The organism is Vibrio sp. DNB22_10_4 (genome assembly GCF_052879755.1).
The window spans coordinates 1,384,116-1,614,801 of the sequence record NZ_JBNNXW010000001.1 but is presented as its reverse complement, the minus strand read 5'-3'; the positions used below and the strand labels follow the sequence as shown (position 1 = coordinate 1,614,801).

The 230,686-nt window shown below is 44.5% G+C and carries 189 protein-coding genes and 2 pseudogenes (2 of these 191 only partly in view); 104 read left to right on the top strand and 87 right to left on the bottom strand.

The features are described 5' to 3' along the window. The 3 genes in view from ACVA6Q_RS06925 to ACVA6Q_RS06915 are tightly spaced (at most 41 nt apart) and all read right to left on the bottom strand, a layout consistent with a single transcriptional unit that may run on beyond the window. On the bottom strand, positions 1–165 hold the 5' portion of the coding sequence (locus ACVA6Q_RS06925) for an HAD family hydrolase (RefSeq protein ID WP_418642494.1). 450 nt of this gene lie to the left of the window's left edge; the window shows 165 of its 615 coding nt (coding positions 1–165); its start codon is at positions 163–165; the stop codon falls past the left edge of the window. A gap of 41 nt (positions 166–206) precedes the next feature. Continuing rightward, on the bottom strand, positions 207–3,017 hold the full coding sequence (locus ACVA6Q_RS06920) for an ATP-binding protein (protein WP_446646997.1): 2,811 nt from the start codon (positions 3,015–3,017) through the stop codon (positions 207–209). Continuing rightward, positions 3,014–3,829, bottom strand: a complete 816-nt coding sequence (locus tag ACVA6Q_RS06915; protein WP_418643012.1) for a cytochrome-c peroxidase — start codon at positions 3,827–3,829, stop codon at positions 3,014–3,016. Before ACVA6Q_RS06915 ends, ACVA6Q_RS06920 begins: the two co-directional genes overlap by 4 nt. Positions 3,830–4,335: 506 nt before the next feature. Here ACVA6Q_RS06915 and ACVA6Q_RS06910 point away from each other — a divergent pair. Then, on the top strand, positions 4,336–5,427 hold the full coding sequence (locus ACVA6Q_RS06910) for an efflux RND transporter periplasmic adaptor subunit (protein ID WP_446646996.1): 1,092 nt from the start codon (positions 4,336–4,338) through the stop codon (positions 5,425–5,427). A 31-nt stretch (positions 5,428–5,458) separates the two neighbouring features. After that, positions 5,459–8,503 carry an efflux RND transporter permease subunit gene (locus ACVA6Q_RS06905; protein ID WP_353498956.1) on the top strand — a complete coding sequence of 1,015 codons (3,045 nt, stop codon included), beginning with the start codon at positions 5,459–5,461 and terminating at the stop codon, positions 8,501–8,503. 109 nt (positions 8,504–8,612) lie between these two features. Here ACVA6Q_RS06905 and ACVA6Q_RS06900 read toward each other — a convergent pair whose 3' ends face one another. Then, positions 8,613–9,356, bottom strand: coding sequence for a dienelactone hydrolase family protein (locus ACVA6Q_RS06900; protein WP_418642492.1), 744 nt, complete (start codon positions 9,354–9,356; stop codon positions 8,613–8,615). A 187-nt stretch (positions 9,357–9,543) separates the two neighbouring features. Between ACVA6Q_RS06900 and ACVA6Q_RS06895 the strand changes: the two genes are divergently transcribed. After that, complete coding sequence (locus ACVA6Q_RS06895; RefSeq protein ID WP_446646995.1) at positions 9,544–10,680, top strand: BamA/TamA family outer membrane protein; 1,137 nt, start codon at positions 9,544–9,546, stop codon at positions 10,678–10,680. Positions 10,681–10,749: 69 nt separating this feature from the next. Here the strand turns inward: ACVA6Q_RS06895 and dcuC are convergent, their stop codons facing one another. Then, positions 10,750–12,117: an anaerobic C4-dicarboxylate transporter DcuC gene (gene dcuC / locus ACVA6Q_RS06890; protein WP_353498959.1), complete on the bottom strand. Its 1,368-nt coding sequence runs from the start codon at positions 12,115–12,117 to the stop codon at positions 10,750–10,752. Positions 12,118–12,528: 411 nt separating this feature from the next. Here dcuC and ACVA6Q_RS06885 point away from each other — a divergent pair, with 411 nt between their 5' ends. From ACVA6Q_RS06885 to ACVA6Q_RS06875, 3 genes are all read left to right on the top strand, one after another. Next, a complete protein-coding gene (locus ACVA6Q_RS06885) occupies positions 12,529–13,425 on the top strand; it encodes a LysR family transcriptional regulator (RefSeq protein ID WP_446646994.1) in 897 nt (298 codons plus the stop codon). A 106-nt stretch (positions 13,426–13,531) separates the two neighbouring features. Next, entirely contained in the window at positions 13,532–14,935 is a 1,404-nt protein-coding gene (locus tag ACVA6Q_RS06880; RefSeq protein WP_446646993.1) for a sensor domain-containing diguanylate cyclase, read from the top strand. Continuing rightward, positions 14,928–15,824, top strand: a complete 897-nt coding sequence (locus ACVA6Q_RS06875) for a LysR family transcriptional regulator (RefSeq protein WP_446646992.1) — start codon at positions 14,928–14,930, stop codon at positions 15,822–15,824. Before ACVA6Q_RS06880 ends, ACVA6Q_RS06875 begins: the two co-directional genes overlap by 8 nt. Before the next feature lie 37 nt (positions 15,825–15,861). Here the strand turns inward: ACVA6Q_RS06875 and ACVA6Q_RS06870 are convergent, their stop codons facing one another. Further along, positions 15,862–16,563, bottom strand: a complete 702-nt coding sequence (locus tag ACVA6Q_RS06870; RefSeq protein WP_418642486.1) for a response regulator — start codon at positions 16,561–16,563, stop codon at positions 15,862–15,864. A gap of 434 nt (positions 16,564–16,997) precedes the next feature. On the opposite strand from ACVA6Q_RS06870, the gene ACVA6Q_RS06865 reads away from it, so the two are divergent. Then, on the top strand, positions 16,998–17,132 hold the full coding sequence (locus ACVA6Q_RS06865) for a hypothetical protein (protein WP_353498964.1): 135 nt from the start codon (positions 16,998–17,000) through the stop codon (positions 17,130–17,132). 99 nt (positions 17,133–17,231) lie between these two features. On the opposite strand, the gene ACVA6Q_RS06860 is transcribed toward ACVA6Q_RS06865, so the two are convergent. Then, the gene (locus ACVA6Q_RS06860) at positions 17,232–17,849 is read right to left on the bottom strand and encodes a glutaredoxin family protein (RefSeq protein ID WP_353498965.1); all 618 of its coding nucleotides are present in this window, start codon (positions 17,847–17,849) and stop codon (positions 17,232–17,234) included. A 74-nt stretch (positions 17,850–17,923) separates the two neighbouring features. Then, the gene (locus ACVA6Q_RS06855; protein WP_418642484.1) at positions 17,924–18,808 is read right to left on the bottom strand and encodes a DMT family transporter; all 885 of its coding nucleotides are present in this window, start codon (positions 18,806–18,808) and stop codon (positions 17,924–17,926) included. A gap of 269 nt (positions 18,809–19,077) precedes the next feature. On the opposite strand from ACVA6Q_RS06855, the gene yfcC reads away from it, so the two are divergent. Both yfcC and ACVA6Q_RS06845 read left to right on the top strand, forming a co-directional pair. Continuing rightward, positions 19,078–20,553 carry a putative basic amino acid antiporter YfcC gene (gene yfcC / locus ACVA6Q_RS06850; protein ID WP_446647196.1) on the top strand — a complete coding sequence of 492 codons (1,476 nt, stop codon included), beginning with the start codon at positions 19,078–19,080 and terminating at the stop codon, positions 20,551–20,553. Positions 20,554–20,619: 66 nt separating this feature from the next. Continuing rightward, positions 20,620–21,618: a succinylglutamate desuccinylase/aspartoacylase family protein gene (locus ACVA6Q_RS06845; RefSeq protein ID WP_446646991.1), complete on the top strand. Its 999-nt coding sequence runs from the start codon at positions 20,620–20,622 to the stop codon at positions 21,616–21,618. A 433-nt stretch (positions 21,619–22,051) separates the two neighbouring features. On the opposite strand, the gene ACVA6Q_RS06840 is transcribed toward ACVA6Q_RS06845, so the two are convergent. From ACVA6Q_RS06840 to ACVA6Q_RS06830, 3 genes are all read right to left on the bottom strand, one after another. Continuing rightward, positions 22,052–23,053 carry a porin gene (locus tag ACVA6Q_RS06840; RefSeq protein WP_446646990.1) on the bottom strand — a complete coding sequence of 334 codons (1,002 nt, stop codon included), beginning with the start codon at positions 23,051–23,053 and terminating at the stop codon, positions 22,052–22,054. A 301-nt stretch (positions 23,054–23,354) separates the two neighbouring features. Then, positions 23,355–24,380, bottom strand: coding sequence for a porin (locus tag ACVA6Q_RS06835; protein WP_418642481.1), 1,026 nt, complete (start codon positions 24,378–24,380; stop codon positions 23,355–23,357). A gap of 205 nt (positions 24,381–24,585) precedes the next feature. Then, a complete protein-coding gene (locus ACVA6Q_RS06830; RefSeq protein ID WP_418642480.1) occupies positions 24,586–25,581 on the bottom strand; it encodes a porin in 996 nt (331 codons plus the stop codon). Positions 25,582–26,238: 657 nt separating this feature from the next. Here ACVA6Q_RS06830 and ACVA6Q_RS06825 point away from each other — a divergent pair. Further along, entirely contained in the window at positions 26,239–27,282 is a 1,044-nt protein-coding gene (locus ACVA6Q_RS06825; RefSeq protein ID WP_446646989.1) for a porin, read from the top strand. A 447-nt stretch (positions 27,283–27,729) separates the two neighbouring features. Next, positions 27,730–28,797 (top strand): porin, encoded by a 1,068-nt coding sequence (locus tag ACVA6Q_RS06820; protein WP_446646988.1) that lies wholly within the window; start codon positions 27,730–27,732, stop codon positions 28,795–28,797. A 60-nt stretch (positions 28,798–28,857) separates the two neighbouring features. On the opposite strand, the gene ACVA6Q_RS06815 is transcribed toward ACVA6Q_RS06820, so the two are convergent. The 6 genes from ACVA6Q_RS06815 to ACVA6Q_RS06790 are packed head-to-tail and all read right to left on the bottom strand — an operon-like array spanning position 28,858 to position 35,782. Then, the gene (locus tag ACVA6Q_RS06815) at positions 28,858–30,468 is read right to left on the bottom strand and encodes a BatD family protein (protein WP_446646987.1); all 1,611 of its coding nucleotides are present in this window, start codon (positions 30,466–30,468) and stop codon (positions 28,858–28,860) included. Between the two features lie 5 nt (positions 30,469–30,473). Further along, entirely contained in the window at positions 30,474–32,312 is a 1,839-nt protein-coding gene (locus tag ACVA6Q_RS06810; RefSeq protein ID WP_446646986.1) for a VWA domain-containing protein, read from the bottom strand. Beyond that, complete coding sequence (locus tag ACVA6Q_RS06805) at positions 32,305–33,273, bottom strand: vWA domain-containing protein (protein WP_446646985.1); 969 nt, start codon at positions 33,271–33,273, stop codon at positions 32,305–32,307. Before ACVA6Q_RS06805 ends, ACVA6Q_RS06810 begins: the two co-directional genes overlap by 8 nt. Next, positions 33,270–33,776: a DUF4381 domain-containing protein gene (locus ACVA6Q_RS06800; protein WP_446646984.1), complete on the bottom strand. Its 507-nt coding sequence runs from the start codon at positions 33,774–33,776 to the stop codon at positions 33,270–33,272. Before ACVA6Q_RS06800 ends, ACVA6Q_RS06805 begins: the two co-directional genes overlap by 4 nt. Positions 33,777–33,786: 10 nt before the next feature. After that, entirely contained in the window at positions 33,787–34,791 is a 1,005-nt protein-coding gene (locus ACVA6Q_RS06795; protein ID WP_446646983.1) for a DUF58 domain-containing protein, read from the bottom strand. Positions 34,792–34,825: 34 nt separating this feature from the next. Further along, entirely contained in the window at positions 34,826–35,782 is a 957-nt protein-coding gene (locus ACVA6Q_RS06790) for an AAA family ATPase (protein WP_446646982.1), read from the bottom strand. Positions 35,783–36,028: 246 nt separating this feature from the next. Here ACVA6Q_RS06790 and ACVA6Q_RS06785 point away from each other — a divergent pair, with 246 nt between their 5' ends. Both ACVA6Q_RS06785 and ACVA6Q_RS06780 read left to right on the top strand, forming a co-directional pair. Then, positions 36,029–36,229, top strand: coding sequence for a restriction endonuclease subunit S (locus ACVA6Q_RS06785; protein WP_112463026.1), 201 nt, complete (start codon positions 36,029–36,031; stop codon positions 36,227–36,229). Between the two features lie 374 nt (positions 36,230–36,603). Then, complete coding sequence (locus ACVA6Q_RS06780) at positions 36,604–37,281, top strand: LuxR C-terminal-related transcriptional regulator (protein ID WP_446646981.1); 678 nt, start codon at positions 36,604–36,606, stop codon at positions 37,279–37,281. 109 nt (positions 37,282–37,390) lie between these two features. On the opposite strand, the gene ACVA6Q_RS06775 is transcribed toward ACVA6Q_RS06780, so the two are convergent. Beyond that, positions 37,391–38,731, bottom strand: a complete 1,341-nt coding sequence (locus ACVA6Q_RS06775; RefSeq protein WP_446646980.1) for a hypothetical protein — start codon at positions 38,729–38,731, stop codon at positions 37,391–37,393. A gap of 65 nt (positions 38,732–38,796) precedes the next feature. Next, the gene (locus tag ACVA6Q_RS06770; RefSeq protein ID WP_446646979.1) at positions 38,797–39,504 is read right to left on the bottom strand and encodes a hypothetical protein; all 708 of its coding nucleotides are present in this window, start codon (positions 39,502–39,504) and stop codon (positions 38,797–38,799) included. 495 nt (positions 39,505–39,999) lie between these two features. On the opposite strand from ACVA6Q_RS06770, the gene ACVA6Q_RS06765 reads away from it, so the two are divergent. After that, positions 40,000–40,680: a LuxR C-terminal-related transcriptional regulator gene (locus ACVA6Q_RS06765; protein ID WP_446646978.1), complete on the top strand. Its 681-nt coding sequence runs from the start codon at positions 40,000–40,002 to the stop codon at positions 40,678–40,680. Between the two features lie 161 nt (positions 40,681–40,841). Here the strand turns inward: ACVA6Q_RS06765 and ACVA6Q_RS06760 are convergent, their stop codons facing one another. From ACVA6Q_RS06760 to ACVA6Q_RS06750, 3 genes are read right to left on the bottom strand one after another with little or no spacing between them, the layout of a single operon-like run. Continuing rightward, positions 40,842–41,678, bottom strand: coding sequence for a CsgG/HfaB family protein (locus tag ACVA6Q_RS06760; RefSeq protein WP_353498983.1), 837 nt, complete (start codon positions 41,676–41,678; stop codon positions 40,842–40,844). A gap of 17 nt (positions 41,679–41,695) precedes the next feature. Continuing rightward, entirely contained in the window at positions 41,696–42,106 is a 411-nt protein-coding gene (locus ACVA6Q_RS06755) for a curli assembly protein CsgF (RefSeq protein ID WP_353498984.1), read from the bottom strand. A gap of 10 nt (positions 42,107–42,116) precedes the next feature. Then, positions 42,117–42,611, bottom strand: coding sequence for a curli production assembly/transport protein CsgE (locus ACVA6Q_RS06750; RefSeq protein WP_353498985.1), 495 nt, complete (start codon positions 42,609–42,611; stop codon positions 42,117–42,119). A gap of 348 nt (positions 42,612–42,959) precedes the next feature. Here ACVA6Q_RS06750 and ACVA6Q_RS06745 point away from each other — a divergent pair, with 348 nt between their 5' ends. The 3 genes from ACVA6Q_RS06745 (at position 42,960) to ACVA6Q_RS06735 (ending at position 44,892) form a co-directional block, all read left to right on the top strand. After that, positions 42,960–43,622, top strand: coding sequence for a curlin subunit CsgB (locus tag ACVA6Q_RS06745; RefSeq protein ID WP_446646977.1), 663 nt, complete (start codon positions 42,960–42,962; stop codon positions 43,620–43,622). A 90-nt stretch (positions 43,623–43,712) separates the two neighbouring features. Next, positions 43,713–44,516, top strand: coding sequence for a hypothetical protein (locus ACVA6Q_RS06740; protein WP_446646976.1), 804 nt, complete (start codon positions 43,713–43,715; stop codon positions 44,514–44,516). Next, positions 44,500–44,892, top strand: a complete 393-nt coding sequence (locus ACVA6Q_RS06735) for a hypothetical protein (RefSeq protein ID WP_446646975.1) — start codon at positions 44,500–44,502, stop codon at positions 44,890–44,892. The genes ACVA6Q_RS06740 and ACVA6Q_RS06735 overlap by 17 nt, the downstream gene beginning before the upstream one ends. Before the next feature lie 15 nt (positions 44,893–44,907). Here ACVA6Q_RS06735 and malK read toward each other — a convergent pair whose 3' ends face one another. Further along, complete coding sequence (gene malK / locus ACVA6Q_RS06730; protein WP_353498989.1) at positions 44,908–46,017, bottom strand: maltose/maltodextrin ABC transporter ATP-binding protein MalK; 1,110 nt, start codon at positions 46,015–46,017, stop codon at positions 44,908–44,910. Positions 46,018–46,786: 769 nt separating this feature from the next. On the opposite strand from malK, the gene malE (ACVA6Q_RS06725) reads away from it, so the two are divergent. From malE (ACVA6Q_RS06725) to malG, 3 genes are all read left to right on the top strand, one after another. Then, positions 46,787–47,968: a maltose/maltodextrin ABC transporter substrate-binding protein MalE gene (malE, locus tag ACVA6Q_RS06725; protein WP_446646974.1), complete on the top strand. Its 1,182-nt coding sequence runs from the start codon at positions 46,787–46,789 to the stop codon at positions 47,966–47,968. Positions 47,969–48,049: 81 nt separating this feature from the next. Then, complete coding sequence (gene malF, locus ACVA6Q_RS06720; RefSeq protein ID WP_446646973.1) at positions 48,050–49,621, top strand: maltose ABC transporter permease MalF; 1,572 nt, start codon at positions 48,050–48,052, stop codon at positions 49,619–49,621. A gap of 11 nt (positions 49,622–49,632) precedes the next feature. Beyond that, positions 49,633–50,523, top strand: a complete 891-nt coding sequence (malG, locus tag ACVA6Q_RS06715) for a maltose ABC transporter permease MalG (RefSeq protein WP_042469972.1) — start codon at positions 49,633–49,635, stop codon at positions 50,521–50,523. Between the two features lie 243 nt (positions 50,524–50,766). Here the strand turns inward: malG and ACVA6Q_RS06710 are convergent, their stop codons facing one another. After that, on the bottom strand, positions 50,767–51,075 hold the full coding sequence (locus tag ACVA6Q_RS06710) for a hypothetical protein (RefSeq protein ID WP_446646972.1): 309 nt from the start codon (positions 51,073–51,075) through the stop codon (positions 50,767–50,769). 318 nt (positions 51,076–51,393) lie between these two features. On the opposite strand from ACVA6Q_RS06710, the gene ACVA6Q_RS06705 reads away from it, so the two are divergent. Beyond that, entirely contained in the window at positions 51,394–52,317 is a 924-nt protein-coding gene (locus ACVA6Q_RS06705; RefSeq protein ID WP_446646971.1) for a cation transporter, read from the top strand. On the opposite strand, the gene ACVA6Q_RS06700 is transcribed toward ACVA6Q_RS06705, so the two are convergent. Together ACVA6Q_RS06700 and ACVA6Q_RS06695 are read right to left on the bottom strand one after the other, a co-directional pair. Then, positions 52,298–52,546: a hypothetical protein gene (locus tag ACVA6Q_RS06700; protein ID WP_353498994.1), complete on the bottom strand. Its 249-nt coding sequence runs from the start codon at positions 52,544–52,546 to the stop codon at positions 52,298–52,300. The two genes, ACVA6Q_RS06705 and ACVA6Q_RS06700, sit on opposite strands and share 20 nt — an antisense overlap. An 81-nt stretch (positions 52,547–52,627) precedes the next feature. Continuing rightward, positions 52,628–53,524, bottom strand: coding sequence for a LysR family transcriptional regulator (locus tag ACVA6Q_RS06695; protein WP_446646970.1), 897 nt, complete (start codon positions 53,522–53,524; stop codon positions 52,628–52,630). Positions 53,525–53,652: 128 nt separating this feature from the next. Between ACVA6Q_RS06695 and ACVA6Q_RS06690 the strand changes: the two genes are divergently transcribed. The 3 genes from ACVA6Q_RS06690 (at position 53,653) to ACVA6Q_RS06680 (ending at position 56,446) form a co-directional block, all read left to right on the top strand. Continuing rightward, entirely contained in the window at positions 53,653–55,287 is a 1,635-nt protein-coding gene (locus tag ACVA6Q_RS06690) for a glycoside hydrolase family 13 protein (protein WP_446646969.1), read from the top strand. A gap of 127 nt (positions 55,288–55,414) precedes the next feature. After that, positions 55,415–55,741: a rhodanese-like domain-containing protein gene (locus ACVA6Q_RS06685; RefSeq protein ID WP_446646968.1), complete on the top strand. Its 327-nt coding sequence runs from the start codon at positions 55,415–55,417 to the stop codon at positions 55,739–55,741. Between the two features lie 48 nt (positions 55,742–55,789). Continuing rightward, the gene (locus ACVA6Q_RS06680) at positions 55,790–56,446 is read left to right on the top strand and encodes a DsbA family oxidoreductase (RefSeq protein ID WP_446646967.1); all 657 of its coding nucleotides are present in this window, start codon (positions 55,790–55,792) and stop codon (positions 56,444–56,446) included. Between the two features lie 83 nt (positions 56,447–56,529). On the opposite strand, the gene ACVA6Q_RS06675 is transcribed toward ACVA6Q_RS06680, so the two are convergent. The 6 genes from ACVA6Q_RS06675 to ACVA6Q_RS06650 form a co-directional block, all read right to left on the bottom strand. Next, positions 56,530–56,688: a hypothetical protein gene (locus ACVA6Q_RS06675; protein ID WP_353499000.1), complete on the bottom strand. Its 159-nt coding sequence runs from the start codon at positions 56,686–56,688 to the stop codon at positions 56,530–56,532. A gap of 125 nt (positions 56,689–56,813) precedes the next feature. Next, positions 56,814–57,023, bottom strand: a complete 210-nt coding sequence (locus ACVA6Q_RS06670; RefSeq protein ID WP_446646966.1) for a hypothetical protein — start codon at positions 57,021–57,023, stop codon at positions 56,814–56,816. Next, positions 57,023–58,198: a maltose/maltodextrin ABC transporter substrate-binding protein MalE gene (gene malE / locus ACVA6Q_RS06665; RefSeq protein ID WP_446646965.1), complete on the bottom strand. Its 1,176-nt coding sequence runs from the start codon at positions 58,196–58,198 to the stop codon at positions 57,023–57,025. Before malE (ACVA6Q_RS06665) ends, ACVA6Q_RS06670 begins: the two co-directional genes overlap by 1 nt. Before the next feature lie 190 nt (positions 58,199–58,388). After that, complete coding sequence (locus ACVA6Q_RS06660; RefSeq protein WP_446646964.1) at positions 58,389–60,200, bottom strand: alpha-amylase family protein; 1,812 nt, start codon at positions 60,198–60,200, stop codon at positions 58,389–58,391. A 208-nt stretch (positions 60,201–60,408) separates the two neighbouring features. Further along, a complete protein-coding gene (locus ACVA6Q_RS06655; RefSeq protein WP_338166025.1) occupies positions 60,409–60,894 on the bottom strand; it encodes an acyl-CoA thioesterase in 486 nt (161 codons plus the stop codon). A gap of 98 nt (positions 60,895–60,992) precedes the next feature. Next, positions 60,993–61,907 (bottom strand): DMT family transporter, encoded by a 915-nt coding sequence (locus tag ACVA6Q_RS06650; protein WP_446647195.1) that lies wholly within the window; start codon positions 61,905–61,907, stop codon positions 60,993–60,995. Positions 61,908–62,006: 99 nt separating this feature from the next. Here ACVA6Q_RS06650 and ACVA6Q_RS06645 point away from each other — a divergent pair, with 99 nt between their 5' ends. The 5 genes from ACVA6Q_RS06645 (at position 62,007) to ACVA6Q_RS06625 (ending at position 66,309) form a co-directional block, all read left to right on the top strand. Beyond that, on the top strand, positions 62,007–62,795 hold the full coding sequence (locus ACVA6Q_RS06645; protein WP_446646963.1) for an AraC family transcriptional regulator: 789 nt from the start codon (positions 62,007–62,009) through the stop codon (positions 62,793–62,795). A gap of 208 nt (positions 62,796–63,003) precedes the next feature. Then, positions 63,004–63,801: a hypothetical protein gene (locus tag ACVA6Q_RS06640; protein ID WP_446646962.1), complete on the top strand. Its 798-nt coding sequence runs from the start codon at positions 63,004–63,006 to the stop codon at positions 63,799–63,801. Next, positions 63,794–64,525: a hypothetical protein gene (locus ACVA6Q_RS06635; RefSeq protein WP_446646961.1), complete on the top strand. Its 732-nt coding sequence runs from the start codon at positions 63,794–63,796 to the stop codon at positions 64,523–64,525. The genes ACVA6Q_RS06640 and ACVA6Q_RS06635 overlap by 8 nt, the downstream gene beginning before the upstream one ends. Before the next feature lie 219 nt (positions 64,526–64,744). Then, positions 64,745–65,527: a hypothetical protein gene (locus ACVA6Q_RS06630; protein ID WP_446646960.1), complete on the top strand. Its 783-nt coding sequence runs from the start codon at positions 64,745–64,747 to the stop codon at positions 65,525–65,527. After that, positions 65,524–66,309 (top strand): hypothetical protein, encoded by a 786-nt coding sequence (locus ACVA6Q_RS06625; RefSeq protein WP_446646959.1) that lies wholly within the window; start codon positions 65,524–65,526, stop codon positions 66,307–66,309. The genes ACVA6Q_RS06630 and ACVA6Q_RS06625 overlap by 4 nt, the downstream gene beginning before the upstream one ends. Here the strand turns inward: ACVA6Q_RS06625 and ACVA6Q_RS06620 are convergent. The 4 genes from ACVA6Q_RS06620 to ACVA6Q_RS06605 all read right to left on the bottom strand — a co-directional run bounded on the left by ACVA6Q_RS06620 (position 66,296) and on the right by ACVA6Q_RS06605 (position 69,685). Then, on the bottom strand, positions 66,296–67,252 hold the full coding sequence (locus ACVA6Q_RS06620) for a LacI family DNA-binding transcriptional regulator (RefSeq protein WP_446646958.1): 957 nt from the start codon (positions 67,250–67,252) through the stop codon (positions 66,296–66,298). The genes ACVA6Q_RS06625 and ACVA6Q_RS06620 overlap by 14 nt on opposite strands. A gap of 257 nt (positions 67,253–67,509) precedes the next feature. Next, entirely contained in the window at positions 67,510–67,818 is a 309-nt protein-coding gene (gene chbA / locus ACVA6Q_RS06615; protein ID WP_031496580.1) for a PTS N,N'-diacetylchitobiose transporter subunit IIA, read from the bottom strand. Positions 67,819–67,969: 151 nt separating this feature from the next. After that, entirely contained in the window at positions 67,970–69,298 is a 1,329-nt protein-coding gene (locus ACVA6Q_RS06610; protein WP_446646957.1) for a PTS sugar transporter subunit IIC, read from the bottom strand. Positions 69,299–69,379: 81 nt separating this feature from the next. Continuing rightward, positions 69,380–69,685, bottom strand: a complete 306-nt coding sequence (locus tag ACVA6Q_RS06605) for a PTS sugar transporter subunit IIB (protein ID WP_353499010.1) — start codon at positions 69,683–69,685, stop codon at positions 69,380–69,382. Between the two features lie 365 nt (positions 69,686–70,050). Between ACVA6Q_RS06605 and ACVA6Q_RS06600 the strand changes: the two genes are divergently transcribed. After that, positions 70,051–71,373, top strand: coding sequence for a PTS sugar transporter subunit IIC (locus tag ACVA6Q_RS06600; protein ID WP_446646956.1), 1,323 nt, complete (start codon positions 70,051–70,053; stop codon positions 71,371–71,373). Between the two features lie 29 nt (positions 71,374–71,402). Here ACVA6Q_RS06600 and ACVA6Q_RS06595 read toward each other — a convergent pair whose 3' ends face one another. The 3 genes from ACVA6Q_RS06595 to ACVA6Q_RS06585 all read right to left on the bottom strand — a co-directional run bounded on the left by ACVA6Q_RS06595 (position 71,403) and on the right by ACVA6Q_RS06585 (position 74,501). Beyond that, positions 71,403–72,290: a DMT family transporter gene (locus tag ACVA6Q_RS06595; RefSeq protein WP_353499012.1), complete on the bottom strand. Its 888-nt coding sequence runs from the start codon at positions 72,288–72,290 to the stop codon at positions 71,403–71,405. A 29-nt stretch (positions 72,291–72,319) separates the two neighbouring features. Beyond that, positions 72,320–72,937 carry a 3'-5' exonuclease gene (locus ACVA6Q_RS06590; RefSeq protein WP_446646955.1) on the bottom strand — a complete coding sequence of 206 codons (618 nt, stop codon included), beginning with the start codon at positions 72,935–72,937 and terminating at the stop codon, positions 72,320–72,322. Between the two features lie 139 nt (positions 72,938–73,076). Next, positions 73,077–74,501, bottom strand: a complete 1,425-nt coding sequence (locus ACVA6Q_RS06585) for a glycoside hydrolase family 1 protein (protein ID WP_446646954.1) — start codon at positions 74,499–74,501, stop codon at positions 73,077–73,079. A 234-nt stretch (positions 74,502–74,735) separates the two neighbouring features. Here ACVA6Q_RS06585 and ACVA6Q_RS06580 point away from each other — a divergent pair, with 234 nt between their 5' ends. The 8 genes and pseudogenes from ACVA6Q_RS06580 to ACVA6Q_RS06545 all read left to right on the top strand — a co-directional run bounded on the left by ACVA6Q_RS06580 (position 74,736) and on the right by ACVA6Q_RS06545 (position 82,177). Then, the gene (locus tag ACVA6Q_RS06580) at positions 74,736–75,452 is read left to right on the top strand and encodes a GntR family transcriptional regulator (protein ID WP_446646953.1); all 717 of its coding nucleotides are present in this window, start codon (positions 74,736–74,738) and stop codon (positions 75,450–75,452) included. Between the two features lie 103 nt (positions 75,453–75,555). Then, positions 75,556–77,094 (top strand): glutamate synthase-related protein, encoded by a 1,539-nt coding sequence (locus ACVA6Q_RS06575; RefSeq protein WP_446646952.1) that lies wholly within the window; start codon positions 75,556–75,558, stop codon positions 77,092–77,094. Between the two features lie 157 nt (positions 77,095–77,251). Further along, the gene (locus ACVA6Q_RS06570) at positions 77,252–78,427 is read left to right on the top strand and encodes a MerR family transcriptional regulator (RefSeq protein WP_446646951.1); all 1,176 of its coding nucleotides are present in this window, start codon (positions 77,252–77,254) and stop codon (positions 78,425–78,427) included. A gap of 407 nt (positions 78,428–78,834) precedes the next feature. Continuing rightward, positions 78,835–78,969: pseudogene (locus ACVA6Q_RS06565) on the top strand (integrase); the annotation flags it as partial. Positions 78,970–79,099: 130 nt separating this feature from the next. Then, positions 79,100–79,498, top strand: a complete 399-nt coding sequence (locus ACVA6Q_RS06560) for a Spy/CpxP family protein refolding chaperone (protein WP_446646950.1) — start codon at positions 79,100–79,102, stop codon at positions 79,496–79,498. A 149-nt stretch (positions 79,499–79,647) separates the two neighbouring features. Further along, positions 79,648–80,073 carry a hypothetical protein gene (locus ACVA6Q_RS06555; RefSeq protein ID WP_446646949.1) on the top strand — a complete coding sequence of 142 codons (426 nt, stop codon included), beginning with the start codon at positions 79,648–79,650 and terminating at the stop codon, positions 80,071–80,073. A 53-nt stretch (positions 80,074–80,126) separates the two neighbouring features. Continuing rightward, complete coding sequence (locus ACVA6Q_RS06550; protein ID WP_446646948.1) at positions 80,127–81,491, top strand: ATP-binding protein; 1,365 nt, start codon at positions 80,127–80,129, stop codon at positions 81,489–81,491. 20 nt (positions 81,492–81,511) lie between these two features. After that, positions 81,512–82,177, top strand: a complete 666-nt coding sequence (locus ACVA6Q_RS06545; protein ID WP_446646947.1) for a response regulator — start codon at positions 81,512–81,514, stop codon at positions 82,175–82,177. 263 nt (positions 82,178–82,440) lie between these two features. Here ACVA6Q_RS06545 and ACVA6Q_RS06540 read toward each other — a convergent pair. The 5 genes and pseudogenes from ACVA6Q_RS06540 to ACVA6Q_RS06520 form a co-directional block, all read right to left on the bottom strand. After that, positions 82,441–82,746 (bottom strand): annotated as a pseudogene (locus tag ACVA6Q_RS06540) (transposase); the annotation flags it as partial. Between the two features lie 68 nt (positions 82,747–82,814). Further along, on the bottom strand, positions 82,815–83,729 hold the full coding sequence (locus ACVA6Q_RS06535; RefSeq protein WP_446647194.1) for a N(4)-(beta-N-acetylglucosaminyl)-L-asparaginase: 915 nt from the start codon (positions 83,727–83,729) through the stop codon (positions 82,815–82,817). A gap of 254 nt (positions 83,730–83,983) precedes the next feature. Next, positions 83,984–85,795 carry a sodium:solute symporter family protein gene (locus ACVA6Q_RS06530; RefSeq protein WP_446646946.1) on the bottom strand — a complete coding sequence of 604 codons (1,812 nt, stop codon included), beginning with the start codon at positions 85,793–85,795 and terminating at the stop codon, positions 83,984–83,986. Positions 85,796–85,804: 9 nt separating this feature from the next. Further along, the gene (locus ACVA6Q_RS06525; protein ID WP_446646945.1) at positions 85,805–87,826 is read right to left on the bottom strand and encodes an alpha-L-fucosidase; all 2,022 of its coding nucleotides are present in this window, start codon (positions 87,824–87,826) and stop codon (positions 85,805–85,807) included. A 31-nt stretch (positions 87,827–87,857) separates the two neighbouring features. Next, a complete protein-coding gene (locus ACVA6Q_RS06520; protein WP_446646944.1) occupies positions 87,858–88,631 on the bottom strand; it encodes a DeoR/GlpR family DNA-binding transcription regulator in 774 nt (257 codons plus the stop codon). Positions 88,632–89,048: 417 nt separating this feature from the next. On the opposite strand from ACVA6Q_RS06520, the gene fucI reads away from it, so the two are divergent. From fucI to ACVA6Q_RS06500, 4 genes are all read left to right on the top strand, one after another. Then, positions 89,049–90,815 (top strand): L-fucose isomerase, encoded by a 1,767-nt coding sequence (fucI, locus tag ACVA6Q_RS06515; RefSeq protein ID WP_446646943.1) that lies wholly within the window; start codon positions 89,049–89,051, stop codon positions 90,813–90,815. A 15-nt stretch (positions 90,816–90,830) separates the two neighbouring features. Next, positions 90,831–92,291, top strand: a complete 1,461-nt coding sequence (gene fucK / locus ACVA6Q_RS06510; protein ID WP_446646942.1) for an L-fuculokinase — start codon at positions 90,831–90,833, stop codon at positions 92,289–92,291. Between the two features lie 40 nt (positions 92,292–92,331). After that, the gene (locus ACVA6Q_RS06505; protein WP_446646941.1) at positions 92,332–92,973 is read left to right on the top strand and encodes an L-fuculose-phosphate aldolase; all 642 of its coding nucleotides are present in this window, start codon (positions 92,332–92,334) and stop codon (positions 92,971–92,973) included. Between the two features lie 62 nt (positions 92,974–93,035). Next, positions 93,036–93,773 (top strand): copper homeostasis protein CutC, encoded by a 738-nt coding sequence (locus ACVA6Q_RS06500; RefSeq protein WP_446646940.1) that lies wholly within the window; start codon positions 93,036–93,038, stop codon positions 93,771–93,773. 508 nt (positions 93,774–94,281) lie between these two features. Here ACVA6Q_RS06500 and ACVA6Q_RS06495 read toward each other — a convergent pair. The 6 genes from ACVA6Q_RS06495 to accD all read right to left on the bottom strand — a co-directional run bounded on the left by ACVA6Q_RS06495 (position 94,282) and on the right by accD (position 98,475). Then, a complete protein-coding gene (locus ACVA6Q_RS06495) occupies positions 94,282–94,827 on the bottom strand; it encodes an ATP-binding protein (protein WP_446646939.1) in 546 nt (181 codons plus the stop codon). Positions 94,828–94,836: 9 nt separating this feature from the next. Next, positions 94,837–96,066, bottom strand: coding sequence for an ATP-binding protein (locus ACVA6Q_RS06490; RefSeq protein WP_446646938.1), 1,230 nt, complete (start codon positions 96,064–96,066; stop codon positions 94,837–94,839). Continuing rightward, positions 96,059–96,628 carry a hypothetical protein gene (locus tag ACVA6Q_RS06485; protein ID WP_446646937.1) on the bottom strand — a complete coding sequence of 190 codons (570 nt, stop codon included), beginning with the start codon at positions 96,626–96,628 and terminating at the stop codon, positions 96,059–96,061. Before ACVA6Q_RS06485 ends, ACVA6Q_RS06490 begins: the two co-directional genes overlap by 8 nt. Before the next feature lie 32 nt (positions 96,629–96,660). Beyond that, complete coding sequence (locus ACVA6Q_RS06480) at positions 96,661–96,852, bottom strand: hypothetical protein (protein WP_446646936.1); 192 nt, start codon at positions 96,850–96,852, stop codon at positions 96,661–96,663. 13 nt (positions 96,853–96,865) lie between these two features. Next, positions 96,866–97,267, bottom strand: coding sequence for a hypothetical protein (locus ACVA6Q_RS06475; protein WP_446646935.1), 402 nt, complete (start codon positions 97,265–97,267; stop codon positions 96,866–96,868). A 341-nt stretch (positions 97,268–97,608) separates the two neighbouring features. Continuing rightward, positions 97,609–98,475, bottom strand: coding sequence for an acetyl-CoA carboxylase, carboxyltransferase subunit beta (accD, locus tag ACVA6Q_RS06470; protein ID WP_446646934.1), 867 nt, complete (start codon positions 98,473–98,475; stop codon positions 97,609–97,611). A 108-nt stretch (positions 98,476–98,583) separates the two neighbouring features. On the opposite strand from accD, the gene ACVA6Q_RS06465 reads away from it, so the two are divergent. The 4 genes from ACVA6Q_RS06465 to ACVA6Q_RS06450 all read left to right on the top strand — a co-directional run bounded on the left by ACVA6Q_RS06465 (position 98,584) and on the right by ACVA6Q_RS06450 (position 102,063). After that, entirely contained in the window at positions 98,584–99,489 is a 906-nt protein-coding gene (locus tag ACVA6Q_RS06465) for a LysR family transcriptional regulator (protein ID WP_446646933.1), read from the top strand. 650 nt (positions 99,490–100,139) lie between these two features. Then, positions 100,140–100,526, top strand: coding sequence for a lactoylglutathione lyase (gene gloA, locus ACVA6Q_RS06460; protein ID WP_042470576.1), 387 nt, complete (start codon positions 100,140–100,142; stop codon positions 100,524–100,526). A 26-nt stretch (positions 100,527–100,552) separates the two neighbouring features. Continuing rightward, positions 100,553–101,650 carry an alkene reductase gene (locus tag ACVA6Q_RS06455; protein ID WP_446646932.1) on the top strand — a complete coding sequence of 366 codons (1,098 nt, stop codon included), beginning with the start codon at positions 100,553–100,555 and terminating at the stop codon, positions 101,648–101,650. A 137-nt stretch (positions 101,651–101,787) separates the two neighbouring features. Beyond that, the gene (locus tag ACVA6Q_RS06450; protein WP_353499020.1) at positions 101,788–102,063 is read left to right on the top strand and encodes a nitrogenase-stabilizing/protective protein NifW; all 276 of its coding nucleotides are present in this window, start codon (positions 101,788–101,790) and stop codon (positions 102,061–102,063) included. An 86-nt stretch (positions 102,064–102,149) separates the two neighbouring features. Here the strand turns inward: ACVA6Q_RS06450 and ACVA6Q_RS06445 are convergent, their stop codons facing one another. After that, complete coding sequence (locus tag ACVA6Q_RS06445) at positions 102,150–103,583, bottom strand: PTS transporter subunit EIIC (RefSeq protein ID WP_446646931.1); 1,434 nt, start codon at positions 103,581–103,583, stop codon at positions 102,150–102,152. 262 nt (positions 103,584–103,845) lie between these two features. On the opposite strand from ACVA6Q_RS06445, the gene ACVA6Q_RS06440 reads away from it, so the two are divergent. Further along, positions 103,846–105,045, top strand: a complete 1,200-nt coding sequence (locus ACVA6Q_RS06440) for an enolase C-terminal domain-like protein (RefSeq protein ID WP_446646930.1) — start codon at positions 103,846–103,848, stop codon at positions 105,043–105,045. 39 nt (positions 105,046–105,084) lie between these two features. Here ACVA6Q_RS06440 and ACVA6Q_RS06435 read toward each other — a convergent pair whose 3' ends face one another. Together ACVA6Q_RS06435 and ACVA6Q_RS06430 are read right to left on the bottom strand one after the other, a co-directional pair. Beyond that, entirely contained in the window at positions 105,085–105,798 is a 714-nt protein-coding gene (locus ACVA6Q_RS06435) for a GntR family transcriptional regulator (RefSeq protein WP_446646929.1), read from the bottom strand. A gap of 142 nt (positions 105,799–105,940) precedes the next feature. After that, complete coding sequence (locus ACVA6Q_RS06430; RefSeq protein WP_353499024.1) at positions 105,941–106,471, bottom strand: glycosidase; 531 nt, start codon at positions 106,469–106,471, stop codon at positions 105,941–105,943. Between the two features lie 398 nt (positions 106,472–106,869). Here ACVA6Q_RS06430 and ACVA6Q_RS06425 point away from each other — a divergent pair, with 398 nt between their 5' ends. Then, positions 106,870–107,361: a tetratricopeptide repeat protein gene (locus tag ACVA6Q_RS06425; RefSeq protein ID WP_446646928.1), complete on the top strand. Its 492-nt coding sequence runs from the start codon at positions 106,870–106,872 to the stop codon at positions 107,359–107,361. Positions 107,362–107,626: 265 nt separating this feature from the next. Then, complete coding sequence (locus ACVA6Q_RS06420) at positions 107,627–107,893, top strand: hypothetical protein (RefSeq protein WP_446646927.1); 267 nt, start codon at positions 107,627–107,629, stop codon at positions 107,891–107,893. Between the two features lie 49 nt (positions 107,894–107,942). Here ACVA6Q_RS06420 and ACVA6Q_RS06415 read toward each other — a convergent pair whose 3' ends face one another. Both ACVA6Q_RS06415 and ACVA6Q_RS06410 read right to left on the bottom strand, forming a co-directional pair. Further along, positions 107,943–109,109: a winged helix-turn-helix domain-containing protein gene (locus tag ACVA6Q_RS06415; RefSeq protein WP_446646926.1), complete on the bottom strand. Its 1,167-nt coding sequence runs from the start codon at positions 109,107–109,109 to the stop codon at positions 107,943–107,945. Between the two features lie 11 nt (positions 109,110–109,120). Next, a complete protein-coding gene (locus ACVA6Q_RS06410) occupies positions 109,121–110,461 on the bottom strand; it encodes an MFS transporter (protein ID WP_446646925.1) in 1,341 nt (446 codons plus the stop codon). A 410-nt stretch (positions 110,462–110,871) separates the two neighbouring features. Here ACVA6Q_RS06410 and ACVA6Q_RS06405 point away from each other — a divergent pair, with 410 nt between their 5' ends. Continuing rightward, positions 110,872–112,620, top strand: a complete 1,749-nt coding sequence (locus ACVA6Q_RS06405; RefSeq protein ID WP_446646924.1) for an ABC-F family ATP-binding cassette domain-containing protein — start codon at positions 110,872–110,874, stop codon at positions 112,618–112,620. A gap of 199 nt (positions 112,621–112,819) precedes the next feature. Continuing rightward, entirely contained in the window at positions 112,820–113,713 is an 894-nt protein-coding gene (locus ACVA6Q_RS06400) for a homocysteine S-methyltransferase family protein (RefSeq protein WP_446646923.1), read from the top strand. A 32-nt stretch (positions 113,714–113,745) separates the two neighbouring features. On the opposite strand, the gene ACVA6Q_RS06395 is transcribed toward ACVA6Q_RS06400, so the two are convergent. The 4 genes from ACVA6Q_RS06395 to ACVA6Q_RS06380 form a co-directional block, all read right to left on the bottom strand. Continuing rightward, on the bottom strand, positions 113,746–116,589 hold the full coding sequence (locus tag ACVA6Q_RS06395; RefSeq protein ID WP_446646922.1) for a response regulator: 2,844 nt from the start codon (positions 116,587–116,589) through the stop codon (positions 113,746–113,748). Between the two features lie 32 nt (positions 116,590–116,621). Then, positions 116,622–117,902, bottom strand: a complete 1,281-nt coding sequence (locus ACVA6Q_RS06390) for an acyl-homoserine-lactone synthase (RefSeq protein WP_446646921.1) — start codon at positions 117,900–117,902, stop codon at positions 116,622–116,624. Between the two features lie 233 nt (positions 117,903–118,135). After that, positions 118,136–119,818: a glycoside hydrolase family 13 protein gene (locus tag ACVA6Q_RS06385; RefSeq protein ID WP_446646920.1), complete on the bottom strand. Its 1,683-nt coding sequence runs from the start codon at positions 119,816–119,818 to the stop codon at positions 118,136–118,138. A 32-nt stretch (positions 119,819–119,850) separates the two neighbouring features. Next, entirely contained in the window at positions 119,851–120,870 is a 1,020-nt protein-coding gene (locus ACVA6Q_RS06380; protein WP_418642454.1) for a LacI family DNA-binding transcriptional regulator, read from the bottom strand. A gap of 353 nt (positions 120,871–121,223) precedes the next feature. Here ACVA6Q_RS06380 and ACVA6Q_RS06375 point away from each other — a divergent pair, with 353 nt between their 5' ends. From ACVA6Q_RS06375 to ACVA6Q_RS06355, 5 genes are all read left to right on the top strand, one after another. Then, positions 121,224–122,576 carry an ABC transporter substrate-binding protein gene (locus ACVA6Q_RS06375; protein WP_418642453.1) on the top strand — a complete coding sequence of 451 codons (1,353 nt, stop codon included), beginning with the start codon at positions 121,224–121,226 and terminating at the stop codon, positions 122,574–122,576. A 99-nt stretch (positions 122,577–122,675) separates the two neighbouring features. Beyond that, entirely contained in the window at positions 122,676–123,686 is a 1,011-nt protein-coding gene (locus tag ACVA6Q_RS06370; RefSeq protein ID WP_446646919.1) for a carbohydrate ABC transporter permease, read from the top strand. Then, positions 123,686–124,885 carry a carbohydrate ABC transporter permease gene (locus tag ACVA6Q_RS06365; protein WP_446646918.1) on the top strand — a complete coding sequence of 400 codons (1,200 nt, stop codon included), beginning with the start codon at positions 123,686–123,688 and terminating at the stop codon, positions 124,883–124,885. The genes ACVA6Q_RS06370 and ACVA6Q_RS06365 overlap by 1 nt, the downstream gene beginning before the upstream one ends. A gap of 49 nt (positions 124,886–124,934) precedes the next feature. Beyond that, a complete protein-coding gene (locus ACVA6Q_RS06360) occupies positions 124,935–126,026 on the top strand; it encodes an ABC transporter ATP-binding protein (RefSeq protein ID WP_353499039.1) in 1,092 nt (363 codons plus the stop codon). 139 nt (positions 126,027–126,165) lie between these two features. Continuing rightward, the gene (locus ACVA6Q_RS06355) at positions 126,166–127,416 is read left to right on the top strand and encodes a DEAD/DEAH box helicase (RefSeq protein ID WP_446646917.1); all 1,251 of its coding nucleotides are present in this window, start codon (positions 126,166–126,168) and stop codon (positions 127,414–127,416) included. A gap of 119 nt (positions 127,417–127,535) precedes the next feature. On the opposite strand, the gene ACVA6Q_RS06350 is transcribed toward ACVA6Q_RS06355, so the two are convergent. Both ACVA6Q_RS06350 and ACVA6Q_RS06345 read right to left on the bottom strand, forming a co-directional pair. Next, positions 127,536–127,949, bottom strand: a complete 414-nt coding sequence (locus ACVA6Q_RS06350; RefSeq protein WP_353499041.1) for a VF530 family protein — start codon at positions 127,947–127,949, stop codon at positions 127,536–127,538. Between the two features lie 97 nt (positions 127,950–128,046). Continuing rightward, on the bottom strand, positions 128,047–128,562 hold the full coding sequence (locus ACVA6Q_RS06345; RefSeq protein ID WP_446646916.1) for an RNA methyltransferase: 516 nt from the start codon (positions 128,560–128,562) through the stop codon (positions 128,047–128,049). Positions 128,563–128,842: 280 nt separating this feature from the next. On the opposite strand from ACVA6Q_RS06345, the gene ACVA6Q_RS06340 reads away from it, so the two are divergent. From ACVA6Q_RS06340 to ACVA6Q_RS06310, 7 genes are all read left to right on the top strand, one after another. Next, positions 128,843–129,226 (top strand): hypothetical protein, encoded by a 384-nt coding sequence (locus ACVA6Q_RS06340; RefSeq protein WP_446646915.1) that lies wholly within the window; start codon positions 128,843–128,845, stop codon positions 129,224–129,226. A gap of 128 nt (positions 129,227–129,354) precedes the next feature. Beyond that, positions 129,355–129,849 (top strand): YcxB family protein, encoded by a 495-nt coding sequence (locus tag ACVA6Q_RS06335; protein ID WP_446646914.1) that lies wholly within the window; start codon positions 129,355–129,357, stop codon positions 129,847–129,849. Positions 129,850–130,209: 360 nt separating this feature from the next. Continuing rightward, positions 130,210–131,718: a DUF3360 domain-containing protein gene (locus tag ACVA6Q_RS06330; RefSeq protein ID WP_418642452.1), complete on the top strand. Its 1,509-nt coding sequence runs from the start codon at positions 130,210–130,212 to the stop codon at positions 131,716–131,718. Positions 131,719–131,921: 203 nt separating this feature from the next. Continuing rightward, on the top strand, positions 131,922–132,758 hold the full coding sequence (locus tag ACVA6Q_RS06325) for an AraC family transcriptional regulator (RefSeq protein ID WP_446646913.1): 837 nt from the start codon (positions 131,922–131,924) through the stop codon (positions 132,756–132,758). Positions 132,759–132,777: 19 nt separating this feature from the next. Next, on the top strand, positions 132,778–133,440 hold the full coding sequence (locus ACVA6Q_RS06320) for a LysE family translocator (protein WP_446646912.1): 663 nt from the start codon (positions 132,778–132,780) through the stop codon (positions 133,438–133,440). 279 nt (positions 133,441–133,719) lie between these two features. Beyond that, the gene (locus tag ACVA6Q_RS06315) at positions 133,720–134,199 is read left to right on the top strand and encodes a DUF1456 family protein (RefSeq protein ID WP_446646911.1); all 480 of its coding nucleotides are present in this window, start codon (positions 133,720–133,722) and stop codon (positions 134,197–134,199) included. Between the two features lie 444 nt (positions 134,200–134,643). Beyond that, entirely contained in the window at positions 134,644–140,040 is a 5,397-nt protein-coding gene (locus tag ACVA6Q_RS06310; protein WP_446646910.1) for a sacsin N-terminal ATP-binding-like domain-containing protein, read from the top strand. Positions 140,041–140,182: 142 nt separating this feature from the next. Here ACVA6Q_RS06310 and ACVA6Q_RS06305 read toward each other — a convergent pair whose 3' ends face one another. After that, complete coding sequence (locus tag ACVA6Q_RS06305; RefSeq protein WP_025554759.1) at positions 140,183–141,052, bottom strand: WYL domain-containing protein; 870 nt, start codon at positions 141,050–141,052, stop codon at positions 140,183–140,185. Between the two features lie 142 nt (positions 141,053–141,194). Between ACVA6Q_RS06305 and ACVA6Q_RS06300 the strand changes: the two genes are divergently transcribed. The 4 genes from ACVA6Q_RS06300 to ACVA6Q_RS06285 are packed head-to-tail and all read left to right on the top strand — an operon-like array spanning position 141,195 to position 147,995. After that, positions 141,195–142,601 (top strand): Wadjet anti-phage system protein JetA family protein, encoded by a 1,407-nt coding sequence (locus ACVA6Q_RS06300; RefSeq protein ID WP_446646909.1) that lies wholly within the window; start codon positions 141,195–141,197, stop codon positions 142,599–142,601. After that, the gene (locus ACVA6Q_RS06295; protein ID WP_446646908.1) at positions 142,591–143,241 is read left to right on the top strand and encodes a DUF4194 domain-containing protein; all 651 of its coding nucleotides are present in this window, start codon (positions 142,591–142,593) and stop codon (positions 143,239–143,241) included. The genes ACVA6Q_RS06300 and ACVA6Q_RS06295 overlap by 11 nt, the downstream gene beginning before the upstream one ends. Further along, positions 143,234–146,752: an SbcC/MukB-like Walker B domain-containing protein gene (locus ACVA6Q_RS06290; RefSeq protein ID WP_446646907.1), complete on the top strand. Its 3,519-nt coding sequence runs from the start codon at positions 143,234–143,236 to the stop codon at positions 146,750–146,752. Before ACVA6Q_RS06295 ends, ACVA6Q_RS06290 begins: the two co-directional genes overlap by 8 nt. Beyond that, a complete protein-coding gene (locus ACVA6Q_RS06285) occupies positions 146,745–147,995 on the top strand; it encodes a Wadjet anti-phage system protein JetD domain-containing protein (RefSeq protein ID WP_446556015.1) in 1,251 nt (416 codons plus the stop codon). The genes ACVA6Q_RS06290 and ACVA6Q_RS06285 overlap by 8 nt, the downstream gene beginning before the upstream one ends. A 79-nt stretch (positions 147,996–148,074) precedes the next feature. Here the strand turns inward: ACVA6Q_RS06285 and ACVA6Q_RS06280 are convergent, their stop codons facing one another. The 6 genes from ACVA6Q_RS06280 to ACVA6Q_RS06255 all read right to left on the bottom strand — a co-directional run bounded on the left by ACVA6Q_RS06280 (position 148,075) and on the right by ACVA6Q_RS06255 (position 155,249). Next, on the bottom strand, positions 148,075–148,332 hold the full coding sequence (locus ACVA6Q_RS06280) for a helix-turn-helix transcriptional regulator (RefSeq protein ID WP_025554768.1): 258 nt from the start codon (positions 148,330–148,332) through the stop codon (positions 148,075–148,077). A gap of 85 nt (positions 148,333–148,417) precedes the next feature. Then, entirely contained in the window at positions 148,418–149,863 is a 1,446-nt protein-coding gene (locus tag ACVA6Q_RS06275) for a TnsD family Tn7-like transposition protein (RefSeq protein WP_446646906.1), read from the bottom strand. Positions 149,864–149,874: 11 nt separating this feature from the next. After that, positions 149,875–150,762, bottom strand: coding sequence for a TniQ family protein (locus ACVA6Q_RS06270; protein ID WP_446556017.1), 888 nt, complete (start codon positions 150,760–150,762; stop codon positions 149,875–149,877). Next, positions 150,759–152,159, bottom strand: coding sequence for an ATP-binding protein (locus tag ACVA6Q_RS06265; RefSeq protein WP_446646905.1), 1,401 nt, complete (start codon positions 152,157–152,159; stop codon positions 150,759–150,761). The genes ACVA6Q_RS06270 and ACVA6Q_RS06265 overlap by 4 nt, the downstream gene beginning before the upstream one ends. Next, positions 152,159–154,420 (bottom strand): transposase, encoded by a 2,262-nt coding sequence (locus ACVA6Q_RS06260; RefSeq protein ID WP_446646904.1) that lies wholly within the window; start codon positions 154,418–154,420, stop codon positions 152,159–152,161. Before ACVA6Q_RS06260 ends, ACVA6Q_RS06265 begins: the two co-directional genes overlap by 1 nt. Next, positions 154,413–155,249 (bottom strand): TnsA endonuclease N-terminal domain-containing protein, encoded by an 837-nt coding sequence (locus ACVA6Q_RS06255; RefSeq protein ID WP_446646903.1) that lies wholly within the window; start codon positions 155,247–155,249, stop codon positions 154,413–154,415. The genes ACVA6Q_RS06260 and ACVA6Q_RS06255 overlap by 8 nt, the downstream gene beginning before the upstream one ends. Positions 155,250–155,490: 241 nt before the next feature. Between ACVA6Q_RS06255 and ACVA6Q_RS06250 the strand changes: the two genes are divergently transcribed. From ACVA6Q_RS06250 to ACVA6Q_RS06225, 6 genes are all read left to right on the top strand, one after another. Then, positions 155,491–156,216 carry a hypothetical protein gene (locus ACVA6Q_RS06250; RefSeq protein ID WP_446646902.1) on the top strand — a complete coding sequence of 242 codons (726 nt, stop codon included), beginning with the start codon at positions 155,491–155,493 and terminating at the stop codon, positions 156,214–156,216. A 566-nt stretch (positions 156,217–156,782) separates the two neighbouring features. Next, positions 156,783–157,343, top strand: coding sequence for a hypothetical protein (locus ACVA6Q_RS06245; RefSeq protein WP_446646901.1), 561 nt, complete (start codon positions 156,783–156,785; stop codon positions 157,341–157,343). Positions 157,344–157,699: 356 nt separating this feature from the next. Then, positions 157,700–158,791: an SIR2 family protein gene (locus ACVA6Q_RS06240; protein WP_446646900.1), complete on the top strand. Its 1,092-nt coding sequence runs from the start codon at positions 157,700–157,702 to the stop codon at positions 158,789–158,791. A 4-nt stretch (positions 158,792–158,795) separates the two neighbouring features. Further along, a complete protein-coding gene (locus tag ACVA6Q_RS06235; protein WP_446646899.1) occupies positions 158,796–160,529 on the top strand; it encodes an ATP-binding protein in 1,734 nt (577 codons plus the stop codon). Between the two features lie 358 nt (positions 160,530–160,887). Then, positions 160,888–163,863, top strand: a complete 2,976-nt coding sequence (locus ACVA6Q_RS06230) for a hypothetical protein (protein ID WP_446646898.1) — start codon at positions 160,888–160,890, stop codon at positions 163,861–163,863. A gap of 451 nt (positions 163,864–164,314) precedes the next feature. Continuing rightward, positions 164,315–166,537 carry an AAA family ATPase gene (locus tag ACVA6Q_RS06225; protein ID WP_446646897.1) on the top strand — a complete coding sequence of 741 codons (2,223 nt, stop codon included), beginning with the start codon at positions 164,315–164,317 and terminating at the stop codon, positions 166,535–166,537. 672 nt (positions 166,538–167,209) lie between these two features. Here ACVA6Q_RS06225 and gcvP read toward each other — a convergent pair. The 3 genes from gcvP to ACVA6Q_RS06210 form a co-directional block, all read right to left on the bottom strand. Continuing rightward, positions 167,210–170,074, bottom strand: coding sequence for an aminomethyl-transferring glycine dehydrogenase (gene gcvP / locus ACVA6Q_RS06220; RefSeq protein WP_446646896.1), 2,865 nt, complete (start codon positions 170,072–170,074; stop codon positions 167,210–167,212). A gap of 240 nt (positions 170,075–170,314) precedes the next feature. Beyond that, a complete protein-coding gene (gcvH, locus tag ACVA6Q_RS06215) occupies positions 170,315–170,695 on the bottom strand; it encodes a glycine cleavage system protein GcvH (RefSeq protein ID WP_042497316.1) in 381 nt (126 codons plus the stop codon). A 35-nt stretch (positions 170,696–170,730) separates the two neighbouring features. Continuing rightward, positions 170,731–172,038: a serine hydroxymethyltransferase gene (locus ACVA6Q_RS06210; protein ID WP_112462898.1), complete on the bottom strand. Its 1,308-nt coding sequence runs from the start codon at positions 172,036–172,038 to the stop codon at positions 170,731–170,733. A 387-nt stretch (positions 172,039–172,425) separates the two neighbouring features. On the opposite strand from ACVA6Q_RS06210, the gene ACVA6Q_RS06205 reads away from it, so the two are divergent. The 4 genes from ACVA6Q_RS06205 to ACVA6Q_RS06190 all read left to right on the top strand — a co-directional run bounded on the left by ACVA6Q_RS06205 (position 172,426) and on the right by ACVA6Q_RS06190 (position 177,079). Beyond that, positions 172,426–173,049, top strand: coding sequence for a helix-turn-helix domain-containing protein (locus ACVA6Q_RS06205; protein ID WP_353500185.1), 624 nt, complete (start codon positions 172,426–172,428; stop codon positions 173,047–173,049). A 332-nt stretch (positions 173,050–173,381) separates the two neighbouring features. After that, on the top strand, positions 173,382–174,515 hold the full coding sequence (gene gcvT, locus ACVA6Q_RS06200; RefSeq protein ID WP_446646895.1) for a glycine cleavage system aminomethyltransferase GcvT: 1,134 nt from the start codon (positions 173,382–173,384) through the stop codon (positions 174,513–174,515). Between the two features lie 216 nt (positions 174,516–174,731). Continuing rightward, positions 174,732–175,796: a S1 family peptidase gene (locus ACVA6Q_RS06195; RefSeq protein ID WP_446646894.1), complete on the top strand. Its 1,065-nt coding sequence runs from the start codon at positions 174,732–174,734 to the stop codon at positions 175,794–175,796. Positions 175,797–175,975: 179 nt separating this feature from the next. Beyond that, on the top strand, positions 175,976–177,079 hold the full coding sequence (locus ACVA6Q_RS06190; RefSeq protein WP_446646893.1) for a S1 family peptidase: 1,104 nt from the start codon (positions 175,976–175,978) through the stop codon (positions 177,077–177,079). Between the two features lie 79 nt (positions 177,080–177,158). On the opposite strand, the gene fruA is transcribed toward ACVA6Q_RS06190, so the two are convergent. Genes fruA through fruB form a run of 3 tightly spaced genes read right to left on the bottom strand, consistent with a single transcriptional unit; the run spans position 177,159 to position 181,040 of the window. Further along, positions 177,159–178,892 (bottom strand): PTS fructose transporter subunit IIBC, encoded by a 1,734-nt coding sequence (gene fruA, locus ACVA6Q_RS06185; protein ID WP_446646892.1) that lies wholly within the window; start codon positions 178,890–178,892, stop codon positions 177,159–177,161. A 56-nt stretch (positions 178,893–178,948) separates the two neighbouring features. Beyond that, positions 178,949–179,896, bottom strand: coding sequence for a 1-phosphofructokinase (gene pfkB / locus ACVA6Q_RS06180; RefSeq protein ID WP_446646891.1), 948 nt, complete (start codon positions 179,894–179,896; stop codon positions 178,949–178,951). Between the two features lie 10 nt (positions 179,897–179,906). Continuing rightward, positions 179,907–181,040: a fused PTS fructose transporter subunit IIA/HPr protein gene (gene fruB, locus ACVA6Q_RS06175; protein ID WP_446646890.1), complete on the bottom strand. Its 1,134-nt coding sequence runs from the start codon at positions 181,038–181,040 to the stop codon at positions 179,907–179,909. 365 nt (positions 181,041–181,405) lie between these two features. On the opposite strand from fruB, the gene cra reads away from it, so the two are divergent. After that, on the top strand, positions 181,406–182,386 hold the full coding sequence (gene cra / locus ACVA6Q_RS06170) for a catabolite repressor/activator (RefSeq protein ID WP_418642441.1): 981 nt from the start codon (positions 181,406–181,408) through the stop codon (positions 182,384–182,386). Between the two features lie 65 nt (positions 182,387–182,451). Here the strand turns inward: cra and ACVA6Q_RS06165 are convergent, their stop codons facing one another. Further along, on the bottom strand, positions 182,452–182,631 hold the full coding sequence (locus ACVA6Q_RS06165) for a hypothetical protein (RefSeq protein ID WP_446646889.1): 180 nt from the start codon (positions 182,629–182,631) through the stop codon (positions 182,452–182,454). A 120-nt stretch (positions 182,632–182,751) separates the two neighbouring features. Beyond that, positions 182,752–184,143, bottom strand: a complete 1,392-nt coding sequence (locus ACVA6Q_RS06160) for a glycoside hydrolase family 1 protein (protein WP_446646888.1) — start codon at positions 184,141–184,143, stop codon at positions 182,752–182,754. A 220-nt stretch (positions 184,144–184,363) separates the two neighbouring features. Here ACVA6Q_RS06160 and ACVA6Q_RS06155 point away from each other — a divergent pair, with 220 nt between their 5' ends. After that, complete coding sequence (locus ACVA6Q_RS06155) at positions 184,364–186,139, top strand: SgrR family transcriptional regulator (RefSeq protein WP_446646887.1); 1,776 nt, start codon at positions 184,364–184,366, stop codon at positions 186,137–186,139. Positions 186,140–186,231: 92 nt separating this feature from the next. On the opposite strand, the gene ACVA6Q_RS06150 is transcribed toward ACVA6Q_RS06155, so the two are convergent. From ACVA6Q_RS06150 to ACVA6Q_RS06140, 3 genes are all read right to left on the bottom strand, one after another. Beyond that, positions 186,232–186,498, bottom strand: coding sequence for a DUF5062 family protein (locus ACVA6Q_RS06150; RefSeq protein WP_353499059.1), 267 nt, complete (start codon positions 186,496–186,498; stop codon positions 186,232–186,234). Positions 186,499–186,672: 174 nt separating this feature from the next. Further along, complete coding sequence (locus tag ACVA6Q_RS06145) at positions 186,673–186,981, bottom strand: DUF3861 domain-containing protein (protein ID WP_353499060.1); 309 nt, start codon at positions 186,979–186,981, stop codon at positions 186,673–186,675. Positions 186,982–187,009: 28 nt separating this feature from the next. Continuing rightward, entirely contained in the window at positions 187,010–187,516 is a 507-nt protein-coding gene (locus tag ACVA6Q_RS06140; protein WP_446646886.1) for a DUF2798 domain-containing protein, read from the bottom strand. A 100-nt stretch (positions 187,517–187,616) separates the two neighbouring features. Between ACVA6Q_RS06140 and ACVA6Q_RS06135 the strand changes: the two genes are divergently transcribed. The 8 genes from ACVA6Q_RS06135 to ACVA6Q_RS06100 all read left to right on the top strand — a co-directional run bounded on the left by ACVA6Q_RS06135 (position 187,617) and on the right by ACVA6Q_RS06100 (position 194,598). Then, positions 187,617–188,048 carry a MarR family winged helix-turn-helix transcriptional regulator gene (locus ACVA6Q_RS06135; protein ID WP_446646885.1) on the top strand — a complete coding sequence of 144 codons (432 nt, stop codon included), beginning with the start codon at positions 187,617–187,619 and terminating at the stop codon, positions 188,046–188,048. A 162-nt stretch (positions 188,049–188,210) separates the two neighbouring features. Continuing rightward, positions 188,211–188,480, top strand: coding sequence for a hypothetical protein (locus ACVA6Q_RS06130; protein ID WP_446646884.1), 270 nt, complete (start codon positions 188,211–188,213; stop codon positions 188,478–188,480). 412 nt (positions 188,481–188,892) lie between these two features. After that, positions 188,893–189,978, top strand: a complete 1,086-nt coding sequence (locus ACVA6Q_RS06125) for an ABC transporter ATP-binding protein (RefSeq protein ID WP_446646883.1) — start codon at positions 188,893–188,895, stop codon at positions 189,976–189,978. 31 nt (positions 189,979–190,009) lie between these two features. Continuing rightward, the gene (locus ACVA6Q_RS06120; protein WP_446646882.1) at positions 190,010–191,056 is read left to right on the top strand and encodes an ABC transporter substrate-binding protein; all 1,047 of its coding nucleotides are present in this window, start codon (positions 190,010–190,012) and stop codon (positions 191,054–191,056) included. An 87-nt stretch (positions 191,057–191,143) separates the two neighbouring features. After that, positions 191,144–192,388 (top strand): ABC transporter permease, encoded by a 1,245-nt coding sequence (locus ACVA6Q_RS06115; protein WP_446646881.1) that lies wholly within the window; start codon positions 191,144–191,146, stop codon positions 192,386–192,388. 4 nt (positions 192,389–192,392) lie between these two features. Next, positions 192,393–193,244 carry an ABC transporter permease gene (locus ACVA6Q_RS06110; protein ID WP_446646880.1) on the top strand — a complete coding sequence of 284 codons (852 nt, stop codon included), beginning with the start codon at positions 192,393–192,395 and terminating at the stop codon, positions 193,242–193,244. Between the two features lie 155 nt (positions 193,245–193,399). Further along, positions 193,400–193,999, top strand: coding sequence for a methyltransferase domain-containing protein (locus tag ACVA6Q_RS06105; protein ID WP_446646879.1), 600 nt, complete (start codon positions 193,400–193,402; stop codon positions 193,997–193,999). A 44-nt stretch (positions 194,000–194,043) separates the two neighbouring features. Further along, on the top strand, positions 194,044–194,598 hold the full coding sequence (locus ACVA6Q_RS06100) for a GNAT family N-acetyltransferase (RefSeq protein ID WP_446646878.1): 555 nt from the start codon (positions 194,044–194,046) through the stop codon (positions 194,596–194,598). Here ACVA6Q_RS06100 and ACVA6Q_RS06095 read toward each other — a convergent pair. After that, complete coding sequence (locus tag ACVA6Q_RS06095; RefSeq protein ID WP_446646877.1) at positions 194,591–196,369, bottom strand: ABC transporter ATP-binding protein/permease; 1,779 nt, start codon at positions 196,367–196,369, stop codon at positions 194,591–194,593. The genes ACVA6Q_RS06100 and ACVA6Q_RS06095 overlap by 8 nt on opposite strands. Positions 196,370–196,495: 126 nt before the next feature. Continuing rightward, the gene (locus ACVA6Q_RS06090) at positions 196,496–197,392 is read right to left on the bottom strand and encodes a LysR family transcriptional regulator (protein WP_418642438.1); all 897 of its coding nucleotides are present in this window, start codon (positions 197,390–197,392) and stop codon (positions 196,496–196,498) included. A 136-nt stretch (positions 197,393–197,528) separates the two neighbouring features. On the opposite strand from ACVA6Q_RS06090, the gene ACVA6Q_RS06085 reads away from it, so the two are divergent. Further along, positions 197,529–197,954 (top strand): PACE efflux transporter, encoded by a 426-nt coding sequence (locus tag ACVA6Q_RS06085; protein ID WP_353499069.1) that lies wholly within the window; start codon positions 197,529–197,531, stop codon positions 197,952–197,954. An 86-nt stretch (positions 197,955–198,040) separates the two neighbouring features. Here ACVA6Q_RS06085 and ACVA6Q_RS06080 read toward each other — a convergent pair whose 3' ends face one another. Beyond that, a complete protein-coding gene (locus ACVA6Q_RS06080; RefSeq protein ID WP_446646876.1) occupies positions 198,041–200,815 on the bottom strand; it encodes a glycoside hydrolase family 3 protein in 2,775 nt (924 codons plus the stop codon). Between the two features lie 58 nt (positions 200,816–200,873). Continuing rightward, positions 200,874–201,629, bottom strand: coding sequence for a hypothetical protein (locus ACVA6Q_RS06075; RefSeq protein WP_446646875.1), 756 nt, complete (start codon positions 201,627–201,629; stop codon positions 200,874–200,876). A 528-nt stretch (positions 201,630–202,157) separates the two neighbouring features. Between ACVA6Q_RS06075 and ACVA6Q_RS06070 the strand changes: the two genes are divergently transcribed. The 6 genes from ACVA6Q_RS06070 to ACVA6Q_RS06045 all read left to right on the top strand — a co-directional run bounded on the left by ACVA6Q_RS06070 (position 202,158) and on the right by ACVA6Q_RS06045 (position 211,278). Next, positions 202,158–203,801 carry an ABC transporter substrate-binding protein gene (locus ACVA6Q_RS06070; RefSeq protein ID WP_446646874.1) on the top strand — a complete coding sequence of 548 codons (1,644 nt, stop codon included), beginning with the start codon at positions 202,158–202,160 and terminating at the stop codon, positions 203,799–203,801. A 50-nt stretch (positions 203,802–203,851) separates the two neighbouring features. Continuing rightward, positions 203,852–204,826, top strand: coding sequence for an ABC transporter permease (locus ACVA6Q_RS06065; RefSeq protein WP_353499073.1), 975 nt, complete (start codon positions 203,852–203,854; stop codon positions 204,824–204,826). A gap of 8 nt (positions 204,827–204,834) precedes the next feature. Further along, positions 204,835–205,827, top strand: a complete 993-nt coding sequence (locus ACVA6Q_RS06060) for an ABC transporter permease (RefSeq protein ID WP_042497363.1) — start codon at positions 204,835–204,837, stop codon at positions 205,825–205,827. Then, complete coding sequence (locus ACVA6Q_RS06055; RefSeq protein ID WP_418642435.1) at positions 205,824–206,777, top strand: ABC transporter ATP-binding protein; 954 nt, start codon at positions 205,824–205,826, stop codon at positions 206,775–206,777. Before ACVA6Q_RS06060 ends, ACVA6Q_RS06055 begins: the two co-directional genes overlap by 4 nt. 7 nt (positions 206,778–206,784) lie before the next feature. Next, complete coding sequence (locus ACVA6Q_RS06050) at positions 206,785–207,759, top strand: ABC transporter ATP-binding protein (RefSeq protein WP_418642434.1); 975 nt, start codon at positions 206,785–206,787, stop codon at positions 207,757–207,759. 63 nt (positions 207,760–207,822) lie between these two features. After that, entirely contained in the window at positions 207,823–211,278 is a 3,456-nt protein-coding gene (locus ACVA6Q_RS06045) for a hypothetical protein (protein WP_446646873.1), read from the top strand. Positions 211,279–211,381: 103 nt separating this feature from the next. On the opposite strand, the gene ACVA6Q_RS06040 is transcribed toward ACVA6Q_RS06045, so the two are convergent. Continuing rightward, on the bottom strand, positions 211,382–212,389 hold the full coding sequence (locus ACVA6Q_RS06040; protein ID WP_446646872.1) for a LacI family DNA-binding transcriptional regulator: 1,008 nt from the start codon (positions 212,387–212,389) through the stop codon (positions 211,382–211,384). A gap of 786 nt (positions 212,390–213,175) precedes the next feature. Here ACVA6Q_RS06040 and ACVA6Q_RS06035 point away from each other — a divergent pair. Both ACVA6Q_RS06035 and ACVA6Q_RS06030 read left to right on the top strand, forming a co-directional pair. Further along, positions 213,176–214,471 carry a carbohydrate porin gene (locus tag ACVA6Q_RS06035; protein ID WP_446646871.1) on the top strand — a complete coding sequence of 432 codons (1,296 nt, stop codon included), beginning with the start codon at positions 213,176–213,178 and terminating at the stop codon, positions 214,469–214,471. 276 nt (positions 214,472–214,747) lie between these two features. Then, positions 214,748–215,635 carry a MalM family protein gene (locus ACVA6Q_RS06030; RefSeq protein WP_446646870.1) on the top strand — a complete coding sequence of 296 codons (888 nt, stop codon included), beginning with the start codon at positions 214,748–214,750 and terminating at the stop codon, positions 215,633–215,635. A gap of 42 nt (positions 215,636–215,677) precedes the next feature. On the opposite strand, the gene ACVA6Q_RS06025 is transcribed toward ACVA6Q_RS06030, so the two are convergent. Continuing rightward, on the bottom strand, positions 215,678–215,869 hold the full coding sequence (locus tag ACVA6Q_RS06025) for a hypothetical protein (RefSeq protein ID WP_353499078.1): 192 nt from the start codon (positions 215,867–215,869) through the stop codon (positions 215,678–215,680). A gap of 369 nt (positions 215,870–216,238) precedes the next feature. Here ACVA6Q_RS06025 and ACVA6Q_RS06020 point away from each other — a divergent pair, with 369 nt between their 5' ends. From ACVA6Q_RS06020 to ACVA6Q_RS05985, 8 genes are all read left to right on the top strand, one after another. Further along, on the top strand, positions 216,239–217,183 hold the full coding sequence (locus ACVA6Q_RS06020) for a sensor domain-containing diguanylate cyclase (RefSeq protein WP_446646869.1): 945 nt from the start codon (positions 216,239–216,241) through the stop codon (positions 217,181–217,183). A gap of 213 nt (positions 217,184–217,396) precedes the next feature. Then, positions 217,397–219,187 (top strand): extracellular solute-binding protein, encoded by a 1,791-nt coding sequence (locus tag ACVA6Q_RS06015; protein ID WP_446647193.1) that lies wholly within the window; start codon positions 217,397–217,399, stop codon positions 219,185–219,187. Between the two features lie 9 nt (positions 219,188–219,196). Then, positions 219,197–220,285, top strand: a complete 1,089-nt coding sequence (locus ACVA6Q_RS06010) for a microcin C ABC transporter permease YejB (RefSeq protein WP_418642429.1) — start codon at positions 219,197–219,199, stop codon at positions 220,283–220,285. Further along, positions 220,286–221,308 carry an ABC transporter permease gene (locus ACVA6Q_RS06005; RefSeq protein WP_353499082.1) on the top strand — a complete coding sequence of 341 codons (1,023 nt, stop codon included), beginning with the start codon at positions 220,286–220,288 and terminating at the stop codon, positions 221,306–221,308. A gap of 9 nt (positions 221,309–221,317) precedes the next feature. Then, positions 221,318–222,922: an ABC transporter ATP-binding protein gene (locus ACVA6Q_RS06000; protein ID WP_418642428.1), complete on the top strand. Its 1,605-nt coding sequence runs from the start codon at positions 221,318–221,320 to the stop codon at positions 222,920–222,922. A 336-nt stretch (positions 222,923–223,258) separates the two neighbouring features. Further along, on the top strand, positions 223,259–224,857 hold the full coding sequence (locus ACVA6Q_RS05995; RefSeq protein WP_446647192.1) for a glycoside hydrolase family 16 protein: 1,599 nt from the start codon (positions 223,259–223,261) through the stop codon (positions 224,855–224,857). Positions 224,858–225,422: 565 nt separating this feature from the next. Beyond that, the gene (locus tag ACVA6Q_RS05990; RefSeq protein WP_446646868.1) at positions 225,423–227,819 is read left to right on the top strand and encodes a hypothetical protein; all 2,397 of its coding nucleotides are present in this window, start codon (positions 225,423–225,425) and stop codon (positions 227,817–227,819) included. Between the two features lie 190 nt (positions 227,820–228,009). Then, positions 228,010–229,029 carry a glycoside hydrolase family 16 protein gene (locus tag ACVA6Q_RS05985; RefSeq protein WP_446646867.1) on the top strand — a complete coding sequence of 340 codons (1,020 nt, stop codon included), beginning with the start codon at positions 228,010–228,012 and terminating at the stop codon, positions 229,027–229,029. An 83-nt stretch (positions 229,030–229,112) separates the two neighbouring features. Here ACVA6Q_RS05985 and ACVA6Q_RS05980 read toward each other — a convergent pair whose 3' ends face one another. Both ACVA6Q_RS05980 and ACVA6Q_RS05975 read right to left on the bottom strand, forming a co-directional pair. Beyond that, the gene (locus ACVA6Q_RS05980) at positions 229,113–229,796 is read right to left on the bottom strand and encodes a hypothetical protein (RefSeq protein WP_353499086.1); all 684 of its coding nucleotides are present in this window, start codon (positions 229,794–229,796) and stop codon (positions 229,113–229,115) included. 71 nt (positions 229,797–229,867) lie between these two features. Next, positions 229,868–230,686: the 3' portion of a hypothetical protein gene (locus tag ACVA6Q_RS05975; RefSeq protein ID WP_446646866.1), read on the bottom strand. It continues 201 nt past the right edge of the window; 819 of the gene's 1,020 nt are visible here — the last part of the coding sequence; its start codon lies off the right edge, out of view; its stop codon occupies positions 229,868–229,870.

Here is a 230,686-nt window from a genome sequence, read left to right as displayed (position 1 = left end):
TATGGTCTCAATACGTTGCTGACGTTCGTTATCACAAAAGGTTTCATCGACATGGGTCAATAAATCCTTATCAGCAGGGCAAGCAAGTTCTAGTTTTAGCTGCTGAAAGTTGATGTTTGATGTCACCAGTGTGTTGTCTAAATCAAATACTACCGCTTTAATCATTGAAATGAGTTAGTCCTTGCTACGTCATACTACTGATACGTTTACCTAGAGAGTTTAGACGACTTTAACACTGACTGATTTCGCGTATCGCGATATTTATCCAGAATTCGAACTGCTTCATGGATATTGACCTCAAGTAGATTTACTAGTGACTGCATCTCCTCTAGCGCAGGCCAAATTTCGCTATCGAGTGTGGTTTGAAGTGATCGCATTTTTTCTGTTACGCGAGATAGACCAACTGCACTGCATTCGGTATCTAATAGTTTCATAGTACTTGAAAGCGTTGCTTTGTCTTTGCTTGAGTAGCTAGTGATTAGTGTGGTGAGCGCATCTTCACTGGTTTGTTTAAACTGTTTTGTTCTATCTTCAGACAGCAGTGACTTTCCGTTGTTAGGACTCACTTTAAGCTCTGCTTCGGTCGTGTTTGATATCGACATCTGAGACAAGTCGTGTCGGATCAACTCGACGACCTTGTTATTGGATTCGTGTTTGGGTGGCATTACCAGCAGATGGCGATACTGTTGTAATGCGTCAATAAAGCTTTCTTTTTGAAGTGGTTTGGTCAGGATATGATTAGCGCCAGCGGCGATGAAATTGTCATGAGCTTCTTTAAAGACATCGGCGGTACAACCGAATATGACCGTTTTTGAATGCAGTTCTTCGCGTATTATTCGCGTCGCTTCGATACCATCCATAACAGGCATGTGGTTATCCATAATGATTAAATCGTAGTGACCTTGTTTTACTTTTTCTACTGCCTCTTGACCGTTCACCGCAACTTCTACTTTGTGTCCCTGCTTAGTACAGAAGGTTTTTGCAACGAGCGCATTTACCTTGTTGTCTTCTACAAGCAAGATATTGAGTGACTGAGCGAGGGCTTGATCATCAAGCGAAACATGCGCTTTCTGTTGTTTTTTGACAGCTTCTGCCGGACTAAGCTGCATGGTAACAACAAACTCGCTTCCAACGCCGGGTTCGCTTATTACGCTTGCGTCACCATTCATGATGTTGGCCAGTTTTTTAACGATGGCCAGTCCAAGCCCTGTGCCGCCAAATTTACGCGTTGTCGAAGCTTCGGCTTGAGTAAAGGGATCGAAGATAGTGCTTAGCCTTTCTGAAGGAATGCCGACGCCAGTATCTTTTACAGAGATAGTTAGGGTTTCGTCCTTACCGTTTTCTGTTTTGGTGCTGCTAAGCGTGAGGGTAACTTTGCCATCACGGGTAAATTTCACAGCATTGCCGAGTAGATTGAAAATAACTTGGCGAATGCGGGATTTATCCCCCCGATAGGATTTACCGCTTTCGAGCTGGTTGTCGAGAACAAACTCGACGCCTTTTTCTGTACAGATAGAAGAGTAGGTCGTGACGATGGGCGAACAGAGATCGCTGATAGCAAAATCAATGGCCTCAAGTTCAAGTTTGCCTTCTTCAATTTTTGAGATATCGAGAATATCGTTAAGCAACGAAAGTAAGTGATTGCCAGACTCAAGCAAAATGTTGAGCTGCTCTTTATGCTGAGTTTCGGTGACTGAAGACTCGAGAATCTGTGCCATTCCAAGAATGCCGTTGAGCGGCGTGCGTAGCTCATGGCTCATGGTGGCAAGGAAAGTGGACTTTGCTTTGTTAGAAGCATCTGCATTATCAACCGCAAGTCTTAAATCTCGCTCTAGGTTTTTTCGAACACTGCTGTCGCGCTCTACGGCAATGAACTGCTCGACTTCTTGTTGATAGTTCCTGATGGGCGTTATCGCGATGTCTATCCAATATGGTGCTCCATCTTTGTGATAGTTAATCAGCTCAGACTGAACAGGCTCACCTTTTCTCACATGTGCTGCAATGTTCGCAACTTCCTGTTGTGACGTTTCTTTCCCTTGTAAAAAACTACCTGGCTTAAGTCCGATGACTTCTTTCACTTGGTAGCCTGAGAGTCGCTCGAATGCCGTATTTGCCCAAGTAACAAAGCCGTGTTTATCTGTGATGATAATGGCATCGCTTGCATGCTCGACCACTAAGGCTAAATGAGAACGTTCTTTTTCTTTAGTGAAAAGCTCACGATTGAGTTTGGCTTCGCGATATTGCTGTATCCATTGACGCCAGTAGATATATCCACCAAGAAACACAAACAGCATGACGCCGGAAAAAACGACGTGTCCTTGAAGGTTGGATGTTCTCGTCATCCAATAGGTGTTGACGTCATTAAGTAAGGTGTGAATTTCACTGCCAAGAAGTGCTTGCTTCTCTTGGTCTATTTCATTTTTAACTCGGCTGTTAAGCCGAATGTAGCTGTCGATTGCGAGGATAGTGTTGTTGGTTTGAGCATCACTAGTCAGCGCTTGACGTGCTATTTGATTGTCGAAGTATTGATAGAGTTTGAGTTTGTCGGTATCGGAAGTTGATGCTGATAGCAGTCCTCGCTGAAGCTCCTCTAGGGTACTAGTGGAGTATTCAAAGGATACTTTAGCGCTGAGCAAGCGTTCCAATCTTTGGGTGAAGCCGAGTACTTGGTTTTTGATATGACGTCCAAACTGTACGCCTTGCTCGGGTATCGGGCTGATAAGAGAGAGGTAGCTTTGTTGGTTCTGCAGCAGGTTGTCATAGAGGTTCCCAGCTTCGAGTTCTATGGTGACTAACTCATTAGAGAAATTGTCATAGGACTGTTCACTGTTGTAGTCAAAGGTGTAGATGTCCTCAAGGGACTGAGTGATTTGATGAGATAGAGCAAGGTAAGCTTGCTGATAGGTATCACTAACTCGGCTGTAAGAGACACTGATTACTAGCCATAGTGCTGATAGCACAATAGCCATTTGATAGAGTGTTTCGACACGCTTCTTGGTGAGTATCCGCCGAGTCATGGTATTAGCTCCTCGAGTACGGGAGGTGGTGGTGCAGAGAGGGCATTGAGAAACGCTTTTAGCTCTAAGATAGTGGCAGGCTCAAGCTCTCGGCCTAGCTGAACGTAGGCCATAGTAACAATGGCAGCTTCCAAGGTCTCTGCACGTCCATCGTGAAAGTAGGGGGCGGTATTCGCCACGTTTCGTAGACTGGGAACGCGGAAAACGCCCATATCAGACTCCAATCCTGTGACGTTGTAACGACCAAGGTCTGACTCTTTCTTATCGGTAGCGTTCAAGTTACCAAACTTCTGAAATAGGTTGCCCCCAATATTTGTCCCCTGATGACAAGCTATGCAGCCTAGTATTTTAAATTGCTGCCAGCCATTTTTGGCCGCTTGGGAGATAGCCGTTTCATTGCCTTTCAAAAACAAATCAAAGGGTGAGTCTGGTGTATCTAACGCCGTCATGAAGCTTATCAAGGACTCTTTGATGGTGGTTTCATTAATGGTGCCGTTAAATTGAGCATTGAATTGCTGTTTATAGGTTGGAACAGAGGCGACATAGCGTGTGATTTTTTGCCAGTTGGTGTTCATTTCTAACGGATTGTGAACCGGACCATCCATTTGTGTTTCCAGGCTAGAAGCTCTCCCATCCCAAAAAAAACGCGAATTGTGGGAAACGTTGAAGACTGTAGGAGAGTTCCTAGCGCCAAGGCCTTGTACCCCTAATGATACTTGCCTATTTTCCGCACCATTGTCGAAGATATGGTGGCAAGACTCACAGCTAACGCGATTATTAGAGGATAAGTTAGGGTCTAAAAAGATCTGCATCCCAAGTTTCGCGATGTTCAGTTCTCGGCTACTCAGTGTTGGTTCTGGTATCGGCTGAATGAGTTGAGAACTTCTATTTTTGAGACTGATAGTAGTTTCTGAACGGGCGTTATTTACTGGCTTTTTTGGCGCCGAAAAGCTAAAAAATAGGTATGTTGTCAATGTGATAAGAGCACCTAGAGCAACTAACCACCTTATAACTACTATGTTCATAATATGTATCATTCATATTGATTCTACGTATTATTATGGGATACTTATTTGCCGTTTCAATTTAAGATAAAAAAACGAAAAAAATAATGAACTTGTCGCTAATTGACGGTCTTAACAAGAGTTTTTTTATTCCATAAGTTCTAGCTGGCATAGAACATTCATTTGTGCGTTATAGTTTTGTGTAAGGTTTGTTGCTTTTTGCTACGCTTAATGTAACTTGTGAAATAGCGTTCATTTGATCTCGTTAACCAAATAGTGTGTTGGTTTTTATAAATTTTTATTGGGTGGTTGTTATGAAAACTCATTTACGTGCTCTTACTCTGGCAGCAGCAATTGGTGTTGCGTTGACAGGATGTAGTCCAGAGCCAGAACAGACAGTGGAAGCACCGGTAGTAAGGCCTGTGAAGACGGTTGTTATTGGGCTAGAAAACCAAAGCATGATTCGCGAATTCCCTGCAAGAGTTCTTGCATCGGATCGTGCAGACATGGCGTTCCGCGTTTCTGGCAAAGTAAACAGTATTCCTGTTAAAGAAGGCGACAACGTTAAGAAAGGAACGGTACTAGCAACGCTCGATGATACGAGCTTTAAACTGGCGGTTAGTGATACTCGCGCAACGTTGCAACGTACTCAAGCTGATTTCAAACGTGCTCAAGAACTGATTAAAGATAATTTTATCTCTCAGAAAGATTTCGAGCAGCTACGTGCAAATTTAACACGAGCTAAAGCGGCTTATGATAAAGCGAATACAGAGCTAGGCTACACCAAACTTCTTGCCCCTTTTGATGGCTTTGTCGCACAGCGTGATATTCAAAACTTTGAGAACGTTGAAGCTAAACAGGTTGTGTTTACTTTCCAAAACCTCAACACGCTTGAACTTAAGTTCAACGTACCTGAGAAACTGGTTCGTCAGATCCGTGATGAACAAGCAGAAGAACCGGTAGAAATTCCTGTTTTCGCTTACTTCGATACCGCGCGTGAAAAGCCGTATCCAGTAACGGTGACAGAAGTATCTTCTAAAGCAGATTCGGATACTCAAACGTTCGAAGTGACGGTGTCGATGGAAGCACCAACCGATCAAAACATCCTTCCTGGGATGACGGGTTATGTGACGGCAGACTTCTCTAAGCTCCAAGAAACGTCTGGTTCTATTCAAGTTCCTGCGACGGCTGTTGTGAGCGACAACGCACACAATGCGACAGTTTGGGTTGTTACAGGTGACAATACGGTAGAGCCTAAATCTGTTGAAGTTTCAAATATGTCAGGCGATCGCATTATCATTCTTTCAGGTCTTGAAATGGGTGAGCGCATTGTGACTGTTGGTGTTCCATTCCTGATTGAAGGTATGGAAGTGAGCCTGATGCCAGAGATCGATCAAGCGCAATAACCCACTGTGACTCAGCAAGAAGAGAAGTTATATGAATTTAGGTGAGTATTCAGTAAAGAATAAAGTCAACAGCTGGCTGCTAGTGCTGCTGATGACGATAGGCGGTGTATTAGCTTACTTTGAAATGGGTAAACTCGAAGATCCAGCATTCACAATCAAAGAAGCGAAAATCATTACAGCCTACCCAGGTGCGTCACCACAAGAGGTGTACGACGAAGTCACATATCACATTGAAGATGCGGTTCGCCTCTTAGGGCAAGTAAAACGCATCAAACGCTCAGTTACACGTGAAGGTCTGTCCGACATCACGATTGAGTTTAAAGATGAGTACAGTTCTGCCGAAATGCCGGGTATTTACGATGAACTACGTCGTAAAATTGCGGATAACAAGCATAAGCTGCCTCCAGGTGCAGGTGAACCACAAATTGTCGACGACTTTGCCGATGTTTATGGTGGTTTCCTAGCACTTAATGGTGAAGGTTACACATACCGTGAACTTAAAGATGTTGCTGACAATCTGAAGAAGCAACTGGTCTTAGTGCCTGGTGTGCGTAAGGTGTCGATTGATGGCGACCAAAAAGAAGTGGTCTACGTGCAAATGTCTCGCTCGAAAATGGCGGAGCTTGGCATCGACATGGCAACGATTGAGAATTTGCTTCAGTCGCAAAACTTGGTGTCTGACTCTGGCCGGTTCCGAGTTGGTCCTGAGTACATTCGTATTGAACCGACTGGCTCCTTTAAGCACGTAAGTGAAATCGAAGACCTACTTATCTCTAGTACTGATAAGAAGCTTATCCGTCTGGGTGATGTTGCAAGGGTTACTCGTGAATACAGCGACGAGCCAAGCAAGCTCATTTACTTCAATGGTAAACCGTCGCTAACGGTTGGTATTTCGATGCTAAGTGGGCGTAATGTGGTTGAAGTAGGCGGCCTTATTGAAGATAAGCTAGCCAGCCTTGAGAACCAGATCCCACTAGGTATGAACCTAGATATCATCTACAACCAACCAAACGAAGTTGATCAGTCGGTTGCAGGCTTTGTTACCAACACAGTCGAAGCGTTGATCATTGTAGTTGTTGTTTTACTTGCGTTTATGGGACTGCGCGTAGGTCTTATCATCGGTGCGGTTCTAATGATTACTGTTGCTGGTACGCTAGCACTCATGCACCTTTATGGTATCGAGCTACAACGTATTTCTCTTGGTGCCCTGATCATCGCCCTTGGTATGTTGGTGGATAACGCCATCGTTGTCGCCGAAGGGATGATGATACGGATCAAGCGCGGTATGCCTGCTATGAAAGCAGCGGGTGAAGTTGTTGGCGCTAACGGCTTGGCACTTCTTGGTGGTACCGCCGTAGGTATCCTTGCGTTTGCCGCGATTGGTATGTCGCAAAGTAACACGGGTGAATTCACGCGCTCCCTTTTCTACGTTATCTTGATTTCACTCTCTTTGAGCTGGGTGACAGCAGTGTCAACAACACCGCTGTTGTGTGCGATGCTTCTTAAGAAAGAAGACAAGAAAGAAGAGGAAGAAGAGAAAGACCCTTATGCGGGGGCTGGCTTTGTTATTTATAAAGGTATTCTTCAGTTCGCACTTAAACAGCGTGTATTGACTATTGGTGTCATTCTAGCGATGTTTGTGTCGGCTGTTTGGGGCTTTGGCTTTGTTAAGAACGCCTTCTTCCCGAACGCGAACACACCAATGTTCTTTGTGGATATTTGGGAAGTAGAAGGCACGGATATTCGTCAAACTCGTGATGATACACTGAAGGTAGCTGAGTTTATTCGTGGCCAAGAGGGCGTAGAGTGGACGGCAAGCTTTATCGGTGGCGGTGCTTCTCGTTTCTCTTTGGTATACACACCGCAAGATTCGACCAAGGCGTATGGCCAGATTATTATTCGTACTGAAAATCGAGACGTGATTGCACCACTGCAAGCTAAGATCGATCAGTTCATGACGGAGAATATCGAAAGCATTGAACCTAAGATCAAAGGCTTACGTATCGGTCCAGGACGTGACTCCAAGATTGAAGCGCGCTTTGCAGGTCCAGATCCAGAAGTCTTGCGCGATCTGTCATCTCAAGCTGAAGCGATCATGCATGCCGATCCGGGTACCAAAGAAGTTCGTAACGACTGGCGCCAACCAGTTAAGCTGATCAAACCTATCTTCAACGAGCAAGTTGCGCGTCAATTAGGCGTGACGAGAACGGAGCTTACAGCGTCACTTCGAGCAGCAAGTGAAGGTACCCAAGTAGGTATTTACCGTGACGGTGTGCGCCTATTGCCAATTTACTTCCGTGCTGATGCTAGCGAGCGCCAAGATGTGTCTCAGTTGATGGATGCACAAGTGTATAGCCCTGTGCTGCAGCGCACAGTGCCGATTGCGCAGGTTGTTGTTGGTTTTGAAACCGTTTGGGAAGATGCGATGATTCGTGGACGAGACCGTCTAACGACTATTATTGCCTCTGCGAACCCAACGGGTGAACTTGCAGCACCACTATTCGAGCGTTTGAAGCCACAAATCGAAGCTATCGAACTTCCACCTGGCTACACGATGGACTGGGGTGGTGAGTACGAAGATTCAGCGGAAGCGCAAGGTGCACTGTTTAGCGCGATTCCGGTCTCGTTTATCATGATGATCATCGTGGTGGTACTTCTATTTGGTAAAGTGCGTCAGCCGCTAATCATCTGGATCACCGTACCTTTGGCTATCATTGGTATTACCGCAGGTCTACTGCTACTTGATGGTGCGTTTGACTTTATGGCACTTCTAGGCGCATTAAGTTTGATAGGTCTACTCATCAAGAATGCTATCGTTCTCCTCGAAGAGATCGACATGCAAGCGGAAGAGAAACCGATTTACGATGCGATCATTGACTCCTCGATCTCTCGTATGCGACCAGTAATGCTGGCAGCATGTACGACAATCTTGGGCATGATCCCGCTGCTTGGTGATGTGTTCTTCGTGAACATGTCTATCACGGTTATGTTTGGTCTTGGTTTTGCAACCGTATTGACCCTGGTGTTTATCCCAGTGATGTACGCAATTTTGTTCAAGGCAAAGAATCCAAGCTAATCGAATACCGTAAGCTGTAAAACGAAAGCTAAAAACCCAGGTCTTAATACCTGGGTTTTTTATTGCCTAGTTAAACTGCTACATTTATACCGTGCATCTAGCGGTTTGCTTAGCTTCCAGTGGTCTCTTTCAAGAAAGTAGAGAAGGCAGTCCATGATTTCTTATCCGCATCTTCTCGATAACGGTCAGAGCCAAACACAGTGAATGCGTGAGGTGCTCCGCTGTAGGTTATCATTTCGTGGTTTATGCCATTTTCTTCAAGCTCAACCGCAAGCCCAGCGAACTCAGACATAGGAATGGCTGAATCAGCAGTGCCATGGAGCACCATAATTGGTGCTTTTGTTTGGGCGTAGCTTTGGCCTTCTGGTGTTTTTAGTCCTCCATGAAAGGTCACAAAGCCGCGAACAGGCATGCCGGCTCTCGCTGACTCTAACGTAGCTGCACCGCCAAAGCAGTAGCCCATCACCACAGTGTTATCAAGATTGCCGCCGAGCTTGCCAGCTTCTGCTAGCCCAGCATTCATCAATGCTTGTAACTTGGCGCGATCTTTATACAGTTCACCGGTATGCTGACGTTTATCTTCGACCTTTGTCGGCCTTACATCTTGCCCAAAGAGGTCGACAGCAAAGACGTTGTAGCCCATTTCATTGAGCATTTCCGCGCGCTTTTCTTCGTATTCGGTTAAGCCATCCCAATCATGTACTAGGAGTACTAACGGCGCGGTGTTGTTTACTTTTGCCCAGTAGCCTTCATACGACTGGCCATTTAGTTCATAAATGACGTGCTCACCAGCGATCGCTGTTGGAGCTAGGATAGCCGCGCACAGTGTTAGTCCTTTAAGTGTCGTTTTCATTGTTGTCCCTTCTGTCTGACTTTGTCACCAAAAGCTTAGTACGGGAAAAATAAACATGAGGATGTATGTATATGAATTTTTTGTCAGAGTTTTATCGATTATTTGCTAACCTCCCCAAGACATGGCTTAGATCTTAGGGATAACTTTTATGTATACTAGAGGTTCTATCGATACAGGGATGTTGTAAATGGTTCACCGTGAGTTCAGTTTTAAAGCTACTCCTAGTAAGTCTCTTGTGTTGGCATTAACGTTGGCGCTGAGTACTTTTCCCGCCTGGTCAGCCGAGTATAAAGACCACGTTGATGACAAGAAGTCTAAAGTGGATAGCACCAGTAAAAGTAATGAAGAAAAGCAGGGTTTCATTGCGTTGCCGATTCCAATGTCAAATCCCACCCTAGGAACAGGTGTTCAACTGGTAGGGCTGTATATGCATGCCAAAGAGCCAGACTCTAAGGCGCACAACGATACGTCGGGTATCGTCGGCATGTACACGTCGACAGAGAGCTGGTTGATTGGTGCGTTCCATGATGGCGCGTTAAAAGATGATTCAGTGCGCTATACCGGTGGCATCTTTCATGGCGATCTAAAGCTTAAGTATTACGGAGACGGAAACGATCCTATTTTTGCGGATGATCCGCTTAAGTATGACATGACAATGAGTGGTGTCATGCTCAGAGCCTTGTTCCAAGTTGCTGGGTCGCATTGGTACGTTGGCCCTCAGTACAACTACATGCAAACGGATATTTCGTTTCGTGATTTCAATGAGTTTTGGCCTGGAACAGAGCGGGTAAAGTCGGCTGGGCTTGGCGCAGTTGTTCACTACGACACGCGTGATGACAACTACTATCCGACAGAAGGTTGGTACACTCAGTTTAGCTATATGGATTATGGCCAAAACTGGGGAGGTGATGGTGATTACAACATTGGTAAGCTGTCGACGAGTAACTACTGGAGCGTCAGAAATGACTTAGTGATTGCCTCAAAATTGACCGCAATGACCAGCGGAGGAGATGTGCCTTTCTATGAAAAACCGACGCTACAAATGCGTGGCTTTAACCATGGTCGCTATCGAAATGACAACATTGTTCAGGCGCAGTTTGAGGGGCGTTGGACATTTATGCCACGTTTTGGCGCGGTTGGCTTTGTGGGTCTTGGTAAAACGGCGGAAGCGGAACAAGATATCTTACGTCAAAGTACAGTTGTCACTAAAGGTATAGGCCTTAGGTGGCAGCCAGTAGAGCAGAAGAAGATGAACATTCGACTCGATATAGCGCGCGGGCCAGAAGAAAGTACGTTGCACTTATCGGTTGGTGAGGCGTTTTAAACAAAGGGAGCTTAGTTAGCTCCCTTTGTTGTTTTGATGAAGCTGTGTTTTGACGACGCTATGTTTTGATTAAGCGCTCATTGGTACAAGAACCAGTGTACCAATGATGACAGTGACAAGGCCTGCGATGACTGGAACAGACGTACGTTTAACAACTTCAAACGGAGAAATCTGCGCCATACCCGATGTTGCAACAATAACGCCAGATACTGGTGAAATGGTGCGACCTAAGTTCGATGCTTGCAGCATTGGAATGATAAGGAATGCTGGGTTTAGTCCCATCTTAGCGGCCAAAGATGGCGCAAGCTCAACAAAGGCATAGAACGGTGCGTTACCAGAGCCTGTTGCGATTGCGGCTGCGACCGTTAATCCGGTTAGGATAAGCATTAGAGCGATACCGCCGGCACCCGCTTTGTCGGCCAAGTGAAGCAAATTATCAATTGCGCCAATTGACATCAAACCTTGTGCGAACACGCCTGCGGCAACCAATAGCATTACCACACCTTTAAACGCGTCGGCCATGCCTTGATAGCAAGACTCTAGGTCTTCTAAGGTCTTTTTACCGTTGAAACGCTTAACCATAAAGTCAATCACAGCACCTAGGAAGATCGACCCAACAACAATGGTATAGATATCCAATGACAGCCCCGGAATTGTACGGCCATTGAAGAGGAAAACACCAATGATTGGTAAGAACGGTAGAATGCAGTAGAACGCCGGAGCGTCTACCTTGATTTCTGAAACGTCAACACGCTCCATTGGCGTATTTTCTTTTTTGTCTAAGTACTTATTCCAGAAAAATGCCGCTGCTGCCATAACAATTATCGCGCAGATAGAAACGGGTAACACCGTTTGCACCGCGAACACATCCAGTGCCAAACCAGACTTTTCAGCTGCTATCACAACGTCTCCAGACGTTGGAGAAAGAATAATTGCTGCAGGTGATGCACAGACAGCTACTGCTGCTGGGCGAGAAATACCCATTGCCGTCATCATTGGGAACAAAGTAGCCATCAATAGCACACCAAGCCCAGTAGCCGAGCTAACGGCCAGTGACATCAGACAGGCTACGATGTACGCCGCAACCAACAAAACATATGGAGAGGTAATGAAAGACAGTGGCCTAGAGAACTGTTTTACCACCACGTTGTTAGCGCCGATATGCGTCATGTAAGAGGCAAAACCACACAGCAGCATGATCTGCATACCTAGGCCGCCGCCACGATACTGAAGCATGTATTTCACATACTCTAGCGAATCCGTCACCATGTTGCCTGTTGATGTCAGTTTCGCTGGCAACACAGTGTGACCTAATACACCGGTCAAAAGCAGTAATAAAATACCGGCGGTAAGCAACACACCTGCTGGCTTGTAGCCTTTAACGATAAAGTAGCCAACGGTGATGGTCACCACTAAGCCGATCATCAGTTCTAACATAAATCTCCCCTGATACTGTTAAAATACATGTCTATTTATTTCTAAATGTGTCAATGACTCTACCTTTTAATAGCCTGTGGCACGACACTAATACGCCATATTGCTGATCTAGAACAAACATTATCTATCGGTGATAACAGGGTGTTTAATATTGGTTAATTGGCAGGTGGGTAGATGTAAATATTGTATTTTCGGCAAGCTATGATTGTTTTAACTGAATCACTTTTGGCTATTTATTGTGCGAAGTGTAAATATTGCGCTGAAAACTTACATTTGGTACTGAATGCGTCAAAAGCACTCTTGAAAAGGTTGAGCACACAACAAACATGTCAACGTTGAGGTGCAATGCAAGTGTTGCAATTCGTGGGATTGTAGACAAAATAAACCTACCACTCACAAATGTGCGAAGCCATGTATCACTCTTCCATTAATCTTCTCGATGTTCGAGCGTTCGTCCTTGTTGCGAACTTGGGGAACTTCACTAAGGCTGCAGAAGCATTGGGCGTATCACGTTCTCATGTCTCTAGACAAATACAGTCACTGGAAAAGCAGATGGGTGTAAGCTTGATCATTCGCACTACACGTTCAATGAAACTGACCACGGCCGGAAGGGCGTTTCTAGCCTCGTGTGACCAAGCATTAAATAGTATCGATAAAGCCGTACATACTGCGGTTGATGATATTGAGACGATTCGCGGAAACATCAAAATTAATTGTGTAGGCGGTTATATTGGCGAGGAGATGGTTTCGGAGTTCATTGCTGCCTTTTTACAGGCTCATCCTGATGTGACCGTTGAACTCGACTTTTCGAGTCACCGTGTTGATCTCTTAGAGGAAGAGTTTGATTTAGCGATTCGAATGGGAGAATTAGCTGATGCCAGCTATGTCGCGCGCAAGCTCACCACGATTGAAATGCAAACACTGGCTAGTCCAAGCTACTTGGCAAACTCTGCGCCTGTCACGCACCCTAAACATCTAAAATCTCACCGCTGCATCACGGGTTCCGTAACTAAGTGGCGTTTTGAGCATATAGAAACTAAAGAGTCCGTTGAAGTGCCTATTGAAGGTGTATTGAGTTGCAAAAATGGCAGAGTGCTTATAAATGCTGCGAAAAAAGGGCTTGGCCTTATCCGGGTGCCGCGGATTTACTGTGAGAGCGAAATTGAGCAGGGGCAACTGGTTTCTGTCTTTACCGACTGGCAAGTTAGCGATGTTCCTTTGTCGATCATTTACCACAAAGACAAGTATCAACCTAATCGGATCAGAGCATGTATTAGCCACCTAATTAGTGCGTTTGGTAATCGCTAATATATTAGGAATAACCGTTATTACCTAAAAGCTGACTTGTTGATTATCAAACAATATTGTCTGATAATTGCTCGCTTTCATTTTCCCAAGGTTCACGATTAATTGCATGCACTCTCACGCAAAAAAATACACATTTATCTTAGCTAGAGCGCTGATACTGTCGGTATTGCTATATGGGGTAGCCATTTATCATAGCACCGACAACTTGGTGGAAAATGAGCAAGCACAGTTTCGCCTTCTCACAAAAACAGTACAAGATTATAAATCTACCTTGTACATCATGGGGGTGATGTTTGAGGCGCAAGTCGAGGCAAATCGCGGTAAATTCGTGGATGACAGGCCGTTTGATCGTGGCAAGATCTATTTCTATGATGACAATAAAACACTGACTCACAATGAAAAAGTGATCAGTGCGACGGCGAAGAAAATGTTCGGTAGTATGCCAGAAATGGTCAGTGTGCAATCCTATTCACTCTACTATCGTTCCTACGAAGGACAAAAGCTGCTGTCTGCTAAGTCGTTCGATATTCCTGCTAATGTTGTTAAGTCAGCATTTTCGGAAAAATCTTGTCTTGTGACATCTAACTGCGCGTATTTTGTATCGCCAGAAGATTTATCAAACCGACTCGTTGTGTCTGATGTGCACCAGGACAAGGTGACCGGACAACCTACCATCACACTGTCGAGTCCTGTTTATGATGGGAGGACGATGATTGGTGATGTTAACGTTGATATCTATCTGAACTATTTTGGCTTTCTCTCCAACAAAACCTTTATCTCCGCTAAAGATGGCAATAAGCGTCAGGTTATTATCGAAAATCTACGTTACCCGCTGAAAAAGCACGCGTTTGATAAACATTTTGTTGTTGATGATTACTTTGAGTTTGTTTATCGCATCCCTTACAGCAAGCTCGTCATTGATACCAGTTGGTTATTTTTCCTGTCTGTCGCGCTCTTATTTTATATCTTTGTGAAGCTTGAAGAACTCCAGGTTAAGCGCGAGCGACTCAAGTTGGCAGAAATCGCCATCAGTCGCGATGAGTTAACAGGGATCTACAATCGTACTATTCTCAAAGATAGTGCACTGAAATACATCAAAGAAAAGCAAGGGTTGTCGGTTATCGTTATTGATGGGGATGGGCTAAAGAGCATTAATGATACCTATGGGCATCATGTTGGGGATGAGGCCATCATTCACATTGCAACACGCATGAGGGATAACTTTAGAGACAGTGATTATCTGATACGAAGTGGCGGTGATGAATTCTTGGTGCTGTTACCTGGTTGCAGCGAGCAAACTGCGAATCAGTTGGCAGATCGGCTAGCGAGTGATATTGAATCTACGGCTTTTGCTAAGCATGCACTTACTATGACTATCAGCTTTGGCGTAAGCCGAATTCAGCGAGGAGAGAATTTACAGGCCGCGATTCAGCGCGCTGACAATTTGCTGTATAGAGATAAGCGCAGTAAAGCGCGAACGGTTGAACAGACGGGTACGCAACATGCATAAAGAGCACGATTACAATTTACTCAAGGTATTGGTGCTTATCTATGAGCATCGCAATCTAACTACGGCGGCGGCAAAGCTAGGTAAAACAGAGAGTGCGGTAAGTAAGCATTTGGCGAAGCTTCGAGAACAGCTTGGTGACCCTTTGTTCATTCGCCGTAGCTCAGGCTTAGAGCCCACACATTATCTAGAGCGAATAATACCTGGCATACAGCGCGGTTTGCGTTCGGTAGAGAATGCTCTCAAGCAAGGTGAGGTGTTTGATGCAACTCAATATGAACATCCGATTGTTATTGCCTTAGACAACACTTCCATTGAGCGTTTTGCCCTTCCTATACTCTCTGCTCTTAGAGCGGAGTTTGGTAATTCGTTAATTGAGTTGATCACATGGCGACGTGATACTTATCAGCGTATTCTTGATGAAAAAGTGCAACTGGGTATTCAGATGTTTAACGAAGATTGTTCCAAGTCTTTGTATCAAAGCGCTTTGTTCAATGTCGAGATGGGAGCCTTAGTAGGCGAGCAAAGTGATCTCCACCAATGGCAAGATGTGTTTGACAACCCATGTATCTTTTTTGAGGTTCGGGGCTGGAATGAAACAAACCATCGTCTGATCAGACAAATGGCGCAGTACGATCTTTCTTTCGATTATAAAACCAAGCTTGATAATTTTTCATTGGCGATGTCGCTAGTTCGTCAGGAAAACACTTCGGTGGTGTTGGCAAAGCATCTTGCTTCGAGAGAAGGTGTTCGATATATCCCGTTTCCAGAGCACATGCAGACTTATGCACCGGTTGTCTCTTGTATTAAACAGAGTGATAGGCAAAACCCGTTACATCAAAAGCTACATAGTGTAATTAAGCAGGCGGTATTGAGCTCTTTAGGGGAGTAACCTGGCGTCCTTGCCAAGAAGTAAGCAGTTTGGAAAATTATGAGACTGCTTCTGCAACTGGAGGGGGAGTCATCGCTGGCGCAGTGTCATGATTCGCCGCTGTACCACTGATAGCGACACCAACAGTAGGCTGAGTTTGTACTACATCTTGTGTATGCAGTAGCTCAACAATGGAATTAGCCTCATATTTGTCCAGTATTCTTGATTTGTAAGTGCTGATCGTTTTTGCACTCAACGACAGGAATTCTGATATTTGTTTGTTAGTGTAGCCTTTCTTCAAGTAGTTAAAGACCACAGTTTCTCGCTGCGACAACACAATGTTACGGCTGCGCTGTTTGTAATCCGTCTTGAACAAGTTATATCCACGCATCACGCCCGCAATGGCATCGCGAATCAACGCAGTATCTTCCGTTTTGCTAATGTAACCATTGGCGCCTAGTTTATACGCGGTTTCTGAATATACAGGGTAGCCATAACTTGAAACGAAAATCGCTTTGCCTTTATAGCCTGCAGCATAGGCACGGCGCATTAACTCGAAACCATCGGCTTCCGCTAGGTTAACATCGAGAATGATCAGTTCGATATTGCCAGTTTTAACCAGGTTCAGAGCAGTTTGAATGCTGTCTGTTTGGTGCACCAAGTTCATGTCATCAATACTGGTTACGATCTTGGCAATCGACTCCCTAACGATAGGGTAGTTATCAATGATGAGACAATCTTTGCTGTTTGGATAGAGCATTAACTTAACCTTGCAAAACAAGTGAATAACAAAAAATGAGCATTGAGAAGGGCGCATCCACGTTGCTTGTAGGTGTCGCCAGCATAGGCTGCGACAGATTTAATTCACGGCTCAAATTAACTTGTTCAAAAGTATATGAAACAATTGAATGAAAGTCTGGAAAGACAGAAATTCCAAAATGGAATAGTGTCAGAATTCTCAAAGGCTAATTAGAGATCAGAACCTTGCTTGGTGGCAATTCCGATTTTTTGTCGTGTTAAGAACAAAGTTTGTTTGACAGGATTAATGTTCCATAAGAGGGCTCGAATATTGGGTTTTCGCTATTTTTTGGAAATTTAGTACGAAAAAGTGTGACTTACCTCTTGTTTTATTCTCTTTTAGGTATAAAATTACAATTAGTTGAAAGTTAATTACATATCTATCGGAGAACGATCATGAGCTACGAACTAGGTTCAGCGTATGTTGGTCAATTGGCAGCAAAGAAAATGATGGATGACATGCTTTATGGAAAAGCACAGCCGAAGAAAAAGTCTTTCGTTAAACGAATGATGAAAAAACTGGCTAAATAATGGATTGAAAAAAAGAAGGCTCGCAGATTGCGAGCCTTCTTTTTTATCTGAATCTATGAGTCGATATCTTGAAAACGCCTGAATAGCAATTCTTCTAGCTTAAGAGGCATTCTTCTCACTAAAATCAACGACGTTATCAGGCGCTTTTGCTGGGGTGCGACTTTCCAGCCACGTCTTTAAGTTGTCTGCTCCGCCGATATACTCACCCTCGAGCCAGATTTGCGGCACAGTTACTGGCGTTTTGAGGCCAATATGTGCTTTTACTTCCGGTATCATTCGATATAGTGCAGCGCTGTCCTTGACCACATCATGATAGGTATAAGGAATACCCGCGTCGTCGAGTAGCTTTTTGGCTTTAACGCAGTAAGGACAAGTGGCCTTTCCGTAAACGATATTGCCTTGTAATGTGTCGCGTTTCGTCCACTCTTGAATCACCGACTGAACCAATACGCCGCGATTCAATGCCTCCCCTTGGCTAACGACTTTGCCTTCGACCATTAAAATCGGAGCATGCCAAGAACCTGCTTTTAACGGCTCCCACCAATGTGATAGCCAGTCTTTTACTTCTAGTTCAATTGGAATACCGTCAAGTTCATTGGCAAAGGTGTCGGTCAGTATGTCTTTGGTTAAGGTGCACTCACCGCACGGAATGTTAACTTTGAATGGTCCCCAGCTTCCAGCCCAGCGGTATAAAGTCAGTTTAATAGGTTGTGCCATGTTCTTTGCCTCTTAATTCTTCCATTTAATAGAGTAGAACCTTGAATACGGGTTTTCATTTCAATCAGCGCAAATTATTTTTTGTCGCGTTTGGATGTTTCCCAGTGGGTAATAAAGGCAACCGATGCGATGATGATGGCCGCGCCAAGCCATAACCTTCCTGGTGGTGCCCAGCCAAATACTATCCAACCCGCGAGAACGTTCATTGGCAGCTTCGCATGGTCAAAGGGCTGGACAAATGATGCGTCTGCGACCGAATACGCTTTAACGATTGCCCATTGTGCTAGGGCTGTTAAAGCACCAGCACCAACAAGTAAAGCCCACACCCAGCCTGTTGTTGGTAACGACCATTCTGGAAGCGCCAGAAATAGGTTAAATGGTGTGATGAGCAGCAGTAAGTACACGACCATAGTTGATGGAGAATCATCCGAAGATAAGTGTTTGACCATCAATGAATAACACGCCCAGAAGAATGCCGCACCAATGGGCAACAGTGTCGCCCAGCTAAAGTCGTCAGCCCAAGGTTCTAGAATGATCATCGCACCGATAAAACCAAACAGCGTCGCCAGCCAACGTGCTGGTCCCACTTTTTCTTTGAGTAGTAGTCCTGAGCCCAAGGTGGCAAAGAGAGGCGATGTCATAAGTAGTGCGATGCCTTGCCAAATAGGTACCGGATAGGCAAGCGCCCACATCCAGAGCTGGATCCCCACGACAGAGAGAAAAACTCGAAACAGATGTTTGGAGAAGTGCTGAGTTTTTAATGAGTGCCTAAATCCAAGTGATGTCAGATAAGGCAGAATCACGAAGAATGCGATCGCATATTGAATAAGCGCCACCATGGTTGATGGCATACTATGGCGAATACTGACCACTTGGGCAATGTTGTTAACTAAGGCAAAAGCTGCACCGGCAGCTAGCATCCAAAGTGCGCCACGAATAGGGTGGTGATGTGAGCTCATAAATAGTTTTGGTAGTTTTTTCCGCATGTTACTACGAATGTTAATCACGACCAAGCGAGAGAGAGTATCAAGGAAGGGGTGGGGGTAGGCAAATCCAGTGCGATAGATCAATTTAATCTCCGAATGTTCAAATGATGTCCAGTCAGATATTGATTTTTTATGCTGAATAAAGGATATTTATGCCAAATTTTATGCTTAACCCTCACATAATTATGAATACTCATACTGAAGCGTCATCAAACGTGTCACAAGGGACGAAAACCTGGCAAATGCCAGATACCCTTATTCTTATCTTTATCGTCGGCATCCTAGCTACATTGCTAACTTACTTTGTCCCAGCTGGTCATTTTGACAGTCAGGAAGTGACTTACCTTGTTGACGGTGCAGAAAAAACGCGCACCGTTATCGACCCACATTCTTTTGAATACGCAACCGATGAAAATGGTGACTTGGTATACAAGTCAGTCGGACTGTTTGCTTCTGGTGGCGGTATCGGCCTAATGAACTTTGCCTTTGAAGGTTTAGTTTCTGGCTCGAAATGGGGCTCTGCGATCGGCGTTATCATGTTCATGCTGGTCATCGGCGGTGCGTTTGGTATTGTGATGCGCACAGGCACAATCGATAACGGTATTTTACGACTGATCGATAAAACCAAAGGCAGCGAAGCGCTGTTCATTCCCGTATTGTTTGGCCTATTTTCTCTGGGCGGTGCAGTCTTTGGTATGGGTGAAGAGGCGGTGGCATTTGCTATTATTATTGCCCCATTGATGGTTCGTTTAGGTTATGACGGTATTACGACGGTCATGGTGACTTACGTAGCGACGCAAATTGGTTTTGCAACGTCATGGATGAACCCGTTTTCTGTTGCGGTTGCACAGGGGATTGCGGGTATTCCAGTGCTGTCTGGGATGACCATGCGTATGATTATGTGGGCAGTGTTTACCGTGATTGGTATTGTGTTCACTATGGTTTATGCCTCTCGCATTAAAGCGAATCCAGAGCTCTCATACAGCCGCCGTACTGATGTTTACTTTAGAAAGCAAGCTGATACGGTTAAAGAATCTCGTTGGAACTTAGGCGATACGCTGGTACTTCTTACAGTAGTTGCAACGACAGTATGGGTAGTATGGGGCGTGGTGATGCACGCTTGGTACATCCCTGAGATCGCTTCTCAGTTCTTTACTATGGGTTTTGTAGCCGGTCTTATTGGTGTGTTATTCCGCTTGAACGGCATGACCCTAAATGACATGGCTGATGCTTTCAAAGAGGGCGCAAGCATTATGCTTGCACCAGCGTTACTTGTTGGTTGTGCTAAGGGCGTACTGCTAATTTTAGGTGGCGGTACTACTGATGAGTCTAGCGTTCTAAACTCTATTCTTAACAGTGCTGGTGGCATGATTAGCGGTCTACCTGATGTTGCCGCTGCTTGGTTAATGTACGCATTCCAGTCGGTATTTAATTTCTTCGTGACCTCAGGTTCTGGCCAAGCTGCACTAACAATGCCGCTGCTGGCACCTTTAGCAGATATTGCCGGTGTGACACGTCAAGTTGCGGTACTGGCATTCCAGCTTGGTGATGGCTTTACTAACGTTATCGTACCAACATCAGCATCCTTGATGGCAACGCTTGGTGTGTGTCGTATTGATTGGGGTGACTGGGCAAAATTCTGTTGGCGCTTTATACTGCTGCTATTCGTTTTAGCAAGTTTTGTGGTTATCGGTGCGCACCTCGCTGGGTTCGCGTAATACCTAGATACTTGAAGGTTTAAAAAAGCGGGCTTTGTCCCGCTTTGTTTTTTATTGGGCGAAATGATGGAACAACAAACTCAGCAACACATCAAACCAACTTATCCAACCATCACATCACTTGATGTCGATACGTTTCCTTCCGGTGAGCACCGGTTTTGGTTTCAAGTTTCCACCAACGCAATGGGCGTGGGTATTCAGCTGCCCGTTATCGTCATAAAGGGCGAAAAACCGGGCGCTAAGTTTATGATCACCGCTGGTGTGCATGGTGATGAGCTCAATGGTATTTTGACGGCTCATAAACTTGCTAGAAAACTGGAAGGCAATGTGGATGCGGGCGTCGTTACGATCGTGCCTTCTGTGAATATTCCTGGCATTTTAAGTCACAGCCGTGATTTCAGCTCGTCTGATCCGGACGCGTCACCCGCCAACCTCAATCGCTTCTTTCCTGGCAAAGTCGATGGTGATGCGGCAAATCAATATCTCTATCGTCTTTGGAATCAACTGCTTAAGCCCAATGCTGAGTTTGCCATTGATTTGCATACTCAAACCCGAGGCGCTACGTATCCTCTTTATGTGTTTGCTGACTTTAGGCTGGATCCTGCGCTGGAGATGGCTCGCTTGATAAAACCAGACGTAATTCTTAACGATCCGGGCGACGCAGGTGTACTTGAAACGGTATGGAACAGCTCAGGTGTGCCGAGCATTACTATTGAAGTAGGGATGGGTAAGATCACTCAGCCTGAGCTCATTGAGCGCACGGTTGACGGCGTTCGACAAATATTGACCCGCCATGGTTTGATGAAAGGAAGTGCGCCTGAAGTGCTGCCTTGCACAGTAGAAGGACAGAGCATTACTACAGTGCGAGCACGCCAAGGTGGGTTTGTTATCCCTCAGGTTGAGCTATTACAGCAAGTGGAAGCTGACCAGCTTATAGCCACGCAGTACGACGCTTTTGGGCAGGTACTCGACCAATATTATGCACCTCATGCTGGTACGGTTCTTAGTTACAATGTAGATAGCCTACGTGATCCGGGCGCTTTGGTTGTTCGTTTGATCCAGTAGTCATAAGCGCGATAGCCAAAATCAGGACAAAAAAAACCTCCCCTAGTTTCGCTCAGGGGAGGCAAATAGTGACCACTTATGTTGTCCCTTCTGCCTAGAGTGTGTTTATCAAGTCACTTTCTCCCTCTAAAAAAGCAACCCGACTAACACCGAGACCGATAAGTGCAAATGCTGCCAGCATTTGTCTCTACTACTAAAGCAGTAGTCGTGCCAAGTGTGTTTAAGTTTTTAACGTATTGATTTTGTGTGACTTTAACTATTATGGAATTGATAGGTCATCTTGAGGAAGGGCATAGGCTGGTGCATTTGCACTAAAATAGGGAAGGCTGAGCGAGATGCTCAGCCTTAAAGTACGAAGCTATATAGCTAGGTTTCTAGGTGTCCAGGATGCTAGCTAAATTGTTGGCAGTGGTTTAGTTGCTACGAGACGTGATTAGAAGTCGTAACGTAGACCTAGACGCATGGAATCTTCTGCATCATAAGCCAATGCGTTGTCACCTTTCTTAAGATTGTTCAGTTTGAACGCTAGGTAAGAACGTAGGTTGCTGTTGAACTTGTATTGACCCGTAAGTTCGTAGAAATCGGTTTTCTTCTTTTCAGCAGATGCCGCTTGTTCTTGTTCGGTATTCTGGTAGGCACCCATTACTGAGAAACCACCACCGATTTTGTAGTTCGCAGAGACTTCTGTACCTTTGAATTCAGTGCCGTTAGCAGTGTCTAGATCACCTTGAGTGTAGGTACCGCCCAGCTCTAGGCCAGCGATTGCGTAAGTTAAACCAGCGATAGTTTGTTTTTGATCGCCGTTAGAATTTTTACCCGCGCCGTTTTGTGAGTAACCAAGGCCTAGCCCTAGACCGAAAGGAAGGTCGTAGCGAGCAGCAATACCATAGCCGTTAGAGTTACTTTCTTGACCTGCAATGGCACTTGCTTCAATCGTTAGCGCATCTGCGAAGTTGCCAGAGTACTTCACAGTATTGTTAATTTGTTCGTTACCTGATGTGATGAACTCTTTTTGAGCACCTGTGTAGATTTGGCCGTTGTCCGACATTTGAGAAATGATAACACCAGCAGTATCTTGACGACCAAGCGAAACCGCACCAAAGTCAGTTTCTAGGCCAGCAAACATGTAACGCTGCTTAAAGGTTTCTTCCTTGCCAGATGCTTTCTTCGCGCTGTGTTCAACTTCCCACTTGCCAAAACCTGCTAGACTGTCATTGATTTTTGTTTTGCCCTTGATGCTAAGACGTGCACGGCTTTGGTTATCCATAGAGCCATCCATTTTTTCGCCGCTAGACTTGCCACCAAAATCGCCACGAAATTCCATACGACCGCCAACTTCTAGAGAAGTGCCATCGCTGTTGTAAACCTCTGCTGCGCCAACCATGCCAGACATCAATGCTGAAACAACTGCACTTGCCAATACTGCTTTTTTCATTTTCTAAGTACCTTGGTTATCAAAAGTGAGGTTAAACCCTCAAAGTTGAGGCTAAGGTAAGTGGCGTTTATTAAACTTATATTTCAGTTTGATTAAGAGAAAAATACAGATTGTGTATTGTTTTCAATGTGTTATACGTTGCGATCTGTTGTTGTAATAAGATATTGAAGTAGGTTGTAACTGGCCTTGGTGTTTTGGGGTTGAGGTGATTATATGCGTCTTTTGTATGGCTTTGGGTCAAACGAAAAATGCCCGAGAAAATCTTCTCGGGCATCGGTACAAGGATGGTACAGGTATGATTTTAGAAGTTGTAGCGTAGGCCTAGACGTAGTGAGTTGTCTGCATCTTCAGCCAGAGTTGAGCTGTCCGCTTTCAAGTTGTTGATTTTGTATGTAGCGTAAGTGCGAATACTCTTATTGAAATCATAACGCGCAGTCAGCTCTACAAAGTCATTGGTGTTAGTCTTATCACCATTGTCTGCTTTTTCTTCTGACTTAGCATAGGCTGCGATGACACGGAAACCGTTGCCAAACTTATAGTGACCAGCAAGCTCAGTACCTGTGAACTCTTTAGCGTCAGTGCCTGTCGCTTTGTCGTTGATATCACCCTGAGTGTATGAACCCGCAATGTAGAACGAGCCAATCTCATAGCTCAGACCACCAATTAGCTGGCTTGAACTGCCGTTATCTTGACCAAGTGTTTCACCAAGATCACCAGCAGAGTAACCAAGGCCGATGCCTAGACCAATTGGCAGTTGGTAGATACCAGAAAGACCGTAAGAGTTGTTACTTTTCGCGTCACTTGCCACGAAATCAGCTTCAACTACTAATGCATCCATGAAGTCGCCAGTGTACTTGATGGTGTTGTTAACTTGCTCATCACCCGCAGAGATGAAGTCTTTGTTTGTGTTGGTGTGCGTGCCGATATCCGTCATTTTAGAGACTTGAACGTTGGCGGTATCTTGCTTACCGAATGAGAACGCACCAAACTGAGTACCAAGACCTGCATACATGTAACGTTGCTTGAACTCTTTGTTGCCGTCGTTGCCAGCAGAGTTGCCAACAGATTGCTCAGCTTCGTAGAATCCAAAACCTGTAAGGTTGTCAGAGATTTGAGTTTCACCGCCAACATTTAGACGAAAGCGAGATTTGTTGTCCATTGTACCGTCGAGCTCTTTGCCAGAAGCTTGACCTTGGAAATCACCACGGAACTCTGCACGACCACCCACTTTTAAAGTAGTGCCGTCTTTGCTATACACTTCAGCCGCCAGAGTTGAACCCGATACCATTGCTGCAACTACTGCACTCGCTAGAACTGCCTTTTTCATTTTCTCATTACCTTTTTGTATGGATGACAAGACTTCATGTCTTTGTTTGGTTGCAGATAAGGTATGGTTTTCTTGTGACAGATAAATGTGAGTAATATTACGTTTTGATTTAAATGGGGTTTTCTAGTGAACGGAGTGATGGTTGATTTAAGGCAAAAGAAAAGGGCGAGTAAACTCGCCCTTGTGTATTGGTTAACCCTATGGGTTAGAAGTCGTAACGTAGCGCTAGACGTAGTGAGTTATCAGCGTTTTCAAGGTTGTTGACCTTGTATGTCGCGTAGGTACGTAGTGAGCTATTGAAGTAGTAAATACCCGTTAGTTCATAGTAGTCGCTGATGTCGTATTTTGATGCACCTGCAGGGTCGATCTCACCTTTTTGGTAACCTACCAGTGCTTGGAAGTTGTTCTCAAACAAATAGTGAGCTACGAATTCGTAGCCAGTGAAGTCGTTGTCCCCAGCAGCAACAGCTTGCTTAGAACCTTCACCTTGTGTGTAGGTACCTGCAACATACAAACCTTCCCATTTGTAATTAAGGCCACCGATAAATTGCGTTGAGTCTTGAGCATTTGGATTCTCATTCGCTGCGTAGCCAAGACCAATGCCAATACCCATAGGTAGCGTGTAGATACCAGAAAGTGCATAACCATCTTGGTCGGCATCGCTCGCTGCCAGCAAGCTTGCTTTCACTGAGAGTGCATCCATAAAGTAGCCAGAGTAGTTCAAAGCGTTGTTTATCTGCTCATCACCTGCTGCAATATAGGTCTTCTGGATACCACTGTGAGTAGACACGTTATCTGACATTTGCGAGATTTGCACTGTCGCAGCATCTTGTTTACCAAAGGTAACGGTATTGTCGCCAGCGACTAAACCCGCATACATATAACGTTGTTTAAAGTCGGTGTTACCGGTATTGCGGTTATCACCACCGTTACCCACGGTTTGCTCAGCCTCGTAGAAGCCAATACCATTTAGGTCATTAGTGATTTTTGTTTCACCGCCAACATTGACACGGAAACGAGATGCGTTGTCCATGGTTCCCTTCAACTCTGCTCCACTAGCTTTGCCTTGGAAGTCACCACGGAATTCCGCACGGCCACCAATGCTTAGAGATGTACCGTCTGAGTTGTAAACCTCTGCCGCAAGTGCTGAACCAGAGACGAGTGCTGTTGTAATCGCCGTAGCGATGGCTGCCATTTTCATAATTCTATCCTTTAATTATTTTAACCACTGCAATGTTTCCACTGCGAGATCGCTCCGATACCACTCTAAGAGCGATCTATTTGAAGGATAGGACGCCTTTTGAATGTTTCCTCACTGATTGGTGTAAAGTTCCATCTTATCTGTAATTTTGTGATCTATTGCTCATATATCACCCATTTCATTAGTAGTTTTGTAACTCATTTCTCCAAGTGTGCGTTCTTTACGTACCGTGCCAGCAAGGTAGGCTCTGATATGTCTGACTTAAACCGTTGTTTTACTGTTTCAATAGTTAATTAGATTTGTTTGAAATTTAAACAAATTAGGGTGCGTAACATCACAAAATACACCCTAAAATATCTAAAATGGCTAAAAATCACTGAATTAATCACTTCTTTTATAACGCTTTATGATTTTTGTTATTTTCATAAATTGCTGTATTTGTTGAATTTATTTAAATAGAAAACAGTGTTTTTAATGTTTTACGTCTTTTTATGAAGTCTTTGGGAACTTTGAGGTTAGAGTGGCTCTCGTCATGTTAATCCAGCGTTACATCGAGATGGGTTGCATGCATAGGTGTTATGTCTGTGTGCGTAACCACTTAATGAACGTGATGTCATCCAGAGTGATGATACAAAAACTTGAAATATGGAAATCCCAATGAACAAAAAATTTATCGCACTAGCAGTGGCAGCTGCTGCATTCGGTACTACTGCACAAGCAGTTGAGCTTTACAACAACGATGGTTCTACTTTCTCTATCGGCGGTCACGCAACTGTTGGCGTTGCTGGTGGTGACGAGTCTCACTTCGCAGTAGACGAAAAATCTCCACGTATCAACATGGAAGCAACTCAAGACCTAGGCAACGGCTTCACTGCTGACGTTAAAGGTGAGTGGGCGCTTAACATGCTTAACGGCGGCGACAACTCTTTCACTACTCGTCTAGGTTACATCGGTGTTTCTCACGCTGATTACGGTCGTCTAGCAGCTGGTACACAGTGGTCTCCATACTACTCTGCAGCTGGTATTGCTGATGCTCCTATCGCGTTTGCGAACGACTTCCTATACGACAACCACGGTGCTCTAGGTACTGGTCGTGCAGATGGCTTAGTTGCTTACACTAAAGGTTTTGATTTTGCTGATGCTGGTGCACTAAACCTTGGTCTAGGTTGGCAAGGTTCTGCAGACATCGAGAATGCTGCTGGTGACAAAGTTGGTATGACTGACGATCGTGGTCAAATCGCTCTAGGTTATGACATTGCTGGTTTCAACGTAAACTACGCTTACACTGGTGGTGACATCACAGTTTCTGGTGACACTGAGAAAGCTCAGTCTCACGCAGTTTCTGCTAAGTACGGTCAATACGGTAACGGTCTATTCGTTGCTGGTGTTGTAGCGATGAACGACTACATGAACGGTGGTTCTGTTGCTGGTAACGATATGCCTCTAGAAGAGACTCGTGCATACGAAGCTATCGTAGCTTACGGTCTATCTAACAGCCTAAACCTAAGCGTTAACTATGAAGCAGTAAGCGATGAGAAGAAGAGCGACACAGTTTACGCTACTTCTGCTATCCAAGCTGAGTACGACATTCACCCACGCGTACGTGCTTTCGTAGCTTACCAGTTCGACCTACAAGGTACTGGCGACTACAAAACAGACAAAGACAACCAATACGCAGCTGGCGTACGTTTCTTCCTATAATAGAAACAATTAGTCTTTTGATTGCAGAAACCCGCTCTAGTGAGCGGGTTTTTTTATGCCTTTTGTTCTAAGTGATAAATTGCTTGAATGTTTGTTTTTGCTTGTATTTGTAGAAAAAATGCACAAAAGGTAAAAATATCTTACAAAAACTGAGTGTTACTCATCTAATCTCAAAGCAGCTGTTCGTATGTATCTGAAATTCAAGAGTTAAGTGTTTTGGCGTGCTGGCTTTTTAACTCTTCATTTCATTTCACGTCACATCACGGAACTTCCCGTTTAAAGTAATCCCATATCGCAAATTCATGTTTTTCATGCACTTGTAATGAGCATTCTGTTAATACAGCCGCTCAGAGTAGTGCGATTAACACCCAATTACTTAAGTTTTGCTTCTCGCTCTTATGGATAGAAAGAAGCGCTTAAGTTTGAAACTGTCATATGGAAGTCATTATGAACAAAACACTACTAGCAGTAGCGGTTACAGCTGCAGCAATCGGTACTCAAGCTAACGCTCTAGAAGTTTACAACAACGAAGGCACTGTAATGAACATCGGCGGTCACGTGACTGTTGGTCTTACTGGTGCACACAAAGGTCAAGACGCTCGTGTTGAAGAGAAGTCTCCTCGTCTAAACGTTGAAGTAATCCAAGACCTAGGTAACGGCTTCAAGGCTGATTTCAAAGCTGAATGGCAAATGAACATGCTTGAAGGTGCTGAGAACACGTTCAAGACTCGTCTAGGCTACATCGGTCTTGGTCACGAGACTTACGGTCGTCTAGCTGCTGGTACACAGTGGTCTCCGTACTACATGGCAGCTGGTGTTGTTGATACGCCAATCGGTTGGTCAAATGAGTTCCTATACGACAACCACGGTTTCTTCGGTACAGCACGTGCTGAGAAGATGGTTGCTTACTCAAACACTATCGACTTTGACGCTGCTGGTGCACTAACTGTAGGCGCAGGTTGGCAGGGTGCTAACCAAACTACAGAAACGACTCAAACTGCTGTTGGCGGCAAAGTTGAAACGAAAACTGACGTGGTTCTGCACTCTCAAAACCGTGCTCAAATCGCAGCTGGTTACGCTATCAACGGTTTCAACGCAAACTACGCGTTTAACTCTGGTAACCTAACAGAGCGCGGTGTTGCACGTACTGCAGAATCTCACTTAGTTTCTGGTAAATACGGTAACTTCGGTGCTGGTCTATACGTAGCAGCTACTTACGCATCAAACGAGTACATGAACTCGTACGACAACCGTCTACTAAAAGACACTAAAGCGTTCGACTCTGTTCTAGCTTACGGTCTAGATTTCGGTCTTAACCTAATCGTTAAGCACGAAGAGATGAAAGATGACGAGCTAGGTCTACGCGTTAAGTCTGGTACTTCTGTACAAGCTGAATACACTATCTCACCACGTCTACGTGCATACACTGGTTACAACTACGATAACCAAGGTGAAGGTAAATACAAGAAAGCGAAAGATCACCAGTTCATCATTGGTACTCGTTTCTACCTATAATCACTTAGTTTGATAAGACAAAAGGCGCTCACATTGAGCGCCTTTTTAGTGTCTTAGCTTTTAGAGTTTGGCTAAAGCCTCATCAGAATGCGTTTCTATTTGCATCGACTCTATCAGTTCAAGTAAGTGGCGTTTATCCCATTCACTCGATTGGTGCCCCAAAGCACTTGCACTCATTACTTCAAGCTCTTGTTTGATAGCAGATATAGAAGCCGTCGATAGACGTTCTTCTTTGCACCACTTTTCAAACTGCGTGTGAGCCGCTATCGCATCACCAGCGTGTACCGCTTGAATTAATTTGTTCTTCGATGTTTGCCTTTTGTCGCTAGATTTTTCTGATGGCAATGTTGAGCGACGTTTCTCTCTAATCCAAAGCCCCATAGATGCCATCCAAAGCGCGGCAAATAGCGCAGTTAGCCACGGCCAAAACCCTGAATCTTGAACAACAATCTCAGTAGGCGGGGGAGTAGATGATGTCGGCATTGCAGCTGTGTTGTCTTCATTAGCAGCAATTTCGACCTCTAAGCCATCGAGCGTGGTCGTGGCGGCTTGTTTTGATTTTGTATCCCACCATTGGATATCCACGCCCGGCAAAGTGGCGACTTGAGGAGACTTAGCGATTAACACTTGTTTTAGGGTCATAGTAACTGAGCCATCAGCATTCTCAGTGAAACTCGGCTTTTCCGGATAGACTCTAAACGCTTTTGGATTGCGGATGTTGAGTTCTGGCATTTGCTCGGCAGACACCCCTTGGGCAGTCACCGATAAAGTTCGCGTCAAAGCATCGCCTGTCTCTACGCTCACTGAGTCAGAATTGATAGATTCTCCGTTATCTAGCATCCATGTTTGTGAAGCCTTGAGTGAGGGGGTGGGTAACCAAATGCCATTGTAGTTTTCAGGCACTGGCAGTACAGAGACGTTCACCTCTGGTGCTTTGCTATCAAGGTTCAAGATCTTCGTGCTGCCACCACGTTGGCTGCCGTACAAAACACCACCTCGTAGCGTTGGAGCGACGATAGTGTAGTCGCCACTTTGTGTTGCGGTAACACGGTAGCTCTGATCAACGATTAATACTTCAACACCATCCGTGACGGCTTGATACTGTTTGGGCTCTCCCATAGCTGTAATATCGAGACCAGAAACGATAGGGTCGCTAAGAGAAGGGTTTTGTAGCATTCTCGGGTCGACTTTGACGATGATGCGCGCATCCAGAGTCGTGCTCTCTTTAGGATACAGTTCCGTTTTGCCGATTTGAGTTCTCACTTCAATCAGCTCGTCTGCGGTCGGTGTTTGATCATCCATGGTTACAGTAAGAGTAATGGGTGCAGTGGTCACGCCATCAATATCGAAACTTGGGATGGTGAGTGTACCGAGGCGCTGCGGTGCGATAGCAATTGTCCAAACACTGCTATCACGGCGCGTTCCGTTGAGAATATTCACTGATGAACTAAAGCTGGGTCTTCCCGTGAAAAAGTCATCACTCAGTGTATCGAAGTTAACTTTGCTGCCATCAAGCTTTTCATCGGCGACAATTTTAAGCTGGATGACCTCATCCTTACTGACATTGGTTTTCGTCACGCTGGCGGTGACATTGAGTGCCATAGCGGTAAAGCTGCTGGTGATAGACAGCAGTGCGATGGCGATATTTATACATAGACGTTTCAATTTCATTCTTACTACCAGTTGTTGTCCGTTGCAGACGGAGCCGGTTTGTCTTTGGCTTGAAGTAACATTTGCGCTTTAAGAAGCAAACTAGGGTCACGCACGCTTTCTACTTGCTCCAGTTGACGTAAGTCCGCGTTGGCTTCTTGTTGTTGGCTAATTGAGGTTATAGCCTGGCTTTGTTCGGCTGATTCATTAGACGTTTGCGGTGCCTCGCTACTCATTGCTTGTTGCGTGGTGGGAGACTGTTTTGGTTCATTTTGATCTTCACCGGCTTGTGGATTCGAACCTTGCTGCTCAGAGTTATCATGTGACTTCGTATTGGGCTCTTGAGCGCTCTCGCTCGATGCATTATTTCGCGATTGCTTTTGGTTTTGCTCTTCACTTGATTGGCTTTGTTGCGATTGGTTGTCTTGAGAGGCGCTTTCGTTAGAGTCTTTTTGCGACTGACCTTGCTTGTCCTCTGCATCTCCTTCAGGCTTTTGTTGCTGTTGCTGTTGCTGTTGCTGTTGCTGTTGCTGTTGCTGTTGCTGTAAGAGATCTAGATTGTATTTTGCATCTTCATGCTCTGGATTTCGATCTAATACGTTTTTATAAGCTTCAATAGCGGCTTCAATCTCGCCAGATTGAGCTAAAGCATTGCCTTTGTTATAAACGTCGTTAACATCATTTAGTCCCTCTAATGCGGCGATTGCCGACGAATAATCTCCGGCTTCATAATAAGCGGCTGCTTTCCAGCTAGCATCATCAAACAGTTCAGCCGCTTGCTGGTAATTGCCTTGAGAAAATGCCTCAACGCCACGTTGAACGCGATTTTTAAAGGCACTATCTAAAAGGGATGCCTGAGAAGATGGCGCGTAACTGGCAGAGAGTAACATCGCTACAGATATCGAGAATACAAAGCCCTTACGAAACAATGGTAAAACTAGCAGCACCACTAGCGGCATTAACCAATACCCGTGATTGATAGGAGTATCGAGTGATTGATTGTGGCTGCCAGCGACTTGTTCATAGCGGGATGTGTTCACCAAACGCTCAATATCTACGTTATCACTTTGATAGCTGGTGAACTGTCCGCCGGCTGATTTAGCCAGTTTTTGCATTTCATCGTAGGGAGTTTTGGCTACCACAGTGTTGCCTTTGCTGTCGGTAAGCAGAGCGCCATTGGCAAGTGGGATAGGAGCGCCACTTTGACTGCCAAAGGCAAGAATCGATAAACTAAACCCAGTCCCTGAAAGCTGTTTTTGTATCTGCTCGGACTCATTAGTGCTTAGGCCATCGGCAAACAGTAAGATTTCGCCTTGGCTCATTCCCGCTTGCTCCATTAGGCCGACGGCTTGTTTGACAGCAAGGTCGGCTCGTGCCCCTTGGAACGGCATGATTTCTGGTGAAAGGTATTGAATGGTATTCGCGAGTGTCGCCGCATCGGTGGTTAATGGGCTAAGAGTATAAGCGTCTCCAGCATAGGCGACGAGTCCAGTTTGCCCTTGGTCGAAAAGAGGCAAAATATCGAGCGCTTTGTAGCGGATCTGCGCAAGACGCGTGGGTTTAATGTCAGTAGCGTAGACCGATTGAGACATATCTAACACTAACACTCTCGCATTCGCTGATTGAGCTCCTGGCTTTTGTGCATTGCCAAAGCTTGGCCCTGCCAACGCAATGATAGTTAAGAGCAAAAGAGGGAATAACCAATAGAGATGGCGACCTTTAGATTTACTTTGCCCAAGTGCTTTGGCTAGGTGACTAGCAATGATCTCTGATGAGCGTTGATTTGTCGCGAGCCAAAGCAAGATGCCGATAGCAGGTGCAATAAGCCAAAGCATTTGAGGGTAGAGAAATTGAAAACTAGACATCATTTCTCCTAATAATGGTAATGAGCACAAGGCAAATTAGCCCAAGAGAAGCAGGAAGAGGGAACCATTCAGTGCGTGGTCGCCAAGACTGAGTCGCTTTTTGAACCGGTTGCAGCGCATTGATGGTATCGTAGATCGTATTGAGCTCTTTGGCGTCGCGAGCACGGAAGTACTGCCCGCCAGTGAGCTTTGCGATATCGATCAGTGCTTTCTCATCCAGGTCTTCTGCGGTATTGACGGTGCGCGTCATAAAAAATTCTCGTACTTGCATCTCACCAGCACCAATACCTATGGTGTAGATGGTGGTGTCATTGCGTTTTGCGATTTCTGCCGCTTTTATTGGGTCGAGTACGCCAGCATTATTGCTGCCGTCACTGAGTAGAATCATCACGCGTTGCGGAGCGTCGCCATCGATAAAGGTTTTAGTGGCAAGCCCGATTCCATCGCCAATAGCCGTTTGGGTTCCAATCAGCTTGAGAACCGTTTGGTTGAGCTGGGTTTGAATCGCTTTGCGATCGAAGGTCAGTGGCGTTTGTAAGTAAGCATGGTCAGCGAAATAGACCAGCCCTAAGCGATCCCCTTCACGGCGCTCGACAAAATCCGAAACCACACGTTTTACCGTCGAAAGGCGATCTTCATAGTCGCCATCATGCAGCATGTCTTCACGAGACATAGAGTACGATAAATCAATGACTAACATCATATCGCGATGCTTAGGGTAGACGGTAATAGGCTCATCAAACCAAACGGGTCTAGCGCTAGCGGTGACTAAAGCAACCCAACCCAAAACCGCCATTACCTTGCAGAGTTTATCGCGTTGGTTAATGCGTGCATGTATTCCATCCATATGTGGCAAGGTGACTTGCACCCGCGTGGCTGGAGCAGAACGCAACCGGTAAATGACTATGGGTAATGGAAGCGCTAGAAACATCCACCACCATTCAAAACTAAACCCGCTCATGACTGCTTCCAATTTCTGAACTTACGTTTTGGAGGAAGGGCATATTGAACCCAATGGACACAATCGTTCACGAGGGCATGAGCCGTTTCTTTGCAGTTTGTGTCATTGCTGCTGACCGCTTTTCGATACAGTACGTGTTGCCACTGTAGAGCCTTCGCTTTAAATCGAGGGTCATCGAGCTGCGAGTCAAGAAAGGCTAGCCACTGCTCACCACTTAGTTTGGCTATATCCTCACGAGGGAAATAACTGAGTGCGGCTTGCCTAACGATCTCGATTGCCGAAGAGGGCGAGGAGCCAGAATGGGTTTCAATAAGCTTAATGGCGGCCTTTTTAGCCCGAGCTTTGTGTTTGTAGCGGCGCGTTAGCCAAATCAATAGTAAAGCAGTGATAATAATACTCGCGAGTATTGCCCAGTACCCCCACGGAAGTGGCCACATCCCGGGTGCTTCAGGAAGGTGCAGTGGCTGTAGAGGCAGCGGGTGAGTTTGCGTTGATGCGTTCATAATAATGGTACTAATTAAAACGAATAAGTTGAGAAAGCAGCGGGTTTCCGCTTGAAATCAGCGATAGGGCGATACCGCTTTTTGATAACTCAGCTGCTAGCTGCTGGTGTTGGGCGCCAAAGGCGTCTGCAATATGACTTTTAATGCCAGCACTTGAAAAGTCGAGTGTGAGCTCTTGATGTTTGCCGATGACTTTCTGAGTCCCCCGAGCGTGAGTTTGCCCAGTTTCAATAGGGTCAAAGATCTGCACGGCTCGCACTCGGTTGTGCTGCGCTAAACGAGCCATGGCTTGGATATGAGATTCATCAAGCTCTGAAAAATCACCTAAAACAATCACCTCGCTACCTTTTTTACAAAGGTTGCTTAACGCGTTGAATGGGTCGATGAGCGATTCTTCTTGTAACAACGGCCTGTGCTGTAAAAAGTGATTGTGTTGCTCGCACAGTTGACTGAGTAAACGCATAATTGATGTACGCGAGCTGGATGGCTTAATCTCGATGAGCTCAGAACCAACTCTAATCACAGCACCCACACGATCTTTGCTGCTGAGTGCAACAAACGCCAACAGCGCCGCCAAATGGCATTGCTGTACGGATTTGAGCAGTAGTTTTGTCCCTGTAAGCATACTCGCAGTGAAATTCACAAATAGGACAACTGGGCGCTCGCGCTCTTCTGTAAACAACTTAGTGTGTACTTTTCCTGTTCGAGCTGTCACTCGCCAGTCGATTTGGCGAACGTCATCCCCTGCTTGATATTGTCTTACCTCAGAAAACGTCATGCCACGTCCTTTACGAGGACTTGCATGAGCACCATTGAGCTGTGACCAAATACTTTTTGCTGGTGGCTGCCAACGCAGGCTGTGCGTTTGATAAAAACACAGCTCTTCAATGGAGACGGTTGCTCCATTGGTCGCCTTTGGCAGTTTCCCGTCTTCGATAAATTGCTGAAGCGTATCTCTAGGCGCGTGTTTTCTTGGTATCCCACGAGACAATGCTGATTTGAGTTGATTCAACATATTACTCTCCCAAATCCTCTAACGCTCTTAGCCATTACGCTGACGCCACGGTATTGAGAAGCTCTTCAATAACAATGTTTCCAGTGACACCTTCAGCCTGAGCCTGGTAACTAAGCAACAAACGATGGCGCAACACTGGATAAATGACTTGATGAACATCTTCAGGACTGACGAAGTCACGACCGGAAAGCCAAGCGTGGGAACGAGCGGCTCGATCCAAGGCTATCGTCGCTCTCGGACTCACCCCCATTTCTACCCAGTTAGCCAACTTATGGCTGTAGGTATCAGGCTGCCTTGTTGCCATGACCAATCGAACGATATAACGCTCAATGGCTTCCGCCATATGGATCGCTAACACCTCTTGGCGTGCCTTAAAGATGGTCTCTTGGCTGAGTTTGCCTTCAAACTGTTGGAGTTCACCCTGAGCTTCACCTCGGTTTAGTCTCAGAATAGCGAGTTCGCTCTCTTCGTTTGGATAGTCCACCTCCAAATGGAGTAAAAAACGATCAAGCTGCGCTTCTGGAAGCGGGTAGGTACCTTCTTGCTCAATAGGGTTTTGAGTCGCCATCACCAAAAACAGTTCAGGAAGCGCGTATGTAGTTTGCCCTACGCTGATTTGCTTCTCTGCCATGGCTTCCAGCATTGCCGCTTGCACTTTAGCAGGCGCTCGGTTTACCTCATCGGCAAGGATCAATGAATGAAATATTGGCCCGGGCTTAAATTGAAACTCACCGGTTTCTGGTCGATAGATGTCGGTGCCAGTGAGGTCAGAAGGCAAAAGATCCGGAGTAAACTGCACGCGATGAAAGCTGCCTTCAAGACAATCAGCCAGAGATTTTACGGCACGAGTCTTCGCAAGCCCTGGAGGACCCTCAACCAAAATATGGCCGTCGGCGAGTAGGGCGATGAGTAGTTGCGTGACAAGGTTGTCTTGACCAATAACTTGGGATTGCAAGTAACGTTGTAGTTGTTGGAAAGACTGTGCTGGCATGATGAAAATTCCTTATTGCAGATATAAGAACATAGGTAAGAACATAGAAAAGTTGAAGAGCGAAAAGTTCCAAACTCTAGGTCATTGTTTTGTAAATATATAACTTTGGGGAGTTTAATCAAAACTTCAATAGCAAAACGACGCAAAAGCAAACAGTTGCGTAGTGCGTTCCACGCAATGTTGGTACCTGCTCGCTAAAACAAGTACAATCGCCACAGTTTACAAGTATTGATGAGGTTAATCATTATGAGCGATTTTGAGAAAGAGTTAGAGCAAATGGCTTCGCAGGTAGAATCTGAACCTGAGGTGGCATTGCCATCGATTGAAGAGCAGCGCGAAATTGCGGCAGAGCTAAAGCGACTAGAAGCTGAAGGCAAGTTAACGCCAGAAGTACTTGAGCAGTATTTTGGCAAGTTTAATAAAGATAACCAGACACCTATTCATTAGGCTTAGGTCTTAGAATCAGATTATAAAACCCTCGCCACTTATAAATCGTTGTCGAGGGTATATTGTTCTACATATATCTTCAAAAAATGACATAAGTAACCCATTAATTAAATCGAATAAATAAACTATCGTTTGATTTTTCCATTCGTTCTGTGCCGTTCGGTAAATTATTTGACTATTTGTCAATGTTATTCTTAGTGTTCTCAAAAGTGAGACGTGATTCTAACTTGCTGTTATAAATGTATTTAATCTAATGAAATCGATTTCATTGTGATTTTTATCACAAAAATATCGGCTTGACGATTAGGTGATACTTCACCCTATTATTAACTTTGTAATTAGAAACATGCACAACTCATCACATGGAGTGAATAATGACAAAGGCTCACTTGAAGAGCCAACGTGCAGTATTGTTGGCGGAAAACAATTTACAGTCTAGCTTGCTAAAAGACTTGCTAGAGCAAAATCTGGATATGGATATTCGGCTTATTTCCCCAGATCGGCTTAGTAACTATCGAGGGCATCCTGGTGATGAAGACGTATCACTTATCATCATTGACCAGCCTACGTTAAATGATCATCACTTGAAAAAGTACAATGAGCTTCGAATGTACTTAGACGCAGAAGCGCAGGAGGTGATTATCAATGCGCAGCCCAGTTTACAGCAGAACGAACTACTACGTTGGCAGCGCTTAGTTGGGCTGTTCTACAACGACGATGAAATGGATAAACTAATCAAAGGATTCAAATGCATTTTGTCTGGCGAAATGTGGATGAGTCGTAGGTTGGTTCATCAATACATCCAGCTTTACCGTAGAAGACTATGTACGTCTACCAACCCTTACTATACGAACCTGACCAAACGAGAACAACAAATCATAAAACTGCTCGGTGAGGGTGCGACAAACATTCAGATTGCAGAGGAATTGTTCCTAAGCGAGAACACCGTAAAAGCCCACCTACATAACACGTTTAAGAAGATTAACGTCAGCAACCGACTGCAAGCGTTGATTTGGGTGAAGGAGAATATTTCGCCTCATGAGTATATTTAGTAATCATGAGCGTGTTACGCATACTGTTGTGGATATATACTTACTTAACTAAAATTCTAGCAAGGTAACTTCTGTGTTTAGAAGTTACCTTACTGATCCAGAATACTGATTAGTTTTGGGCGACAGTAATAATATTTCCGCTACCTTGCATAGTATTGTTGCTTGTGTTCATACTGCCCGTTTGGGTGATGGTAGCTGTATTAGTAGAACCGTCAATGTTAAGTGTTGTTAATTGGCCAAGACCAGACTGCATAACCGATGCGCCGTTACGACTGCCTGCAATATCAACACTGGCTACGATATAACTACCGTCTTGATTTACAGTTGTTGAGTTGCTGTTGCCATCAATGCTAACTCCAGCTAACGTATGATCTCCTTCTTGGATAACAACTGTCTGGTTACGGTTCCCTTCAATGTTGGTGCCACCGTCAATGTAAGTTTCACCAATACTGACTCCAGCTAACATAGAATCTCCTTTTTGAGTTACAGTTGTCATGTTTTTGTCACCATCAACAAAGACACCAGCTAGCACAAAGTTTCCGTCTTGAGTCAAAGTTGTTGTGTTAGTGTTACCTTCAACAACGACCCCAGCCCCCAAAGTCGCGCCGATTTGAGACAAAGTTGTTGTGTTGTCGTTACCATCAATTGTGACCAACGTATTAATATCGGTACCATTCTGATTAGCTTCAGTGCTGTTAGTATTTCCTTTTACGCCTATGGCAAGACCTATGCGTTGACCTTCTTGAGCATAAACTTTATTGAAGTTGTTGCTACCATTGACGGTGATCGTTGCTGTAAGGTCTGAGCTAGCACCACCTAATTGAAAGATAGAAGATTTATTACCGGTACCACTTCGTTGATTAATGGTAGCCTCTAAATCAGTACCGATCTGTTTGATGTTATTATTGTTAGTAATAAACATAGTTTTGTTACCACGCTCATTAATAGAGGCGGTAGCATTGGTTGCAGCGTGCTGTTCGATGCTGGTGTTTCCGTCGCCATAGGCCTTTATTTTCGCGGTGGAACCTGACGTATAACCCTTCTGGGTAATCGTTGTTTTACCTGTACCATCTTGAATGAGTCTTGCTCTGTTGTCAGACGTGCCGGCTTCTTGTGTAATCTGGGTAATACCATAGTCGTTAACATTACCTCTATATCCAGTTACAGTTTGCTTGATATAAGCAGTAGAGTCGTCACCTTGTTGAGCAATGGTCGCTTGTGCTTTTCCTATCGTGTACTCATCTGTCATATCTTGAGTGATAGTTGCTTTGTTTCCTTCAACGTCATTAGTAGATGTACCTATTGTAATAGTTGCTTTACTATCGAACGTATCGGTTTGTGTTACTGTTGCCTTGTTGCCATTACCATAGATATCGATATCACTAGTATCTGCTATGCTCGCTGCACTAAACGATAACAAGATTGACGTTGCTAGTATCGTATATTTCATTGTCTCTTCCTTAATTTAATGGTTTGCCGTTTTTATGGATGTTGTAAATTACTAACACCACATATTTATTGGTTCACTACGTTTACCGACATAGCGCTGGATATATCCATTACAATCGCTTGTGGTGAATTGCCTCCCTGCTCAATGCCTACATTTGCTCTTGGGCCTGCCAATATAACCGCTGTATGCCCGTCGCCCTGTTGAGAAACACTTACTTTGCTATGACGCCCCCTTATTCCATTCTTTTGCGCAACGAAAATTAGGTTTTCATCCCCCTCTTGCAGAGCTAGTGCAGTATTATTGACACCCTTTTGGAGTAATAAAGCGGTGTTATCGTTGCCATTTTGTGATACATAAGCTTGGTTTTGTGTGCCTTGCTGTGCTACAAGTGCATAATTACCATCACCGGTTATGTAAACTTGAGCCCAGTTGGTACCCCAGCCATCACTCTGTTGATAAATATCTGCCTGGGAACCTCCCTCACTACTAATATCTATTTCTGAATAATTGAGCTCGCTTGTGGAGGCTAAATCTCGTTGATTTTCGATATCTCTAATCGTCCCAAACGGCGTAAGTTGAATACCTGATCCAAATTTACCTTTGTTATCAATTTTGCTTGCCAGCGGTATGGAGTAACCCTTTAAAACACTTGCCTCTGCGTATGGTGCATTGTTTAATAGCCATACAATGCTCACGAGAATAGCGACTGCGCTCTTGAACAGAGTGGTGTTAAGCGTTGAGAAATGAGATAAGCCTAGTAATGTACATTTCATAATTACGACCTAGTTTTCTATCCCACGTTACGTTGCGGCACGCGGAGTTTATTTTCATGTGTAATTAAATACTATGTTTAAACAGTGGAACGCTTCATAAACTATCCCTAGTAATTAGGATGAATAGTCTTAGCTAGGTACGGCTAATTAGAATGTTTAGAGTGTGGTTATTTGGTTTAGGTAATGGGGCTAGAAACATAAACTAAGGTTCATGTGTGATTTGTGGGTCTTCGTAAGATGACTACGGCTCAACGATAATTAGTAGGCTCCGTAAAAATCCTTAGTGACAAGACTGCTCTAAACTAGGTTGTATAAGGTTATCTTGAACAACATGATTCCATTTAAGCTATTCTCATTAGTGAGAAAATTAAATAAGTCATTGAAGATAAAGCCGTATACAGTTGGTTCCTTGTTTCCTCGAAGTAACGTGCTCCAAATCCTCTGTTATACTTTCAGCTTAGAAGCTTTGAAAGATTTACATACAAGGAGTTAGACATGCCCCAAGATAAGGACATCACCCCTCATGCCATTCTTCTTGCAGGTAATAGCCTGCAATCTAACTTACTCAAAGACTCTATTGAGCAGAAGGTTGCGCTCAACATTCGTTTAGTGTCTCCTGAAACGCTGTATAGGCATCGTGATGAAACGCTGGGTAGTGACACCGACTACATCATCATTGACTATGCCACTATTGGTAGTGCCAATGCATCAAAGTACCTTGAAATTATCGAAGGGGTAGAGAAGTACACCCAAGAGATCCTGCTCAATGCACCCACCAACCTTGCTCATGCAGAAATGCTGAAATGGCAAAACTTGGTGGGTGTGTTCTATGATTCAGATACTATCGAAACTCTCGTCGCAGGCTTTGAACGCATTTTAGCTGGTGAGCTTTGGATGAGTCGTAAGCTTGTTTATGAGTATGTTCACTTCTACCGTCGTCGTCAGTGTGCGAAGACCAGTCCTTACTACACTCGCCTAACAAAACGCGAGCAACAGATCATCAAATTGTTGGGTGATGGGGCATCCAATGTCGAGATCGCCGAGACGCTTTTTGTTAGCGAGAACACAGTTAAAGCGCATCTCCATAACGCGTTCAAGAAGATTAAAGTTAAGAACCGACTTCAGGCTCTATTGTGGGTAAAAAACAATGTCGCATCGAGCGAGTTTGTACAGTAATAAGCGCTACAATTGAGGATGCGAAAAAGCGCCATGCTCTATTTGAGAATGGCGCTTTTTTTGACGGCGACTCGCTTTGTCTTTGACTTTCTCACAGAAAAAAACAGGGCTAAGGGTAAGTTCCGTTTTCCACAAAGCCCTGTTTACTGCTTACTCGGTTGCTAGAGGATTTCCGTTTCAGCTTGAGAGTATCTTGCGATGATCGGGTTAGACATGGCTTGCGGGTCGTTAGCAGACCACATACCACGTTCCATACCTTTGACAATCAGGTGAATAACTGCGGCATCGATGGCCGACATAACCGCAATGTTAACCGGTTCGTTATTGCTGTATCCCATTTCCACTTCTAGTAGTTCTTTGTAATCAATGAAGCGGAATGCGCCCAGCCCCATTTCATGTGAAGAGATGGTCTTTGATGTGGTAATACTGAGCAGTACCTGACCGCTACGAACATCAACCGCTCTTAAGTTAACAGTGACTTGATCGGTTCGATACTGCCCTGATGCGCCAATCCCGAGATATTTTGCGCCGAGTCCACCGGTGCGAATATTTGAATCGTAAGCCACAATCCCGCCTTCGATAACAACGTTGGCAGAGTTAAGCGAAGAGAGGTCTGCGCCGTGATTGGAGATGACTTTGTCTTTCTTTTGAGCGGCTCGAATGATTTTTCGTTCCGTTAAAAGGTTTTGCAGTCCCTCACGCTCTAATGGAATAAACCATTGAGAGTCCAATAGAGACGTCGTCAATAGTGAGGTGCCGCCCTGAGGAACAGCGGTTGAAAAGTTACTGTTTGGTTGCGGTTTGTATTGACCAGTTTGATCCCTAAAGTCATACACAGAAACCAAAATTTTACCTGCCGGTCTAGGTAGTGACACGAGATCAGTATAGGTTGCGCCACGCGGCATTAGTTTAGGTGATGCGTCGGTATCTGGAATATCCAACGAATACGCGCATCCGCTTAGCAATATCGCTAAGCCAATAGCAATTAGACCTTTCATAATACGTTCCTTGTAAATTAGAGGTCGGGGTTAAGTCCTGAAACACTGATTTCCGTTGATTCACCGCTTACTTTGTCCACGATCTGCACCAGTAGCGTGCCGGAGTCGTCAACAACGTTTAGGAAAAAGTCATCGGTTTCTAGCTGCCCGGTATTGCCGTTGCCTATATCAGCAAGTAGTTGGCTAATGAGTCGTGACTCCAGACTAGAAGCCAACCTATCGAGCGCCGATTCTTCTTCAAAATCGAATGTAGATGCGTTTGGATCACTGTAGTCATTGATCGCATTTGCATGGTTGATCAGTATGGTACTGTTGAGTGGGTTGCCACCGAAACTTGGGTTAACAGGTGTATACACGAGCTCTGAACTGTGGACAAATGGTGTCGCTATCACAGCTAAAAGAGCGAGTTTGCTTGATAAATTTGCCATCCTTGCCGCCTTAAAATTCATCATGTTCTAGGTCAAAGGTATCCAAATAAAGGCGCTCAGCCTGCCAACGAATGATGTAGTTACTCACCACACGTAAAGCGTCTTGAGCTCTGTCTTTTGCTTGGCGTCGACCCGGGGACAGCGCAGTTCGGTAAATTACCTGTCTTGAGTGGAAGACTTCGATGATGCTACCTGAAAGCGCTGTTGGTATTTCATTAATAGTGAGATTTTCTTGAAGATCCGGATATTGGTCGTTCAACTGTTGAGAAAAGAAAAAATAAAAGTCTTCCCCCAGCCGTGTGATTGTTCTATCCACAATAACGCCACTCACTTCGTTGAAGTTATAAAATGGCGGTTTCAGTCTATCTCCCTGTTCCTCGAGTTTTTTCCCATTTTCGAGTTTGGTTCCGTTTTCGAGAGGAGCCCCGTTTTCCAACTTGCTGTTATCTGCGATGCTAGGAAGCGCAAGAAACATAAGCGTCAATGTAAGCATTTTTGAAGTCATAAAGGCTCCCATTCCAAAATCCTTTTAAAAAATGAGAAATAGATTCGTGAAAATCTAACCTAAAGCCTAACTTAAGCTCCGTCGTTTAAACATAAACTTACGACCTAGAAGTTAGGTGTTTTTTTTCATACTTCGGACGCGATAAATGCCCTTTAGATAAGACAACTTATCAATGAATTATTTCTGTAACTCGTTTTTAGTTTAGAGATAAAGTCATGGTGCAATTTTAGAATAGTAACTGTCAGGCGATGAAAAATGGCTTTTTTAAATTTGCTTTAGAAAAGTCTTGGCCAAAATATCAAGTCATTTTTATACGCCAAATAATCACGGAAGAAGTGGTAAACAGGCATGGTTTTAAATAACAAAATGCTCAAATCTAAAGGGCTCACGACGGTATTGTGTTCAGTGGTCTTTGCCGCTGGCGGTTCTGTACAAGCAGCGACATTTTGGTATGCGCCAAACGGTGGTCTTAGCGCACCTCCAGGGACGTTTCTTGATGGCGTGAGTGAGAATGTGGTGACTGATTATGATGCGTTTGTGACTGGTGCAAGTTCTGACTTAGACAATTACTCAGAAGTTCACTCAGTTAATGTCGTTGATTCGGTTGCCATAATTGTGCAAGAAGGGGGCAGTGTTTCGAAGGCTGGTAACAAAGCCAAAGTGGTGCAGCGTGACGGAGCAAACAACACCGCACTTGTCACGCAGTCAGGACGTAACCACACCGCATACCTAACCCAAACAGGAAGCTCGAACGCTGCATACGTCGGCCAGTTGGGGAGAAACGCGGAAGCGTTGATTGAGCAAAATGGCGATAACAACCTCGCGTTAATCGGGCAGGCTAATTACGGGTTAGCAAGTAGTCAATTGAGTATTTCTCAGCGAAGTGATAACAACATTGCCGTTGTTGCTGGTGCTGGGGCTGCAAATTTAGGTATTTCTCAAGATGGTGGTGACACCGCCATTATTAATGCTTCGGCGTTAATGAGAGTTTATATAAACCAAGGAAACTAAGAGGTATCAGAGCAGTCGGTTTATATACAAATACTCTCGGTTAGAGAGTATGTAATGACATGGAAACTTATAAGGAATAAGGGTTATATTATGAAAGTATTATTATTAGCTGTTAGTGTTGCTGTCGCTTCTTCCACGGTTATGGCTGCAGGCCCTGGCACAGGGAAAGAAGTCTCTTTCAACAATTACGCAGCTTACCAAAACATGGATGTACAAGGTGACAAGGACAACAAAAGTGTCGTACTTCAATCTAATGACGTAGGTACCACCGTTACTGTGATGCAGGGTGAACTGGGTGTATTCGATGGTAACCGCTCGGTCGTAGACATCCGTTTGAACAGTCCTGGTAATAATAATGATGTTATGATCGACCAATCTGGTGGTTACAGCTTCAACGACTCTAAAGTGAAGATCGGCGGTACTACTGGTGGGGCAGATATTGATGTCACTCAAGACGGTCATGCCAACGATTCGGTGGTGAATTTCCGTCATGATGAAGACAACTCGACGGTAACGGTTGCACAAACCGGTGTTGATAACTGGTCTCGAGTCCGCTCGAGAGGTGCGAGTAAAGGCAATACGGTTGCTGTAACACAAAACGGTGAAAACCAAGACTCTGAAATCCGTCTTTCTGGAAGCTCCTCAAATAACATGGTCACTGTTATGCAGGGTAAAAATACTTCCAAGAAAAACAACGTGTCTATCGTTGAGCTAAGCGCGTCTAGTTCGAACAATGACTTGCTGATTAACCAAAAAGGTAACAACAACTTGTCTGAAGCTTATCTAGTGGCTTCAAGCGGCGGCGATATTGATGTTATTCAATCTGCACAAGATAGTTCATACATTTCTCAAGTGAACTCTCTAAACACGACGGTATATGTACATCAAAACTAAATCCATTTCGGTGGGTGTAAAAAAGGCGGTGTTATGCACCGTCTTTTTTTGTTTAACTGCTTTTGATGGATTTTCTGCGCTGTTCAAGACCCAAGTCAGTTGCCAAGTAAAGCAGGAGCAAATACAGATTGCGATCGAAGCTGACACTAGTCACCTCTCAATCCATGTCAAAACAGAACTGGGCAACGACTATCATTGGCGAGGTTCTAGTGGTGTCGCGATGTTTATTCTGTCGAAAAGTAGTTTCCCTATCGATCTTCAAGATAAGGAAGGCAAAGCGCGATTCATTATTGACGAGCATTGTCGTATAGAAGATAAGAAAAATCCTCCCTCTCCGTTAAGAGAGGAAGGATTTTCAGCAAGCAAAGGTGCTTAAAACTATTAGAGAGGCTTATACGCCCGCTTCTTTATATAGGCGACGGCAAGCTCTGCCATCACTGTGGAATAGGTGACAACGGTGAGCTGGAATACCAATCTCAAACTTATCGCCAACTTCAACAGCAAGTGTGTCCGGCTGACGGTAGATAACGTCCGCGTCTGCGCTCTCTAGGTTAAGATAAACTTGAGTTTCGTTACCTAGCTTCTCAACGATCATCACTTCACCGCCCACTTTCGCATCGCCTTCTTGCGCCGATACCAAGTGCTCTGGACGTACGCCCATAGACATACGATCGCCTTTGTTCACGGTTGTGCCATCAACTGGGATCCAGAATGAATCACCATCAGAAAGCTGAACTTTCACGCGCTCTGCTTCTACTTCTTCAATGAACACGCTCATGAAGTTCATCTTAGGTGAACCAATAAAGCCTGCAACGAAGCGGTTGTCTGGGTAGTGGTATAGCTCAAGAGGCTTACCAACCTGTGCAACATAGCCTGCGTCTAGTACAACAATCTTGTCAGCCATGGTCATCGCTTCAACCTGATCGTGCGTTACGTAGATCATGGTGCAGCCTAGTTGGCGTTGAAGCTTAGTGATTTGCGAACGCATGTTTACACGAAGTGCTGCATCTAGGTTAGATAGCGGTTCGTCTAGTAGGAATACGTTTGGTTGAGAAACCAAAGTACGACCGATAGCCACACGCTGACGCTGACCACCTGAAAGTGCTTTAGGTTGGCGCTCAAGTAGGTGACCGAGCTGTAGAATTTCTGCTGCGTGCTCAACGCGGCGGTCGATTTCTTTTTTGTCTGCTTTAGCAAGCTTAAGACCAAATGACATGTTGTCATAAAGGTTAAGGTGAGGATAAAGTGCGTAAGACTGGAATACCATGCCCACGCCGCGCTTCGATGGTTCAACATCGTTCATGCGCTCTTCACCAATATATAAATCACCGGACGTGATGTCTTCTAAACCTGCGATACAACGTAGTAGAGTTGATTTACCACAACCTGATGGACCAACAAAGACAACAAACTCGCCTTCGTTGATTTCTAGGTCGACATTCTTGGAGATCAGTACGTCGCCGTACGCTTTACTAACATTTTTTAACGTGACACTCGCCATGTAGCTCGTCCTCGATTCATTTTTTCTTTCCGTCGGTCATTATAGAGATAATTCGACAGGTAATAATAGTAGGAAATTGGTCAGTGTGTGACTCCAACAACGTGGTTTGGAGTTCTGGGAAACTGTTGCGTGATGATTCTAGGTTTTGATGTTCCTTAGTTTGTGCAAATAGTCCCAGATGGAAAGAAAAAAGGGTGGCGCTGTACGATTTGGCGCCACCCTCAAAGCCAAGACTTCGCTAGTATCCCCCGACACAAACTGAAAACCTCCCCCGTAAAATACATTTACCACTAGTGCTTCAGATTGTGACTACTTGGCGAGTCCGGCGATGAAAACCCAGTATACGTTCCCTGTAGAAGTTCATTCCTTAAAGAAACTGTCAGAGCATTCGCTCTTACTGGTAAAGGGTTCTTACCATCCACTCTTGGATGACTGCAGTTTCCTTGATTGAGGTCGCAGGTACATCCTCCTGACAAAAATAATTATGGGGGTAGTAGGGAAGGAGGAGGAGGGTGGGGGGGGAGAATGTATGTGTGAGATCTCGGTCAAAAATTTGCGCCTGATAATAGTGAATTCTGTCACAACAGGAGATTGTTTTGTGATGTTGATCTATAGTCTTGGGCGATTGAGGTCACGGAAATCAACGCTTGTGGCGAGGGCGTAGAGAGTAGGATGATGAGAGCTTGCTGTATTTTTAAGATGATACTCATCGAAACTTGGGAAATCCTCTGGATGAACCTACGATCAAAACTATAAAAAGGATATAAACATGAAAAAAGCCCTAAGCACTGTAGCACTAGGTACGCTAGTCGCTCTAGGTTCTTTTGGTGCAAATGCTGCTATCGAAGAAGGACAACTCACTATTTGGATCAATGGTGATAAAGGTTATAACGGTCTTGCAGAAGTAGGTAAAAAGTTCGAAGAAGACACAGGTATTAAAGTGACAGTTGCTCACCCTGATGGTCTAGAAGCGCGCTTTCCTCAAGTTGCAGCGACTGGTGACGGTCCTGATATCGTATTCTGGGCTCACGACCGTTTCGGTGAGTACGCTCAAGCAGGTTTGCTGGCTGAAATCAAACCTTCTAAAGAAACTAAAGAAGGCATTGTTGACTTTGCATGGGACGCAGTTAAGTACGATGGCAAAATCATCGGTTACCCAGTAGCAGTTGAGTCACTATCTCTAATCTACAACAAAGACTTGGTTCCAAACCCACCTAAGACTTGGGAAGAAGTAGAAGCATTGAACGCAAAACTTGCTAAAGATGGCAAGACAGCAATCATGTGGAACCTAAAAGAACCGTACTTCACATGGCCACTAATGGCAGCTGATGGCGGTTACGCATTCAAATACAACGGTGGTAGCTACGACGTTAAAGACGCAGGTATCGCTCAAGACGGTGTTAAAGACGCACTGACTTTCGTTAAAGGTCTAGTAGACAAAGGCGTTATCTCTGCAGATATGGATTACTCGGTATCTGAGTCTGCGTTCAACCAAGGTAAGACTGCAATGACTATCAACGGTCCGTGGTCTTGGGCGAACATCGAGAAGTCTGGCATCAACTACGGTGTGGCTACTCTACCTAAGTTCAACGGCCAAGCTTCTAAGCCTTTCGTTGGCGTACTAACAGCAGGTATCAGCACTGCGTCACCTAACCGTGACCTAGCAGTTGAGTTCCTAGAGAACTACCTACTAACTAACGATGGTCTTCGTGAAGTGAACAACGATAAGCCACTAGGCGCTGTTGCTCTAACTTCATTCCAAGAAGAGCTAGGTTCTGATGCACGTATCGCTGCGACAATGGACAACGCGATGAACGGCGAAATCATGCCTAACGTTCCACAAATGAGCGCATTCTGGGCTTCTGCTAAGAACACAATCATCAACGTGGTAGACGGTCGTCAATCAGTGGAAGCAGCAGTTGCTGACGCTGAAAAGCAAATGACGAAGTAAGTTTCTAGAACAACCCTTTTAAGGAGGGGGTAACCCCTCCTTCTTTTCTATTTTTTTGTATTATCGCTAGCAGGTCCTTTTATGCAGTCAGTTCAAGGTACAGATGCCATGTCAGCAGAAACTAATACAGTTCCAAGCAGTAAAAAAGTATTCATCAAGTGGGGACTTCTTGGCTCAGTGGGACTTATCAATGGTTATGCGACTATTCTAATGTATTCCCGCGGTGAGCTTGCATTCGCATTGCTTACTGTGATTCTTACCGCTCTGGCACTCTATATTTTCGGCAGTAAGAAAACGTACGCGCACCGTTATATCTACCCAGGTATTGCGGGTATGATCCTTTTCATTCTTTTCCCTTTGGCGTACACGGTTGGCTTGGCCTTCACGAACTACAGCGCGAAAAACCAGCTTTCCCTGGATAGAACGCAAAGCGTATTGATGCAGCGTACTTTCCAAAGTGGTGATAGCTATTCGTTTGAGCTTTATAAGACAGACAACGGCCACCGCATCTATGTAAAAGACGGTGAACAGCTGCTTGCTACGCCTGATTTTGATATCAGCAGCCCTTCTGCAGACTACGATCTTAATGCGGCAGATGTGCCAGTAGGTGAGAAAGAGAAGATCAAAGCGATTATTCAAAATCGTGCGAAACTCAACACGGTTGACCTTCATATGCCAGATGGCTCTGACATCCGTATGAGTGGTCTACGTAAATTTGCTTCTGTACAACCACTATACACAATGGTGGAAGGTACAAACGACATGCGTAACAACAAGACTGGTGAGCTACTGCGCCCTAATATGGACGAGGGTTTCTACCAGCCAGTTAACGATAGTGGTGAGTTTGTTGGTAACACAGTATCACCAGGTTTTATTGTTGGTATTGGTACACACAACTTTGAACGTGTATGGAAAGATGATGGTATTAAAGAGCCGTTCATCAGCATCTTTATCTGGACGATTGTTTTCTCAGCAGTGAGTGTTGCGCTAACGGTTCTTATTGGTCTTGTACTGGCAAGTGTGGTTCAGTGGGAAGCACTACGTGGTCGAGCTATTTATCGCGTGCTGCTGATCCTTCCGTATGCGGTACCAGCGTTTATCTCGATTCTTATCTTTAAAGGCTTGTTCAACCAAAGCTTTGGTGAAGTGAACATGCTCCTTGAAGGTCTGTTTGGCATTAGTCCAAACTGGTTCTCAGACCCAATGCTAGCGAAAGCAATGATTCTCATTGTTAACACATGGCTAGGTTTCCCTTACATGATGATTCTATGTATGGGTATGCTAAAAGCGATTCCTGATGACCTGTATGAAGCGTCAGCAATTGATGGTTCAAACTTTGTTTCGAACTTCACTAAGATCACAATGCCACTGATGATTAAGCCGCTAACTCCGCTACTGATTGCAAGTTTCGCGTTTAACTTCAACAACTTTGTACTGATTGCCCTTCTAACGAACGGTGGTCCTAACATGATTGGTACTTCTGAGCCAGCGGGTTACACCGACCTATTGGTTAACTACACGTACCGTATCGCGTTTGAAGGTTCTGGTGGTCAAGACTTCGGTCTAGCGAGTGCAATCGCGACACTGATCTTCCTACTAGTTGGTGCACTAGCACTACTTAACCTACGCGTCACGAAAGTAGCTCAAGACTAAGGAGACCTAAAATGGCAATGGTACAAGGTAAGTCATTAAAATACCGCGTTTGGGCAACACACATCGCTATGTGGGCTTTCCTATCGCTAATTATTTTCCCACTACTGATGATTATCGCTATCTCGTTCCGTGAAGGTAACTTCGCAACGGGTAGCCTAATCCCAGAGAACCCATCGCTAGAGCACTGGAAACTAGCACTAGGCTTCTCGGTAACGAACGCAGACGGCTCAGTAACACCACCTCCGTTCCCAGTACTCACTTGGCTGTGGAACTCGATTAAAGTTGCGGGTATTTCATCAATCTTGATTGTATGTCTATCAACAACGTCTGCTTACGCATTTGCTCGTATGCGCTTTAAAGGCAAGTCAACTATCCTAAAAGCGATGATGATTTTCCAGATGTTCCCAGCAGTACTAGCATTGGTGGCGATTTACGCATTGTTCGACAAACTAGGTCAGTACATTCCGTTCCTAGGCTTGAACACACACGGTGGTCTGATTTTCTCTTACTTGGGTGGTATCGCACTTCACGTATGGACAATCAAAGGTTACTTCGAAACGATTGATGGCTCTCTAGAAGAAGCAGCAGCACTTGACGGTGCTACGCCATGGCAAGCATTCCGCCTAGTTCTTCTGCCACTGTCAGTGCCAATTCTAGCGGTTGTGTTTATTCTGTCATTCATCATGGTTGTTGGTGAAGTACCAGTAGCATCACTACTACTTTCTGATGTAAACTCGTACACACTAGCGGTTGGTATGCAGCAGTACTTGTATCCTCAGAACTACCTATGGGGTGACTTCGCGGCAGCGGCGGTACTATCAGCATTACCTATCACAGTCGTATTCCTACTCGCACAGCGTTGGCTGGTTGGTGGTTTGACCGCCGGCGGTGTAAAAGGATAAAAACGATAAGGGTGACCGCAAGGTCACCCATTTTATTTGTCTTGTTTAACATCATTTGGTTTGGCCGCCGACAAGTTGAACAAGCAACACTGGTGTTACGTATAGCTGGCTGTTATCAGGATTCCTTACTATCACGACTAACAGTTCTTGTAACCGACGCCCGAGCACTCGCTCGGGCTTCTTCTTTTCTTCTCTGTCATCACTATCGTAGTTTACTTAGTCGTAGTTAAATTAGCTGGGCGATTATTTGATGACGACGTTAAAGTATGTGTCCCCTTGTCGTCGATAGTAGTGCCCGTCGACTCGAGCATAAGTAAAATTGCCTATTTTGATGTAAGTCGTATGTTTAGGCATTTTCTTGTAGTGATAGTGCCGATATTTAGGGTGTTTCTTTGGTGAAGGGTGATACTTCTTTACCACGATGACTTCCTTGTGGTGGTGCTTCTTGTGTTTATGCTTGTGCTTATGGTGGCCATGAGGATGTGCAAATGCAGCAGAACTGATTAGACTAAGCAGCGCTGCAACCACTACAGTGAATTTTACTTTGGACATTATCTAAGTCTCTTCTCGTCGTTTTTGGTGTTAGGTAATGTAGAGTTAGTTCGTATCAGCGCTGTCAAAGGAGAGTTAGTGAGCGTGTGGTCTTGGCAAGAAATTTAGTCGAAATGTCAGAACGTTACCTTTTGTTACTGTGCCAGTTATCTGGAAAACGAATCGGTTTGATAACCAACTCATGTAGGAATAGCATAAGATGCTGATATCTTTGCGCTAACTTTGAACAAACAGGGCTAGGTGCCATAGGAAAGGTCATATTCCTGTGTTATAAGGATGAAAGTCCGAGCAATAATCGCGTTTGGAAAGGATGGCCAAATGACAAAAATAACCGAATCAAAAGCACTAATTTATTCTGCCGTGGGTGCCGCGGTATTGTCGCTCTGGGGCGGCATAATGGCGCTGATTTCTGAATCTAGCGCCATACTACTGGATGCCTCTTTCAACCTCTTGTCTGCGGCGGTGTCGTACGCTTCTCTATGGATAGCGAAGCTAACCCAAACTGGCCGAACTCGTCATTACCCAATTGGATTTTTTGCCTTTGAGCCGCTGATCGTGGTGATTAAAGGCATTACCATACTTATTCTCATCGCCTTTGCAGTCGGCAGTAATATCCCGGTGATTCTAGCTGGTGGTAGAGAGCCTGCGTTAGGGCTGATGGCTGTGTATGTGTTCCCGGCCGTCGCTCTGTGCGCCCTTTTGTACTGGGTGTGTCATGTGGGTCACAAACAGTCTCATTCCGACATTCTAAAGGCAGAGAAAAACGCTTGGTTCATCAACGGTGTGATTTCTGGTGCGATTGGTGTGGCATTGGTGTTGGTGATTGCTATCCAAGAGACATCATTTGGGTGGGTTGGACGTTACATCGACCAGATCTTAGTGGTGCTGTTCAGCCTAGCGTTTATCAGCGATCCGATAAAGCTTGTCAAAAATGGTATGCGAGAGTTGACGATGGCGACGCCTCCAATTGAGCACACTAAGCCTATCTATCGCAGCCTAAAGGGACTCGCTCAGGAATATGAGATTGAGATTGTGGATATTTTTATCGCCAAGCTTGGCCGTAAAACCTGGGTCTCTGTCTATGTCGATCCGAAGCGCGAATCCATGACATTTAAGAGTTATGAACGATTTGTGGAAGATCTAAGAACGAAGGTGGATAAGCCATATACCGTCACAGAAGTGGATGTCATTTTACAACGTTCACCCACTTCAGAAAGCACGCCTAAGTTAGTTCACGGCTAGAAGGCGCGCAGCCAAGATACTGGAGCAAGACATACAAACTTTCTTGCTCCAGTGCTACACGCTGGAACAAGTCGGCAAACACCTCATCACCGCCAAAGCAGGTCTGGATGTAATGATTGATTTCATCCCGCTGATACCCTTCAACGTACATGGTACGTATCCATTGATATTCCACCGATTTTAAATCAGTTAACGTGGATTGACTTAGGGTAATATCGCTCAGGGTCAAGTCGAGCTCCTCTCTCAGACTATTTTAACGCTGGGCGATTACATCAAAGTTTAATGAAAGAAAAATGACAGTTTGGTGACCTTACTTGGAATTGACATTACTGGTGAGAAGCTGAACAAGGGCTTCCACGCTCGATTTGTTTTCACCTTGTTTGGTGTAAATACCGATATTGCCGACCTTTTCTTTATCTAGATACGCGATGACGATGTCATGTTTTTCAAGCCAATCACTGGCTTTGTGGCTGTAGGGCATGATCGCTTGCGTCATATGCAGCATATCCATACTGGCCATTACTGAATCCACGTCGTAGGTGATGCGCTCATCAAACTGAGTGTCATGAGGAAGGCCGTTCGCTAGCACCGATTGATGCCTTGGATGGTTTGGGGTCACCCTTAGAAGCGGGTAGCGGTGCAAGGTGCTTGGCTCGCTTATCCCAGTTGCAAGTGGGTGGCTCTTAGAAACGTAGATGGCTTCATAATCTTGAAACAGTGGCTGGAACACAACACGGCACGACTCTGACAGGTCTAAAACCTCATGACCTATGAATAAATCTATATCACCTTGAACGAGATGGTGTAGCAGAGACAAGTTATTCCCGAATTCAAGGTGAAACGAGCTGGCTGGATTTAACGCTTGGTAATCTGCCACCGATTGGCGCACAAAGCCCTCCCACCATACTTCTCCCGTACCGATTTTTACTTTACCGAATTGGCGCTGCTGCATGTCGTTAAACTGGTGCTTAAGGGCAAAGTACTGTTCTTGTTGCTCTTGTGCAAACTTACGAAATTTATTGCCATAAGGCGTCAATTCCACGCCCTTAGATAGACGATTAAACAAGGGCGCACCCATCTCCACCTCAAGCTTTTTGATTGCAGAAGTGAGAGAAGGCTGACTAATAAATAGCTCATCAGAGGCTCGCTTAATGTTGCCGTGTTTTGCTACTGCCAAGAAGTACTTAATGGATTTGTTTAGCGCCATACATTGCCTTTTGGTGTGTCTGTCTTTGGTATATAAAAAATCTATATGATTATACGGAGAATCTATTTTTAATCCCAGCGATAACTTCGTAAAGTGGGGGTAATTTAACGATAAGCTAGGACAGACTCATGGAACAAAAATGGTGGCACGATGCGGTGGTATATCAGATTTACCCGCGCAGCTTTTGCGATTCGAATGGAGATGGAATTGGAGATTTAAATGGTATTCGCTCCAAGCTCGATTATTTACAAGAATTAGGTGTAGATGTGATTTGGTTATCGCCCGTGTATCAGTCTCCTATGGATGATAATGGCTACGATATCTCTAACTACCAGGCTATCGCGCCTGAGTTTGGCACCATGCAAGATATGGAAGCGCTGATCGCCGAAGCAAAACAGCGCGGTATTCGTATCGTTATGGACTTGGTGGTTAACCATACCTCGGATGAACATTCTTGGTTTCAGCAAGCGTGCGAATCAAAAGATTCTCCATATCGTGACTACTACGTTTGGCGTGATGCGAAGCCAGATGGTAGTGCACCTAACGACCTTGATTCGATCTTTGGCGGCAGTGCATGGCAGTGGCATGAGCCGACTCAGCAATATTATTTACACCTGTTTTCAAAAAAACAGCCAGATCTTAACTGGGAAAACCCGAAGGTGCATGATGAAGTCCACCGTATGATGAACTGGTGGATAGACAAGGGTATCGGCGGCTTTAGGCTTGATGTTATTGACCTGATTGGTAAAGAGATCGACAAAGGCATCACGGGGAATGGCGAAAGATTGCACCCACTTCTGAAACAGATGAATCAGGCCACCTTTGGCGGTAAAGACCTTCTGACGGTTGGGGAAACTTGGGGGGCGACACCGGAGATAGCCAAGCTATATAGCGCCCCCGAACGTGATGAGCTGTCGATGGTGTTCCAGTTTGAACACATTACGCTCACCTGGAAAGACGGTGATAAATGGCAGCCGATCGCACTCGACTTACCTGAGTTTAAGAGGGTGCTGACCAAGTGGCAGTTAGAACTCGCCGATCAAGGTTGGAACTCACTGTTTTGGAATAACCACGACCTGCCTCGCGCGGTTTCCAAGTATGGTGATGATGGTGTGTATCGCACCAAGTCAGCCAAAATGTTAGCCACTGTACTGCATGGACTTAAGGGCACGCCTTACATTTATCAGGGTGAAGAGATCGCGATGACCAATGTGAAGTTTGAGCGCTTAGAGCAATACAAAGACATTGAGTCGCTTAACTTCTATAAAGTGAAAACACAATCGGGCGTAAGCCATGAAGATATGATGCATGCATTGGGTGAAAATGGTCGTGATAACGCCAGAACACCTATGCAATGGTCAGCAGCTCCGCAAGCTGGTTTTACACAGGGTACGCCTTGGATTGAAGTGAATCCAAACTACACCGAAGTAAACGTTGAAGATGATCAGGCGAGTAGTGATTCTGTGTATCGTTATTATCAGTCTTTAATTGCACTTCGTAAGCGCTATCGTGCGATTGTGCACGGCGATTTTATCCCAGTACTTGAGCAGCATGACAAAGTCTTTGCCTATCTCAGAACCGAAGGAGAGACACGTTTAATGGTTGTCGCGAATTTCAGTGGCGAGTCATTAACGGTCGATTTGAGTGAGTTCAACCAAAGTTCAGCCGAAGTGCTGTTATCAAACTCTGGGAGAACTACGTTTGATTTCAATAAGGTAGAGCTTAAACCTTACGATGCCTTTATGATCAAGCTTAGTGAATAGAGGCTATATTCATGCTGCCAAGCGCATCTTGAGATGCGCTTATTTTAGCTTTATCTAAAATAAATAATTGACAGTTCCGGTTAGGGTATATATATTAGATTTAACTTAATTAGCTGGAGCTGTTGTTATGAATTCTACTGTTGAAGCAACCACGACCTTAAATACGAGTGCCATTCCTAACACGTCTAAATCTGTGGCGGCTAAGCAATATTTGATCGATGTGCGTTCGCCACAAGAGTTTACCTCAGGCCATATCCCAGGTTCTTTGAATGTTCCGTTACAAACGATTTTCGCGGTTGCCAATAGCGATATTCAGCCTCAAGACAGCCTTATTGTCTATTGCGCATCTGGTATGAGAGCGTCTCAGGCGGTTCAAATTCTTGAATCCATGGGCTATCGAAATATCGTTAATGCCGGTACGTTATCAGCGGCTAGCGACTATATCTCACAATAATCGTTCTTGATCCTCAGAAGAAGTCATAACCAAACGGGAGAATGCATCATGTTAAAAATCGACTATGTCAGCGATGTACTTTGTGTGTGGGCGTGGGCAGCGGAGGCTCGAAACGATGCCTTGCTAGCTAACTTTGATGGCCAAATTGAACTAGCACCTAAGTTCATTAACTTGTTTGGTGATACGCAAACTCGCATCGGCAAGGGATGGAGCGACAAAGGCGGTTTTGATGGATTCGCAAAGCACACCGAAGAGGTGGCAGCTAAGTTCCCTGAATTAACACTGAGCCCTTCTGTATGGCGCAGCACTCAACCAACCAGTTCCATGCCTGCACATCTTCACTTAAAAGCCGCAGAGCTTGCTGGCAGCAGTCAAAATGAGGTGTTGCAACTCGCTAAGGCGTTAAGACAGGCTTTCTTTGAACAAGGGAGAGATATCGGCAATGTTGAAGTTATTGCGGATGTTCTTGCCTCTCAGGGAATAAGCATTGAAGCACTTCAGCCGTACCTTATGGATGGCTCTGCTTATGCGGCACTGTGGAGTGACCAACTGCTACGTGAGGCTCAACAGATCAAAGGTAGCCCAACTTATATTATTGATGGTGGGCGACAAACCTTGTTTGGCAACGTCGGCTATCGAGTCATAGAAGCGAATGTGAAAGAGCTTTTAAAACCGCATACGGGCGAAGGCGCGAGTTGGTGCTAACTTAGGTTTGATATTGAGTGAGAATCAAAAAAGGCGACCACGAAATATGTGGTCGCCTTTGTGACGATTATCGCCTTGTGATTCTAATAAGGACGATCTTGCTCCATTTCGCGCTCTTGTGCAGGCTCAAGTTCATGTAGGTAGGGATCATAAGCGCAGTCACCAATTTCATTTCTTGGGCAAACATGTACGTTGTTTCTCTCTATCATTGGCGTTTGGCACATTGGGCAAATTCTGTCCATCGTAATCTCCTTGTTTCGCTTTAATCTCGTTTGTTTTCATCACTTTGTCACCACCCATCACCTTCTAACAAGCGTGATCGTGTGGTGTCGTACGTGCTCGAACAACAGAGGAACTGCGAGCATAGTTAAAGGGTATAGATAGCGATAGTGACAAATTCAATCGGCTGTTTAAGATCTTGAGTGAGAATGTGATGAAGAAGGGGATCTGTTGCAGAGCGATTCAAAGCGTTACATTGCGACTTTAAGAGAGGGTCACGAGCTGACAAGAAACAACAAAACTTCGATTGATTTACTCGCCAAGCGCGGTTTTTGCGCACTTGGCGATTGGTTCGCATTAACGCGCCAATTGTTTTTCCGCAGTAGCAAGTGCCTCGGAAACAGTCTGGCGACCTAGTAGCGTGTTTTCGATGGCAGCGCCCTCAGACATCCAAAACGTCATCATCTTTGGAATCGCTGGCATGATTTCGCCGTTTTCAGCGTTAATCATGGTTGAGCGAATACGCTGATCAGATTCTAAGGTCTGTTGGAAAGACTTCAGAGTCACGGCACCAAGCGGCTTGTCGTTGTTGATAGTGGTGAGCGCTTCGTCGGTAAACAGATAGTTTTCAATAAACTCTACCGCCAAATCTTCATTTGGACTTGCTGAGCTGATACCGGCACTCAAGATACCAACGAATGGGTTCGATTTTTCGCCATCCAGTGTAGGGAAGGTGGCAACGCCGTAGTTGATGCCAGCTTTGTCTAGGTTGCCCCATGACCAAGGACCGTTGATCGTCATCGCCACTTCGCCTTTGGCAAAGGAGGACTCGGCATTAGCATAATCCATTCCTGGATCCACAATGCCTTCTTGCTTCATGTTCAGCAAGAACGCTAGGTTGTCCTGAGCGCGTTGATTGTTAATCCCTGTATCATTAGCATTATGACCTTGTGGGGTTTTCGCGAAAGAATAGGTGCCGGCAGAGACAATTGGCCAAGTGAAGTAGGCGTTTTTCACATCCCACATAATGGTGTCTTTGCCTTGTGCTTTCATCTTAGCGTGAATAGCTGGTAGCTCTTCCCATGACTTAGGTGGTTTTGGCAGCAAGTCTTTATTGTAAATCAGTGAAATGGCTTCAATAGCAAGTGGGTAGCCAATGAGCTTGCCTTTGTAGTTCACCGCATCCCAACTAAAGTCGACCAGTTTATCTTGGAATTCTTTACTCGGTTTTACTTCTCGGAGCAGGCCAGATTCGGCATAGCCACCAAAGCGGTCGTGCGCCCAGAAAATGATGTCTGGGCCATCGCCAGTCGCAGCGACTTGCTGAAAGCGTGCTTCTAATGACTCTGGAAACTGAACGCTGACTTTAATACCAGTATCGGTTTCAAACTGTCGGCCGACCTCTGCTAGCCCTTCGTAACCTTTATCACTGTTGATCCAAATAAGCAGTTCACCTTCTGTGACCGCCATTGCTGGAGCTGCCGTTAACGTTGCTAGTGCCAAAGCGGTTAAGGATGTTTTTAGTGTTTTCATTGTGACTATCCTGTCCATGTGCATTGGGATAAGAATAATCGGATGCGATGAGGTGTAAAAATAGCCTTTTTGTAAAGTGGTATAGATTTTTACTATTTCACTTGCGCGACGTGTGATCTGAATGAGTCAATAAAAGCCCCAGTTTTTACGCTGGGGCTTGATAGCATTGGGCTTCGATAAAGTCGGGAGGTTAACGCTCGGTAGCCATGAGTTGAAAAATATGTGAAGCCAGTGGGTTGAGGGCAATATAAACTTTGCCAGAGCCATTTTCGACACTAAGCTCTGTGGTTACTTTTGGATTTAGCGCGCAGGATAGCGAGTAGGTACCATCGATTAGTTCTAAGGCTTTGATCGCCTCGGCTGGAATGGTAATCGGTTCACTGCTGGCTTGGTGTGCATCAAAGTTAACCAAGACTAACGCTGCATTGCCTCTGTTCTCGCGCCAGTATCCATAAAGTTTATGGCGAAGCTCACCATGGCTTTCATCACGCTGAATATCCAGTGACAGTCGAGAGCCTGACATAGCAGGGCTGCGTTGCACAAAGCACATTAAGTTTTGGTAAAAACGACGCAGAGCTAACTCTGGTTCGGTGGATTGACCGCCATCGAATGCGCCATTATTCATCCAGCGCTGGTGGCTTGGAACGCCGATATAGTCAAAAATCGAGGTGCGTGTTGGCTGACCAAAGCCTGCGTGTTCTTCCCCTGTTTCTCCTAGTTCTTGGCCAAAGTAAAGCATGGTAGGCGCGTTACTGATGGTCGCCGAAACAACCATTGCAGGTAGGGCTGCTTCCGCACTTCCGGCAAACTCAGCGCAAGGGATTCGCTGCTCGTCATGGTTATCGAGAAAGTGCAGCATGTGCGGCTCGATGTCACTAAGCTCAGTTTGGATGCGAGAGATAGACTCCGTGCTATCGCGGCCTTGGATAATCGCCTTGAGCGTATCGTAAAGATCAACCTTGTCGTAGAGTGCATCCATTTTGCCAAGCTGAATGTAATCTCGGTAGAGGTGTGGCTGGTAGACTTCTGCCACTAACAAAGCATCGGGATTGTTGAGTTTGATTGATGCGTTGAGAAAGCTCCAGAACTCCACCGGCACCATCTCTGCCATGTCATAGCGAAAGCCGTCGACACCTTGCTCGAGCCAGTACATGGCGATGTCGCGAAACTTGCGCCATGAGCTCGGTACATCTTTGTCATCCCAGAACTTAGCGTGCTTAGCAAAGTCCTTATGTCGATAACATTCTGGTAATTCAGGAAAGTCTTTGCTGCCATCGGGTCTTATACCGTAATTGACTTTAACCGTCTCATACCAGTCATCAGCGCTTGGCTTGGCGGTTCTAGCGCCGTTGCCTGTCCACTTTGCTGGGTACTCATGATAAGGCTGCTTGAGTTGTGGGTGATCCTCTCCACCGAGCGGTGCGAGATGCGTTGGTACATTGGGCAGTTCGAACGCTTGCTCTGGAATGTAGTAAAAGCTGTTTTCACGCGAGTACTCAAGGCTGGTGTCATCTTCCGCACCAAAATCGGTTACACCCTCAGGGTTATTCAAGCCTTGATATTGGCGAGCCACGTGGTTTGGCACGATATCAATCACCACTTTCAATCCCGCTTTGTGCGTGCGCTCAATAAGCTGTTTAAACTCTTGATTTCTCTGGGCTGGTTCGTCGGCTAAATCTGGGTTTACCGAGTAATAGTCCTTCACCGCATAAGGTGACCCAGCGCGGCCTTTAACAACGGCGGGGTGATCATTGCGTATGCCATACTCGCTGTAATCACGGATCACCGCATGGTGCGGCACGCCGGTATACCAAATATGGGTCATGCCGAGCTCTCGAATGGATGCTAGCGCGGTGTCACTGATGTCACTGAACTTGCCGACACCATTTTGTTCTATGGTGCCCCAAGGCTGGTTGGTCGAGTTAGTATTGCCAAATAGGCGGGTGAAAATTTGGTACAGATGAACCTTTTGCTCAGGTTTAGAAATGGAAGGGTTAGGCATAAAATCTCACCAAGCTGATGTTGTAGGAGTTCTGTTTTGGATATAGAAAAAATCTATCACGTCAATCTAGTGTAGTTGAAGGGAAAAGATGAAAACTCCTCCTTTTGGAGGATGATTTAGGGCGTAGATGAGATCTGGATAACAAATGCAGACCGAGGATTCAGTCTGCATGAACTTTAGGGCTTTATTAACAAGTAACGAGAGGGAATTACTTTAGGTATTTGACGTGCGCTTCCATCTCTTCACCAATCTGTTTGCGCATGTTCATCAGCTTGATTGCCGACTCACGAAGTTTAATATCGTCTTCGGTTTGCGGCACCCACTCGGGCACCTCGGTTGGTTTGCCATTTTCATCCACAGCCACCATGATAACGATACAGTGTGTTGTGAGACGATTTTTCAGCTCTTTGGGATCACTAGCTTGCACATCGATGGCAATGTGCATTGAGCTTCTGCCGGTGTATATCACTTTGGCACTCACTTCTACTAAGTTGCCAACGTGGATTGGCTCAACAAAGCGAATGCCACCAGCGTAAGCGGTGATACAATACTTGCCACTCCATGCCGCGCTGCAAGCGTACGCCGCTAAGTCAATCCATTTCATTACTGCGCCGCCATGCACTTTGCCGCCAAAGTTAACATCGCCTGGCTCGGCTAGAAAACGCAGGGTGGTCTCTCTTCTGCCACTACTCATTATTTTTATTCCTTTATCTGAGCTGCTAAGTGGCTTGATTATGACAAACTTGTTAACAACACGCTATGAGTTTGAGTGTCCGAGTTTTTTGCTGTTCGCTATTGTTTATCGATAGTGAGTTTGGGTGCCACCGCTTCTGGCGCAGGCTGGCGCTTTTTGGTCTTAATTTGCGACAAGATAACGCCGGAAATGACCATGAGCCCGCCAATAAGGTGGAACTGGGTAATTGACTCGCCAAGCAGTACTGCAGCGAGAGCGACCGCGATGACTGGCAACAAGTTCATGAACATGGCACTGCCATCTGCGCCAATTAAGTCGATCGCTTTTACCCAAAGCAGAGGCGCGACAAAGGAACCGAGCAATCCCGCGTAGGCAATAAGCGGCAGGGCAGAGCTGCTTGGCAAGATTTGCTCGCTAGTCAGTAATAGTGGAAATAACATGATGACGGCAAATACGCCTTGCGTGTAAATTAGCATCCAGCTAGACAGCTGCATTTTCCAGCGTTTTAGCAGCACACAGTACGTCGCATACACAATCGCTGCGAGTACCATCAGGCCGTCCCCTTGAGAAATGTCTTGATGCAAAAAGAAGCTGAGGTCGCCTTGTCCTAGCATAAATGCAAGGCCAGCTAGCGAGATCACGCCGCCAACGATGCTCAGCTTAGAGATACGTTTGCCAAGTAACGGCACGGAAATGAACACCGCGAGCAGGGGGACTAGTGAGGTTATCAGCGCCATATTAGAGGCTGTAGTGGTTGCCGCCGCGTAGTAGCCCAACGATTGGTTAAGTACCATGCCCAGCAATGCAAGAAACGCGAGTTTGGCGCTGTTTTTGCGGATCTCTGGCCAATGGCGCTTCACTTTCGGCAAGCAGAATGGCGTCATTACCAAGATCGCAAGCGCCCAGCGATAGAAACTCATCGCGCTCGGTTCGATCATAGAGGCGGACATCTTGTTCACAATGGCGTTGCCGCCCCATATCAACACAGTAAAGAAGGGAAGAAGATAGACCACTGTGAACCTCATCGCGTTTTGTAAGTTGATACATAGTGTGACAGGTCGGTATAATTGCATGTATCTTTAAAACGACATTGCGCGCGATAGGAAGACAAGTTGAAAAAACACACTAGAAATTTGCACCCCTCTTTGTCTATAGACAAGATGCCCTCCAATGTTTTCATGAACTTCGATGCGTTTTTGTCGAACACCGAAACCCGCGTTCATTGCCACCCATGGGGACAAGTTCAGCTGATTAGCGGTGGGATATTGGAAATGGAAGCGCAGGATACGCGTTTTCTAGCGCCGCCACACCTCGCCATTTGGGTTCCGGCGGGCGTGATGCATTGCAGCTACAACCGCAAACCGCTCGAATACTGCTCTCTCAATATTGCTCACGAGTTCACTGACGGGTTTCCAGATAAAACCAGCTTAATTAAAGTGACACCGATCGTCTCCTCGATTATTGAGGATTTTCGTCACCGTAACGTTAACGTGGCTGAATCTGAAAAAGATCAGCGCCTGATCCAAGTGCTCCTAGACCAACTGAGCGATCAGCAAGAGCAGCATCACTTCCTACCTTCTAGTAATAACAAATACCTCGCCCCCATTCTGGCAGCCATTGAAGAAGAGCCAACTAACGACATTAGTCTTAAGGAGTGGGCATCAAAAGTTCATACGACCGAGCGAACGCTTGCTCGTTACTGCCAAAGCGAACTTGGCATGAGTTTTACCGAGTGGCGCTTGCGAGTACGGTACTTGTTTTCAATGGATCTATTGCGAAGTGGCCATTCAGTAAAAGAAGTTGCATTTACGCTCGGTTATAACCAAGCAAGTCCATTTATCTCGATGTTTAAGAAATATTCTGGGCAAACGCCGGAGCAGTATAAGAATAGGTTGTTGTAGGGTAATTCCCGATGACTCAGTGTGATTGGGATATTTGACATTGTAAGATATTCTGTTGCGCTGCCATAAGCGACTCAGCTATAGCTACGTGCCACTAAATTCTCACTCACTGAGACAGCCCTCTCAAAAGGTTGAGTCAGATTAAAGACATAGCTTTGAATTGGCGATTATTATTTGCCAGTTATATCGTTGTGAGTAGTTTTATTGCATGTTCCCCAAGCGCACTTGGCAAAATTTGATCTTCATCTTTCTCTATACACTGCTTATTGGCTGTGTTTATCAAGTACTCACGTTTCGTCAGGAGCTGAGCAATAGCGCTGACCAAATTCTCAGCAAAGTTGAGTTTCAACTATCAAAGATCGAAAGAGAGTTGAGATCCGTTAATCAACCGACGGATTGCAGCATTGAAGCGCAAAATGTGCTGGCTCATCATGTGTTTCGAAGCTTAGGCTTGCGTGGACTCGCGGTTGGGACAATGCAGAGCGGCAAAGAGGAATCGTTTATTGCTTGTAGTAATTTTGGTCAGCACAAAGCTGCTGTTACGTCGGAGTTTTGGGACGCAAGATACAGCCGAGATGTGGCATTTGCCAAAATTAAGCAGATTGAGTATCGACGCGATCCCTCCTATGCCTTAGCGATTATCAAAGACAATACCATTGTCCTCGGTGCTATTAACCCGCGCATTATTCTTGGCTGGTGGATTGAACCATTTTTCCCGGAGACCAAGGCTGTCCTGTCTTTTAGTGATGGTGAAGCGTTGTTATCTCGTGGTATCGATATTGCCGATGGTGATGGTATTGAAATGACGACCGATTCCGAGCGCTACCCAATACAGATTCGTGTGACGCAACCTATTACTGTGCTTTGGGGTAAGCTTTTGACCTTTATCGAGCGGCTAACGCTCGGCGGAGTATTGGTATTTGGTAGCCTGTTGCTGTTTGACGTTTATCGTCGAAGCACACGCAGAGAAAACCCTGAGCAAGACTTTGAGGTGAGTCATGATTAAGTGGCTGGTGGTGATGTCGCTATCGGCATTGGTGAGCCTAGTTGGTGCCTATTTTAGAATTACACATGAATTGGAGACGAGCGCGATCGGCGCAACAGCAAGGGTGGATAGGGAGATAAAGAATATTCTCAATGTTATCGACATGCTGCCAAGCGATCCCAGTTGTGGTAATGAAGTGAAGCGTGAGTACGCCAATATTGCACATGAAAACGAGCGTATTCGCGCGGTGGGTTATATCTATGACACGGGCGAACAATGGCATGTTTGTAGCATGCTCGGGCGCCAACTTTCTAAGCTTAATTACTGGCAAGGCAGCAAAAAAGAGGGGGTATTCATTGGTCACTCATTGTTGACGGTACACTTCCCAGAAACTTCGTTTGTGGTATCTAAAGATAAAGGGAAGCAGAAAGCCTTCGCTTACGTCAATCCAAGAAGAGTGCTTGGTTACTGGATTGAGCCAAGCCTTCATTATGCAAATTACAGCCTGACTTTGGATTCGGACTGCGTGCCTTTTTACACCCGTTCACCTGTGAGAATGCAAAGCATGTTGCTACAAACGGCGCATTCTAAGCACCATCCTTATTCCATTCAAGCGACGGCTTCGTTTGTCGATGTGTTGAAACGTAGTGGGATTTATTGGTTGCGCATCATGAGTATTGTGGGTTTGGGTTGGATCAGTTATAGGCTGCTTAAAGGCTCTCTTCTTCAAGTGGTCGAAAAATAGCGAGTGCCATCTCGTATAAATACTTAGACTAAATGAGAACATTCGGTGATGGTTATTTTACGTAATATTTACTCAATGTATATGTGGTTTTTATTTCATTTTAAATTTGAATGACGCCTCGCAATATATATAAACAATGTTTAGAAATTTGAGGTGGGATAAGGTTCGTAAAAATTTGATGCTGTATAACAGTGAGGAAATTCAGCGCAAATTTATTCAATGCAGTTAAAACAGTCATTCATTAATATTTTCTATATTTTTCTCTACACACTGCTAATTGGCTGTGTGTATCAGTTCTTTACGTTTCGCGAACAGGCACATCAAGAGGCACAGCAAGTGCTAAGTGGTGTCGAGCGTCAGCTTACCCAGATTCAGTCAGAGCTGCATGTATTGTCTAACTATCTGTTTCCGTTAGCAGAGTGCGATAAATCGATGCAGACAGAGCTTGGTCATACGGTTTTTCGCAGCATTTCAATGCGCGGGCTTTTTGTTGGTATCAAGCAACCAGATCATTATCAATTTTGTAGCAACCTGGGAGCAGCGAATCAGCCGCTGGACAATTCGTTTTGGAATGAAGCACGAAAAGGGGATATTGGCTTTGCTAAGTTGCGCTCGCCAACGCATGACGGTAATACTTCTTTTGCACTAGCACTTTATCGAGGTGAAAACGTCGCGATTGCAACGATTAACCCTACGGCGATATTGGGATGGTGGGTACAAGAAGCGCCTCAGGAAACTCATCGGATCCTTCACTTCTCGAACGATGAAACACCACTTTTGGAAAAACATAGCACCGCATTTGGGGATTACAAAGCCACTAAAGAGTCGCTGCTGTTTCCTATTTCGATTTCAGTCTATAAAGATACCGCACTCTATAGACAAGGGATTGTTACTTTTATCGTAAGGCTGTTAGTGGTGTTTGGCGTTGTCGTGGGTGTCATTGCACTGATTGGCTTTCGCAAAAAGCAGGTGCAGCCTGAGAAGGTGCAAGAGCTAAAATGAGAGTGGTCATCTATTCATTGTTACTAACCGTACTGCTCAGTGTATTGAGTTATATCGTTGCAACTGCCAGCATTAAACAAGATATCGCCAATGAGCTAGACGCCAGCCTGACAAGCATCGACAACAGAATTGAATCTACGCTGAGCTTGGTTATGTCACTACCCAAGCATGACAGGTGCGAATCAAAACATCGCCGCTTCTACAATCGAAAGGCGTACATCGAAGAGGAAGTCCGAGCGTTAGGCTATGTAAGAAATCACGCAACAGGCTGGTATGCGTGCAGCTTGTTTGGAGAAGTGGCATCAAACAAAAGTTATTGGGCAGGTAATACCAGCGAACAAGGCGTGTTTATTGGTTGGTCTCTGCTGACAACATACTTCCCAGAGCCATCGTTTGTAGTGGCTCAGCAGGTGGGAGATACCGAATACTTTGCGTATGTGAATCCGCGCAGAATGTTAGGGCATTGGTTAGAGAGCCCTCTTCGCGACTATTTTTATGAGGTGTATCTGTTAGGAGAGTCACTGCCGCGTTATTCAAGCGAGCACATCAATATCGATAACAGCTTTTGGTCTTCTTTTGTTCTTAGCCATCGTGTTGTATCGCCACAATACCCTTATGAGTTAAAGGTATCGGTATCACGCAGTGCAGTATTGCTGAGAACAGCGACCTATACGTTAAGAATGCTATTGGCCTTTGGTGTCATTTGGTGGCTTCTCATCGTTGTAAGACGAGCATTGAAGCCCGTTGTCCAACACCATTCTAGCTATGCTAACGACGATTGATAACCGATTCACGAGTGACGAGTCGGCCAGTAATTAAAGGCTTGTTCGACATCGGTTTGTCTTCCAGAATTGCGTCTAACTTCTCCATAGCCATATCGACGATCTGCTGTGAAGGGTAGCTGATGCAGGTGAGGGGAGGATTGAGCTGGCTTGCCAATTGTGAATCTTCCAGTGACACGATCGAAACTTCTTGAGGTGTCGCCAAATTGAAATCTCTGAACAGGTTCATTGCGACAGCGGCTTGGCTGTCACGCATCACTACCAATGCCGTAAACGGGTGGTAGCTGTTTAATAGCGACATAATCGCTTGCTCATTGTTGCCATTCGCCGTGACGATAAGCTGTCGGTTGACTGGCATTGCTGAGTTCTGTAGCGATGTTTTATAGCCTTCTAGCACTTGTGTCGATGCATAACTTTCATCGTCCACGACAATGGCTATGCTTGCGTGTCCTTTACTCGACAAGAAGCGACAGGCACTCTCTGCAGCAAACTTAAAATCGTATCCTATAGCGTGTTCAGCACTCGCCAAACTATCGATGGCAATCACGTTGTCGTTAGCCAAGGATTGAATGGTGCCACCGAGTGAGATAATGGCGTCACAGTGTCTTTGGTTAAGTTCTTCCACCATGCGAACTTGCTCATCTGCTGTTTCTGCAAATTGAACCAGCATATGCTTGCCTTTTGCTTTCAGTGATTTAGCAAGTAGAGGAAGGTAAGTAGATACTTGTCCAGCGTCGCTAGAGGATAGGATCACGCCAATATAATCGGAGCGTTGATTTGCCAGTGTTTGTGCAGCGGCATTTGGGCGGTAGTTGAGTTCTTCGGCGGCGCGTAATACAGCCTCACGACTCTCTGGCTTAACGCCACGGCTTCCACTCATCACGCGAGAAACGGTCGCTTTCGATACGTTTGCTAGCAGAGAGACGTCGGTGATAGTAGCCATGACAACAACCTTAATAGATTCATAGAGTTTCTAGAACTGGGAAACCGTTTCCCAAGATTTCCGTTATTGTACTCTTTCAGAGGTAGTGATCCAAGTCTGATGAGAGGGTATAAGGTGAGGAAAAAAAGCAGCCCAATGTATGGAGCACGAAAGAGCTGCTACGACCTAAGATGTTGAAAACGCACCTATACGACGCTTTCTTGCCTGACTCGCTCTTTGAATGGTCGAAAAACTGAAAAAAGTAAAGTGTGATCGAATTACTTAGCAGTGCGCTTGTGTAGTTCAATCATTTCAGCAACTAACTCTTTTGCGAGCATGGAAGTCATTAGGTGATCTTGTGCGTGAACCATCACTAGTGTCATCTTCATTTTTCCCGTGCCTTCGTCAGCTTCGATAAGCTGGGTCTGAACTAGGTGAGCTTGATTTGCAAACTCTTGCGCTTCTTTCATCAAGCCTTCTGCTTCTTCAAACTCGCCGTTTTTAGCATGGCGAAGTGCTTCATAACACAGGCTGCGAGACTGACCCGCATTGATGATGATACCCATAACTTGTTCTTCTAGATCCATAGTTTCCATTTTGCTTACCTCTTAAATTCTTTAATTCTTAAATGGTGTCTACTGAAAGGGTGTCGCCCCACGCTCAACCCCAATTAAGACTAGGGGGCGACTTTTTTATTATTTGTGCCAACTGAGTTTGTTGTTACTAATAACTGTTTGATTAAGCTGTTACTGGTTGACCTGCTGCTTCTTCTTGCTTCTTCTCGTCCGCTGCTTCTTGCTCAAGAAGTTGCTTCTCATAAGCTTTTAGGAACGGTAGGTACATCATTGCTGACATAGCCATACAGATGAAGCACATGATGACAGGACTGAATGCCCAGTTAGCTGCCCACGATGCACCGATAGGGCCTGGTGTTGTCCAAGGCGTTAGAGAAACCACGCGCTCTACTAGACCCCAGTCAAGAGCAAACCAACCTAGAGTGGCGTTCACCATTGGTACTAAGATGAATGGTAGGAAGAACACTGGGTTCATGATGATTGGCGCACCGAACAGGATTGGTTCGTTGATGTTAAATAGACCTGGTACGGTACCCATCTTACCGATAGTGCGTAGGTGAACCGCTTTACTACGAAGTAGTAGGAACGCAAGTGGAAGTGTTGAACCTACACCACCAATAAGTAGATAGTGATCCCAGAAACCTTGAACGAAGATGTGTGGAATTGCTTCACCTGCTGCCATTGCTGCTTGGTTAACGGAAAGGTTCGCCATCCAGAATGGGTTCATGATGCCTGTAACGATAAGTGCGCCGTGGATACCAGCAAACCAAAGGATCTGACAAACGAGTACCGCTAGTAGAACTGCTGGTAGGGTGTCAGAGGCAGAAACAAGCGGCTGAACAAGAGCCATGATTGCTTCTGGAATGATCATGCCCGTTTGCGCTTCGATGAACAGGTTGAGAGGGTGAAGCGTGATGATAATTGCCAATACAGGGATCAGGATTTCAAATGAGCGCGCAACACCTGTTGGTACTTCAGGTGGAAGCTTGATAGTGATGTTGTTGCGCTTCAGGAATGCGTAAACTTCAGTCGAGTACAACGCCGTCATGATCGCTGTGAAGATACCTTGACCTGAGAAGTACTGCATTGACAGCATGCCGTCTTGAACTGGCGCTGCAACAAGCAAGAAGCTCATTAGTGATAACAAACCTGTCGTAACAGGATCAAGATCGTGATGGCGAGCCAAGCTTGACGCTATCCCCACCGATATGAATATGGTCATGATTCCCATACTCAAGTTGAATGGCAGTATAAGCTGCTCACGATATGTCTCAGAAAAATCTAGCCACGCGCGTGCAAATCCCCAAGTTGTTTCCGCAGAAAACGGAGGGAAGATAAACACCAGCATGAAAGAACCAACAATCATAAAAGGTAGTGCAGCAATGAAGCCGTCACGTATAGAAGTGATGTATTTTTGTTGACCAATTTTACCAGCAATAGGGGTGACCTTTTGCTCGATAACATTGACCATTTTGTCGTACATAGCGCCCATGTCGTTACTCTCGTTAAGATAAAAGTTAAGAAACGCTCGGCGTCGAAAATTGACTAAGGGGGGACGCCGAGCAAAAACAGGTTAGCCGATAAGTTCTAGTGCAAAATCAAGCACTTTATCGCCTTTCTGCATGCCGTAATCCATCATGTTGATTGGCTCAACTTTGATGCCGTGAGCATCTGCTTTCTTTTGGAAATCCGCTTGCATGTATTTCACTTGAGGACCAAGAAGAACAACCTCGTAGTTACCTACTTGAACGTCGAACTCACTTGCGCCAAATGCTTTGATTTGAGCCTCGATACCGCGTTCTTGCGCAGACGCTTCCATTTTCTTAACCAGTAGAGAGGTAGACATACCAGCAGAGCAGCAAAGCATAATTTTTTTCATTTTTTCTTCTCCAGAATCTTGAATTCCTAATCAATATGCCCTTAAGGAAATAATTTGGAAACCGGTTTCCAAATTATTTCCGTTTAAGTGTGAAAACGATCACTGGAAACCAGAGTTATGGCGAAAAATTCGTGACACAGTTAACGAATGATCTTGACCTGGGAAACCCAGCGCTGCAAATGGCGCTGATGACCTTAAATTCAGCATTAGAAATGGCTGAGTAGTAGGTGAATCGTGATCTAAATTCGGAATTTAGCGAGTGATGGGGTAAAAAACGTGGTGGAGATGGCAGATTTGGATAATCGGTTTCCGAGAGTCAGTGTATTCGGGTATCCTGACGCGGATCCATATAGCCGGTAGAGTAAATGAACCAATCCATTATGAGACTGTGTGCCAATCAGGTAGAGCAGTTCATGAATCCTGTAGCAAAATTGCTGATGCGCAGTCAGCACCTTATGGCTATGCGTGATGGTTTCCAGTTGGCAATGCCTTTCATTTTTGTCGGCTGTATGTTTGTCCCGATTATCTTTCCTCCGTTTGCCGATTCCGAGTCTTGGATGTCGATGGCTTGGATGGACTTATCTCTGGCGTTAAGACCCATCTTGCTGCCAACTTATCAACTGACACTGGGCGTCGTAGGGCTTATCGTTTCTTTTGGCGTTTCGGCCAGTCTCGCGAAGAGCTATCAGTTGCCAGAGCGACTGTCGGGATTGACGGGCTGTATGGCGTTTCTCATGCTGGCCGGATTCTATATCGATGGGCAAGAAGATGCTCGCTACTTAGGTGGTGCCGGTCTGTTTACTGCGCTTATCGCGAGTCTGTATTCAATAGAAGTCGTTAGGTTCTTTATCCGTATGGGCTGGTACATCAAGATGCCAGAAGACGTGCCTATCTTAACGATTCAAAGTTTTAAGCTCATCGTGCCGATCTTTGCTGTGATGATCAGTATTTCGACATTCAATGTTTTTCTTGATGCTCAGTTCGGAGTGCATTTCCCTCAATTGATAGAAGAGCTGTTTCGTCCGTTGGTACTGGCCTCAGACAGTCTCGCTGCGGTTTTGATTTCGATACTGATTTGTCAGCTTCTTTGGTTTATGGGGATTCATGGTGCACTGATCATTACCGGAATTATGAATCCATTCTGGATGTCTAACCTACTCGAGAACCAAACTGCGTTGGAAGCTGGCGGTCAGGTACTCCCCCATATCTATCTACCTGCTTTTTGGGACTTTTTTGTTCTTATCGGCGGGGTAGGTTCAACATTGCCTTTGGTCTATCTTGCGATTAAAAGCCGTTCAAAACAGTTGAAGTCGGTGGGTAAGGTTGGCGCTATTCCCGCGATATTTAATATTAACGAGCCAATATTGTTCGGCTTCCCAATTATTATGAACCCGCTTTTTCTTGTGCCGTTTATTTTTGTCCCAATGCTCAACGCTACGATTGCTTGGTTCTTAACGTCGGCGGAGATTTTGGATCGCGTGGTATTAATGATTCCATGGTCGGTGCCAGCTCCAATAGGTGCTGCTTGGGCTGCCAATGGTAGCTACATGAATGCGTTAATGGTCGTGTTTGCTATGGTCAATGCTTACTTTATTTACCTGCCTTTCTTCAGAACCCATGAGAAAATCTTGGTAGAGCAAGAAGAAGAGCGCGCCAAACGAATGCAGCAAGTACAAGCGGCTCAGTAGCTGCCTGTACCCACTGTTATTGATGCGTTTTATTTAGAAGCGACTCGTTTACCGAAGGTATTGACGAGAGCCCCTATCACAATGAGTGAGCCACCAATATAGGTCCAAACAGTAGGGACTTCATTGAACAACGCCAAACCTAGCAAAATAGAGAATACAATCTGGACATAGGAGTATGCCGAAGCTTTACCCGCTGCTTGGGTTTGCATTGCTTTGGTTAAACCTAGTTGACCTATTTGTGTGAAGACGCCCACCAGCACCAACATCATAGTGAGATACCAATCTGGCATCACGAAATCGTCGCCAATTAATAGAATTGAGACTGGCAATGCGACCAATGGGAAATAGAAAATGATCACTGAGCTGTCTTCAGTTTGGCTTAGCTTTCTAACGATAACGTAAGCGATAGAGCTGCCAAATGCGCCAAGGAGCGCAATACCCACACTAAATAACGGTAGTGACTCCGCGGTATTGCTGCCTAATGTTGGCCCCACCATAAACGTTAAGCCGAAAATACTCAGCACGATACAAATGATGGTCGACTTCTGAATACTTTCTTTTAGAAACCAGAACGCAAGTAGGGCGGTGAAAATAGGGTGGATATACTGGAGTATTGTTGCTTCGGCTAGAGGTAGCGTCGTCACTGCGTAGTACACACAAATCAAAGCCAGTGAGCCGACGATACCGCGCAATAGCAGCAAAGGCCTATTGTGCCCCCACACAGAAATACCTTTCCTTTTGACATCTAGGTAGCTTAGCACCAGTGAAACCAATGCACGCGCTGCTACGATTTCAAATACGGGAATACCATAAGTGCTCACGTATTTCACACAGGCCGACATCAGCGCAAAGCCAAGCGCTGATAACACCATGTAGCGAACGCCGACAGGGACGATGGAGTCAAAAGTTGTGGTCATAGTCGTCTCTTTAATAGGTTGAAGTCGTGCTATTTGTGTTTGGTTAAGAATTTCCCAACTGATGCTTTTGGTTGCTTGGCGAGCTTTTGCATCAACTCAAAACTTGGTTGTGCAATTGCGTGATTCTCGGTAAGAGAGTTCACAAGAAGCAACCAGAGTGACACTGTCACTTCGGCGTCAGCTAATGCGCGGTGAAATACACCATCGTTAGCAATGTTATGGTAAGCCACCAGATCACCCAATTTGTGTGAATTTGCTTCTTGGTTTAATCGGCGAGAAACCAAAAGTGAACATGCAAACTCGCCACCATAACCTTTACCAATTAGATCCAGTTCTGTATCTAGAAAACGCTTATCGAAAGAAGCGTTGTGAGCCACTAGATTGGCATCGCCAATAAAATCGACGAACTCACTCATCACTTCGTCACAGCTTGGTGCGTGGCTAAGCATATTGTTGGTGATGCCAGTGTAGCCCTCGATGAAGCTGCTGACTCGAAAACCTGGATTCATCAATGATTGAAAGCGATCAACCACTTGGCCATTTTCCAGTTTCACGGCACCAATTTCGATAGCGCGATCGCCTTGGTTCGGTGATAAGCCCGTGGTCTCAAAGTCGAGTACGATAGCGGAAGTGGCGGGTGCGGTCATAGTGAAATCTCACGAAAAAGTAGGGAGGCAGAGTCTAGCTTGAACGCGACATGAAGGAAACCTTCCAAGCACTGTTTTTGGTTACAGACTGCTTGCATCAAAAAGAAAAGGTCCAGATAAACTGGACCTTTTAAGATGGTTAATCGAGGTTCTCACCGTTAGTTTCTATGACTCTTTGATACCAATAGAAGCTATCTTTCTTGTAGCGTTTTAGCTCTTTTTCGCTTTCTTCATCACGGTCAACGTAAACGAAGCCATAACGTTTCGCATAACCATTTAGCCAACTGAATAGATCTTGATAAGACCAAGTGCAGTAGCCGATCACTTCACAGCCATCTTCAATAGCATCGTTAATCGCTTCAACGTGCGCTTTTAGGAATGCGATGCGATAGTCATCGTGCACTCGACCATCTTCAGTCAATGTGTCGTACGCGCCTAAACCATTTTCACTGATAAGGATCGGTAGGTTGTAGCGAGACGTGATGCGGCGAAGTGCGACGCGCAGGCCTTCAGGATCGATAGCCCAGTTCCAATCCGTCATTTTTAGGTGCTCGTTATCAGCGCGAACATAGTAATCATCGGTAGGGATTCGAGCGACATCAGAGACGACAGATACCTGCGCGGCATTTCCGGTTTGTGCTGTTTGTTCGCGGTTTTCAGGTGCGACAAACGTGGCTGACTGATAATAGTTTAGACCCATGAAATCGCAGATACCGGCTTTAAGCAGTTCTTTATCGCCTTCTTGGAAATCGATGTGGATGCCTAGTCGCTCTAGCAGTTTTAGACCAATCTTAGGATAGGCGCCTTTTGCGTAGACATCCATCCAGAGCAGATCTTGTATCTCTTGTGCGTTTTCAGCGGCAATCACATCCTCAGGAGAGGCGGTTTTTGCGTATGTCGGGCTGTACGCAAAGCTCGCCCCAATTTGACCCTTGATACCCATCTCTTTGAATCGCTTCACAGCATTTGCATTAGCTAGGCTTGCGATATGGTTGGCATTGATAAAGCGTTGGTAATCAGAAACTTTTGGTGGATGGATCTTTTGAACGTACCCTAGGCTTGTGAAAATATTCTGCTCATTCATGCAAACCCAGTACGGCACTTTGTCACCATACTCGCTGAACAAGACTTCGCAATAACGGGTAAAGTCCGTCAGAATTTCACGACTTTCCCAGCCTTGATATTCGTCTTGCAGCGCTTGTGGAAGGTCCCAGTGGTAGATAGTTAAGATCGGTGTGATGCCGCATTCGATCAGTTTATTGATAACGTTATGGTAGAACTCTACGCCTTTCGGGTTTACCGTGCGGCCATCTGGCATGATTCGAGTCCAAGCGACAGAGAAGCGATAGGCCTTCAGACCCATCTCGCGCATCAGTTCGATGTCTTCTTCATATTTATGGTAGAAGTCGATCGCCACTTCACCTGTTGTATCTTTAAACGTATTGCCCGGAACACGTGAGTACACATCCCAAATCGAATCGCCTTTACCATCTAGATTTGCTGCGCCTTCGATTTGATAGGCTGCGGATGCGCTGCCCCATAAGAAGTTCTTTTGAAATGCCATAGCTACCCCGATTAACCCTTTCATGTATTTGTTTTCTGCGTTCGATATTATTAAAACCATATGGTTTTAAAAGTTAAATTGATTATAAATGAGAGGTTGATCGGTTTTGGTGGTGATGTCGTTGGTTTTTGGGACACTAAACCATATTGTTTAATGGTTTGCCTTGTGCGTTGAATCATTAGACAGTAATCTCACATCAAATGAGAGTCGGCGTAGTAAAGGGATCAGGCGAGAATGGTGAAATATCAGGGCATTTACAACGAAATGAAGGCCAGGATTTTAGCGGGCGAATATTCACCATCGGGTAAGCTTCCCGATGGAAAATCGTTGGCGAATGAATTTCAGTGTAGTGAGATAACGCTTAAGAAAGCCCTAGACTACTTGGTTAAAGAAGGTTTAGTCGTGCGTAAGCGTGGGGCGGGTTCGTTTGTTAAGCAGCCTTCAAGTCCAGTATCTGATTCACATCTACTGGGCACCAAAAAAAGAGCAGAAGAGAAAGGTAAGTCGGTCAAAACGCGCGTGGTTAAGTTTGTCAAAGTGAATGCCGATAAGGCTATCGCCGATAAACTGAAATGCCAGATAGGTGAGCCAGTCTACGACATTACTCGTGTACGTGTGCTTGATGGTGTGCCAACTATTATTGAGTACATCTACTTGTCCGCTAACATCATTCCTAGTTTAGCGATAGAGGATGTTAAAGCATCCATCTATGGTTATATCACTGGTAAGCTCGGCCTTACGATACATAGCGCTAATCTTAAAATCACCATCGCTAATGCGACCATAGCGGAGGCGGAGCACCTCAGTCTGCCTGTTGGAGACAATATAGTGAGTGTCGCTCAGAATGCTTACTTGGACAACGGCCAAATCTTTGAATACTCCGTCGCTAAGCACACTTGCGACACGTTCGAGTTCTCAACAACTTACGTCAAGAGTGAAACGCAGCTGTAACGTTTTGAATCACAGCTAGATAAGAGCGCATGAGCGGTTGATTTTTGACCTATGCTTATCCTGACAACCTTCATTTGAAAGCGTTGAATATAAGGAAAGCACGATGAGCAAACCCATAATCGCTGGCAACACACCTATCAAGGTCGAAGTGAAAACAGGGCAAGACTATTATTTTTGTACCTGTGGACGCTCGAAAAACCAACCCTATTGTGACGGCTCCCATGCAGGAACAGACTTCAAACCAAAAAGCTTTTCTGTCGACAAAGACGGAGATGCCTTTTTATGTCGATGCAAACACACCGCCAATCCTCCTTATTGCGATGGCAGCCACAAACAGTTTTCAAACGAACAAGTAGGTACTGAAGGGCCGGGTGTCACCGCTAAAGCAAATGACGCCCCAGTCGCTACTCAAACTAAAGAAGAGCCAACCGTTGAGTTTATTCATCAGCTCGCGCGCGAAGGACTATCAAAGCTTGGGCATCATGGCCCCATGACCTCGATGGGCGTACCACGACATCTATTACCTCATTGGGATGATCTGCAAGTCATGGTGGCTCAAATGGCGACAAAACCTTTGCTAGAAGATGCTGTTGTCAGTACAGAGCTTGTCATTGGTCCGCAAGCCAAAAAGCCGCTTAAGCTTAATATTCCCTTATTCGTATCTGACATGAGCTTTGGCGCGCTATCTGAGGAAGCAAAGGTCTCGTTGGCAACGGGGGCTGAGCTAGCGGGAACGGGTATTTGTTCAGGGGAGGGAGGCATGCTTCCTGAAGAGCAAGCTGCCAACTCGCGCTACTTTTACGAGCTTGCCAGTGCTGGCTTTGGTTACGATGAGGACAAGCTCAAATCAGTGCAAGCTTTTCACTTCAAAGGTGGGCAGGGTGCGAAAACGGGTACTGGCGGGCATCTTCCAGGTAACAAGAATATAGGCAAAATCTCTCAAGTTCGCGGCATCCCCGAAGGCGAGCCAGCCATCTCGCCCCCGACCTTTAAAGATCTCAATAGCGCTGAAGACTTCAAAGCATTTGCAGACCGAGTACGAGAAGTCACAGGAGGCATACCTATCGGTTTTAAACTGAGTGCGAACCATATTGAAGAAGACATTCAGTTCGCCCTAGATGCCAGCGCGGATTACATCATTTTAGATGGGCGAGGCGGCGGTACTGGTGCTGCACCAGAAATGTTTCGTGATCATATAAGTGTGCCAACCATTCCTGCTCTAGCGAGAGCGCGGCGATATCTCGATGAGCAAGGGATGAGTGGCAAAGTGACGCTCATCATAACTGGCGGATTGCGCGTCCCAATGGATTTTGTGAAAGCGATGGCGCTGGGTGCCGATGGGGTCGCAATATCAAATAGTGCCATGCAATCAATAGGCTGTGTAGCGGCGAGAATGTGTAATACCAATAATTGCCCAGCCGGGATCGCCACTCAAAAAGCCGACTTGCGCCAAAGATTGAATGTAGACAAAGCGTCAAACCAACTTAAGAACTTTTTTGAAGCCTCAGTGACACTCATGCAAGTGATGGCAAGAGCATGTGGGCATCATGATTTGAGTCAGTTCAACCGTAACGATTTAGCGACTTGGGATCGTGATATGGCACATTTGTCTGGCGTGAAGTACTCGGGGTATGAACGCTAGCGGCTGATATGCACTGAATAATGAAGTCGTAGTTCAAGCTTTAGTAGTTAGGATGCCGCGGCCACTTTGGCCGCGGTGTTTTTTTGTAATTTCTCGTTGACCTGTCTATAGCTTTATAGTTTAAAGTTCATAACCATCAATCACCGAGGGCGATAGTGTGTATCGAATATCTGAGCTGGCAGCCGAAGTTGGGTTGTCACGAACGGCGCTGCTTTACTACGAGAAACAGAAGCTAATTTGTGGCAAAAGGTTGGCTAACGGCTACCGAGTCTACAGCGATAAAGATTTACAACGAGTCCGATTGATACAGCAATTGCAAGCGGGTGGATTAACACTAAGAGAATGCAAAGCGTGTCTAGAAGCTAAAGTCGATAGAGCGCTGCTGCAAAGCCGTTTGTATACGCTTGAACAAGAGATTGAGCACAAGCAGAAGTCGCGTGATTTATTGGCGGCGATGCTGGGTGAGGGAGACCTAAAAGCGTGGCACGAAGGATTGGATAAACTCGCACCCGATGCTCATTTAGATTGGTTGATTAAGCAGGGCTTTAGTGAAAAAGAGGCCCTGAGACTGAAATGGTTATCAAAAAACATGAACGAACATGAAATTTATATGGCTGACTTTATGAAGGTTTTCGAAACGCTTGAGCGTTGGGGGCCGGGAAGTGAGCAGGAAACACGAAAAGCACTCAACGCAGTACCAAAAGCGCCGAAACAGCTTCTTGAAGTTGGCTGTGGTAAAGGCTTGGCTACCAAAGTACTAGCAGAAAACAGCAACGCAAACATCTCTGCAATCGATAATGAGCAGTCTGCGCTGGTTCGACTTAATGAGCGCTTCGAAGCGCTTGGCTTATCCAAAAGGCTAATTACTGTCGCTGCAAGCATGACAGATCTACCGTTTGAACAGAAAAGCTTCGACCTTATCTGGGCAGAAGGCAGTGCCTACATCATGGGTGTTGAGAAAGCCCTAACACAATGGAAGCCTCTTTTAGCCGACAATGGATATATCATGTTGAGTGACATGGTTTGGAAGACACCGACACTAAGTGAAGCGTCTGTTGAGTTTTGGAATCAAGAATATCCAGATATCCAGCAGGTAGAAACTCGTCTCGAGCAGATGAAAAAGGCGGGTTACCTTGTTGTTGACCACTTTCCTATGAGTCAAGAAGCATGGATGAACTACTACGGACCGCTTGGTGAACGTGTCAAAGAGCTTGAACCAGGTATGTCTGAAAAAGCAGCATGGAAAGACATTAAGCATGAGGTAGAGATCTGCACTCAATTTGCTGACGAGTTTGGCTACCACATGTTCATTGTTCAAGCGCAAAAACAGTAAGGTTGTTGGTCAACGATAGGGCCGTCGGAGGGCAATATAGATTGTTATGAAAGGAGCTTCTTTCAAGCTCCTAATAACGGTATGGACATTAAAGTCTGACCCTTTTTAGGCGCTTTGCTAGCAGCAACGCTATAAGAGATGACAAAATAGATTGAGCATTTTTTGAAACGCTTTTGGACATTAGTAGCACATTTGCCGAATTTGTCGTCATTCCGCACTCGATGCGGAATCTACTAAACGCGCACACCTAGAATTAAAAATTGGTTATCGGTGATCACATTTATTCCCTAGCTGGGGTAACTCATTTTTGGACAAAAGTAAGTTAAGGCAGTGGATCTTGAACTGCCGTTATTGATGAGAAAATCTATTAAGCATCGCCATGATGGCCGTGGACAGGAGATTACTCCATGGACTCACAACAGCAAATCCATTTTAATCAACTATATCAAATACATCTTAATCACTTAACTCTACAAGGTAAACGCCCCGCCACCATCAATGCCTATGCACGTGCAGTGCGTCGCCTCGGTGCGTTTTACGATTTCTATATTAAACAATCTCCATACTTCCTGAACATTTGCTCCTTAATCTTTGTTCTGTCCACAAAGGATGTGTCCACTGAGGATACGCCCACAAAGGGCAACCAATATTATTTCGAATAGGAGAAGCAAGATGAAAAAATTAACAGGTGCAATCATTGCCTTAACATTTACAGTAGCAGCTGCAACTCAAGCTTATGCAACAGGTTTTGGCGACAGAATTGCCAGCGAACTTGATTTAACGCCAGAGCAAACAGTTCAGTTCCAAGAAGTGCAATCTAAGCGCAAGGCTCACATGGAAGATGCGTTAAAAGTCAGAGAGCAAATCAAAGCCCTTGCTAGCTCTGGTGACATTGATGGTGCAGCGATTTTAGCAGGCCAACAAGCTGAGAAAAAAGTTCGTGCAATGTACGCGCTTAGAACAGAGTTATCAACATTCTTAACAGAAGAACAAATGGCGACATTAGCTGATATTCGTGACCGTATAGCAGAGAAAAAACAAAGAGTAAAACAGTTCATTAGCGGCAAATAAAGCGGTGAATAAGTCTTTCGTGTGTATAGTTAGCTTCGGCGTTAATGCTTAAGCTAACTGCTCTTTGCATGACAGCCAGCCAAAAAAATTGCTCATTATTGAATTGAATATGAGCGCTTTTAATTAAAGAGGAATAAGAGGAAAAGCATATGACTAATCGGGCATTAAATTTATTATTGGTTTGTTGTTTTAGCGTGTTTGCGTTCACTGTTAACGCTAGTGATATTTCAGACAGACTTGCCAAAGCAAAACAACAAGTCGAACAAATAAAGACTCGTTTAAACTTAACGGACAAACAGAAAGAGCAAGTGACACCGATTTTTGAAAATAGTATGTCAAAGCGACAAGCGATTCTTGGTGACTATGGTATTGACCTTGACAGTTATGAGATAAAACAGGGTGAGAAATTGGGTTTTCGTGAAGCAAGAAAGCTGAAAAACAAAATGGAAGAACTTCGCAAGCAAACATTAACGGAGCTTGAACGTGTACTTACTGATGAACAGCTAACAGAATATGAACAAATCCAAGAAGAATTAGCTGCTAAAATTCGTAGCCAGATCAGAGCTGCACGATAAATTTTCTAGCTGGTGCTAACGCTGTTAACTTGCGTATTTGGGTTTAAACAAACATGAAATTACGAAACTCTGTATTTGCCGCTATTTTTGCTACCGCTTTGATAAGTACTATCTTTCTGCTTATGTTACAACAGGTTAGGTTTAGTTATGCGTTTAACGAGTACATGGGAAAAAGTCGAATAGAGCGAATTGAAAAACTACACTTGAAATTAAAAGAGGGTTTTGCAAAAACAGGTAACTGGCAATTTCTCACGGACCAGTTTGATACGGCAAATTCTAATAGCAGTACACCAGATGAACAGAATTTAGAACGACTAAACGAATGGTTGCTATGGTTCGACTTTCCTCGTGGCGTAGCAATATTAGACTCTAACAATGCCGAGCTAATTGGCGAGTTTGAAGCAAACATGCAATTAATCGCAATTTACCATCAAAACAAAGAGGTTGGCTTTCTTGCGGTAAAAGATAACCGTGAGGTCAAAGCTGAGCTCGATAGCCACTTTGTTAAGCAGCAGGTCAGAAATCTCATTTTCATTACACTTCTAACCCTGCTTACCGCGTTGTTATCCGCTTATTTCTTTTCCCGTAGGCTCACCAAACCGATTTCCGATATCGCCAATGTATTGAACAACCTTCGTAAAGGCGACCTTTCAACACGCAGTGAATACAAACGTAACAATGAACTTGGCCAGTTATCGTCCGATGTTAACTATTTAGCTAATACACTTGAGCAAAACCGAGATTCTCGTCAACGCTGGATAACGGATATATCCCACGAATTACGCACACCCATTACCATTTTGATGGGTGAACTGGAATGCTTGGAAGATGGACTCACGCCTTTTGACAACAAGGCCGTGACTTCGTTGAAAGAGGAAGTCTCAGGGCTTAATAGGCTGGTGGCTGATTTACACCAATTAAACATAGCGGACCAGGGCGAATTACGCTTGGAGTGCCAACCAAACAACATCAGCGAAATGGTTCAAAAATGTCTGCAAAAGTACCAACCTATTTTTACCGAAAGAGACATAACCACGACTAATCAGCTGTCAAGATCGTTAATAGCTCACGTCGATAAAACTCGATTGCAACAAGTGTTGGTTAACCTATTTGAAAATTGCGCCCGTTATACCGACATCGCGGGTGACATTCGAATATCCGCAAGCCAAGACAATCAATTTGTCACCTTGGTGATTGAAAATACCGCTTCAGAAATCTCGGAAGAATCTCTGCCTAAATTGTTCGAACGACTCTATCGTATCGATGAATCCCGCAATAAATTCTCTGGCGGCAGTGGTCTTGGCTTAGCTATCTGCACTGCGATTGTTGAAGCTCATGGGGGCAAGATCCGCGCTTCCTGTTCATCACTTAACGGCTTGGCGGTCTCGATGACATTACCATTAAGTTCAATTAGTTAATTCAGAGAGTACATTTGAACATGACGAACAAAATTTTAATTGTTGAAGACGACGAAAAAATTGCAACAATATTGGCAAAATACGCACAAGGTTCAGGTTACAACCACCACATCATAAATGATGGCGCAGAGGTGATAAGTTGGGTCAAAACAAACGAGCCTGATGCGATATTGTTAGACATCATGCTGCCAAACGTCTCCGGCACAGAATTGTGCAAACAAATAAGAGAATTTAGCGAGGTGCCAGTTTTAATGGTCACCGCAAAAGTGGAAGAAATCGACCGACTGTTAGGTTTAGAAATTGGTGCAGACGACTACATCTGTAAACCATTCAGCCCAAAAGAAGTTATGGCGCGGATCAAAACCATATTAAGACGCGTTCCGACTAAAGCACCCGACTCGTTATTTCAGCTGGACGTTGCCAGCCAGCGAGCTAAATTGCAAAATATTGAATTACCGTTAACGCCAGTCGAATTCCGTATTCTACATGCGTTTACGTCTAAACCTGACAACGTATGGAATCGTGAGCAACTACTCAATAAAATGTACGACGATTACCGAGAAGTAAGCGACAGAACCGTCGACAGCCACGTTGCTAACTTACGCAAAAAGCTTCTTGCTAGCCCACTTAAACACGACTTTATCGGCTCGGTTTATGGAGTAGGTTACCGGTTTGTGTTGCCGTAATACTGCACTGCTACAACAACTTTAAACTAAGTAAATAATTTTACCTGGTAATTAGAAAGTAAAACTGAATCAACCAGCCTTGATAGGCCACTTTCAACCATTACAAAATGTAGGTCAAGTGGGAGAGACCGCTAAGAAACTTTGGGGCAAAACCTTCTTAGAAAACAGGCAAACTACGACAAAAAGCACCAAAAAGTTTCGCACTTTATTGTCATAGTTCTAATCTTTATTGTCGAGGTATCGAACTTTGTTGTCCACCTACACGAGAGTTGTTCAGTGAGTCCGACATCAAGAGAGCAGTAGCCTTTTTTAATATTTCATTGTGCTCTTCAAGGCGAGCTAGTTTCTTCTTCAGCTCTCGTATCTCAATTTGCTCTGGTGTCATTGGTGAGGCTTGAGGAGCTACTTTCTTTCTTGATTGAGCTGCCTTAGCCACTTATCCATTTTGTCGATGTTCCCACAGCCATGGCTTTTGCTGCTTCAACAACGATGTAGTTTTGGTCGAGAACAAGTTATGCTGCTTCGAGCTTGAATTCCGCACTGAAAGTGCGTCTGGTACGCTTGGTCATAGTTTCACCTGTCATGCCAAGAGGTGTATCTTAACACCTCTAATCAGGTGGCCAAGTTCACCGTACCACTACAATCTTACTGCTACCTTTTGCTCTGGTTTGCTCATACCAGTTTTATATACCCAGTATTTTATTTCTTCTTCACATCCTACGTTTATCACACGGTAATTATCGTCTTTATCGATGGCATGGATAACCACACCAGCTAAAAAACCTGTTTCTAAGTGATGAAGCTCATTTATAGCCATTTCGATCGCTTTATCCAGCGAGTAACCTAAACGCATCGCCATTATAATGGAGTAGGAAGTGTTGGCTCGAATAGTCATTTCACCAGTGTGGGTACATGCGGCAGCACCATAGCGACTGTCTGCATAAAATCCAGCACCGGCTATAGGTGAGTCCCCAAGACGACCAGGGTATTTCCATGCCCAGCCAGACGTACTTGTAGCGGCATACATACTTTTATTAACGTCTTTGGTTAGAAAAACCGTGGTATCTCTAACTTTTTCAGGATCGGTTATCATCGAATTAAGCCCTGCCAGAGCGCGGGTGGCCATATCCGGATTTTCCTCCCCAGTTACCTCTTGAAGTTTTTTGAACCAAACTTCTTTTGAGTCTTCGAGCAATGGGTTACCGCATTCAAAACCCATTTCATAGGCAAAGCGAGTCGCTCCTTCTCCGACCAATATCTCATGATTGAGCACTTCCATTACTTTGCGGGCAATTCGTGTCACATGAAAATGGTCTTTGACAGCTCCGACAGCTCCGGTACGGAGAGTATCCCCATCCATGACCGCCCCGTCGAACTCCATATCACCTATGAGGTTAGGCCAACCGCCGTACCCAACACTGCGAATTTTTGGTTCAGCTTCTACTTTTTCTATTCCATAAATGATGGCATCTAAACCGTTTTTGCCAGCTTTTAACATTTGAGCGGTCTCATTAATACCTGGCCATGCTTCTGAATTTGATAAAACAATCATCACTTACTACCCATCTTTCCCAAAGATATTAGACATCCAGCTTTTTCCGCCGTCAGAAGGACTTTTGTCTCTTTCCAATCAGGAATTGATGCAATTTAGATAAGCACCTTGTTTATTCGGTGTGCCATATCTTCAAAACAACGGATTGGACTGGCGGTTCTAAGATACGATGAGGCAATATGAACACAGGGGAGCATATTGCCTGTACTACGTTGGCGTAAAGAACAAAGGCTCACACCCTTTATTATTTGAAATTACGCTTCAACTTTAACGGCAAGTTCAGGACTGTCTTCTGTCAGGCCAATTTTGCGCATCAATAGAGATACAATATAGAAACATATGAATGTTGAACCAAGAGTAAACAGTAACCAGTTCATATTGAAGAAGATGAGATACTTGATAGTACCAAGCACAAAGAATACGCCTAGTGAGGCAACCATTGCTGCTACTACTGATAGACCGATGTGTTTATCAACCTCAACATCTGAGTTGGCTACAGCAATTGGTCCCCACCCAATACCGCCTGGTCGAACCTTGCGATAGAATGCTGTTAGGTGCTCTTTGGGCTCAGGTTTGGTAAGCAAGGTGACCGTTAGCCAAACTGCAATCGTAATAAAGCATGTTATGACAATCACATACTCTGTTCTAACATCCAAAATAGAGTTTAGGGTTAGCGACACAATCAATGAAGTAGCCATTGCCGATATTTCAGTCCAGGCATTAATCCGCCACCAGAACCAACGCAAGAGGAATACTGGCCCAGTTCCTGCGCCCATGGCAGCTAATATTTTCCATGCTTCATCAATAGAGATGTCCTGCATTAGATAAGCTACAACACCACCTAGTATAAGTACAACAAAGGTTCCTCCCTTTGATGCTCTTGCATAGTGCTGTTCTGAGCCGTCAGTTTTTATAAATCGTTTATAAACGTCATTAACCAAAAATGAAGCACCCCAGTTAATGATTGAACTAATGGTCGACATATAGGCCGCGAAGAATACGACTAACATCAAACCAGCCAGCCCTGGTGGTGATACTGCAGTGATTAGCATTGGGTAGCCGACTCCCGGGTCACCAGCGCCAGACTCTGCCATAATTCGAAGTTCAGGGAATAGTGCCAATGCTGCGAAAGCGGCGATAATCCAAGGCCATGGGCGAACACAGTAATTAGCAATTGAGTACCATAGAGCTGCTTTTACTGACTCTTTTTCATTTTTAGTCGAGAGCAGGCGCTGAAGCTGCGCACCACCACCGCCTGGCTCATCACCAGGGCCAGAAGAAGCCCACCACCGCACGAAAATCAAGATGAGGAAGATATCAAGTGGTAGCCAAGAGTCTTCACCAAAACCAGGCATCATGTCCATGACTTGAGTACTGCCATAGTTTTCTACCAACTTCTGTTGCATAACATCAATCCCGCCGATATGCGATACCGCAACCACCGCAAGAATAATGCACCCCACCATCGCGACTATAAATTGAAAGAAGTCAGTAACAACAACCCCTTTCAGGCCAGCTAAGAGTGTGTAGGCAGCAGTTGCAGCAAGCAAACCGCCAATAATAATCCAATCAAGATGTGGAATGTTTGCCGCACTGTCTACCAGCACAGTATGCTTTAGAACATTCACCATAGCACCGGTAACCCAACCCATCACGATGGTGCAGACAAAAAGTGCAATATAGGATGCACGGTAGCCACGCAGAATCGCAGCCGCCCGCCCGGTATAGCGCAACTCTAGCAACTCAGTATCGGTGACTACCTCTGAACGTCGCCACATCCGAGCATAGAGGAAAGCAACCAACATACCTGACATAGCCGCTGCCCACCAGAACCAGTTTCCAGCCAAGCCATCTCGGGCAATAAAAGCAGTAATAGCCAGGGGAGTATCAGCTGCAAATGAAGTCGCGACCATTGAAGTACCAGCCATCCACCAAGTTAGGTTTCTGCCCGATACAAAGAAGTCGTTCATACTCTTACTGGCTTGTTTACGGTACCTCAAGCCTATATAGAGTGAAAATAGAAAGTAACCGGCTATCAGAGCCCAGTCGATAGGTGACAAAACCATATTAGCTCCTTAATAATTTAAAGTGATTAGCTGATAACCTTCGATTTTTTCAATAGTTACAGTAGTTTCACTCTGAGTTATATCCATATGTGTCAATTTCCCACCTTGTTTAATGGTGTCAACCGACTTAATGTTTGGTAGTTTTACCTTGATCGTTAAATCATGAAGAGGAAGCATTGAGTCAACAATAAGTAGATCTGAACATTTAGTTTCAGGCACGTAATGCAGAAGGTGCATCACGTAGCGCTGATGTTCGGCCTGATGGTTAAGGGTGATAACTAGTGAAGCAGGCCCATCATGCTCAACGAGAGTGTTGCCCAGTAAAGAACGACATTGATCTGCTACAAGTGATCGAACAGCCCTAGGTGCCTTCTGGCCATATATGGTGAACATAGGGTTACTGAAATAGGCAGTATTTGCTGTTGTGACAAGTGCTGGATGAGAGACTTGGCGACTTGACGGAGTGTGTTGGTGAGAACAGAAAAATCTGCCTTCACGGTTAAAGTAGGGGGCATATGTATCGGCCAGCACTTGGCAATTTTGCTCCACTTCGATTCTTACGCCACCTAAGTACATTGCAGTTTCCTCTGCAGGTACGGAGTGATCGCTGGCTAGGTGTGCCAAATCATCGCGCGGGACGAAATAGTCCGGACTAAATGGCACATCACCAAGTGGCTTTACACCAAGTTCAGGGAGTAATGACTCGCGGTTGTCATCAGTAAATGGACTGCTGCCAGCTGCGAGCAACTTGCCACCCATAGTAAGGTAGCGATTTAGGCGCGAAGCGATTTCAGGGTTCAGTGAGTAATCATCAACCAGAACTAATAGTTTGTACTGTGAAAGATCAGCTAGGCTATCGATTATATCGAATTGGAAACCGGCTTCTTGCAATAGGCGAGTAGCCCCAATCAGTGAACGGCGGACATTGAGATCAGCATCATAATTACCCTCCTCAGGGTTTAAGATAGCGAGCTCAACAACTGGCGTTGCATTAGTACAGTATGGCTCAACCCTAGCTAACTGATTGTAAACACGGCTAATAAGATCATAACCAGCGGCAGAGAGCTGACCATCTGGGTGCATCTGGTCGCCGATAGAGCAAGAAGCATTGAGCGCATTAATCAAGAAACATTCATATTCAAGCGCCTCGGTGTTTTTTAATGAATGGAAATCACCCCAGTAGGTATGGAACTTACCCGTCATACCCACTACGGGTTTACCCAGCGTTCTAGCATAGCGGCCAACAACAGGAAAATGGTCATAACCCCACCCGCCAGATGGTAGCGACTCGACTTCGATATGAGATAGAGACTCGATAAAACGGTGGTATCCAGGGTGTACATGGGATGTATTGTAATAAATTGACGCCGTCGGCTTCGTGGCCCGGATCTGATCAGATACCTGTTTTTTAAAATCTGCTAATGTCTGTGCTGCAAACGCTAGAGTCACATTTTGATCATTCAAATCGACTCCTTGTTCTAGCATTTTTTTACGACAGTGCTGGCAGTGACAGTCCTTTACATAAGTGATATCAAAAAAGAACCCGTCGATGTCATACATTTGCTGTAACTCAGCCACTTCGTCCAATATATATTGGCGATAAGGAGAATTAACACACAAGAAGGTATAAAAGCCGTCATGGTAATAGCCTGGCTTGGACCAGTCGGCAACAATCGGGCCACCGTGACGATCTTGCATACACCACTCTGGGTGTCTCTCTGACTGCAACTGATCCCATTGGATGGTTAAATACACTGGAGCCTTAATCCCAGCTTTCTTACACGCATCTAACTGTTCTGCCAACAAATCGGGATTAGACAGATAAGGGTGTATCGCTTCTTGGTGAATTTTAGATGGATAGTAAACCAACCCATGATGGCAACGGCCAAAGCATGTTATTGAGTTTATATCTGATCTAGATACATTTTGAATAAAACTTTCGGCATCAAACTTTGATGCCACATTCTGAATAAGGCTACTTGTATGAAAATCCAAGTGAACCTGACGCTTTGGTAATATGTCCGCTTTCATTTTTTTCCCTATTAGAAAACAAAGTTAATGGTTACGCTGCCATCGTTGGTGAAATAAATAGCACATTTTTCTTATTAATTATTCCCAGTTCACTTTCAGGCAATGCCTCATCACAAATTAATACATCAATGGACTCAAAAGTAGTTAGTTGAATTAACCCGCGTCTATTTATTTTACTAGCATCACTTAGTAATATTACTTGCCCTGCAGCCTTCATCATCGCCTGCTTAACAGATGCATTTAAATCATTTGATTCCCACACCCCTGTATTTGGATTAAATGCAGAGCAAGAAATGAATGCAACATCCAACGATACACGGGAGAGACATTGTGTTGTAAGATGACCATAAAATGATGCGTATTTTGATGAATAGCTTCCACCTGTATTAATAATGTGAATGTTTTTTTTCTTTGACAGTAGGTGTGTGATTTCTAGTGAACTGGTAACCACTGTCAGGGAGATGTTTGGGATCAACTGAGCTACATGCCAAGAGGTAGAACTTGCGTCCAGTCCAATTACTGCTCCTTCTGAAACATAGTTAAGTGCAAGTGAAGCAATCACTTTTTTGCCATGTGACCGTTCCCTTTGCCTATGTAGAAACGAGTTTCCGATATCTTTGTGCTCAATGGCTACCGCACCGCCATGAGTTCTAACCAACTGCTTTTCTCTTTCGAGCTGAGTTAAATCGCGTCGAATAGTTTCAATAGAAACGTCACAGATGGAGACGAGATCATTAATGGATATTTGGCTATCTACACCCAATAATTCAATTATTCTTTTTTGTCTTGCTTCCCGATTTTTCATCGTTATCAGTCTTCAAGCTAATGGTTGCAATCATAATATCCTTTCATTTAGTTGATTAAAGATCTCTTAGCTATATCTGCTTATTATTCATGATCGCCATCACAAAACGCATATTCATCTTTCTATTTCTTTGCGTTAGATCACCTTGAAAAATGACCGAAATACAATAAATTGCGAAGAAACCGGTCATAATGATGGTTTTTATTTATTGCACTGATCAAATATTACAAAAAATGACCGTTTGTAGCATTTTTTCGTTGCTATCGGTCACTTTTCTATAAATGGACATTGAATATATTTATAGACGTGTGCGATTTGTCACAATTTATAAAGCCAAACATGGTTACTAATTCATTTAGTTATTGACCTATGGTCTTATTTATTCAGCATTAATACATGTTTAACGAGGTTTTTTTAATGAGCTCAACAAATTTATATTTGCCCAGAATTGGTATCCGCCCGACGATTGATGGGCGTCGTCAGGGTGTACGCGAGTCTTTAGAACAACAAACAATGACGATGGCAAAAAATGTCGCAATCTTCCTTAGCAGTATATTACGTCACCCAAATGGTGAACCGGTCGAGTGTGTCATTGCGGACACGACCATTGGTGGAGTCGCTGAAGCAGCTGCATGTGCAGAAAAATTCCGCAAAGAAAATGTTGGGCTAACCTTAACTGTTACCCCCTGTTGGTGCTATGGCTCTGAAACAATTGATATGGATCCTCATATGCCAAAAGCTATTTGGGGGTTTAACGGCACAGAGCGCCCTGGTGCAGTATACCTAGCTGCAGCATTAGCTGGTCACAACCAAATGGGGCTTCCTGCTTTCTCTATATATAGCCAAGAGGTTCAGGATGCTGATGACACTTCAATCCCTCAAGATGTACAACAAAAGCTAATACGTTTCGCTCGAGCTGGATTAACTGTTGCCGCTATGCGTGGCAAGTCATACCTCTCGATAGGGTCTGTCTCAATGGGAATCGCAGGGTCGATAATTGATCAATCTTTTTTCCAAGAGTATTTAGGCATGCGTAATGAATATGTCGATATGATTGAGGTAAAACGCCGCCTGGACCGTAATATCTATGATAAAGCAGAGTTCGATTTGGCAATGAGTTGGGTGAAGGCGCATTGCCATGAAGGAACAGATCCCAACCCACCAGAGCAGCAGTTTAATGCCGATGAGAAAGAGAGAATATGGCAGGATGTGGTAAAAATGACCATGATTTGCCGTGATCTAATGGTCGGTAACCCCGAACTAACTAAATTAGGGTTTGGTGAAGAAGGGCTGGGGCACAATGCAATTCTGGCTGGTTTTCAAGGACAACGGCATTGGACAGATCACCTCCCTAATGGTGATTTCATGGAAGCGATTCTCAACTCCAGCTTTGATTGGAATGGTACCCGAGCACCACATATCATGGCTACAGAAAATGACTCGCTTAACGGCGTCAATATGCTGTTTGGATACTTACTTTCTGGCCAAGCACAAGTCTTTGCTGATGTACGTACATATTGGAGCCAAGACTCTGTAGAGCGTGTTACAGGCTTCCATCCCGAAAGTGGATTTATCCACCTTGTAAATTCCGGCTCTGCCGCGCTCGATGGTACTGGCCAACAAAGAGATGCAGAAGGCAATCCAGTGATTAAGCCACATTGGGAAGTCACGCAAGAAGACATTTATAGTTGCCTTGCCAATACACGCTGGCCTGCCGCAGTGAATGAATACTTCCGTGGAGGTGGCTTCTCTTCTCAGTACCTGACTGAAGGAGGGATGCCGTTTACGCTAAGCCGGATCAATATCATTAAAGGGATTGGCCCAGTACTGCAGATAGCAGAAGGTTGGTCGATTGAATTACCTGAGCATGTGCATAACACCTTAAATGAGCGTACTAACGAGACTTGGCCAACAACCTGGTTTGTTCCACGCTTGACCGATAATAACGCTTTTAAAGACGTCTATTCAGTAATGGCGAACTGGGGAGCAAACCACGGTGTTCTATCTTATGGCCATGTCGGAGCCGACTTAATCACTCTTGCATCTATGCTTCGAATTCCTGTCAGTATGCACAATGTGGATAGTAGCGATATTTTCCGCCCAAGTACCTGGGGAGCATTCGGAATGGATACTGAAGGACAAGATTACCGTGCATGCCAAGCTTTTGGCCCTCTTTATCGCTAGAAAGGATCAACCTATATGTCTAAACAAGGCACAGCTGTTTTGATTCTTGATTGTGGTGCAACCAATGTGCGTGCCATGGTCATCAACACTGATGGTTCAATAGTTGCGTCACACCATATTGCCAACCAAACGCAAGTGGATCCACAATCAGGATTCCACCAATGGGATACAGAAAGTATCTGGCATAAGTTCTGCGACTGCACCCAACAATTGCGACAACAAAATGCACTTGATGACATAGCAGGAATCGCTGTGACAACCTTTGGAGTTGATGGTGCCCCTTTTAGCGAACAACAAGAACAACTTGCACCTGTCATTTCTTGGAAGTGCCCACGTACTTTAGACATGTTATCTAAGCTAGACAACTATCTAGATCCGGCCTCACTCTACCAACGCAACGGTGTAGGAGAGTTCAGCTTTAATACACTCTACAAGCTATTGTGGATTAAAGAGAATCAGCCAGAGCTTTTTAATCAGATGGATAAATTTTTATTCATTTCATCTATCTTTACCCACCGCTTAACTGGCAAGTTAACTACTGATCATTCAATGGCTGGCACTTCGATGTTGACTGATATCGTGACACGAGATTGGTGTGAGGTAACGCTAAGCGCCCTTGGACTAAATAGAGCTCACTTCCCGCCGCTGGTCGAAGCAGGAGAGTATATTGGAGGGTTATTATCAGCACCTGCAGAAGCTTTAGGCTTGCCTGTTGGGCTCCCCGTTATTGCTGCCGGGCATGATACTCAATTTGCTGTTCTCGGCTCAGGTGCACGCCACAATCAGCCAGTTTTGAGTGCGGGTACTTGGGAGATATTAATGGCCCGCGTTGAGTGCTTTTCACCGCCCCGAATTCCCCCATCAGCAACGATGACCACCGAGTTTGATGCTAACAAACAGTGGCTTAACCCTGGTATCCAATGGTTATCATCGGGGGTTTTAGAGCCATTAATAGATACGTACTTTCCGCAACTAGTCGGTAATAAACTGCGGTATCAAACAGTCATAGATTTAGCCTCACACGTTCCACCTGGTGCGAACGGTACTCAGGTGGTACCACACTTTGTTCCAGGAGAACAACCAGCATGGAGCATACACAAAAAGGAAGGAGATATAGCCGCCCCAGAGGTTTATCGCGCAGCACTAGAAGCAATGGCTTTCAAGCTAAAGGATAGTTTGAAAGAGCTTGAAGAACGAGCTCAGTTTAAGACAAAGCAACTGTTGTGCGTAGGGGGAGGATCAAAGAATGCACTCTGGAACCAAATCCGGGCAGACGTGTTAAACCTACCCATAAAGGTTATTGAAGCAGCAGAGACAACAGCAATTGGTGCAGCGATGACCGTTTTCTATGGCTTGGGAATATTTCCATCTTTAAGCGCAGCACAACAAAAAATGGCACCAACTCAGACCATTGTTATGCCATCAAGAGATATGTTGTTCTACCAAGAAAATAGAGCAATAGAGCCAACTTGTTAATTGCATTGCACTTAACAATATTTCAAAAAAGAAGATACTTATGAACAGAGAAGAGTTGTCCCAAGAAATTATTAATACCTGCTTAAAAATGACAGATCTGGGCTTAAATCAAGGTACTGCAGGAAATGTAAGTGCCAGGTACAAAGATGGCATGTTGATCACGCCAACGGGTATAGCCTATGAAAAAATGACCACTGAAGATATTGTCTATGTCGATAATTTCGGTAATTTTGAACCAGGGAAAACTCCATCAAGTGAATGGCGCTTCCATCACGTCGTGTATCAAACCCGCAATGACCTCAATGCTGTTATTCATAATCATTCACTAAACTGTACAGGAGTGTCGATCCTAAATAAGGCCATTCCTGCTATTCACTATATGATTGCTGTAGGGGGGGGGCATAAGATCCCTTGTGTTCCTTACGCCACATTCGGAACACCGGAATTAGCTGATAATGTCGCCACAGCCATGACAAACTATAAAGCGATACTGCTTCAACATCACGGACTGATCGCGGCTGAAGTGAATTTAGAGAAAGCCTTTTGGTTAGCCCATGAAGTAGAGGTACTGGCAGAGCTATACCTTCAACTTCTCGCCATTGGTGAAGCACCTGTATTACCCCATGATGAGATTGAACGTGTATTGGAAAAGTTTAAATCTTATGGCTTACGTGTTGAGTAACTGCCAAACAGAGCTACAAGGCATGCTACATACTATTATTTGATGCATATATAGGACATTAAGTGTTTATAGAAATTTGTATAGATAATATTGAATCATTTGATATTGCAGTGAAAGCAGGAGCAGATCGCATTGAGTTATGCAGTGCATTGTCGGTAGGAGGGTTAACCCCATCTCTCGGCTTATGTGAGCTAATAATAAAGCAGAGTACAGTGCCTGTGAATGCAATGATACGGCCCCGTGCTGGCGATTTTGTCTTCTCAAACGATGAATTGGAGATCATGTTGAATGATATCCATGCAATGAAATGCCACGGAATGAACGGGGTCGTTATTGGGGTACTTAATAGGGATGGTTCAATAAACCAAGCTCAGCTAGCACAGCTGTGTGAAGCCGCCAAAGGCATGCAGATCACTTTTCACCGAGCATTTGATTATTGCCCCGACCCAGCTACAGCACTTGAAGTACTTATAGAGCATGGTTGCCACACCCTACTCACTTCTGGCCAACAGGTAAGTGCTGAGCAAGGTATCGCCTTACTAGAAAAACTGGTTAAGCAAGCTAATGGGAGAATTGAAGTAATGCCCGGGGCTGGAGTTAGTAGCAGCAATGCCCATAAAATACAGTTGAGTACCGAAGCTAACTGGCTGCACCTTTCCGGCAAGACAGCGCGACCTTCAAAGATGAACGCAAAGACTAGCCTCGCAATGGGGACTAATGTACATGCGGATCACTATATTGATGTTGCTAGTTTCCAAAAAATCGCAGAAGTTAAAAAGCAAATCTGTCATTCGCAATGATAATGTGATGATTATAGATTTATAAAGTGCAGGCAGCCTCACGACCAGCACACCCGGCCCCGCCATAAGAAACGGGGCCATCTTCCACACCGCAAACACAACAACAACAGGAACCCCCAGGCCCCCGCCTGCACCAATGAGGCGGGGCGCTTTTCGGGTGGGCGGGGGACGTGGTGTCGGAGGACAATAAACTTTGATCGGAAACGAGCCTTTTCAAGCAATTATTGGGCTATAACAAGCTAAAGTTCGATCATTTTTGAGGCGCATTGTTATCTTCAATAGCGCGGAAGTTACAATATAGTTTGATCACCCTCTGAAACGTTTTTGGACAAAACCTTGCTATATGCTTTACTAAATTACATTTAATGAATTAGATCTAGTATGGCAAAATCGTTTCACGCAATGACTATTATTGATTGAGCAGGTGAAAAAAGCTTGGGTTAATATTCCTCATAAAAATGATGTATAGAGGACAACAATAGTCACCCTCTATACTTTTAGAACATGACTATTTTTTCCACCTCAATACTACATCTTCAAATGAAACATCTTTCCAAGCTTCGTTCCATTCCGAGTAAGTATCTATACTTGATGATTTTGGTTCAGGCTTAGGCTTTGGTAGTTCGATCAAACTTGGTATTAGAACAGCGTCACCAACAACAAATGCTTCACCTTGAGATAACGTAGGCAACATATCAATTACTGAGCTTGAACCGTCTGGAAGTAGAGCTTTGATATAATTTTGATCTGCTTTGTTTGTTAAACGCAAAGAAACGAAGTTATTACATTGAGAGAATATTGTATCGGAAACTTCTGACGGTCTTTGACTAACAACCATTAGACTCAAACCATATTTACGCCCTTCCTTAGCTATACGTTCTAAAGAGCGTTTGGAAGCATTGAACTCGCTCCCTCCTTGGCGCGGGATGTAATTATGAGCTTCTTCACAAACTATTAAAAACGGTATGTCGTTGTTTGCTCCAGCATCATGCTGAAGCTTTGAGTAATGAAATGCAAAGTCAAATATCAAACGCGATACCATACTGACTGTCAAACTCAGAACTTAAAAAGGTATACCGCTTAAGTCAATAATAGTTATATTTTGTCTATCGATATAACCTAAAAATTGCTTAATTATCTCTCCGAAATCTTCTGTTTGATAGTCTGATTGATCCTCCTTCTTAGGGGATAGGATAAAGCTTAACCGCTTGTCATTTAGCGTTGTTTCAAATCGAGAGATAAAACGTTCGAAACCTCCGTTAAAACCACCATCCTTGTAAACTTTTTCATTTAACTCTTTATTCTTTCCGTTTGCTGTAGATGGTAGGAAGTCATGGCGATCCCATAATAATTGTTCGTCGTACTCAATTTGTGTTGAAGTGATAGCTAGATATTTTTTACTATCTTTGTCGTAACAGGTGAGGTTGTTTTTGTTTACGATGAAATTAAACACTTCCTTAATGTCAAAGTATATAGGGCTATCGTAAGTCACTTTAGACACTGTGGGGTTGTGTTTTTTCTTATTCAGAATTACAGCGTGCTTGAATTGTGAAACTTGGTTATGTGAATTACTTTCGTTACTTTCTATGAAAAGTGATTCTAGTTCGACAGAATTCATAAGCCAATAAGGTATAGCTATATTATCAACATCCAAGTCGTTTATATTAAAGTTTTGTTCAGTCCCTAATGTAAAGGCTGATTTGTATTCAGAGTGAATGTCGAAGATAAGTATATGTGAGTTTCTTTGGTTTAAAGAATTGGCATTGGTTTCTGAGTCTATACCTACAGCACATTGGAGAATTGAAGATACTGCGAAAGACTTACCAGAACCTGTAGAGCCAACAACAGCTATATGTTTTCCAAAAAATTTGTCCCCATCAACTTTGAAGTCGATAGCATTGTTTTTTGATAGATGGCCTAGTTTGAAATTGAATTTAGAATCATGAGAAAAAATGGATTTTAGGTCATCATTATCAAAAACAAAAACTTCTTCAGTAGGTACTGGTAAAACTTGTGACCCCCTTGAAAAACAAAGTTGACCTCCATTATTCTTAAGAGAGCCAATCGGTGTCGCATCAATAACAAACTTCCAAATTACTGAGTCATCACTCTCTGAGTTTTGACCACTGATATTGTTGATTGTGGCAACTGCATAATTTAAATTTCCGTCGGATATTTTAAGGAAATTACCTATCTGAAGCTGTTCTTTAAAAGTTTCTAATGTCTTCAATCCATTAACTTCGATTGTGATCTGAGATGGCGAACTTGATACTACAAATCCAATTTTATTCATATGTTCCTCTTAATTGCATAACAAACTTGAGTTCGTCAAAATTTTCGACGCCAAGTTGAAAGACATTAGTGTCAAGAGTTTCAACCTCGTCAGGAATTTTACTCGTAACAAAAATGAAGTCGTCACATTTCTTATTATTCAATGTTGTTCCAGAATCTATGAACGATAAAATCCTCGCATCAAAGTCTCGTTCTAAGATTGTACTTCTTGAAACTTTTACAATTGGGTCTCTGAAGAAATGATCTTCTTCAAAACGGCCTCCGACATGACCGGAGTTGCATTTAATGCCTTTTTGGTAAAGTCTATACTCTATTTTTTCCAATTCAGAACGACAGCAATTAATTATAAAAAGTGGAGTCTGTGCCTGTTTAGGCTTAGAGTGGTAAGCTTTTATATAATCGTAAATAAAAGTAACAATTTGATTGTCGAAGTCAAATAGTTCTGATTTGTCAAAGAAAAAATATCTTGAACTTGAGCCTATATTAAGATTTGTAGCTAGCTGTTTTTTGGACAACTGTAAGATTTGAGCTTTATTTTTCAGACTCAGAGTCCATTTTGTCAATAAAGTCGTATTGATCTTATTTAAGTCATTGATTAAATAAGATTTTGTAGCTTTCGTTTATCAAGGTCTTTATAGCTAGACATTTTAGCAATTTTACTAATAGCGTTTGGGTAAACGACACAATCAATATCAGCACCTCTTAAAGGTAACTCTTCAAGTGCATGTTTGACGTTATTTTCCAAATCATTAATTTTAGGGCCGAACTCAAGTTGAACCTTTGACAAGAAAGCCTCTTTATCAAAAGGATTGGACAATCCGAGCAACTATTTTCACAAGGGCTTGGTCATTAGTAGATAGGGCCTTGTCTAACGTTTCAAGTGTTAACTTTTCCGTCCCTAATCTTTGTCCGCCGCAATGCAAATACAATATAAAGGAAAGGTTATTTCCCGATTGTTTTGAGAATGTTTCAGCCATTTGTAGGACTGGCTTGTATATTAAACTATCCGTAAACGAACTTTTGGTTTCATGATATTTACACTGTATCGCCGAAGTGCTGCCATCCGCTTTAACAATGTCTACGTCTTCAATAATCCCTTCAACAGTGACGACGTCGCCTTCATCAGAGTTGGTTAGATCTAATAGCGTTTTATTAAATTGATATAAAAAACCTTTAATCGTGTGATCTGCGGTTCTGCTCATTTACTTACCTAAAAGTCACTACTGTTCAGTAGTTTATTAATATGCAACAGCACACACTAAAACAACACTATTAGTGTCGAATTTCCCCGAGATACATCTCGGGCCAAGTAAAATGAAATAAAAAATGGATAACTTTTTTGTAGGCAAAAGCCCATGAACAGGATGTGAATGAGTAGAAACACTAAGTAGAAAAGGGGCATTTTCGTGTTTCATGCCCCATTAGCAAGCCTCTGGACGATAACAAGCATCGTAACCCTGAAATACTCAAAATATTCTATGCAAGCTAGAGTGGATTAAATTCCGTTCGTTCACCCATCCAACTTTGTTGTAGTGCCTATAGATTATGCTTCCAGCGGAATAGTAGTATTAGTCATCTTGGCTATTAGCTTCCCGACTCGCTCGCGCATCTCGCGTCGATCGACAATCATGTCGATAGCGCCATGCTCTAAAAGGAACTCACTCCGCTGAAAACCTTCGGGCAATTTCTCACGAACGGTTTGCTCTATAACACGACGCCCAGCAAAACCGATAATTGCCTTCGGTTCGCCGATGTTAATATCTCCCAGCATGGCTAGACTTGCTGATACACCACCTAATGTTTGATCAGTTAATACAGATATATAAGGGAGGCCTTCATTAGATATACGATTTAACGCAGCGTTGGTTTTTGACATTTGCATTAACGACATTAGAGACTCTTGCATACGAGCACCGCCACTGGCAGAAAAGCAAACTAATCCACAATTAGCTTCAATAGCGGCCTCAACGGCACGAACAAAACGAGCACCGACAACAGAACCCATTGAGCCAGCCATAAAAGAAAACTCGAAAGCACAGGCAACAACTGGTAAGCCCAGTAGCTTTCCTTTCATCACAACTAAGGCATCCTTTTCTCCTGTACTTTTCTGGGCTATAGCAAGGCGTTCCTTGTAGCGTCTCAGATCCTTAAAGTTCAGTAAATCTTGTGGCTCATGTTCACTGGCAATCTCAACTCGTTCCCCTTTATCCAGAAAGCTGTCTAAGCGGTGGCGTGCCGACATTCTCAAATGATGATCGCATTTTGGACATACCTCCAGATTTTCCTCAAGAGCCATGCGGTAAAGGATCTGGTTGCACGAGGGACATTTAGTCCATACCCCACCTGGAATCGACGCTTTACGTGTACTGATTATATTCTTTTTATCTAATAGCTTTTCTAACCAACTCATGGGATACCTTTACCAGATAACTTTAGTAAGGGGTATTGTATAAGCCAACTTCTGGTAATAAAGTGTCAAATATGGGTTTTATAATCCAACATTATGGGATGAAATGAAATGTTTGATAAGATTGACCAGCAGTGGCTAAAAAGTTTTCATTGTGTCTATGAAAACAACAGCTTTAAACGCGCGGCGGAATTTCTAAGCTTACCGACGTCAAATGTCAGTCGCCATATCGCTTTACTGGAAGAACGACTGGATACACGACTATTTGACAGGACTACACGCCGAATAGCTCCTACAGATGCAGGGGAACATCTTTATTTACGAACACAGCCACTGCTGGACAAGCTTAATGACGCACTTCAGGAAGTGACTCAGCATTCTTCTGAAGTCATGGGACAACTTAGAGTTTTAATGCCAGACTCGCCTGTTTTGGCTCAAGCAGTGGTTTCTTTTTGTACCCAGCATCCCTCAATTTCATTATGTTGTGATACGAGCATCAGCCCTAAAGAGGATTTACTTGATGGGTTTGACGTTATTTTGAGCTTTCAAAGAGGAAAGCTTGAAGACAATAATTGGGTAGCTAAAGAGATTAAACGCTGGCAAAGTGCTGTTGTAGCATCCCCCCAACTTCTGCAGGTCTCTCCCAGACCTTTTCAGATTACCGATTTAAAACACGTTCCGTGCATCAATAGCTTTACAGCACTAAATGGAACTCCTTGGGTTTTCAAAAGTGCTAAAGGTGAGCCAATTACACAAAAGGTACAGTCTTCATTTAAGGTCAATAGCGGACATCTTGCCAAATCTGGCGCATTAGCTGGTTTGGGATTCACGATACTACCAATCGAATCCTGTCGCAATGAGATAGATGCAGGCTCTTTGAACGTCGTAGAACTGGAGTACGAACCTGAAGATTTAGTTTTGTATGTCTTTTATGCTTCCAGAAAACACTTGGCAAAAAAGATCCCAATGTTTATTGAACACTTACAGCACCAAGCAAATTTAGATAAAAGCACATGAGCTGAAGAACAATTTCTATGAAAGGCTTTGTCTGAACCACTTTTTTAGAGTAGGTGATTAGCTAAGTGAATTGTTATGCAGAAGTGAGGCTGCTTGGTGTACGCAGTATGATGCAAGAAACTGGGAGATTCCACGCATCGATATTGCGCTGTTTGCCATTAATAAAAGTCGGGCTATTTTCTGGCGGGATTTACCGCCGTTTTGTTGCGCAAACTTGGAATGGGGCAAAAATAAGCTAGCCTCGTCACTCAGTTTGCGGAGTTGACGATATGATTCAGTGGGCGCGGCCAGTAGATTCCTGCCTTCGCAGGAATGACCGGATTTGGATTTGGGTTATTGACACAGAAAGGGGAAAAGTCGTGTTTGCTATAGCCGGTTCACACAACCTCTACCAAGTGAACTGACAGAGGAAAAGTGACAAACTCTACTGTCTTCTGACAAGAGCCCACTTCACAGTCGGCTTTTTAGTGGCCTGTCCGCATCATTTCTTTTCTATCATTCCAAAACGTTATGAAAATCATAATATCTGATAATTTCACGTACTTTCCCTTTTGTCGTAACCTAGCGCCAGTTGGAAATCACCATTTCGCTTATGTCGTCGACGCTCCTATGCTGGTGAGCGTCCGCATAAGATTCAGGCGAGGGTAAATATGAAAGTTTTGCACACAATGATTCGCGTAGTGGACTTAGATAAGTCCATTAAATTCTACTCAGAAGTTCTTGGTATGAAGGTGTTAGACCGTTTCGAGAATGAAGAGTATCGCTATTCACTCGTTTTTGTTGGCTACGAGGGTCAAGATGCAGGCTCTACCATCGAGCTGACTTATAACTGGGACACAGACCAGTACGACCAAGGCAATGCTTGGGGACATATTGCGATCGGTTGTGACGACATTTATGCAGCATGTGAGCGTATTGAACAGCTTGGTGGCAACATTACTCGTGCGCCGGGTCCAATGAAAGGCGGCGAAACTCACATCGCGTTTGTGAAAGATCCTGATGGTTACTCTATTGAGCTAATTCAATCGAGCAAATAATAGAGAACAGATAGAGGTAAATGATTATGACAGATTCAATGTTTCAACCAATTCAACTTGGTTCGCTTACTCTAAAAAACCGTATCGTGATGCCGCCGATGACTCGCTCTCGTGCATCGCAGCCAGGCAACGTAGCTAACGACATGATGGCCGAGTATTATGCACAGCGCGCTCAAGCAGGTCTTATTGTTGCAGAAGGCACTCAGATTTCTCCAATGGGTCAAGGTTATGCTTGGACACCAGGCATCTACTCGCAAGAGCAGATTGCGGGCTGGAAAAAAGTAACAGATGCGGTACACGATAAAGACGGCGCAATTTTCGCTCAGCTATGGCATGTAGGCCGTGTTACTCACCCAGATAACATCGGTGGTGAACAGCCAATTTCATCGTCTGCGCTCAAAGCAGAAAACGTGAAAGTGTTTGTTGATAATGGCAGCAATGAGCCAGGTTTTGTTGACGTTGTTGAGCCACGTGCAATGACCAAACAAGATATTGAAGACGTGATTGGTCAGTACAGTCAAGCGGCTTTAAACGCTGTTGAAGCGGGCTTTGATGGAATCGAATTGCACGGTGCAAACGGCTACCTCATTAACCAGTTTATCGACTCAGAAGCGAACAACCGTGATGATGAGTATGGTGGTTCAATCGAAAACCGTCTTCGCTTCCTAGATGAAGTGGTTGCGGCAGTTGTTGACGCGATTGGTGCGGACAAAGTGGGTGTGCGTCTAGCCCCATTTACTTCACTTAACGGAACCGTCGATAAAACACCAGTAGAGACGTACACGGCAGCTGCACGCGTACTGGACAAACACAATGTGGTTTACATGCATATTGCTGAAGTGGATTGGGATGATGCGCCAGACACACCTGCTGAGTTTAAAACAGCAGTGCGTGAAGCGTACCAAGGTACCATTATTTATGCTGGTCGCTACAACCAAGAGAAAGCTGAGCAAGCGATCCTTGGCGGTCTTGCGGACATGGTAGGCTTCGGTCGTCCATTTATCGCAAACCCAGATCTGCCGAGTCGTATTCAGCACGGTTACCCGCTAGCACCGCACAACCCAGAGACTCTGTTCGGTGGCAACGAGGTTGGTCTTTTAGACTACCCGGAATACCAGGCGTAATTGACTATCTAACGCAAATTAACAAGATTAGGCTTGAGGCGAGGGGGCATCCTATTTATGGGAATGGCGTCTCGGGCTTCCTCTTTCTTGTTATCTCTAATACACTCTTCGTACCTTCACTTCTCTTTTCGGCTGCAATGAGCTTTACCGATATCCAAGACAAACTGGCCACTTTCTCTGCTCTTGAGCAGGTCTTCGACTATTTTGAAGTCGACTATGACCGCAAGTTTCTCGATGAATATCGTCTGCCACTTCTCAAGCGCTTTAATGGTTATCTGTTAATGCAAAAACCAGATGATTGGTTCGCTGCGAGGCGAGTTTTGCGTAACGCGTATTGCAAAATCCAGCGAGGTCGTCTCGATCCAGCAACACGCTCTGCATGCCGGGGATGTACGTCTTGTATTAGACGCTAACAAAAGCCGTAAACAGAAAAAGGCTCATAACCTAGTGGTTATGAGCCTTTATTTTATATCGTGTTTTGGATATTTAGCCGCTTCGCTTATTTGTCGTCAACGTTCACAAACATCATGGTTAGCGTGAAGGCCAGTGCAAATACACCGACAACGCCCAGTACTGCTTGAATGAAGTTCTGAGTACCGCTCGCCAAGTACGCTGGAAGGCTGAACACAGAAGACAGAATGTAGCTGGTTAGGTGAGTATCAATGGTCACTGAAATCGCACCTACGATACCTGCTGCTAGGCTCGCCATAAATAGAGCTTTTGTGTACTTAGTCAGTACGCCAAATAGCGCTGGCTCTGTGATACCAAGGATAGCGGTGATACCTGAACCTACTGTTACTGAAGATTGCTCCTTTGAAACGCGGCTGCGTTGTTTGTACCATACCGCCATGGTTGCACCAGCAATTGCTAGGTTACCTAGACACATAATTGGCATCAGCAAATCTTTTCCGTACAACGCAAAGTTGTTTAGGCTGATTGGTGTCATGCTGTGGTGGATACCAAACACAATCGTAATAGGACGAGTGATACCGAACACAAAACCAGTAAGCGTTGGTGAAATCTCTAGTAGTGAGCTCACAACCCAACCTGCGCCATTACTTAGCCACATACCTGCTGGAGCAACCAATGACAGTACAATGGTCGACGTCACTGTGAAGGCCAGTAGGGGGGTAAATACAGGCTTCGCAGAAGATGGCACAAAACGGTCAACGAACGGTGTCACTTTAGATAATACCCAAACCGCTAGGATTGCTGGCACGATAGCGCCGCCGTAGTTGAGCAGTTCGATAGGCACGAAGCCCAATACGGTAAGCTCAGGAGCGCTGCCCACTTCTTTTAACATTGCCGCTTTATCAACAAGCTTTGGAGCTAGCATCGCAGATGAAACCGCAAGAGCAATGTACTCGTTCACTTTAAATACTTTAGCGGCCGAGAAAGACACCAACATTGGAAGGAAGAAGAACACCGCGACTGAAATCGAGCGGAAGAAGAACACCGTGTCCGACGACTCTGAAATCACATTGGTTGCAATAAGGCCTGAAAGCAGACCCATCAACATACCTGCGCCAGCAATCGCTGGTACGACAGGACCAAAGATACCCGCGACGACTCGCATGGCATTTTGGAACAGTTTGCCTTTCTCTGCTTCTGAAATAGGCTCGTCAGTGGTCGTGCTTACGCCGGAAAGAGCGTTGTACCACTTCTCGACATCGACACCGATGACGATTTGAGTTTGACCTTGAGCAAGCACCACACCTTTGACACCTGGGATGGCTTCTAGTACGTCCTTGTTGGCTAGAGATTCATCGGCAAGCTTAAAGCGAAGGCGAGTCATACAGTGCGTGATGTTGATGATATTGTCATCCCCACCAAGCGCAGCGACAAGCGACTGCAGGTTGTCGTTGAAACGGCTTTGCTCGCTATTGGAATTAGTTTTTGAGTTCACGTCGTTTAGCGATTCAGTTAGTTGCATAGTAGGAGTTCCTATCTTCTACCGTTATTCGATGGAGCTATCATATCCAGCGATAAGATTTGTCCCAATCGAAAAAACAGAGAGATTCATCACATTAAATGCGTGAATTTACTAATTTTAAGCTATTTTTGGCGATTGGTTCGTTTTTCTTTAAAAAATCACATTGATAACGAACCAGTTAAAAATGACCATAAATTATCGCTTGAATTTCGCAATTTTTCGCTGTTAGATAGAATGAGATTTCATACTAAGAGCCCATATCGTGAAAGAAAACATCATTACTAATGTCCAGTGCATCATTACGAAACCGGACAGACATAATCTTATTACTGTTATTGTTGAAACCGAATCAGGCGTTACTGGTTATGGCTGTGCAACCTTTCAGCAGCGTCCGCTTGCTGTAAAAACTATGGTTGATGAATACATTAAACCTTTAGTTGTTGGTCGCAATGCAAATAATATTGAAGACCTATGGCAAATGATGATGGTAAATTCATATTGGCGCAATGGCCCAGTTATTAATAATGCCATCTCTGGTGTTGATATGGCACTGTGGGATATTAAAGCCAAGCTTGCAAATATGCCTCTGCATCAATTGTTTGGCGGTAAATCTCGCGATGCAATTCAGGTATATACTCACGCGACCAGTGACACAATGGAAGGTTTATACCAGCAAGTCGATGAATTTTTGGAGCAAGGCTACAAGCACATTCGCTGCCAGCTAGGTTTCTATGGTGGTGTTCCAGAAAACATGCACACCACAGAGCAGCCAACGGCTGGATCGTATTACGATCAAGACCAGTACATGGCGAACACCATCGACATGTTTAAAAAGCTTCGTGAGAAATATGGTAATCAATTCCACATTCTTCACGATGTGCATGAAAGACTGTTTCCAAATCAAGCATTGCAGTTTGCCAAGCAAGTTGAGCAGTACTATCCGTACTTTATCGAAGATATTCTGCCACCCAATCAAACTGAGTGGTTGACGAACCTGCGTAGCCAAACATCAGTGTCGCTAGCACTTGGTGAGCTGTTCAATAATCCAGAAGAGTGGAAGTCGGTGATCATTAATCGCCAGATTGACTTCATTCGTTGTCACGTGTCGCAAATTGGTGGCATTACACCAGCACTTAAGCTGGGTCACTTATGTGAAAGCTTTGGCGTGCGCATTGCGTGGCACTGTCCACCAGATATGACACCGATTGGCGCAGCGGTGAACACGCACCTGAATGTGCATCTGCATAATGCCGCTATTCAAGAGCACGTGCATTACAAAGAGAATACTCGCCGCGTATTCCCGAATGCAGCAGAGCCACGACAAGGTTTCTTGTATGCTAGCGAAAAGCCGGGTATCGGTGTGGAAATGGATGTTGAGGCAGCAGCGGACTTCCCGGTGGAGTATCGCGCTCATGAATGGACACAAAGCCGACTGCCGGACGGTTCAATTCATACGCCGTAGTAGAAGACGAAAAAGAAATAAATGAAAACGGCCGCTAACTTAGCGGTCGTTTTGATCTCGGTACTGCAAACTTTCGTTATTGAATTTGGTGTGATAAGTGCACTGGTAATTAATATCGATAATGTCGCTGACAATAAACGCTTCACCAGAGGTTAAAAATCCTCGGTTGGTAATATTCATTGCAGAGGTTGAACGCTTGCACTGTAATATTTTCGCATCTTCTGATGATACGCTAACCGCCTTGTAACTAGTCAGGTAGCTGTCTATTTCTAATCCAAGTGAAAGTGCTAACTTTTGCAGCGAACTTTCCACCAGGGTATCGTTCATCTTTGGGAATAAATGCACGGGTAAAATAGTCTCTTCAATTTGGGTGATTTTATCTTGCACTAGCCTTAAGCGTTTGATGTGCCAAAGATAATCATCTTCTCCGATAGAAAATACTTGCATCTCATGATGAGTGGGTACACGTTTATTGAGCTGAACTTTCTTATAAGAAATATGCTCAAAACTGTTTTCTGTGATGGAGTTATAAATTAATGGCGTGCCAATAATAGCAGTATTAACGTAATAACCGGATCCTGTTTTAGGCTTTACCACACCAATCGCTTCGAGTTTTGCTAGTGCCTTTCTAATTGAGAACCTCGACAACTGATACTTGTCGGCTAGCTCCCTTTCTGAAGGGAGTTTTTGGGTGATCACGCCTTGGCAGATTTTGCTGATTAGATCTTGAACCAGCTGTTCGTGCTTTTTCATTGAGGAGGGCAACAGTTGCAACAGATAAGGTTAATGATAGCGATGAAGGGGCTAAGTTGGCAAACGTATTCGGGGGATGAGATCGACGTTTTAGAACAAAGGCTGGATGCCAAGCGAGCAGTGCTCGCTCAGCACTAGAGATTTATTGGCATTGGTTAAGACTAACAGCAATAGGGTTCGCTTTTTCGTCAAATTTCACAGACCAAACGTATTTGCCAGTTGCTTCAATGGTTGACTTGGTATCTTTCCCGTAGCCACCCCATTTCAGTACTTTCGTTTCGCCAACGTTAAGGACTCGACCGTCTGCGGTGAACTGCGGTTTCCAGTCAGCTGCTGCATACTGCATTGAGTATTTACCTGGTTGCTCTTCGACTACGGCTTGGTATAGGCCATCGCCTTTGTGTTCAAATGCGCGAGCGTCGATGTGTTTCCAGCTTGCACCAGGAAAGGTGCCAACGACATAAAGCTTTTTACGTACAGGGCCTGCTTCCGAAACTGTCGGGTTGTCACAGGCAGCCATCATGGCTGTGTCAACACCTGCTGGAGCTGCAGCTACTGCCGCCGTTGTTGCGGTTGCCGTCTCATTCGCTGAAGAAGTCGCTGGATCTGACGCACAGCCAAACATAAGTGCACTCATCACTGCCATAGACAGAGCAGATTTTATTGATGTCATGGGTTGTCCTTTTTTATTTTTGGTTAGGGCATCACCAATTTAATGTGCGCAATATCTAAGCAGCTCATCCTTTTGATTGAAGAGAAGGGGATGAGACTCAAGGATGAGAGTAGTAGGTCACAAAGCGTGCAACTATCTACTGGTGGATTTTTATGGTTATCAGAATGATAGGTTGAAATTTGTTGATATTACTATATTTGTCGAGATTTTACTCCTTTGGAAGTGTTGTTGTTAGAGATAAAAACCATTCGTATCAGGTTGATAACAAGATCGGTTTTGGTGCATGTTAAGCAAAGGGGGGTTCTTGTTGGTCTCACAGCAATGATAAAGCAGGCTGGGTGAACAGAATGGCTCTTATTGCGTAGATAACAGAGCAAGTGACTGAAAAGGAGAACATCATGCGTCTACCAATTTTACTATTTGTGTTCGCTTTATCTTCGTTTGGAGCGTGGTCGGCGGGTTCCAGCTCTAGTTATAAGTCGTTGAACAAAGCCGAGCGCACTTACAATCAAGGCGTGGAACTTATGAAAGACAAACAATTTCTCGATGCTGAGAAAAAGTTTCGAGCTGCCCTCAAACGAGATAAAAACTGGGCGCAAGCACACAACAACCTCGCTTATACCCTACGTAAACAGGGGGCAGATCATTACAACACTGCGCTATTTCATTACAACAAAGCGATTTCTATCGCACCGTCGCTCCCTGAGCCATACATGTACCGAGGTGTACTTCATGTGCAAATGGGGAATCCATCACTTGCCAATGACGATCTTGCTAAGCTGCGTGCACTCAAATCGCAACTGGCTGATGAACTTGAGTTTGTGATTGAAAACGGCGAAGAGAAAGCGCCAGAGCAGTTTTTTGGCGTCTTTGAGAAAGTGAAAGGGTAGTGCTTGAGCTGAGTTAATGGTCTTAATCCATATATTGAAGCACCAACGTAGTCGAAGGCGCATGCTGGAACTTGGGGTGGTGAAGCGGTTGGTGAATTTCGCACTATGTGCGTTAAATTCGCCAGCTCACAAACCAGCTCTAAGAATAGTTTTTTCAAGGTGTTGATTTTTATAAAGTTAAAAGTTGGCACCACATGTGCAACAGGGAATGGGCAAGTAAGGTAGTCTGCACATTTACCAATAACCAATCCCAAAGGGGCATATTATGAAAAGCTTACTCGTATCTACTCTTGGTGTAATCGCTATCACGTCTTCGGCTTTTTCCGTCGCTAACACGCTTGATAAACAGGAATGGAGCGAGGATTTGCATCATGATATGACGGCAATGAAGCATGAGGCAGTCGCCGATATTTCACAACTGAATCTGACAGAGATAGAAGCGCGCGACGAACGAATTGTAAAGCGCATCAAAGCTGAGCAATCTCAGCTGGTCAATAGTCATTGCCAAGGTGACGATGCCCCAAAGTCGTAATTGTGCCTTACTCGACGTTACCTAAGAATGTCTAACAAGCCAAAAGGTCTTAAGTAATGATCGTCTTATCGATGTTGTAGCTATCGCAGTGATTGAATGAGGCAAAGGAAGACAGCTCGTTTGCTAGGGCATGTTTGAACTCTTCATGTCGCGATACTTGTGGCTCGATATAGAGTTTGGACACTTGAAGATGAGCACGATTTCGATGAGCCTTGCAATCCACTCGAGCGACTAATCGACCGTCCCATAAAATCGGCAGCACAAAATAGCCAAACTGTCTTTTGGCTGCCGGAACGTAACATTCGAGCAAGTAATCGAAGTTAAAAAACTTCCGCAGTCTATCGCGCTGGATGATAAAGCTATCGAAGGGTGAAAGCAGCTTCGCTTGACGACGGTTTAATCGCTTGTCGAGCAGTTCAAGGGATTCGGGAAGCACAAAATAGGCTTCACCGTTGACGGTCACTTGCTCGATTTTGCCCATCTCTTCTAGCTCTAGCAGCGCTTTTTTTACTAACGGTTTGCTCCCTTTTCGTAAATAACTCATCTCCAATATGGTGGCGATACCATGGGTTTTAAGTGTGTTTAATACCAAAAATTGAGCGTATTCATCATCGGTGGGCATCCGTGTATCTACCCCATTTACGAGGACTCTCTCGGTCAAATCATACACTTTGTGAAACTTTCGACGCTCGGTGATCATCAGATCACCTTGCATGTACAGTGTTTCCAGAGCTTGCTTTGTGGGTTTACTTTCCCAGCCTTGCTTCTTGATGGTATTGACGTTAACCGCATTTTGAGCAAAGTCTTTAGCCATCAAAGGGCCATCAATGGTGATTTTACTCAGTACTTCTGCCATCAGCTTGGGATTCTTCTTAAACCAATGGTTTTGCTTACCCGACTTGAGCGCATGTTTTTGAGGTAAAGAGAAGCGATAGTTTTGCATATCGAGGTATGAAGCCGCGTGAGACCAATATTCATAAGCCACTTTATCTCGCACCATGCGATCAAGATGATCGGGTGAATAGCGGTGGTTTCGACTCCAAAGTGTATGGTGATGGGCACGCTGCACCACCGAAATAGTATCAATCTGAACATACCCCAAGCCTCTCATCGCTTGCACTGACTGCTGATAGGCTGTTCCAGAAACCGGCTGAGAAGGAAGGCCTTGTGACAGCAGCGCTAATTTTTGAGCTTGATCGAGAGACAAAGACTGCATGAACACCTCATTTATGACTGGTTGAACACGGGACGCTTTTTGTTGCTGAAGTAAAAGAACACGCTGAGCCCGATAAACAACGCGGTAAAGTAATAGAAAAACGATGACAGTGACGCTAAAAAGTCGAGGTGTTGCGCGATTTCTTGATCGCTATAACGTTGAGAAACCATCTTGTAGTAGTACGCATAGAGCATACCAATCATGCCGTATCCAAGGTTGAACATTAAGCCTTTGAAGCTGAGTACGGTGGCTCTGTTGTGTGATTCGGTCTTTCTATTGAGATGATAGCTAATGAAGATATTTACCGTCATGGTAATGAACACCAATAACAGAGCGGGAATCACGCCATAGATTGGCCAGCCACGACTTATCCAGAAATAGGTTGCCATGGCGGCAAGCCCCATTAGCGTAATGAAGGACTTAGGTTCCATGCGCTCGGCCAGTCTGCGACTTTGTCCAGCCAATAAGATTTGGAATAGGCTAATGCCAGCGCCAATAAAACCGATATAGATGATCGGGATCTCAATGGCGCGGTAGTATTGACTGTTCATGGTCAAAAACATGCGTGAGGTGTGCTCAAATAAGCTGTAATAGAGCAAGATGAACATCACGTAAGGTGTTGATATTACCCATTTAGCCGTATCCATTGTTAGCCTTAGGCTAGCCATCGTCGATGCGACTTTTCCATCGGCATGTGGCGCGACTTTACGCTCTTCCTGCATGCTAGTGGCGGCATAGATGGCAACGAGCGCAACGAGTAAGGTAGCGTAGACTGGAATACGCATGATGTCTTGGGTGCTTTCTGGTCTTGCGAGACCAAACCATTCAGCGATACTACCCATCACGTTCACATCGTACATAGCAGCGCCAACTAAGGTGACAACGATGCCAACACTGGATGCGATGCGCAGCTGTATCTGCAGAACCTGCGGCCAAATTTCTTCCTTGCCCTGTTCTTTTAGCGTGTCGTAGGCGAGCGCTTCATCGGCGCCGCTGGCTAGCGACATAGCTAACCCACTTAACACCCGATTGACCAAAAATACCGCGAAGACCAAGTTAGCGTTCCCGGTGGGAACAAAGGCAATCATGGCGATCTCTACAAACATGACGATCGATGACAGCACCACGAGTTTTTTGCGACCCAAAGTATCTGCGAACGCGCCAGAAGGAACTTCAGAAATGACGATGGTCGCTGCCCAAACCACATTAAGCATGGCAAATTGAGAGAGGGTTAGGCCGTAGTCCAGATAAAGTAGAGTAAAAACCGGGTAGTAGAAGCGTGCAAAATAGCTGCTGCGAAACATCAAAAAGTAACGTACGTTTTTTATCTGAAGTATTTCTTTGACTGTCATTGAGTCTTCCGCTGTGAAGTTGGTATCTGAATGCGATATGGGTATAGGTATAGCCTGTTTTGGATGAGGATTAAAGTTTCTGCCTTTAAAATCAGTTAATTGCCTAATTTAATCTATAAAACGTGTCAGATAATCCGCTAGACTTCATTGCTTTAGTTGATAAAATAGACAACCTAAATTCAACCGAAAAGATAAGGAGGTAACCCATGAACCAGTGTGCATTATATTTTGCATACGTTTTTGCTTTTCAAGCTCGCTCAAGTTTTACCAGTATCGTGCTGCGATAACTGAGCTTGAGCGAAGACGCAATTTATACAGACTAACGAGAATCTCTTCTCTCTAGCTTACAGAGTTATTGTCAGCCCATTTTGACAACAGGTGCTTTGCGCCTTGAAAAACTTGAGTAAGCCATGAATACATTACTATCTGCACAATCCATTCATTTTCATACATCTTCAACACCGCTGTTTGAAGCAATCTCTTTCACCCTAAAGCAAGGTGATCGTATTGGCCTTGTCGGCCACAACGGTTGCGGAAAAAGTACCTTACTTCAACTGCTTTGTGGAAACAAAGAACCGCGTTCAGGGGAAATTACGCTAGCGAATCATTGCCTCATGGAACAGGTAGAGCAGCATCTCCCACATGAGCTCGAGCACGTTACCATGCTTGATGCTGTCGTTGCCAAACTACCAAAGGATGATCGCCAACAAGAGCTGTGGCGCGCGGAACTTATTTTGTCCGATATGGGTTTTACGGCAGCGCAATGGACGCTAACGGCGGGCACATTGAGCGGCGGTCAACATACTCGCTTGCTGTTAGCAAGAGCACTCATTAATAAGCCGGACTTGTTGCTTCTTGATGAGCCGAGTAACCACTTGGATTTGCCAACACTGCTTTGGCTTGAGCGGTTCTTAATTAACTGGAAGGGCAGTTTTGTCCTTGTGTCTCACGATAAGCGCCTGCTGGATAAGGTTACGAACTGCACCTGGATTTTAAGAGACAAATCTCTACATTACTTTCAACTGCCGTGTTCCGCTGCGCTGGTGGAACTCGCAGCCGACGATGAAACGGCCAAGCTGCGAAATCAGGCAGAGCAAAAGGAAATCGATCGGATCGAGAAAAGTGCTAAACGACTGTCAGTTTGGGGGCGGGTTTACGACAATGAAGATCTTGCCAGAAAAGCCAAACATATGGAAAAGCGAGCTGAAAAGCTCAAAGATGCGCAAACGGAACTAACAGAAGGAACGGCTTGGAGGTTAACACTTAACGGAGAAGCGATGAAAGCGAATCGCTTACTTGGTCTCTCAAATTTGGCGGTTAGACCGGCGAATGACGCACAGACTTTGTTTTCCGTGGACGAGCAAAGTGTCAAAAGTGGCGATCGTATTGCCGTTATTGGCTGCAACGGTAGCGGTAAATCTTCGATGCTCAAGATGCTTTGGCAAACATACTCGCAAGCTATGAGTCTTTCTGACAGTGTTAAGTTTCACTCTCGCTGTCGATTAGGCTTTTATGATCAGAGCCTTAAACAGCTAAGTGACAACGAGACTTTAATCGACGCACTTGATGTGTTTACCGATGAGAATGAAGAGCGGCGAAAAATGGCACTGATTAGTGCGGGCTTTGCATACAACCGTCATTCTCAACGTGTAAACGAGCTCAGTGGAGGAGAGCGCTCCCGACTCTTGATGCTTGGTTTATCGCTGGCAAATTACCACCTCCTAATGCTTGATGAGCCGACCAACCACTTGGACTTGGATGGTAAAGAGGAGTTGGCCTCAACGCTTGGAACATTCGATGGTGCAGTACTTTTGGTGACCCATGACAGGGAACTGATTGAAAAAAGCTGTAATCGCTATTGGTTGATTAAAGACGGGGCGTTGACACAGTGGCATGACTTACAGAGGTTGTATGACGAGATTGACAGTGGTGAAACAGAGAGTACCAGTGACAAGCCAACTCAATTGAGTTCTTCAGATTCTAGTACTCTTTGTGCAGCTTCAAAAATCATCGATGAAGATTGGTTGCTAGATAAACTATTTCAGCTCGAAAGCTTGTTAGAGGCCGATGTACAACGTAAGCCAAAACATCAGAAACCAGCGTTACAGCAGCAATGGCGAGATGAAATTGAACAAATTACGTTGAGACTGCATTTGTAGCATCGTCTGCTCTTAATTAGGATCGATAAGCTAGAGTCCTAACCAAGGTGCATCAGGTGAAAGCCTTGATGCACTTTTTGTATGTCGAGGAGCCTGAAATAAGCGGATGAAAATAACTATGTGTAACCCCCATTCATGTTTGGCTCGTTTGTGGTTTAATAGCGTCTCTTAGTCACGCTTTTAACAGCAGTAGGTAGATATGAAAGCAGTAACTATTTTAGATGGTGGTATGGGGCGAGAGCTAGAGCGTATCGGTGCGCCGTTTTCTCAGCCTTTGTGGAGTGCCCAAGCGCTGATTGAGTCGCCACAATTGGTTAAACAGGCGCATCATGCTTTTATCGATGCGGGCTCCGAGATCATTACAGTGAATAGCTACGCTTGCGTGCCGTTTCACCTTGGCGATGAGGGATACGCTCAGCAAGGTGCAGCGCTTGCCAATAAAGCCGCAAAACTGGCTCGTGAAGCGGTTTCTGAATCGACGCACAACGTGCTTGTTGCAGGATCGCTGCCGCCGGTATTTGGCTCCTATCGACCAGAGCTGTTTCAATATGAGCGAGCGAAAGCGATCACTTCCGAGCTGATGCAAGCGCAAGATGAGTATGTTGATTTGTGGCTAGCTGAAACCGTTGCCAGTGTTGCAGAAGCGAAAATGTATCTAGAGCTGTTTAACGCAACTCAAAAAAACGCCTACCTTTGCTTTACCTTACAAGATGAATTAGACCAGCCTGCATTGCTTCGTTCCGGAGAAACAGTGGAAGAGGCCGTCGAGCAATTATTAGAGGCTGGTGGGAAAGGGCTATTCTTCAACTGCTCTATCCCAGAAGTGATTGCCCAGGCGATTGAAGTCGTGAATAGCGTCACCAAGCGTAACAACAAGAGCTTGGAAATTGGCGTGTTTGCCAACAGTTTTACGCCGATTAAATCGGGACATCAAGCCAACGAAGCGATTCAAACGGTTCGTCACTTTTCTCCAGAAGAGTATCTCGATTTTGCCAAACATTGGCATGAATTAGGCGCGACTATTATTGGTGGTTGCTGCGGTATTGAACCGAGACATATTGCGCTGTTATCCACTTGGAAGCAGGAAAGCTAGGCGAGGTTAGAGTGAAACAGGCACTTGCCAAATTACGCTTCTAGCTGCTTTACCCTATGCGATGTGGTGCTGTTGCCATTGCACCACTTTTGCAGCATGTCGACGAGCTTGGCTTTATCCGCTGGCTTATGGATATAGTCATCCATAAGCGTCGCAATGGACTGGCGAGCATCCGGTCCGCATTCGCCTGATAGTGACACAATCGGCGTTGATGCAGTGAATTTTCGAATCTCTTTGCATGCTTCAAAGCCATTCATGTTGGGCATGCGGATATCCATGAAAATGAGGTCGAACTTTGTCTTTTTCGCCTTTTCAATGGCTTCAATGCCGGAGGCCGCTTGCTCCACTTTTACCCCCTCTGTCACTAGATAACTTTGTACCAGTAGACGATTAACATGGGTATCGTCGACAACCAATACTTTCTTACCCATGAGGGATTCTTTTTTCTTCAACGCGCCAGCTTGTTCGGCTTTAACGAAAGTGCTCCAAAAGCTGTACTTACTGAATGTCAGCAATGTTGCTTGAAATGCATCAACATAGCTCAATTCTTCTTCCGTACGAGTGGTACAGAAAAGTGTCGGGATAGTGCCTTGCTGATTGGCGTCATGGATGGCATTTGCAGTTTCACTGGCCGCTGAAGGCTCGAGGTCGGCAACCAGCACAAAATCAACATCAGTATCGGCCAAGTAGCCCAGTGCTTGTTGCTGCGCAGAAACATAATGAACCGAAAGTGCAAACTCGTCATCGAGACATTGTCGTAGCCATGCCTGTGAGGTGTGCGGGGCGATCACCAACGCCTTTTTGTTTGTTAAGATGGATTTTAGCTGAGTATGCAGTCTGGCTTCGTATGCGGATTCATCGATGACAGGAAAAGTAAGCTCAAACGTTGTGAATTTGCCTAGCTGCGACCGACATTGGATATCACCACCAAACGCTGCCATGACGCGTTTACAATACGAAAGTCCAAGTCCGGTGCCGGTTCCTTTGCCTTGCGTAAACAAGTCATCGAAGATTTGATCGAGGTGGGCCTCCGCGATGCCCGGGCCAAAATCGGTAAATGACAACGTATTGATGTTCTCTCGTCGCTGAAAACCGATGTCTATTTTACTGTGTGAATATTGCTCAAAGTAATAAGTGGCATTTTTAAGTAGGTTGTAAATAACAAAGCTGAATAGGGTATCGTCACCCCAGAATGCGAAGTCTTCAATATTCACATTGACCCGTTGACGATCCTCAGGTTTGTTAAAGCTGAAGTCATTGATCGCAGCCAACGTTAACTCGCCAGCAGAATGGGATGAGAAGCGATCGGTTTTGAGCGATTCACCTCTTAACTCCGACAACATAGCATCGATAAATCGGGTGCCAGATTGAACGGCACGCTTACTCTCATGCAACGCTTGGTGCAGTTGTTTGATTTCTTCTGAGTTGTGGTTGCCTAAATCTGTGGGATCATTACCCAAGACTTTGGTGTCAATTTGCTCGAATTGATATTTGAGCTTGCTAAACGGATTACGTATTTCATGGGCAATGGAGCCCGCCAGAATTTGGCTTTTTCGCACTTTATCTTCAGCGATGATCCAACGACTGGCCTCTCTAAACAGTAAGAGCAACCCAACCACTTGATCCGCGGTGATTAGCGGATGCTGCTCTGACTGGTTGGCAAGGTATAGGTGGGATATTCGCTTTCTATTATCAAAAATAGGCACGATAAGTGATATCTTGTTGGCGACCATATAGTCGATGATATCGCCCATGCTCTCTTTAGCGTCAATATGATGATTGAGGATATAGATAAGCTCATCTTTCACGAGAATGCGCTCGCCTTTTTGCAGAAATTCCAATACCTGAGCATCTTTCTCGGCGATGGTTTGGCGCACATAACCGTTCGAGACACCTAATATGTGGTTGAGTCGCTCTATCGCTTCAGTACATGAAAATCGAAACTCTGATTCAAGACTGCAGATCTGATCGATGCTGTTACCAGCGCTTCCGTACAACAAACGATTGAAGAACCAATAGACCTTTTTGAGAGATTTTTGATAGAAGAGGCCAGTAAAGACAACCCACCCAAGTAAAGTAATGTTTTGATAGCTACCGGTGGATGCGAGAAACACGGCGGGAATGATGAACAGAGCGATATTGGTCAGTGAGCTGATGCCTACTAGAGCAATATACCGCCCGCTGTAAAAGCGGTTAAATAGCAGAGCATAGCCGATTATCATCAGCTCAAGCACCGATAGCGTGGGCGCTACCCATACCAGTGAAAAGTCATTTAAGAAATAAGGAATGACGATCATCACAACCAAGGTGGATGCCATAAAGATAATCACACCAGCCATCATATAGCCGGACTTGAGCTGTGTTAGCCTGAGATCACTTTTCCATGCGCGAACAAAGTTGAGAAAGGTTAGTGCGATGATAAACGGAGCGGTGAGGAAAAATATTTTGTTGTACTCACCAAAGAGAATTAGGAATTTACCAGATGAATACACTTCAACATCGATGACCGTCATGTCAGGAACTAAGTTAACGATCAGAGAATGAACTGATAATCCTATTAATATAATGGATTGTAATCTAGAGATATTTCTATTTTTAGCTTTAGAGATAAGCTTACAAGAAAACCAATATGCCGACAAAATAGCAAGAGCACAGAAAATATTTGCCCCTATAGCCATTGCTAGGGCGACATCAGGATCATAATAAGTGATTAAATCCGATTGGAAATAAGCATTGGTATAAATCCAACATGCGATGAAAAATGCATAAAGACAGTAAGGAAGGTAGATCGATTGATCTACCTTAAACTGGTTCTTCACCATCTTGTATGACATGTAAATCGCCCAGACCAATACACCAGTACCGATCATAAACATGATAAGTCCTGGTGTATCAGAGCAAGCTAATTTTAGAATTTCAGGCATGATGCAAAATGAGTCGTGCTCTTCTTCCTTGCTGACAACACTTGCTTATAGTACTGCTTATAATTGCATTCTCCAATAGCTTTAACCATTGGATCGCTCAAAATTAATCCTTTATATGTGTAAGGTTTTGTCGGGGTTATTTGCTGATACGTCATTGGAACGTAACAATCTGGATCATCACTATATAAGTTGACTGATTGAAAGAAGTACAACAGAGCAGGCTGTTCCGTGATGACATACACACCTTTCATGCCTACCTGTTTCATGAACAGAGCGATGTGTTTAATAGATAGGTATAGAATTGTATTCAAACGACTTGTGGAACCACTTACAGCCATCCTAATTAGCTCACAGCAATCATCACCAAGTGCCAAGCTTTGTGAAAACGACTGATCGAGATGTTGCGGTGTTGAAAGCTTGAGGCGGTTGGATAAAGAGCCATCAAACATTCCAGAAGCCTCTAACGTTCTGATATTTCTATCATTCAATGAGACCTTCCAACTATCCGATTGGAAAAATGGTGCAAACGCTAACCAATCGTCTTTTTTGTTCCAGCGCTGGATCTTCGCAGACGAAAGTAAGGTCTTTCTGCCATGCTCATCGCATTGATAAAGGATAAAATGTTCACCTTGAGCGGATAAATCCAGTTCGAATAGCATTTCATACCAGTGCTGTTGCTTCACGAAAGTTTCTAAGTTCATCAGTGCATTGGCGTTGGGGAGCCTTAGAGGTTGATCGGAGAAGTACGTCAGAAATTTCCTGCAATCTGCTTCGATGTTCTGCACAAGCTCAGCGTGAAATCCATTTTCCAATTCAACCTTGGCCAAGATTTTCAATTCTTCACTAGGTAATTCTTCACAAGGTATAGTTTCCTTAATCCTAGGCATAGCTTTCTCAACTGCGTCAGCGTCTAGCATGAGTACGAAGCGTTGATACTCGGCCCAAAAGGGCAACAGCCCTCCAAACAGTGACTGGGACTGCTGCTCTATATAACGATAGAAATTTGGCACACCAAATAGCTCAGTGTTATTTATCAAAATTGCCATGCTTTCAGATTGATACTGGCTATCTAAATTACCACTAGAACAAGAAGATAGCTGAGAATTTACAATCTGCTCGCTTCTCTTATTGATAATGCACTCAAATATTTCCCGATCACCAGTAGTCTCAATATAATTGTGGACTTCAAGTAATAAGGCGTCCTTATTATCGATAGTGGATGTTAAGTGATCGTACTGTGTATCAATGATATAAAAATCAGACATGTTACTTCCTCTTTTGTGATTAACAGAGGAAAGTGTATGAAATTGGTGGGAAGTCTATTGAGAGGATGGTTTTTAATATGGCTATTGGAAGAGGTTTTTTTGCTGGTAATTATGATGGGCAATACATATTGTTGTGGTGTTGGAGTAATTTGTGATTTAAAAAGGTGAGCTAGCACTGATGAAAAAAGCGAACCATTGGCGGTTCGCTTAATTAACTATCTGATGTGTATTGATTAAATCTCAATCACAAGCGCTTGATACGGTTTGAGCTCTATATTGTGAATCGAGCTCAGTGAACCAGGGTAATTGTTGATCACTATTTGCTTCACACTGTATGGGTAGGTTCTCTGAACGGTTTGAGAGCTGAAGTTCGCGATAGTGAGTAGCGATTTGCCATCGATTGAGCGAATGTAGGCGTACACTTCACTATCTTGAGGGTCGAGCAAAGTGTGGTCGCCGTACACAATCACTTTGCCAAACTCGTCACTTTTACGCAGGGCGATCAGTTGGCGGTAATGATGATATATCGACGATTCATCGTTTATGGCTTGCTCAGCATTGATATCGGCGTAGTTCTCGTTCACGGGCAGCCAAGGTGTACCGGTGGTGAAGCCAGCATGCTCGCTGTTATCCCATTGAACGGGTACTCGAGCATGGTCGCGAGAAAAATCGTTCAGAAAGGCGATAGCGTCCTCATCGGAGATGCCGCGCTGCAACATTTTTTGGTAATGGAATTTCGCCATTAAGTCGTTAAACTCTTCAATGTTGTTGAAGTGTTTGTTTGTCATTCCGATCTCTTCACCCTGATAGATATACGGAGTACCACTCATCATATGTAGAACGGTGCCGAGCATTTTGGCACTGATCACTCGGTATTCAGACGAGTCTGAACCATAGCGAGACACGGTTCTAGGCTGGTCGTGATTGCTCCAGTAGAGGCTATTCCAACCTTTCTGATACAAGTCTTCTTGCCAGCGAGACATGATCTCTTTGTACTGAACCAAATCAAAGTCTTTCTTAACCGCGTTATGCTCTTCACGATCAATGCTCACGTGTTCGAACTGAAAGATCATGCTGATTTCATTACGAGCGGGATGTGAATAGTAGCGGCCATCAAGTGTGGTGGTAAATGGCGTTTCACCAACGGTTAGCACGTCGTAGTGTTTCAATACCTTCTCATGCATTTCTCTAAGGTATTGGTGAGCCAATAGGTTGTTTGACCAATGCTCCCAACCGGCAACACCGGAGTCAAAAATAGTGGCATCTGGAAAATCAGATGGCTTGCCAATCATGTTGATGACGTCCATTCGAAAGCCACCCAAGCCCTTTTTAAGCCAGAAGTGCATCATGTCGTAGATAGCTTCTCTGACCTCTGGGTTTGCCCAGTTTAAGTCTGGCTGTTTGTTACTAAACAGGTGCAGGTAATATTGACCCGTTGCTTCATCCAGAGTCCATGCTTTAGGTTTGAAGAAGGACTCCCAATTGTTGGGCTCACTGCCATCCTCTTTAGGATCTTTCCAGATGTACCAATCGCGTTTTGGATTGTCTTTGCTGCTTTTGGATTCAATGAACCAAGGGTGTTCATCAGAGGTGTGATTGACGACTAAATCCATGACAATCTTAATGCCTCGTCTATCAGCTTCTTTTAAAAGCGCTTCCATATCGGCCATGGTTCCAAACTCTGGGGCGATCTCTCGATAACCAGAAATGTCGTAGCCGTTGTCATCCATGGGCGATTTGTAAACAGGACTCAGCCAAATCACATTGGCGCCTAGTCCTTGGATATAATCTAGCTTTTCGATTATGCCAGGAATATCTCCGATACCGTCACCATTGGCGTCATTGAAACTTCTCGGATAAATTTGATAAACCACGGCGTCATGCCACCAACGTTGCTCCAGTTGTTCCGTACTCATGGAAGTGTTCTCCTTAGCAAGTGAAGTAAGTTCTAACTGCTGCTGCGAATGATAAGCTCCGTATCGAGCTGAATAGATTCGTAGGGTAGTTGACCAAGCGCCATCTGCGCAGCGATTTGGCCTTTTTTAGCAATAGGTTGTTGAACGGTAGTTAGTCCGGATTCGGCGGCTTGTGGAATGCCATCGAAGCCAACAATTCGAATCGATAGATTAAGCTCTTGTGATACTGCGAGCGCGGCAAGGGCGATTTTGTCACTCATGCAAAGCAGAACATCGACTTTTTTTGGCGCCGTTAGCGTGCCTCGAAGCATGGTCTTTAGACTGGTTTCTTCCAGATCGTGGATTTGCCAAATATTTTCATTCGACAGTGCAATGTGGTTTTCTTCCAACGCTTGTTTGTAACCTTCAAAACGGCAGCGTGAAACCGATTCTTCGCTGGAGTAAAGGTTGTCAAGATTCGCCAGTGAAAGAGATGTCGACGGTTCTAGCCTGAGCCCCAAAATCAACACATTGTCGCTGGGGTTGTGAATGGCGTGTTTAGCAATATCGTAACTCGCCTTATGGTTATCAATATTGATAGACGGAGTATCCGGTATTGAAAAATCGACTGCGACGACAGGCTTATGCTGCCTCAGTATGAGATCAACAATGCTGGTATCTACGGGCTTGCCATAGACGATAAAGCTATCGGGAATCGTCTCAACTTGGGTGTTTTGATAGTTCTCTTTGCTAGGAGGAAGCAGCAACATATTGACATGCGCTTCGTCCAACGTTTTTGATACGCCAGCCAAAAACTCGGTTGCCACAGGGTCAGTGAAGTTGTACGCCAAGTTATCCGCCAGCAACACGCCAATCACGCCCGTTTTTCCCGTGCGCAGGCTACGTGCTGTGCTGCTTGGGCCAGTGTAGCCAAGCTTTTCACACTCTAGCAGGATGTTTTCTCTCAGCCCCTTGGAAAGTTGACTAGGACGATTGAAGGCATTTGAGACCGTTGCCGTTGAGACACCCAGATGCGCTGCTACCGTTTTGAGAGTGGGCTTCTTGCGCTGCATAGTAATCCCTACTTATCTTTTATATATGGTAATAACTTCTGTTTTTGGCGAAGCTTTTAACCAATAGTGAAGGATGATTTCTACTAATTCTAAAACGATTAAGAAGGATTGGAAGTGTGGGTGTTTTAGGCGCGTTAAATAGTTTGATCTTCGTCATCCTATTGAAGACTTGAGTTCATAAAACATGATCGATGGCGCAAGAACTGGTTAGAAAGTGGTCGAAATGTCAATAAGGTTTTAAGGTAGTTAGTACTGGCTTAACCGATTAAGTTGTTTAGTTGTATGTGCAGTAATCCGAAAAGCCAAGGACATAAAGACAAATAAAAAGTATCCCAATACATGGAGTCTTGCTGATGAAAACCTCCCTACTTGCTAGTGCAATCGCTGTGACCATTTCTACCTCTGCCGCTTTTGCGGCTGACCTCAAATTCGCACCAGGCGAAGATGCCCGTTTCAATTGGCAGAGCTACGAAGCGCTGAAAAACATGGATCTAAAAGGTGAAACCGTCACCATTTTTGGTCCTTGGCTGACTGAAGACAAAGAGCTTGTTGAAAGCGTCATTGCTTACTTTGAAGCCGCAACGGGTGCCAAAGTGAACTACTCTGGTTCAGATTCCTTTGAGCAGCAAATTGCCATTGACGTTCAAGCGGGGAGCGCCCCTAACATAGCCATCTTCCCACAACCTGGGCTGGCAGCGGATTTAGCCTCAAAAGGTTTTCTTACCCCGCTGGATCCAAAGATGGGTGAATGGGTAAACGACAACTATGCTGCTGGCTCATCTTGGGTCGATCTAGGAACGTTTGCAGATAAAAATGGTAAAGATCACTTGTATGGATTTTTCTATAAGGTCGATTTGAAGTCGTTGGTTTGGTATGTACCAGAGAACTTTGAAGATGTGGGCTACGAAGTGCCACAAACGATGGAAGAGCTGAAAGCGTTGACCGAGCAAATCGTGGAAGATGGTGAAACACCTTGGTGTGTCGGTCTCGGTTCGGGCGGTGCAACGGGCTGGCCTGCAACGGACTGGGTAGAAGATATGATGCTTCGTACTCAATCGCCATCTGATTATGATAAGTGGACAACAAACGAGCTTAAATTTAATGATCCGAAAGTGGTTGGTGCGATTGAAGAGTTCGGTTGGTTTGCACGCAACGATAAGTTTGTTGATGGTGGTGCACGCGCTGTTGCAGCGACGGATTTCCGTGACTCGCCAAAAGGCCTATTTACTTCGCCCGCTAAGTGTTATCTGCATCGTCAAGCATCATTCATTCCAAGCTTCTTCCCTGAAGGCACAGAGCTGGGAGCCGATGTTGATTTCTTCTACTTCCCTGCTTATGAATCAAAAGATTTAGGTAAACCGGTATTGGGTGCGGGCACCATGTGGAGCATCACTAAAGACTCAAAAGCGGCGAGAGCGTTTATGTCTTTCCTACAGTCCCCAATTGCCCACGAAATTTGGATGGCACAATCGGGTTTCTTAACGCCGCATAAAGGTGTCAATATCGATGCTTATGGTAACGACACGCTCAAGAAGCAAGGCAAGATATTACTTGATGCGACGACGTTCCGCTTCGATGGTTCTGATTTGATGCCTGGTAAGATTGGTGCAGGTGCATTCTGGACAGGAATGGTTGACTACAGCGGCGGTAAGTCAGCCGAAGATGTGGCTAGCGATATCCAGAAAACATGGGATGCGCTTAAGTAATAAGGCCCTTTAACGTGATGTCGATAGACGCCGTTTTTTTAGCGTCTATCGATGTTCACATTTCACACCTTTGTTAGGCATTTATTGAGCGAGGTAGTGATGGAACAGCTTTATTCCTCTCTATTTATCATGGTGTTGGGCGTCGCTAGCTGCGTTGTCTATTTTGTTGGCAGCAATTTCCTGCTTACCCTTATTTTTCCAACCAGACATGTCTCCAACCAAACCATGGCCAAGAACCTGAGGCGGGCTGCGGCGATTCGTCCGTGGTTGTTCTTAGGTCCAGCATTGGCCTTCTTAGTGCTTTACCTCATCTACCCGGTTTTTGAGTCTTTGTATCTATCGCTGCATGACCGAAACGGGGATAAGTTCGTTGGTGTGAGCAATTACACCTGGTTGTTTAAGGATCCTGAGTTTAGAGAGTCTCTGTTCAATAACTTGTTATGGTTACTTGTGGTACCAGCGGCATCAACGTTTTTCGGATTAGTTATAGCAGCTCTGACTGACAGGGTGAGCTGGGGAAACATTGCTAAGAGTCTGGTCTTTATGCCGATGGCGATCTCCTTTATTGGCGCGTCGATCATTTGGAAGTTTGTCTATGACTATCGTGCACCTGGCTCAGAGCAAATTGGCATCCTCAATGCCATTGTGGAAGCATTTGGCGGGACGGCACAGGCCTGGATAACCATTCCTTTTTGGAACAACTTTTTTTTAATGGTGATCCTGATTTGGATTCAAACTGGCTTTGCAATGGTAATCCTTGCCGCAGCACTTCGCGGTGTGCCGGAGGAAACCGTGGAAGCCGCCATTCTTGATGGTGCAAATGGTGTGCAGATCTTCTTTAAGATTTTGATCCCGCAAATATGGGGAACCATTGCCGTGGTATGGACGACGATCACCATCTTGGTACTTAAGGTTTTCGATATTGTGCTAGCAATGACAAATGGTCAGTGGAGTACTCAGGTGCTTGCAAACATGATGTTTGACTGGATGTTTAGAGGCGGCGGTGACTTTGGGCGTGGAGCGGCGATTGCCGTTATCATCATGGTCGCGGTGATTCCAGTTATGGTTTGGAACATGCGTCAAGCGAGTGCGCAGATGGAGGATCGATAATGACGACTAAAGTTGCAGCGCCTTCATCGACAGAGTCACCAAATGCTAAGTTTAGTATCAGCCGACTTCGTCGCTCGCCGTTGACGATTCTGGTGCATTTATCTGTATTGTTGATAGTCATTCTCTGGACGCTACCAACAGCGGGTCTACTTATTTCGTCCTTTAGAGATAAAGACCAGTTAGCTTTATCAGGCTGGTGGACTTCTCTAACGGCATCAGAGCAAAACCTAGTGGCTCGTACGGAAAACCCGGATACGCAAGTAAAGTTAGGTGGCGTTTATGTGCTTTCGGGGCAGTTATTGGTAAACGACGCACAGACAGAGATCATGGCATTTGGTTTTTCTTCTCGAGAGCCGACTAAGTTCTTGCCAAGCGAAGTTGCAGAAATGCGTAAAGGCGGAAAACTGACGGTTAGCGAAGACGGTCACTACAAGATGACTTCGCCTGAGCCATTTACTGGCAAACGTGGCAAACGAATTTTCTACACTGCGGTTGTCCCGCCAAAGTTTGGCTTAGACAACTACCGTGAGGTATTAACGGCAGAAGGGATAGGGCGTTCGTTTATTAATTCACTGACGGTCACCATTCCTGCCACCATCATACCTATCCTTATTGCGGCTTATGCGGCCTACGCTTTGTCGTGGATGAAGATGCCGGGGCGCAATCTATTGATCGCGCTGGTCGTTGGCCTACTCGTGGTGCCATTGCAGATGTCATTGATCCCATTGCTCAGGCTCTACAATGATATCGGTGCCTTCTTTGGTGTCGGGGCGAAAACCTACCTTGGAATATGGCTAGCACACACGGGCTTTGGTTTGCCCTTGGCAATTTACTTGCTGCGGAACTATATCTCTAGTCTACCTAGAGAAATCATTGAATCGGCCAAAGTCGATGGTGCGACGGACTTTGAGATCTTCATGCGAATCGTTCTGCCGCTGTCGTTTCCCGCTTTGGCGTCGTTTGCCATTTTCCAGTTCCTATGGGTGTGGAATGACTTGCTGGTGGCTACGGTGTTCTTAGGAACAGGAGAAGAGCATATGGTACTGACAGCGCGTTTGCGTGAGCTATTGGGATCTCGAGGTGGCAACTGGGAAATTTTGACGGCGTCGGCGTTCGTTTCAATCGCGGTGCCGTTATGTGTGTTCTTTGTGCTGCAACGATATTTAGTTCGTGGGCTACTTTCTGGTTCTGTTAAATAAACAGTACCTGATTCAACGATGTGACTGATTCTAAGAAGAGATGAGTGAAATGACAGGATTATCTTTAACAAACGTCAAAAAATCATACGGTGAAACTCAGGTACTGCAAGGGATTGACCTCGATATTCAGCAAGGGGAGTTTATTGTGTTCGTTGGCCCATCGGGCTGCGGAAAATCGACACTATTGCGAATGATTGCAGGGCTTGAAGATATTACTTCTGGAGAAGTCTGTATCGAAGGCGCCAGGGTTAATGAACTGCCTGCAGCGATGCGCGGTATTGCCATGGTGTTCCAAACTTATGCGCTGTACCCACATATGACCGTGTACGACAACATGGCATTTGCGATGCGTATTGCGAAAGAGTCCAAGGAGGCCATTCACGAACGAGTGATGGAAGCGGCACGTATGCTCCAGCTTGAACCTTATTTGGATCGTCTGCCAAAAGCACTCTCTGGTGGTCAAAGGCAGCGTGTTGCGATTGGCCGAGCCATTGTAAGGCAGCCAAAGGTGTTCTTATTTGATGAGCCATTGTCTAACTTAGATGCGGCGCTGCGTGTTCAGACCCGAATTGAAATCGCTAATCTCAAGGAGGCGCTCACTGAGACAACGATGATCTACGTGACGCACGATCAGGTTGAAGCGATGACATTAGCAGACCGAATTGTTGTGCTCTCTTCTGGTCGTATCGAGCAAGTTGGTACGCCGCTAGAACTCTATACCGACCCTGCCAATGTTTTTGTTGCGCAGTTCATCGGCTCTCCAGCAATGAACATCAGCAAAGCTCGAATGGAGAAAGCGGGTGAAGCGTCACTCGTGACCGCAGAAAGTGGCCTTAATATTGAAGTTCCTGTGTGCTCTGAGGATTCTTTAGCAGGCACCGAGCTGCAACTAGGTATTCGCCCTGAAGATTTTCTTGTTGCCGAACCCGCGGATGCGCTGATGTCGGGTAAGGTGCTGTTTGTTGAGTCTTTGGGTGAAGTCACGTTACTTCACATCAAAGTAGAAGGGCATGAAGAAGCTGTTGTAGCCAAGCTTCCTGGTATATTGGATTTCCATAAGGGTGAAGAAATTTATCTAAAAGCAGAGCCAGAGAAGATCCATTTGTTTAATCGCGAGGGGATTTCGCTCAAACACCTGTAAGCCTGTTTTCCTCCACAATAAAGCTCTCGCATTCCCGAGAGCTTTTTGGTTACAGGCTGAGAACTGAATATTGCTAACATCTTGGCGGCAAATAGCATAAGATACACGCCCTTTACCTAGCACTGAGCCACTCATTGTAATGACAGATAACACACAGCAAACGACATTTGCCGAACTTGGTTTGATTCCAACCTTAGTCGAGCGCCTAGAAGCGTTAGAGTATAGCCAACCGACCCCAATTCAATCTCATACCATTCCTCATGTACTTGAAGGTCGAGATATTGTTGGTGGAGCCAATACCGGTTCAGGTAAAACTGCTGCTTTTGCGTTGCCGATCCTTCAAAAGGTGTGTCAGCAAGAGAGTTCAGCGAGTCGTCGTGGCAACTATGTGTCGCATCTGATTTTAGTGCCAACGCGTGAGCTGGCCTCACAGGTGGCTTACAATGTGAAGTCTTACTCTTATCATCTAAGAGACAAGATTAAAACGGTTGCTGTGTTTGGTGGCGTATCGGTTAACCCTCAAATGCTAGCTCTTCGTGGTGGCGCGGATGTGATTGTTGCTACGCCTGGCCGTCTTCTGGATCTCGTCTCTAGCAATGCAATTAAATTGGACCAAGTAAAAACACTGGTTCTGGATGAAGCGGATCGAATGCTAAGCCTAGGATTTACCGAAGAGCTCAACAAGATCCTAGCGTTGCTGCCAGAGCAAAAGCAGACCTTGCTGTTCTCTGCTACTTTCCCTGAAAAAGTGACCACTCTGGCTCAAGGTCTATTGAACGATCCGATTGAAGTTCAATTGCAAAGCGCTGAAGCAAGCACTTTGGTACAACGCGTGTTCAGCGTGAACAAAGGCCAAAAGACGGCGGTACTGGCTCATTTGATTAAGCAACACCAGTGGCGCCAGACGCTAATATTTGTGAATGCAAAGAACGCCTGTAATCACTTGGCTCAAAAACTGTCAAAACGCGGTATCACTGCGGAGGTTTTCCATGGTGACAAAGGGCAAGGCGCTCGTACTCGCGTGTTGGAAGGCTTCAAGTCGGGCGAGATTCAAGTGCTGATCGCAACTGATATTGCTGCTCGCGGGCTAGATATCGAAAAACTGCCAGTTGTGATTAACTTCGATCTTCCGCGCAGTCCTGCTGATTACATGCACCGTATCGGCCGAAGTGGCCGTGCTGGTGAGGTAGGTTTGGGTTTATCACTGATTGATTTTGATGACTATCACCACTTCAAAGTGATCGAGAAGAAGAATAAATTCCAGCTTGAGCGTGAACAAGTTAAAGGCTTTGAAGTCGAAGACGACCAAAGCGAAGCTTACTTTGCACCGATGAAGCCACGCGCAAAACCAGCGGGCACTGGCAAAAAGAAAAAAAAGCGCAATCAATAGAGTAACGCTCGTGGCGGGTAGCGAGTTCACTTTGCAATCTGCCGCTTCTATCAAAAAATAAAAAAGCCTTACTTGAGCGTCAAGTAAGGCTTTTTTATTTTTGAGTATTTAGCAATGCATTATCGACGTGGTGGACGTCCGCGCCCTGAACGTTCCTTAAATGCTGTAGCCGCTTTAGCTTGTGATTTAAGAATCGACTCAACAGTGAGCGCCATCGGCTCTTTCGGTTTAATCCCGTGCGGGAAGGTGCGTGCTCTTGGTGGGATGTTGTATTCTTCTGCGCTCGCTCTTGGCATGCGTTTGAAGCGATAAAGGTAAAAGTTCTCTAACTTTTCTCTCGCCCACTCAGTTTTTTTCAGATACTTCACGCTACTCGCAATCGTAGGCTTTGTGTTAAAGCAGTTGAAACGCATTGCGGTATCGAGAATGTCCCAGCCATAAAAATCCACTAACTCTTGCAACATGGTTTCAAGCTTTAGCCCATGTAGTGGGTTGTTTTGTTGCAGTTCAATTCTTTCTTCGTCAGTCATCATTTTAAGGGTCTCACTTATCAATGGGCGGAGTGTAGCAAACTGCGCCGCGCAGAGATATCTATAAGAAGGATAGGTTAGCTATAACGAGTATAGTGGTTTAAACCGTTTTCACTGTTAAACGGTTTTTATTGTCTCGATTGGCGATGACTTGCTGGTGGTCATCGATCGTGCCCATGGTTTTCGCTAGGCGGTCATACAAAACCACATTCACCGTCGCAGCAAGGTTCATGCAGCCGTTAGTCGGTACGTAAACCACGTGATGAGCTTTATCGACGATCTCTTGTGGCAACGAGCCATCCTCGGGGCCAAATATATAGATGGCTTTCTCAGGATGTTCAAAGTGAGGCAGAGAGCTCGCACCAACAGCAAACTCAATACAAACGATTTCAACATCATCCGCCAAATCCGCAGTGAGATCCTCTTTTTCCACCAAAGCAATTCGTTCATGACTGTTTTGGGTATCGGTTTGAAATTTAACGGCTCGGCTATAGCGTGTACCGCTATAACGCACTTCACCTGCCTCGTAACACCCAGCAGCGCGCATTACTGCACCGACATTGGTTGGGCTCTTCGGGTTATGTAGGCCGATAACGACTTTGGGCTTTGTTGTCATGGTTGTTGCACTACTTACTGTCTTTGGTGGCGGAGTAACTCTTAGGGTGGGGGATTATGGATCTATTAGGGTGAAAATTCTATGGCTGGGTGAAGGTATTTTTGATTTGGTATTTTTGGGTGCTCTGGTGTCTGGATTTGTTAATAGTTTACCCGTGAGCAATGTACGGAGAAAAGTATGAACATTCATGATCAGGATGACATATATGGTCGACTTTTATTGCTCTTGCGTCGAAAACAGACGAAGGTGCCCAGAAATTGAAATTAAGGAGATCTATTAAATGACAAGATGGATGGTGGTTTTCTGCAGTATCTTCCTACCTTTGAGCAGTTGGGGCTACTCGATTGGCAACTGTGAAGCTACAGAAGTGAGTGCTCATATTATGTATGTAAATAGGATATCGAAAAGTGAAGCGCTTGGTGAAGTAATAGAGCAGCGTGTGATGGGGTTGAATGATGTCCTTTCGAAGTCTGCTTTTAAAGACGCATACATAGTCAGTCATAGTGTGAGCATATTAGATGACTATGAGAGCTCTTCCCAACAGGATGTAGTATCAACGTTCCAGGTTCGATTTGCAGCCAGCTATGAGGCAGTAACGATATTGCATCAAAGCAAAGATTTTCTGAGTCTTGAGCTCTCAAGCAGTTGTAAAGGTAACAGTTAATTCGAATTGCATGGCTTGTTGAATCAAAATCGCTAAAGAAAAGTGGCATTAGCATATACAATGTGAAAGCTACGACGTCGCGCACTAAGTAGCCTCTTACACAAAATATCACATCAAAGAAGCTACATATGCCCAACAACAAAGAATTCACCGCAGAATACACCCTCAACAAAGCCTTTTTTGCTGAGTGTTACGATCAAACCAGTACCCCAACTGAGTTCCCGAAATCCTACTACAAAGCTGCGCTGTTTCTGCTCTTTGGCTCGGTTTTAGTTAAGTTTGAGTTATTGCCTAACGGCTATTTGGGTTGGTTCTTTATTGTTTTGAGTTTTATCGAGGCTTTAAGCGTTTACTTTAAAAGAGGCTGGTGGGTGTGGCGTCAGAACATTGGTTCGAGTGCTGGCAGTAAAGTGGAGCTTACCATCGGCACCAAAGGCGTGACTTATAAAAGTGGCAAGGTCAATAATACCATTGCATGGGGTGATATCGACCAACTACAACAAAGTGATTTGGGAGTCATTCTTCACATGGGTAAACAGCGCCAATACGTCAGCAAATCTTGCTTAAGTGATGATATGCTTGCCTTTATGGTCGAACAACACGCCGCAGCAAAAACGAGTTAATTTTAGTGTGTGAGACCTTGATAACTTTAAACGATGAAGCGAACCCATAGTGGTTCGCTTTTTCATATTTGCAACTGAGACTGCCAATCCGATCGTAACTTCCTGATTCCGTTCCATCCAAGTAGGTAAGACCCAAACTAGTAGTGGGACTCTACGACTAATGTCTAACTGTTTGAGACTATTTGTTTTTTTTGGTTTGGTATATGGTACTAGCGACTGTATTTCAAGGTTTCATAGCGAAAAGTCATCCAGCTCTTTGCAGTAAAAAAGAGTGAGAAACGATTCGCTAAACCTTTGTGCAGTGAACCAATAACGTTTGCTGGAACAACACACCATAGAGTGTGAACGAAAGGAATCACAATGAGCAGTACTTTAGAGTCCATACATGTAACAACTGACAAGCCTCAAGCCAATGAGGATGAACTCAACTATGAACAACAGCATAAACCAAGGTCAGAATTTGCTTCCCGAGAACAATATTTAGAACACGAATTGCAAATTATGGCGCCCAAACGTTGGCGTCCCAATTTGCCGTTTAAAGACTATAGATTTGAGATAGAAGACACTATCCCTGCGATGGCGGCGACCATTGGTAAAGTGGTTATGGTGGGAGCCATCGCCGCGACGTTTGCGGGCGCATTAGGGCTCAATGAGGGCTTTGTTTTAGAAAACGTGCGTTATGAACTACTCATAGCTTCTGTTTTCATTATTCTTTTCTCTGGTTTTTTATTGCCGACCGCCAACCTCGCCGGTACACATGGTCCACTCATTCCTTTAATTCCCATTGTTGTAGCTGCTGGCGGACACCCTATGGCTTTTGGGTTGTTGATTGGTGCGTTTGGTTTAGTCTTAGCTATCAGTAAAGGTGGCAGCATGTTAGCCAATCTCACCAGCAAAGGGGTGTGTGGCGGGCTATTGCTCTACTTAGGCTTTGTTGGAACCGCATCTCAAGTTAAAAAGCTATTCGCTTGGGCCGAAGGAATCGGCATGAGTCACATTGCTTTTGTTGTGATCTTCTGCACCATTATTTTATACGCTTTATTGGAACATTTTCGTAAGCGCTGGCTAGCCGTACCGCTTAGCTGCTTACTAGGTGGGACGCTAGCGTTTGCCATGGGTGCTCCGTTCTCTTTTCAAACCGAGCCAGGTTTACCCAACATGAACCCTATGTATTGGTGGGGAGAAGACACCGGCTGGATGTTAGGCCTACCAACGCTTGAGCACTTTATGGTGGTGTTGCCTTTCGCTATTTTAGCAGTGGCGATGTGGTCACCGGACTTTTTAGGCCATCAAGTGTTCCAGAAAATCAGCTACCCAGAGCGTACAGAAAAAGTACACATGAACATCGACGACACTATGACCACCGCCTCAATTCGTCAAACGTTCGGCTCTCTGCTCGGCGGCACTAACTTTACTTCGTCGTGGGGCACTTATATCGTGCCAGCAGCGATTGCTAAACGTCCTATACCAGCTGGTGCGTTGCTAACGGCACTGTTCTGTATCATCGCTGCTGTTTGGGGCTACCCAATGGATCTTGCGATATGGCAACCTGTCCTTTGTGTGGCGCTTATTGTTGGGGTATTCGTACCATTGCTAGAGGCAGGAATGGAAATGACGCGTGAAGGGAAAACCACACAATCGGCAGCGATCGTTGTATTTTCTTCGGTGCTAGTCAACCCAGCGTTTGGCTGGTCTCTCACCATGCTGTTGGACAATTTAGGCTTGGTCGGCTGTAAAGAGCGCAGCGGTGAACTCAGTAAAATGAGCCGTTGGGTACTGCCCGGAATCATGTTTATTGTGCTAAGTAGTGTGATGGCGTTGGTGGGTTTGCTGCCTGGGATTCCGGCGATTATTCCGAGTTTTCGTTAGAGAGCCTGAAAGACGAGGCTGTTGCTTGAGTGTATTTTTCTAGCTTGATAGAAACGGTTTAGTGGAGAAGGTCTAAACCGTTTTTGCCCCAAATTGTGCTTTATTCTTCCATTACCTTAAAACCAAAGTCGAATTTTTGACTTACTTTATGTAATGTGGAAGTCTCGATACGCCAACGTTGAATGGAAAGGTGATTTGTTAGCATGGGGAGTAATGTAAGGAACATCAGTCAGGGATATTGGACCAGCCAACTGACACCCTATCTGACGGTACGGACAACTCGAGATAGTACCCAAGGCTACAAAGCACATTACCATCCGGAGCTCTCTATTGGAATCATGCTTGCTGGTCAAACATGTTTGTCTCTACGCAATACAAATGTACTGCTAAATAAAGGTGACATCATTCTTATTGAGCCTAATTTGGTTCATGCCTGCAGTCCTGTAGACAACAACTCTAGAAGCTACCACATGCTTTACATAGATCATCAATGGTGTTGTAGTGCGTTATCGAAGCTGTTTAGTTTCGAAGTGAAAAATTTCAAAGTTGATCATATTTTGCTCTCCGATAAAGCTAGTGAGTTGGGACTTGGAAGTTCAATCTCTACGCTCATTGAGCGTGAATCGCCCCATATCGCGTCATCAATCGAAAACTCTATACTCCATCTGTTAAGTCGATGCTGTACACCTTGCATGAGTGACAATAATGATGACCTAGCATACAAAGTCAGAGAGTTACTGCTAAAAGATATTGAAAATGCTCCGCAGCTTGATGCTATCGCCAACCAGCTAGCGTATAGCCCAGAAACCTTAATTAGAAAGTTCAAAAGACAGTTTGGGATTACGCCTAAATCATTTCTCAGCAATTATAGGGTCGAGAAGGCTAAGGTGCTTCTGAAAGGGGGTATGGACATCACCGATGTCGCTAATGAACTAGGTTTTTTTGATCAGAGTCAGTTACACCGGGCTTTTGTGACCTATACAGCCTCAACGCCTAAGCAATATCAACAGATAAAGTCAATTTTCGACAATAATGATTAAACGGAGCACGGCATAGTACTTGGGTGTTTTAAATGGATACTCAAATATGTCTTACTCTACTTTTTTCCCTGCTGCGTTTCCTGCATTAGCTATTGCTCATTTTTTAGCGCTGTTGAGTCCTGGCCAAGACTTTTTCTTGATCGTTGCTCACTCCATACGTCATAAATTACGGGGGAGCCGCTTCATTTGTTTGGGTGTTGCTCTTGGGAATGCGTTCTATATTGGAGTCGCAATATTTGGTTGGACGATTATTCGTGATAATCAGGCTATCTATCAGATGGTTGAAGCTATTGGTGGGCTTTGGCTCCTTTGGTTAGGGGCTGAGTTGCTAAGAAGTAAAAAACGAAATACTGATTTGGGTTTTGAGCAAATACATGTGCCGTCAGTAGCAAAACAGTTAGTTCTAGGTTTCAACTCAGCGGTACTCAATCCTAAGAATGCGCTTTTCTATATGAGTTTAATGACAGTGATTCTGGGTAACGAGGTTACATTGACACAGCAAGTGTCATGCGGCTTGTGGATGTTTTTCGCGGTTCTAGCTTGGGATTTACTCGTTGCATCAATTATTGGCCAACCCAGCGTGCAAAGACCGTTATCGAACTATATACACGTGGTCGAAAGAGTGGCCGGGGTAGTGTTGTTCTTTTTTGGGCTCTCATTGTTTGTTGGCTACTTGCGTTAGAACTGTCCCAAAGTGTGGCAGCAACACTCAATCTCACAAACCACAACGTGGTTGTTTGACCTACTTATTCTTATCTGCGCAATGTCTAGATTATCGGGGGCGTACCAATACTTCGCTAACTAGTTCGAATAGGCAGTGTTATCTCCATTTTTAACCTACCTAAGAAACGTGTTCTCTGTTAGAGTCACCGTCAACTACGCTATTGAATAAAGACACCCACAGATCGCATGTAATTGATGGATTTTTATTCACCCTTAGAACTCATTTTAGGAATCCCTAGTGACTAACAACGAAATTTTACGTCGTATCCAACACGCGTTAAACCTTAAAAATGCACAGATAATGAAAGCTTTCGAGCAGGCCGAAGTCACTGTGGCTCACGATAAAGTGGCAAACTGGTTAAAAGATGAAAGCGACAAATCTTGCGTTAAGTTGAAGGATCAAGAGTTAGCGGTATTCTTAAATGGCTTTATTAACCTCAAGCGAGGCAAAAAAGACGGCGAGCAACCTAAGCCAGAAGTCGCGTTGACCAACAACATGATTCTCATGAAGCTGCGCATTGCGCTAGACATGAAAGCAGAAGATGTGTTGGACGTATTAGAAGTGGTTGGTATTAGTTTAAGTAAATACGAAATTGGTGCGTATTTCCGCAAGCCAAACAACAAAAACTACAAACAGTGTGAAGACCAACTGCTGTGCGACTTCTTAAATGGTGTGCAGTTTACCAATCGTCCCGATTCTGAAGAGTTTACTGGGTAATTTTTATCTCGAATCAAACGTTGTAATTGATTAAAAAAGCGAACCACTAAGGTTCGCTTTTCAATTTCTAGAAGTTAACCAACTGTACTAAAGCATTCAAAAAGTAGACAAACTTGACAGCTAGCCTAAGTTTTAATAGAAAATTTTGAGATTCTAACGCATTTAAATTTACTACAAAATAGGAGGGCAGATGTTGGTATCTCTTGCCAGGAGGTAGATAGGGTAAGAGGTCATTAATGCCATTCTCGATTATTCCATTCCTTGGAGCCTATAAGCCCTGTTTCGATGCTTAGATTGTGGGGGCCCAACTTCTTTGTTTCCTGTTTTTGTTCAGATCGTATTGTAGAGGATTGAGTTCACACTGGTGCACTTCAACGTTATTATATGAACCAAAATTAATACAGACCAATGTTCTATTAATTCTGCTAAGCAAGGTGCCACACAATGGAATTCGAAGTTTCTTCTACAAGTAGTTATCGCTCATCTGTCACGAAGCAAATACGGCAAATGATTGAAAATTACAATGCGGACTCCTTACTCAAAGAGTTTTTACAAAACGCAGATGACGCGAAAGCTTCGCGGCTCACAGTCGCTCTTGATCTCAGAAATCATGGCTCCTTTAAACAACAAGCGCTAAATATTGCTTCTGGACGTGCTCTAGTAATTTCGAATGATGCGCTTTTTAATGAGCAGGACTTCAACGCAATTGATCAGATTATGGACGGTGGCAAGGTCGACAAAGCTCAATCCACTGGTAGGTTTGGTCAAGGGTTTACATCTAGTTTTAGTATCAGCGATCATCCTAGCTTAATTTCTGGTGGTATGAGGCATGGTACTTCAAAATGGTTCGACGCACATAAATCCGCTGTTTGTAAGGAACTAAAATACGAAGTCGCGACCTGGAAGCATGATGAGGTAAACAGTAGTACCTATGAACGTTTAGAACCGTGGTTGCGCACTTTTCTTTTGCCTGGTGAGGAAGATACTGTTGACCGTACAGTTTTTCGCTTACCTTTGAGGACTCCCGAAACTGCGAAAGCTAGCGAGATATCGAGTCAAATTTTCACCGAGCAGCGCTTCTTCAAATGGTGTGATGATTGGAAAAAGAAACCAGACAATTTGCTTTTTCTAAGGAATGTCCACACGTTAGTTTTGTGCATAGTTCATGAGGATGGAAAGACGCAAGAACTATTGAAAATCGAAACTAAAAACATAGAAGAGATTAATTCAGCAAAGCAAAAGCTTAACAAAGCCATACCAACAAACATGTCTCCCCAAGAGATTTGTCGATCTTGGCTATTGAACAATATTGACCTTCCAACTGTGACGTACGAACATGAATTTCAGTGCCATTATTTTGATCGCAGTACGTCACGTAAAGATTCTTTTCACTCTAAATGGGCTGTAGTCAATGGGTTATTCAAAGGAACAGATAGTTTACTTCTGAAACAGGCTTTAAAGTTTTTGGGGGTAGGACCAAACTTCAGAAAAGTGTTACCTTGGGCTGGAGTGGCTATACCGATAGATCAAAAGATTCCAAGAAACGATGAGAGAGGTCAATTCTTTACCTTCTTACCATTGGGTATTAGAACCAAAAGCAAAGCGCACATGCAAGGGTGGTTCGAACTTGACGATAAACGAACCTCAATAGTATTGAAAGCTGGGAATGACGATCAGGTACCTTTGGTAAAATGGAATCTCATGCTAGCTGAAAGCGCAATAGGCGAAGCATGGGCAGAATTATTGCTCCAGTACAAACACAACCTTTCAGAAGCTGAATACTATCAATTTTGGCCGAATTTATCTAAAGACTCAGATGAAATTACATCGTATATACAGAAAGGCTTTTACAAACGAATGGCGAAAGCTGAATGTTTGAAAATTTGGCATAACGATAATTTCTATTGGGCTAAGCCTTCCATTGACCACTTCTATTGTACGCGGCAGGCTAAAGTTGAAGCTCCTACCAAAGAGCTCAAAAAAATCGTACAGAAAGAACTTAAACTAATCTTCCCAGAGCCGCCTAGATTTGTTGTGTCTAATTTGAGAGCCTTTGGCGGCATAATCTCAGAGTTTACCCCTGATGTATTGATTGATGCCGTTTCAGTTAGCGCCCAAAATTTTGTGTTTCCTCAGGAAGAACGCTTACTTTCTCACTTCTTTTTTGCTCATAAACAAAGTGTTTCTCATGTTCTTAAATATGCGGTTTTAGGAAAGCAAGGAGTAGCAGGTGTCATCGGACTTCCTTTGCAGTATTGCCTCGATAATAAACTACACAGAATCCAAGACTTATCACTGTTTTCTAAGAAGCACGACCTATCACTTTTCAAAAATGACAAATCTAAGTTTGTTGACCAAAGTTTGTATGACCTTGAACTGAAGGAAATGCCTAAGCCCTGGTTAATCTCAACTTTAGAAAACAAACTAAAACTGTTATCAGAAATGATGACCTCAGAGTCAGTAGACCTAGATTGGTTTGATGAAGTAGTTGATTTGATTCGCCGCTCTGGTGAAACCGAACGACTAACGGACAAAGTAAAGCAACTTTTGGTGTCGCTTCCGGTTTACAAAATTAGTGGCTCTAGAGCTTGCACGCTACAAGACTTAGGTTCCGGAGGGAAAGTTCCTTACCTAGAGGTAAAAGCTGATAACAGAGAGCATTATGAGAAGCTTGGAGTTTGTCTTTTTGATAAACAGTGGGTACAGAGCTATCAAAAGCTGAACGATCTTTTAACACCTAACTTTAGCCCTCTCAGTAGCATCACCAATGAGGTTGTCTTGGCTCATATTGCTAAGATGAATGAGTCAACAAAGTCCTTTTTGGAAATCCCAGCCTTTAGACACTTTGTCCTTCGCTCTATTGGTAGAGCGGATAAAACTCATCGCGATTACAGATATTTGATAGAGAAAATTAAAAATCATATCCCCCTTGCATTAACACAGAATGGTTCGCTTAAGTGCATTAACGATGGCAAAACGAGTCTATATTTACCTGGTGGGTTCAGCGTTGATAAGTCATTGGCGCAGATAAGTGACCTTTATGACCTAGTTGACTCCGGTGAGGTTGATTTCTTCAACGTTTTTGAAAAGCTTAATGTTTCGACGATGTCGTTTTCTGACTATATTGAGAACGTTGTTGTTAAGTATTTGAATGGGGCTAATGATATTGAGTCTAAGACTCGACTTTTGGAATGGTTGTGTAAGGAGCTTGAATCTGTTCGAAGTGAACCAAACGTCATAAGATTACTAACTTCCGCAAGATTAGTACCTGCCGCTAATGGTTCTTTTCTAAAAGCTGCTGAGGTTTACGTTCCAAGCTTCTTCGGGACATTACCTGAGTCGCTTAAAGCGACTGCAAAAAAATTGAGTCCATTCCAACATGAGAATTGGAGTGAGTTACTTGAGTTGTGTGGGGCACAAAAGACGGTTTCTATTAAAGCTCTACTTCAAGGTGCTATACATATCTCAAAAAGGGGGGACGTAGAGGAAGCGTTTGACCTAATACGCTTTATTAAGCTTCATCTTCCAGAGTTTGAAAATGCAGCTAAACAGTATCCGGCTGTTCGCAAAGAGCTTTCAGAGATTCCATGGGTCCCATGCGTAGCCGGTAAAAATGTCGTTGATGGAAAAGAAAACGCAGCTTTGCAATTCGGTAGTCCTAACTCAATCACGCTTCAAACACACAAATACAAGCTGTGCCCGAGCTTTAATCTTCTTGCACCAAAAATTGAGACTGAAAACCAGGGAGAAAAGACTTCTAGCCGAGACTCCTCAAACTCTCTGTATAGGTTCTTAGGCTTGGAAACTTTTACCCAGACAAGACTTCACCCAACACTTCAGGCTAGGAATTATCAGAAACTAATAGGGACGCCAATTAACCGCTACAACAAGCGATTTTTGTTGGAAGCATCTAGGCGATTTTACGCTGTATGTGGAAGGGCAAAGCATCTCAACCATGAAGATAAGCCGGAAAAAATATTGCTCAATAGTGAATGGGTTCAACCCAAAAACGTTTTCTTTCGAACAGTGTCTGGCTTACCTGGTTTACACTCAGTCGAAGATTTGCTTGGTACCTTAAAACATGGTCAACCTGACATAATAAATGGGCTAGAAAAAGTAGGGGTCAGGGGCACACCAAGCAAAGAGTTTCTAATTGATTACATAAAGGTAAACTTAGGATTAGATCGAGTGCTAAGTCATGAGCAGATTCTCGTAGCCAAATCTGCTCTTGCTTTAATACAAAATAATCATTTAAAAGTGATAACCAAATCGGATGAAGTGCCACTTTTGACAACGCTCGGCAAACTTTGCAAAAGTTCCAAAGTCTTTATAGATGAGGGAGATGAGCTTGAATCAGCTAGTTCTAAGAATGAGCACCTTCGGGTTTGTGTCGGTGAGTTTAAGAAGTTAGCCGCGCAAACGAACGCTAAGTCTATCAAGTATGATTCTGAGATGAGTATTAAGAATGATGAGACTGAGTTTCTATCGCCGGTACAGATTCCAGATGATATTGCAAAATTTAGCAGGAAGTTGAAAACGACTTGGTTTGAAAATGCAGTACGAAGATTAGCATTTCATAACTTAAAATCACCACCTAGTGACGTTGAACAGAGCTGTAAAGAGCGATTGATACCAGCTCGAATCACCATGTGTAAATCTCTCACTTTATCTTGCAACATCGGCCTTCAATGGATCTATGATACAAACAAGAAGAAAGTGTTTAATAGAAACGGTGAATTGTATGTTGTCCTTGGGTCATCGAGGGTACTCTGTGAAGCTTTGGCTAGTTATGTCAGTAACGAGTTTTCTCTAAACGCTGAGTCATCCATCATGATTGCAACTTTGGTAAAGGATATCGAGTCCGAAGAAGAAGCAAACGAATATCTAGGAGAGGAGAAGGGAATACCTGAGCTTCCTAATGAAACGAAGTTCAACAAACCAGTATATTCTCATGACTCCGCCAGTGGCGAATCTGACTTTGTAGATATGATTGAAGCTAATTTAGATGAAGAAGAGTATCACACGGAAGATAATGCCGTATCAGATGAGCCGCGGACGATTCCCGTTGGCGTTAATAACAATGTCGTTGAAAGTGGAAATGTTGGACTAGAACCCAAAAAAATAAAGGACGAAGTCCAAGACTTAGGGGATCAAATTCGAAGGTTAGAAGCCCATCTTGATAAAAGCGAGTACCATGAGAGAACTGTTAAACCTAGTATTCCTAGCAAGCAAGAGAAAACGCAAGACTCAGCAGAGGCGCGAACAGCTAGTGAGCAAATAGAAAAGGGTAATTTGGGCGACTTAACCTACAATGCACCAAGGGAACCTCGTTCCAAGCCACGAAATTCTATTGAGAAATTAGATAGACCTAAACTGGATGTTGGACACCGTGACTATGTAAGTCACAACAGGAAAAGTGGTATGGGGACAGCTTTCACAGGTAATCAAACGACACTTTTGGGTGATGTTGGAGAAGACAATGTGTTAAATGCAATTGTGAATACGTTACCTTCTGGTCATAGAATACAGAAAGCACCGAAAAACAATCCTGGGTACGATTTGCTAGAGATTGATATTAATGATGCGGTTGTCAGAAAGATTGAAGTAAAGACTCTTCCAGCTGGGTGGGGAGAGAGAGGTGTGAAGTTAAGTAGAACCCAAATAGAACTAGCGCTAGCTGACCCTACATGGTCTTTGATTGTAGTTGTTGGGCAAAACACGTCCCAAGCAACATTTTTAGATTTGGGTAATCCGTTCAACAAAGTGAAGTCATACTTTCTACCGAATGATTGGAACCGGGAGTTAGTTGGTGATTGTGTCGAAGTTTTGCCTTTGGCCTGATAGTTCTAGACCAATGCATTACCTTAAAAAAATAGACAAACTGAAGTTTGTCTATTTTTTTCCGCCAAGATAAGATCTCGTCCAAACAAGATCGTTTGTTTACGTTAACAGCTTAATTTCCTCGGAGTTATTTACTTCAAGCTTAATCAATCTTGTTCTGTATAAAGCCAGGCACTAGAGCTCGTATAGAGTCAACATGCTCTAACTCGTGCCTATTCATCAACTGCAAGTTGAAGGCATGCGGCGGCAAAGAAGCATTAGGCGTGCAGTCTACGTGGAGGTCATTGAGCACGTAGCCAGCTAACGCTTCGTTGGTTGTAATGTTTCGCACGTATTGACCTTCCATACCAAGGTCAATAGCCAAGTCATTTCTATTCTCATGCATAGAGTGAGGCGCAACACTCAGGACAACGTCACGGTTCCAAAGAGCATCGTCCTTTATAGTCTTGTCGTATGAGCAGTCAGTTTGTTCAGCCTTAAGAATTCGACTAATTCTAAAGCACAGGAATTTATGTCTTTTACTGTCCCAAGCACGGATGTGCCACGCCCCAAGTCCTTTGAACAGAGAATGAGGAGTCAGTGTTCTCGTTTCAGTACTGGTTGAGGAGCTGTACAGGACAGAAATACAGTGCTTATTCAGGATCGCCCTTGTTACTTGGGAGACAATATCAATGGATAGTGAATCCAACACTGTTGCGAAGCTGCTCACACCATAAGTTGTTACTGGAATTGAGTTAAGCTCCTGACCCCATGCGATTAATCTCAGAGCTGCTTCTGGGTCATGCTCAAAAGCTGGACTAAACGATGCTGACCTCATATACGCACGCAAGCTTTCGTTAAAAACCGTGTTGTCGGGAAAACGTTCCTTGTAAGCATTAAAAGAACGGCTTGCTGTAGCAACGGCAATATCACCGTGCTGAATAAGGTCGGAGCGATTTACTTTCCCAAAGAAGCAGAGATAGAAATCAATAAGCCTTAGTCGTTTGGTTTGCGGAGATTCGACACAACGCACAATGATTACCCTTATCAAAATGAACTGTACTAATTTACTCTAACGAATCATTTGATTCCAGTGTAATATGACATCAGTTGATTTAGTAGCCAATGCTTGACACCATGTATTTGGTGTAAATTTATGGTCGTTGAGGATTTTAATGAACGTTTCTTCACTGAACACTCATCTATTCAGACCCATTGCCGGTGACAATGGCCTTCATATGCTTGCTTTGCTGGTGGAGCTTGATGCCTTTTTAGACCCAGCCCAACTAATTGATGAACCAACCCCATCGCAAGTACGGGGTTTCATCAGAGACTATATCGCTAACAACAATCTGCGAATTGAGATAGAGTCTGGTGAATCGAGTGAGTCCAAGTCTGCACCAGAGCAATACACTTATTCACGTTTGCGTGATACAGGGTGGCTAAGGGAAGAGCGAGAAAGTGGGTATCGTTATGTTGTATGGATGTCACAAGATGGACGTCGATTACTAAACTTTTTGCAATCGATGAGCGCTGAGCATCCCTCACTGGGGATTGTATGCTTGTCAGTGCGATCTAACTTAGCAGAGGTAGTTAAGGATCCTACTAGTGGTTCACTGATACGGAAAGCAGCTGACGATATGGAGAGTTTCTTGAATCGAATGCGTGCTTTGGTGGGGAATATTCGTGAAATTCATCATCAACTAAATCATGGAAGCTCACAAGTTAATGGCCGATTCGAGTTTTATTTTAACGAATATTTAGGTGAACTTTTTCTTCCAAATATTGAAAAATTAGCACTCAAAGGCAACCCTAAGCTTCATGGCAACAAGATTCTTAAACTGGCTAATATAATCCGTTTTGACTCTGATCTTCTCGAAGAATGTGTAAAAGCGTACAAGCGAAGTGATATTGCTAATTCATCTAAGGAGCTGGTGGAGAACGACCTTGACCGACTGAGTAAAGCTTTTGAAGGGATTGAGCCGTTGTTTGCCAAAACACAAGATTACGCTAGGCGTATCACTCGTAGGATTCATGAACAAATCAAGTATACGGTTCATACACCAAGTGACATCGGTCAACAAATTCAATTCTTGCTTGAGAAGATCGGACAAGATGATTCAGTAAATACACTTCCTAGCTTGTCTATTGGTGAAGAACTGATTTCTTGTAGCCGCTTTGCTAAACCGAAGTCTAAGTTAATCGAACCTTCAGAATCATCACGACGGCAACAAAAGCCGCTATGGGAAAAGCGAGCCTACAACCAGCTCAAACAGGAACATATAGACTTTCAGAAGTGTAACTTACAGCGTGTAGATAAGTACCTAGAAGATTCATTGAGAGGACGTACACAAGTCACGACTGATGAGCTGACGATTAACAGCCCAGATGAAATGATGGCTGCTCTTCACTTACGTTTACTTGCTCAAGGAGTACCCAAAACGCATGTATTGCACCCACTCCAAGAAAAATATCATGTGTCGTTTGATGATGGAGAAGCATGGACAACTTTAGAGGCTATGGCAGGACGACGTTTGATTATCCGCATTAAAAATATGGAGATGACATCATATGGCAAGTGAAATTATTCTTCGAGAACTTAAAGATATAGAGGTAAAAACCTCTGCCGATTACACCGAAAATCTGCGGAAAACTTCAGCTTATTTAATTCGGAATCAATGGGTTTGGAAAGAAAAGCGAGGTCACAAAGAGCACTTCAAACGGTGCGAAGATAACCAAACGTACTTCCATAAACTGTTCGATAGCTTAGATATGACATGGCACTTTGATCGTAATTTTGGCTATGCGGGAGTCCTTCCACGAGGTGTTGGTAAACGCCTCGATGTTACGACCACGATTTTCTTACTGATTTTACGCAAGATGTATGACACGGAAGCGTCGATGGGACGTACAGAGCTTGGGCGAGTAAAACCTCCTGCAACAGAACTTATAAACCAATATGAGTTAATAAAAGGGAGTCGTCCACAAGTTACAGAAACCTCTCATGCACTAGAAAACTTAAAACGGAAAGGTGTCATTGAGCTTGGGGAGAAGGATTTGGACACCAAGTTATTTGAAATAACGGTACTCCCTAACATCACGAGAGTAGTAAGTGCTACTTATTTGGGTCTCTTAGACGAGTTTATGGATAGCTTTTCTAGCGACGAATTAAAAGACGGCTCAGCAGAATGTGACGAAGCAGTGGAGGTATCTTATGACTAGTGACAAACAATCTATGAATTCACACAGACTGAGTAATATTATTCTTGCTCAATGGTACTTGTTTGAATTAGAAACCTTTGATGTTGCTCAAGCCGGTGCGACTTTATTCTCTGGTGATAATGGAGCAGGCAAAACTACTATCTTTGATGCTATACAATTTGTGCTTATGGGAGGAGACCAGAGGATCACTCGCTATAATGCAGCAGCAGACGGCAGAACATCAGAGCGTACAGCCCGAAGTTATGCGCTTGGTGAGTTTCAAGATAATGACTCAACTAGTTTGCTACGTGATAATGCCAACTCCTACATTTTCCTCAATTTTTATGATGAGTTAAAGCGTCCATATAGTTTTGGTCTCACCTTCTATGCCTGTAAGCAATCGCCTAGTGTTGAGAAAATACGTGGTCATATAATCAAAGGTTACCATGTAACTGAGTCTGACCTTTTGTCCGATGAAGGCAATTTTTTACCTTGGGTTGATTTCGTGGAACATATGAAGCGCACAGCCAAGGGACTAAATGGAGCGATGCGTTATGAAACGGTTGATGGGGCCCGTATTATTCGAGAGAAAATTGCAGAGCTAATGTCTCGCAATCAAACAAGAACAGGGAAGATAGAGTCCAACTTATTGGTCAAAACACTATCGAGCGCACTGCAACTCAAAATGGATAGCCCTATTGATGTGTTCATTCGCGACTTTATTTTACCTCCAATGCCTATTGAGACTGAGCAACTGCGTGAGGACCTTCTTGCTCATCAGCGTATTGAAGAAGAAATAAAACGCGCAAATAGCCATAAAGCTGAGCGAGCAGCGCTATTGGAAGAGTGTGAGAAGATTACCAATTTACGTATTGCTGCTCACCATGCTCAGTGGGTGTTTCAAGAAGCTAAGACATCACACCTTAATGAGGAATGTGATGCCAAAGAAGATGAAAATGAAAAACAGCAGCGTCGTTGGGAGAAAGCTAATAATACACTTGAGCTAGAAAAGCCTCGTTTACCATCGCTTAAGGAGCGTCATGAGAGTGCTGTGTTTGCATGGCAGAATTCAGATTCAGCCAATTTAAACAGAGAAGTGGCTGCTGCTGAAAGAGCTGTCCAATCATCCCTTAACAAAGTTATGACAGCCATAAAATCATTTCAAACTACTACTCTCGACATCAAATCATTTCAATTTCCCGACACATTCGATATACAAAGCTTTGAACTGTTTGCCACGCAATGGACCGAGTGCCTAAGTGATTTAGAGCAAATAAAGGTACATGAGTTATCAGCCTCTACGCCCGATAGTATTGTTTTGGTAGCGGATAAGCTCATAGCATTAAAACCAACACTGTCTAGTATTGGTAGCTTGGTTGAGAAGGCTGATAAGGATGTCAGCAAAACTGTAGAGAGATTAAAGACTCACGGAAGTTCTATTCAGCAACGCATTAAGCGTTTATCTAAGGGACTATCAGATATTAATCAATCAACAGCACTGACGATTGATTTGCTAAAAAGTGCTGGAATTTCAGTGACACCAGTATGTGATGTTTGTGAAATTAATGATAAAGAGTGGCAGCCAGCAATTGAGTCTTATTTAGGAGCTAACCGAGAAGCCTTACTTATTGCTCCTAATGACTTTGAACGAGCCCTTGAACTATATGAAGTCGCACAGTTGAAAGATGGAAGAATCAAACGTGCTCGTATTATCAACCCAGATCATGCATTAAAGCAAAGTAGACTTCCGTCAATAGGTATGGTTTCGACCTTGGTTGAGACCTCAGACTCTACCGCTCGTGGTTTTATGAATATTCTGCTAAATCGCACGCGCATTGCCAGAACACGTAGCGATTTACGAAGAGAGACGAAGGCGCTGATGGTTTCTGGTCTTGCAACGGGTAGCGGTACCGTTGGTGGAACGTCTCATATTGATGGGCTAATGATAGGTAAGAATGCTAAAACTGAGCAGAAAATAGCACTTGAGGCAGAGCTGCTCGAGGTGACACAGCGTTTAGTCAATTTAAATGCCCCTGCAATGATGTTAAGCAGACTAAACCAGCAATGGGCGAAACTTTTTTCAGCCCTCATGCAAGGAGCTGAGGATGCCCAGAATATCAATTCACAATATCGCATTGAATTAGACCGACTGGAGCAGGCTAAAGAGCAGTTGAAGCCTCTATCATCAGCAGATGAGCGATTAAAGTTAGCAAAAGAAGAAGCGGAAAAAGCGTGGAGTGATTGCAACAGCAATATTAGTCAAGCTGAAAAGGATAGAGAAAATGCATCTTTTGAAATGAATAAATTGGTTGTTGCTATTGAAGAGCTATCAACTACACGTGAAGAAGCGGAACAGTTGCGAACTCAAATTGAGCAGTCGGTCTTGCATGATACTACTAAAGCCGATCAACAATGGCAGAAGCTCGAGAAGCAATTTGAAAACCAAGAGGATTTGTACTCGTTGATCCAGAATGAAGCGAGTCTGCGAGCTCAAGATTTTCGTGAGAAAGAAATACGTGCACGCGGTGCATTGCGAGAAAAAACTATTGCCTTTACTAACTACTTCTCTGAGGACATTGCCAATCGACAAGAGCTGTTGGAGGCTGCAAGGCCAGATAACAGTAACGTTGAAGCCTACTTGTTTATTGAGGCAGATTGTCGAGATTGGATTGAACGTATTTTGTCCGTTCAACTTCTGCAACACCAGCAAGCTGCTCAGGCAGCAGCAGAACAAATGGAGCAGAATTTTAGAGGTATTATTGTCGGAGAGTTACAGAGTCGGTTTGAGCAGATGAAATTTACTTTTAATCAGCTTAACCGTTTACTCAAAGAAATTCCATTCCACGACAATATTTATAGCTTTCACTATAGCGTTGTAGAATCAGAAAGTTTAAATAAAGTATATGACTACATCACCACAGCAGATCGTGAAGAAACTGAGCTCGTAGGGACTATGTTTGATTTACCTTCTGAGCATGAAGCCATTGGGTTGCTAAAAAGTGCACTTATAAATGGGGATGATCTTATTACCGAGATAAGAGATTATCGAAATTTCTTTACTTATGACATGAAAATGAAAAACAAAGAAACAGGTGAGGAAAATCGCATAAGTAAGATGCAAGGTACGGGGTCAGGTGGTGAGCAACAAACTCCAGCATATATAGCGCTGGCTGCTAGCTTTATGAATGTCTACAAGATAGGTAGTGAATCAGGGCAAGGGGCATCGTTAGTTTTACTTGATGAGGCATTCAATAATATGGATGCTGGCAATGCGAGCGCCGCTGTAGCATTTCTCAAAGAGATCGGTTTACAGCTATTAATAGCAGCTCCCCCTGAGGTTACGTTAAAGATAGGCAAAGAGATGGATCAGATCTATACAATTTGTCGTGAGGGAAGAGATGTTGCAATCGATCATACTAAGATTTTTGAGCGTGGTCAGGAACTTATTGATCAACGTAATCCAGTATACCACCCAGAATTGATTACTGAGAGAGTCGCTGAATTGAAATCAAAGGCTACATCCGATGTTTGATATGAGTCAAAACCTAGAGAGGCTGCTGACACAGTTGAGCAAGAAGATTGACCTCTCAGAAGAGGTCAAATCTGGGGTCACTATACGTATAACCGATCGTGCGTATAAGTGGTACTTTGCTCTAAGCGACACTACCAAAGATGCCTTACATCGAGAGATGGAGAATCTTGGGTTTGTTCGCCTCCGGTACCGAAAAAAGGTGATGCTCGGAGCATTTAAGCATATTGAATCCATTCATGTGGTTGATGGTGGCGTTTTGCTTGATAGTTTAGGTATTACGCCAAGAATGAAGCTTATATGTGATTTGAGCACTCAACTTGAAAGTGTATCTTTCCAAGTGTCATGGTGGGAAGAAACGCGTGACGAAATTATTATTGCGTGGTCGCAGAGCAAAACTTTTCATGGCATCAAACCTGCACAAATTGAGCTGATTTTGGACGCTATGAAGTTGGTCGAGATCATTTCATCATCGGTTTCTGTGTCTCTACCAGATATGCGAACTCTAAGTGTTAAACTCTATTACGATTCAAAGCGGTTGGAGAATAAAACGCTTGTTAATCTTGTTTATAAGTTGATGTCGCCGCATTTAGAACCTGACGTTGCTGAGATGATTGAAACTGGAGAGGAGTTGCTAGAGCACTGTGGTATTTGTAAGTACCCGGTCCCGATGCGCTTTAAAGCGAAAGGAACATTGATCTGCCAAGGCAGAATTGATTTATCAGCTTTGCAATACGGTATTGGTGTTTCACCGGATGAGGTTTTGGGAGTTGAGTGGGTACAGGATGTACCTTATGTTCTTTTTATTGAAAATAGAACTAGCTTTGAACGATATGTCCGAGAAATTGATGATGAAGGGCTTGTCATTTATACCGCAGGATTCCCTCCTAGCGCATGGATGAGAGCCATTAACCTCCTGGTGAAGAATCTCATAAACCATGTGCCACTGTATCATTGGGGAGATCGTGATGTCGGAGGGTATAGAATCTTAGCGTTTTTGACCAAGTGGCTTAATGCTGACATCACCCCATATTTGATGGGTCTTGACTTGGAAATAGGTCTCAAACTTGATGAAGCCAAAACTACAAGACCTGTCTCTGAACTTATTCTCGCTTTGGAGTCTGCTAGAGATTACCCTTCCATATCAGTGCTTTATGACAAGCTTGTAGCATTGAATCAAAGTGAACTGACTTGGATAGAGCAAGAGCAAATCCCTCCGAGGAGCCCAGTTACTTTATTGCGATAATCTCTATTTGTTTATGGTCTCTGATTACTTTGCCGATTGACTTTTGAGTTTGGCTGCTTGAGCGGCAAGCTTTCATTTATCAATCGTCTTCTTTGAAGAGATCCTCAATGTCATCCCAATCCGGTAAGGAATGAGTCTTGGGTGTTACTGAAAACTGTAAACCAACTGAATCGAGTAGTCGCTCAAAAATGTCGAACGACCCTGTAAATCGACCATTTTCAATTTCTGAAATGGTGGTTTTGTTAATGCGCGTAATTTTTGCAAGTTGAAGTTGGGTTAATCTCTTGGCTTTTCTGCTCTGTTTTACTTGCTTGCCAATCTCGTAACGTGTACTCATATTCAACTCCAACTGTTAGCTATATAGCTAACTTATCCTCTTTAACGTAAATGTTAGCCATATAAGGTAAAAGATATTTGATTAACTAATGATTATGGTTGTATCGCTGCTTTCTTGGTATCTCAGAAGGTAGGGTTTCGTATAGCCAATCTTGTTCATGACGATAAAGCCACATGTACGCGCCATTAAGAGCGAGTTTAATTTCATTTCGTGTAGTGTTCGGATGATGAGCTAAGTAATCGAGTATCTCTGTACAACGTAAATTTCTTGTTTCGGCAAACCAGATCTTCTTGCGAATATCTTTTAACTCTGGATACTTGGAAAGCACTTTTTCTATTGCTCCCACTGAAAGACCAAAATCCGCCGCGATGCTTTGTGTTTTATCGCCCTTGCGGAGTCGATCAAGTATTTGTTCTTCTGCATCCTTAAAGAGCTTCGATGGCCTGGTGTCCACTTTGATATTTTGCTGCGCAGCTTTTATTTTCAATGTGCTTACAGTTGTTCCAAATGACGCAGCTACTGCTCGCATACTCGAGCCGGACTTAAGTTCTGCAAGCGCCAACTTCCAGTTAATCGTCGCTGGAACGCGCGGGTCTGGAATCTCAATGTTTTTAGGGGGAAGCACTTCATTATTTGCTTCAAGACAGTCTAAGAAGTTTGACCAGCTGTCGAAAAGAGCATAAATGAGCAATAAGTGTTTGAGCGGTTGATGAACCCCATCAATGTTGTAGAACAAGCACTCAGGGTACTGATGCTTTTCAATTTGTGATTTAAAGTAAGCTTCTATCTTTTCGTTTATGTGAATAGCTTTCAAGTTGTTGATAAGTAGGCAGCGTAACAATCTTTGTTTTATGCGGCTGTGCGCCGTTAATAGACCATGGGCGTCGAGTTGCTTTTGGTAGCAGTTATGAATTGTAGATAAGTCGATATTTGTTGGGCAGTAATTGAGCTCATTCTGAATTAGTTTGCTAAATCCGATTTCGTCGGTGCTATTTACTAATTCGACCGGCTTGTGAATGGCAGGCAGCACAATTCGCTTAGAGCTATGCGGCTGTTTGTGAAGATAGCATTTATGAATTGGGCACACACTTAGACCGGCAAGCTGATGAGTTACATGCCAGTATGGAGTGCCGTATTTTTCGATGTCGTACGCAACACAAAGCGGGCAGCTGATGAGTGGTTGTTTAGAAGGTAATCGGCTTGCAACTTTACCAATCCGCGATTGCAATGAAGCGGTGTGTCCAGTGATGAGAGAGTTTAGCAATACGCATCTGGCGTCTTCAGAGCAAAATGGTTTGTAATATTGAAATGTCGTCATTTCATTCACGATGACGAGCTCTGGTAGCCCAATTAATCGAGACAAGCCGGGAACGTACGATGGGAACTCATTTGCTGGACGTGACGCATTCACATTAACTAATGACAGTGTATCTTTTGTGAAGCTGTTATGAGCGGCTCTCAGATGAAGTCGACACAAGAAACTATAAGCAGTTTCATCGGGTAAACGATTAGGTATTAGGTTGGCTTCCATACGTTAACCATTTATATATCTAGCTCTGCTCGCATCCAATACGCCACTGAGAGCCAGTACACAGGATTCCTCTGACCGCTTGGTGGATTTGGGTTCGAGAACATTGAACGCAGAATATTAGTGTTTCCTCGCTTGGTTGGTCGTGTGTAATCTCTGTACAAGTGACGCAGTAGTACTGGACCGAGGTCTGATTCAAACTCAGGATTTAGATTGTTGCAAATCACCGCTTTTGCAGCGCGATTCTTGATATCCAATCCAAGTAATGTAGTAATTCTCAATTTGAGTGAGGATACAAAGTCCGGTTGGTCTATGCTCATCGCGTGTACTTTTTGAAAAAATTGCTGCCATTGCTCAATATCATGCTCTACTTTGGTCACTAAGCTCTTCCAGGTGCCTACATCGTGAGGGAGTGTACCGTTATATAAGTTCTTGACCGGGTCTTCTGCTCGTTGAAGCAACGAATCGTGCTTGTAACAGCGCACTATGCTTGGCAATTGATGAGGTGCATGCCAGTATGTGGTGCCATGAGCTTCTAGATCTTCTGTTCTGCAAATTGGACAGCTGTGCCAACTAGTGTCAAACCCGAATAGTAGTTGTTCGTTCATGTGCGCCAGTTTGCTCCATTCTCGAAATAGGTCATCAAATCGTTCTCCCACAGAAAGTTGCCAAATGTTCGCATTTGTGTGTTTGTGGAAATCTGTAACGCCGGTAACAGCGAGCAACTGAGTCAATGGTTGCATGCTTGCACGAAAGACAGTGTTCGCATGTAAAAAACGTTCATCAATACCGAGATTGTATTGATAGTACTTGAGGCTGCTGCAACCAGAGCGTTGATACATACGCAAATGCCAACTGTAGATATGCTCGGTTTCTAGAGGCTTGGTGAGCAGGCTCATCATTGCGGCACCACCTCATAACCGTGCTCGTCTATGCCAAACTCGCTCGGAGCAATCTCAGATTCTTTTTCTAAACGCTTTACAGTGCGCTCTTCTTTTTGCGTTAGCTTATAATCTGGTAGATATTGCTCAATTTGATCTAGTACTGCTTTAGCTGCTGATCCTTTTAGCTTTTGTTGATCAGCTATTTTGAGAACATTTTTGACGAGCTTCTGAATATCTTTAGCAAGAGTGAAGCCTCCGACAAACAGATCGTCAAATGCATCTAACTTTCCATGACGCAGCGCAACAAGAGCCGGCTTCATAATAGAGAACTTACTATCAAACACACGGGTTAACACTTGTTGGGAAAAGCAAGGGATGCCTTGGCGAAGGCAGTATTTATTTGCTTGTTCAATCAAGAAAAACAGACAGTGTGGAATGCCTTGGGTTAGTTGGTATATCTGTTTTTCTAGAACTGGGGTGAGTTCACAAAATTCTGGAGTTAACTGATAACTCCATGCATATTGCAATAGCATCTTCCAGTCTTTATCGGTCGCTTTGAAGTTATTCCAATCGTGCGGGATCCCCAGTCGACGCCCGTTAGTAAATTCCTTTTCGGCTAGACGATTCGCTTTGCTTGTCCCAATTTTAACTGTCGGTACACGGGCATCTTGAGTCAACCCGTCAAAAAGTGTGAAAATTAGTTTTCGCTCATTGGGAGCTGAAAAACAGATGTTATGTATTTCATCGAAGATGATGACGCCAATCAGAAGAGTTGTGCAAAGCGTAATAATCTTCTGAATAGTATCTTTTCGATTCAGCGGTTTATACTGATCTTCGTAGTTGGTACTTAAAACCTTGTCGATGTTTCTCGCGATAAGCGAACAGATGGTTTTTGCATCTGCTTCACCGGGAATATTGATCTTTATGTAAACGATTTGAAGTGTTTCTTGATCCATTGGACCGGTTTCAAGGTGAACGAGTACTGGAGGAATAGTCGTCAGGATTGATTCAAGTGCGGTTGTCTTACCAACGCCGCTATAGCCAGTAAGTTTTATTGACGGCGCAGTAGTTCTTGCTCTTATAAAAGTTTCGGTAGCAACTTGGTTTTGCCACTTGATGGTATCAGGATCTAACGGGTTTCTTTCTTTGTATCCTTCCTTCAAGATATTTAAAAAGTCGCAATAAAGATCATAATATAGAGAGGTCGGCATGACAGAGCTCATGATATTCGCAGCTTTGTTCTCCAATGTTTCCACGTCGAGATTTTTGAAATTGTCTGGTACAACAGCCGGTAGAACCAGTGAATCCCAAAAATCGTTGATGTTCATTCTAGCAGGTAAACACTCAATAAAAGGATTACCCTCAAAATCTGAATTTAATGAAGTAGTGTACACAGCAATTTTAAACTCACTCACTATTGATTCCTTCTGTTTAGTTGTGAAGCCATTTTTTCTGCAAAAATATCTGAAATATCCGGTTCATTACTTTCCTGTGATGAACACTCTTTCTTTGATGAAGGTGTATCACTAACCTTCGGCTCGAATACCTCTTCCGTCGACGGTGATATTTCTTTCGTCATGTTTTCAAATAGAGCTTTGGAAGCAGCAATTTCTGCGTTTAATCCAGCTTCTTTGTTTAAGCTAAGGTCTTGAGTGTTAGCTTCGTTGATTGTTATCTCAGCTTGCTGATGTTTCGCTGTAGAGACTGCATTCTTTGCACTAACGCGAGTCGCGCTTTGTTTTTCTGCATATTGCTCCGCCAGGGCTTGCATCTCTATAGCTTCCTCTTTTTTTGCACTAGATATCTGTTCATCGCTCATATGTTCGTAGAGTCTGTCGCTCTCGTCAAAATAAGCTGGCTGAAGCCCATCAGAAGTTTCGATGTATATTTTGCTCATTGAGTAGCGCATAAAGCGACAAGAAAGGCGGGGTCTCTTACCAATATTTTTTTCTTGCAGCCCATTATTTAAAGTCCAACCGCAGGTATATCGTAGTCCACGACCCGAGCTGCCGCTGTCGCTCTTTTTAATGTACTTACCTGGCAAAAAGACATGACTCGGATGAACTGTTACTTCTCCAACTTCTAATAGTTCTAGAAAGAGTTGTCGCTCATCAACTTCTCTTAGGAACCCCCCGCGATTACGAAGCCCCCAATTAAATTTTTCCATAGGGATTTTTCGTACACCATCACGTCTCATTTCTTTGCTAATCGGCAGAGTTTCTAATGGATAGTGATTGTTATATCGAGTGATAAAATCAATCAATATCTGATACAACTCGCGTATATTTAATAGTGCATCTTTTCGAACTTTTCTTTTCAAGTGTTCTGCAATTTTCGTTTTTGAAACGCCGGGAACCACCCCAAACAGAAAGTCTTCGAGTGTCTTGTGTTTGCGCTCTACAAGTCCTTTTTGTTGTGAGTTACCTTCTGTGTTATATATCTGCTCAATATGAGCATCTTTGCTAAATGAGCGCTCCAGCTCTGCTCTAAATTCTGCATTGTCGACCATGATCATTCGGCATTTTCCTTCGATATCCCACGGTTCATTAAGCTTTACGCCAATTTCTTCACAAAACTTTTGCTTATTTCGGAATGCAGTAAAAAGTACCTCTCGGGCAGTGTGTGCTGAAGCCTTCTGAAAGGTTATCAATAAGCCCACCCAAGCTCTGGAAAATGTGTCAACGACAGTGTAACAAGTTGGGCGTCCTACACGACGTTGTCGCAGAGGATCAAACTCATCGACCAATTCGATTGATAGCGGCGTTTCATCAATTTGGTAAACGTGGCCAGGACCTTGAGCATAAAAATTGTCGAAAGTACCTTTCAACCCTTTTTTGTCTTTGTTAAAGCTGTCGGTTTTGCCTTGTTTTGCAATCACCGTTTCGCGATTTTCGCGAAGAAAATCGGCGAGATAAGCTTTAAATTGAAATTCAGAAAGTCGAAGCTCGGGGGAATAGTGCTTATAACTAACAATCTCCCCAGTCTCATGGTCAACAACCGGATCGCTTGCATACTTGTCTTTGTATTCACTATATGCTTCTTCATACGTTTTTGGGTTTGCACACATAATGTGTGTGCGAGCAATAGCTTGAATATGTTTTTCATCACGTTCTGTTCGCATTCGACCCACTGACCCATCGTTTCGACGTGGCCCTGTCTTTTTTGTATAGACCTTATTTTGTGATTGTCCTGAGCCGGGCTTTCTCAGAAAAGCGTTAGGAATTGAGCCTACGCTTAAATAGGTGTACACCCATTTGTATAGTTGCGTTCGGTGCAATTTAATTCCGGCTTCTTGCGCCGCCTCAAAGCACTTTTGAATCAATCGTTTCCCATAACTTCTGGAAACTAAGAATGTTTCTAACTGTTGAATGATCGGACGGATCACAGCAAGTTTTTGATCTCGCTTGATGCGTTGATTTTCTGGAATGTATTGATCGGACAAGAGCATGTAATCAGGGAGCTTTAACTCCGCGCAAGCAATACGTTGGTCCTTCAATGCTTCAGTGATTTCAGAGAATGAAAACCAGTCTGGCTTGTTCTTTGTTTTTAGGTTCATTGCAAACAATCGATTAGTTGTTGCATCAATAAACACAACGATGTGAGCCGCAGAAATAGGCGAATTCTCACCGTGTACTGGTGTGATGATATCGTTAAGCTGAATAAAATCCTTAGTCATGAAAAGCGACCTTGATTTTTAAGTCTTCAACAGATTTTTCGTATTGGATTAGTTGGTTACTTAGGTCCATTAGGATTTTTCGATGCCAAACACAGTGCTGAAAAATTTGAATTGAATCACAAAAAGTCACACCAATGCGCTCAGCAACGCGCTCTAGGAATTCATGGAGTCGATCGGTTTGTTGCTGTTCGAGCTCCTTTGCAAAGTGTTTTAACCAGATTGGAATAAGACATTGGTAATGAGCCTCTAGTGTGTACGCAGAAAACAACTGCTCGAGATTTTGCGTAAAGATATTTTTGAGTTCACTACTTCTGATCAAATGCCATGAGACACCCTGTGATTCCCAAAACGCTTTTTCAATTTTTAGTTTGTTGTCTTCGTTTTGGCGTTGTGTTTCTGTTTTTGCTAAGTAGGTATCCTCATCTTTGATGGCATACACGACTTTTTTTCCACTGATTGTGACGCAGTAAAAATCGCTCGTCATTACAATAGGCACATTGCTTGAGAATGGGTATGTGGGGTAACGAACACCTAACTTTTTGGCAATCGCCGTTGCACGCTCAACAGATAAGAGTGGGTACTGCTCAAAAATTAGAGCGTAATTCATACTAAAACGCAGCCGATAGAAAAAGTGGCGCTCGTTTGTCGACAGCAAATCCCGGTCTTGCCCAGGCTCCGCGATATCAGGAGTTCGAGACTTGCTACCAAGGGACTTGATGTCTTGAGTTTTGATAAAAGAGACGTAATGCGAGCTTCGTTCGTTCTCGCGTTTCCAGCTATCTATCCACTTGTCGCGAATGGTGTGTGTGATTTTTTGTCTACGTTTCATTTTTCTCCGTATCCAATTTAATTTGTCTAACTGGCTAAATTAGTATGGTTACTAGCTATGAATAATACAAGTGTATTTTCAATCTAAGTTGTTGTATTTATTGACATTAATTGGTGTTATCGAAATAATATCTCCTTGGGGAATTGATAATGTCTTGATTTGAATTCACTTCTTGTGAAATATAAGGGGTGATTTTTTGAAGTAAACCGGACAAAGATTGGTAATTATTTTTGGAGAAGAGATGACTGATGGCAGAAAAAGCGATCTGGTAGTAGAGTTCTTTGAAGAATTTAATCGAGTTACGCTCATCAAGCGCAAACAAATCCGAGCTCGTGTATATCGCAAACTAAACAAGTTTGCAGAGGCAAGCGATATCGATTACATAACGTCAAGTTGCATTGCTGATATTGAACGAATATTGCAGCAGCAACTCTTAAACCCTAGCGGTCACTTTAACCTTGTAGAGGGCGCACGAAAGCTTTCCGAGTTTGAGAAAGATAAGAGTTATGTGGAAAGATACGTGCTTGAAGCGACCAAATCATTTTGCCGCAAAAAGCAAAACTACTGGACGCATGGCCGTAGAAAAGGCGACCCCAACAGAGGGGAAACCCATAAAGCGAAAAAAGCCGGAGCAGCAGCCAGAATATTTGAACCAAATAGTGATCAGACTTTAGATCAATGGTTAGACTCTCTAATGACGTCTAGTTTGAGTTTGGACAGCTTACAACCAGAGACGCTAGCTGACTTAGATGCATTCTTTAAGCACACCGTAGGGCTGAATCAAGATAAAATTGACTGCTTTTGGCTACGGTTTGCTGGTTTTAGCTTTGTAGAAATGTCTGAGCTTGATGAATCAATCACTGAGTCGCCGGATAAATATCGGAAGAGATACAAACGGACGCTAGCTCTACTTAACTCACATAGTTCGGAGTTTCGAGCGATTTTGCTGCAAGACTTTCAACGCTAATGAGCCCAAATTTTTCTAATTTTTAGTGTTGTAAAAGCACAATCACAGTTTCAAGTTCACATGGCCAACTGCTATCAACATTTGATAAATTTGAGTGGTCTGCGAATTTAATTCAGTAGTAGTCAGTAGTGCTTTGCTTCAGCGTACAAATCGAAAATGCCCTAAACCGGTTTGCGATCCATCACGCAGACTGCGTGGCGCAAAGTGCGTGATGAACTCGTTTTTGCCCCAAAGTGTGTTTCGGTTCTTTGCAAAGCTCATAATATATTTTAGTGCGAGAGCACCACTCATTTTGAATTTGAGAGAAATGCTAAACTGACTATTGGTACAAGATATCTAGTTTAAACGTTACGCGTAATGCCTAAAGATAAGCTCAAAACAATCCGAATGCCAAAACAACATCACGGAAAATAGTTAAAAATAAATTTGCAATGTAGTCTCTAAAATTCTTACTCTTTTGATCAGTAGCTCTTAGCAGTGTTGCTAGGTGTTTTTATTCTAATGATCAAGAGGTTATTTTGAAGTTCAGATTCTCAGGAAATGATTTAAGAGCCATATGTGGAATTGTGTTAACGGTACTAGCGGTAGGTATGGCTATCCGATTTCTTTTCACCGAGCAGTATATGTTTACAGTTGCAATGACCATAACTGCGAAGCTTATGTTCAAGCTTATTTTTTGCGACAAGGATTTTTGGGATAGCTTTGTCTATTATGCTCCGGTCGTCGGAGTTATTGGTGTTATCGGTACATTTACACATAGCAACACATTTGACGATCAAGTTCAGCGAACCAAGTTCGTAAATGTTGGTAAGCTAGCGACTATGGACGACACCGCTGACGAGTGTTTGGCTAAACTATCGGAAGATGATGAAAATAACTTTAGAACCTTACACGACGCAGGGTTCAAAAAATGCTTTAGCGAGGTTGCAACCAACCCTCTAAAAATGGTCGTTGAAGTATCAAAGGCTTATTATCTAGATCCCGTTTCAGGTTTGGTGGATTCAGCCTATAATGAGGTCGTCAAAGCTCCAGAGAAGGCTGATTGCGCTGGTATCATCGCTTCGTTGAATACACTTTGTCCAGGTTATCTACCAGAGATCAAGTCTGACAGTAATTCTGGGAACTAAGTTGCCACTTAGGCTACTTTATTCAACTCTGGCACTATAGCCGTTTCATGGGCGCTTCTGACAGGTTCGCCCATTCTACATTTTCTGGCATTCTCTAAGTAACAACTTCAATATCCTAACGGTACATGCGCAGCTAATAATGCTGACTCACCTCTGCCCCATTGTGTGTTACGGCTATAACCTCACTTCAAATTAATAGGCTTGGGTTCCCATAAACAAAGCTAATGCTATCGTAAACGTCAGAAGTAACTTAATTGAAAGGCTTAATTTATCGATAGCATGATGAATACCATGGAAATTTTAAGTTGTAAGTGATACTTATTGCATAAATGATTCTATGTCGAGTTCAAAACTAAGTGAAACAAAAGCTCACCCAAGAAATCGCTTATCAGGCACTACAGAAGTTCTTCGATGAAATTCCATTCATTATGTTTGCTACTGGGACATCATGCGCGGTAGACCTTGGCTTTGGTATGCCAGCTCTTGAACAGCACTTAAGAAATGTTATTCCTAAGTATGATTTAAATTCGCAACAGCTTGGAGAGTGGGATAGAGTCCTAACGTTACTTGAAGGTAGCTCTGATTTTGAAGCTGCAATGAATAATATTTCGGATCCAATTCTGCTGAATTGCGTGGTAAATGAGACTGCTACGATTGTTGCCTCAGTACAGAATAATAATGTAGAGAAAATACTATCAGATCCCTGTAACTGGACAGCGAATCACATCATATCCCGCCTAGTCAAAAAACTCCCACAGAGCAATCCTGTCCTCCATATGGCCACGCCGAATTATGACCTTTTAGCAGAAATTGCCATGTCCACTTGTAGAGTCCCTTACACAACAGGATTTTGGGGTGGTGCAATAAAGTCGCTAAATTGGAAGCAATCTCAGCGTCAAATGACTTATCCAGAGTCGGCACAAGTAGGTAGAAAAAAACAGTCTGTCACACGTCATCTAAATCATGTGAAATTGTACAAGGTACATGGCTCATTGAACGTTTTTTGTAAAGACAGAGAAGTTGTTGAGTGCGACCTTTGGCAACAACCACCTAACGGTTATGAAAGATTACTAATTACACCTGGTACATCTAAGCATGAAAAGCTTCATGACTACCGAGACGTTTTGCTTGGTGAATACGATGATGCAGTTCGTGCTCATAAACGGTTTCTATTCTTAGGTTTTGGGTTTAACGATACTCAGCTTGTCAATAATGCGATAACAGATAAGCTGACAAAAGAGCAATCAGACGGGTTAATTATTACCCGTGACTCTAATCCAAGAATAGAAGAATTGCTTCTTGGGGCCAAGAATACTTGGTTAGTTTGCAAATCAGAACAGGATGACTCTACTCGAATCTATAACAACCAGTTTGATGAATGGCTATACCTCGAAGATAAAGAGTTGTGGCGCTTTGACCACTTTGCGAATGAAATAATGGGACGTTAGTAATATGGCTATTTTTAACTTTGACTCAAATACATCTCTTATTGGGACGGTTAGGGATGTTGATACACGAAAGGTCTCTATCCATGTCAAGTCTGATGAAGACCTAAGAAAGGCGAAAGTCGGTCAACTCGTTTGCCTTGAAGTATTCTCTGGTGTAGAAACATGGTTGGTAGCTATTGTTGAAAAAGTAACAAAATCAGTATCTATAGCTAGTACAGAGTTAGTTGATAGTAATGAAGAGTTAGAGCTTGAAGGAGCCATAGAGGATGTGATCAACACAGTAAAAGTATCCTTGGTAGGCTCAGTGAAATGGAACGCACTTGAAGATGCGTCAGTTTTTACTCGTTCTTTAATGCAAGTTCCTGACATTGACGCAAAGGCTTTTGTTTTGGTGGGTAATGAACTAGAAGCGTTTATGAATATTCTGGTATCAGCTTCCAATACAGCTCATAGCTTAGATTTAGGTACTTATGTGATCGATGAAAATGCTCAGGCATATTTGGATGGTAATAAATTCTTCCAGCGCCATGCTGCATTAGTGGGCAGCACTGGTTCAGGTAAGTCTTGGACTGTTGCGTCGATTCTTGAACGTGCGGCAAAGCTACCTTCATCAAACCTAATTGTTTTTGACCTGCATGGTGAATATAAGAGCTTGACCTACGCGAAACAACTTAGAATACCTGGCCCTGAAGAACTGGGCACTAGCAATGACGAACTTCTATATTTACCTTATTGGTTATTAAATACAGAAGAGATGCAGTCACTATTTATAGATAGCTCTAGCTTTAGTGCCCAAAATCAGGTATCTAAGTTTCAAGAGGCTGTTCTTGATGCCAAAACAGAAACCTTGAAAAGTCTAAATAAGAAAGATGTCCTAGAAGCGTTTACTTTGGATAGCCCCATCCCTTACGAAATTAAAGGTGTTGTCAAAGCTCTTAAGTACTTAAATGAAGAGATGGTTCAAGGCTCTAGATCTGAGAAGAAAGGCCCTTTCAATGGCACATTTGATAGATTATTGGCGAGAATTCAAGGCAAGTTAGATGACCGTAGATACGGCTTCCTCTTCCAAGCACCACCCTCTGAAAGTGGTTATGATGCTTTAGGTAAGTTGGTTTCCAAACTAATGAACTTTGAAAACGAAAAAGAACAAATAAAGGTAATTGATTTTTCTGAAGTACCCTCAGACATTCTTCCTGTTATGGTTGGATTAGTGGGTAGACTCATCTACCAAATTCAGTTTTGGACAAATCATGAGAATAGACATCCGATAGCGATGGTATGCGATGAAGCACATTTATATTTGCCGAAAAAAGATGGTAAGAACCCAATTGAAAAAAGAGCAATCGAGTCGTTTGAAAAAATAGCGAAGGAAGGACGTAAATATGGTGTGGCTCTCTTTATTGTGAGTCAGAGACCTTCAGATGTCAGCACCACTATTTTGAGCCAATGTAATAATGTTATTTCACTACGCCTTACGAATGCAGAAGATCAATCTACAGTGAAAAAGTTACTTCCCGATAGCCTTGATAGTTTGTTGGATATTCTACCTATTATGGATGTTGGTGAAGCTCTAGTCGTAGGAGATTCGGTACTGCTACCTAGTAGAATTAAAATAACGCCGCCAACAGAGAAACCGTTAAGCGAGACCATAAAGTTTTGGGAAAGGTGGTCAGAAAAAACACCTAATTTAGATTTTATGGCAATTGTCGAAAATTTACGTAAGCAGAGTCGCTCATAGTCGTTTGACCTACTTAATTTGATAACACCTACTAGAGCTAGAGTGATAACACTAGCTCTTTTTTTTCCAAGAGCTTCTCAGGTTGAATTTTTACCCGTGGCACTTTCTAGCTCGAAAGTGCCCCAAACCTTTTTAGAACCTACTCGTTTTAAGATAAGACAGGGTAATGTTCTTCTTCGCAACCCAATTGTTCAACAGGCAGTAATGCGTACTCGCCTTTTATACGGAATTTGACCTATTCTAGAAATATAATCATCTAACTTATTGAACTTAGTCGGCTATCACTGTACGTATTGATCGGTTTTGATACATTGTTAGAACCTTAAATCTATGAATTTCAATAGGTGCGACAGGACTAATGTTTGAGTTTACAGGAAGAGAGCAAGAGCTAAATATTTTAAAGTCTGCTTGGGATAAAGCATTACAAGGGCAAGCTCAGTGGGTTTCAATATACGCGGAGTCAGGCATTGGTAAGACTCGATTGGCATACGAATTTTACCATTACTTCACACAGACGACCAATCAAATATCTTCAGGTAGTACAATAAAAGGATATTGGCCTGATAAGCTTTCCTTGGATAATCATGACCTAAAGCTAAACCCTGACATATCTCAATTTAGTAATGACACGATTTCTTCGTTGGATGAGCTACCTAGCCTTTGGTGGGGGATGCGTTGCTCTGAAAAAGGTCGTAGGAACAGTTCAAATAGCTCGAGTGCCATCTACGACTACCTTCCACAATTACTTCCGCACCTAGCTATCTTGAAAAGCATCTCAGCACGCCAAGATAATTATAAAAACGTAGCTATAGATCTAGGAAAAAAAGCTATTAGTATGGCTACCGGTGGAGTCATTGATGTTGGCATCATGCTGTATGAACTATGTGAAAATTTAGACACACTTTCTAAGAATACCTATAGCACAAACTCCCGCGCGGCCTATGAACAACAACGACTAGAGTTATCCGAAAGTGTATTGAAAGCATTTCGCACGATAAGAAAAAAGCAAGTGCCCTTAGTGTTAGTGATTGATGACATTCAGTTCATAGACTCAGAAACGCTTGCATTTATCGAAGCTCTCAAAGATATTGCAAACCAGAAACTGCTCATTATCACGACTTGCTGGGCGAGAGAGTGGTCCTCACATCCATTAGCTGAGTCTATTTCAGGCTTCTCTGGTGAATTTCGCGAAATTGAACTGTCAACCGTCAATGGCGATAGTGTGGATGCTATTCTACAAAATACATTACCAGGCCTTTCGAAACATCATAGAACAGCTATAGCCACACGCTCGGATGGAAACCTACAATATCTCTACGAGATCTGCTATTTACTAAAAGAAAACCCCGAGGAGTTTTTTATTGATGAGAACCCTAGCAATGATTTCTTTCCAGGTGCAGATGAAATATTGCTGTCAGAGAGGTTCAACATAGAAAGGCTAATTAAAGAGCGGTTCAGTAAATTACATCCAGATGTAAAGAGCATGTTGGTTGCAGGCAGTTTCCAAGGGCCAAAGTTTAGCTCAGTACTACTAGAAAATTATGCTACTACTAAGATGTTAGATGCTGAAGCAATAGACTGCTTAAGTCTTTTAAAACGAGCGGTCAAACCCGGCTATTTCTTAACGTATGATCGTGAGTCCTTGTATGAATTCCCTCAACGCGGCTACTGGGAAATAGCTAATAAACGGCTGGAAAACCCCAATATCCGAAGCTCTATTATTGAATACTATACTGAGCAAGCACGTGAGATAAATACCATAAATATCGACGCCAGCTCAAAGTTTAACCTCATTCATGCTGTTCTACCTTACATGTCTATAGAAGAACAGCTAAAACTATCTCTCAATGCATGCAATTTATTAGTTAATATGGGGCGATTTAAGGAGGCATTAGTCTACTACTCACAGGCGGACAGTATATTCAGGGAGCGAGCCTCACAAAGTGCCCATGAATACCTAGATTCGCTTTCGGCCGAGATGAGCCAATCCATATATCAAATAAAGTCATACTTCCCTTTGTATATTAACAGTAATCAAAATGTGGAAGAACAGCTTCGTACCATGCGAGGGCTCAAGAGTTTTACCCCATTTAGACTAACGTCGTTTGACTTGCCTGAAACCTATCCTGAACATGAGCTAGAATTGAAGTGTTATCTCGACCAAACTTATCTTGATGTTCAATCAACTAGGCAGCTAGGGTACACGTTTGATGAGCTCCAGCGACTAAAATCATATCTAACAGTGCAAAAACACGTGTTTGATAGTCGTGGCGAAATGATAACAAGCGACATGCTATTTAGATATTTGCTATGTACGTGTCGTTATATCCATTTATCGAGTTTAGTAACTGATAACTTAGAACAGTGGCAGGGGGTCCACCTTTGGTTAGATGAAGAAATTCATTACTTGATTGAGATTATTGATAGCGGCGTTTTCAATGACAGCCCGCACAGTATTCAGCACTTGCGGAATCTAGCGAACTGCTCGCTTCAAATTAGTATTTTGGCTTGGACTCAAAAATCTTGGCAATTTTACGGGAAAGAAATACCAGTTAGCCAAAACTATAATGCTTATTGCTCTGTCGCCGATTTTATCGCAGACAGTTATCATTTGGGAATTTTGCGTAAGGATGATGTAAGCCAATTCCAAAGCTTATCTACAGATAATCTCGCTTTGCTAGTAAACATAGAGGATGAAGTTCATTTAGTGGCGGCGATGTATGGTTACGATCTGGCTGTTGGTTTCTCATCGAATGTGTTGGAACGAATAGAAGAGCTATTTCGCGACGAGCTGGCTACGACCCCAGAGATTTTAATCGGAGCCACCAACGCTATGATAGGCGTTATAGACAATCTTGAATTTGGTAAAGAAAGACGCGAGCAAAGCATCATCCAATTTATGCGTAAATACGAGGATTATGAACATAAACCTATACTAATCGAGGAGAGCATAGGTGAACTGCCCACCGAAATCATATCTGGTATAGCTAAAACACTACACGCTTATCTATCTCGAATTATTGAAGAACATCGCCACACTGTTGATGTTCTTATAATCATATGTCGATTAGAACATCAAATCTTATCCATGCATAGCGATACTCCTACAGAAGAGTCGAAACTGGCATGGTTTGAGAAAGCTTTTCACTACGCCTATCTAGCCAATGATGCAGATCTGTTTGTTCATGGAGAGGTAGCCCCGTTCATTAACTTCTTGGCGAGCGAGCACAGTAAGTTGCCCAGAAACTCGGGAGTTTATGAACGTGTAGAACAACTTGGCATAGAGCTATATGGCAGATCATGGGGTAAGTTTAAGATAATATTGAGTTCGTGATGACGGAGCAGCAAGAATCTGAATTGTTTTTAGCAGCAACGTCCCCACAACTGTTTGGAACCGATATCCTTATGGGTGAATAAACTGAACCATACCAGAAGTTATAAACATTGAGTTTACGAGTTTTCTATACTTGAACTCATGCGAATTCGTCTAACTTCTTAATAGAGCTAAATTGGAATTGTCCAGAACCTTGCTGATTGAGGGTCTGGCTCGTTTTTGCCCCGAACTGTTTTAGGTCAGCTAAGTAGATTTACTCAAGAAAGTACAGCTTGCTTTATTTTTCAATCTAAATGTGTCTGCCAATCTCAGGCTGTACGACATTTTGGAACAATCTCAAACTAGCTAAACTTCCAATGCTCTTAAATTAAGCAACTAAGTTGATAGTAGTCACATCCCATCATAGAGCATACATAGTAGAATGACCGAGTCACCTATTCGGGGTATGTGCATGTTTAAGAACGTAAAATCTATAAAAAACTTCGGTATCTTCAGGGATGCCAAAACCAACGAAGGTCAGCCTTTTTATCAATTTAATCTGCTTTATGGCTTTAACTATTCTGGAAAGACTACGCTATCACGTATTTTCCGAGCAATGCAGCTAGGTGAGATGCCTGAAGGTTTTACTGGGGCATCTTTTGAGATTGATCGTCACGAAGCTGGGTCTATCAAAAGTAACAATTTACAGAAAGTAGAAAACCTACGTGTTTTTAATTCAGATTATATAGCTAAAAACGTTAACTTCGATGAATCAAGCGTAAGTCCTGTTTTGATCGTAGGTGAGCGTAACATTGAACTAGAAACTGAGCTTCATGATATAGAAACTGCCATTGTTGGAAATGAAGCGATCAAAGTTCAAAAACAAGATGAAGCTGAAAGAAGAAATAGAGAAAAAGGTCAACGGTTAACTGCTGTAGGACGAAGTGTTACGGAGCTAAACGTATTAGGGCGTTCTACATTCAATGCATCTGGTGTAAAGCCGATGCTGCAAGGTGCAGACGCATCACATAATCTGTCACCAACCCAGTTGAGTGTATGTATTGATACCGCAAAAGCGAGTGCGGCTACGACAGTGCCTAAAGCTGTATTGAAAGTGCCAAGTATGACTAGCCTTTACGATGAAATTCAAAGCATTATGGCTAGTTCAGTTACCCAAACAACCATAGCTGAACTTGACGCTGATAAAGGCTTAAGGGACTGGGTGGAAAGTGGTTTAGAGAAACATGATGCAGGTGGGACTTGTAAGTTCTGCAATAACCATATCCCAGCAACCCGATTAGAACAGCTAAATTCATATTTTAACGAAGCCTACAAGGGGTTAAGTCAAAGAATTGATAACGCCATTAGTGCAGTGAATTCAATGCAGTTCATGTCAACAATCCCACAAACAAGTCAATTATATAGCGACTTGCAGTCTGAATTTGATCGACTTAGACCAGATGTTGAACCAATCGAACAGTCATTCAATGTAACCAAAACAGCGTTGATTCAACTACTGAATACTAAAAAAGGTCAAATGGCTGATTCTATTAAATTCTTGCGCCCGAATTATCCAGTTCCAGTTACGAATGCAATTGTGCTGAGAGATCGTTTCAACGATATTATCGAAAAACATAACCAAAGAGCTTCTAATCATTCTAATGAGCAGAGACAAGCAATTGAAGCCATTAAACGTCATTACGTGTACAAGGAGGTTGTCGAATTCGACCACCCACAAGCACAAAAGGAAATTGACGCATTAAAAGTAGAAGCTAATGAAGCACAAGAAGTTATCAACGTTAAAGAAGAACGTAAAACCGTAATTCAAGCCGAACTAAACAACACTAAACAGGGGGCACAAAGTCTAAACGATAACTTGAGACAGTATTTCGGAAAAACAGATATAGAAATTAAGCCTGTAGACGGCACGTACAAGTTCATGCGTGAAGATCGAGAGGCAAAGCATCTATCTGACGGTGAGCGTACTGCGATAGCATTTGCGTACTTCATTACACAGCTAGAAGATGAATCCTTAAATGGCACTAAACCTATAGTGTATTTGGATGACCCGATCTGTAGTCTTGATTCAAACCACATCTACAACGTTCTTGGTATTATCAAAAGTAAGCTAGGTCATGAGCACGTAGAACAGCTTTTCATTTCTACGCATAACTTTGAGTTCTTCAACTTGGTTAAAACGTGGTTGTTTTATTTCAGTAGGACTAAGACTGGTACGGCAAAGCGAGCACAGTTCTTCTTAGTTAATCGTACAGGTGATCAGTCCAAAATTGACCCTTTGCCTAAGTTACTTAAAGACCATAGGTCTGAATATGCATACCTAATCAGCAAGGTTAAAGAAGCAGTAGAGCGACCACAGAATTGTGATTCTGTTGCAGTGCAGTCTTACATTAGGAAGATACTGGAAGTCTACTTTTCGTTCCGTTTCAATCTGACTGAGTTCAGGGGAAATGGCAAAGACCAAATAGCACCTAATTTATTGAAAGATATTGAAGACGCGGAAATTAAAGCCAATACGCTGTATGAATACATGAATGAAAAATGTCATGCTAAATCAATGGAGCTAGGTGTTCAGTTTCCTGAAGCAGTGCAGCCGCAGTTAACTAACGCATGGGACATAATTACGAATGCTATAGAAACTAATGACAAGCCACACTATGACGCTTATTATGCCTAACTCTAGCGAATCACCTCATTTGTCTTCTTGTCAACAATGAGATAAACGCGCATCTCCTCCTCTGAACAAACGATTATTGCCTAACAAAAATCAACTCAGAGCAAAATGGCGATGCGCGATATCCAAATATTACGGCAATTGGTACCCCCTAGACACTCAATAGTTACATATTTCAGCAAACTATGAGGTGTTGTCCCTAATTTAACTAATGCTGCCCAGCCTAAATGGACCAGTAACGCTAACAAGCTTTTGTCCATTTTCGACTTAATGAGCCTCTAATTTAATTAACGCCAGATTGTTCACAAAGCAAAAAGCGAACCTTGTAAGGGTTCGCTTTTGAATTATTAGGAATTAACCAACTTAATTAGTCATCCTCAGCTGAAGAGGCGATTAAGCTAGTTTTAGAGCAAGCTGAGGTACTTGCTGACGGCTAGTATAAGTTAAATATAAAGGCAAGGTTGATACCTTGCTTTAGACATGAAATTTAGACAAAGGGGAGTCACAGACCCCATAAAATCGACAACTGGAAATCATCGCTCCACCAAAAAAATAGACAAACCGAAGTTTGTCTATTTTTTAAATCCACCCAGCTTAGAGCTTATCCAAAGAGGGCAGTTTGTCTACTTTTAAGATACTTTGTCTAAAATTTAAATGCTCTGACACACAACTCCATTAATCTTCATAGTTCTCAATCGAAGGACAAGAACAAATCAGATTTCGGTCACCGTAAACGTTGTCCACACGGTTAACCGTTGGCCAGTACTTCCAAGTTCTCTGGTGAGCAGATGGGAAGCAGCCTAGCTCGCGAGAGTATGGGCGATCCCATTCATCTTTTGAAAGGTCAACTTGGGTGTGTGGTGCGTTCACTAGTGGGTTGTTGTCTAGTGGCCATACGCCGTCTTTCACTTGTGTCATTTCTTCGCGGATAGCGATCATCGCTTCGCAGAAACGGTCTAGCTCTTCAAGATCTTCTGACTCGGTAGGCTCAACCATGAGTGTGCCCGCAACAGGGAACGACATAGTTGGCGCGTGGAAGCCGTAGTCCATTAGACGCTTAGCGATGTCTTCTTCGCTGATGCCTGTTTCTTCTTTCAGCGGACGAATGTCGATAATACATTCGTGTGCTACGCGGCCGTTGGTGCCACGGTAAAGAACAGGATAGTGTGGAAGTAGACGCTCCATCACGTAGTTCGCATTTAAGATAGCGACTTTCGTTGCATCCGTTAGACCAGTTTCACCCATCATCGCGATGTATGCCCACGAGATTGGTAGAATTGAAGCGCTGCCAAGATCGGCTGCAGACACTGCGTAGTCTTCGCCTTCAACACCGTTTTCGATGTGACCTGGTAGGAATGGTGCTAGATGTGATTTAACACCGATAGGACCCATACCTGGACCGCCACCACCGTGCGGGATACAGAAGGTTTTGTGTAGGTTTAGGTGTGATACGTCTGAACCGATGAAACCTGGGTTTGTTAGACCAACCTGAGCGTTCATGTTTGCACCATCTAGATAAACCTGACCGCCAGCTTCATGAACCATTTCACACACTTCTTTCACGTGCTCTTCGTATACGCCGTGCGTAGAAGGGTAGGTGATCATGATGCTTGATAGGTTGTCACGATGCTTCTCGATCTTCGCTGCTAGGTCATCAGTATCGATGTTGCCGTTGTCGTCACATTTAACAACCACAACCTTCATTGACACCATAGATGCTGTTGCAGGGTTAGTACCGTGCGCGGAGCTTGGGATCAGACACACATTGCGGTGGCCTTCGCCACGGCTCTCGTGGTAGCGCTGGATTGCGATCAGACCTGCGTACTCACCGGATGCACCTGAGTTAGGCTGAAGTGAGAACTCATCGTAGCCCGTAATTTCGCATAGCTTCTTCTTAAGGTCATCAGCTAGGGCAGTGTAGCCCGCAGCTTGCTCAAGTGGTGCGAATGGGTGGATAGAGCCAAACTCTGGCCACGTAACAGGGATCATTTCTGCGGCTGCGTTTAGCTTCATGGTGCAGCTGCCAAGTGGGATCATACCGTGTGTTAGTGAGAAGTCTTTGTTCTCTAGCTGTTTTAGGTAACGCATCATCTGTGTTTCACTGTGGTGAGTGTTAAACACAGGGTGGGTTAGGTAGCGAGAGGTACGACGGCAGTTTTCAGGAATCGCTGCAAACTCGTTGCCAGCAATCTCTGTAGATAGTGCTTCAACGTTTTCTTTTACTTCAAATACAGCAAATAGAGCATTGATGTCTTCGATAGTGGTGGTTTCATCGAAGCTGATACCAATTTGACCTTCAAGCTGACGAAGGTTGACGTCAGACGCCAGTGCTTTTTGAACCAGCTTGTCTGTATTCTCACCGGTGTTAACCGTGATGGTATCGAAGAAGCTGTTGTGCGCCAATTCATAGCCAGCTTTAGTTAGACCAGCCGCTAGGATTGCCGTCATGTGGTGCGTACGGCGAGCGATAGTCTTTAGACCTTCTTCACCGTGGTAAACCGCGTAGAACGCCGCCATGTTAGCTAGCAGTGCTTGCGCAGTACAAATGTTCGATGTCGCTTTCTCGCGGCGGATATGTTGCTCACGAGTTTGCATTGCCATACGTAGAGCTTGGTTGCCGTTAGTATCGATAGACACACCGATTACACGACCAGGCATGGTACGTTTGTGCTTATCTTTGGTTGCCATGAACGCAGCGTGTGGACCGCCGTAGCCCATAGGAACGCCAAAGCGTTGAGCTGAGCCGATAACCACGTCTGCACCCATTTCACCCGCTGGCTTAAGTAGTGCAGAAGCAAGTAGGTCAGTTGCTACAGTGACTAGCGTCTTGTTTGCTTGCGCGGCAGCGATGATGTCCGTTAGGTCACGAACTTCACCTGTTGTGCCAGGGTATTGAACGAGCGCGCCAAATACGTCTTGCTCTGGTAGAGATTCTAAAGAACCTACTTGTACTTCAAAGCCGATGAATTCAGCACGAGTTTTCACCACCTCTAGTGTTTGTGGATGGACGTCGTCTGCCACGAAGAACACTTTGCTCTTGCTCTTACCAGCGCGCTTACACAGCGTCATCGCTTCTGCTGCTGCGGTCGCTTCGTCAAGCAAAGATGCGTTCGCAATTTCCATGCCTGTTAGATCCATGACCATTTGCTGATAGTTCAGCAATGACTCAAGACGACCCTGTGAAATCTCTGGCTGATATGGCGTGTACGCCGTGTACCAACCTGGATTCTCTAGTACGTTGCGCAGAATCACATTTGGTGTGAAGGTGTTGTAGTAACCCTGACCGATGAATGTGCGTTTTACTTGGTTCAAATCCGCGAATTTTTTCATTTCTACCAGCATGTCCGCTTCGCTCATTGGAGCGTCTAGCGTCATTGGTTGTTCTAGGCGGATTTGTGCTGGGACAGTCTCGTCGATAAGCGTGTCTAGGTTTAGAACGTTAATCGCGTCCAGCATTTTCTGTTGGTCAGATTTGTTTGGCCCATTGTGGCGAGCAACAAATTCATTTTGTGTGCTTAGGCTGTTGAGTAATTCAGTCATGGTTCCCTTACCTTCTCAAAGATCTTCTGCGAGACCTTTAAAATCGTAGCCCGAATTTTTTACGTGTTTCCACTTTGTACGTCATTCCTGCGCAGGCAGGAATCTACTAAAAGCGAGTACCCAACTTAAACAAGATCCCTGCCTGCGCAGGGATGACGACATGCTTAGCAATGCTAAAATGACGACGTTTTTGTTGATGACTCGCTTATTCGGTACATTCGGGCAACGGTTACGTTTTGCTTATTCGTCTTCGATAGACGCTAGGTATTCTTCAGCGCTCTTAAGGTTGTCTAGCTCAGAAGCATCAGACATTTTTACCTTAACAATCCAGCCACCTTCGTATGACTCTTCGTTGATAAGCTCTGGGCTGTCTTCTAGCTCTTCGTTGATTTCAACGATTTCACCAGTGATTGGTGCGTAGATGTCAGACGCTGCTTTTACAGACTCAACGAGAGAAAAGCTTTCGCCTGCTTCGATTTCGTCTTCTACTTCTGGTAGGTCAACGAACACTACGTCACCTAGCATTTCTTGAGCGTGCTCTGAAATACCGATAGTCACAGTACCGTCGCCGTTGTCGCGTACCCATTCGTGGCTGTCAGAAAACTTCAAAGTGTTGTCCATTGCTATATCTCCAAAAATTAAGGATGTTTTGTTCTTTAAGTGTAGAGTGGGAAGCGAGCGCACAGCGCCTTCACTTCTTTACGTACGCGTTTCTCGACCTCTGGATTACCTTCTGGGCTTTCTACGAGGCCGTCTAACACGTCACCAATCCACTCACCAATGAGTTTAAATTCTTCGGTGCCAAAACCACGGGTGGTTCCAGCTGGCGTCCCTAAACGAATACCAGATGTAATCATAGGTTTTTCTGTGTCGAACGGGATGCCGTTTTTGTTACATGTGATACCAGCACGCTCTAAGGCTTCTTCAGCTTTATTGCCTTTAAGTCCTTTTGGACGTAGGTCAACCAGCATAAGGTGAGTATCAGTGCCGCCAGTCACGATGTCGCAACCGCGAGTTTGCAATACTTCAGAAAGTACTTTTGCGTTCGCGATCACTGAATCGATATAAGTTGAGAATTGTGGGCCAAGAGCCTCGCCGAACGCGACAGCTTTGGCTGCAATCACGTGCATCAGCGGACCGCCTTGAAGGCCAGGGAATACCGCTGAGTTGATTTTCTTAATGATGTCTTCGTGATTGGTTAGGATCATGCCACCACGAGGGCCGCGCAGAGTTTTGTGCGTTGTCGTGGTGACAACATGTGCGTGTGGCAGTGGGCTAGGGTGCGCGCCTGTTGCAATCAGACCTGCGATGTGCGCCATGTCGACCATTAGGATAGCGCCAACTTCGTCCGCGATTTCACGGAATTTAGCAAAGTCGATAACGCGTGGAATTGCACTACCGCCAGCGATGATCATTTTCGGTTTGTGTTCAACAGCTAGAGCACGTACATCGTCGTAGTTAATCTCTAGGGTTTCTTTGTCCACACCGTATTGAACAGCATTAAACCATTTACCAGAAAGCGCAGGGCGAGCGCCGTGAGTAAGGTGACCACCTGCATCAAGAGACATGCCCATGATGGTGTCGCCAGGTTGAAGTAGCGCCAGTTTTACTGCGCCATTCGCTTGAGCGCCGGAGTGAGGTTGAACGTTTGCGTATTCGCACTTAAAAAGAGACTTTGCACGTTCGATAGCAATAGCTTCTACAGTATCAACATGCTCACAACCACCGTAGTAGCGACGGTTAGGATAGCCTTCTGCGTATTTATTGGTTAGGCAAGTGCCTTGTGCTTGCATAACTGCTTTGGAAACGATGTTTTCAGAAGCAATCAGCTCGATTTGGTCATTCTGGCGAGCGAACTCTGCTTGGATTCCTGTGAACACAGCATCGTCTGTCGCAGACAAGTTGGTTGAGAAGAAGTTTTCTAGGCTGTGATTTGGATAGCTTTTTGAGTACTGAGCATTCATGGCGGTAAACCTTCCATTGTTCAATCGACGTTTGTGTTTTTCATGGTGTCGATTGCGTCGTGTCTTAGTACTGTAAGAACAGGCAAACTGTTCAAAACAGCGGCGCGAATTAGTCCCAATAAGTAGGACAAAAATCATTCAGTAAACGTGCTGTCGAGTAGGGGACTTCCGTTGACTCACCAGCGCGTAAGTGCATCTCTTCATCTAACAAGCCGATAACATACCTCTGTCGGCTCAAACAATCAATCAGAAATTTCCTATAGGAAACACAGTTTCCGAAAATGTTACCGAGAGCACGCTTTATTTTTATACTTGGTCTTTAATATAGAAGTCGCTTCATGCAACAATGAATTTGCAAAACAGGAAGTCATGAAAAAGAAGGATCGCATGTCAGAAGACATCTATGATGAGTATCCGTCCTTAACTCTCGCTCGTGAGTCAGTGGATGAAAATATAGAGCCTCTTAAACTGGGTGAACGCATCAAGGACATTCGTTCTAAGATGGGACTCACGCTTGAAGAAGCGAGCCAGCGAACAGGGCTTGCGCGCTCGACACTGAGCAAAATCGAAAACGAGCAGATTTCACCAACCTTTCAGGCGATGCAAAAACTGGCGTCCGGCCTGCATATCGATATGCCACAACTCTTTGAACCACCAAAGAAAAAGGTTGCTACAGGTCGTCGTGATTTTACCAAGCGTGGAGAAGGGAAACCACATCCTACGCCAACCTATGAACACGAGCTGCTCGCAACGCAATTATCGAACAAAAAGATGATGCCATTCAAAAGCACAGTGAGAGCTCGCGCTTTTGAAGAATACAGCGATTGGGTAAGGCATGATGGCGAAGAGTTTTTGCTGATTCTATCGGGTCAAGTCACCTTCTTTTCCGAGTTCTATGAACCGATGATAATGAGCGAAGGGGACAGTGTTTACTACGATGCAAACATGGGGCACATGCTCATATCAACCAGTGAAGAAGACGCCCATATTCTTTGGGTCACGGCGAAATAATCATCAGTTGATTAGGTTTCGTATAATGAAGGCAAACGTTTGCTTTGTGGCGAAAATGCTCTGAACTGGCGCGGTTTTGACGGTAAGGTCGTCGAAATGGCGCTTTTTTATTGACTTTAATTCTGTGAATAAGATGTTAAATGTCACATTTTGCGGTGTTTGTATCTTGTTAAATGAGAAAAATACCCGCATCCTTGTTCACTATAGGAAACATGGTTTCCCGTTGGCATGGCTTTTAGTCAACTTGGTTTTTTAGTTGACTAAGTTATCGTCACTTACCCTATAACAGGAGCAGGTTCCACAGACTGTGGTACAACCCAATGGAGATTACAATGGCTCAAGAACAAGCAACCCAAGATCTATTGAAAACACCTCTACACGCATTGCACGTAAGCGTTGGCGCTAAGATGGTGCCATTTGCCGGCTACGATATGCCAGTTCAATACCCGTTGGGTGTAAAGAAGGAGCACCTTCATTGTCGCGATGCAGCGGGATTGTTTGACGTGTCGCATATGGGGCAAATTCGCCTGCACGGTGCAAACGCCGCTAAAATTCTCGAAACATTGGTTCCTGTAGATATTATTGACCTGCCAGCGGGTAAACAGCGTTATGCGTTCTTTACTAATGAGCAAGGCGGCATCATGGATGATCTTATGGTGGCAAACCTAGGCGATCATCTGTTTGTTGTCGTCAACGCTGCGTGTAAAGAGCAGGATATTGCACACCTTCAAGCGCACCTTGATGAAGGTGTCGAGATGGAAGTGATAGAAGATCGCGCTCTGCTTGCACTGCAAGGCCCTAAAGCGGCTGAGGTTTTGGCTCGTATTCAGCCTGAAGTTGCTGAGATGCTGTTTATGGATGTCCGTAAACTTGATATCAACGGTGTTGAATGTATTGTTAGTCGCTCTGGTTACACTGGTGAAGATGGTTACGAAATCTCAGTACCGTCTGAAAATGCCGAAGCATTGGCTCAAGCACTTACAGAATATGAAGAAGTAGAGTGGATTGGTCTAGGTGCTCGTGACTCGCTTCGCCTTGAATGTGGTCTGTGCTTGTACGGGCACGACCTAGACACAACGACAACCCCTGTTGAAGCAAGCTTACTTTGGGGCATTCAAAAAGTACGTCGTAATGAAGGTGAGCGTGCGGGTGGCTTCCCTGGTGCAGATATCGTTCTGAACCAAATCGAAACTAAAGATGTGGCTCGCAAGCGTATTGGTCTGATTGGTCAAACTAAAGCGCCAGTGCGTGAAGGCGCGAAGCTGTTTGATGCCGACGACAACGAGATTGGTGTCGTAACCAGTGGTACAGCCGGTCCAACTGCTGGAAAACCGGTCTCTATGGGTTACGTTGAGACTGAGTTTGCGGCAATTGGTACAGAAGTGTTTGCAGAAGTACGCGGTAAAAAGCTTGCTATGACGGTCGAAAAAATGCCGTTCGTGCCACAGCGTTATTACCGAGGCTAAATGAGCTTCAGCTCAGATTGACGGCTAGGTTTAGTTTCTAAACCTGATGTCACTACAAAGCACTACTGTCACCCAGTGGTGCTTTTTTGTATGAATTTTGTCATGCTGTGAGAAGTGCAAAAAAACGGGGTAAACAAGGACGTTACTATTGCACCTAAATATAGAATGCTGCTTTACATGCAGCGTTACGACACACACAACAAGGAGTAGCGTTTCGTGTTTCGACGTTTTTTTAACCGTAGTGCAATCGCAGTTGCGGTTTTATCAACCAGTTTTATTTCACTCCATGCTAACGCTGACCAAGTTCTTGCTTCTGACAATAGTAAGTCGGTTTCACCATACATTGTGAACGGTAACGTAGCTGATATTGAAGATTATCGCTCTTTTGTATCTTTATTTTCGGATCCGGAGGCCTATACAGATTACTCGCTTGAGGGGCCGATTTGTGGTGGCACGTTGCTCAGTCAAGACTATGTATTGACGGCAGCACACTGCTTTTATGGTGACAGCAACTCCGCTCAATGGAATCAATTATTTACCGTCGCGATAACCAAGTTACAAAATACTGATGAGGCAGGTAGTGCCGAGCGCTTGCGTATCGCAGAGATATATTTACATCCAGATTACAGGGATGGAGAGGATTATCTTTGGCGCAATGACATTGCTATTTTGAAGTTAGAAAAGTCGGCACAATTGGGAGAGCCAGTTAGCTACGGATTCTCAAAAGCGTATCGTTACCAGCCAGCAAGCTTTATAGCAGTCGGGCATGGTGATACTCGCTCAAATGTCGATGATTCTGAGCAACTACTTGAGGTGCCTCTTAACTATGTCAGCAATAGCCAATGTATGGCTTTTGGGTTAAGTGGTGTGCGAGATGACTATATCTGTTTTTCTGGCGATTATAGTAACGTGACTGGATTAAATGGTGGAACCTGCCAAGGTGATTCGGGAGGTCCGGTATATTGGGAGAACAATGGCAGTTTGGTGCAAATTGGTATCACCAGTTTCGGTCCAGCAGAATGCGGTGATACAAGCATTCCAGTGACATCGGTTTTTACTGAGGTAGCTCACCATTACGACTGGATAGTAGGTGTACTAGCAGGGCACGAAACTCCAACCTATACACCGACTGAACAAGAGCGCGTAAATTTTGGAGAACGCGTGTCACCAAATTCCAATAAGTCAACTGGAAGCGACGGTGGTGGTGGGAGCTTCCCTTGGATATTCACAGCGCTACTTGCCTATGCTGGTTGGTCGAGAAGAAAGCTCACTGATGGTTAGATTGATTTAAACTCCTTCAGTTGCGACGCCGAGCTATTTGCTCGGCGTTTTTGATCATCTTTGACTCATTGTTAAGACATACCTAATCGAACCTACGAGATCGTTCGTAACACTCTATACTGAAAGTGAGAGCTAAATCACGTTAACTCCCACAGATTATTCAGAAAAGGAGATTCCGAATGAATCTAAACGTGAAACGATGGTTGTTTGCATCATTGGTTCTGCCGCTAGGTTTGGTGGCAGGGTTAGTGCATGCCGAAAGTGATGTTACTCCTGAAGGTGAGGTAGTCCCAAAGGTTGATATCGCCCCAATGATTGTGAATGGCACCAATGCATCGATTTTAGACTTTCCATCTTTCGTTAGCCTTTTTATTGATTCGTTGGAGTATGACGGACGTTATTCGTCGGGTGCATACTGTGCGGGTACGTTACTCGATAGCCGCCATGTGATGACTGCGGGACACTGTTTATCGAGTTTTAATAGTTATGATGAAGGTGCCGTGTTCTTTACCAGCGCTGTTGTCGGTCTGGAAAACGAGAACCAATTTCTTAACGCTGAAAAACAGCGTGCTGAAGCAGTGTTCTTCCACCCGAACTTTGAAAACAACATTACCAAACTGCTCCCCAATGACATTGCAATTATTCGTCTAGAGAGCTCTGTGTCGGGGGGGAGCTTAGTTTCACGCGCTACGTCCACAGAGTCGAGTCAATATAGAAGCCGCCTCGCTGCGTTCGTTGCGCTAGGGCATGGTGACGTGGAAACCGGAGTGAATGGTACCAATATTCTGCAACGTGCAGATCTATTCTGGGTCTCCAATGCTACCTGCGCTAACAATTTTACTAACGGTAACTTCCTAACAGATAAGCAAATTTGTTTTAGTGGTGCGACTTCAATTGCTAATGGTCTTAAAGCGGGAACATGCCAAGGTGATTCTGGAGGACCTATCTACTGGAATGATAATGGCGTATTCAAGCAAGTCGGAATCACCAGTTTTGGCCCTGCCGAGTGCGGTGATGCGACTTCAGCAGTGACCGCGGCATATACTGAAATTGCGGATTACGCAGGCTGGATTGATAGTGTGCTGAGTGGTCAGCAAGTACCCACTGTGATAGTGACTGAGCAAGATCGCATCGAATATTTAGAAGCGAACGGCCGCGTTATTTTTCAGGGTGGAACAGTGAACTCTGGCGGTGGTGACGGAGGTGGTGGTGGCGCTTGGTCTTGGCTGCTGTCGTTGAGTCTGATAAGCCTTGGTTGGCTGCGCAGACGAGTGTTTGCATGAGATAAAAAAAGCGCTGCTATTGCAGCGCTATTCAAAATGCCTTATTTAGGGGGTGGCATCGTTTAAAATCATAGATCTCTTAAGCCGCAGCTAGTGTCTTCTTATCCGAGCGGCGTTTTAGGAACGCATACGTAAAGCCTGTTACCGCAGTACCCGCCGCAATCGCTACTAGGTACATCAGTACTGGTGAGATTGCACCAGGAATAAGCAGAACGAACAGACCGCCGTGAGGTGCCATTAGTTTCGCGCCAATTAGCATAGATAGTGCACCCGTTAACGCACCACCAATCATGCATGAAGGGATAACGCGTACAGGATCTTTCGCTGCAAATGGAATCGCACCTTCAGAAATAAAGCACATACCAAGTACGAATGACGCTTTGCCTGCTTCACGTTCACCAGCTTCAAACTTGTCTTTAGCTAGGAATGTCGCTAGACCCATACCAAGCGCAGGAACCATACCCGCGGCCATGATAGCGGCCATAGGTGCGTATGTTTGAGAAGCCAGCAGACCAACACCGAACGTGTAAGCAGCTTTGTTTACCGGACCGCCTAAATCGAAACACATCATTGCGCCTAGAAGTACGCCTAGTAGAACCGCATTGGCGCTACCCATGTTGTTTAGGAAATCAGTCAGACCCGCCATAATGCCAGATACTGGACCGCCAACGATGTAAATCATCACAAGGCCTGTGAACAAGCTAGCCACAAACGGAATGATTAAGATAGGTTTCAACGCTTCCATTGACTGTGGAAGGCTGACTTTATCGGCAATCAATTTCGCTGAGTAACCTGCTAGGAAACCCGCCACAATACCACCAAGGAAACCCGCACCTGTTGAGCTTGCCAGCATGCCGCCAATAAGACCTGGAGCTAGACCTGGGCGATCTGCAATTGAGAACGCAATGTAGCCTGCAAGTACTGGGATCATCAGAGCAAATGCACTGCCACCACCAATGGTCATAAGTGCTGCTGCAAGCGTGCCCTCTTCTTTAAACGCTTCGATACCGAATACAAACGACAGCGCGATGATAAGGCCACCAGCAACAACTACAGGAAGCATGTGAGATACACCGGTCATTAGGTGCTTATACACGCCTTTCTTCTCTTCGGCTGCACCAGACTGACTTGCGCCAGCGGTATGTTTGTAAGGCGACGCGTCAACAAACGCTTTATTGATCTCTTGTTCGGTCTTTTTAAGAGCAAGGCTAGTACTGGTTTTGTACATTGGTTTGCCGTCAAAACGATCCAGTGGAACTTCAATATCCGCAGCGATAATAACCAAATCCGCATCGGCAATTTCTTGTGCGGTCAGTTGGTTTTTCGCACCTACAGAACCACGAGTCTCCACTTTAATGGTGTGACCCATGCGCTTAGCTTCGTCTTCAAGCGCTTCTGCCGCCATGAAGGTGTGCGCCACGCCAGTAGGGCAGGCTGTAATAGCTACGATTTTTTTCGCGCTGCTTGACGTGTCTACTGTCGCTGCAACAGTCACACCTTGCTCTAGTTCGGTCGCTTTTTCGATAGCATCAGCAAGGAATGCTTTTGGATCCGATGTGCAGTCGGAGATGCTCGCTTGATAGACTTTTTTGCCCACAAAGCGCTGAGTATCTACTGGCGCGTTAGCGGCCACAACAATGACATCAGATTCGTTGATTTGAGCCTCTGTTAGAGTTTGTGTTTCCACCACACTAGAATGACACTCGACATTCGCTTCGTGTCCAAGTGCTTTCGCCGCTTGGTCTAAAAGACCTGCCGCGATAATGCTGTTTGCTACGCCACTAGGGCAAGCGGTAATAATTGAAATTTTCATAGGTTCGACCTTCGTGTCCATTTACCACAATAATCTAAGTCAAAGACTTAGGTAAATTAGTGGCTAAGCTTTTGTAACTCTATTTTTTGTTGTAGGGATAAAACTTCTTCCACACTCGCAACACCGACGCCAACTTGGCTCACTGCTAGCGCAGATAAGGCGGTTGCAAAAGAAAGTAATTCTGTTTTCGGCTTAGATTGCATATGGCCCCAACATAGGCCTGCAACGAGCGTGTCACCAGCACCAACAGTGCTCACGACTGACATTCTTGGCGGTTTTGCTTGTAGCCATTCACCGTTTTCTAACCACAGCACACCTTCGGCGCCCATTGACACTACAATGTTGGCAATACCTTTGTCAGAAAGTGATTCGGCGGCTTCTAAACATTGCGCTTGCGTGGTGAGGTGACGGCCAACAAACTGTGATAGCTCCTCATCATTTGGCTTAATTAGCCACGGTTTTGAGTCCAGTCCTTTAGCTAGTGCATCGCGACTGCTATCGAACAAGACACGCTTACCGTTTTGCTGCAGATGTGCAATCCAAATCGCACATTGCTCTGGTGTGATACCGCGTGGCAAACTGCCCGCGAAGACAAAGTAATCGTGCTCTGCCATTAGCTCATTAAGGGTTTGTTCAAATGCAGCGATAGCCTTCGCGTCAACCTCAACACCCGGGAAATTGATGTCACTAACGTCGCCGCTTTGTTCGACCAATTTGACGTTGATGCGAGTAGAACCCGCAACGCGAACAAATTTGTCTTGCGCGCCCATCTCAGCAAACAGTTGACAGAACAGCTCTTGATTATCGGTACCAAGAAAACCCGTAACCGTGACGTTAGAGCCTAAGTCGCTAAGTACTTTTGCGACGTTTACGCCTTTACCAGCTGCGTGCAAAGAACCTTGGTTCACTAGGCTGACGGAACCTTTATTCAAAGTCTCTAGACTGCCAGTGAGATCCAGTGCAGGGTTTAGCGTGATGGTGACGACTTTATTCGTAGTGGTCATAACAGATTCCTTAGCCTTCACCCAGACCCGATGCGATAGCTTTGCCAATCGCTTCTAATGCTTCTGCAGCATCTGCACCTTCAGCGCTAAACTGAAGCTCGTGGCCGTGTTTTACGCCAAGGGCGATCACTTTCATCAGGCTTTTCGCGTTCACTGCTTTGCCATCGCCATTTAGGTTAGACACCTTGATAGACGATTCGAATTTCTTCGCTTCCGCCACTAACATGGCGCCAGGGCGAGCATGAAGGCCGTGAGCATTTTTGATTTTGAATACAGCAACGTTGCCATCTTCAGCGTCAGCCGCTTGAACATCTTCGCCAGTGAAGAAACCAAGCACTTGTTCGGTAGAGAGTGACATCAGTTTGTCTTGCTCTTGTTTGAATACCAGTTCAGTAATTTTGTCTAGCATCGGTTGGTGAGCATTGTTGCAAGCGGCAAAAGCAATCAGCGCTTGCACTGGTGTTCCATCTAATTCGCATTGGTTGATGGTAGAAACAAATGCTATGCCAGTGCGCGTAACCGCTTTATCACTGCTGACTAGCCATAGGCCTTTACCTAGGTGAGTCGGTGACTTGGTGACGAGATCAGCAACAAACTCGGCGCCAGTACCGCCAGTGTTTTTGAGAAGACCGCCCGCAACCGCTGCCATTTGCACCATGTCACTTGCTGGGAAGTTAAGTTGGATAAGGGAGGCATCAAAGTCAGCTTCTAGCTGAACGTCACCGTTTAGAAGGGCGATGATGTCTTTTTCGCTTTTCGCTTGCTTAAGTTTTTGCTCAACGCCATCAGCAGATAGGATTTTCGTAAGCTGCTTAAGGATACCTAAGTGTTCGTCAGATTTTGCCGCAATGCCAATCGCGACATAAGCGATATTGCCATCGCCCCAATCTACGCCGTTAGGGAAGTGGTGAACGGCAACACCGGTTTGCTTAACCAGATCACGGGTATCGGTTGTGCCGTGCGGGATCGCAATGCCATTACCAAGAAACGTTGAGTTTTGGCCTTCGCGATTTAGCATGCCGTCAACGTAACCATCTTGCACCAAACCTTTAGCGGTAAGGTCTGCGGCGATCGCTTTGATAGCATTCAGTTTATTATCGGAGGATTGATTCAGTGTAATCGTGTTCGTGTCGAGTTGAAGCATAGTTGCTCACCTGTTTAATTCTATTAAAGAACCGATTCATGTTGGCTTGATGCTTACTGCTTTAAGCGTAACTGAATCGATTCAGCAAAAATCTCAAAAAAAGTCAGCAAGTCCTTTGCTGTTGTTTTGGTGGACTTAATTACGGTGTTATTACCCGTAATGATGCGTGATTTTTAGCATCAGACTTAGCGCCACTCTTGGCTATGTTCACTGTCTGTCCATTATCAGTATGGACCAAGTTTTAAATTTGTGAACTCTGCTGAATCCTTTCAGCTTTTATACTGAACCGATTCAGCTTATAATTCAATTCATCAGTTAGCTTGGAATTCATTTATATGATCCATCGCACAGAAAAGGATCGAAACATGACACTCGACGAGATCGCCAAACTGGCAGGGGTATCGAAAACCACCGCCAGCTACGTTATCAATGGCAAAGCGCAAAAATACAGAATTTCAGAGAAGACTCAGCGCAAAGTCATGGCCGTGGTAGAGGAGCACAACTACCGACCGGATCACGCCGCATCATCGCTACGTGCGGGACAGAGCCGTTCATTTGGTTTGATCATCCCAGACCTAGAAAACACCAGTTACGCCCGCATTGCCAAGTTGCTTGAGCAGAACTCTCGTAAGGCTGGATTTCAAATATTGATTGGATGTTCCGATGACGATCCGCAAACAGAGAAGCTGGTGGCCGATGCGTTGATTTCTCGTCGTATTGATGCGTTGTTTGTTGCCAGTGCTATTACCGATGCCAGCGACTACTATCTGCCAGTGCAGCAGCGCGGTACGCCGGTTATTGCGATAGACCGAAGCTTGGATGATGAACACTTTAGCTGCGTGATTAGTGAAGATCATGGTGCGGCTTATGAGCTGACTCAGTCGGTATTGGATAGCAAGGTTGATACCGTTGGCTTAATTGGCGCCTTACCAGAGCTGAATATCTCTCGAGAGCGCCAGTTGGGTTTTGAAACTGCGATAAAGGAAAAGAAACTCAAATCCGTTGTTGCCTATGGCGATCACTTTAATAGTGATGAAGGCAAGCGAGTTTTCATGGAGTGGATAAAGCAGGGCAATGTACCGGATGCATTGGTCACCACGTCGTACACCTTACTTGAAGGTGTGCTCGATGTCCTGATTGATAACCCTGATTTGATGGGGAAAGTTAAGATAGGGACTTTTGGTGACAATCGCCTACTCGATTTTTTACCACTGCGCGTTAATTCGCTTCCGCAGCAGTTTGAACTCATCTGCGATAGTGCGCTTGAGCTAGCACTTAATGCATCGGCTAAACGCTATAACCCTGGTGTTGAGCTGATTCCAAGAAAGATTAAGCTAAGAAATTAACCAAAAAAGGGAGCCTGCGCTCCCTTTCTACTATTTATTCGTTTAGATTAAGTCATTCGTTCTGACTAAAGCTGCTGCGCGCAGTTGATATCGCCTAATGCGGTACAAATCTCTTTTTCACGCTTAGCGTCTTCTTCCATTTTGGTACCAATTTCTTGGTTATTACGATATTCGTTCGACGAAGCACACCCTGCTAGCACTGCTGCTAACGCTATGCCCATGACCACTGCGATTTTCGAATTCATCGTGAACTCCTTGTTAATTTTTTCATAAATTTAACACTGAAGGCGCGCTGAAACTAGACATTTATTGAATGTTTGAGCGCGACTGATGATTTCTTTACCAATTACAAAAAGCAGTTGGAACTAATCTGACAGTGACTGCCCGTTACTTGAAATAACACCTTGATACCAATAAAAACTCTTCTTGCGTTTGCGTTCTAGCGTGCCAGTACCATCGTCGTGACGATCGACATAGATGAAGCCGTAGCGCTTACTCATTTCCGCTGTTGAGTTAGCCACCAAATCAATCGGTCCCCAACTTGTGAAGCCCATTAACTCGACGCCGTCGGCTACGGCTTCGCGAGCCTGTACTAAGTGATCGTTCAAATAGGCAATACGGTAGTCATCTTGGATTTCTCCGTTTTCATCGACTTCATCACGTGCCCCTAGGCCATTCTCAACGATGAACAGTGGCTTTTGGTAACGGTCGTACAAGAAGTTAAGCAGTACACGAAGACCCTTAGGGTCGATGAGCCAGCCCCACTGACTTTTCTCAAGGTATGGGTTTGGCACACTATCAACGATGTTGCCTACTTCTTTCTGTTTTGGATCGGCACTCGCACAGCCGCTGGCGTAGTAGCTAAACGAAATAAAATCGACAGAAGCATTAGCGATGGTTTCCAAGTCTCCTTCTTCCATCGCAACTTCAATCCCGTTTTCGCGGAAATAACGCAGCATATAGCCAGGGTACTTACCACGAGTTTGCACATCGCCAAAGAACAGCCACTTGTTGTTTTCGTGCATAGCGGCAATGACATCATCCGGATTACATGTGTAAGGGTAGTTTAATGCCCCTAATAGCATATTGCCGATTTGGCCATCTGGAATAATGCGTTTACATGCCTGTACCGCTTTGGCATTGGCGACCAGTTGATGATGGATCGCTTGGTAGATCTCTTGCTCTGTTGCTTCTTCTTGCAAACCAACACCGGTGAAAGGGGCGTGCAAAGACATGTTGATCTCGTTGAACGTCAGCCAAAGTTTCACTTTGTTTTTGTAGCGTTCAAATACTGTTGTTACGTAGCGCTCAAACAGTTCAATTAACTTGCGGTCACCCCAACCGCCGTAGTTTTCTACCAAGGCGTAAGGCATTTCGTAATGCGACAGAGTGACAAATGGCGTCATGTTGTACTTTGCCAATTCATCGAAAATACGGTCATAGTAGGCAAGGCCAGCTTCGTTCGGCTCGGCATCATCACCATTAGGGTAGATGCGTGTCCAGGCAATAGAGAGTCTCAAGCAGTTAAAACCCATCTCATCAAATAAAGCAATGTCTTCTGGATAGCGATTGTAAAAATCGATAGCAATATCTTTGATACCCGGAGTGCGTGCCTCGCGAGTTTGGTGTGGGCTCAGAATACCAGAAGGCAACATGTCCGACGTTGATAGCCCCTTGCCATCGAGCGTGAATGAACCTTCAACTTGATTTGCGGCAATTGCGCCACCCCAAAGGAAATTGTCCGGAAATTGCGTCATAGAAACCTCTAAATTGATGAGATTAGATGGCGAGCATAGTGAATGCGCGCTTGTTCAATATAGACCTAGTATCCGGCTTAAACGGGAAGATAAAAAGAGCTGGGTTTGGTTTATAAATTTCCCCAAAAGCAAGCTATCCTGCTTTAATGAGGTGTTATTGGTGTTTTTTAGTTATTATAAGGAAATTATAGTTTCAATAACTTCCCTATATTCTAATCTTATGAAAGATGAACGAGCACTGCATTACTACGAGAGGCTACTTAGTCTTGGTACTAAGCAATCAGCCTCCAAAGGCTCAGTCGCCAAAAATGAGTATCATCTGCCGTTATCTGCTGTGGCAGAAGTTTTATTTACGACAACACGGCACGCGAGAACCGTTTTGCAAGCACTCCAACAGCGAGGATGGCTAACTTGGACACCTAAAGTTGGCAGAAACCAGCGTTCGCATCTCATATTACATTTTGACCCCAAAGCCCTTCGCCAGTTATTGGGACGAGAACTGATTGAACAAGGTCATTACGAATCAGCATTCTCCATGCTGCATGGCGATCAAGAACAGTTCTCACAGCTGTTGCAACAAACCTCTGGAACTATGGTTCGGGAAGGGCAGCTTCATATTCAGCTTACTTATCAGCGTGCGTTTCAACCTATCTTGCCTCATAAACCGCTAAGAAACAGTGAGCGTTTTTTGGTTCGCCAGGTTTATTCATGCTTGACGGCTTGCGACTATGAAGGGAAGGTAACGCCACAGCTTGCTCACCATTGGACGGTCAACGAAGATTATACTCAATGGCGCTTTTATTTAAGGCCAAGATTAGAGTTTCACTCAGGTTTAGCGCTCACCCCTGCAACTGTTGCTCAGCTGTTTTTAAAGCTCAAATCGTTACCTGAATATGACTCAGAACTGGCTCATGTGAGGGCGGTAAACTTCGGACATCAAACGGTTACTTTTGAGTTAGGTCGCCCAGACTGCGGGTTTGATGCCTTGATATCGGATTTACGCTATTCGATTCAGCCGCAAACGCAACTTGATGGTTTGACGGAGAGAGTAGTGGATGGATGTGGTGCATTTCGAGTCATCGAACATTCAGATGAGCGGTTGCGGTTGGAAGCCAATGATCGGTTTTTCGATCTTCCCGCACTAACCGATACGGTTACGATTTGGCAGCTTGATAAAACCTCAACTGAACGGATAGAGCTTGAACACCCTCAATCGGAAGGGGGCTCAACACCAAGTGACATGCCTGATGAGTACGGGCAAACTCAAACCCGTATCGAGAACGGATGTCTGTATTTGCTGATGAATGCCAACAGTTCTTCACTCCCTTTAGACGCTTTGCAACGAGCCTACCTTTTCAGTGTTCTCTCCCCATACTTGATATTAGAGAACCCAGATCTCACCCCACTCTCAAGAGCCTCGATTCCTGCTTTTAACATTTTGCCAAGCTGGACCAAAATTAAACGACGTGTTGCGGATAGAGTCACTCTCCCAGAGAGACTAACCATAGCCGTGTACGATCACCAAGTAATACTAGACTGCGCTAATGGCATCAAAGCTCAGTTAGCCTTGTTAGGCGTTGAGTGCCAAATCAATGTATATACGCTTGAGACGCTGCACAGTAAAGCGAGCGAAGGAAAACTCTCAGAAGACATCACTATTGCCAGCTTTATTGTCGATGACAACCTTCCTGTATCTGTATTCCGCTGGCTTTGCTCTGATGCTGTATTAAGGCAAGGGCTTGATGCTCCTGTCTTAAAATGGCTGGATACCCAAATAACTGAAATCAGAGAGCAGCAAAGTCCACGTAACTATATTAAGGAACTAGAGTCTGTTGCTACGAATTTACTGATAGAAAACAGACTTCTACCACTGTTTCACCACAGACAAACACTGCGCTGGGGTAGTGTCTTACAAGGCGTGAGAATCACCGATTGGTCCTGGCCTGATTTTAGGAGTGTTTGGACGGATGAATCAAATGACATTGAAACGACATAAACCAGCCGATTCCTGAGCATAAGAAATAGCGATGAAAAGCCCCAGCTATAGTGCTGGGGCTTTTCATTTATCATGTCATAAAGACTGAGGACTTATTTAAGAGGATCATTGTCTGGCAGTACGCTATGGAGCCAAAGTGCCAGTCGTTTTTTGATGTTTTGCCCATCTACTTTATCTTCGGGAAGCGGGACGATTTGGCGAACTTCCACTAAGAAGAGATACAGCGCCCTGGCTTTCATTGATTGACTCGCAGAAGGATCATGAATCGGGTAACCCTGCATTGCCGCCATTTTACACCCTACCTCAAGTGCCTTTTTAAACAACTTGTCTTCGTTTTCTAATTTCGCTGTCTTTGACATACATCGCCTAGATTGATCTATGGGTGAGATTAAACCCTAGCAGTTAAGAGTCGCGTTCGCCGTTAAGTCATTCACTTTTTGATAGAAATGACGTTACTGTTTGTAAAAACTCGAGGTATGTCGTGCAGGGGAAGAGAAAAATGAAAAGCCTCGCAGATACGAGGCTAGATAGGTTTAGTGACCCTTAATTTGATCTTTGATTGTCTTCTTAAGGTTTTGCATGAACTCTTTGAAATGAGGCATGAAATCTGCGAACAATGGGTGCTTTCTGTCTTGCATCATCATTGGCCCAAGCAGACGAATGCTTAGTCCTAGGCGCGTTGCGGACTGCTCATCGAGGCTGCTACCTTGCTTCATTTTCTCAATGATTTCGAACATGTCCTCACGATCTTCGATCTCGAACGTCAGCGTTTGAAGTTCACGATCTGCTTTGGTGTTTACTTCTTCGATAGTAATACGGTATTGATTGTGTTTACTGTTCATAGGGTTCTCCAAAAAAACGGTTACTGAATTAGCTTTTAAGAAACTTTTCAATCTTAGGTTTTATAGTCATCGACATAACAATCATGATTGTTAAGCCGATTGGGAGTGCGGCAATAAAGCCGTTAAACCATCCATTGGTAAAATCTGAAGCATCAGAAAATCCAACGGTGTTTGCTGCGGTTATAAACGCCAAAAGGGACTCCATAACCACGGCCATAATTAGACCTGTCACTAATTTGCGAACATGTTCACCTTTCTCTGGAAGGAGTCTGCTTACGACTTTGGTCATCAGCGCCATCATTCCCATGCCGAGGGGCATCATTACTGTGGCGGCAAGAGCAAATGAAGAGAGCCACTGCTGAATAAATGTGTCGCCGAATCCGACGTTCATATACGTCATTACTGCAGTGAGCGAACCTCCGATTAGGCTCATCATGCTCACCAAAACGAGAACTTTTAGAAGGACAGGCGTTTTCTTGGTGGTCTCTAGAGAGGCGTTTGACTCCAATGGACTCAGTGTTGCTTGTGTCGTCATTTCGATTCCCCAGTCTTGAAATAAGTTCGATTTAAGTTGATAATGTCAACTATAAGCTCAATGGTTGATATTGTCAACTATATTTTAGAAAGGATCGGTCATGTCTGAAAACACGTCTTTAGAATCTGTCTTTCGTTTGGTTCACTCGCTTAAGCGCCAGATGGCCGAGCAGATAGAAAGTCTCGACTACGATATTGCTCCCATGCATATGCGAGTTATGAAGATCATCACCAAAAAATCACCTTGTACGTCTATCGATGTTGCGCATTATTTAAACAGGGATAAGGCGCAGGTGACTCGGTTGATCAATACGCTATTAGCACAGTCTCTATTGGTTAAAGCGCCCAATCCAAGTGACAAGCGAAGTCATTTTTTGGAGCTTACAGAAGCTGGGCAGAAGGTCATGGCCTGTTTGGCAGATATTGATAAACAGGTACTTGCGGCTATGGCTCAGGGGCTGAGTGAAGAAGAACTGGATAGCTTTAATGCCATCGCAGAGAAAATGGCGAAAAACCTCGAATCGAGCGAGTAAAATAAAGGCTCGAGCAGAAACCATCTAGTGTACTGCAAGCTTTGTACATGCTAAGTCAGTTGATGTCGGTGGCGATCACGGAATGAGTATTAATATCGCCCCGTTTCATTGGCTCTACTATGCTTTTGGTGTAACAGCTCTAAAAGCGATAAGGAGAATGACATGGACTGCAGCTCACTAGCCATCACAATGGATATAAACGGTAGCAAACTGGTTCTTGCCTGGGGACCTAACCAAACGACAGCTCAATGCATCAAGGACTACCACAACATCCAGGCTGACCTAAATGCACAATCGTATATGCTTTCGGTAAATGACCATAAAAACGCGTCACTCGAAAAACCGATCAGCGCTGAAAAAGCCAGTTCACTAATGGATCAATGGCAAGCCATCCAAAATGGCATTGATCAGGATTTGGATGTGCATTGGTAACCGAATGTTATAGAAAAGCTTAAACTAAAGCCAAAGCTAAGCTTTGGCTTTTTGCTGCTAGCCGCTTTCATAAATATCTATGTAGCACGTTGATATTGTATGGTTTGTTCTTGTAGAACGAGCAGAAGATCTTAGTCTAACGATTGAATTATAAATAAGTGTTTTATGTTGCCTTGGTGTTTTAATTCGACATATATCTCTAGTTTTATCGGTTTGGTGTGATTTGATTCCGATAACAGGCGAGATATATCTAGATTCCCACATTTTACGCCCTCAAACTTTTCCCTAAGAAACAAAGTGTAAGTCACACTTTATTAAAGTAAATGTTGCTCACTTGTTAATCGGAACTAGTTTTTTGAGTAGCGCTCAATTTTCTGATGTTGAGTTTGGATCGGAGGGATAGGCACTAAACATGGATAGTCGTTACGTACAATTTAAGAATGTAAAAAAGAGCTATGATCGACATAATTTTGTAGTGAAAGACTTTAGCCTCGACATTGCAAAAGGCGAGTTTGTAACGTTGCTGGGGCCATCAGGTTCAGGTAAAACCACCTGTTTAATGATGTTAGCTGGGTTTGAAGATGTCACCAGTGGCGGTATTGAAGTCGATGGTGAGCTGATTACTAACGTCGCGCCTTACCATCGCAATATTGGCATGGTTTTCCAACATTATGCTCTGTTTCCTCATATGACAGTGGCTGAAAATTTGGCCTATCCATTGCAAGTCCGCAAAATGTCCAAAGACCAAATCAAACAAAAAGTACATGAGTTTCTAAAGCTGGTGGAGCTAGAGCATTTTGGGGATCGTTATCCGGGACAGCTCTCCGGAGGTCAGAAACAACGAGTGGCTCTTGCGAGGTCTTTGATCTTTAAACCGTCTATTGTACTTATGGATGAGCCGCTTGGGGCGCTCGATAAAAATTTACGTGAACAGATGCAATTTGAGATAAAACGCCTCCACGAACAGTTGGGCTTTACTGCTATTTATGTCACCCACGATCAAACCGAAGCTCTTACGATGTCAGATAGGATAGCCGTCTTTGAAGATGGCGTTGTTCAGCAGTGTGCGGATCCTTCAACCTTATATGAGCGCCCTGCTAATGCGTTCGTTGCTGATTTCCTAGGGGAGAATAATCACCTTCCCGGCACTCTCCTTAAAGTCGAAGGGGAACATGCGTATGTTGAACTGACGAATGGTAGCCAAGTTGTCGCAACTGCGATCAATTGTCCCGGTATTGGGGAGCGCTGCATGTTGGCCGTTCGCCCGGAAAACTTCTTTATTGGTGACAAGGATGAGACCAACACGAATCAGGTTTACGCCACATTTGTTACCCGTTTATATGTGGGGGATTTCATCCGCTATTTCTTCAAGTTGCAAGACGGAAGAGATGTCATGGTGAAGCTTCTCAATGATCAACAAGCACCGACCTTCAAGGCCGGTGATAAAGCCAGCCTAACGTGGTCCATTTCAGATGGGTTAGCGCTTGACCACCCTTAGTCAAGGAAAGAAAGGAAATATGATGACGAACATGAAAAAGTGGCTTCCTATTGCTCTTGCGTTTGGATTGAGCAATGCAGCAGTTGCGGATCAACTGACGGCAGTGTCGTTTGGTGGAGCGTATGGCGATGCCCAGAAAAAACATATGCTAGACCCATTTACCGCGAGTACCGGACACAAAGTGTTATCAGAAAACTACTCTGGTGGTATTGCCGAGCTCAAGGCACAAGTCGAAAGTGGCAATGTGCTCTGGGACGTCATTGATGTGGAAGTTATTGACTTAGAGCGCGCGTGTTCTGAAGGCCTACTTGAAGTTTTCCCAATGGACACACTACCGCCGGGTGACGATGGTACTCCCGCGAAGGATGACTTTAGCTCAGAAGCTTTAGCCAATGAGTGTGGTGTTGGTAACATCGTTTGGACAGTGCTGTTTGCCTATAACCATGACACCATCAAAGGTGGTAAACCAAGCTCTATTCAAGATCTGTTCGATACCAAAACCTACCCGGGTAAACGTGCCTTTAGGAAACGCCCTCAAGTGAACTTGGAGTGGGCGTTATTGGCAGATGGTGTCGCCAAAGAAGACGTTTATGATGTGCTGAGTACTGACGAAGGGCAAAAGCGTGCCTTTGCCAAGCTCGACAGCATCAAGGATGACATTGTGTGGTTCGACAGTTGGTCGCAAGCTCCTCAGTTGCTCAATGATGGTGGCGCTGTGATGGTGCAATCAGCGAATGGGCGTTTCTTTGATGCGATTCAGCGTGAAGGTAAGCCTTTTGAAATGGTGTGGGACTCGCATGTGTATGATTTAGATGTTTGGGCCATTGTGAAAGGGACTAAGAAGAAAGCGTTAGCGGAAGAGTTCATTCGCTTTGCGACAAGTTCGAAACCACTGAGTGGTATGCCTGAGGTAGCGTATGGCCCAACTCGTAAGTCGGCATATCAGTATGTGGATCCTGCGGTAATTCCTAAGCTGCCATCGTCTCACTTAGATGAAGGCGTGAAAGCATCGGGTGATTTCTGGGCCGATTACGGCGAGACATTGGGTGAGAAATTCAACGAGTGGTTACTTCAATAAATGCAGTTAACTAGCTGCTAAGAAGAAGGATGCCATCGGTGATGGCATCCTTTTGATATCTGACACACCTTCAAGGATGAAAGCGGTATGGTGAGTGACAATACGCTAACTTTGACTGAGCTAGCACAGACTAAGAAGAAACATCGCAGCAAACAATTGATGTTGTTTTTGTTCACTTTTCCGTTGCTTCTGTTTGTGTTTATTTCATTTTTGGCCCCAATTACTACGATGTTGTATCGCAGTGTCTATCATCCGACCGTCGCTCAGTTGGTGCCAAACACTCTTGAGGCGATGAAGTCATGGGATGAATCCTCTGGAGCTATGCCATCTGACGACATTATTCAAGTCTTTACTGTTGAGCTGTATGGGCTTGCGAAAGAGCGCCGCTCAGGAAAACTGGCGGAAGAGATCAATCGCTCGTTACCGGGTTCATCTAGCTTAATTAAATCGACTGCCCGAAAAATCAAAAGAATGCCGGCCGATGAGGTGAGTACAGAAGGGGCGAATGTCCTGTTAGACAAACACAAGAAATGGCGCTCTCCAGAGGTTTGGGTAGCGATCAAGCTATCGGGTAATAAGTGGACCGAGCGTTATTACTTAACGGCGCTGGATCTCAAGAAAACACTGCAAGGCGACATCGAAGCAAGAGACACCAAAATCTACATCAAGCTCTACTGGAAGAGTTTAAAAATCGCGCTCTACATTACCTTACTGACTGCGATTATTGCTTTTCCGTTGTCCTACTATCTATCAACGGCTTCTGCGAGCAAAGCGAACAAGCTTTTGGTGTTTGTGTTACTGCCTTTTTGGACTTCGTTGTTGGTACGTACCACTTCCTGGATTGCGTTGCTGCAAACGAATGGGGTAGTGAACAGCACTCTTAAAGCTATTGGTATTATCGACCAACCATTGGATCTACTGTATACCGAGTTCTCGACCATCATTTCTATGACGCACATTCTCCTGCCGTTTATGATTTTGCCTTTATACAGCGTTATGAAAAATATTGACCCAAGCTACTATCGAGCCGCGTTGTCACTGGGTTCAAAGCCGATGCCAGCCTTCTTTAAAATCTATTTTCCAATGACATTGCCAGGCTTAAGTGCAGGTGCGTTGTTGGTGTTTATTATCTCGATTGGTTATTACATCACGCCAGCGTTAGTTGGCGGGACCGATGGGCAAATGATCAGTAATATCATTGCGTTTCATATGCAGTCTTCCAACAACTGGGAGCTAGCCGCCGCCCTAGGTAGCTTACTGCTGGTATTAATTTTGGCTCTCTATTGGTTGTATGACCGTTGGGTGGGCGTGAACAACATTAAGTTAGGGTAATGGTATGAAGAGATTTCCAAGTTACTTTACTCCTTTGCAGAAGTTAGGCTCGTTGTCTCTGTCGGCCAGTGCGTACCTGACGTTGCTTTTTTTGATGATGCCGATATTGGTGATTATTCCGTTATCGTTTAATGCAGAGCCTTATTTTAGCTTTACACCTGGCATGTTGGCGTTTGAAAAGGAGGCATACTCTCTAGAGTGGTATGCAGAAATTTGGCACGATGACAATTGGCTACTTGCCATTAAAAACAGCTTTCTAATTGGTATTTGTGCAACGGTGCTCGCGACGGTATTAGGTACGTTGGCTGCCATTGGTTTGAGTAACTCTGCCATGCCAATGCAACGTATTATCATGGCCATTTTGTTGTCTCCAATGATCGTACCTTTGATCATCACTGCCGCTGGCATGTTTTTCTTTTACACCCAGTTGAATCTTGCGGGCACTTTTTGGGGAGTAGTGATTGCACATGCAGCATTAGGTACACCCTTTGTGATTATTACCGTCAATGCTGCATTGGCAGGGTTTGACTACTCCCTTGTACAGGCTTCGCTAGGTATGGGCGCTAAGCCAGTATATACCTTTGTTAAGATTATCATGCCGCTAATCAGACCTGGTGTCATTTCAGGCGCTTTATTTGCGTTTGTAACCTCGTTTGATGAAGTCGTGGTCGCGTTGTTTTTGGCAGGTCCTGAGCAAAAGACGATACCTAGGCAGATGTTCTCTGGACTCAGAGAGCAGATTAACCCAACGATATTGGCGGTTGCGACGCTGTTAGTGGTGCTGTCGGCTTTATTGCTGTTTACCATCGAATATTTACGCTCGAGGTCGGAGCGAATTCGAATCAATAGCTGGTAGGTGAAAAACAGGCGCTACAATTAGGAATTAGCCTCTATTGCTCGCAAATGATCTTCTGAATACAAAACGAATGGCATATAGGGCTGTACGAGAGTACTGCTCCTTGTTACGCTGATGCTTCGATATTACAGAGTTGCAAGCGACAAGGCGATAAGATGAAGGAAAATCACTCTGATACGTGGCGACGATTTTATGAAAAATCACTATCTCGTCCTCATCATTCTCGTACCGAATTTGCGGTGACACTCAATCGCTCTTCATCTCGTTTAGCAACAGACTGTGGCTGTGGCACTGGTAGCGATATTCAGTACCTTTCTGCTTCTGGTTATCAGGTTCATGGTTTTGACAGTAACGCCGACTCCGTCGCTATTTGCCGAGACCGGTTTGGCGCAAATGACAGTGTCTTTTTAACTCGAGCCACATTCGAAGAGTTTGTCTATCCAAAGGTTGGTATCGTCATTGCCAACTCTAGTTTGTTCTTTGCTGACCCAACGTGTTTTCAAGCTACTTGGCAGCGAATCGCTTCGTCTATTGAGAAAGGTGGAGTTTTTGCTGGTGATTTTATGGGTCAAAAAGACGATTGGGCATCAAACTATCGCTCGTCAACAACCCCTTTAACAGAGAGGCAGGTTAGAGCGCTGTTTAGTGATTTTTACATTGTTCGCTTTCACGAGCGTGATGAGCAGGGAACAACAGCGATAGGGAATCAAAAGCACTGGCATACCTACTCATTGGTGGCGGTAAAAGTTTGTTGAGAATAGGTCCAGTATGATGTTGGATACGTTTTGGAAAGAACAGTATGTTTAAATTAGAAGTCGACAAAACACTCTCCCTCGCTCTAGTTGAGCCGCGATTTGCGTCTAATTACCTCAAGATAGTGACCGATGAACGTGATTACTTGTCGCAGTGGTTAGTATGGCCAGAGCATGCCACTGACAATGCGTTCTTCCAGCGTTTTATTAAGCAGTCGCTACACGATTATGCGGATGGCAAATCTATGACTTGCGCCATTATTTATCAAGATGACGTGGTGGGAAACATTAGTTTCAACACCATCAATCATTCGTTAAAAAAAGTGGAAATTGGCTATTGGCTAAGCCAGAGAAAGCAAGGGAAGGGGATCGTAACACGGGCAGTGGCAACACTGGTAGAGATGGCTTTTGTTGAGTTAGAGATGAAAAAAGTTCAGATATCAGCCGCGATTGAGAATAAACCAAGTCGAGCTGTCTGTGAGAGGCTGGGCTTTTCTTTAGAAGGGGTTATCACCCGCGCCGAGAACTTAAATGGGCGTGTGGTTGACCATGCCATCTATGGACTGTCACGAGATACATGGTCAAAGAACGTGACTAACTAGCCAGATGCTTAAACTGTAAGTCGACTAATCGACGGTAAAGCTCGCAGGTTTGCAGCAACGCATGATGATTACCTTTGTCGACTAAACGACCGTGATCCAACACAGCGATTTGATCCGCGTGTTGGATGGTAGAAAGTCGATGCGCAATGATGATGGTGGTTCTTCCTTGCATTAGTTCTTCTAACGCTTGTTGAACATGGTGTTCACTTTCACTATCCAGAGCGCTGGTGGCTTCATCGAGTAACAAGATCTTAGGATCTTTAAGTATCGCTCTCGCAATGGCAATGCGTTGTCGCTGACCACCAGAGAGGCGCACGCCTCGCTCTCCCAGAAAGCTTTGATACCCTTCAGGTAAATTCATAATAAAATCGTGAGCATGGGCTTTCTTTGCCGCTTCAATCACTTCAGCATCACTGGCGTTCGGATTGCCGTAGCGAATATTGTGGAACACATCATTACTGAAAAGAGCGGGCTGCTGAGGAACCAATGCCATTTGCTTGCGAAGTTCATGAGGATCAAAGCGTCGAATATCGATGCCACCTAAGGTGATTTGCCCTGCTTCAGGATCGTAAAACCGCTGCATTAGCTCAAACAAGGTGGTTTTTCCGGCGCCAGAAGGCCCCACCAATGCCAAAACCTTGCCTTCTTCGGCGACCAAATCCAGTGACTCCACTGCTGCCAGTGTAGGTCTAGATGGGTAGTGGAATATCACGTTGTGAAACGCGACTTCTGGTTTTAGTTTGTTTGGTGAAAGTATGTCGCTTGTTGGGGCGGTAATATGGCTTTCGACTTGTAAAATCTCGACCAATCTTTCCGTGGCTCCCGCTGCACGTTGCAACTCGCCCATGACTTCTGAAATGGTGGCAAGGGATGAAGCCACCATGATGGCATAAAACACAAAAGCGCCGAGATCGCCTGCCGACATCACACCGTTAATCACATCGCTGCCGCCTACCCAAAGCATGCCGGCGATAGCACTAAACACGATCACAATCACGCCCGAGATTAAGATTGCGCGCTGTTTAACTCGGCGGCGACCGATATCATAAGCCCGTTCTACTTCACTGGAAAACGAGGCGCGCTCTTGCGCTTCAAAGCTGTAACTTTGAACCGTCTTGATATGTTCAATGGCCTCTCCTGCATAGCTACCCACATCCGCCATTGAATCTTGGCTTTGCCTAGATAGTGCTCTTACGCGCCTGCCATAAAACAAAATAGGCACTAGAATGAATGGCACAGAGGCAAGGACAATGAGGGTGAGCTTAACGTTGGTCGCAAATAGCATGATGATGGCACCCACGCACATCAAGGCACTGCGCATTGCCATTGAGAATGATGAGCCAATAATACTTTGCAGTAGCGTTGTGTCTGTGGTGATACGAGACATGATGTCACCGCTGCCATTGGTTTCAAAGTAACTCGGATGCAGCGTAATCACATGGTCGAACACGGCTTGACGAATGTCGGCGCTGACACGCTCACCAACAGAAGAGACTAAGTAGAAACGGAAAAACGTGCCGATAGAGATACACAACGTGATGAGGAGAATGAACTGTATCGCGCTCTGTAGATCAGCCAGTGACTGCTGAGTAAAGCCTTGGTCAATGAGAATGCGTACGCCGTGGCCAACCGAGAGGGTTAATCCAGCCGTGACAATAAGAGCCAGCAGTGCGGCGAACACTTTCATTCGGTAAGGACGGATAAAGGCCAAAAGCTCAACTAAAATCCCCAAGTTTTTTCGTTGTTGTTTTGATTGGGAGGGTATTTGCATGGTTTCGACCTTTTATTGAAATAATTTTGGGTATAACACTTTGTAAATTATAGATACTTGAGTAACCTTCACTTCGATCTACGGTCACAGTTTTTATATAATTTGTAGTGACGCTGTCACTTTATGCTATTGCCAGTGGTCATTTACAAACTGGTGCTTTTGTAAAACACTGACCAGCTCGCTAAGTACTGGCCCGTTGGCATGACGTCGAGAGACTAAGCAGCCGACTGTAGTAACCCAGCCGCTTTTTTCATGTGCGACAGGAAGGGCAACCATGCGTTGTTCTTGTATGGGTTGTTTGACCAACATTTCAGGTAAGTTTGACCAGCCGATACCCTGCAATACCATATCGACTAAGTTCTGATGAGTGTTCGCGTACCAAACATTGGTACTTATTCCATAGGTAAACCACAGTTCTTGTTTGTCAGAGCTACGATGTACACATTGGCGATACGCTTTGAGATCCGAGTCTTTAACGATGGGAAGTGTCGCGAGGGCGTGATCTGGTGCGACAACGGTCAGAAAACGAGCTTGTCCCATGACAAAAAAATCCATATCGACACGCAGTTCTCCATCGGCATATACAATGCCTATTTGCGCCACCTCTTCTCTCACCAATTTTTCAACATCAAATGTAGAAGCGGTGATGATTTCAAAGTTAGTGATGGGGTACTGGGTGGCAAGCGGTGTAAGAATCGACAATAAAGCAGAGCTCATCAGGCTTTCGTCCACGGCGATGACGAGTTCGTGCTCATAATCATTAGCCAGTGAATCTACTTTCTGATCGAAATACTGTTGCTGATGAAGAATAGACCGAGCAATGGGCAGTAAAGCTTCACCACTCTCCGTCAACTCTGGCGTGTTTTTCTCGCGGCTGAATAAGGTTTGATTGATGGCAATTTCAAGATTTGATATTGCTTGGCTTACGCCAGATTGGGCGCGATTGAGTTTGCGCGCAGCGGCCGAAAACGAGCCGTACTCACAGACTGCGACAAAAACCTTGAGTTGTTCGAAACTGTACATCGTCAATCCTTGGTCACAAAACAGCGCCCAAGGTATCACGAACTGTGATGGTTGTTAACTTTCTATCTATTGCTGGATGAGGATAATCAGAGGCGAATTATCAACAAACCAAATAAAAACCAGTGAGGAGTTAACAATGGGAGTGCTTGAGAGAGTCTTTCATTCAGTATTGTTTGAAGTATTAGCCGTGAGCCTATCAATCGCGGGATTAGCAGTATTTACCGACCATGATGTGGCGAGACTGTCAGGAACAATGATAGTCATAGCGACAATGGCAATGTGTTGGAATTATCTCTTCAATCTGATTTTCGATTATTTTGTCAAAGGTGAGCGAGTAGAACGAACTGTGATGGTTCGCGTAGTTCACGTGCTACTGTTCGAAGCGGGACTGTTGTTGGCAACGGTGCCTGTAATGGCAGTGATGCTTGGCGTGAACTTATGGCAAGCCTTTATTATGGATATCGGCGTAACGATCTTCGTGACCGTTTATGCGTTTGTCTACAACCTGACTTACGACCATGTTCGAGTTTGGGTGGTGAGCCAGCGTCAGGCAGCGGTGTAATAGGGATTGACCTGATAAAAACAATTAAAAAGGGCAGACGTTAACGTCTGCCCTTGTTTGAAACTTACCATTGTCGTTCTTAAGGCCTAAACTTGCTTGAAGTTCAGGTGGTGCAGGGTAAGCCCTGGCTTCACAAAAGACACGTTCAATTCATACCAGCCGGTTTGCAGCTCGACAATGAGGCCTTCAACGTCGACAGGCTTGCCTTCTGTGCCATTCGTAGACAATGACATACTGTAGTTGCCATTGAGGTGCAAGCTACAGGATGATTGAGCGAGCTCATTACGGTCATAACTGGCATTCATACTGACTTGGTATTGGCCAGCCTTGGTGGCGTGAAGAACGATATTGGTATCATTCTTGGTCTCGAGTGCGACCGCTCCATCAATGGTGTGTACAGAGCCTTCTGGCTGCTCGTCACACGCGTTGAACGGTTTAATAGGGTTATAGCGAACTAATGGACGTTGCATCGCCGGCGTATTTAAAATAAATCGGCAGATGTTCATGGCGCTGCGCTGCAACTCGCCAAGAGTCAGTTGACCCGCCTCCAGTGCGCTAAGTGTGTCATCATCCATCGCGTTGCGCTCGGCACCATCATTGTCGACCACCATATACAGGTCGTTCTGAGCACGAACCATATAGGAGGTATAGGTTTTAGACTCTTCACCTCCGGTGACTGGGTGGTTCATTTTCGCCCACCAGTCAGACATGACAATGCCATCAAATCCCCATTCGCCGCGAAGAAGGGTGGTATTAAGATCATAATGTGATGCGCCCCAATGCCCATTAATTGGGTTGTAAGAGGTCATTATCGTGGTTGCGCCACCTTTTTTCACCGCAATCTCAAATGGCTTAATGTGGACTTCACGAAGAGCACGTTCAGACATGACGGCGTCGACGAAGAAACGCGAGGTTTCCTGATCGTTGGCCGCAAAGTGCTTAATTGTGCCTGATACGCCAGCGCTCTTAAGGCCACCAACTTGTGCTGCTGCCATTGAGCCCGTTAGTAGTGGATCCTCAGAGAAGTACTCGAAGTTACGGCCATTAAGTGGATGGCGATGAATATTAATACCTGGACCAAGTAATGTATCAATTTGGTAGCTCTGCAGTTCACCACCCACGAGATAGAATAGGTGCTCATTAAGCTCGGTGTTCCAAGTGCAACCGAGTAGTGTACCAATAGGCACCTGTGTCGCTTTATGGCCGCTGTCCATGCGAATACCCGACGGGCCATCCGCTGCGGCGGCAACAGGAATACCAAGATCAAACAAGGCATCACTCACTCCACCAAATGCCGCTGCGGTGCCTGGAGTCACTTTGGGACTGCACATACCCTCGCCGCGCACGATAGTTGCGAGCATGGATGGACTGAACTGAGCAATAAAGTCTGTCAGTGAGGCTTTGCCGTTTGCCACATGCTGCAATTTAATCCCTTTATCGCCGGTAAGCTCAATGCTCTCGGGCAGGCGAGACTCAATGCGCGCTTGCATATCGACGTTTCGAGTTGGCACCGATTCGTGCTCAATAGAGAAACGACCATCTTGTGAACTTTGGGCAGGCTTAATGCGGAGGAATGACTCAACAGGCGCTGCCGATTCAGAGAGTTGCTCAATAACTTGTAGCCTATCTACGTTGAATGGCGCATCGACTAATGTCGCTTCTCTAACACTACCGCCGAGATAGAAATCATAGCGACCGGCTTCGAGAACATAACAAGACTTATGACCAGTAACACCGGAGTCATCATAAGACGCTAGCACCTCGAGTGGTACGACGATACGAACCAGTTCAGACTCGTTTGGCGCAAGCATGCGGGTTTTACCAAAACCTGCAAGACTACGGGCAGGTTTGCCAAGCTTGCCTTGCGGCGCTTCAACATACAACTGCACAACTTCTTTGCCACTGTATTGATTGCCAGTGTTGGTCACTTCAATGTGAAAGTGCACGGCACGCGTGTTGCCGCGGCCTTCGATAGAGTGTGAAATGAGTTTGCGTTTAAACTGGGTGTAGCTCAAACCTTCACCAAACGCATAACGAACCGCTTCGGGTTTGAAAGTAGCAAAGTAGCGATAGCCTAAATAGATATCTTCTTGGTAGAGGTTTTTGTCTTTGTTGCCAAAGTTAGCATGAGAAGGGTAATCACTAAGCTCAAAAGCGATGGTGTCCGCTAGCTTTCCGCTTGGCGATAGGTCGCCCGAAAGAACATCAGCAAGTGCGTGACCACCTTCCATCCCTGCCGCCCAGCTATATAGAACAGCTTTAATGGATTCTGGTTTGGTGACGGACTCCATCCAAGACATATCAACAATATTGGTCACATTGAGGATCACCACTACTGAGTTGAACTGTTCACAAACTTGGCAAAGCATTTGGTATTCAATATCGGTGAGTCGGTAGCTGCCTGCCTCGTCAGCGTTATCTTGGTCTTCACCTGCTGTGCGGCCGATAAAAACGAGAGCATGATCACTTTGCTGACTCGCACGTTCAATCGTCTCTTTATCGAGTGGCATTTCCTGTTGGAACCAAGGTTCGGCCGCCCAGCCGCCACCGCCATCATCAAACGGGTGCTGATCCAGCCAATTTTGGTAAACGCTGACCAATTCTTGGTTCACTTCGATACTTGGGTGAGAATTGAGCCCTTCTAGTGCATTGACAGAGTAGGGAACGTTTACTGCACCGCCAGAGCCTGTACCGCTGCGAACAGTATCAATTTGGCAACGGCCGAAAAGCGATACACGACTGCCTGTGTGCAGTGGGAGAGTGTTGTCGATGTTTTCCAATAAAACAATGCCTTCAGCAGCGGCTTGGCGGCTGACGGGCGCAAGGGCTTGCCTTGCTAATTCAATGTTTGTGAAGGGCATAATTGGGTTCCAGTTCCTGTTATTTTCTATCGTTTTTGGGAGCTTAGATTACTAAGATTTAGATAAATGGGTTGTTCAGTTCAAGTCGTTCACGCTGCTCAATTTTCAAGGTGCTCTCGATGTCTGAAAAGTATTGTTGATAGAGCGCTTCATAGTCGCCCGTTTCAAGCACAATTTCACAGCCAAGCTGGAGACGTGCAGCAAGCTCTGGGTTGTCTGCATTTACGTAGAACACTAAAGGGAAGGGGTACTCGATCATCACCCCGCCGACTAGGCTTACTGGATATTGATTGGCAACACGGCTTTCAAACACTTCAAGTGCTTCATTTGCGCCGAAACAGACAAAGTCGAACTCTCCGTCGGTTAAGCGCTTAAACAAACCATCAAAGTTGCCGCGTTCTACAACAGTAAAGCCGTTGCTTCGAAATAGCTCGGCATCAACCCATGTCTCGGGTACGCCAACGCTTTTATTTTTAATGGCCTCTACCGATGAGAACTCATTAAGCTTATCATCTCGTGCAAATAAAATGCGCTGCCCCAAAAGCTGTTTTGTAACAGACTGTGCAAGCTCGATAAAGCGTTTACCGGCAAATTTAGCATTGCCTTTTACTGTGACGAGTACATCGCTACCGTTGTCGAGAACAGCGCCTTCATCTTTAGCTGAAGGCAAGTCGGTGCGATCGTCAATGATACTGACGTCGCCATGGCTCTCAGCGGTCACAGAGAGCAGTAGATTGAGCACATCAAGCTCAAATTGTTGACGATACGCAGACTTGTTTCCGTTCCAAAAACGTACCGAATTAATCGTTGTCACATTGATCACCAAAAAGTAAGCGGTTTCTTTTTGGATAATATCAGTTTGGAAAAATGGTGGTAGTGAGCAGATCACATAACGGATTAATAGTTTGGTTTAGTATCATAAGTTACTGTTATTAAAATAATAATGAATCATTATGAGCTTAAAATTCACGCACTTATGCATGGCGTTTGTTAGCGATAATGTCGTGAGTCGCATGTTAATCTGAGTTACAAAGTTGCTGAGATCACATTTCTCGAAAGAGACATTTTAAAGAGCTTGAGGTGAGCTAATTGATTGAATTTTAAGAGTAATATCTTTGAGTTTTATGCGGTTAATTATTAATCTTTGAACTTAACGTATTGTTTTTAAATGATTTTATTTATTGTGATCGGCACGGGCTTTTTGGGGGACGTTTTTGTTATCGAGCAATGGATTGCTTAGCATCTTAAGAAAGCGCTTTCATGAAGTGTTACCCCCGAACTGATTCAGTTCCACTTAAATTGAAAATCGCTCGACCCAAAAACAAAACTAAAGGACAAAGTGATGCAAAAGAAAACATTTATCGCCTCAGTGATTTGTGGTGCATTGTTTGCTGGTAGTGCAGTGACTGCACAAGCGGAAGAGATTAAGCAAGGGGGCACACTAACGGTGCCAATCATCAACACTGGTTTCGTTGATAACTTTAACCCATACACAGTGAAAGACATTTATAACGGTACGATGTTTGAACCGTTGATGGTCTTCAACAACATGACTGGTGAAACGCACTGGCGTTTGGCTGAGTCTGCTGACTATTCTGATGATCTAAAAACCATCACTATCAAACTACGTGACGGTCTTAAATGGTCGGACGGCAGCCCTCTAACGGCTGAAGACGTGGCATTTAGTTTCGAGATGACTAAGAAAGCGCCAGCATTCGACCTTAAAGGTATTTGGTCTGGCGGTAACCTACAAGGTATCGACGTTGTTGATGCTCGTACGATTAAGCTTAACCTAACAGAAGCCGACTCTACATTCCTATGGAACCTTGCGGACTACCATATTGTTCCTAAGAAAGTATGGAGCAAAGCTGAAGACCTAACGACTTTTACCAACCCAAATCCAATTGGCAGCGGTCCAATGACGACGGTGAAGTATCTTAAGCCTCAGCAAATGGAGCTTTGCCGCAACGAGAACTACTACCTAGATAACCGTCCTTACTTAGATTGTATGACGTTCCGCTCGTACAATGATAACTCGCAAATTCAACCTGCACTTATCAAAGGCGAAATCGACTGGGGTTCAAACTTTATTGCTGACATCGAAAGCACATTTGTTAAGCAAAACCCTGACAATCACCACTTCTGGTACCCAGCGAACGATGCGATTCACCTTTATGTGAACACGAAAGAAGCACCATTTGATGACATCCGTGTTCGTCAGGCTCTTTCTATGTCACTTGACCGTGAAATGATCGTTGATATCGCGGCTTACGGTTACCCAACAGTGAACTACAACGCGGGCGGTATTGCTGAGCTTTACAAAGCAAACATCGACCAAGGTGTAACCGAAAAGTATCGTAACCTAACGACATACAGCCCAGAAGAAGCGAAAAAGCTACTTGATGCTGCAGGTCTGAAAGACGTAGATGGTGACGGCTACCGTGATATGCCAAACGGCGACAAGTTCACATTTGACATTGAAGTCGTTAACGGTTGGACAGACTGGATTCAAGTGGTTCAAATGGCGACTGAGTTCTTCGATGAAGTTGGCGTAAAAGCGAACGTCAAAACGGTTGACTGGGCGGTTTACGACAAGAACCTAAAAGACAGCAACTACAAGATGTCTATCAACTGGTCGATGGTATCGACTAACCCAATCCTAGCTTATCAAGCTTACTTCTCATCTGCGTATGTAGGTAAGATTTGGCATGCTGGTCACGGTGTAAATAGCCCAGAAATCGATGCGCTAATTAATAGCTTCGGTAAGACGGGTGACAAAGTGAAGCAGCAAGAGATCATCTCTGAACTGCAAGAGTTCACAGCGCAAAACCTACCGTTTATCCCGCTGTTCTCTAATGCGACTTGGTTCCAATACAACACTAAGAAAATTGTTGGTTGGCCAAGTGAAGAAAACCCATACATTCAACCTGTATTTTACGATGGTGGTAAGCGAGTCATTATCCTAAATAACTTGCACCTTAAGTAACTCGTAACATTTGGGGTCTCGTCTGAGACCCCACATTAAAAGGTATTGCTATGTCGTTTTTAGCTCGCCGCTTTGGCTTTTATTTTACTGCGTTTTTAATCGCAATCTCATTTAACTTTATGTTGCCACGTCTGATGCCAGGTGACCCCGTCGATGCTCTGTTTGCTGCTGCTCAAGGTCGTATGGATCCAGCTCAAATGGATGCGGTTCGTGAAATGTACGGCTTCGTTGATGGCAACGTATTTGTTCAATACATTCACTACATCAAAAGTGTGTTCACTCTTGACCTTGGCCCTTCAGTGTTGATGTTCCCAATCAACGTATCTGAGGTGATTGCTATGGCGCTGCCTTGGACTATGTTCCTAGCGCTTGGCTCACTGATTGTGGCTTTGATCATTGGTGTGAGCATCGGTACCTATGCATCTTACCGCCGCGAAGGGTTGTTTGGTCAGGTCGTACCGCCAGTATTGGCTTTCATCAGTAACTTCCCGTACATCGTAACCGCGCTGCTTTTGTTCTACTTCTTCGGTTTGAAAATGGAGTTGCTACCGCTCGCGTACACTTACGACCCTTCTCTAGAGCCGGGTTGGACTTGGGAGTTCATTGCAAGTGTTGCCAAGCATGCTGTGTTACCTGTGGGCTCAATGGTTGTGGTTGGTATTGCGACTTGGGTGTTCAACATGCGTAACGCGATGATCAACGTGTTAGGTGAAGACTACGTCACTATGGCAGAAGCCAAGGGTCTTAGCAGCTTTAGAGTCATGTATCGCTACGCGGGTCGTAACGCTATCTTGCCAGTTGCAACCGCTATTGCGATGGCGATTGGTTTCTCGTTCGCAGGCTCAATCATGACGGAAGTGGTGTTCAACTACCAAGGTCTTGGCAACATTCTTCTCAAAGGTATCGTTGCTCGTGATTACCCGCTAATCCAAGCCATTCTGCTTATCTTAGTGACCGCAGTACTAACTGCTAACTTTATCGCCGATCTTCTATACGTTTGGCTTGACCCACGAATTTCCAACTAGGCCGTATTATGGAAAAGTTAATTGACGCTCATAAATATGACCGCGAGAGCAAATTAGCGGTGAGAGAATCTGCTTTCTCGTGGAAAAATATCAAATCAAAACTGGGTAAGGTGTACGCCTTTTTCTATGGCAACCCGCCAGCGATTATTGGTGGTTTTCTTCTGACTATCGTTTTAGCTGGTGCTGTTTTTGCTCCCGCATTTGCAACACATGATCCAGAGCGCCGCGTTGCTCGCCCTCATGTGGCACCAAACGCAGAGCATGTGCTTGGTTCTACTCGTAGTGGTCGTGATGTCTACAGCCAGGTGCTTTACGGAGCACGCAAATCACTAACAGTGGCACTGACTGCCGGTGTGATTGCGATGAGTATTGCTGTGCTGGTGGGTGTATCGTCTGGCTATTTTGGTGGCAAGATTGATGAACGCTTAAACTTCTTAACTAACGTATTTTTGGTGTTCCCACAGTTACCGTTATTGATTGTACTCGCGGCATTCTTAGGGCAGGTGGGGTCCCTCGTTATTACCGTGTTGCTCGGTATCACCTCCTGGCCGTGGGGCGCGAGGGTGATACGTTCTCAAACAATGGCAATTCGTAACAAAGAGTTCATTATTTCTGCTGAAGTAATGGGTGAATCAAAAATTCGCATTATTCTGGTAGAGATTCTGCCAAACCTTATCTCAATCGTATTTGGTGGCTTCCTTGGTACCGTTATCTACGCAATGGGTGCAGAAGCCGGTCTTGGTATTCTTGGTCTAGGTGATGCAACGGAAGTGAGCTGGGGCTCAATGCTTTACTGGGCACAAACTTCGTCTTCACTCTACACCGGCGCATGGTGGGAAATGATGGTTCCAGCAATGGCACTGGCAATTACTGGTGGCGCACTGGCACTGATTAACATGTCGATTGACCAAGTGAGTAACCCGAAACTTCGTACTGGCCCACACATCAAACTGTGGCACAAACTGAAAAAAGAAGCAGATAAAAAGAGAGGCCTACGATGAGCGCTTTACTTGAAATCAATAACCTTTGTGTCGATTACGTATCGCCGAATGGCGTCGCTCGCGCGGTAAACAATGTGAGTTTGACCATCAATGAAGGTGAAACGCTAGGTATTGCGGGCGAATCAGGTTGTGGCAAGAGTACGCTAGCGTTTGCTATCTCTCGTTTACACAAAGCACCAGCGCTTATCTCAGAAGGTGAGATCCTGTACAAGGGTACAGATGTACTAAAAATGAACGACCGTAAGCTGCGCCAGTTCCGTTGGAACGACGTATCAGTGGTATTCCAAAGTGCAATGAACTCACTAAACCCGGTGATTACCATTGGTGAGCAGCTGACTGATGTTATCTTGGCACATAAGAAAATTCCGTATAAGCAAGCTCACGAAAAGGCGGTGGAACTGCTGTCTATCGTTGGTATTCACGGTGATCGTATGGGGAGTTTCCCGCACCAGTTAAGTGGTGGCATGCGTCAGCGTGTGGTCATTGCGGTAGCGCTAGCTCTTGAGCCAAAGCTCATCATCATGGATGAACCAACAACAGCGCTAGACGTGGTCGTTGAGCGTGAAATCCTTAACGAACTGTACGATCTAAAAACCAAATTTGGCTTCTCGATCTTGTTCATCAGTCACGATTTGAGCCTTATGGGTGAGATTGCCGACCGTATTGGTGTTATGTACGCAGGCAACTTGATTGAAATGGGTGAAGCTCAGCAAGTATTTGGTGCTCCAGAGCACCCATACACTAAAGGTTTGGTGGCGTCTTTCCCGACCATCCATGGTCCTAAAGAAAGACTGTTTGGTATTCCAGGCAACCCAGTGAACCTGCTTGATATCCCAACAGGTTGTAATTTCCAAGCTCGCTGTGGTGAGTGTTTTGAGAAGTGTCAGAAGGTAGAACCTGCGCTTTCAACGCTAGCGAACGGCCGTCAAGTCTCTTGTCATTTGGTTTAAGGAAGTAATGATGCAAAGTAACGAAGTCATCCTATCGGTAAAAAACTTGGTCAAAGATTTCCCTCTAGGCCAATCGGCTAAATCAAACCTAATGCGAGCGGTAAACGATGTGTCGTTTGAACTTCGTAAAGGTGAAGCGCTGGCGATTGTAGGTGAATCAGGCTCTGGTAAAAGTACTGGTGCACGTATCTTGACTCAAATCTATGACAAGACCGCAGGTGATGTCCACTTTAAAGGTGTGCCACTGAATGAATACATTGAGAACAACGGCCAGTTGGAATATGCACGTCAGGTGCAGATGATTTTCCAAGACCCGTTTGGCTCACTCAACCCAGTGCACACGATTTATCACCACATTGCACGTCCGTTGATGATTCACAACCGTGCAGACAAGAAAGCCATCCCACAATTGGTGTATGACTTGCTTGAGCTGGTGGGTCTAACTCCAGTAAAAGAAACCGCAGAGAAGTTCCCTCACGAGCTAAGTGGTGGCCAAAGACAACGTGTTGCGATTGCACGAGCGATTGCCGTTGATCCTGAGGTGATCTTGGCTGATGAGCCGATTTCAATGCTCGATGTATCCGTACGTCTTGGTATCTTGAACCTGATGGCGGATCTAAAAGATAAGCATGGTATCTCCTTTATGTATATCACTCACGATATCGCGACAGCACGTTACTTTGCTGAAAAAACCGCGGTGATGTATGTCGGCCATATGGTGGAGTGGGGCGAGAGTGATAGTGTGACTCAGAATCCTCAGCACCCCTATTCGAAGCTGCTACTGTCTGCAGTACCTGAGGTAGGTAAGGCTGGTCGTCGTGACCTCGCTGTGAAGAAAGGTGAGATCCCGCTTTGGAAACCATCGAGCGTAGGCTGTCCATTTGCGACACGTTGCCCGAACGCGACCGATATATGCACTAAAGAGATGCCTGAGACGACACAGATCTCTGAGCAACACTTTGTTCGTTGCCACAACATGTAATTTAAAGAATCTCAAAAATTTTGCGCTTAGAAGAAAGCGCTTACAAAATCAGAAGTGACCAATATGACGGAACAATTACAAGCTAATCAAGCGTTTGAAGTACACGGAAAATTTATTACTATCAACGACGAACGTTTTTACCAGATTTCTAACGTCGATCAGATGGCACCGTTTTTTATCAGTGTCGTCTCTGCCAGCAACCATTGGCTATTTATTTCTTCAACAGGAAGCCTATCTGCAGGTCGCATTCGCCCTGAGAACGCGTTATTCCCATATCGTTCAGTTGATCATATTCATGAGAATGCTGACAACACTGGCTCAAAAGCGGTGCTACGCGTTAAAAAAGGCGAGGGCAAACCAGCACTTTGGGAACCGTTCAATCCGCACCATGATGGTCTGTATGACGTGCAGCGTAATCTGTATAAAAACGCAGTTGGCGATAAGGTTATCTTTGAAGAGTTAAACCATACACTAGGTCTGGGCTATCAATATAGCTGGTCTACATCAGACAAGTTTGGCTTCGTTCGTGAAACTCATGTTACTAACTTGGGTGAGAACGCGGTTGAGTTTGACATCATTGATGGTATTCAAAATTTGCTACCTTCAGGTGCACCACTACAAGCTTTGCAAACGCGCAGCGCATTGGTCGACGCGTATAAATGGAATGAACGTATTGAAGATTTGCCAATGGCGACGTACAGCATGTACGCCAAGCTTAGCGACCGTGCTGAGCCAGCAGAATCACTGCGTGCAACAACGGTTTTCGGCATCGCGCCTAACGCTCAGCAAGTGACGCTGAACGCCAAAGATGTAGCGAATTTCCGTAAAGGATTACCGCTAAACGCTGAATCACTGACTCGCGGCGAGCGTGGTGCTTTCCTTATCACTCAGTCCCTGACACTTTCTGCTGGTGACTGTGAATCTTGGACTATCATCGCGGATATCGATAAGTCACACGCTGACGTTGCTGTTCTGAAAAATCAGCTTGTCCTAGACGATGAAATCTATGCGACTGTCGCCAAAGATGTGAAAGCGAACCGTGATGAGCTCAAGCTACTTATGGCTGGAGCGGATGCATGGCAGTTGACGTCATCGGAAGAAACCGCGGTTCACCACTACGCTAATGTGTTGTTTAACAACATGCGTGGCGGCGTTTTTGTGAATGGTTATAAGCTTGATAGCAGCGATGTGCTGGCAACGTTCACTCGTATCAACAAAAAGGTTGTAGAGAAGCATTCTGCATTGCTGCGCACACTGCCAGAAAACCTGTCTCATCCACAATTGGTGTCTATGGCGAAAGATACCGGTGACCAGCAATTACTGCGTATGGCTTACGAGTATTTACCACTTACATTCGGTCGTCGCCACGGTGATCCAAGCCGCCCATGGAACCATTTTGAAATCAAAGTGCGTGATGAAGAAGGTCAGCGTTTGCTCGCGTACCAAGGTAACTGGCGCGATATTTTCCAAAACTGGGAAGCGATGGCGCTCAGCTATCCAAACTTCATTGGCTCGTTTGTGGCGAAGTTTGTCAATGCATCGACTATTGATGGTTACAACCCTTACCGTATTACTAAAGAGGGTGTCGACTGGGAACTTCTAGAATTAGATGATCCATGGAGCAACATTGGCTACTGGGGTGACCACCAGATCATCTACTTGCTTAAGTTCCTTGAATTGGCGGATAAGTATCAAAGCAATGACCTTATCGAATGGTTAAGTGAAGAGACATACAGTTACGCTAACGTACCTTATGAAATTTCTGGTGTAGAGCAGTTGTTTGCTAACCCGAAAGATACCGTCACGTTCAACGAGCAAAAACAAGCGACAACTGAAGAACTAACGGAAACCATGGGCAGTGATGGTCGCTTAGTGATGAGTGGCAATGGTGAGGTCTACCAAGTTAACCTGCTAGAGAAATTGTTGGTGCCACTACTTTCTAAGCTTAGCAACTTCGTGATCGATGGCGGTATTTGGCTCAATACGCAACGTCCAGAGTGGAATGATGCGAACAACGCGATTGTTGGTAACGGTTTGTCTATGGTGACGCTGTACTACATGCGCCGCTACGTAACATTCATGCAAAAGCTTATTTGTCGCGCGCCAATTAACGTTGCGCTATCAAGCGAAGTGGCAACTTGGCTGGCTAAAACCAGTAAAGTGTTATCAGAAGCGGCAGCATCATTGCGTGTTGAGAAAATTACACCTCAGTCACGTAAAGCGCTACTGACTAAGCTTGCAAAAGTAGCAGAAGAATACCGTGTGGGCATTTACGCCAACGGTTTCTCAGGAAAGTCGACGGTTGAGATGACGGAAGTGGAAGAGCTACTTCGCGTGTCCAAGACGCTACTTGACCATACGATTCATAGCAACAAGCGTGAAGACGGCCTGTATAACGCTTACAACATTCTTGATCTACAAGGTGATGGTGCCAATGTTGAGTACTTGTACCCGATGCTTGAAGGTCAAGTTGCTATTCTAAGTGCGGGCATCTTAGATGCGACACAAGCGGTTGATTTGCTAACCAAGCTTTTCGATAGCGAGATGTTCCGTGAAGATCAACTGAGCTTTATGCTCTATCCAGACCGTGACTTAACGGCTTTCTTGAAGAAGAACCACATTACTAAGAACCTCGTGGATAATAGCGCGCTGCTGCAAGCGATGCTAGAGAACGATGATAAGCGTATTGTGAATCAAGATATTGAAAACCGTGTTCACTTCAATGCTGATTTCGAAAATGCAGGTGTACTGGAAGCACGCATCGCACAAGTTGCTGCAGACTATCCACGTTTTGGTCGTCAGGACTGGGAAAAAGTCGCTGATATCTACGAACAGACCTTTAATCATAAAGCGTTTACGGGGCGCTCTGGCACCATGTTTGGCTATGAGGGCTTAGGCTGTATTTACTGGCACATGGTTTCAAAGCTATTGCTAGCGGTTCAAGAAAACTATCAGCAAGCGTGGGTAGAGCTGGGCAATACAGAGAAAACTAAGCAATTGGCTGAGTTTTACTACCGAGTCCGTGAAGGTATCGGTTTCAACAAAACGCCTCTAGTGTATGGTGCGTTCCCAACTGACCCATACTCACACACACCAAAACAAGCCGGTGCACAGCAACCAGGTATGACCGGTCAAGTGAAAGAGGAAGTGATCACTCGCTTCGGTGAGCTAGGTATTGCAATCACTGATGGTGAGATTCAAATTACTCCGAACCTACTCGATAAGTCTGAGTTCTTAACGGAGCCAGTTGCGTTTGACTACTTCGACCTTAATGGTCAGGAGCATCAAATTGATGTAGAAGTAGGTAGTCTTGCATTCACATTGTGTCAGGTACCATTTGTGTACACATTGAGTGAAGAGCAAAATGAAGTTTCTCTTACGGTAGAGTTAGTTAATGGTCCTAAGATTGAAAAAGTGTCGAATATGATTCCTGAGAATTTGAGCAAACACATTTTCGATCGTAGTGGTCAGGTGAAAGCGGTATACGTGACGATTCCAGCGGAAAAACTGGTTATCTAGAAACAAAACGTAAATAAAAAGGCAGGACAATGAATTGTCCTGCCTTTTTTTATGAATGAATGGGAGAAAAACGTGTTAAGAATTGAGCTAATGGTGCTATGTATTAGCTACTCAATGTCTTAACTGAACCACGGCTAATAATACTTGGCTCAATGGGTTCGATAGGCTGCGATGCGGTACTCTTACCTTTAACAATGGCCATGACTTTCTTGGCGGCGGCGGTGGCCATTTTTTGAATAGGGAAATCAACTGTGGTGAGACCTGGTGTCATATGTTGACCAAAAGGTACGTTATCGAAACCAATAATTGAAATGTCTTCACCCACTTTGATGCCGCGTTCTAAGCAAAGCGTGTAGGCCGTCATCGCGATGTTATCGTTCATACAGAAAATGGCGGTCAGTGGAATGTCACGATCTAGCAGACGACGAATCGCATCGTGATTGCATTGATTATCAAATCGACCTTCGACAACAGCGTGCGGGTTATAGGCCACACCATAGTGACTAAGTGCATTACGATAGCCTTGGAGACGATCGCGACTGTCCACTTTACTTAACTGTCCGCTGATACAACCGATTTGAGTGTGACCTTTTTTAATTAGATATTCAGTGGCGAGAAAGCCGCCTTTTTCGTTATCTAACCAAATACAGCGATCCGCCATTTCTGGAATGTAGCGGTTAATCAGTACCGTCGCTTCATTTTGACGAGAAATCTCAAGTAGCTCACTATCGGAAAGGGTATCGACAGTGAGTACCAAACCGTCAACTTTCTTTGAACGCAGAAAGCGGATTGACTCATGTTCTTCATCGAACTCTTCTTGACCACTAGTGATGATCAGATGATAATTCTCTGAACGTACCACTTTCTCAACTTCATGCATCATTGGACCATAGAAAGGACCGTCTAAAGTACCCACGAGCATACCAATACTGCATGAGCGATTTGATGCAAGCGCTTGCGCGAAGGTATTAGGCTGATAGCCCAGTTCTTCCATCGCAGCAAACACTTTTTGCTTGTTGGCTTCTTTTACAGAAGAGTGGCCATTGAGTGTCCTCGACACCGTCGCTTGGGATACTTGGGCAAGTTCTGCGACTTCTTTTATCGTAATCAATTTTCGATCCTATCATTCAATCTTATTGAAATTATTGGAAATTTATTCAATAACACCTTTTAACTATACTACAAATAGACAGGTCATTGGTAATCCGAGCGTGGAACGCATAATCCACGACGGCATTCTGTGATCTGGCTTGCGATTTGTAGGCTTGAAAGCATCATATCGAATTGCTTTCTCACGTTTAGTGATAGACGCCACATTAGCAAAAGAAAGCGCTTTCTTTCTGGTGATGAGCCTCATGTTTTGTTCATTCATTGAAATGGATGCTGTGTACATAGTGTTTGCCTGCTATTAATATGGTTATCAAGCAATGAGGAACAAGCGCTTCAATCGTCACTATTCCTCAAAAATTTTCACAAGTTATGAAAGCGCTTTCTAAGAGGTGAGGGTGGATTTCAGACCGATGGCACATGAAAGTGCCGCCATATCAAGTGATAGGATGGGTGTTGTGTAAGATAGAGCTGATCAAACGTAAAAAGTGTTAGCGCACTAAAGAAAGCGCTTACATTAGAGTAACGCAAAGAAAATGATTATTTCGGCTAATTGCTGGGTGATTCTTGCGGCCTAAAAATTGATTAGTAATAGGAAAAGCAACAATGAATTATTCTCTTCCTTTACCTAAGGGAGAGGTGAAAACTAGAAATAGTGTGAATTCAGGTGGGGGTCTGATTTCATTCTCTTTCTAAATGTCAGTGCTAATTAAATAAAAGCAGTGGTTGCTAATTTATTTTCTTGGTATTTAAAAACGGAAAACAATTTATAATAAATCAGGAGCTGATAATGAAATTATCGCAAATTTCACTTGCTTGCCTAATGGCTGGTCTAAGTGCTGTTAGTTCAAACGTGATCGCCGCTGAAAATACACAAGGTTTCGAATTCCATGGTTATTTCCGTGCAGGTGCATTGTATAGTAAGAACGATGATTTTAAACGTTCAAAATTCCCTGCAACAAAAGAGAAGTTAGGTCGTCTAGGTATCGAATCAGATAACCACTTTGAGCTTGCTCTACAAAAGAACTTTGATACTGCAGACGGTCAAGCTATTCGTATCAAGACTCGTGCTGGTGCAGACAACGCGCAGTCTGAGGGTAAAAACCAATTAGGTACCAACGCGGATGCAGCTAACGGTAGCATTGGTTTGGTTGAAACATTCGTTGAATTTGATGGTGTGACAGAAACGGGCACAATGTGGGGTGGTAAGCGTTTCTATGGTAAAGATAATTACATCTTTATGACAGACTTCTTTTATACCGACATGTCTGGTACTGGTGTAGGTGTAGAAGGTATTGAACTTGGTGGCAATAAGTGGGACTTCGCTTATATCGCAAGTGACAACGCAGAAGGTGGTTATTGGGGCGTAGATGACAATAACCCAATGCACTCAGTTCACATCGGTGTAAATTTCGGTTCGTTCGAATTACACGGTATGGGAAAATATCTGCCAGATAACTTTGTCGATGTTGGCGGAACAATGACTGAATTTGCGGATACCGGCTTTGAACTTACTGGTATTTATCACTCAGACACTGTATTTGGCCTATCAGATAAAGGTTTCACAAAATATATTGCTCAAGCAGGTCAAGGTTTAGGTTCTGGTCAGTTATTAGGCGGTACAATTACAACCTATAACGCATGGAAACCTGGTTACGGCGGCGCAGCTGGTCCTGCAAATATGAAGAAAGTGGACTCTGGTGACGTATCAACTCGTGCGTTAATTTGGGGCGGTTACTTCTTTGAAAACGGCGTGAGTATTTTCCACTCAATTCAAGGTCAATATAACGACCTAGAGAAACGTGGTAAAGATTCTTGGGCATCGGCGATGGTACGTCCAACATTCCCAATTTCTAAGAACTGGTCAATTGCAACAGAAGCGGGCTATCAATACGGTGATTGGTCTGACGCAAATGATGTTGGCGGCAGTGCATATGACTACAAACTGACTATCGCACCAACAGTGACAGTAGGTACAGGCTTTGGTCCTGCTCCAGAAATCCGCTTCCTAGCGACATACCTGGATGGTTCAAACCGCGACAAGGCAGACCTACTAGTAGGTATCCAAGCGGATATGTGGTGGTAATGTAAACCACTGCCTATAGAGGGGACGGATATGTGTATCACGGGGAGAGAGCATATCCGTATTTTTCACAATATTCATGATTTATATTGTGTTTATGCTAAAGATAAAGGGTTTTGGTTCTCGCTTTATCAAAGCTAATTTCATCTTGCCACTCTTTTATAGGGTGGCTTTTTTTGTTTGAGCTCTAACTTTCCGACAATATGTCGTGAAAGCGGTTACTTTTTGGTTAGAATAGTTTATTCCATGACGTAGCCATAAGCAGTAAGGAGTGTTGCCATGTTACGACAAACCATTCTCGCGATAGTACTCGCGACCACCTTTGGTTGTGCGAAACAAGATCAAATCGTACCAAGTGGTGATGATGTGCTCGGGTATGAGCAACTTGCCTCGTCTCAAGGGTGCTGCCAATCACTGGCAAGCCTCAATTATCAAAATGTCACAGAGCCTGGTTCGTTGGATGTTTTGCTTACCCCTCAGTCTGCAAAAGTAGCACTAAAGACCGGGCGCAGTTTTGCTCAAGGAATAAAACTGCCCAATGCGCTTGGAAACATCGATCTTACCGTGTACTCAGTGATCGACAAACAAGTGTTGGTGCCCACCGTTCTCATCCTCGATAGCGACCATCAAGTTGTTGATGTAATTGACGACAAAGTCATTCAGCATCGCGAAAGTTCGCTATTGTACAAATCGGGTTTTATTGGTGAGTATTCGGTTCCAAACCGCTATCCTGATGGGAGGGCGCCAAGCTATTTGGTCGTCGTCACCACAGATAAGGCCATGGCGACGAGCTCAGAGCCAATGCCACCAAGTGAGTTTGCTCTGCAATCAGGACAAGTGTCGGCCAGTGATCCGTTTTATTCCACCAACGAGATACCTCACGCCGCCGTCGGACTTGTGACTCTCGAGCTAGATTATCAACCGACAGGGCCACGTCTCGAAACAGAAGCTCAGCAGCAAGAGCGCCAACAAGTTGCGGAGAAGTATGTTGAGGCAGAACCTGAGGGCGTACTTACTGGGGAAAAAGAACAAGCCTTTAATGCCGCTATTGAGCGTGCCGTCGAGAAAGGACAATTTGAGAAAGCATTAAGGCTATCAAAAGAAGCAGAAGCGCTGGGTTCGCAAAGTGCGGAGAAGGCTTTTGTTGAGGCAATGAAGAAGTATTAGACGTAAGTGATAGAGTAGTTTATTTACTACTCTGTCATTACCTTACTTGCTTGTTAGGGTAGGGCAAGGCGTGTTGCTATATAGGGCATAAACAACCGTTTCAGTGCCCGCCGCTTTATAGAGGCAGACATTCGCTCCGCCTTGTCCAGTTGCCACTCCGGCAGGCTCTAATTGTGCGGCATTCGCTGAAAGGGAAAAGCCCAATGCTAGGGCTGCAATAAGTAGTGCTCTCATAACGCAATCCTGAAGTTAAAGATTCAATGAGTCAATTAATGTGATTTAAATCACAACTATCGTACTAAGACTAGCGGCTATCGGCTATTTATCAAGCCTGTGGAACAGGGCTATTTCTCTTTGTATCTGCGGTTAATCCCCCTGTTTTCATCCCCTATAATGTTGCTTTTCCAAGTTAAGTTCTCGCTCTGTCAATCTGTTAGGGAAGTTTTTGCAGGATGACTGTGTGACCTTTGTTCAAAATGTGTTCCAGCTATCAAAATTAGGATTTGTGGCGACAAAATAGCCACCTTCTTCTGCAAACTCGGAAAGTTGGGTATAAACTCTAAGGCTACTATATTCAACGTGGTGCACTAAAAGCGTTATTGTATGCTTGATCTGATTTTATCGACTCAACATGAATCCAGCGAAGAACTACTTGGTCTATCTGAGGTATTCGATGCAGTCGATGCCTACATCTTTATTAAAGATGTGGATGGTCATTATCAGTACGTGAATAAAAAAGTGCTCGATACCTTTGGCGTAACCCTTGAGGGTATTAAGGGCAAAACTGATTGGCATTTATTTAGTTTTCGCACCGCAAAAATGATGCGTCTCAATGATAAGCAAGTCGTCGAGAATCGTAAGCCTAGTCAGCAAAAGATTCCTTTTTCAATTGATGATAGTGAGCTTTATCACCTTACCGTGTCATCGCCTATCGTAAAGAACAATCAAGTATTAGGTGTTATCGGTTTTGCTGTTGATGTGTCAAAAGATATGGCCGAGAGACAGGTGCTGTTGGAAGAAGCAAACACTGATGGGCTAACGGGTTGTTTTAATCGCCGCTACCTACACTTGGCGCTGGAAGAAGAGAAAACCAAATATCGAGAGTTGGGCGTACCGAGCTCTTTACTGATTATTGATGTCGATCGATTTAAGCCGATTAACGACAAGTATGGTCACTCTATTGGCGATCGAGTCTTGGTTGATGTGGTCGAAGTGATCGATCAGTTTACCCGTTCGGAGGATAAACTGTGCCGTTATGGTGGTGATGAGTTCGTGTTGTTGCTACCAGGAAGTCACGTGCATCAAGCGTATGCACTGGCAACTCGATTGTCCCGCAAGATAGATGCGTTGGAGTTTGAAAGCAGCAGTGGAAGTCGATTTAACGTCTCGTGCTCGATCGGTGTTGCCACGCATAGCTCTGATGACAGTAACATTATCGAGCTAGCTGATAAGGCACTCTACAAATCGAAAAAAGGTAATTCAGGCCGAGTACACATGTACTGTCCAGAAACACATAAGATCCAACAAAGTAGTCAATGTGGCGATTAATTCATCGTTTGGCCTCATCACCCTATAGGTTTAACCCAATATTGAAATAACTCCCCCCTCGAACCCTTGAAAACCCTGTCAAATACAGCTATTTATAGATATATACTTAAGAAAATAAGAAAAAAAATACGCTAGCGAAGAAAGGACGCACATTGACGCCCTTTCTTTATTTCGGGGGAAAGGATGACGTTAATAAAACACGCGGTAGTTGTGATGGGAGTTGGGCTGTTTTCATCGGCGGTGATGGCAGCTAATGTGGTTGAGACCACTTCATTGACCGGATTCGGTAGCGCTAAGTATCCAGAAAATTTCAAACACTTTGATTATGTTAACCCTGATGCACCAAAGTACGGCAAAGTTACGTTTGGGCAGATGGGTACTTTCGATAATTTCAACCGTTATGCATCTCGTGGTCAACCTGCCGCTGCGACTGGCGAGTTATACGATCCGTTGATGCTTCCTTCCGGGGATGAGGTCGATGCCTACTACCCACTCATCGCGGAGAAAATCCGTTACTCCGATGATTACTCCTGGCTAGAGATTGATATTAATCCTAAAGCACGTTTTAGTGATGGTGTAGCGATTACTGCCAAAGACGTAGAGTTCACTTTCAACAAATTCATGGCGGAAGGTGTGCCTCAGTACAAGGCGTACTATAAGGACGTAAAAAGCGTTAAAGCCATTGATAAGCTGACAGTAAGAATTGATATGTCGGTTCCCAACAAAGAGAAACTGTTCGGTTTAGCGCAGGGCACCCGAGTTCTACCGGAACACTATTGGAAAGATCGAAACTTCTCCGAGCCCCTCAATGAGCCTCCAGTAGGCAGCAGTGCTTACCAAATTGTCGATTTCAAAATGGGGCAAACCCTGACTTACCAGCTCGACGACAATTACTGGGCGAAAGATCTCTCGGTTAATGTTGGCCGAAACAACTTTAAGACGATTCAATATGACTATTACCGTGATGACACGGTAATGCTAGAAGCATTCAAAGCGGGTGAGTTTGATTTTAGGCAAGAGTCGAGTGCTAAGTTTTGGGCTAGCTCTTACACGGGCAGTAATTTTGACCGTGGCTATATTAAGAAAGAAGAAATTGAACACCACAAGCCTATGAGCACTCAAGGGTTTGTATTCAACACCGAGCGACCAGTATTTAGTGATTCGAAAGTCCGTGAGGCGTTGAGTTATGCCATGGACTTTGAGTGGATGAATCGCAACATGTTCTATAACCAGTACACGCGAACACGTAGCTATTTCCAAAATACGGATTACGAGGCGAAAGGGTTACCTTCGTCGGAAGAGCTAGAAGTACTGGATAAGTTTAAAGATAAAATTCCAGCGCGTGTATTTACTGACGAATATAATCCTCCTGTAACGGATGGTTCTGGCCGTATTCGCCCACAAATGCGCAAAGCGTTTGCCCTGCTCAAAGAAGCGGGTTGGGAGCTTAAAAATAAGGTGATGACCAATGTTGAAACGGGGGAGCCACTGAGTTTTGAGCTTCTGATCTACAACCCGACCACAGAGCGTATCGCGATACCTGTTCAAAAGAACATGCGTGCTATGGGTATCGATATGCGCATACGTACGGTTGACACCACTCAATACCTAAAACGCTGGCGTGACCGTGATTATGACATGGTTTCTTCTAGCTACTCGGCACATCGCTATCCAAGTTCAAACCTAAAAATTGTTTGGAACTCGAATTTTATCGACTCCACCTATAACCAAGCTGGCGTTAAAGACCCAGTTATTGACGCACTCACCGATATGATTGCAGACAGCCAAGACGATCCGGAAAGATTAAAGGTTCTCGGACGGTCATTAGATCGAGTGCTGCAATGGAATTATTACATCATTCCTCAGTGGCACATCAAAAAGTACCGTGTCGCGACTTGGGATAAGTTTGAGCGTCCGGATGTTCTGCCTACTTATGATTTGGGTATAGATACTTGGTGGATTTCAGAGCAGAAGGCACAAATGCTTCCTGAAAAACGTCGATAAGAGGATTGCATGGCGGCCTATATTTTCCGACGCTTGTTGTTGGTGATACCAACACTGTGGGCGATCATAACCATTAATTTTTTCATCATTCAGATCGCCCCTGGCGGGCCTGTCGAACAAGCTTTAGCTCAGATGCAAGGCTTGGATTCTGGCATCATGGAACGATTTAGTGGTGGTGGTACAGAGGTAGAGCTTGATGCGGGGCAGGGTGATGTCGCCACAGGCTACAAGGGTTCACGTGGCCTTGACCCTGAAGTCGTAGAAGCGATTAAGGTTCAGTTTGGTTTCGATAAACCGCTTCACGAACGCTACTTTGATATGCTGAAAAATTACGCCATGTTTAACTTTGGCGATAGCTTGTTCCGCGGTGGTAATGTGATTGATTTGATCAAAGAGCGGCTACCCGTCTCGATATCGCTTGGTCTGTGGAGCACGCTCATTATCTACTTGATCTCCATACCTCTTGGGATCTTGAAGGCGATTCATCATGGATCTCGGTTTGATATATGGTCGAGTGCCGTGGTGATTGTCGGTTACGCCATTCCCGGCTTTTTGTTCGCCATCATTCTTATTATCTTTTTCGCTAGTGGTAACTATTTCAGTTGGTTCCCGCTGCGTGGCCTAGTATCAAGCAACTTTGACCAGTTAACCTGGTATCAGCAAATCGTCGATTACTTCTGGCATTTAACGCTACCCATCCTTGCAATGGTGATTGGTGGTTTTGCGACGCTTAGTATGCTGACTAAGAACTCATTCCTAGATGAAATCAACAAGCAATATGTGGTGACAGCACGTGCGAAAGGTCTGGATGAAAGCAGCATCCTCTATAAGCACGTGTTCCGCAATGCCATGTTGATTATTATTGCCGGCTTCCCTGGGGCTTTTATTAGCATCTTCTTTACTGGTTCAATGCTGATTGAGGTGATGTTCTCGTTAGAGGGCATTGGTCTGCTTGGTTTTGAATCGACGATTCAGCGTGACTATCCAGTGGTGTTTAGCTCCTTGTACATTATGACGTTATTGGGTCTGATTTTGAGCATTATTTCTGACTTAACTTATACGTGGGTCGATCCTCGTATCGATTTCGAGGCGCGATAAATGGCAATGAATCCCCTTACAAAAGCGCGTTGGCAGCGATTTAAAGCCAATAAACGTGGTTACTGGTCTACATGGATTTTCATGTTGCTGTTTATTCTCAGTCTTTTTGCTGAGTTTATTGCCAATGATAAACCGCTGTTGGTGGAGTATGACAATCAATGGTATTACCCGATATTTGAGCAATACGCCGAAACCGAGTTTGGTGGTGAATTTGAAACCGAAGCTGACTATACCGATCCGTATGTCATTGAGCTAATTGAAGAGAAAGGTTATTTGATTTGGCCATTGATCCGCTTTAGCTACGATACCATCAACTACGACATTGTTGCCTCAGTACCATCTGCACCAGATAATGTGAACTGGTTGGGGACCGACGACAAAGGCCGTGATGTACTGGCGCGAGTGATTTACGGTTTTCGTATTTCGGTATTGTTTGGTTTTATTTTAACCATTGTTTCCAGCGTGATTGGCGCTGGCGTTGGTGCCACGCAAGGGTACTACGGTGGCTGGGTTGACCTATTTGGGCAGCGATTTATTGAAGTGTGGTCGGGTATGCCGACGCTGTTCTTGCTTATCATCTTATCCAGCTTCGTGGAGCCCAACTTTTGGTGGCTACTTGGTATTATGGTGCTCTTTAGTTGGATGAGCTTAGTCGGCGTGGTGCGTGCCGAGTTTTTACGCTGTAGAAACTTTGATTATGTGAGAGCGGCTCATGCCATGGGGGTCGACGATAAGCGCATTATGCTGCGACATATGTTACCCAATGCGATGGTGGCTTCATTAACTATGATGCCGTTCATTCTTTCTGGCTCGGTAACCACACTTACCTCGCTCGACTTTTTAGGATTTGGTTTGCCTGCGGGCTCTCCGTCATTGGGTGAGCTGCTAGCGCAAGGCAAGGCTAACCTGCAGGCGCCTTGGCTTGGCTTATCCGCATTTGCTGTGTTATCTATGATGCTGACTTTACTGGTTTTTGCTGGCGAAGCGGTGCGCGATGCATTCGACCCACATCAACAAGGCTAGGAGAGGATGATGACTAAAGACGATCCAAAACACGTGCTCTCGATTGATAGTTTGTCGGTTGGCTTTGGCAGAGGCAAAAATGTTGAACAAGTGACCTTCGATGTCTCACTGGATATCCGAAAAGGAGAGACGCTGGCATTGGTAGGTGAAAGTGGTTCTGGTAAGTCAGTTACCGCCAATTCCATACTTAAACTATTGCCAAAGGGCTCCAGCCATTACTTGAACGGTCATATTAAGTTCGATGATATCGATATGTTGAACTGCTCTGAGCGACAGCTTCGTGGCATTCGTGGTGGTCGCATTGGTATGATTTTCCAAGAGCCGATGGTGTCGCTTAATCCGCTTCACAAAGTGGGTAGGCAGTTGGTAGAAACCCTATCGATTCACCGAGGTATGCGCACCAATAAAGCGGAACAACACGCGATTAGTTGGCTCAAGAAAGTTGGTATTCGCAACCCGGAGCAGAAGGTTACCGCTTATCCGCATGAGCTGTCTGGTGGAGAACGTCAGCGTGTGATGATCGCTATGGCACTTATCAATGAGCCAGAGCTTCTTATCGCAGATGAACCAACCACGGCGCTTGATGTTTCGGTTCAGGCACAAATTCTTGACTTGCTTAAAGAGCTCCAAGAAGAGATGGGCATGGCTATGCTCTTCATCACCCATGACTTGAGTATAGTAAGGCGTATTGCTGATCGCGTAGCGGTAATGCAGCAAGGTAGATTAGTAGAGGTCGGTGAGTGTCAGCAGGTGTTCAATGAGCCTTCTCACCCTTACACTCAGAAGCTTATTAATTCAGATCCACGCGGTTTACCGGTTGAAGTCAGCACTAGCGCAAAACCATTACTGTCAGTAGAAAATCTCAAGGTATGGTTCCCAATTAAGGGGGGACTGTTTAAGCGGGTTCTCGACCACGTGAAAGCTGTGACCAACATGAACTTTGAGTTACGGCAAGGGCATTCAATTGGTCTGGTAGGGGAGAGTGGCTCAGGCAAATCGACCACTGGAATGGCAATACTCAAGTTGGTTCAAAGTGAAGGGCTGATTGAGTTTGATGGGCAAGACATTCAAACTTTGGACAGAAAAGGAATGCTGCCATATCGAAGCCGAATGCAGGTGGTGTTTCAAGACCCGTTCTCTGCGCTTAACCCACGAATGTCAGTAGCACAAGTCATTGGTGAGGGGCTTCGTGTTCACTTTGAGCATGATGAGCAAACATTGGATTCTATGATTTGCGATGTGATGCGTGAAGTCGATTTAGATCCAGAAACGCGCCATCGTTATCCAAATGAGTTTTCCGGCGGTCAGCGTCAACGAATTGCAATAGCGAGGGCGTTGATCTTAAAGCCTGAGTTTATTCTGCTCGATGAACCAACCTCATCACTGGATCGCACAGTTCAGGCTCAGGTGCTGGATTTGCTTAAAGCACTTCAGGTAAAGCACGGGCTCACTTATCTATTTATTAGTCATGACTTGAATGTGGTTAAGTCGCTGTGCCATTACACCATAGTGATGAAAGACGGCCAGATTGTTGAACAAGGCAATACTCAGCAACTGTTTGCTAGGCCAGAACAAGATTACACCAAAACTCTGGTCTCGCTGTCTGCATTTTAGCCGCGCCAGCGCGGCTAGTTCAATAAATAGCCGCGGTTTTATATTTTTAATTGAAAGCGCTTTCTTTTTGGTGATGGTTCGCTAGTTTTAGAAAAAGGAATTTTTATCGCTGTATACAAGGTGTCTGAATTGTAGTGAACTAGTTAATACGGGCTGCAAGAGTCAAATAGGCAGCAAAATGATACAAAACTTATTGATTTTACCATCAAAGCTAACGCGCGTTTTTTTAGTTTCGAAAGTAAGCGCTTTCAAAGTGGGTGGGCAGTTTGGTCAGTGAGTTGAGTAATCAGTTTTAATCGGTTTAGGCATACTCGTATTCAAGGAGTAGTGATGCGAATGGAAAAGCGAACAGCAAATTTCACCCCAACAGTACTGGGCTCAGTAATCTCAATCGCTCTGCTGTCTGGCTGCGCTAGTACAGACAAAGAGAAGGAAGCGGATACAGGGCTCGTCCAAACCAAAGCACCCGTTATGCTTACCAATGCTCCAGTAGAAGTGAGTGGTGATTGGCAGTTGGTATGGGAGGATCAGTTTGAAGGTGACAGCATCAGCAAACGAAACTGGAGTTTGGAGCAAAACTGCTGGGGGGGTGGCAATAATGAGCAGCAGTGCTACACCAACCGAAGTAAGAACGCTTTTGTCCAAGATGGTATGCTGCACATTGTAGCGCACAAAGAGCGCTACACGGGACCTGATAATCCAGAAGGAAAAGCGGGTCCGGAAAAAACGCTGCCTTACACCTCGGCGAGGCTTCGTACTAAAGACAAGCGCGACCAAAAATACGGTCGTTTTGAAATTCGCGCCAAACTGCCTATAGGTCAAGGTACATGGCCGGCAATTTGGATGCTTCCAACCGAAAATAAATACGGGACGTGGGCGGCATCTGGTGAAATTGACATTATGGAGGCCGTGAACCTAAAGACTCAATCCGATGCCCCGAATGCACAATCAGGCGATGAAGAAAACCGCATTTATGGCAGCCTCCACTATGGTAAGAAGTGGCCAGACAATGTGTACAGTGGCCAAGGTGCGACGTTGCCAGAGGGCGTTAATCCAGCTGATGGATTCCATACTTACGCCATTGAGTGGGAAGAAGGCGAAATCCGCTGGTACGTTGATAATCTGCACTACGCCACGCAGACTCAAGATGGCTGGTATAGCCAGTATGAAAAAGAGAAAGGCCTATTGGTCAATGCAAAAGGCGCAGCCCCTTTTGATGAGAAGTTCCACTTACTGTTAAATCTGGCGATTGGTGGTTCTTGGTCTGCAAATGCCAATCAACAGGGTGTTGATGATAGTGATTATCCGAAAACCATGCTGGTGGATTATGTCAAAGTATACCGATGTGGCGTCGACCGCTGGAAAGGCAAGGGCTGTTCTAGTCGCTCTGAACTAGCGAAACACGTCGAAGGTCACGAAGCGCCGGCTATCTTGGCGATGGACGATAGCTATGCCGATGGTCCAACGCTGGATATTTTCACGGATACGTTGAATGCAGCACTGGCGTTCGCAAGTTACGATCCGGTGAACCTAGTGGAACATGCAGTCGTTGAAGAAGCGGGACGTCGCTCGGTACTTGAAATCACTAAGCAAAACGGTGCGGGTAACCTCTACTTCCGATCTCCGGTGACTGACATGACAGATTGGAAGAAAAATGGCACCTTAATTTTTGATATCAAAGTAGAACAAGGCTCAGATACTGAGCTACTAATCAAGATGGACAGTGGCTGGCCAAACACGAGTGACTATGTCGTTGCAACGCCAGCGGTAGGCGAATGGGGACAGGTGAAGATAGCCATCGCTGATATTTTAGATAGTGATAACAGCTTCGCGCCTGGCTCCCAGGCGGATGCAAAAGCGGTAAACAACCTCCTAGTCTTTGAACCACAAGGCGCGATGACATTTAAGCTAGACAATATTCGATTCGAAAGATAGTTGAAAGAAGTCTTATTTTAGCTGAATCAAGGGAGCATATTTGTATGCTCCTTTTTTAGTTCTAGAAATTCAAATCCTGTCACCCCCTTGAAAAAGGGGATCTTCCACAGCGTGCACCCTATCTAAATGCAAAATACATATCGTCAATTTTCAGATGTCTATGCGTTATAAGAGATCCTCGATTTCTCGAGGATGACAAGTAGGTAGGATGATGAACCAAGAGAGCGTGTGTTTGGATAACTAGCCTCTAAATATATTGAACAATAAACCGTCGATTAACCTCCCATAAAAGTAAGCGCTTTCTTCTTGGTGATGGTTTTCTTGTTTACGAAAACAACTTTCTTTAACCGCTATACACTCAGAAAATGTTGATTAATACTAGATATACAAGCTTTTCACCAATAGTGAGTTCGCCAAGGTTGGTGAAACTAAAGGAGGCTTTATCAGTGTTTTCTTGTTTCTTGAAAAGAAAGCGCTTACTCAAATAATGCCACTTTTTGAGCTGTTCAATGATGGTGCCTCGCGCCTTCAACAATAAGAAATTCCAATACGCAAGGAAGTTACAATGATTAAAAGCAGTTTGAAACCTCTTGTTCTCGCCACTGCTGCAGCGATGCTCGCGGCTTGTGGTTCAGACTCTACAGATACTACAACGGATGGTGGTAACCAAGGTGGAGACAATGGAGGCGGTAGTGAAATTACTGTTTCTGTTACGCCGGATTATCAAATGGATGTGAAATCTCAAGCTCCAATTGACTTTGGCAATGCGTTCACAGAAACGAACGCTATCAACCCAGATCCAACGTCCATGTCTGTAACAGGCTCGGTACTTAAGACGACGAAAGTAGCCGGGGCAGAAACTTGGGCTGGTAGTACGATTGCAGATAGTACTAGCCTCGAGCTAAGCGCTGAAAGAAGCGTTGTCACTGCATGGGTTTATTCACCAGAGGTCGATGTACCAATTCTACTTAAAGTTGAAAATTCTAACGATGCTACTCAGTTTGCTGAAGTGCTAGTGACAACGACTAAGGCTAATGAATGGGAACAGCTGACTTTTGATTTTGCAGATTTGAACCAAGGCGAGTTGAGCGATGCTATTACCTATAACATGAAGAGTTTGTTTTTCGACTTTGGAAACGTGGGCAGTGACAAAGTGTTTTATTGGGACAATATTCGCCTTGAAGGGGATGGCCTAGCAGAGCAACCGATGCCAGATAGCTACCCTGTATCTGATACGGGTCAGCCACTATTAGGTAACCCTCAGTATCAAGCAATCTCTTATGGCGCATGGCGTAGCGACACTCGTGCATCTGGTGACCTTGTTCCTTCTGTCGCTGATCATGTTGAAGATATGAAAATTCTTAATGCTATGGGCATTAAAGTGGTTCGTACCTATAACACTCAAGGATTTATTGGCACTGATGGCAATAGCAACACTGAGAACTTGTTAGCTGCAATCCGTCAGCTTAAAGATGAGGCCGCAGGCGATGGCAATACATTTGAAATGTACGTCATGCTCGGTGTTTGGATAGATGCGAACGGCGCTTGGACTGGCGAGGCGATTGATTCGGCAACCGACTCTCCTAATAACGCGTTAGAGCTCGCAAAAGCAAAAGAACTCGCCTTGGCGTACCCCGATATCATTAAAGTGATTGCGGTGGGTAATGAGGCAATGGTCGACTGGGCTTCGTCTTACAAGGTTCACCCTTCAATCATCCTCAATCACGTGAATGACCTACAAAGCTGGAAGCTTGAAAGCAGTGACACCGAAGACCTTTGGGTTACGACATCAGACAACTGGGCAGTATGGGCTGGCATAGATCCCAATGGCAACTACGGTGACCAAGCAGATCTAAAAGCGCTAATACAAGCGGTGGACTATGTATCGCTGCACACATATGCACACCATGACACTTTCTATCATCCAGAGTTTAAAGAAGATTGGAAGGTAGCTGAAGAAGATCAGACATTAACTAAAGAGCAGCAAATTGCCATCTCAATGCAAAAAGCCCATCAGCATTCGCTAGAGCAGTACGCGGCCGCGCAGCAGTTTATTAATAGCGTTGATCCTAGCAAGCCAATTCATATAGGTGAGACAGGTTGGTCGACTAACTCTAACGACGGCTACGGCGAGGGTGGCACACAAGCAGCTGATGAGTACAAACAAAAGATGTTCCATGACGATATGCGTGATTTCGCTAACAACGAAGGCGTATCTCTGTTCTTCTTCCAAGCGTTTGACGAGCCATGGAAAGGTGGTGACAACCCAGGTCACTCAGAGAAAAGCTTCGGCCTTATCGATATCGATTGTAATGTTAAGTACGTTGCTTGGGACAAAGTCGATACACTCAATGCGCTTGGGCTGACACGTGACTGCAATGGCTTTACTGCGAGTTACGGTGGCATCTACGCATCACTTTTGGACGATGTTTTACCACCACCGTTTGCTCCAGTTGAACAGCCTCCAGTGGAGGGTGAATTCAAAGTCCTTGGTGCTGGTCTATTTAGTGGTGCAGGAGCGTTTGCTTGGGAAGATACAGCTTGGGCTGGTGTTGACGAAGAAGGCGTGCTAACCGTGGCTACCTCACCTAGCTCTGCAAAAGATTGGGGATGGGGAGCTCACATTGGTGACGACAGCCGCCGTGATTTTTCCGCGGTTAAGACACTCAAATTTGAAATCCGTGGCTTTACTGAGGGTGGTAAGGCACTCGCTGAATTTGGGTTTGGTGTTGGTTTCCAATCCGATACTGGCGGTGAGTGGTCAACCAATCACACGATTCGCTTTAATGAAGGTGAACGTCAGCTAACGACCGAGTGGCAATCATTTGAAGTCGATATCAGTGAGTTCTCTAGTGATCCAAACTTAAGCCAAGTCACCCAGCCGTTTATCGTTAACGGTACCACTAAAGTAGGTCTGACTGATGCCGATATTCAGGTTCGCAATATCTCTTGGTTTGAATAATTGCCCAGGTATGAGTAACTCTCATCAGAAGCAATAACATGAGTCTTACTTCAATTAACGTTAGAACATAACTATCGATAGGCGATGGCAATAATGCCTTCGCCACTTTCAATAATCTCTAAGTTCAATTCTGCTTCGACCGTCGTGTCGCTAGTGGTTTTTGTGCTGCCTGAAATACAGGAGCAAAGAAATGGTTAACAACAGGCTCTACTGCCTTGGTTTGATGTTGGGTGCTTTAGTTGCTGGTGTTATCGCCCCTAAAGCGCACGCCGGTTGGGAGGTTCATTGGATTGATACCTTTGAGGGAGAAGGTGTCAATTGGGATAACTGGACGGCGCAAACACAAGCAAACTACAACAATGAAGTGCAGTGTTACACCGACGATGATGTTAGCGAGTCGCGTAACTATGACGTATCTGATGGTACTTTGAAAATTATCGCCAGAAAGCAAACCAACCAATGTATGACGTTGGGAGGGCAAACCAAAACTTGGACATCAGGTCGGCTTAATAGCAAAGACAAACGAGAGTTTTTGTACGGTCGGATTGAAGCTCGTATTCGCTTTCACGATTTGGAGGGCGGGACATGGCCAGCTTTTTGGATGCTAGAAAATAGAATCGCGGAGCAGCCGGTAAAAGGTGACAACGACAATGTTGGTTGGCCAAACTCCGGTGCCAGCGAAATTGATGTTTGGGAGTGGTTTTCCAATCAGCCACAAAGCTATATCACCAACTTTTTCAATACTGCGGGGTGCGGTGCTGAATATCGCCACCCATACACGAATGGTGCGCAAGATGTCCTGGACTGGCATCGTTATGCCATTGAATGGGATCGCGACTCAATTGCTTTTTTCATCGATGACCAAGAAGTCATTCGCCACGACGTGAGCCAGTGTCCACGCTACAAAGAACCTATGTTTGTTCTACTTAATGTCGCCATGGGAGGTATGTTAGGTGGGCAAATTGACCCTAATTTGCAACTTGCCACTATGGAAGTGGACTACATCGCCCATTGTCAGCTAGCAGAGTCTAGTGACTATGAACACTGTGATGAAACTACCCCACGCATCGACCCAAATATTGAGATTCCAGAATTACCAACAGCGCCAGCTATTGCCGAAGAAAACGGTGGATCTGCGTCGATGTTGTCGTTATTCGCTTTGTTAACCCTAGCCTCAATCAAAAAATACAAGTCGAGAGCACGAAGGTAAGTCGGTTGCTGCTTACCACTTCTCAAAAGGGCAAGTAGTCAATAGCTCAAATGCTGACTGCATTTGGCCTTAATAACTTTTGATTATCGGAAATTTAGGTTAAACCCAAACTCAAATGTACCTTCTGTCGTTCTTGGCTCTCCCGGACGGACGCGGTGTTGGCCATATCGGTATTTTACATATGGCTCTACATATTTTGGCTTAAAGGTCAGGGTAAAGTCGGCATGAAAAATACTGGGCTCCAAATGTGTTTCGGACATAATACGGTCGTGGTTGAGCGCATAGCTGTAGGTTAGCCAAGTCACTGGGGTGTAGCTTGCTCCCAAGCTTGCTTTCCATTCGCGGTGTGTGCTGAAATTTGGACTCAAAATAGGGAAGTCATCACTCTGAAAGACATTTTTTCGCCACTCATAGGATGTTGAAGCGAAGACTAAAACATTGTGGCTAAGCATACGACCGGCGAAAGCGCCAAGGTTGTAGATGTCGACCAAGTCCGCTCTGCCATATGTAGCGAAGGCTTCTGTATAGGTTTCGCCTAACAACATACCGTAGCCGGCACCTAGCTCAAGGTAGCCCGTTGAATCAACTTCAAACCCTAGATTGATTTCTTCTGTCGCTTGAACCGTACCGGAAAGAGTTCCAACCCAAGTGTCTGCCACTTTTGAGGTTTGAAAGCTCATGGTTGGTTCGTAGTAGGACAATTCATGGTGACTGGCCAACGTAGAAAAAGGCAACAACGCCATCGCGGTAGCAATGTATCTCTTCATATTTCTTTCGCTCAAAATAAAAGGAGCCGAATAAATCCGGCTCCTTTGGTTTTATCTAATGATGCTGTCTGTTAAGAGCGACCAACGCGGTCTTTTAGTGCTTGCTTGATTTGTTGGCGTTGTTCTTGAGATAGCGATTGCAATTTTTGTCTTACTTCATCGCGGTTGATCTCTGATTTAGGTAAGTGAGCTTTAATGAACGCACTCGCCTCTGAGTTCATTTTGACATCTTCCACTTTGCCATTTCGGTCGGTGTACACGTAAACTTCACCGCCGTTGAAGCCGACCAGTTTGATTTCAACACCGGTAGCTGTTTCTTGGCGCTCGATATCTTTAATCACTCGATCATTACCAAAGCCAGGGTCAATCTCGATAGGTTGATCCATTTCTGGAGCATCCCATCCAATGCGGCTAATCACACCGTTATCGATAGTGACCGCAAGGCGACCTTTGCCTGGTACTTTGATCTCAACATAGCCACCATAGTTAATCACTTGGATTTGCTTTACTTCGTAGTCATCGCCAATTCGAACGTTATAAGTACCTGTACCATCGACCACGTCATCTGTTGGAGAGATTTGGCCAACGGTCTCACCATTAAACTTAAGCTCACCGGTTTCGCTATCGATAAACCAAACATCACTTGGACTTACACCGAAATCTGGGTCGGTAACTGGTAAATCGTTACCAGGACGAGGTGGTTGATAATCCGAAACAACCAGACGACCATCAACATTAGTTAGCTTAACTTCACCGCCGTTAACACCGTGGAAAATGAAACCGCCGTCTTGTGCTTGAATGCTGCCAACTTCTTGACCGTCAAGGGTAGTCACATCACCCGCCTCAACGAGATAAGTTGTGCCGTTGTGAACAATGTAGCCATTGCCTTC

Coding starts and splice junctions, on each gene's coding strand:
- ACVA6Q_RS06920 (WP_446646997.1), bottom strand. CDS start 3,017: ATGACTCGGCGGATACTCACCAAGAAGCGTGTCGAAACACTCTATCAA.
- ACVA6Q_RS06915 (WP_418643012.1), bottom strand. CDS start 3,829: ATGCAGATCTTTTTAGACCCTAACTTATCCTCTAATAATCGCGTTAGC.
- ACVA6Q_RS06910 (WP_446646996.1), top strand. CDS start 4,336: ATGAAAACTCATTTACGTGCTCTTACTCTGGCAGCAGCAATTGGTGTT.
- ACVA6Q_RS06905 (WP_353498956.1), top strand. CDS start 5,459: ATGAATTTAGGTGAGTATTCAGTAAAGAATAAAGTCAACAGCTGGCTG.
- ACVA6Q_RS06900 (WP_418642492.1), bottom strand. CDS start 9,356: ATGAAAACGACACTTAAAGGACTAACACTGTGCGCGGCTATCCTAGCT.
- ACVA6Q_RS06895 (WP_446646995.1), top strand. CDS start 9,544: ATGGTTCACCGTGAGTTCAGTTTTAAAGCTACTCCTAGTAAGTCTCTT.
- dcuC (WP_353498959.1), bottom strand. CDS start 12,117: ATGTTAGAACTGATGATCGGCTTAGTGGTGACCATCACCGTTGGCTAC.
- ACVA6Q_RS06885 (WP_446646994.1), top strand. CDS start 12,529: ATGTATCACTCTTCCATTAATCTTCTCGATGTTCGAGCGTTCGTCCTT.
- ACVA6Q_RS06880 (WP_446646993.1), top strand. CDS start 13,532: ATGCACTCTCACGCAAAAAAATACACATTTATCTTAGCTAGAGCGCTG.
- ACVA6Q_RS06875 (WP_446646992.1), top strand. CDS start 14,928: ATGCATAAAGAGCACGATTACAATTTACTCAAGGTATTGGTGCTTATC.
- ACVA6Q_RS06870 (WP_418642486.1), bottom strand. CDS start 16,563: ATGCTCTATCCAAACAGCAAAGATTGTCTCATCATTGATAACTACCCT.
- ACVA6Q_RS06865 (WP_353498964.1), top strand. CDS start 16,998: ATGAGCTACGAACTAGGTTCAGCGTATGTTGGTCAATTGGCAGCAAAG.
- ACVA6Q_RS06860 (WP_353498965.1), bottom strand. CDS start 17,849: ATGGCACAACCTATTAAACTGACTTTATACCGCTGGGCTGGAAGCTGG.
- ACVA6Q_RS06855 (WP_418642484.1), bottom strand. CDS start 18,808: ATGAGCTCACATCACCACCCTATTCGTGGCGCACTTTGGATGCTAGCT.
- yfcC (WP_446647196.1), top strand. CDS start 19,078: ATGCCAGATACCCTTATTCTTATCTTTATCGTCGGCATCCTAGCTACA.
- ACVA6Q_RS06845 (WP_446646991.1), top strand. CDS start 20,620: ATGGAACAACAAACTCAGCAACACATCAAACCAACTTATCCAACCATC.
- ACVA6Q_RS06840 (WP_446646990.1), bottom strand. CDS start 23,053: ATGAAAAAAGCAGTATTGGCAAGTGCAGTTGTTTCAGCATTGATGTCT.
- ACVA6Q_RS06835 (WP_418642481.1), bottom strand. CDS start 24,380: ATGAAAAAGGCAGTTCTAGCGAGTGCAGTAGTTGCAGCAATGGTATCG.
- ACVA6Q_RS06830 (WP_418642480.1), bottom strand. CDS start 25,581: ATGAAAATGGCAGCCATCGCTACGGCGATTACAACAGCACTCGTCTCT.
- ACVA6Q_RS06825 (WP_446646989.1), top strand. CDS start 26,239: ATGAACAAAAAATTTATCGCACTAGCAGTGGCAGCTGCTGCATTCGGT.
- ACVA6Q_RS06820 (WP_446646988.1), top strand. CDS start 27,730: ATGAACAAAACACTACTAGCAGTAGCGGTTACAGCTGCAGCAATCGGT.
- ACVA6Q_RS06815 (WP_446646987.1), bottom strand. CDS start 30,468: ATGAAATTGAAACGTCTATGTATAAATATCGCCATCGCACTGCTGTCT.
- ACVA6Q_RS06810 (WP_446646986.1), bottom strand. CDS start 32,312: ATGTCTAGTTTTCAATTTCTCTACCCTCAAATGCTTTGGCTTATTGCA.
- ACVA6Q_RS06805 (WP_446646985.1), bottom strand. CDS start 33,273: ATGAGCGGGTTTAGTTTTGAATGGTGGTGGATGTTTCTAGCGCTTCCA.
- ACVA6Q_RS06800 (WP_446646984.1), bottom strand. CDS start 33,776: ATGAACGCATCAACGCAAACTCACCCGCTGCCTCTACAGCCACTGCAC.
- ACVA6Q_RS06795 (WP_446646983.1), bottom strand. CDS start 34,791: ATGTTGAATCAACTCAAATCAGCATTGTCTCGTGGGATACCAAGAAAA.
- ACVA6Q_RS06790 (WP_446646982.1), bottom strand. CDS start 35,782: ATGCCAGCACAGTCTTTCCAACAACTACAACGTTACTTGCAATCCCAA.
- ACVA6Q_RS06785 (WP_112463026.1), top strand. CDS start 36,029: ATGAGCGATTTTGAGAAAGAGTTAGAGCAAATGGCTTCGCAGGTAGAA.
- ACVA6Q_RS06780 (WP_446646981.1), top strand. CDS start 36,604: ATGACAAAGGCTCACTTGAAGAGCCAACGTGCAGTATTGTTGGCGGAA.
- ACVA6Q_RS06775 (WP_446646980.1), bottom strand. CDS start 38,731: ATGAAATATACGATACTAGCAACGTCAATCTTGTTATCGTTTAGTGCA.
- ACVA6Q_RS06770 (WP_446646979.1), bottom strand. CDS start 39,504: ATGAAATGTACATTACTAGGCTTATCTCATTTCTCAACGCTTAACACC.
- ACVA6Q_RS06765 (WP_446646978.1), top strand. CDS start 40,000: ATGCCCCAAGATAAGGACATCACCCCTCATGCCATTCTTCTTGCAGGT.
- ACVA6Q_RS06760 (WP_353498983.1), bottom strand. CDS start 41,678: ATGAAAGGTCTAATTGCTATTGGCTTAGCGATATTGCTAAGCGGATGC.
- ACVA6Q_RS06755 (WP_353498984.1), bottom strand. CDS start 42,106: ATGGCAAATTTATCAAGCAAACTCGCTCTTTTAGCTGTGATAGCGACA.
- ACVA6Q_RS06750 (WP_353498985.1), bottom strand. CDS start 42,611: ATGACTTCAAAAATGCTTACATTGACGCTTATGTTTCTTGCGCTTCCT.
- ACVA6Q_RS06745 (WP_446646977.1), top strand. CDS start 42,960: ATGGTTTTAAATAACAAAATGCTCAAATCTAAAGGGCTCACGACGGTA.
- ACVA6Q_RS06740 (WP_446646976.1), top strand. CDS start 43,713: ATGAAAGTATTATTATTAGCTGTTAGTGTTGCTGTCGCTTCTTCCACG.
- ACVA6Q_RS06735 (WP_446646975.1), top strand. CDS start 44,500: ATGTACATCAAAACTAAATCCATTTCGGTGGGTGTAAAAAAGGCGGTG.
- malK (WP_353498989.1), bottom strand. CDS start 46,017: ATGGCGAGTGTCACGTTAAAAAATGTTAGTAAAGCGTACGGCGACGTA.
- malE (WP_446646974.1), top strand. CDS start 46,787: ATGAAAAAAGCCCTAAGCACTGTAGCACTAGGTACGCTAGTCGCTCTA.
- malF (WP_446646973.1), top strand. CDS start 48,050: ATGCAGTCAGTTCAAGGTACAGATGCCATGTCAGCAGAAACTAATACA.
- malG (WP_042469972.1), top strand. CDS start 49,633: ATGGCAATGGTACAAGGTAAGTCATTAAAATACCGCGTTTGGGCAACA.
- ACVA6Q_RS06710 (WP_446646972.1), bottom strand. CDS start 51,075: ATGTCCAAAGTAAAATTCACTGTAGTGGTTGCAGCGCTGCTTAGTCTA.
- ACVA6Q_RS06705 (WP_446646971.1), top strand. CDS start 51,394: ATGACAAAAATAACCGAATCAAAAGCACTAATTTATTCTGCCGTGGGT.
- ACVA6Q_RS06695 (WP_446646970.1), bottom strand. CDS start 53,524: ATGGCGCTAAACAAATCCATTAAGTACTTCTTGGCAGTAGCAAAACAC.
- ACVA6Q_RS06690 (WP_446646969.1), top strand. CDS start 53,653: ATGGAACAAAAATGGTGGCACGATGCGGTGGTATATCAGATTTACCCG.
- ACVA6Q_RS06685 (WP_446646968.1), top strand. CDS start 55,415: ATGAATTCTACTGTTGAAGCAACCACGACCTTAAATACGAGTGCCATT.
- ACVA6Q_RS06680 (WP_446646967.1), top strand. CDS start 55,790: ATGTTAAAAATCGACTATGTCAGCGATGTACTTTGTGTGTGGGCGTGG.
- ACVA6Q_RS06675 (WP_353499000.1), bottom strand. CDS start 56,688: ATGGACAGAATTTGCCCAATGTGCCAAACGCCAATGATAGAGAGAAAC.
- ACVA6Q_RS06670 (WP_446646966.1), bottom strand. CDS start 57,023: ATGCGAACCAATCGCCAAGTGCGCAAAAACCGCGCTTGGCGAGTAAAT.
- malE (WP_446646965.1), bottom strand. CDS start 58,198: ATGAAAACACTAAAAACATCCTTAACCGCTTTGGCACTAGCAACGTTA.
- ACVA6Q_RS06660 (WP_446646964.1), bottom strand. CDS start 60,200: ATGCCTAACCCTTCCATTTCTAAACCTGAGCAAAAGGTTCATCTGTAC.
- ACVA6Q_RS06655 (WP_338166025.1), bottom strand. CDS start 60,894: ATGAGTAGTGGCAGAAGAGAGACCACCCTGCGTTTTCTAGCCGAGCCA.
- ACVA6Q_RS06640 (WP_446646962.1), top strand. CDS start 63,004: ATGTTCCCCAAGCGCACTTGGCAAAATTTGATCTTCATCTTTCTCTAT.
- ACVA6Q_RS06635 (WP_446646961.1), top strand. CDS start 63,794: ATGATTAAGTGGCTGGTGGTGATGTCGCTATCGGCATTGGTGAGCCTA.
- ACVA6Q_RS06630 (WP_446646960.1), top strand. CDS start 64,745: ATGCAGTTAAAACAGTCATTCATTAATATTTTCTATATTTTTCTCTAC.
- ACVA6Q_RS06625 (WP_446646959.1), top strand. CDS start 65,524: ATGAGAGTGGTCATCTATTCATTGTTACTAACCGTACTGCTCAGTGTA.
- ACVA6Q_RS06620 (WP_446646958.1), bottom strand. CDS start 67,252: ATGGCTACTATCACCGACGTCTCTCTGCTAGCAAACGTATCGAAAGCG.
- chbA (WP_031496580.1), bottom strand. CDS start 67,818: ATGGATCTAGAAGAACAAGTTATGGGTATCATCATCAATGCGGGTCAG.
- ACVA6Q_RS06610 (WP_446646957.1), bottom strand. CDS start 69,298: ATGGGCGCTATGTACGACAAAATGGTCAATGTTATCGAGCAAAAGGTC.
- ACVA6Q_RS06605 (WP_353499010.1), bottom strand. CDS start 69,685: ATGAAAAAAATTATGCTTTGCTGCTCTGCTGGTATGTCTACCTCTCTA.
- ACVA6Q_RS06600 (WP_446646956.1), top strand. CDS start 70,051: ATGAACCAATCCATTATGAGACTGTGTGCCAATCAGGTAGAGCAGTTC.
- ACVA6Q_RS06595 (WP_353499012.1), bottom strand. CDS start 72,290: ATGACCACAACTTTTGACTCCATCGTCCCTGTCGGCGTTCGCTACATG.
- ACVA6Q_RS06590 (WP_446646955.1), bottom strand. CDS start 72,937: ATGACCGCACCCGCCACTTCCGCTATCGTACTCGACTTTGAGACCACG.
- ACVA6Q_RS06585 (WP_446646954.1), bottom strand. CDS start 74,501: ATGGCATTTCAAAAGAACTTCTTATGGGGCAGCGCATCCGCAGCCTAT.
- ACVA6Q_RS06580 (WP_446646953.1), top strand. CDS start 74,736: ATGGTGAAATATCAGGGCATTTACAACGAAATGAAGGCCAGGATTTTA.
- ACVA6Q_RS06575 (WP_446646952.1), top strand. CDS start 75,556: ATGAGCAAACCCATAATCGCTGGCAACACACCTATCAAGGTCGAAGTG.
- ACVA6Q_RS06560 (WP_446646950.1), top strand. CDS start 79,100: ATGAAAAAATTAACAGGTGCAATCATTGCCTTAACATTTACAGTAGCA.
- ACVA6Q_RS06555 (WP_446646949.1), top strand. CDS start 79,648: ATGACTAATCGGGCATTAAATTTATTATTGGTTTGTTGTTTTAGCGTG.
- ACVA6Q_RS06550 (WP_446646948.1), top strand. CDS start 80,127: ATGAAATTACGAAACTCTGTATTTGCCGCTATTTTTGCTACCGCTTTG.
- ACVA6Q_RS06545 (WP_446646947.1), top strand. CDS start 81,512: ATGACGAACAAAATTTTAATTGTTGAAGACGACGAAAAAATTGCAACA.
- ACVA6Q_RS06535 (WP_446647194.1), bottom strand. CDS start 83,729: ATGATTGTTTTATCAAATTCAGAAGCATGGCCAGGTATTAATGAGACC.
- ACVA6Q_RS06530 (WP_446646946.1), bottom strand. CDS start 85,795: ATGGTTTTGTCACCTATCGACTGGGCTCTGATAGCCGGTTACTTTCTA.
- ACVA6Q_RS06525 (WP_446646945.1), bottom strand. CDS start 87,826: ATGAAAGCGGACATATTACCAAAGCGTCAGGTTCACTTGGATTTTCAT.
- ACVA6Q_RS06520 (WP_446646944.1), bottom strand. CDS start 88,631: ATGAAAAATCGGGAAGCAAGACAAAAAAGAATAATTGAATTATTGGGT.
- fucI (WP_446646943.1), top strand. CDS start 89,049: ATGAGCTCAACAAATTTATATTTGCCCAGAATTGGTATCCGCCCGACG.
- fucK (WP_446646942.1), top strand. CDS start 90,831: ATGTCTAAACAAGGCACAGCTGTTTTGATTCTTGATTGTGGTGCAACC.
- ACVA6Q_RS06505 (WP_446646941.1), top strand. CDS start 92,332: ATGAACAGAGAAGAGTTGTCCCAAGAAATTATTAATACCTGCTTAAAA.
- ACVA6Q_RS06490 (WP_446646938.1), bottom strand. CDS start 96,066: ATGAATAAAATTGGATTTGTAGTATCAAGTTCGCCATCTCAGATCACA.
- ACVA6Q_RS06475 (WP_446646935.1), bottom strand. CDS start 97,267: ATGAGCAGAACCGCAGATCACACGATTAAAGGTTTTTTATATCAATTT.
- accD (WP_446646934.1), bottom strand. CDS start 98,475: ATGAGTTGGTTAGAAAAGCTATTAGATAAAAAGAATATAATCAGTACA.
- ACVA6Q_RS06465 (WP_446646933.1), top strand. CDS start 98,584: ATGTTTGATAAGATTGACCAGCAGTGGCTAAAAAGTTTTCATTGTGTC.
- gloA (WP_042470576.1), top strand. CDS start 100,140: ATGAAAGTTTTGCACACAATGATTCGCGTAGTGGACTTAGATAAGTCC.
- ACVA6Q_RS06455 (WP_446646932.1), top strand. CDS start 100,553: ATGACAGATTCAATGTTTCAACCAATTCAACTTGGTTCGCTTACTCTA.
- ACVA6Q_RS06450 (WP_353499020.1), top strand. CDS start 101,788: ATGAGCTTTACCGATATCCAAGACAAACTGGCCACTTTCTCTGCTCTT.
- ACVA6Q_RS06445 (WP_446646931.1), bottom strand. CDS start 103,583: ATGCAACTAACTGAATCGCTAAACGACGTGAACTCAAAAACTAATTCC.
- ACVA6Q_RS06435 (WP_446646929.1), bottom strand. CDS start 105,798: ATGAAAAAGCACGAACAGCTGGTTCAAGATCTAATCAGCAAAATCTGC.
- ACVA6Q_RS06430 (WP_353499024.1), bottom strand. CDS start 106,471: ATGACATCAATAAAATCTGCTCTGTCTATGGCAGTGATGAGTGCACTT.
- ACVA6Q_RS06425 (WP_446646928.1), top strand. CDS start 106,870: ATGCGTCTACCAATTTTACTATTTGTGTTCGCTTTATCTTCGTTTGGA.
- ACVA6Q_RS06420 (WP_446646927.1), top strand. CDS start 107,627: ATGAAAAGCTTACTCGTATCTACTCTTGGTGTAATCGCTATCACGTCT.
- ACVA6Q_RS06415 (WP_446646926.1), bottom strand. CDS start 109,109: ATGCAGTCTTTGTCTCTCGATCAAGCTCAAAAATTAGCGCTGCTGTCA.
- ACVA6Q_RS06410 (WP_446646925.1), bottom strand. CDS start 110,461: ATGACAGTCAAAGAAATACTTCAGATAAAAAACGTACGTTACTTTTTG.
- ACVA6Q_RS06405 (WP_446646924.1), top strand. CDS start 110,872: ATGAATACATTACTATCTGCACAATCCATTCATTTTCATACATCTTCA.
- ACVA6Q_RS06400 (WP_446646923.1), top strand. CDS start 112,820: ATGAAAGCAGTAACTATTTTAGATGGTGGTATGGGGCGAGAGCTAGAG.
- ACVA6Q_RS06395 (WP_446646922.1), bottom strand. CDS start 116,589: ATGTTTATGATCGGTACTGGTGTATTGGTCTGGGCGATTTACATGTCA.
- ACVA6Q_RS06390 (WP_446646921.1), bottom strand. CDS start 117,902: ATGTCTGATTTTTATATCATTGATACACAGTACGATCACTTAACATCC.
- ACVA6Q_RS06385 (WP_446646920.1), bottom strand. CDS start 119,818: ATGAGTACGGAACAACTGGAGCAACGTTGGTGGCATGACGCCGTGGTT.
- ACVA6Q_RS06380 (WP_418642454.1), bottom strand. CDS start 120,870: ATGCAGCGCAAGAAGCCCACTCTCAAAACGGTAGCAGCGCATCTGGGT.
- ACVA6Q_RS06375 (WP_418642453.1), top strand. CDS start 121,224: ATGAAAACCTCCCTACTTGCTAGTGCAATCGCTGTGACCATTTCTACC.
- ACVA6Q_RS06370 (WP_446646919.1), top strand. CDS start 122,676: ATGGAACAGCTTTATTCCTCTCTATTTATCATGGTGTTGGGCGTCGCT.
- ACVA6Q_RS06365 (WP_446646918.1), top strand. CDS start 123,686: ATGACGACTAAAGTTGCAGCGCCTTCATCGACAGAGTCACCAAATGCT.
- ACVA6Q_RS06360 (WP_353499039.1), top strand. CDS start 124,935: ATGACAGGATTATCTTTAACAAACGTCAAAAAATCATACGGTGAAACT.
- ACVA6Q_RS06355 (WP_446646917.1), top strand. CDS start 126,166: ATGACAGATAACACACAGCAAACGACATTTGCCGAACTTGGTTTGATT.
- ACVA6Q_RS06350 (WP_353499041.1), bottom strand. CDS start 127,949: ATGATGACTGACGAAGAAAGAATTGAACTGCAACAAAACAACCCACTA.
- ACVA6Q_RS06345 (WP_446646916.1), bottom strand. CDS start 128,562: ATGACAACAAAGCCCAAAGTCGTTATCGGCCTACATAACCCGAAGAGC.
- ACVA6Q_RS06340 (WP_446646915.1), top strand. CDS start 128,843: ATGACAAGATGGATGGTGGTTTTCTGCAGTATCTTCCTACCTTTGAGC.
- ACVA6Q_RS06335 (WP_446646914.1), top strand. CDS start 129,355: ATGCCCAACAACAAAGAATTCACCGCAGAATACACCCTCAACAAAGCC.
- ACVA6Q_RS06330 (WP_418642452.1), top strand. CDS start 130,210: ATGAGCAGTACTTTAGAGTCCATACATGTAACAACTGACAAGCCTCAA.
- ACVA6Q_RS06325 (WP_446646913.1), top strand. CDS start 131,922: ATGGGGAGTAATGTAAGGAACATCAGTCAGGGATATTGGACCAGCCAA.
- ACVA6Q_RS06310 (WP_446646910.1), top strand. CDS start 134,644: ATGGAATTCGAAGTTTCTTCTACAAGTAGTTATCGCTCATCTGTCACG.
- ACVA6Q_RS06300 (WP_446646909.1), top strand. CDS start 141,195: ATGAACGTTTCTTCACTGAACACTCATCTATTCAGACCCATTGCCGGT.
- ACVA6Q_RS06295 (WP_446646908.1), top strand. CDS start 142,591: ATGGCAAGTGAAATTATTCTTCGAGAACTTAAAGATATAGAGGTAAAA.
- ACVA6Q_RS06290 (WP_446646907.1), top strand. CDS start 143,234: ATGACTAGTGACAAACAATCTATGAATTCACACAGACTGAGTAATATT.
- ACVA6Q_RS06285 (WP_446556015.1), top strand. CDS start 146,745: ATGTTTGATATGAGTCAAAACCTAGAGAGGCTGCTGACACAGTTGAGC.
- ACVA6Q_RS06280 (WP_025554768.1), bottom strand. CDS start 148,332: ATGAGTACACGTTACGAGATTGGCAAGCAAGTAAAACAGAGCAGAAAA.
- ACVA6Q_RS06275 (WP_446646906.1), bottom strand. CDS start 149,863: ATGGAAGCCAACCTAATACCTAATCGTTTACCCGATGAAACTGCTTAT.
- ACVA6Q_RS06270 (WP_446556017.1), bottom strand. CDS start 150,762: ATGATGAGCCTGCTCACCAAGCCTCTAGAAACCGAGCATATCTACAGT.
- ACVA6Q_RS06260 (WP_446646904.1), bottom strand. CDS start 154,420: ATGACTAAGGATTTTATTCAGCTTAACGATATCATCACACCAGTACAC.
- ACVA6Q_RS06255 (WP_446646903.1), bottom strand. CDS start 155,249: ATGAAACGTAGACAAAAAATCACACACACCATTCGCGACAAGTGGATA.
- ACVA6Q_RS06250 (WP_446646902.1), top strand. CDS start 155,491: ATGACTGATGGCAGAAAAAGCGATCTGGTAGTAGAGTTCTTTGAAGAA.
- ACVA6Q_RS06235 (WP_446646899.1), top strand. CDS start 158,796: ATGGCTATTTTTAACTTTGACTCAAATACATCTCTTATTGGGACGGTT.
- ACVA6Q_RS06230 (WP_446646898.1), top strand. CDS start 160,888: ATGTTTGAGTTTACAGGAAGAGAGCAAGAGCTAAATATTTTAAAGTCT.
- ACVA6Q_RS06225 (WP_446646897.1), top strand. CDS start 164,315: ATGTTTAAGAACGTAAAATCTATAAAAAACTTCGGTATCTTCAGGGAT.
- gcvP (WP_446646896.1), bottom strand. CDS start 170,074: ATGACTGAATTACTCAACAGCCTAAGCACACAAAATGAATTTGTTGCT.
- gcvH (WP_042497316.1), bottom strand. CDS start 170,695: ATGGACAACACTTTGAAGTTTTCTGACAGCCACGAATGGGTACGCGAC.
- ACVA6Q_RS06210 (WP_112462898.1), bottom strand. CDS start 172,038: ATGAATGCTCAGTACTCAAAAAGCTATCCAAATCACAGCCTAGAAAAC.
- ACVA6Q_RS06205 (WP_353500185.1), top strand. CDS start 172,426: ATGTCAGAAGACATCTATGATGAGTATCCGTCCTTAACTCTCGCTCGT.
- gcvT (WP_446646895.1), top strand. CDS start 173,382: ATGGCTCAAGAACAAGCAACCCAAGATCTATTGAAAACACCTCTACAC.
- ACVA6Q_RS06190 (WP_446646893.1), top strand. CDS start 175,976: ATGAATCTAAACGTGAAACGATGGTTGTTTGCATCATTGGTTCTGCCG.
- fruA (WP_446646892.1), bottom strand. CDS start 178,892: ATGAAAATTTCAATTATTACCGCTTGCCCTAGTGGCGTAGCAAACAGC.
- pfkB (WP_446646891.1), bottom strand. CDS start 179,896: ATGACCACTACGAATAAAGTCGTCACCATCACGCTAAACCCTGCACTG.
- fruB (WP_446646890.1), bottom strand. CDS start 181,040: ATGCTTCAACTCGACACGAACACGATTACACTGAATCAATCCTCCGAT.
- cra (WP_418642441.1), top strand. CDS start 181,406: ATGACACTCGACGAGATCGCCAAACTGGCAGGGGTATCGAAAACCACC.
- ACVA6Q_RS06165 (WP_446646889.1), bottom strand. CDS start 182,631: ATGAATTCGAAAATCGCAGTGGTCATGGGCATAGCGTTAGCAGCAGTG.
- ACVA6Q_RS06160 (WP_446646888.1), bottom strand. CDS start 184,143: ATGACGCAATTTCCGGACAATTTCCTTTGGGGTGGCGCAATTGCCGCA.
- ACVA6Q_RS06155 (WP_446646887.1), top strand. CDS start 184,364: ATGAAAGATGAACGAGCACTGCATTACTACGAGAGGCTACTTAGTCTT.
- ACVA6Q_RS06150 (WP_353499059.1), bottom strand. CDS start 186,498: ATGTCAAAGACAGCGAAATTAGAAAACGAAGACAAGTTGTTTAAAAAG.
- ACVA6Q_RS06145 (WP_353499060.1), bottom strand. CDS start 186,981: ATGAACAGTAAACACAATCAATACCGTATTACTATCGAAGAAGTAAAC.
- ACVA6Q_RS06140 (WP_446646886.1), bottom strand. CDS start 187,516: ATGACGACACAAGCAACACTGAGTCCATTGGAGTCAAACGCCTCTCTA.
- ACVA6Q_RS06135 (WP_446646885.1), top strand. CDS start 187,617: ATGTCTGAAAACACGTCTTTAGAATCTGTCTTTCGTTTGGTTCACTCG.
- ACVA6Q_RS06130 (WP_446646884.1), top strand. CDS start 188,211: ATGGACTGCAGCTCACTAGCCATCACAATGGATATAAACGGTAGCAAA.
- ACVA6Q_RS06125 (WP_446646883.1), top strand. CDS start 188,893: ATGGATAGTCGTTACGTACAATTTAAGAATGTAAAAAAGAGCTATGAT.
- ACVA6Q_RS06120 (WP_446646882.1), top strand. CDS start 190,010: ATGAAAAAGTGGCTTCCTATTGCTCTTGCGTTTGGATTGAGCAATGCA.
- ACVA6Q_RS06115 (WP_446646881.1), top strand. CDS start 191,144: ATGGTGAGTGACAATACGCTAACTTTGACTGAGCTAGCACAGACTAAG.
- ACVA6Q_RS06110 (WP_446646880.1), top strand. CDS start 192,393: ATGAAGAGATTTCCAAGTTACTTTACTCCTTTGCAGAAGTTAGGCTCG.
- ACVA6Q_RS06105 (WP_446646879.1), top strand. CDS start 193,400: ATGAAGGAAAATCACTCTGATACGTGGCGACGATTTTATGAAAAATCA.
- ACVA6Q_RS06100 (WP_446646878.1), top strand. CDS start 194,044: ATGTTTAAATTAGAAGTCGACAAAACACTCTCCCTCGCTCTAGTTGAG.
- ACVA6Q_RS06095 (WP_446646877.1), bottom strand. CDS start 196,369: ATGCAAATACCCTCCCAATCAAAACAACAACGAAAAAACTTGGGGATT.
- ACVA6Q_RS06090 (WP_418642438.1), bottom strand. CDS start 197,392: ATGTACAGTTTCGAACAACTCAAGGTTTTTGTCGCAGTCTGTGAGTAC.
- ACVA6Q_RS06085 (WP_353499069.1), top strand. CDS start 197,529: ATGGGAGTGCTTGAGAGAGTCTTTCATTCAGTATTGTTTGAAGTATTA.
- ACVA6Q_RS06080 (WP_446646876.1), bottom strand. CDS start 200,815: ATGCCCTTCACAAACATTGAATTAGCAAGGCAAGCCCTTGCGCCCGTC.
- ACVA6Q_RS06070 (WP_446646874.1), top strand. CDS start 202,158: ATGCAAAAGAAAACATTTATCGCCTCAGTGATTTGTGGTGCATTGTTT.
- ACVA6Q_RS06065 (WP_353499073.1), top strand. CDS start 203,852: ATGTCGTTTTTAGCTCGCCGCTTTGGCTTTTATTTTACTGCGTTTTTA.
- ACVA6Q_RS06060 (WP_042497363.1), top strand. CDS start 204,835: ATGGAAAAGTTAATTGACGCTCATAAATATGACCGCGAGAGCAAATTA.
- ACVA6Q_RS06055 (WP_418642435.1), top strand. CDS start 205,824: ATGAGCGCTTTACTTGAAATCAATAACCTTTGTGTCGATTACGTATCG.
- ACVA6Q_RS06050 (WP_418642434.1), top strand. CDS start 206,785: ATGATGCAAAGTAACGAAGTCATCCTATCGGTAAAAAACTTGGTCAAA.
- ACVA6Q_RS06045 (WP_446646873.1), top strand. CDS start 207,823: ATGACGGAACAATTACAAGCTAATCAAGCGTTTGAAGTACACGGAAAA.
- ACVA6Q_RS06035 (WP_446646871.1), top strand. CDS start 213,176: ATGAAATTATCGCAAATTTCACTTGCTTGCCTAATGGCTGGTCTAAGT.
- ACVA6Q_RS06030 (WP_446646870.1), top strand. CDS start 214,748: ATGTTACGACAAACCATTCTCGCGATAGTACTCGCGACCACCTTTGGT.
- ACVA6Q_RS06025 (WP_353499078.1), bottom strand. CDS start 215,869: ATGAGAGCACTACTTATTGCAGCCCTAGCATTGGGCTTTTCCCTTTCA.
- ACVA6Q_RS06020 (WP_446646869.1), top strand. CDS start 216,239: ATGCTTGATCTGATTTTATCGACTCAACATGAATCCAGCGAAGAACTA.
- ACVA6Q_RS06015 (WP_446647193.1), top strand. CDS start 217,397: ATGGGAGTTGGGCTGTTTTCATCGGCGGTGATGGCAGCTAATGTGGTT.
- ACVA6Q_RS06010 (WP_418642429.1), top strand. CDS start 219,197: ATGGCGGCCTATATTTTCCGACGCTTGTTGTTGGTGATACCAACACTG.
- ACVA6Q_RS06005 (WP_353499082.1), top strand. CDS start 220,286: ATGGCAATGAATCCCCTTACAAAAGCGCGTTGGCAGCGATTTAAAGCC.
- ACVA6Q_RS06000 (WP_418642428.1), top strand. CDS start 221,318: ATGACTAAAGACGATCCAAAACACGTGCTCTCGATTGATAGTTTGTCG.
- ACVA6Q_RS05995 (WP_446647192.1), top strand. CDS start 223,259: ATGGAAAAGCGAACAGCAAATTTCACCCCAACAGTACTGGGCTCAGTA.
- ACVA6Q_RS05990 (WP_446646868.1), top strand. CDS start 225,423: ATGATTAAAAGCAGTTTGAAACCTCTTGTTCTCGCCACTGCTGCAGCG.
- ACVA6Q_RS05985 (WP_446646867.1), top strand. CDS start 228,010: ATGGTTAACAACAGGCTCTACTGCCTTGGTTTGATGTTGGGTGCTTTA.
- ACVA6Q_RS05980 (WP_353499086.1), bottom strand. CDS start 229,796: ATGAAGAGATACATTGCTACCGCGATGGCGTTGTTGCCTTTTTCTACG.